Raw genomic sequence first — 230686 nt, forward strand, 5'->3', positions numbered from 1 at the left:
CTTGTCGGGTAAGTTCCGACCTGCACGAATGGCGTAACGACTTCTTGACTGTCTCAACCATAGACCCGGTGAAATTGCACTACGAGTAAAGATGCTCGTTTCGCGCAGCAGGACGGAAAGACCCCGGGACCTTTACTATAGCTTGATATTGGTGTTCGGTTCGGCTTGTGTAGGATAGGTGGGAGACTGTGATGCGGGCACGCCAGTGTTCGTGGAGTCGTTGTTGAAATACCACTCTGGTCGTGCTGGATGTCTAACCTGGGTCCGTGATCCGGATCGGGGACAGTGTCTGGTGGGTAGTTTAACTGGGGCGGTTGCCTCCTAAATGGTAACGGAGGCGCCCAAAGGTTCCCTCAGCCTGGTTGGTCATCAGGTGGTGAGTGTAAGTGCACAAGGGAGCTTGACTGTGAGACTGACGGGTCGAGCAGGGACGAAAGTCGGGACTAGTGATCCGGCGGTGGCTTGTGGAAGCGCCGTCGCTCAACGGATAAAAGGTACCCCGGGGATAACAGGCTGATCTTCCCCAAGAGTCCATATCGACGGGATGGTTTGGCACCTCGATGTCGGCTCGTCGCATCCTGGGGCTGGAGTCGGTCCCAAGGGTTGGGCTGTTCGCCCATTAAAGCGGTACGCGAGCTGGGTTTAGAACGTCGTGAGACAGTTCGGTCCCTATCCGCTGCGCGCGTTGGAGTCTTGAGAAGGGCTGTCCCTAGTACGAGAGGACCGGGACGGACGGACCTCTGGTGTGCCAGTTGTTCTGCCAAGGGCATGGCTGGTTGGCTACGTTCGGGAAGGATAACCGCTGAAAGCATCTAAGCGGGAAGCCTGCTTCGAGATGAGGACTCCTGCCTCCTTTGAGAGGGTAAGGCTCCCTGGAGATGACGGGGTTGATAGGCCGGATCTGGAAGCCCAGTAATGGGTGGAGGTGACCGGTACTAATAGGCCGAGGGCTTGTCCATAGAGGCTCGCGTCCACTGTGTGGGTTCTGAGACAACAACCCGAGCACCCCCACGTGTTGTGGTGGGGTTGTGCCGGTTGTGTTTCGTAGTGTTTCGGTGGTCATAGCGTGAGGGAAACGCCCGGTTACATTCCGAACCCGGAAGCTAAGCCTTTCAGCGCCGATGGTACTGCATGCGGGAGCGTGTGGGAGAGTAGGACGCCGCCGAACTACATGTGAAGTCGTGGTCCCTGAACGTCAGTTCAGGGACCACGACTTTTTTGTGCGTGGTCACCGGCAGTTCATGTTGCGCGGACACCATCCGGACATGGGTTCACCACAGTTGACCGCAGCGGGTGTCCGGGCCGGTAGCGAGGTCGTGGTGCCGTCCTTCGGCGGAGCCGACATCGCCAGGGCAGTGCGCGAGCTCGGAGCCCGGCCTGTCTTCGCGGACATCGATGCCGAGACGTACTGCCTCGCGCCCTCGTCCGTGGCTGAGATGCTGACGGCGCGGACCGCGGCCGTTGTGCCCGTCCACCTCTTCGGCCGTAGTGCGGACATGACGGCGCTGCACGAGGTCGCGCGAGATCGGTCCGTCCCCCTCGTCGAGTGGGAGCCGATGGTGCGTACCGACGCGTTGGACGCGGTGCGGCGGCGGCAGTACGCCGCATACCTCGGCCGGCGGCTCAGGGGGGTGGTGGCGCCGACGATCGCGGAGGGCGGCGAGCATGCCGTCACCCGGTACGTGGTGCGGGTTCCCGGGAACGGGCGGCCCGACCGTGACGCGTTCAAACAGGCGTTGCGGGCACGGGGTGTGGCCTGCCACGTGCCGGTGAAAACCCCCGCGCACTGGATGCCCGAGTTCCGCGTGGCGCGGCGGTTGCCCGTCTCGGAGCGGGCGGCGGAGGAATGCCTGGCGCTGCCGCTTTCCTCGGCGATGAGCAAGCGCGAGCTGCATCAGGTGGTCTCGGCGTGCAATGCGCTTGGCGGCCTCATGCGGGAACGGGCGTCGTAACGCCGTTCCTCGCCGGGGTTTCCTTCCGCATGGTGCTGCCGAACTACTCTCGTGGCGATCCGCGATCCGCGATCCGCGATCCGCGATCCGCGATCCGCGATCCGCGATCCGCGATCCGCGATCCGCGAGCGCTCCGTGGTGGTCCGCGACTGTTGTCAGCCGGTCGAGGGCAGAGCAGCACATGGGGTAAGATCGTCACCGCTGATCGCGCCCCAATAGCTCAGTCGGCAGAGCGTCTCCATGGTAAGGAGAAGGTCAACGGTTCGATTCCGTTTTGGGGCTCTCCGTAAGCAATGAGAAGGCCCCCGTCGGCGACGGGGGCCTTCTTCTTTTCGTGGCAGTCGTGAGGTCCGCCAGCGGGTTACTCCGGAACCCTCATGGCGAGGATGGCCATATCGTCCGAGGGCGCGTCGCTGGCGAAGCGTTCCACGGCGCGCATGATGCGCGCAGCGACCGCTCCCGCGTTCAGGCCCGTGCAGGTGGCGAGCACGTCGGCCAGGCCGTCGTCCCCGAGCATGCGGGTGCCCTCGCGGCGTTCGGTGACGCCGTCCGTGACACAGAGCAGAACGTCGCCGGGGTCGAGCGTGACGGTCTGCTCGTACAGTTCGAGGTCTTCGATGACGCCCAGGAGGGGTTGGGGGTCGGCGGCCGGCTCGACAGTGCCGTCCTGGCGCAGTCGCAGCGGCAGGGGATGCCCCGCGCACACGACCTTCAGTTCGGCGCTGCCGTCCTGCTGGGGGCGCATTTCGCCGTACAGGAGGGTGAGGAAGCGGCTGCGCGCCCCTTCTTCGAGGATGGCCGCGTTGAGGCGCTGCAGCACCATGGGGCCGCCGAGTCCCTCGCGGGCCAGGAGGCGCAGTGCGTGCCGGGCCAGGCCTGTGACGGCGGCGGCCTCGGGCCCCGTGCCGCAGACGTCGCCGATGGCGAAGCCGTAGGTGCCGTCCGCGATCTCGAACAGGTCGTAGAAGTCGCCGCCGACCTCGTTGCCCTCGCCGGCCGCCCGGTAGATGACCTCGCGCTCGATACCGCCTTCGACCTCGGGCAGTTCGGGCGGCAGCAGGCTGCGCTGGAGCGACTGGCTGATGGCGGTGCGCTCCGAGTACAGGCGCGCGTTGTCCAGGGCGAGTGCGGCCCTGCGGGAGAGGTCCTCGGCCAGCTCAAGGATCTCCTGGCGGAAGCGTTCGTCGGTGGGTTTGCCGAGGGTCAGCATGCCGATGACGCGGTTGCGGGCCACCAGGGGCAGGATGACGGTCTCCCCGCCGACGGCCGCCGCCGTGGCGAGGGTGGTGCCGGAGGAGAGGTGCTGGTCCTCGCCGCTGAGCGTGACGTTGCGCAGGGAGGTGCGCAGGGCGGCCGAGTGCGCGGCATCGGACGGCGCGGACCACACGCGGGCGCCCGGGGTGGGCACGGGCTCGGGCGGCTCCACCTTGGCGAGCAGGGCCTTGAGGTTGTCGATGCGGTCCTCGTCCTCGTGCAGGACGTAGGAGAGCCTGGGCTCCGAGCCCTGGTCGGCGACGGTGTAGACGGCGCACCAGGTGGCCAGGGTGGGCACCGTCATCTGCGCCATGAGGGCGAGGGTCTGGTCGCGGTCGAGCGTGCCGGCCAGCAGGTCGGAGGCCTCGACGAGGAAGGAGAGCGAGCCGCGGCGCAGCCGCTCCAGTTCGGTGAGGCGGGCGCGTTCGACGGCCAGCGCGATCCGGTCGGCGGCGAACTGGAGGCGTAGTGCCTCCTCGTTCGAGTAGCGTCCCGCGCCCTCGGTGGCGACTCCGAGGGAGCCGGTGAGCCGGCCCTCGACCTTGAGGGGGACGGTGACGACGGAGCGCATGCCGGTGCCGTCGAGGAGGGGAGCGGCGCCGGGGACGACGGTCAGGTCTTCGTGGACGGAGGGCATGCGGGCCGATCCGTAGCGGCCGCTGCCGGTCTCCACGGGGACGCGGGCGAAGCGCTGGCGCGCCGAGGGCAGCCCTGTGGAGGCGCGGACCTCCAGCTCCGTCTCGTCGTCGGTGGCGAGCAGCAGGTAGGCGGCGTCGCCGTCGAGCATGTCGCGGGCGCGCTCCACGGTGCGTTGCAGGAGCCCGTCGAGGTCGTCGGGGGCGGGGGAGCCGATGAAGACCTCGAACGGGTCGGCGGAGGACTGTTCCTGGGAGTCCTGGGCGGTTCCGGTGCTGTCGTGCGCGGGCAGGCGGGGCGGGGACTGCAGGATGGCCCGTTCGTGCTCGCGCACCAGCAGGCAGACGGTGGAGGGCTCGCCGTCGCTGTCCCGTACGCGCAGGTGGGAGGCGTAGACGGGGATGGTCCTGCCGTCGGAGCCGCGCATGCCGTAGGAGCCCTCCCAGCGGGAGAGGCGCAGGGCTTCGGCGATGCCCGTCCCGGTGCCGGGGGTGTGGGGCCAGGCGGCGAAGTCGGTGAGCGGTTTGCCGACGACCTGCTCGGCGGGGTAGTCGAACAGGTCGGTGGCGTCCTCGTTCCAGGAGCTGATGGAGCCGCTGCGGTCCACCTGGACCACGGCGACGCGGATGCGGGTGTCGGTGACCGGAAGTGCGGTGTCGGGGAGCGCGGGTCCTGCTGTGCGGGTGCCGACCGGGCGTTCGGGCAGGTCGAGGCGGAACCAGACGCGTTTGTCCGCGGCCGTGTAGTCGACTCCCCAGCGGGTCGCGAGGGCGGCGCACAGCAGCAGTCCTCGGCCCCCTTCGCGGTCGGGTCCCGCGGGCTGCGGGTGGGTCTCCTGGAGTGGGAGCTCGCGTTCGGGGTAGCGGTCGACGACCTCGACGCGTACGCCGTCCTCGTCGCGCAGGCACAGCACCTCGGCGGCCGTACCGGCGTGCACCACGGCGTTGGTGACCAGCTCGCTGGTCAGCACGACGGCGTCGTCGACGATGTCGCCCAGGCCCCACCCCTGGAGGGTGTCGCGCACGAAGCCGCGGGCGGTGGCGACGGAGCGGCCGACCGGTTCGAAGGTGGCGGCGGCTCGCGCGGTGATCACTGGTCTCCCCATGGACGTCCTGTCGGCCAGGCGCACTGGTGTGCGCTGCGCGGCCAGGGCCGCGACGGTGCTCGCATCTTCCCTCGGGCTGTCCTGTGAGACACCGGCCCGTGGCGGGGCCCCCGTGGGAGAGCCCGCACGCTCGGCGCTTCGTTCCTGCGTCACCGCAGCGCCCCTCCGTCGCCCGTCGTACTCACACCGCTGCCCCCCTGCCTCCAGTCCCCTACCCGGCGGACCCGGCGGAGCACCCGCCGGTATGGGGGTGAACGGACAGCCGGGTGCCAGGTTACTTACGTATCCCTGGCGCGTGGCTGCCGGATGCGGGTGTTTTCCCCGGGCGGCCCGCGACGAAGTGCGGTATGCCATGCTGCCGAACTGTTATCGCCGGGTTCGGACAGGGTGAAACACTGGGAAGGCTCGGAGTACAACGGCCCGGGCAAGGACGGTCGACCCGCAGGAGGGGCAGTGGAGTCTGGCGCAACCGCGCGTAGCGGCAACACGCGCGCGAAGGGCGGACGGTCCCGGAGGAGCGGAACGGTCGAGGTCGACGCCGCCGCACTGAACCGCCTGCTTGGCGCGCTCACGGCCATGCGGGACGGCAATTTCCGCCGGCGGCTCACCGTCACCGGCGAGGGGCCGATGGCCGAGATCTCCGCTGTCTTCAACGAGGTCGCGGACCAGAACCTGCATCTGACAGGTGAGCTGTCACGGGTGCGGCGCGTGGTGGGACGTGAGGGGAAACTCACAGAGCGGTTGCAGACCGGCGCCTGCGAGGGCTCCTGGGCATCGGCGATCGATGCGGCGAACGCGCTGGTGGACGACCTGGTGTGGCCCGTCTCCGAGGTCGGCAGGGTGCTGACGGCGGTCGCCGACGGCGACCTGGAGCAACGCATGGACCTGCGCTCGCGCGGTTCGGAGGGCGGCGGGCATCCGCTGCGCGGCGAGTTCCTGCGGGTCGGGCGCACGGTGAACGGCCTGGTGGACCAGCTCTCGGCGTTCACGGACGAGGTGACGCGGGTCGCCCGTGAGGTGGGCACCGAGGGGAAGCTGGGCGGTCAGGCGCGGGTGCGCGGAATGTCCGGCTCGTGGAAGGACCTGACGGACTCGGTCAACACCATGGCGTCGCGGCTGACGGCGCAGGTGCGGGACATCGCGCTGGTGACCACGGCGGTCGCCAAGGGCGACCTGTCACGCAAGGTGACCGTGCATGTCGAAGGCGAGATGCTGGAGCTGAAGAACACCGTCAACACGATGGTGGACCAGCTCTCCTCCTTCCAGTCCGAGGTCAACCGGGTGGCTCGCGAGGTGGGAGTCGAGGGCGAGCTGGGCGGTCAGGCGCGGGTGCAGGGCGTGGCCGGCGTGTGGAAGGACCTGACGGACTCCGTCAACCTGATGGCGGGCAATCTCACCTCTCAGGTGCGGGAGATCGCCCAGGTGACGACGGCGGTCGCGAACGGCGACCTGTCGCAGAAGATCACCGTCAACGCGCGCGGTGAGGTGGCGCAGCTCGCCGAGACGATCAACGCGATGACGGACACGCTGCGCACGCTCGCTGACGAGGTCACGCGCGCTGCCAGCGAGGTGGGCACCGACGGGGTGCTGGGCGGTCAGGCGGCCGTGCCGGGCGCCGCGGGGATCTGGAAGGACCTGACGGATTCGGTCAACACGGCGTTCCGGAATCTGACCGCGCAGGTGCGGGACATCGCGCAGGTCACGACGGCGGTGGCCAACGGTGACCTGTCGCAGAAGGTGACCGTGGACGTCGCGGGCGAGATGCTGGAGCTGAAGAACACCGTCAACACGATGGTCGACCAGCTCTCCTCCTTCGGCGCCGAGGTGACCCGCGTGGCGCGGGAGATCGGCGTCGAGGGCGAGCTGGGCGGTCAGGCGGCCGTGCCGGGCGCGGCAGGCACCTGGAAGGACCTGACGGATTCGGTCAACACGGCGTTCCGCAACCTGACGGGCCAGGTGCGCAACATCGCGCAGGTGACCACGGCGGTGGCCAACGGTGACCTGTCGCAGAAGGTGACCGTGGACGTCTCCGGCGAGATGCTCCAGCTGAAGAACACCGTCAACACGATGGTCGACCAGCTCTCGTCCTTCGCGGAGCAGGTCACCCGGATGGCCAGGGACGTGGGCACGGAGGGCCGGCTGGGCGGCCAGGCCCGGGTGGACGGCGTCTCGGGGACGTGGAAGGACCTGACGAACTCCGTCAACTTCATGGCGAACAACCTCACCTCTCAGGTGCGGCAGATCGCGCAGGTGACGACGGCGGTGGCGCGGGGTGATCTGTCGCAGAAGATCGAGGTGGACGCCCGGGGCGAGATCCTGGAGCTGAAGAACACCATCAACACGATGGTCGACCAGCTGTCCGCCTTCGCCGACCAGGTCACCAGGGTGGCCCGTGAGGTGGGTACGGAGGGCCGGCTGGGCGGCCAGGCGCAGGTGCCGGGGGTGGCCGGTGTCTGGCGCGATCTGACGGACTCCGTCAACGGCATGGCGGGCAACCTGACGGGCCAGGTGCGCAACATCTCGCAGGTGGCCACGGCGGTGGCCCGCGGTGATCTGTCGCAGAAGATCGAGGTGGACGCCCGGGGCGAGATCCTGGAGCTGAAGACGACGCTGAACACGATGGTCGACCAGCTCTCCTCGTTCGCCGAGGAGGTCACGCGGGTGGCCCGTGAGGTGGGCACCGAGGGCATCCTGGGCGGTCAGGCGGAGGTCAAGGGTGTCTCGGGCACCTGGAAGGACCTCACGCAGTCGGTGAACTTCATGGCGAACAACCTGACCAGCCAGGTGCGCAACATCGCCGAGGTCACCACGGCGGTCGCGCAGGGCGACCTGTCGAAGAAGATCACCGTGGATGCCAAGGGCGAGGTGCTAGCCCTGGTGACCACGGTCAACACCATGGTGGACACGCTCTCCTCGTTCGCCGAGCAGGTGACGCGGGTGGCCCGCGAGGTGGGTACCGAGGGCCAGTTGGGCGGCCAGGCGCGGGTGCGTGACGTGTCGGGTATCTGGAAGGACCTGACCGACAACGTCAACATCATGGCCAACAACCTCACCAATCAGGTGCGCAACATCTCGCAGGTCGCCACGGCGGTGGCGGGCGGTGACCTGACGAAGAAGGTGACCGTCGAGGCCAGCGGCGAGGTCGCGCAGCTCGCGGACACGGTCAACACGATGGTCACCACCCTGTCCTCGTTCGCCGAACAGGTCACCAGGGTCGCGCGCGAGGTCGGCACGGACGGTGTGCTGGGCGGCCAGGCGCGCGTCCAGGGCGTGGCCGGCACGTGGAAGGACCTCACGGAGTCGGTGAACTCCATGGCGTCCAACCTGACCGGACAGGTGCGGCAGATCGCCATGGTGACGACCGCCATCGCCAAGGGCGACCTGACCAAGAAGATCGACATCGAGGCGAACGGGGAGATCCTCCAGCTCAAGACGACCATCAACACAATGGTCGACCAGCTCTCCACCTTCGCCGAGCAGGTCACCCAGGTGGCCCGCGAGGTGGGTACCGAGGGCCAGTTGGGCGGCCAGGCGCGGGTGCCGGGCGTGGCGGGGACGTGGAAGGACCTGACCGACTCCGTCAACGAGATGGCGGCCAACCTCACCCGTCAGGTGCGGGCGATCGCCGACGTGGCCACCGCGGTGACCCGGGGCGACCACAACGTGCACATCGACGTCGAGGCGGCGGGCGAGATCCTGGAGCTCCAGGGTTACATCAACACGATGATCGCCAACCTGCGCGACACCACGCAGACCAACCAGGAGCAGGACTGGCTCAAGGGCAACCTGGCGCGGATCTCCGGCCTGATGCAGGGCCGCCGCGACCTGCGTGACGTCGCCGGGCTCATCATGAGCGAGCTGACGCCGGTGGTCTCCGCGCAGCACGGCGCCTTCTTCGTCGCCCTTCCCCAGGGCACGCCCGAGGGCGCCGGTGGCGTGGGCGCGGGGCCGGGCGAGAACGGCTCGTACGAGCTGCGCATGCTGGGCAGTTACGGCTACTCGACGGACACCATGCCCACCTCCTTCCTGCCGGGCGAGTCGCTGATCGGGACGGCGGCCGAGGAGAAGCGCACCATCGAGATGGGCAACGTGCCCTCCGGGTATCTGAAAATCTCCTCCGGTCTCGGCGAGGCACCGCCCGCGCACCTGGTGGTGCTCCCGGTCATCTTCGAGGGAACGGTGCTCGGCGTGATCGAGCTGGCGTCCTTCCAGCCGTTCGGGCAGATCCACAAGGACTTCCTGAACCAGATCGCGGAGATGATCGCGACCAGCGTCAACACCATCAGCGTCAACATGCGCACCGAGCGGCTGCTGGAACAGTCGCAGGAGCTGACCTCGCAGCTGCGGGACCGCTCGGCGGAGCTGGAGAACCGGCAGAAGGCGCTCCAGGAGTCGAACGCGGCGCTGGAGGAGAAGGCCGAACAGCTCGCACAGACCAACAGCGATATCGAGATCAAGAACCGGGAGATCGAGGAGGCGCGGCAGGTCCTGGAGGAGCGTGCGGAGCAGCTGTCCGTCTCCATGCGCTACAAGTCGGAGTTCATGGCCAACATGTCGCACGAGTTGCGCACTCCGCTCAACTCGCTGCTGATCCTGGCCAAGCTGCTGGCGGACAACGCGGAGAGCAACCTGACGCCCAAGCAGGTGGAGTTCGCCGAGACGATCCACGGCGCGGGCTCGGACCTGCTCCAGCTGATCAACGACATCCTCGACCTGTCGAAGGTCGAGGCGGGCAGGATGGACGTCAGCCCGACGCGGATCGCCCTGGTACAGCTGGTGGACTACGTGGAGGCCACCTTCCGGCCGCTGACGGTCGAGAAGGGACTGGACTTCTCGGTGAGCGTCTCGCCCGAACTCCCCGCCACCCTGCACACCGACGAGCAGCGGCTGCTGCAGGTGCTGCGCAACCTGCTGTCCAACGCGGTGAAGTTCACCGACAGCGGCGCCGTCGAGCTGGTGATCCGTTCGGCGCGCACCGACGTGCCGGACGCGATCCGCGAGCAGATGCTGGAGAACGGTTCGCTGCGGGACCCGGACGCCGAGCTGGTCGCCTTCTCGGTGACCGACACCGGTATCGGGATCGCGCAGAGCAAGATGCGGGTCATCTTCGAGGCGTTCAAGCAGGCGGACGGCACGACGTCCCGCAAGTACGGCGGCACAGGGCTCGGACTGTCGATCAGCCGGGAGATCGCGCGGCTGCTCGGCGGTGAGATCTTCGCGGCGAGCGAGCCGGGCCGCGGCTCGACGTTCACGCTGTACCTGCCGTTGCACCCGAGCGAACTGCCGCCGCAGGGGTACGCGCAGCTGCCGGCGGGCGGAGCGGCCACGACCGCCCTGCCCGAGCTCGGGGCGGGCACGTCCGCCGGCGCCCCGGGAACGTCGGCTGGTGCCCCGGGCACGTCCGCAGACGGCCAGGGCGAGGCCGCAGAAGGCGGCGAGACGCCCGGCGCGTGGCAGGCGCAGGGACCGCAGCTGACGGCCGAGGAGGCCGCGCACACGCTGGCCGACCGGCGCAGGCTGCGGGACGCGAGCGGGCAGGCGCAGCCCGAACTGCCGCCGGAGGCGCAGCCGGCCGCTTCGCAGGCGTCGGGCGGCGCGGTCGCGGGACGGGCGCCGGCAGAGCAGCAGAGCGGCGCCGCGGACGAGGCGGAGCGGACCGTGGAGTCCCCCGGCGGGGCCCAGGCGGCTCCCCGGGAGGGCCGGGAGGCGCCGGCCGCGAGTGCGGGGGGCGCGAGCGATCTGGCGGGCCGCAAGGTCCTGATCGTCGACGACGACATCCGCAACGTGTTCGCGCTGACCAGCGTGCTGGAGCAGCACGGCCTGCAGGTGCTCTACGCGGAGAACGGCCGCGAGGGTATCGAGGTGCTCGAGCAGCACGACGACGCGGCGGTGGTGCTGATGGACATCATGATGCCGGAGATGGACGGCTACGCGACGACGGCGGCGATCCGGAAGATGCCGCAGTTCGCGGGGCTGCCGATCATCGCGCTGACCGCCAAGGCGATGAAGGGCGACCGGGAGAAGAGCATCGAGTCGGGCGCCTCGGACTACGTCACCAAGCCGGTGGACACCGATCATCTGCTGTCCGTCATGAGGCGGTGGATCAACGGCGGGTGAATGTGGCACCGTGTCGCTGAGGACCACGTGCTGACTCGCTGTGGTCAAAAGCGTGTGGCGGCACGGTAAACCGGGAACCTTTTGGTCCCCTGGGGCGTTTCTGCTACGTGCACAGTGACATCACGGTGACAGGGTGTGGTGGACCGCAGGGTGCGGCTACCATGACCGGCACAAGGACGGGCGGCGGCGACAGAGAGCCGCTCCCAGGGGCGGCGTCCGAGAGGCTGCCGGGGCGAGGAGGACGGGCCATGGTGCAGAAGGCCAAGATCCTCCTGGTCGATGACCGGCCGGAGAATCTGCTGGCGCTGGAGGCGATTCTCTCCGCGCTCGATCAGACGCTGGTGCGGGCATCGTCAGGGGAGGAAGCGCTCAAAGCGCTGTTGACCGACGACTTCGCGGTCATTCTGCTGGATGTCCAGATGCCGGGCATGGACGGCTTCGAGACGGCGGCGCATATCAAGCGCCGCGAGCGCACCCGTGACATCCCGATCATCTTCCTCACGGCCATCAACCACGGCCCGCACCACACCTTCCGCGGCTACGCGGCGGGCGCGGTCGACTACATCTCCAAACCGTTCGACCCCTGGGTGCTCAGAGCGAAGGTCTCCGTCTTCGTCGACCTGTACATGAAGAACGTGCAGTTGCGCGAGCAGGCGTCGCTGATGCGCCGCCAGTTGGAGGGCAACGGCGGCCGGCAGCACGCGGAGCCGTCCGAGGACGGCGGCGAGGCCCCGGGCCTGCTGGTCGAGCTGTCGGCGCGGCTCGCGGCCGTCGAGGAGCAGGCCGAGGCCCTGACCAAGCAGTTGGGCGACTCGGCTGACGCGGCGACAGCCGCCACCGCCGCGCATCTGGAGCGCAAACTCGCCGGGCTGCGCCGGGCACTTGACGCCCTGGAGCCCGGCACGGACAGCGACCCCTCGACCCAGGTTCCCTCCCAGAACTGACGGCGTCGGGCGGGGGGTGCCACTCCGTCTGACGGCGCCACAGCTGCGGGCTGATCAGATCCCCCCGGTCATCCGTGCCTCGCGTGCCCGGCACAGGTAACCTCACACCTATGGCCTCACGCGCGTCGGGAACAGGGAAGGCAGCCAAGAAGGCGCCCGCGAAGAAGGCTGCCTCGAAGGCGGCCAAAGCGGCCCCGGCGAAGAAGGCGCCCGCCAAGAAGGCGCCAGCGAAGAAGGCCGCGGCCAAGCCGCCCCAGGGCAAGGCGAAGGCCGCGCCGTCTCCCACCAGCGGCGTCCTGAAGGTGGTGAAGGCGTGCTGGCTGGGGCTGGCGCACGCCGTCGCCGGGATCTTCCGCGGGATAGGGCGCAGCGGCAAGGCGCTGGATCCGGCACACCGCAAGGACGGTCTGGCCCTCCTGCTGCTGGGTCTCGCGCTGGTCGTGGCCGCGGGGACCTGGTCCAATCTGCAGGGCCCGGTCGGGGATCTGGTGGAGATGCTGGTGACCGGCGCCTTCGGCCGCCTGGATCTGCTGGTGCCGATACTCTTCGCGGTGATCGCCGTACGGCTGTTCCGGCATCCGGAGAAGCCGGAGGCCAACGGCCGCATCGTCATCGGGCTTTCGGCGCTCCTCATCGGGGTGCTGGGTCTCGTCCATCTCGGCTGCGGTGCGCCGGGCAGGGACGCGGGCGGTGATGCGCTGCGGGACGCAGGCGGCCTGATCGGCTGGGCCGTGTCCCGGCCGCTGATCTTCACCGTCGGCGAGATGCTGGCGGTGGCGCTGCTGGTTCTCGTCACGGTCTTCGGGCTGCTGGTGGTGACGGCGACGCCGGTCAACGCGATTCCGCAGCGGTTGCACGCCGCCGGGGTGCGGCTCGGTGTCGTACAGCCGGTACCCGGTTACGACGACGTCGAGGACGAGGAGGAGGCCTCCCGTCCGTCCGGGCGCGCGCACAGCATGCGCAAGGAGCAGATCGAGCCGGCCCTCGCGGAGAAGGAGGCGCTCGACCGCCGCAGGACAGCACGCAAGGGCAGGCGCGGCGCCGGTACGCAGCAGCCGCTGCCCGGGAGCGAGGCCGCAGACGGGGTCGAACACACCCTGGACGCGGTGGACGTGGCCGCCGCGGCCGCCGCGTCGCTGGACGGGGCTGTGGTCAACGGCATCCAGCCCTCGCCGGTGGTCGCCGACCTGACCAGCTCCGTGGCCAGGTCTCGCGGCAAGGGCCGCCGCAACCCGTCCGGCGACGCCACGGTGCCGGGGGCGCGGGGCGAGTCCGCGGGCGGCGGTGACGAAGAGTCCACCGAGCGCACCCCCGTCCCGGACCTGACCAAGGCGCCCGCGCCGCCCGAGCCCACCGAGCTTCCGACGCGTGCCGAGCAGCTCCAGCTCTCCGGCGACATCACCTACTCACTGCCGTCCCTGGACCTGCTGGAGCGGGGCGGCCCGGGGCGCTCCCGCAGCGAGGTCAACGACCAGGTGGTGGCGTCTCTGACCACCGTCTTCACCGAGTTCAAGGTCGACGCGGCGGTCACCGGCTTCACGCGCGGCCCGACGGTCACCCGGTACGAGATCGAGCTGGGCCCCGGCGTGAAGGTCGAGAAGATCACGGCGCTGGCGAAGAACATCGCGTACGCCGTCGCCAGCCCGGACGTGCGGATCATCAACCCGATCCCCGGCAAGTCCGCGGTCGGCATCGAGATCCCCAACAGCGACCGCGAGATGGTCAACCTCGGTGACGTGCTGCGCTCCGCCGCGTCGATGGAGGAGGACCACCCGCTGCTGGTCGGGCTCGGCAAGGACGTGGAGGGCGGTTACGTCTCGGCCAACCTGGCGAAGATGCCGCACATCCTGGTCGCCGGTGCCACGGGTTCCGGCAAGTCGTCCTGCATCAACTGTCTGATCACCTCGGTGATGATCCGGGCCACGCCGGAGGACGTGCGGCTGGTGCTGGTCGACCCCAAGCGGGTGGAGCTGACCGCCTACGAGGGCATCCCTCACCTGATCACGCCGATCATCACGAACCCGAAGAAGGCCGCCGAGGCGCTCCAGTGGGTCGTCCGCGAGATGGACCTGCGCTACGACGACCTGGCGGCGTTCGGGTTCCGCCACATCGACGACTTCAACGAGGCGGTGCGGACCGGGCGCATCACGGCGCCCGAGGGCAGCGAGCGGGAGCTGGCCCCCTACCCGTATCTGCTGGTGATCGTCGACGAGCTGGCGGACCTGATGATGGTGGCCCCGCGCGACGTCGAGGACGCGATCGTCAGGATCACCCAGCTGGCGCGGGCCGCGGGCATCCATCTGGTGCTCGCCACCCAGCGCCCCTCGGTGGACGTGGTCACGGGGCTGATCAAGGCGAACGTGCCCTCACGCCTCGGCTTCTCCACCTCTTCCCTGGCCGACAGTCGCGTCATCCTCGACCAGGCGGGCGCCGAGAAGCTGATCGGCAAGGGCGACGGGCTCTTCCTGCCGATGGGCGCCAGCAAGCCGACCCGGATGCAGGGCGCCTACGTCAACGAGCAGGAGATCCACGGCGTCGTCGAGCACTGCAAGGCGCAGATGGCGCCCGTCTTCCGGGACGACGTCACCGTGGGGCAGGGCAAGAAGAAGGAGATCGACGAGGAGATCGGCGACGACATGGACCTGCTCTGCCAGGCGGCGGAGCTGGTCGTGACGACCCAGTTCGGTTCCACCTCGATGCTCCAGCGCAAGCTGCGGGTGGGTTTCGCCAAGGCCGGACGGCTGATGGACCTGATGGAGTCGCGGGGCGTGGTGGGCCCCAGCGAGGGCTCCAAGGCGCGGGACGTGCTGATCAAGCCGGACGAGTTGGACGGGGTGCTCACGACGATCCGGGGCGGCGGGGGATAACCGGCCCGGGCGCGGACCGCGGGGCAGAGGGCCGCGGAGGCGGACACGAGGGCCGCGGCCTGCTCGCGGCCCGTTCCGCGCGCTCCGGCGGCCGCGGCACGCGCCTCGGCGGCCGCGGTACCCGGCTCGGCGGCCGCGGTGCTGCACTCGGCGGACGTCTCGCTCACTCGAAAGGACGAGCGAGGCAACCGTTTCCGTGGTCCGTACGTCAAGTTGAGGGAAAGAGACCGCGACGGCGCACCCGCGCGCCGATTCGCGCTGGTCTTCTCCGCCCTCTTGACGCCGTGTGCGGCCCCTGCATATGGCGTACAAAGTCGCTCCGCCCGCTTGCCCCACCCTTTTGCCCCGCCCCTAGACTGAACCTCCAGCAGGTGGCTACACGCTCGAAAGGCGCACCCGTGTCCATCGGCAACTCATCCGACCAGGACCGGCCTTCGGTCGGTCGAGCCCTCCGAGACGCCCGTATCGACGCACGGTTGACGGTGGAGGAGATCAGTACCTCCACGCGGGTGCGAGTCCCGATCGTGCAGGCGATCGAACAGGACGACTACTCCCGGTGCGGTGGGGACGTGTACGCCCGCGGCCACCTCCGCACCCTCGCGCGTGCCGTGGGACTGGATGCAGACGCGCTGGTGGAGCAGTACGACGAGGAGCACGGCGGGCGCCCGGAGCCGACCGCTCCGGCCACGCTGTTCGAAGCCGAACGCATCCGTCCCGAGCCCCGCAGGCCCAACTGGACCGCAGCCATGGTCGCCGCGATCGTCGCGGTGATCGGATTCGTCGGCTTCACCCTCGTCAGCGGCGGGGGAGGCGGCGAGGAGTCCGGCAAGCCGGTAGCAGAGGACACCCCCTCCGACACCCCGTCCACCAGCGAGAAGCCCTCCCCGTCCAAGACGAACGACCCCAAGCCGTCCGAGAGCGCCATCGCCGGGGCTCCGGCCGACAAGGTGACCGTCCGGATGACGGCGGAGGACGGCAACAGCTGGGTCTCCGCCAAGGACCACAACGGGAAGCTGGTCCACGAAGGGGTGCTCAAGGAAGGCGACTCCAAGACCCTCACCGACGACAAGCGGCTCGATCTGGTGCTCGGCAACGCGGGCGGCGTCAAGCTGTTCGTCAACGGCAAGGAGGTCGAGCACGCGGGCGAGGTCGGCCAGGTGCAGCGCCTCAGCTACACCCGCGGCGACCCCGAGGCCGGCTGACGACCGCCTTCGCGACGCGGCCTACCGCCCTGGCGGCGGCCGCGGTCCCGCCAGGTGAGCTGCGGGGTCACAACCTGGCGGCGGGTGGAGGCAGAGGGACGAAGTAGGCTGAGCCCATGCCCGAACGCCGTACCGTCGCCCTTGTCACTCTCGGCTGCGCACGTAACGAGGTGGACTCGGAGGAGCTCGCAGGCCGCCTGGCGGCGGATGGCTGGGATCTCGTCCAGGACGCCACCGACGCGGACGTCGCCGTCGTCAACACCTGTGGCTTCGTCGAAGCCGCCAAGAAGGACTCCGTCGACGCGCTGCTGGAGGCAGGCGACCTCAAGAGCGCCGCGCGCGAGGGAGAGGGAAGAACGCAGGCCGTGGTGGCCGTCGGCTGCATGGCCGAGCGGTACGGCAAGGAGCTGGCCGACGCCCTGCCGGAGGCGGACGGCGTCCTCGGCTTCGACGACTACGCGGACATCTCCGAGCGCCTCCAGACCATCCTCGGCGGCGGCGTGCACGCCCCCCACCTGCCGCGCGACAGGCGCAAGCTGCTGCCCGTCAGCCCGGCCGAGCGGCAGGGCGCCGACGTGGCGCTGCCCGGGCACGGCGCGGCCGGTAACGCGGAAGCCGCCGCCTCCACCCCCGCCGACCTGCCCGCGGGCCTCGCGCCCGCCTCCGGGCCGCGCGCCCCGCTGCGGCGCAGGCTGGGCACCAGCCCCGTCGCCTCCGTCAAGCTCGCCTCGGGATGCGACCGGCGCTGCTCGTTCTGTGCCATCCCCTCCTTCCGCGGCTCCTTCATCTCCCGCCGCCCCGCCGACGTGCTGTCCGAAACCCGGTGGCTGGCCGAGCAGGGCGTGCACGAGATCATGCTGGTCTCGGAGAACAACACCTCCTACGGCAAGGACCTGGGTGACATCAGGCTGCTGGAGACGCTGCTGCCCGAGCTGGCGGCCGTCGACGGTATCGAGCGGGTGCGGGTCAGCTACCTCCAGCCGGCCGAGATGCGGCCCGGCCTGATCGACGTCCTCACCGGCACCGACAAGGTCGCCCCCTACTTCGACCTGTCCTTCCAGCACTCGGCCCCCGGCGTGCTGCGCGCCATGCGGCGCTTCGGGGACACCGACCGCTTCCTGGGGCTGCTGGAGGAGATCAGGAAGCGGGCACCCGAGGCAGGGGTCCGCTCCAACTTCATCGTCGGCTTCCCCGGCGAGAGCGAGCAGGACCTGGCCGAGCTCGAGCGGTTCCTCACCGGGGCGCGGCTGGACGCCATCGGTGTGTTCGGATACTCCGACGAGGAGGGCACCGAGGCCGCCGGATACGAGGCCAAGCTGCCCGAGGAGGAGGTCGCCCGCCGTCTGGCGCACCTTTCGCGGCTCGCCGAGGAGCTGACCGCCCAGCGCGCCGAGGAGCGTGTGGGGGAGACCGTGCGGGTACTGGTCGAAAGCGTGGATGAAGAAGAGGGCCCCCTCGGGCGTGGCGCGCACCAGGCGCCGGAGACGGACGGGCAGGTGCGCCTCGAGCCGGCCGGCGAGGGCCTCGACCCGGAGTCCCCGGCAGGACAGCGGCTTCAGGTCGGCCGTATGGTCGAGGCGAGAGTGAGCGCGGCCGAGGGCGTGGACCTGGTCGCCGTGGAGCTCGCGGGTCAAGGCGCCGCCGTGTCGCCCGCGCGGGCCGACGCGGGCCGAGGTGCCGTTCCGGCTGCCCGCGCGGCTGCCGGAGGTGGAACCCGCCCGGTCGGTGAGGAGGCCGGCAGATGACGGGGATCCCGGCCTCCGCGGCGAGGCGCGGCACCGTCCCGAAGCCGAAGGCGGCGAGCGCTGTGCGCACTGTGAGTCTGTGGAACATCGCGAACCTCCTCACCATGGCGCGGCTGCTGCTGGTGCCCGCCTTCGTGCTGCTCATGGTCGCCGCCGGCGGGCACGACCCCGCTTGGCGCTCGTTCGCCTGGGCGGCGTTCACCGTCGCCATGATCACCGACCTGTTCGACGGCGAGCTGGCCCGGCGGCACAACCTGGTGACCGACTTCGGTAAGATCGCCGACCCGATCGCGGACAAAGCGATCATGGGGGCGGCGCTGATCTGCCTCTCCGCGCTGGCCGACCTGGACTGGTGGGTCACCGGGGTGATCCTCTTCCGGGAGCTGGGCATCACCCTGATGCGGTTCTGGGTGATCAGGCACGGGGTGATTCCGGCCAGCCGGGGCGGCAAGATGAAGACGCTCGCCCAGGGCGTCGCCGTGGGGATGTACGTCCTCGCGCTCACCGGACCGCTGGCGACCGCGCGGTGGTGGGTGATGGCGGTGGCCGTCGTGCTGACCGTCGTCACGGGGCTCGACTACGTGCGCCAGGCTGTGGTGCTGCGCCGGGCGGGCCTCGCCGCCTCCGCCGAGGCGGCGGCAGCCGACCGGGCCGCGGTGGCCGAAGGGGCCGCCTCAGGTCAGGAGGGAGAAGAACGGTCGTGACGGACGTGGACTCGCGGGCCGGCGGAGTGCTCGCGCTGCTCACCGAACGTGGCCAGACGCTTGCCGTCGCCGAGTCGCTGACCGGCGGCCTCGTCGCCGCGGAGCTCACTGCCGTTCCCGGAGCCTCACGCGCCTTCCTGGGGTCCGTGACGGCGTACGCGGCCGCGCTCAAGAGGGACGTACTCGGCGTGGACGGGGCGCTCCTCGAGGAGCGGGGCGCCGTCGATCCCGAGGTCGCGCGCCAGATGGCCCAGGGCGTCCGTACGGCGCTCGGTGCGGACTGGGGCGTGGCGACCACAGGAGTGGCGGGACCCGAGCCCCAGGACGGACAGCCGGTCGGTACGGTGTACGTCGCCGTCGCGGGCCCCGGAGCGGGCGACGGAGCCGGCGCGGTCGCGGACAGACTGCGGATCGAGGGCAGCCGCAGCGGCGATCGGGCCGGTGACAGCGGTGAGGAAGCCGGAGAACGTGTGCGTGCCGGTATCCGCACGGAGAGTGTCCGGGGCGCCCTCGACGTGCTCTACAGGGAACTGATCGCAAACGCTGGAGGGCAGGGTAGGGAACGAAACGGGGGCCCGGGATGTTTGCAGCCCTGAGTGAACACGACATCGCTCCCCGCACGGCTGCCGCTGTAGGCGGTACGGTGGAGGCTGAAGGAACCGGGGCCAACTGGCCGCCCCGCTACAGGCTGTGGAAGACGCCGCGCGTTGAGAGGGAGGAGCACCGATGATTCTGCTCCGTCGCCTGTTGGGTGACGTGCTGCGTCGGCAGCGCCAACGCCAGGGCCGTACCCTGCGCGAAGTCTCTTCGTCCGCCCGGGTCTCGCTCGGATACCTCTCCGAGGTCGAGCGCGGCCAGAAGGAAGCCTCGTCCGAACTGCTCTCGTCCATCTGTGACGCGCTCGATGTGCGGATGTCCGAGCTGATGCGGGAGGTCAGCGACGAGCTGGCGCTCGCGGAGCTGGCCGAGTCCGCGGCGAGCGACGCCGTGCCGGCACCCATGCGGCCGGTGCTCAATCCGCTGTCCGTCACCTCGGTCACCGATGTGCCCCCGGAGCGCGTCACCATCAAGGCGCCTACGGAGGCCGTGGACGTGGTAGCGGCCTGACGGCCGTGTGACGCATACGTGGCTCTCCTTTCCGCCGGCGCGCGGCGCCGGTCATGGAGGGGCGACAAGAAACGTCAGTGCGGGCCCCGCCGGAGAACCCGGCGGGGCCCGCTTCTGTCTGCCGCCCCCTGCGCTCTGCTCTCTGTGGTCGCGCGGTCGCACGGAGTGCGGGACGATGGCTGAGTCCTGACACGCCGGGAAGGAAAGTACCGGCCCGGGAGGTGGCGGTATGACGGCGGTGGGTCCGATACTGCTGTGCCGCTGGGCGTTGGGCGGCGCTTGCGCCGTCGGCTGGCTGTGCGCGATATGGCGCCTGGCCGTGGGCGAGGGAGGCCCGGTGGAGGCGACGGTGACGGCAGGGGGATGGGGGCTGAGCGTGCTGCCGGTCCATGTGGCGCAGGACGGCACACGGCAGGGGGCGCGGGGGAGCGGGGGCGCACCCGATCGGGGGGTCACCAGGGCATCGCGACTCCGCCGTTGGGCCGCAGGATCTGGCCCGTGGTGAACGAGGACGCGTCGGATGCCAGGTGGAGCACCGCGTGGGCGATCTCCTGCGCCTCACCGACCCGCTCCAGCGGAGAGGCCCGGGTAAGTGCTTCCTCTCTGCGCCGTTGCTCCGCCGCGTCGTCCCGCTCCGTCATCGGGGTGCGCACCCAACCGGGTGCGACCGCGTTGACGCGGATGCCGTGCCTGCCGATCTCGGTTGCCAGGGTCTTGGTGAGCTGGACGACCGCCGCCTTGGCCGCTCCGTAGCACAGCAGCTCGGCCGAGCCGGTGTCCACGGCCCCTGAGGCCATGGTCACGATGGCGCCGCGCGTCCCCGTGCCGATCATGCTCCGGGCCGCCTCCTGGCAGGTGTGCAGAACGCCCTTGAAATTGACGTCCAGCACCCGGTCCAGGTCGGCGTCCCGCGTCTCCAGCACCGTACTGCGGTGCATGACCCCCGCGATCGCGGCGGCGACATCCAGGCTCCCGCCCGCGCGGGCCGCCGCCGCGACGGCGTCGCTGAGCGCCGCACGGTCGGTCACGTCCAGTACGTACCCCCACGCCTCACCGCCCGCCGCCTCGATCTCGCCGGTCGTGCGCGCGAGACCCCTCGCGTCCAGGTCGGCACAGTGCACGGCCGCGCCCGCCTGGGCGAGCAGCACGGCTGTCGCACGGCCGATGCCGCTGGCCGCTCCGGTGACCAGGGCGGTCCGGCCGGTCAGGTCGTACGCCGGGAGGCTCATGCACCATGACGGTACGAGCGAGCTGACGCAGCGTCAATTGGTCGGATACTCAGCGCGATGCATCGCGGGGTTCCGTCACCGGTCCCGCCTCCGGCGGCTGGCAGTGCGGGCAGTACCACACCGTGCGGGGGCGCTCCGGCGGCCCGTGCCCGCCCGTGCGCACCTTGGTACCGCAGCGGTAACAGGGCCGTCCCTCACGGCCGTAGACAGCCAGCGCACGGTCAGGGCGCGCACTACCGGTCGTACGGCGCCGGACACGCGCCTTGTTCGCCTCCAGCAGTCGCTTGGCCACCTCCAGCAGACGGGTGAGCAGCGGCGCAGGAAGGGCGCCCACCGGCGTCCAGGGAGAGGTACGCGCCAGGAAACACAGCTCCGACGCGTAGACGTTGCCGATCCCGGCAAGGTTGCGCTGGTCGAGCAGGGCCTCGACCAGCGCACGGTCAGGACCGCGCACCAGCCGCCGCTCCGCCTCCCCGGCATCCCAGTCGGAACCCAGCAGATCCGGGCCAAGATGCCCCACCGCGGCGAACTCCTCCCGCGTGCGCAGCAGTTCCAGCACCGGCAGGCGCAGGCCCGCCGCCGTGTGGGAGCCGGTCGCAAGCAGCGCGCGGACCTGATGAGCCGGACCGAAGCCCCCCGGCGGATTGCTCCGCACCCGCCAGGAGCCCTCCATACCCAGATGCGAGTGCACCGTCAGCCCACCCTCGACGCGCATCAGCAGATGCTTGCCCCGCGGCACCACCTCGAGCAGCACCCGGCCGGACAGATCGACCGTCGCCATCCTGGGCACTCTGAAGTCCGTACGGAGCAGCACGCAGCCGGCCAGCGCCTCGTGCAGCGTCCGCGCCGCACGCCAGACCGTGTCTCCCTCAGGCATACGGCCATCGTCCCAGCCGGCTGCGACAGGTCACGGGGGCAGCGCCGGAACAGCGAAGTGGATCACCAGATACCATCCTCGGCCATGGGGCAGTGGGGTTACGAACGACAGCACGACGCGCTCGACGTGGACGGCGAGGAAGAAGCGGAACAGCGGGACGCGCTCGAAGGGGCGCGGGACTGGGTGGACGACCACGTCGACCGCTGGCACACCGTGCTCCCCGACCTCGACCCCCACATCGAGGGCGCCGTCACACGCATGCAATACCTCGCGGACCACCTGCGGCGCGTGGGCGAGAGAGCACTGGCCGAGTACGGGCTGCGCCGCGAGGAGCACGAGATGCTGCACGTGCTCGTCCGATCCGGCCGCCACACCACCCTCCCGCAGCTCGCGATGGACCTGGGAGAGGCCCCCAACGCCGTCGTGGAGTGTCTCGACGCCCTGGAGAAACGCGGATTCGTGACCCGTTCCTCCGCGGGGACGAGAAAGAAGAGTCCCGCCGGCGACCGCGGGCAGGAGATCACACTCACGGACGAGGGGCACACCACCTGGCTCGGCGCCATCGACGCCGCCGGAGCCGAGGAGCGCCGCCTGCTGGGCACCCTCGACTGGTACGAACGGACGCTGCTCGCCTCGCTGTTGCGGCGCGTGGTCCTCGCCGTCGAAGGCCACGACGAGGGCTGAACGGCGAGCGGCCGCGCCACGCCGGGCGTGGACCTGCCGTCGTACCGGGAGTGGATCGCGGCCGCGCCGGACGAGGGCCGTGGTCGTACCGGACGAGGGTGGTGGTCGTACCGGGGGCGGGCCCGCGGCGGCGTCGGGCGGGGGGGGCGGTCGTACAGGGGACACGCCGGGCGAGGGCCGCGGTCGTACCGGGCCGCCGGCCGCGTCGGGCGTGGGTCGCGGGGGCCGTACCGGGTGAGGGCCGCGTCGTAGTGGACGAGGGCGGCGGTCGCAGTGACAGGCGACGGCCGCACGTGCACCGGACGGAGTCCGACCCGCTCATCCCGCACGCAGCCGCAGCCCACGCGGCGTCGGGTGGAAGCCCGCCGCTTCCAGCGTGGAGCCGAGGGACGAGGAGAGCGCTGCCGTACCGTTCACCCGCTCGATCGTGACGGTGCCCAGCGCTCCCCGGCGGGCCGCCTCCGCCAGCGCCTCGACGGCGGCGGCCAGCCGGGCGGTACCCGCCTCGCTCGCGGCGGCAGCCGCTTCTGCCTCCCCGGCCGCGCCGTCCGGCGCCTCGGGATCGTTCGCCCACGCCAGCAGGGTTTTGCCGCCCCGCTCGACGTACAACGTCAGCACACCATCGACCACCACCACGAGCGCGCCCGCCTTGCGGCCCGGCTTGTGGGTCGCACCCGCTGGGGGAGCGGGCCAGGCGAGGGCGGCCCCGTAGGCGTTCGCCGGATCGGCGGCGGCCAGGACGAGAGCGCGCGGGCCGCCGCGCGAGCTCCCGCCACGCGCCCCCGCGCCGTACGCCCCGCCGGCCTCAGGGCCGGCGCCGCTCTCCCGCTCGCGTGCCGTGCTGACAGCGCGCAACCTGTCCACCGCGCCGTCCACCGCGAACTGCGCGGCGCCCAGGCCCTCCACGACGTAACCGCGGCGGGCCTGCCCGCTCTCTTCGAAGGCCGACAGCACGCGATACGCCGCGGAGAAGCCGCCCTCCACCCCCTCGGCCGACACCGCACCGCGGGTCACGACGCCGTGCCGGTCCAGCAGCGTACGGGCCAGTGCGTGCGCACGGTGGGTGGGTTCGCTCTCCGGCTCGGGAAGCAGCGACCAGCGGCCCGCCACGGTCGGCGGCGCCGACGCGGGAGCACGACCGGGACCGCGGCGGCCCACGCCGCCGCCCGCCGCCACGGCGGCCGCCGTGAACGAGCCGTAACGCCCGCGCGGCGTGGGCCGCTTGGCGCGGTGCGCCGTCGAGCCCGCCGTCCGTCCCGAGCCCAGCAGGGCGCGCAGCGGCGCCATCGTGTCCCCGGTCACCCGCCCCGACCACACCAGGTCCCACAGCGCCTCCGTCAGCTGAGGGTCGGTGGCCTCCGGCTGCGCGGCCCGCGCCCGCTCGGCGATCTGCCGGAAGAACAGCCCGTAACCGCCCGCCAGAGCTTCGAGCACGGCCTGATGCACCGGCGTCAACTCCAGCGGATGCGGGGGCGGCAGCAACAGCGGCGCCGCGTCGGCCAGGTGCAGCGACAGCCAGCCGTCCTTGCCGGGCAGCGCCCCCGCGCCCGCCCACACCACCTCGCCCGAGGCGGTCAGCTCGTCCAGCATCGGCGGCGCGTAGTCCGCCACCCGCCCCGGCAGCACCAGCTTCTCCAGCGCGGACGCCGGAACCGGAGCCCCCTGCAACTGCTCGACGGTGCGCAACAGCCCCTCCACACCGCGCAGGCTGCTGGTGCCCACGTGCTGCCACTGCGGCAGGAAAGCCGCCAGAGCCTGCGGGGCGACCGGCTCCAGCTCCTGGCGCAGCGCGGCCAGCGAACGCCGACGCAGCCTGCGCAGCACCCCTGCGTCGCACCACTCCTGGCCCACACCCGAGGGGTGGAACTCTCCCTGCACCAGCCGCCCGCTCGCCGCCAGCCGGTGCAGCGCACCGTCCGCGACGGCCGTACCCAGACCGAAGCGCTCCGCCACGTCCGCCGAGACGAAGGGGCCGTGCGTTCTGGCGTACCGCGCGAGCAGATCGCCCAACGGGTCGGCCACGGGCTCGGTGAACGCCTCGGGGATACCGACGGGCAGCGCTACCCCCAGCGCGTCCCGCAGCCGGCCCGCGTCCTCGATCCCCGCCCAGTACTCACGGCCCGCGATCCGCACCCGGATGGCACGGCGCGCCGCCTCCAGCTCCGGAGCCCAGCCCGGCTCGGCGCCGCGCTCCTCCAGCTCACCGGAGGTGAGCGGGCCCAGCAGACGCAGGAGGTCGGCCACGCCCTCCACGTCCTTGAGACGGCGCTCCTCGGTACGCCACTGGAGCTCCGCCTCCAGCTCGTGCAGCACCTCCGCGTCCAGCAGCTCCCGCAGCTCCGCCTGGCCCAGCAGCTCCGACAGCAGCCGGGAGTCGAGGGAGAGGGCCGCCGCCCGGCGCTCGGCCAGCGGCGAATCTCCCTCGTAGAGATACTGCGCGACGTAGCCGAACAGCAGCGAGCGGGCGAAGGGTGAGGGCTCCGGCGTCGTCACCTCGACCACACGGACGCGGCGCGACTCGATGTCGCCCATCAGCTCCGTCAGTCCCGGCACGTCGAAGACGTCCTGGAGGCACTCGCGGACCGCCTCCAGGATGACCGGGAAGGAGCCGAACTCGCTCGCCACCTGGAGCAGCTGCGAGGCCCGCTGCCGCTGCTGCCACAAGGGCGTGCGTCGGCCCGGGCTGCGGCGCGGCAGCAGCAGCGCACGTGAGGCGCACTCCCGGAAGCGGGCGGCGAACAGCGCCGAGCCGCCCACCTGATCGGTGACGGTCTGCTCGATCTCACCCTTGTCGAAGAGCACGTCGCCGACCCCGATGGGCGGCTGATCGGAATCGACCGGCAGCCCGCCCCCCGTCCTGGACGCCTCCTGTGCCGGGGTGCGCGGGGAGGGCGACTCGGGTTCGAACAGATCCAGGTCCATCAGCTCGGCGTCCGGCAGCCGCAGCACCAGCCCGTCGTCCGCGTGCATGACCTGCGCGTCCATGCCGTACCGCTCCGACAGCCGGGCCCCGATGGCGAGTGCCCAGGGGGCGTGCACCTGGGCGCCGAACGGGGAGTGCACCACGACGCGCCAGTCGCCCAGCTCGTCACGGAAGCGCTCCACCACGATCGTCCGGTCGTCCGGGACGTGCCCGGCCGCCTCCCGCTGCTCGTCCAGATACGCCAGCAGGTTGCCGATCGCCAGCGTGTCCATCCCGGAGGCCGCCAGCCGCTCCCCGGCCCGCTCGCGGGTCAGCGAACCGATCTCGCGCAGGAAGGCGCCCAGCGCTCTGCCCAGCTCCAGCGGCCTGCCCAGCTGGTCCCCCCGCCAGAACGGCAGGCGCCCCGGCACTCCGGGCGCCGGGGTGACCAGCACCCGGTCACGGGTGATGTCCTCGATCCGCCAGGACGTCGTCCCCAGGGTGAACACGTCGCCCACCCGGGACTCGTAGACCATCTCCTCGTCCAGCTCACCGACCCGGCCCCCGCCCTTCTTCGGGTCCGCACCCGCCAGGAAGACTCCGAACAGCCCGCGGTCGGGGATCGTGCCGCCCGAGGTGACCGCCAGCCGCTGCGCACCCGGCCGGCCCGTGAGCGTGTCGGCCACCCTGTCCCACACCAGACGCGGGCGCAGCTCGGCGAACGCGTCGGACGGATACCGCCCCGCGAGCATGTCCAGCACCGAGGTGTAGGCGGACTCGGGCAGCGCGGCGAACGGGGCGGCGCCCCGCACCAGCGCCAGCAGCTCCTGTACGTCCCACACGTCCACCGCGACCATCGCGACGATCTGCTGGGCGAGCACGTCCAGCGGGTTCGCGGGGATGCGCAGTGCTTCGATGGCGCCCTGGCGCATCCGCTCGGTGACGACCGCGGACTGCACCAGATCTCCTCGGTACTTGGGAAAGACCACCCCCGCGGAGACCGCACCCACCTGGTGTCCCGCGCGGCCCACCCGCTGGAGCCCGGAGGCCACCGAGGGAGGCGACTCGACCTGGATCACCAGATCGACGGCCCCCATGTCGATCCCCAGCTCCAGGCTGGAGGTGGCCACCACGGCGGGCAGCCGGCCCGCTTTGAGATCCTCCTCCACCTGGGCGCGCTGCTCCTTGGAGACCGAGCCGTGGTGGGCCCGCGCCAGGAGCGGCGGCGCGCCGGTGACCGCGCCCGCGTTGCCCATCAGCTCGGCGGGCGAGTGGTCCTGGGGCATCGGCTCGCCCGTGGCACGCTCGTAGGCGATCTCGTTCAGCCTGTTGCACAGCCGCTCGGCCAGCCGGCGCGAGTTGGCGAAGACGATGGTGGAGCGGTGCTCCTGGATGAGGTCGGTGATCCGCTCCTCCACCGAGGGCCAGATCGACGGCTTGCTCCCCCCGTCAGGCCCCGCGCCGCCCGGACCCGCGGCGTCCTGCGCGGGGGAGCTGCCCAGCTCGCCCATGTCCTCCACAGGGACCACGACGGACAGCTCGAACTCCTTGCCCGACGGCGGCTGCACGACGGCTGCGTTCCTGCGGGGGGAGAGGAACCGCGCCACCTCGTCGACCGGGCGGACCGTGGCCGACAGGCCGATGCGCCGCGCGGGGCGCTCCAACAGGTGATCCAGCCGCTCCAGGGACAGCGCCAGGTGGGCGCCGCGCTTGGTGCCCGCGACCGCGTGCACCTCGTCCACGATGACCGTCTCGACGCCGGTGAGCGCCTCCCTGGCGCCGGAGGTCAGCATCAGGAACAGCGACTCGGGCGTCGTGATCAGGATGTCCGGCGGGCGGCGGGCGATCGAGCGGCGCTCGGCGGGCGGAGTGTCACCCGAACGGATACCGACCGTGATCTCCGGCTCCGGAAGTCCGAGGCGAGCGGACTCCTGCCGCATACCGGTCAGCGGGCTGCGCAGGTTGCGCTCCACGTCCACGGCCAGCGCTTTCAGCGGCGAGACGTACAGCACCCGGCAGCGCTTGACGGGATCGGCGGGTGGCGGCGTGGAGGCGAGAGCGTCCAGCGAGGCGAGAAAGGCGGCCAGCGTCTTTCCTGATCCGGTGGGCGCCACCACCAGCGCGTCCGACTCCTCGGCCAGCGCACGCCAGGCCCCCTCCTGCGCGGAGGTGGGCTCGCTGAAGGCGCCCGTGAACCATGCACGGGTCGCCGGTGAGAAGGCGTCCAGCGCCGATGTCCGACCCATGCCCCCATCGTGCAGCACGGCACTGACAACGGCGTGCGAGCGCCGGAGAGGGCTGCCGCGGTGGCCGGCGGGGGGGTGTGCGCAGAATGGAAGGATGACGGACGGGGAGAGCGCGCACTACTGGCAGTCACCGAACCTGCCGGACCTCGATCTCCTGCGCGCCCGCTACATCCGCAAGGTCTTCGCGCGTCACACCCACAGAACGTACGTCATCGCCGCCGTCACGGAGGGCGTGGAAGCGTTCCACCACGGCGGCGGAGTGCACCGTGTGGGTGTGGGCGGTATTGCGCTGATCAACCCCGACACCATGCACACCGGCCACGCCGGAACCCCCGAGGGCTGGCGCTACGAGGTCCTCTACCCCGACCCGGCCGTGGTGGCGCGGATCGCCGCGGAGACCACCACGCTCCGGGGCACGCCGGGGTTCACCGTCCCGGCGGCCCACGACCCGGTCTCGGCCCGCCACGTGCGGGCGGTGCACCTCGCGCTGGAGCAGAACAACGCGCTGGCCGCCGACAGCCATCTGCACGCGGCAGTCGCGCGGCTGCTGCGGCTGCACGGCGGACCCCTGCCCGGGCGGGCGACACGCACAGCCGGGACGCGCTACGCCGTGCTGGCGCGTGCCGTCCTGGAGGAGCGGATGGCGGACCCGCCCACCTTGGAGGCGCTCGCCGCCGAGCTGGACACCAGCCCGTTCGCACTTCTGCGCGCCTTCCGCCGCGCCTACGGGATGCCGCCGCACGCCTGGCTGACGGACGCGCGCGTCCACCGGGCCCGTGCCCTGCTGGACGCGGGGACGCCCCCGGCCGAGGCGGCCGGCACCGTCGGCTTCACCGACCAGGCCCATCTGACCCGCCATTTCGGACGGATCGTGGGAGTGCCCCCGGGTGCCTACCAGCGTGGCCGCGCAAGAACGTACAAGACCGGCTCATCAGCGGCTTTCTAATGTCCTCCTGTGCCAGAGCAGAGAGAACCCCGTGAGACCTTCGACCGGCCCCGAGCGCCGGAGGTGTCCATAGCGCCGGAGACGTCCCGAGCGCCGAGCTCGCACCCGGGTGACGGCGGCGTAGAGCCCGCTGAGGACCGCGCTGTCGTGCGGGACGCCCTCGGCGTCGGTGTCGCTGTCGGCCTCTCCGGTTTCGCGTTCGGTGTCACCGCCTCAGCGGCCGGCATCAGTCTCGCGCAGACGTGCGCGCTGAGCCTCTTCGTGTTCACCGGCGCCTCCCAGTTCGCCCTGGTCGGTGCCCTGGCCGCCGGGAGCGGGCCGCTGACCGCGGCAGCCAGTGCGTTCTTCCTGGGAACCAGGAACACCCTCTACGGGCTGCGTCTCTCCGGCCTTCTCGGACTGCGCCCGGGGACGAGAGTCGCCGCAGCGCACTGGGTGATCGACGAGACGTCGGCCGTCGCTCTCGCCCAGCGCGGACGGCACGCCGTCCGGCTCGGTTTCACCGTGACCGGTGCGACGCTCTTCGTCCTGTGGAACCTCACCACCTTCCTGGGCGCCCTCGGAGCCGAAGCGCTCGGGGACACCGCTTCCTGGGGGCTGGACGCGGCACCGCCCGCTGCCTTTCTCGCACTGCTGGCACCCATGCTCCGCACCGGTGTCGAGCGCACCGCGGCAGGGCTCGCGGCCGTCCTCGGGCTCGCCCTCCTCCCGGTGCTGCCCGCCGGCGTACCGGTACTGGTGGCCGCGCTGGCGGCCCCCGCCGTCCTGGTGGTGCACAGCGGAAAGGCACGGAGGGCAGCGGATGTCCTGATGCTGCGGAAACAGAAACAGAAACAGAAACAGGGACGAGAACAGGAACGGGAACAGGCACAGACAGGCACACAGAAGCAGGAACAGGAACAGCAGCAGCGAACGGAGAGCGGGAGCGAGGAGGAGTCGCGGTGAGTGTGTGGATCGCCATCGGGATCACTGCCCTGGGCTGCTATCTGGTCAAGCTCCTCGGCCTGTCGGTGCCCGCGGGCGCACTGGAGCGCCCTGTACTCAAGCGGCTGACCGCCCTGCTGCCTGTGGCACTGCTGGCGGCGCTGACCGCGCAGCAGACGTTCGCCGACCAGACAGCGCTCGTGCTCGACGCCCGTGCGGCCGGGCTCGCTGCCGCGGCACTCGCTCTGGTGCTGCGGGCGCCCTTCCTGGTCGTCGTCGCCGCGGCCGTTCTGGTCACCGCGGGCATACGCGCGGTGGGGTGACGCCTGCCGACGCACGTTCGGGGGACGCGCGTCGGATAGGGCTTCGGGCGGGTCCGGTCTGCGTCTCCGTGCGGCGACTCAAAGGGATGGTTCACAGCCGTCCGTACGCGCGGAGAGTGTGCAGGGCCTCGAGCGTCACCAAGGGGCGCCCCTCCAACGCCGTTCCGGGCGCCCACCTGCGCCAGTTGATGTCCCACCCGCCGTCCCCCTCCTGGCGGCTCACCAGGTGGTCGAGACAGCGGTCCAGTTCCGCGTCCGAGAACCAGCGCCGTGCCAGCGAGTCGGGTGCCGTCGCGAAGTCGGTCACGTAGTGGTGCTCTCCCGGTGCGTAACCGTCCGGGAGAGGGAAGCGCTCCGCGCGGTCCGGGTCGGTCACGACCAGGCGCTGCTCACGCACCAGCGTCCCCAGCCGGGCCGCCGCCGCCTCGGCTCGCGGGCGGTCCGGGACACCGTCCAGGAAGGCGAGCGCTGCCCGGACCTCGTACGGGTGGGTCTTGTCCAGGGTCTCGACGGTGTGCCAGCAGTAGTCCGTCGCGCGGAAGAGCCAGGCGTGCCAGACGCTGTTGCGGTGCAGTGTGCCCACGACCGGACCGGTCGCCAGCAGGTCGCTGGGCGGCACGTCCACCACGGGGATCCACGGTGCGGCAGGGTAGCCGCGCAGCGAGGGGTGGACGGCGGGAAGGGCGCCGTCGGGCGTGGAGACCGCCGTCAGATACCGGCCGATGCGCTCGACCCGTTGTCCGGCACAGCGTCCGATCGCATCCAGCACCCGCACGGCCGCAGCGGTGTGCAGCGGCTGACTCACCGGCCCCCGCAGGTCGGGCTCCAGCGCGTGACCGTATCCGCCGTCCGCGTTGCGGTAGGCGTCCAGCGCCGTCTCGACCGCGCTCGGGTCGCCGTCCAGGAAGTCGTACTCGAAACGTCGCTGTTCCAGCACGCGCGCTGTCAGCCAGATGAAGTTCTCCGCGCGGGAGAGGACCGAACCACTGTGAGCCATTCTCCGACGGTAGGCCCGCCAGGCGTCCCGGTCACTGCTGTGGGACCGAGCCAACCCTCCAGGCGGGATACTTGAGGCATGCGGTTGACGGACTTCTGGCAGCGGATGGCGGAGCACTTCGGTGCGTCGTACGCCGACTCCTTCGCACACGACTTCGTGATGTCCGAGCTGGGCGGCCGGACCGTCCATGAGGCGCTCGCGGCGGGGTGGGACGCGAAAGACGTGTGGCGGGTGGTCTGCGACGTTATGGACGTCCCGGCGCACAAGAGGTGAGTCGCTTACCAGGCGGTGTGTCCGGTAGGGCGAATCTTGTCCGGTGGGTGCACCAGGCGACGGCGGCCGTGCTCCATGTTGCCGCCCGCACGCCAGGCGGAGGTGTTGCGCGCCTGGGAGATCGCCGTCAGCAAGACCGGCGGGTACATCTACTCGCGGGCTCTGATGGCGCTGATCTGCGCTGCCGCGCACTACCTCTTCCTGCGGCTGCTGGGTGTTCCGTACGCGGCGGCGCTGGGCGTCTGGGTCGGGGCGGTCTCGCAGTTCGTGCCGACCGTGGGCACCTATTCGGGCGGGGTTCGCGGGGCAGGCGCCGCGGGCTCGGGCGGTGGTTGTCGCGCCTCCAATGACCGGGTCCGTCCCCTCGTTCCGGAGGCGTCCCGGAGGTGTGAAGCACCGGTGTACACGCTGTGACCTGCGGTTTTCGAAGTTGTCCACAGGGGCGCGGTGCGACTTGACTCAAAAATCGAACATCGATTCTTATGGAGGCTCCGGCGAACGCCCGCTCAGGCCATGCCGGCCAGGGGAGCGCGGGTCCGGACCGATTGTCAGTGGCAGGCGCTAGCGTCGTGAGACGTGAAGCGATCGACTCAAGCAAACAACCGGGTGGCACCCATGGCAGGAACCGACCGCGAGAAGGCGCTCGACGCCGCTCTCGCTCAGATTGAACGCCAATTCGGCAAGGGCGCCGTGATGCGCATGGGCGAGCGGCCGAACGAGCCGGTCGAGGTCATCCCCACCGGGTCGACCGCCCTGGACGTGGCCCTCGGGGTCGGCGGCCTGCCGCGAGGCCGGGTCGTCGAGGTCTACGGCCCCGAGTCCTCGGGTAAGACGACCCTGACCCTCCACGCGGTGGCCAACGCCCAGAAGGCGGGCGGCACGGTCGCCTTCGTGGACGCCGAGCACGCGCTGGACCCCGAGTACGCCAAGCGTCTCGGCGTCGACACCGACGCGCTGATCCTCTCCCAGCCGGACAACGGCGAGCAGGCCCTCGAGATCACCGACATGCTGATCCGCTCCGGCGCGCTCGACCTGATCATCATCGACTCGGTCGCCGCGCTGGTGCCCCGGGCCGAGATCGAGGGCGAGATGGGCGACTCCCACGTCGGCCTCCAGGCCCGGCTGATGAGCCAGGCTCTGCGGAAGATCGCCGGTGCGCTCAACCAGTCCAAGACCACCGCGATCTTCATCAACCAGCTCCGCGAGAAGGTCGGCGTGATGTTCGGCTCTCCGGAGACCACGACGGGTGGCAGGGCGCTGAAGTTCTACGCCTCGGTGCGGCTCGACATCCGCCGCATCGAGACCCTGAAGGACGGCACCGACGCGGTCGGCAACCGGACCCGTGTCAAGGTCGTCAAGAACAAGGTCGCACCGCCCTTCAAGCAGGCCGAGTTCGACATCCTCTACGGCATGGGCATCAGCCGTGAGGGCGGGCTGATCGACATGGGCGTCGAGCACGGCTTCGTCCGCAAGTCCGGTGCCTGGTACACGTACGAGGGCGATCAGCTCGGCCAGGGCAAGGAGAACTCCCGCAACTTCCTGCGGGACAACCCCGACCTCGCCAACGAGATCGAGAAGAAGATCAAGGAGAAGCTCGGCATCGGCGTCCAGCCTCAGGACCCGTCGGGTGAGCCCGGCGCGGACGCCGCGGACAGCACAGCGGCCCCTGCCGCCGGCGCGGCAGTCGCGGCGGATGGTGCGGACGCCACCGGCAAGACGGTCCCGGCCCCCGCCACCAAGACGGCGAAGGCCACCAAGGCCACCAAGGCCGCCGCGGCCAAGAGCTAGTCCGGTGACGCGGCGCACCGACTGGCCGGAGTACACCCCTTCCCCGGACCCGTCCTCGGCCTCCGCCCCGCCGTGGGGCGCAGGCACGAGCACGGGCTCCCAGGACGGCGATGGTCCCGCCCCGTCGAGGGCCGGAGCGGGACCATCGCGTTCGCCGTCCATCCCCGGGGAGCACCAGCCCGGGGAACCGCGGCCCTCCCGGGAGTCGCGGTCCCGGGAGCCGCAGGATCCGGTGGAGCGAGCCAGAGCCATCTGCCTGCGGCTTCTCACCGGCACGCCTCGGACGCGCAGGCAGCTCGCGGACGCGCTCCGCAAGCGGGACGTGCCCGAGGAGGCGGCCGAAGAAATCCTGGCCCGGCTGGAAGACGTCGGTCTCATCGACGACGGCGCGTTCGCGGCCGCCTGGGTGGAGTCCCGGCACCACAGCCGGGGGCTGGCCCGCCGCGCCCTCGCACGTGAACTGCGCACCAAAGGTGTGGATGCCACGGTGATCGACGAGGCGGTGGGCGAGCTCGACGCGGAGCAGGAGGAAGAGACAGCGCGGGCGCTGGTGGAGCGCAAGCTGCGTGCCACCAGAGGCCTGGAGAGGGACAAGCGTCTCCGCCGCCTCGCCGGGATGCTGGCCCGCAAGGGCTACTCGGAAGGCCTCGCCCTCCGCGTGGTCCGCCAGGCGCTGGAGGAAGAGGGGGAGGACCCTCAGGAGCTGGAGGAGCATTTCCCGGGGATCTAAAGGGCCCCGGATGGGTTCTGGAGGGGTCCGGACGGGCCACCGGAGCCGGAGGGGCCGCCGTGCGGGGCGGTGAGGGCCGCCGTGCGACGCTCACGCTGCGGGAGCGCCGATCGCCTCGGGGCCGGAACGGATGCCTCCGATTTCCGCGCGCGGTGGGGGGAAGCGAGCAAGACGGAAGATCACTACTCTGGACGAGTGCTCTCCTACGACGAGTTGACTCCGCCTGAGCGTCAGTTATGGGACGGGTTTCCCGAGGGGCGCTGCGTGGACTTGCGCACGGGTCTGCCCGAGGACGACCGTGTCGCCGAAGGGGGAGCGTGGGGCCCTGAGCGGACGATTCGGGCCGCGGTGATCGCGGCGCTCCTGCTGGGTGCGCACACCGCGCAGCCGGGCGCTGTCGCGTGTCTGCGGCTCGCCGGGGCACGGATACCGGGGCACCTGAACCTCGCGGGCGCCCAGATCGCTCACGCCCTCTGGCTGGAGGACTGCTGGTTCGAGGAGTCGGTGGACCTGCTTGGAGCGTCGACGCAAACGCTCGTGATCACGGGCAGCCGCGTACCGGGTATCGAAGCCTACTCGGCCCGCATCGAGGGCACGCTCGACCTGCGGTATTCCGTGGTGGAAAGCCTCGCGTCCTCGCCGTTCAACCATGTGAGCACCGCCCTGTCCCTGAGCGACGCCCGGGTGACGGGCGGCATGCTCCTCAACGGGACGGAGATCAGCGCGCCCGGAGGATGGGCCATCGCCGCCGGCGGCCTGGTCATGGAAGGAGGGGTGACCTTCAGAGGCGGGTTCGTCGCGCGGGGTGAGGTGCGGCTGCTGGGAGCACAGCTGCCGGGTGGCCTGTTCATGCAGGGAGCACAGTTGCTGAGCCCCGGACCACGGGGGACGGCGCTCGCTCTGGACAACGCCGTGGGCTCGACGCTCGACTTCTCCGACGGGTTCACCGCGAACGGGACCGTACGACTGCGGGGCGCCCGGATCTCGGATGGTGTGATCTTCAAGGGAGCTTTTCTGAACGGACCGTCCGACGACCGCGGCCCGTCTTTGGCCGCCCCCCTGATGCAGGCCGTCGACTTCGACTTCACCCTTGCCCAGCCTCCGTCCGGCAGTGTGGATCTGCGGGGGGCACAGGTGACCAATCTTCACGACAGCGGGCGCAGCTGGCCGGACGTGGTGGAGCTGGACGGCTTCGTCTACGGGTCCGTCAAGGTGGACGAGGGCGGGGAGCGCCGGGAGGCAGTGGGGCGGCGGGACTCCGTTGCCCGGCGGGTGGCGTGGATACGACGCAGCCCCGGCTACAACCCGCAGCCTTACGAGCAGTTGGCGAGCTGGTACCGGAAGGCCGGCCATGACGACGAGGCCCGCCGCGTTCTTCTGGCCAAACAGCGCCATCGGCGTCGGACTCTGCCCTGGGCCGCGCGCATGTGGGGGCACCTGCTCGACGCGACTGTCGGCTACGGATACCGCCCTTGGCTGGCAGGTGTCTGGCTCCTCGCACTGACGGTGCTGGGCACGCTGTCCTTCGGCGCTCGCTCTCCCAGCCCGGTCAAACAAGGTGAAGGCGCCCCGTTCCAGCCTCTCGTCTACACACTCGACCTGGTGATCCCCGTCGGCGGTCTGGGCCAGCGCACCGCCTGGTACTGGCCGCACGACAGCCTCCAGTGGCTGGCCTATCTGCTGATCGCCTTCGGCTGGGTTTTGACGACCGCCGTCATCGCGGGCGTCACCCGCGCTCTGCAGAAGAACTAGGGCTTCTCGTGTGGACCTTGCTGGGCTCGCGGGCCCCGGCACGCACTCTCGCGGCTGGGGGCACCCCCATTCTCGGCCCTGTGAGAGCACGCACCGGGCCTCCCCCCCCCTGATCCAGTCATATCCAAACGAAAGACCCTACGGCCGGCAGATGAGCGGAGGCGTCGTCGGCGCACCAGGGCGGATCCCGGGGCGGGAGGGCTGCGTGAGGGCGGTCGCGGATCTGTCCAGCGCGTCCGAGACGAGGGGACCCGTGCCGCGAGCGAAGGCGCGTGCTTGCCGACGGTCCGGGTGGCGGCGAGCGGGATGCCGGTCGCATCCGGGAGCAAACGGTGCTTGCTGCCCGTCCTGCCCGGTCGCAAGGGCCTCACGTCAGGTCTGCGAGTCCGCCTCGTGGCCGGCTGCCGCACCCGTTCCGCGTATCGCCTCCGCCCAGGCGTTGAGCGCCTCGGTGCGCCCTGCCGGGAGGGCGGCGGCCAAGTGGCCGTCGGCGCGGACCGCGAGCACCGTGTGCGCGGCCGCACCGGGGTAGCCCTCGGTGACCAGCAGCGTCGCCCGCAGCGGCAGCTTCTCCACCGCGGCGGCCAGTTCGGGCATCATCCCCGCCGACAGCCAGTGGCGGCTGTCCCACACGGCCGTGCCCGGGGCGACCAGCACCACCAGCAGCTCTCCGCCGACGCCGCCCAGCCAGCCGCGCAGGGTTCCCCGGGAGCCGTCCACGGCGGTGACGGGAACGTCTTCGACGGGTGCGCCCTGCGCCGTGCCGACCGGTACCTGGGAGGTGCTTCCGCGTGGCGGGGCCAGCGGCGTTCGGCTGTAGGCGGGAGGCGCGCCGAGCAGGCCCTGTCCCAGGTGTCCGTCGGTCAGCAGGGCCAGGTGGGAGCGTGCGCCCCCGCCGGGCAGCAGCGACCGCAGTCCGCTGCCGCGCCGTACGACGGCCATGGCCTGATCGACTGCGCGCAGTCGTGCGGTGACGGTGGGGCGTCGCTCCGCCTCGTAACTGTCCAACAGGGCGTCCGCAGTGCGGTCGTGGCCGTGGTGCCAGGCGAGAGACAGCTTCCAGGCGAGGTTGGTGACGTCCCGCAGCCCTTCGTCGACGGACTGCACTCCCAGTGCGCCCGTCAGATGTGCGGCGTCCCCGGCGAGGAAGGCGCGATCGACGCGCCAGTGCCGGGCGAGCCGTTGGTGCGCGGTGTGCACTCCCGTGTCGACCAGCTCGTAGGGGCCGATGCGGGCGGCGGCTTCCTGGCCGGCACGGCTGCCGGGAAGTGCCGGCACGCCACCGTCACCGCCATCGCCGATGGCTCGCCCGGCACTGGCGTTCCTGCCGGTCCGGTCGGCTCCGTGCGCACCACCCGCCCGGGCCGTCTCGGCCGCTCCGGGCGCGCTGTTCGTTCTGGCTGTGCTGCCGGCCCTGGCAGCCTTGCCCGTCTGGTCCGGCCGAACGGTGCGCAGCGCCTCCTCGGACCAGGTCGCGAGTGCGTCGGCGACGCGCTCCAGCATTTCCTGGGGGGTCACCAGGTCGCCGCGTGGTGTCAGCAGCCAGTCGAGTCGCCACAGTCCGTCGGGCAGCGGTCGTGCCGTCACCTCGCCGGGGGTGCCGCCGGGATCGCGGTGCAGCAGGGCGCGGCCCACCTGGCCGGGCTCCCACGTGCCGTCCGGGGCGTAGCGACCCTCTTCCCAGGGCAGCCGCACGCGCAGCGCCGCGACCGCGTGCCGCTCGACAGCGGTACGGCCGGGAAAGCGGACCGAGAGGAGTTTGCGGACCGTCGAGCGTGCGCCGTCGCAGCCGACCGCGTAGCTGCCCCGCCACCAGGTGCCGGACGGGCCGCGGGTGTGCACCGTGACGCCTCTGGGGTCCTGCTCCAGCAGGTCGACGTGGCTGCCGGTGACCACCCGGGCGAGGTGCTCGTCAGCCAGGGCGCTGCGCAGCACGCCCTCCAGGGCGTGCTGCGCCAGGTGCAGGGGCGCGTGTTCGGGCGGCAGGTCGGTCTCCGCCACCGGCTGGGCGCGCCGTTGGGTGCGCCACGAGCGCCAGCGCACACCGGGCAGCGCGGGCAGTTGCGCCACGGTGTCGGGGCGCAGCACGCAGGTGCGTGCGGCGCGGATCTCCGGATGTCCGTCGGTGGCGTCGAGGACCACGGACGGGACCGCGTGGCGGGCGAGAGCGAAAGAGAGAGCGAGTCCGACGGGGCCTGCCCCGACGATGATCACCGGGTCCACAGCGTGGAGACCTCACACCCCTGGTGGCTGTGGCGGGGCCGGGGTTCTTCTGGCGGTGGGGCCTGGTGCACGATCACGCTGGTATGCAACCCATTGCCTGAGCGGGCGTCAAGTGACGGCCTCTCGGGGCGAGGCGTGAGGCAGGGCGGCGGCTCCGGGGAGCCGCCGCCCTGACGTCGCTTCGAGTGTCCCAGCAAGATCCGAACGAAAGGGCCTAGTCCTTGTGGACGTCTCCCGTGCCCTGCCCGGGGGCGGGTGTGAGGTCCGAGCTGCCGGAGGGCGCGACTTCCTGGAGTTCCTTCGCGCCCGCCGCGGGGGCGATGCCGGCCTTGGACCTGCGGCCGCGGCGCTCGATGAACTTCGCGAGCCACGCCAGCGCGAGGCAGAGGGCGATGTAGATGGCGCCGAAGACGATGACCGTCTGCACGGTCGGGTAGACACCGCCCACCGGGGTGTTGTTGGCGATCAGGCGGGCCGAGTACAGCAGCTCCGGGTAGAGGATCATGAAGCCGAGGGAGGTGTCCTTCAGCGTCACGACGAGCTGGCTGATGATCGTCGGCAGCATGGCCCGCACGGCCTGCGGGAAGAGGATCGAGACGGTCACCTGGGTCTTGCGCATGCCCAGCGCGTAGGCCGCCTCGACCTGTCCCTTGGGGACCGCGTTGATGCCGGCGCGCAGCACCTCGGCCTGGACGCAGCCGTTGTAGATCGTCAGGCCCAGGACGAGCGCCCACATGGACGTCATGTCACCGAGGATGCCGACCCACAGGGCGAAGATCGTGATGAGCAGCGGGATCGACCGGAAGAGGTCGATGAAGACCAGTGCCACCCAGCGGACCGGTTTGTGGTCCGAGAGCCGCGCGACGCACAGGACGACGGCGAAGACCAGTGAGAGGACGCCCGCCAGTGCGAACACCTTCAGGGTGGACAGCAGGGCGTCCAGGATGTTCTGGCGGATACCCGCGTAGTTGAAGATGTCCCACAGTTCGCCCGCGAACTGGCCGCGGTTGTAGAGCCGGTAGACGGCCCAGCCGAGCAGTCCCAGCAGCGCGAGGCTGCCGATGACGGAGTAGATGACGTTGCGGGCCCGGGCCTTGGGGCCGGGTGCGTCGAACAGGACGCTCGCGCTCATCGGGCGACCTCCAGACGGTTCTCCAGCAGCCGGAAGAGGCCGTTGATGGCGTACGTGATGATCAGGTAGCCGATGGTGATCCAGATGAAGATGACGGCGATGTCGTAACCGTCGTTGCTGAGCGTCTTCTGGATGTTGAACAGGTCCACGTTGTCGAAGGCGCCGGCGATCGCGGTGTTCTTCGTGAGCGCGATGAATATGCTGCTCAGCGGCGGTACGACGGTGCGCGTCGCCTGGGGGAGCACCACGATGCGCATGGTCTGGGTGAAGCTCATCCCAATGGCGCGGGCGGCCTCGGCCTGGCCCATCGGCACGGTGTTGATGCCGGAGCGGACTGCCTCCGCGACGAAGGCCGAGGTGTAGAAGCCGCAGGCGCAGACGGCCAGCACGAAGGAGTTGATGCCCGGGAAGAGAACCTTGGGCACCACGAAGAAGGCGACCAGGAACAGCAGCGTCAGCGGGGTGTTCCGCAGCACCGTCACCCACAGTGTGCCGAAGATGCGCAGCGGTGGCACGGGCGAGACCCGGAAGCCCGCGATCACGAGGCCGAGCACCACGGCGAGCACGGCGCTGACGGCGGTGAGCGACAAGGTGCCCAGGAATCCCTCGCGGAACAGCGCCAGGTTGTCGAGCAGTACGTTCATGAGTTCTCCGCGAGGAGTCGCGTAGCTTGCGGCGGCAGGAAGAGGAAGAGGAAGTGCGGATAGAGCAGGGGAGGCGAGTGGAAGGGGGACGCGGGAGGGTGACGGCGGTGGCCCGGGAGCCGGCCCGTACGCGCGCGGTCACAGCGGGGTGTGCGGTCGCAGCGGCGCGCGCGGTCACACGGGCGCGCCCCGCCCCGCGCGGCGCTGGCGCCGGGGAGCGAGGCGCGGCACGTCACTTCTCGGTGATCTCGGGCGGCGTCTTGAACTTGGAGCCGGACTTGCCGAGGGTGGCCTCGTACGCCTTCTTGTAGTCGCCGTTGTCCTGGTGGGCCTTGATCGCGTCGGCGACGGCCTTCTGCAGGGCGTCGTCACCCTGCTTCATGCCGACGCCGTAGGGCTCGTCGGAGAAGGGCTTGCCGACGACCTTGAGCTTGCCGGGGTTCTGCGCGGCGTAGCCCATCAGGATCGCGTCGTCCGTGGTGACGGCGTCGACCTGGCCGTCGATGACCTGCGAGACGCACTCGGAGTACTTGCTCAGCTCGGTGACCTTGGCGCCGTACTTCGGCTGCTTGATGACCTGGAGAGGCGTCGAACCGACGATGGAGCAGACCTTCTTGCCCTTGACGGTCTCCGGCCCGGTGATCTCCTTCTCGTCCTTGCGGACGAGCAGCGAGGCGCCCGCGTGGAAGTACGGGCCGGCGAAAGCGACCTGCTTCTTGCGCTCGTCGTTGATCGTGTAGGTACCGATCATCAGGTCGACGTCGCCCTTGGAGATGGTCGTCTCGCGCGCGCCGGAGTCGACGGTCTTCCACTCGATCTGCTTCGGCGAGAAGCCCAGGTCGGCGGCGATCATCTTGGCGATCTCGATGTCGAACCCGGAGTACTTCTTGGTCGACTGGTCCTGGAAGCCGAGGTAGGGCTGGTCGGCCTTGGCACCGATGACGATCTTGCCGCGCTTCTGGGCCTTCTTCACGACGGGGGAGTCGACCTTGGCGTCCTTGGCGACCTCGTACTTCGGCAGCGCCTTCTCGTTCGTCTGGTCCTTGGGCTTGTCGCCCGCGGAGCCCTCCTTGCCGCCGCACGCGGCGGTGGCGGCGAGCGCCAGAACAGCGGCTGCCGCCGCGGCGGTCTTGTACAACCTCATAGTGAACATCCCTTGCTTGAACAGTCGATGGCCCGGTGCGCTGCTGCGCTGCTCCATGGCCCTGTGGCCGTCCGGCCCCGCGGTCCTGTGGCTCAGTGGTGCAGGATCTTCGAGAGGAAGTCCTTGGCACGGTCGCTGCGCGGGTTGCTGAAGAACTGGTCCGGGGTGGCCTCTTCCACGACCCGGCCGTCCGCCATGAAGACGACGCGGTTCGCGGCCGAGCGCGCGAAGCCCATCTCGTGGGTGACGACGACCATCGTCATGCCCTCCTGGGCCAGCTGCTGCATGACCTCCAGAACCTCGTTGATCATCTCGGGGTCGAGGGCCGAGGTCGGCTCGTCGAAGAGCATGACCTTCGGGTCCATCGCCAGAGCCCGGGCGATCGCGACGCGCTGCTGCTGCCCGCCGGAGAGCTGCGCGGGGTACTTGTCGGCCTGGTTGCCGACGCCGACCCGGTCGAGCAGCGCGCGGGCCTTCTGTTCGGCCGCCTGCTTGTCCGTCTTGCGGACCTTGGTCTGGCCGAGGGTGACGTTCTCCAGCACCGTCTTGTGCGCGAAGAGGTTGAAGGACTGGAAGACCATGCCCACGTCGGCACGGAGCCTCGCCAGTTCCTTCCCCTCCTGCGGCAGCGGCTTGCCGTCGATCGTGATGCCGCCGGAGTCGACGGTCTCCAGGCGGTTGATGGTGCGGCACAAGGTCGACTTGCCGGAACCCGAGGGGCCGATGACGACGACGACCTCGCCGCGGGCGATGGTCAGGTCAATGTCCTGGAGGACGTGCAGGGCACCGAAGTGCTTGTTGACGTTGTCCAGTACGACCAGCTTGTCGGTCGCGGGCTCGGGACCGCGTGCGTCCTTGGTCACCGATACTTCGCTCATCGGCGTGTAGCTCCGTCCTCGTCGGTTGCGAGGACCCTAGTGAGCTGCCTGCGTGAACGTCATTACATCTGAGCTGAAATTGAGCATAACGATCCGGCTGCAACCGGGCACACTGGGTAAAGGGGACGGTACCGGCTGCGTAACGGATGCACTGGCGGGCCGGGAGCCCCTTGACTCACCTGCGCCGATGGGAATGGATGCTCTGTCGGAGCAATCGGCAAGGACAGGACCGCGGGGAAGGAGGGTGCCGGGTGAGACTGCTGCTCGTCGAGGACGACGACCGTGTGGCTGCCGCGCTCTCCGCCGTGCTGGCGCGGCACGGCTTCGAGGTGACCCACGTGCGCAGTGGCGCGGAGGCGCTTCAGCAACTGCTGGTGGGCGACCGGCCGGGTCCGGGTTTCGCCGTCGTCCTGTTGGATCTGGGCCTGCCCGACCAGGACGGGTTCGAGGTGTGCGGGCGCATCCGCCGCAGCAGCACCACCCCGGTGATCATGGTGACCGCGCGCGCCGACGTACGGTCGCGCATCCACGGCCTCAACCTCGGAGCCGACGACTACGTCGTCAAGCCGTACGACATGGGGGAGCTGCTCGCCCGGATCCACGCCGTCAGCCGCCGCGGATCCGTCGCGGAGGGCGGAGCGCCGTCGGGAAACGGCACGGCGCAGGAGCCGGGATGGGACGGTACGGGCGCGCCCGGCACGATCCGGCTCGGAGCCGTCACCATCGAGCTGCCCACCCGGCAGGTCAGTGTCGACGGCGCGACGGTGCCGCTCACCCGCAAGGAGTTCGACCTGCTCTCGCTGCTCGCCCAGCGGCCCGGCGTGGTCTTCCGGAGGGAACAGATCATCAGTGAGGTCTGGCGTACCAGCTGGGAGGGGACGGGACGCACCCTGGAGGTGCACGTCGCCTCGCTGCGTGCCAAGCTGCAGCGGCCCGCGCTCATAGAGACGGTGCGCGGCGTCGGCTACCGCATGGCAGCGCAGGGCGTCTGAGTCGGCCGGGTCCGGAGACATCCACAGTGCGCAGCCGCCTCCTCCCTCTGCTGCTCATCCTGCTGGCCGGGGTCCTTCTCGCGCTCGGCTTCCCGCTGGCCGCCAGTCAGGCACAGGCCGAGCAGCAGCGCGTGGTGGTCGACCGGATCGACGACACGGCGCGGTTCGCCTCCCTCGCCCAGTTCGTCACCTCCACCAGCCTGCCCGACGAGCGCCGGGCCACCCTCCAGCACGAGTTGGACCGCTACCGGGACCTCTACGGCATCCGTGCCGGTGTCTTCTACCGGGACGGCCGCACCATGGCCGCCTCTCCCCGCGACTGGCGGGTGCCTCCTGAGAGCGAGACCGCCGGGGAGGGCGGCAGGCCGGACGGGGCGCGCGCGTACGCCGAGGCGCTGGCCGGGCGCCGCAGCCACGATCCGCCCCAGGTGTGGCCCTGGCAGCGGGAGGGGCGGATCGCGGTGGCCTCTCCGGTCATCAGGGACGGCGACGTGGCAGCCGTGGTGCTCACCGACTCGCCCACAGGGCCGATGCGCTCGCGCATACTGCGCGGCTGGCTGGCCATCGCCGTCGGTGAGGCCGCCGCCATGCTGCTGGCGGTCGGCGCCGCGCTGCGGCTCACCGGCTGGGTCCTCAAGCCGGTGCGCACGCTGGACCGGGCCACGCACGAGATCGCCACGGGCAAGTTCACCTCGCGCGTCGTCGCCTCGGTCGGCCCGCCGGAGCTGCGCAGGCTCGCGCACTCCTTCAACGAGATGGCGGGCAACGTGGAGGGGGCGCTGGAACAGCAGCGTGCCTTCGTCGCCGACGCTTCCCACCAGTTGCGCAACCCGCTCTCCGCGCTCCTGCTGCGCATCGAACTGCTCGCCTTGGAACTGCCGGAGGGCAACGAGGAGATGGCCTCCGTGCGGGCGGAGGGGAAGCGACTGGCCCGGGTGCTCGACGACCTGCTGGACCTGGCCTCAGCGGAACACAGCGACGCTTCGCACGTCGTGCTGACCGATGTCGCGGAGGTCGCCGCGGAGCGGGTCGCCTCCTGGCGGGCCAGCGCCGAAGGCAGGGGGGTGACGCTCACCTCGGCCGGGCAGGCGGCAGCCACCGGGTGGGCGGATCCGGTGGCGCTGTCCAGCGCACTGGACGCGGTCGTCGACAACGCCGTCAAGTTCTCCCCCGACGGCGGCACGGTCACCGTCACCGTCCGCGCGGAGGGCGACCATGTGACGGTCGAGACGCGGGACAGCGGCCCCGGGCTGACCGACGAGGAACTGGAGCGGGTGGGCGACCGCTTCTGGCGCAGCGGGCGCCACCAGAACGTCTCTGGTTCGGGCCTGGGACTGTCCATCACCCGTGCCCTGCTCGCCGGCAGCGGCGCGGGGCTCTCGTTCGCGCACAACTCCCCCGCGGGGCTGCGCGTGCTGATCACCGTCCCGCGGGAGGCTCCGGAGGTGACGGGTCAGGGCTTGGCCGAACGGTAGTAGCGCCGTGCCCCTTCGTGCAGCGGAACGGGGTCGGTGTAGATGGCGGTGCGCAGGTCGACCTTCTGGGCCGCGTGCACCTCGCGCCCTATCTGGTCCCTGCTCTTGATGACCGAGCGGGTGATGCCCTCCGTCAGTGCGGGGTCGGTGCGGTCCGTGGTCACCAGGAGGTTGGCGATCGCCACCGTCTTGACGGACCGGCCGCGCTGCACTGTCGGGTAGGCGTCCGGCGCCATGACGGCGGCGCGGTAGTAGCCCGTCCTGTGTCCCTGTTCGTGCAGCCGGGGCAGCAGGTCGCCGAGCTGTACCAGCCGGATGTCCGTCCGCTCCGCCAGGCGCTCGATGGCACCCGTCGGCAGCCCGCCCGACCAGAAGAACGCATCGAGCTTCCCTTCGGACAGCAGGGCGGGCATCCGGTCGATGCCCTCTCGCACCGGATGGACGTCGTGCTCCATGTCCAGGCCCGCGGCCCGGAGCAGCCGGCTGGTCACCAGGGACACCCCGGAGCGCTTCTCGCCGACGCCGACACGCATCCCTTCGAGATCCTTCGCGCTGCTCACAGGGGAGTCCCTGGGCACGACCAGGTGCATGTAGTCGTCGTAGAGCCGGGCGCAGGCCCGGATGCGTGAGGCGTCCTTGCCACCCTCCTGCTGGTAGGTGGCAAGGGCGTCGGAGGCGCTGATGGTGAAGTCCGCCTTGCCGGAGGCGACCCGGGCCACGTTCTGCACCGAGCCCTCGCTGTGCTGCAGTGTCAGCTCCACCCGGGGCAGGTCGCGGGCGAGCCGCTGTTTGAAGAGGGTCCCGTAGCGCTCGTACACGCCCGTCCGCACCCCTGTGGCGAAGGTGATCTGGCCACTGGGAGCAGGCGCACGGGAGGGCACCAGCCACCATGCCAGCAGTCCGCACACCATAAGGACGGCGGCCGAGCCCCACAGGACACGGGGGCGGCCGGCGGCGAACCCGTCAGGACCGAACACCGGGCGGGAGGCGGTTCGCGGACGGAGGCTGGGCATGGAAGGGGATACTGCCAGCAAGTCGGGGGAGAGGGGAGTGGCCCAGCTCACGTGCGCCCGTGCACGGACAGCCGCCTGTCACGAAGTGCAATTTTCACACTGTCGCTTGCTGAGTGGAACGGAAGGGGCCATAGTGACGGGCAGACGACGTGTCACGGTCCCACCGCGGACCGGGACCAGCCCGACGGAAGGCGCCCCCAGGTGTACGCCGCCCCCGCTCGCAGGGATCCCGCATCAGCCTCCTCGACCGCTTTCACCGGCGGCTCCGGCCATCCGTCCGTGCCGCCGCGGAACTTCCCGGATCCGGGCTGGCAGCTGAGATTTCCCGCACGGGAGCAGAACATCGCACGGGCGCGCGCCGCGTTCGCCCGGTGGCTGGGCGAGCGGCACGATCCGCCGATACCCTCCGCGACGGCGGACGACGCGGTGCTGTTGCTCTCCGAACTGGCCACCAACGCCGTCGTGCACACCCGCTGCCTGCCCGAGGCCCAACTGGTCTGCAGTGCGACCGTGGCACCGCGCGGCACACACGCCGCTCCGCTGCTCCGCCTGGAGGTCCACGACCCCGCCAGGGGCGGCGAGGAGCCGCAGCTCCAACGGAGCGAGACTGCGGATGAGAGCGGTCGCGGGCTGTGCATCGTGGCCGCACTCGCCGCCGAGTGGGGGGTCCGGGCCTCCTCCCTGACCACCGGCAACACCGTCTGGGCCACCCTGCGGCTGTCGGACGAACCCGCCTCGGAGTGACCGTGCAGTGATCTGCCTCACAATGCCCGGGTGGTCGCCAGGTGCGCCTGTCCCACCCGGCCGAGGGCGTCGGTGAGAACGCCTACCCTTGTGGGCATGAGCAGTAGCGACCGGAGTCAGGCAGCGGACGGCCAGACGGCTGTCCAGGACGTCCAGGACGTCAAGGGGACGTACGAGGTGCGCACCTTCGGGTGCCAGATGAACGTCCATGACTCCGAGCGGATGGCGGGACTGCTGGAGGGCGCCGGATACGTACGCGCGCCCCAGGACGCGGACGCCGCCGACATCGTCGTCTTCAACACCTGCGCCGTCCGCGAGAACGCCGACAACAGGCTCTACGGCAACCTCGGCCAACTCGCTCCGAAGAAGGCCGCGCGTCCCGGTATGCAGATCGCCGTCGGCGGCTGCCTCGCCCAGAAGGACCGCGACACCATCGTCAAGAAGGCTCCCTGGGTCGACGTCGTCTTCGGCACCCACAACGTCGGCAAACTCCCCGTGCTGCTGGAGCGCGCGCGGTTGCGCAGCGAAGCGCAGGTCGAGATCGCCGAATCCCTGGAGGCGTTCCCCTCCACGCTGCCCACCCGCCGTGAAAGCGCCTACGCGGCCTGGGTGTCCATCTCCGTGGGCTGCAACAACACATGCACCTTCTGCATCGTCCCGCAGCTGCGCGGCAAGGAGAAGGACCGCCGGCCCGGCGACATCCTCGCCGAAATCGAGGCACTGGTCGACGAGGGCGTCACCGAGATCACCCTGCTCGGACAGAACGTCAACGCCTACGGCTCCGACATCGGTGACCGCGAGGCCTTCAGCAAGCTGCTGCGCGCCTGCGGCCGTATCGACGGGCTGGAGCGCGTCCGCTTCACCTCGCCTCACCCCCGGGACTTCACCGACGACGTCATCGCCGCCATGGCCGAGACGCCTAACGTGATGCCGCAGCTCCACATGCCGCTCCAGTCCGGCTCCTCGCGCGTCCTCAAAGCGATGCGCCGCTCCTACCGGCAGGAGCGCTTCCTCGGCATCATCGAGAAGGTCCGCGCCGCCATCCCCGAGGCCGCGATCTCCACCGACATCATCGTCGGCTTCCCCGGCGAGACCGAGGAGGACTTCGCCGAGACGCTGCACGTCGTGCGTGAGGCCCGGTTCGCCCAGGCGTTCACCTTCCAGTACAGCAAGCGTCCCGGCACGCCCGCCGCCGACATGGAGGGACAGATCCCCAAGGAGATCGTCCAGGAGCGCTACGAACGCCTGGTGGAACTCCAGGAGGAGATCTCCTGGGCGGAGAACAAGAAGCAGGTCGGCCGCACCCTGGAGCTGATGGTCGCCGAGGGAGAGGGCCGCAAGGACGATGCCACCCAGCGGCTGTCGGGCCGCGCTCCCGACAACCGGCTGGTGCACTTCACCCGCCCGCTGGAACCGGTGCGGCCCGGCGACATGGTGACGGTCGAGATCACCTACGCAGCGCCCCACCACCTGCTCGCCGAGGGCCCCGCCAAGGCGGTGCGCCGCACGCGCGCAGGCGACGCCTGGGAGCGCCGTACCGCGGCCGAGGCCGCACCGGGACAGCAGGGCAGCGGCGTGATGCTCGGCCTGCCCACGGTCGGCGTTCCCGAGCCGCAGCCCGCGGCCACCGACGGCTGCTGCCCGGCCTGATTCCTGGGTCCGTGCGCGGCCTGAACGGTGTGGGCCTGTGCCCGTGTCCGAACGGTGGCCCCGCGCAGGGGAGATGGTCCGCGCGCGTCGCGCCGGGCCGTCACCCGTTCATGGGGTTCTCGCACGCGCGGGTGAGTCTCGGCCCGGGCTGGGTGGGAAGTGGTGTGCGGGGCACTTAAGCTGCGCGCCATGCTTGTCGCCGCAGCCGTATGCCCCTGCCCCCCGCTGCTCGTACCCGAGATCGCGGGCGGTGCCGCCGCCGAGATGGACGCCGCCCGCGCCGCCTGCTACGACGCCATCGGCGTCCTGGCGGCTGCCCGTCCCGATCAGCTCCATGTGATCGGCCCCGCCGAACAGGCCGGCCGGGGGGCGCATCCCCAGGGCGCCCGCGGGTCGTTCGCCGGGTTCGGCGTCCCTCTCGAAGTGAGCCTGGGCAAGGGGGAGCCCGCCCGGCGTGACCTTCCGCCCTCCCTGGCGGTCGGCGCCTGGCTGCTGGACCGTACGGACTGGACGAGCTGTCCCGTCGAAGGGCTCGGCGTCGGTGAGCCCTTGACGCGAGCCCGCTGCCAGGAGGCGGGCGGGGAGCTCGCGGCGAGCGCCGACCGTGTCGCCCTGCTCGTCATGGGCGACGGCAGCAACTGCCGCACCCTGAAGGCCCCCGGCTACTTCGACGAGCGCGCCGCCGCGTTCGACGCCGAGGCCGCACGGGCGCTGGGCGCCGCCGACACCGCAGCGCTGCTCGCACTGGACGAGGAGCTGGCCTACGACCTCGGAGCGGCCGGGCGTTCCTCCTGGCAGACACTCGCCGGTGCGGCGCAGGGGTCCGGGCTGGCCGGTCGTCTCCTGTACGACGAGGCGCCCTACGGAGTGGGGTACATCGTCGCCAGCTGGTCGTGACCGGCCGGATGCCCTGCGGGCCCTGAGCCCGTCCGTACGCGCCCGGAACCGGTCGCAACACAGAGCGCGGCCGGGGTGCGCTTCATGACCCCGGCCGCGCTGCTGTCGTAGCGCTGCGGCAGCCCATGCAGCCCAGGCAGCCCAGGTGGCCTCAGCGGGACGCCGGGGCCGGCCGGGCCCGGCGGTGTCGCCCGGATCGCCGGAAGCGTGGCGCAGTGTGGCTCAGTGGCCTGTGCCGCCTGTGCCGCTCCCGCCGCCTGTCGGGCCGGAACCGCTCCCGCCGCCCGTCGGGCCGCCGCCTGTGGGGCCACCTCCCGAGCCGCTCTGACCGCCTTGGCCACCCTGGCCGCGGCCTTCGTCGGCCAGCCGCTGAGCGGCGTCCTTGGCCTTCTGGGTGCCGCTGCTGATCTGGCTGCTGTACTTGCCCTTGGTCCGGGAGTCGGCGGCCTTCGCCGCCTTGTCCAGCCCCTGCTGGACCTTGTCGCCATGCTGGCCCAGCATGCCCTTGACCTTGTCCATGAAGCCCATCGCGGTCACCTTCCTGCCATGCCGTGCGGGCGGGGGCCGCACGGTCTACTTGCGGGCGTTGTCCCCGGTCTCGCTGTCGGCGGCCTCGTCGGCGGACTGCTGCTTGGGGATGCCGACGGCCCCCTCGCTGTTCTCGACCCTAGCCGCCGTCCTGCCCTCCCTGCCGTCCGCCGCCGTCCCGCCACCGCTCGTCTCGGTGCTCTCGGTGCTCTCGGTGCTCTCAGTGCTCTCGGTGTTCTCGCTCTCGGGCGCCGGGGGAGTGGCGTGCGAGGAGCTCTCTTCGGGCGGGCTCTCGCGAGTGGCCTCGTGGCCCGTGCTGTGCTCGTCCTCGGTCCCCGCGCGCGCCGTCGGCTCGGTGTCGCCCGATCCGGCCCCGTCCCGCGCTCCGCGCTGAGCGAAGGTGTCAGTTCCGGCTTCCTCCGCGGGGGTGGCCTCGGGGTTGTCCTGTGTTGACTTGGTGGACGAACGACGGAGAATCTTCGCAAACACGCCCATATCCACTCCAGACCATACTCGTGTGGGCGAAATCCCGCGCCTCGCGGAGCGTCCCATTGCGTCGCCCCAGGGCACCGGTGCGGAAACCGGCTGTCGGAACCTCGCATCGGGCAACGACCTCGGAGGTGACGCGTCACGTCGCTCGTTCGAGAAGCCGCAACCAGGTTTGCGAGACTTGACGGGTGAACGCCCATGCCGCCACCCCGCCCACCTCGCCGGTTTCCCCGCAGGGCGCGCCGCCCGTCGTCGCCGTCGTGGGGCCCACCGCGGCCGGCAAGTCCGACCTGGGTGTCTTCCTCGCCCAGGAGCTGGGCGGCGAGGTCATCAACGCCGACTCGATGCAGCTGTACCGCGGGATGGACATCGGCACCGCGAAGCTGACGCTGCCGGAACGGAAAGGCGTACCGCACCATCTGCTCGACATCTGGGACGTCACCGAGGCCGCGAGCGTCGCGGAGTACCAGCGGCTGGCCCGAGCCGAGATCGACAGGCTGCGCGCCCAGGGGCGGGTGCCGGTGCTGGTCGGCGGCTCGGGCCTGTACGTCCGCGGGGCGCTCGACGCGATGGAGTTCCCCGGCACCGACCCCGGGGTGCGGGCCAGGCTGGAAGCGGAACTGGCCGAGATGGGCTCAGGCGAGCTCCACGCCCGCCTGGCCGCGGCCGACCCGGAAGCGGCTCGGACGATCCTGCCCGGCAACGGCCGCCGTATCGTCCGCGCCCTGGAGGTCATCGAGCTCACCGGACGACCGTTCACGGCGAATCTGCCGAGCCACGAGTCCGTCTACGAGACCGTGCAGATAGGCGTCGACGTCGCCAGGCCGGAACTGGACGAGAGGATCGCCCGCCGTGTCGACCTGATGTGGGAGGCCGGCCTGGTCGACGAGGTGCGGCAGCTGGAGAAGCGCGGGTTGCGGGAGGGGCGCACGGCGCCCCGTGCCCTCGGATACCAGCAGGTCCTCGCGGCCCTCGCGGGCGAGTGTTCCCTCGAAGAGGCGCGCGAGGTCACCATCCGCGCCACCAAGCGCTTCGCGCGCCGCCAGGATTCCTGGTTTCGCCGCGATCCACGGGTGAACTGGCTCAGTGGTGCGGCGGCCGACAGGCGGGAACTGCCGGGTGCGGCGCTGGCGTTGCTGACGCGCGCGGTTACAGCCTGATCACGTGATGGCATCGGGAAGCCCTGCGCAACCGTCCCGTTACCGCAGGCGTGCCATCATCGTCCATCGTTGGGATCCATAAAACCGGAGTTGGGAGGGCGTGTGGCAATGGAGGCCGGCCCTCGCGACAACTCCTCGGCGACGGATACCGGGCCTTGTGCCGACAGCGAGTCGTTCGCTGACACCGAGCGACCCGAGGGGGAACCGCAGGCCGGACCCGAGCGGTCGTCCGGCGTCGGGCGCCCCTCCGGCTTTCGCACACAGGCAGGCTCCGCCCCGGAGAGCGGCACCGACCCGGGCAGGGACGCTGACGAAGACGGCATCGCCGTCCCGGAGCGCTCCGCCGTCCCGGACAGCGTTGCCGTCCCGGACAGCGTTGCCGATCCGGCGCGGGAGGAGCCGGGGGAGGACCCCATGGCCACCGGCCCGCCGGTCGAGCCCCACGAGCTGCGGCCGCAGCGCAAGCTGCGCCTGTGGCAGCTCGCCCCCATCGTGATTCTCGGCGCCCTCGGTTCGCTGATGTTCGCCTTCCCGCTGGCTTTCGAGCCGGGCGGCAGCTCGGGCGCCATGGTCTCCATGCTGGGGTTTTTGCTGTGCGGCTGCGCGGCGGGCTGGGGCGTGATGGCGGCCCGCAGGGTGGGGCACACCTGGCCGGGGCTCCCGGCACGCGGCTCGGGCAGACGGCCCGACTGGCGTGTGGTCCTGTGCTACGCGGTGGTGCTGTGCACCCTCGTGGTGCTCGCGGTCTGGCGGATCGACCGCCTCCGCCACTGACCACGCACGGCCCGGGGCCTCTGCGGGGCATCACTGGTCACGCACGTCCCGGGGCCTCGGCGGGTCGCCACTGGCCGGGGCACTGCCCGGGGTGCCTTCGTGGGCCGCCACCGGTCCCGGCACGGCGCCCGCCGCCTGATGCGACCAGCCCGTCAGGTGGCCTGACCTGCGAAGGCCCGCTGGTTCGGCCCGTTCCGCGCTTCGGCCCCGCCTCCCGTACGATCGGCGGTGTGACCAGCGCACCAGGCGTGCCGTTCCTCAAGGGCCACGGCACCGAGAACGACTTCGTGATCATTCCGGACCCGGACGGCGTGCTCGACCTGTCCCCGCAGACGGTGGCACGGCTGTGCGACCGCAGGGCGGGTATCGGTGCCGACGGCGTCCTCCGCGTCGTCCGCGCGGCGACGCATCCGGAGGCCAGGGCCATGGCCGACGACGCCGAGTGGTTCATGGACTACCGCAACAGCGACGGTTCCGTGGCCGAGATGTGCGGCAACGGCGCCCGGGTTTTCGCCCGCTACCTCGAACGCGCGGGGCTGGCCGAGCCCGGTGACGTCGCGATCGCGACCCGCGCGGGCGTGCGCCGGGTCCACATCGCCAAGAACGGCGGCGACATCACCATCGGCATGGGCACGGCCGAGCTGCCCGAAGCCCAGGACGGGGCGGACGGCGAGATCACCGTGCACGCCGCAGGGCGTACCTGGCCGGTGCACAAGGTCGGCATGGGCAACCCGCACGCGGTCGCCTTCGTCTCGGACCTGGCGGAGGCGGGGCGGCTGCTGGATCCCCCGGAAGTGTGGCCCGCGACGGCCTACCCCGACGGTGTCAATGTCGAGTTCGTGGTGGCCAGGGGCCCGCGGCATGTCGCGCTCCGGGTGCACGAACGCGGCGCGGGCGAGACGCGCTCCTGCGGCACCGGTGCCTGTGCCGTGATGGTGGCCGCCGCCCGCAGGGACGGCTACTCCCCGCGCGAGGACGGCGCCCCGGTGACGTACACGGTCGAGGTGCCCGGTGGACGGCTGGAGATCACCGAGCGGGCCGACGGGGAGATCGAAATGACCGGACCCGCCGTGATCGTCGCCGAGGGCCGGATCGACACCGCTCTGCTGTCGTAAAGAGGCGGCCGCCGTGAGGCGGGGGCGGCGGCTCCCGTGCGACACCGTCCGCGCGGCGTCGCACGATGGGGTGATACGGCTCACCCTGGGCCGGAGTCGGTCAGGGGCGTGTGGCGGGGCCGGTAGCATCACAGCCCCGGCCCGGGGGCGCGGCAGGAGCGGGAGGTGCCCATGAGCGCGGTGCGCGGTCTGCGGAAGCTGAGCAGAGTGGCACTGCTGGGCGCCGCGCCGAGGGACTCGCTGCCGGACGCCATCGAGCACGTCGCCAAGGTGCACAGGGCCCACCATCCGCGCGCCGACCTGCGCCCTCTGCGCAGGGCGTACGTACTGGCCGAGTCCTCCCACCGCGGGCAGACCCGCAAGAGCGGTGAGCCCTACATCACCCACCCTCTCGCGGTCACCCTCCTGCTCGCGCAGCTCGGTGCGGAGACCACCACCCTGACCGCGTCGCTGCTGCACGACACCGTCGAGGACACGGCGGTCACGCTCGACCAGGTGCGCCGTGAGTTCGGCGATCAGGTGTGCTATCTGGTGGACGGCGTCACCAAGCTGGAGAAGGTCGACTACGGCTCGGCCGCGGAACCCGAGACGTTCCGCAAGATGCTGCTCGCCACGGGCAACGACGTGCGCGTCATGTCGATCAAACTGGCCGACCGGCTGCACAACATGCGCACCCTCGGCGTCATGCGGCGCGAGAAACAGGTGCGCATCGCCAAGGTCACCAGCGACGTGCTCATCCCTCTCGCCGAACGGCTCGGCGTCCAGGCACTCAAGAGCGAGCTGGAGGATCTGGTCTTCGCCGTGTTGTGCCCGGAGGAGCACCGCAGCACCCGCGAGCTGATCCGCGAGCACAGCACACGCCCCGACCCGCTGACCGGACTGGCCGCCCAGGTGCGCCGGACGCTGCGGGACGCCGGGGTCGTCGCCCAGGTGCTCATCCGCCCCCGCCACACCGTTTCGGTGCACCGGCTGCGACTCAAACGCGGCCAGCTCGGCGACTGCGACTTCGCGCGCCTGCTCGTCCTCGTGGACGAGGACGCCGACTGCTACGCCACTCTCGGCGAGCTGCACACCTGCTTCGCTCCGCTGGTGTCCGAGTTCAAGGACTTCATCGCCGTTCCCAAGTTCAACCTCTATCAGTCGCTGCACACCGCGATCGCCGACGAGGAGGGCCGGGTCGCAGAGGTCCTGGTGCGCACCCGGCGCATGCACCAGGTGGCCGAGACCGGAGTCATCGCCCTGGGCGACCCCCACGCGGCCGCCACGGCGGAGGCGGCCCAGGAGGGAGCCGCGGGGGCGGGTTCCGCAGCCGAAGGGGTCGGCACGGGGGAGCGGGTCGACCCGACGCGGCCGGGCTGGCTGTCGCGCCTCTTGGAGTGGCAGAGCGACGCCCCCGACCCGAACACCTTCTGGCAGGAACTGCGCGACGAGCTGGCGCAGGACCTGGAGATCACCGTCTACTGCGCCGTCCCCGGCACGGAGGGCTTCGGGTCCGGCCCGCTCCCGCTGCCCGCGGGCGCCACCTGCGTCGACGCGGCGTACGCCCGGCTCGGACAGGCAGGGCACCGCTGTATCGGGGCGCGCGTCAACGGACGACTGGCCGCCCTGACCACGGTGCTGCGGGACGGAGACGCGCTCCAGCTCTTCCTCGAGCCCAGCCAGGGCAGCCCCTCGGGGCCGTCTCCGCAGTGGCTCGACCACGTACGGACGCCGTCCGCCCGGATCGCCATCCGGAAGTGGCTGGCGGCCCACGGCGAGGCGCCGGAGGCCGCAGCGGACGGGACGGCTGCCGCGCCCCACGCCACCGCCCCCGGCGGCGTGACGCGTCCTGGCGACCTCCGTACGGCCGGAGATCCCCGCTTCGGCACTGCCGCCGACGGGGACGCCCAGACGGCCCCGGACGTTGACCCGAGGGCGAGTCAGAACGCGGAAGCGGACACGCCTTCAGGCGCGGGCACGGATGCGGATGCGGACGCGGATTCCGATGCGGCTGTGCACGCGGGGGCGATCGTGGATCCTCCACCGACCGTGAGCGCCACCGACGACGCGAGCACCGACCCCGCCGCCGGCCCCCGCTCCGTCCCCGGCTCAGGACCGGAAGCCGCAGCGGACACGGCGCGCGCTGTCGGTGCCGAGGAGGGCACGGCCTCGAGCACGGGTGTCGGCCCCACTGAACACCGAGCGGGGCCCGCGAAGGGCGACGGGGAGGCTCGTCGGGACGCTCCTGCGCAGCACACGGTGCGTGGGGTGCGCGGGGAACGATCCGGCAGGCGTGCGGGGCACCGGGGCGAGCGGTACGGGGAGAACGTTCCGGTGGTGCCTGGGCGTCCGGAAACGCCGGTACGGCTGGCCCGCTGCTGCACTCCGGTGCCGACCGACGCGGTGACCGGGTTCCCGGTGCGCGGCGGTGCCGTCACAGTCCACCGGGACAGCTGCCAGTCGGTGGCGCGGATGGCCTCGGACGGCCGGCTGCCCCTGCCGGTGCGCTGGGAGCAGGGCGCGGCCGGATGCCGTGTGACACTGCGGGCCGAGGCGTTCGGCCGCCCCCGGCTGCTGGCCGACCTCACGGAGACCATCGCGGTGCACGGCGCGGCCGTCGTCGCGGCCGACGTCGAACCTCCCCGCGAACAGCGGGTCCGGCACACGTACACCCTCCAACTCCCCGACGCCGCCGGACTGCCGGCCCTGATGCGCGCCATGCGGCGCGTGCCCGGCGTCTACGACGTGAGCCGCTCCGCGCGCAGGGCCCTCGCGAACTGACGCGCGCAGGCACAGGGAAGGCGCACCGCCCGGGACGCCGTGGCGAACCGTTCCCGCCCTCCGCGCTCGTCCGCACTGACGTGCGTCCCCTTTCGGGTGGACACGAGCGAGGAAGATCATCACGGCTGCCGGTCGCTGGTAGCGATGACGCATGGCCAGTACAGCCCTCACAGTTCGCGCCCGTTCCCGCGCACTCCCACGCCGCTGCGCGGTGGCCGCTACGGTCACCGCCGCCGCACTCGCCCTCGTCGGTGCGACCCTGCCGGCGCCCCGCCCCGCGGGGATCGGCGACCACCTCTTCCCCCACCTGGGCAATCCCGGCTACGACGTGCGTGCCTACGACATCTCCTTCGACTACAGCGGCGACAACAGCAAGCCGCTCACGGCGCGCACCCGCATCGACGCGCAGGTCACCACCGGGGACATGGAGCGGTTCAACCTGGACTTCGCGGGCGGGAAAGTGAGCTCCGTCAAGGTGAACGGCCTGCCCGCTGAGCACGCACGCGCAGGGGAGGACCTGGTCGTCACTCCCCGGACGCCGTTGCGACGTGGTTCCTGGCTGCACATCGAGGTGAGGCACACCAGCGACCCGAAAACCAAGAACGGCGGCTGGGTCCGTACCAAGGACGGGCTGGCCATGGCCAACCAGGCCGACGCCGCGCACCGTGTCTTCCCTTCCAACGACCACCCCGCCGACAAGGCGATGTTCACCTTTCACGTGCGTGCCCCGAAGGAACTGACCGTCGTGGCGGGCGGGCTGCCCGCAGGACGGACGCGCGCGGGTGACGGAAACGAGGACACCGTCTGGACCTACCGGATGGGCCATCCCATGGCCACCGAGCTCGCCCAGGTGTCGATCGGCCGGTCCACCGTCGTGCACGAGAAGGGCCCGCACGGGCTGCCGCTGCGTCACGTCGTGCCTGTCGAGCAGCGCAAGGCGCTCGCCCCCTGGCTGAAGCGGACCTCCGACCAGATCGCCTGGATGGAGCGGAGGGCAGGACGGTACCCGTTCGAGAACTACGGCGTGCTGGCCGCCGAGGCGCGGACCGGGTTCGAGCTGGAGACCCAGACGCTCTCCCTGTTCGAAAGCGACCTCCTCGCCAACCCGGCGTACCCGTCCTGGTACAAGGAGTCCCTGATGGTGCACGAGCTGGCGCATCAGTGGTTCGGCGACAGCGTCAGCCCCCGCCGGTGGACCGACCTGTGGCTGAACGAGGGACACGCCACCTGGTACGAGTGGGCCTACGCGGCCGAGCGTGGGGGCTTCACGGTCGAGGAGCGGGCCCGGGCCTCGTACGAGCTGTCGGACTCCTGGCGCAAGCGCTACGGACCGCCCGCGGCGCTGCTGCCCGCCCAGGGGGACGGCAAGATCGAGTTGTTCAGTCCGATCGTCTACAACGGGTCGGCCGTCGTCCTCTACGCCCTCCGGGAGCGGATCGGAAAGGATGCCTTCGCCCGTCTGGAGCAGGAGTGGACGCGCCGGTACCGCGACGACAACGCCGACACGGGCGACTTCATCGCGCTGGCCGGCGAGGTCTCGGGCGAGGACCAGAGCGCGTTCTTGAAAAAGTGGCTCTACGGGAAGACCACCCCGCCCATGCCGGGCCACCCGGACTGGAAGCAGAAGTCTCCCGAGGAGCAGCGGAAATCTCTGGAGAAGACACCGGGGAAGAGCCACGGTCCCGTCGACAAGGGCGCCCGGGAGGCCGAGCGTCCCGCAGGACAGGGCTGAGGGGCGCCGGGAGGGACCGGCGGTGCTCGCCCTGAACACAGGCGAGTACCGCCGAGCGGAAGAGAGACGAGGGACAGCGTCACACCGCCCCCGAAGGTGCCCACCCTGCGGAAGGACGCGGAGGGAGACCGTCTGCCGGGGGGGCGTCAAATACGGGTGACGCCGTCGCTGCGCCGTGCGACCATCTGGTGACCGCACGGCGCGGCGGCACGGCGCGGCCACGGCACAAGAGCGAGGCCGTCCGGGGAATCTTCCCCGGCGCCAGGGCGTTGTGACGGGTACGGAAATGTCTCTCGACCCTAAGGATCCACTTGACCCTCTCCTCTTCCCTTCCACAGAACGGCCAGCGCATCGCCAGGACGAACCGCCGAGCCGACGCCCTGATGGAAGAGGACGTCGCTCTGAGTCACACGCTCGACGAAAACCGTGACGGTGATCAGTTCGACCGCTCCGAGCGGGCGGCGCTGCGGCGAGTGGCCGGTCTCTCCACCGAGCTGGAGGACGTCACAGAGGTCGAGTACCGGCAGCTCCGTCTGGAGCGCGTGGTGCTGATCGGCGTCTGGACCTCCGGCACGGCGCAGGACGCGGACAACTCCCTCGCGGAGCTGGCGGCGCTGGCCGAAACGGCGGGCGCCCTGGTGCTGGACGGCGTGATCCAGCGGCGGGACAAGCCCGACGCGGCCACCTACATCGGTTCCGGCAAGGCCGAGGAACTGCGGGACATCGTCCTGGAGACCGGCGCCGACACCGTGGTGTGTGACGGTGAGCTCACCCCGGGGCAGCTCATCCACCTCGAAGACATCGTCAAGGTCAAGGTCGTCGACAGGACGGCGCTGATCCTCGACATCTTCGCCCAGCACGCCAAGTCCCGCGAGGGCAAGGCACAGGTCTCGCTGGCCCAGATGCAGTACATGCTTCCCAGGCTGCGCGGCTGGGGCCAGTCGCTCTCCCGCCAGATGGGTGGCGGTGGCTCGGGTTCGGCGGGCGGCGGCATGGCCACTCGCGGTCCGGGTGAGACCAAGATCGAGACGGACCGGCGCCGCATCCGCGAGAAGATGGCCAAGATGCGCCGGGAGATCGCGGACATGAAGACCGGCCGCGATGTGCAGCGGCAGGACCGAAGGCGCAACAAGGTGCCGTCGGTCGCCATCGCCGGCTACACGAACGCGGGCAAGTCCTCCCTGCTCAACCGGCTGACGGGGGCCGGCGTCCTGGTGGAGAACGCGCTGTTCGCCACCCTGGATCCGACCATCCGCAAGGCCGAGACCCCCAGCGGGCGGGCGTACACGCTGGCTGACACGGTCGGCTTCGTGCGTCACCTCCCGCACCACCTGGTGGAGGCGTTCCGCTCCACCATGGAGGAGGTCGGCGACTCGGACCTGATCCTGCACGTGGTCGACGGCTCGCATCCGGTGCCGGAGGAGCAGCTGGCGGCCGTGCGCGAGGTCGTCAGGGACGTCGGCGCGGCGGACGTGCCCGAGATCGTGGTGATCAACAAGGCCGACGCCGCCGATCCGCTCGTCCTGCAGCGGCTCCTCCGCACCGAGAAGCACGCTCTGGTCGTCTCGGCCCGCACCGGGCAGGGCGTCGACGAGCTGCGGGAGCTGATCGACGACGAGCTGCCGCACCCCTCCGTCGAGCTGGAGGTGCTGCTGCCCTACACCGAGGGCAAGCTGGTCTCCCGCGTGCACACCCAGGGCGAGGTCCTCTCCGAGGAGCACACCGAGCACGGCACGCTGCTCAAGGCCCGGGTCCACGAGGAGCTCGCGGCCGAGCTGCGCGCCTTCCAGATGACGGCGGCCGGATAGTGCCCGGCGAGCGGCCACGGCCGCTCGCCGGTTCCGGCTCCTGACCCGCTCGCCACGGCGAAGGGGACGGACGGTACGGAACCGAGACGCACGTGAGGCTGCCCCCTCCCGCTTCGGAGGGGGCAGCCTCACGTGCGCGTGCGCAGGTGTGCCGCTCAGCCCTTCTGGCTGGCCGCGTCGAAGACGGCCTCAGCCGTCTTGCCCAGGCGCGGACCCGCGAGCCAGGTGGCCGGGTGCGGGCCGATGGAGTTGACCGAGATCAGCTCGGGCTTGCCCCCCGCTCCCTTGATCAGCCATGCGCCACCCGAGGACCCGCCCGTCATGGTGCAGCCGATGCGGTACAGCGCGGGCTCGGACGGGTCGATCGTCAGCGCGCCCGGCTTGTCCGTGCAGGAGTACATCTTTGCCCCGTCGAACGGCGGTGCGGCCGGGTAGCCGTAGTTGCTGACGCCCCGGATGCGCGAGGGCGAGGGCGCGTCGAAGTTGGCCTTCACGGCGTTGCCGACGGTCTCCTCCAGCGACTTGCCGCTCTTGTTCACCGGCTGGACGCTCAGCACGGCGAAGTCCTGCTGAGAGCCGCCGCCACCGGACTTGGCACCCTTCTGGATCCAGTAGTTGGTGGTCTGCGCCCACTTGACCCACCACTCGCCGTACGGCGCCACCTCCTGCGGCGGGGCGTTGTTGACCGACGGCATGTCCAGGCCCCGGTCGTTGAAGGCCGGGATGAAGGTGATGTTGCGCAGCCAGCCACCGCTGCGGCCCGAGTGGACGCAGTGGCCCGCCGTCGCCACGAGGTTGGACTTGCCCGGGTGGCGAGGGTCCTTCACGACCGTGCCGGAACAGACCATCGGTCCTTCCGGGGTGTCCATGAAGACCTTGCCCGCCGGAGCGGCGTTACGGGTGTACGGAGTCTTGACGGCCTCCGCCTTGACCGGACGCGGCTCCGCGGTGTTGGCAGCCCCGGACGTGCTCTCGATGTTCTCGGGGACCTTCTTCTCGTTGTCCTCGGCCTTCTTCATCCGGCCCAGGTCCCAGTGTCCCTTGAGGTAGGGGTTGATGAAGTCCTTGGCGCCACGCACCCACTGGTCCTTGTCCCAGTTCTTCCAGGCTCCGTCGCGCCACGAGTCGAGGTCCTTGAGCGACGTGGGAAGGTCCTTCGGCAGCTTGTCAGGGATGCCGATCTTCTCCTTCCCGTCGCCGGAACCGTCCGCGTCCTGTGCCGAGTCGGAGGCGGCGGGCTTGGCGTCCGCCTTCTTGGCGTCGTCGTCGCCCGAGCCGCAGGCCGTGGCGGTCAGAGCCAGCGTCGCGGCGAGCGCCGCGGCGGCCACGACCGGACGTCCGTTTCCTGTTCTGCGTATGCGTGACATGTTTTCGAGGTCCCCCTGAGGTGTGGTGCGAGGAGTGCGCGAGGTGCGCGGAACCCGCCGAGTCCGCGGATCGCGTGGAGTCCGCGTACTCCGCCGTCGGTCTTCCCGTGTGGGTGGGCCGGCGCGATGGGCCGGCCCACCCGTCCGTCAGCCTTCCCGGCTGATCGCGTCGAAGACGCCCTTGGCTTCCTTGCCGAGACGTGCGCCCGCCAGCCAGTCGGCGGTGATCGGCCCGATCGACGTCACCGACAGCAGCCGGGTGCCCGAGGAGTCGAGCCACGGGCCGCCGGACGAGCCGGCCGTCATGGTGCAGCCGATGCGGTACATCGTCGGCTGCGCCGGGTCGATGGTGAGGCGGCTGGGCTTGTCGGCACAGCGGTACATCTTCGCGCCGTCGAACGGCGGGGCCGCCGGGTAGCCCACGGCCGTCAGGCTCTTGAGGGACTTCACGCGCGGCGTGCTGAAGGACGTCTTGAGCGCGCCGCCGGCCTTCTCCTCGAGGGAGGTACTGTCCGTCTTGTCCTCCGGCTGGACGCTCAGCACGGCGAAGTCCTGCTGGGCGCCCTTGCCGCCGCGCTCCGCACCGGTCTTGATCCAGTGGTCGGTCGTGCGGGCGCGCTTGGCCCACCAGATGCCCTTCGGCGCGACGTCGCTCTTGGAGGCGCTCGACAGCTGCTCGTTCGAGAGGCCGCCCGGGTTGTAGTCAGGCACGAAGACGACGTTGCGGTACCAGCCCTTGCCCGCGCCGCCGTGGACGCAGTGCCCCGCCGTCGCGACGAGGTTGGACTTGCCCGGGTTGCGCGGATCCTTGACGACGGCGCCCGAGCAGACCATGGCGCCCTTGGGGGTGTCCATGAAGACCTTGCCGACGGGCAGGTCGTCCTGCGTGTAGGGCGTCTTGACCGCGGCCGCCTTGACCGGGTCCGGCGTCGGGTCGGTGACGCCCTCGTCCTCGCCGGTGCCGTCCTTGCCGCCGCTCTGACCGTCATCGATGTCGGAGTCGTCGACCTTGCGGTCGTTCCCGTCCGCGTCCTTCATGCGGTCCGGGTCCCACAGGTCGTCGATGATCGGGTTGAAGAAGTCCTGGGCCTCCTTCAGCCAGCGGTCCCTGTCCCAGTTCTTCCAGGCGCCGTTCTGCCACTTCTTCAGGTCGTCCAGGGAGGTCGGCAGGTCCTTGGGAAGGTCGTCCGGGAGCCCGAGGTCCTTCTTGAGATCCCCGCTCGGCTTCTTCTCGGAGGCGGTGGCACTCGGCTTGTCGTCCGCCTTGTCCTCCTCCGGGCCGCAAGCCGTCGCGGTGACCGCCAGCACAGCGGCGACCGCTGCCGCGGCCAGCGCCGGACGGCGCCGTGCGGGCCTGGCTATCGATGGCATGGCTGAAACTCCCCCTGAAGTGGATCGTCGTGCCTGTTGACTTGTCATGAACCTAGCCGGGTGGGGCTCCCCCACTATGCCCGGTGTTGTTCGGGACGGGCACACCAGGGTGCGCGGTTCCCCGGCGCGTGCTTCGCCCTTCCGCGTCAGCCGCTGCTTCACGGCGCGTGCCCATCCGGAAAGAGATCTTCAACCCGCCCGTGATCGGGCGCCGTTCGCTTCGTTGTCCCGTAGGGGGACAGTGGCTCGCTGCCCAGCGCGCCCAGTCGACACCAGCTGAGGAGATCCCGTGAACGCGCGCTCCGGAGCCGACGGCCCGAAGGACGTGGCCGGTATGTGGCCGACCCGCCTGATCGAGCCCATGGTGCCCCCACAGGAGCGTCGTACCGGTCACCACGAGGACCTGGTCCGCCGAAACGCCGAACCCTCCGAACACTCCGAATCCTCCGCATCTGCCGACCTCTTCGAGCCCTCCGAGCAACAACCCGCGACTCCGGTCTCCCCGGATGTTCTCCCGCCCGGTCCTGTCACGCCTGTCACGACCGCCCCCGATCCCCTGCAACGCCGCGACCCGGGTGAGGCCGCCGACGCGGCAGCGGCGGAGAACCTGCTGCGCTGCTGGGTACGCGAGACGGGCCTCGCCCGTCCCCGGCACGCTGTCCTGCGCGTCCCGCTGCCGGCCAGCGGTACCGCGCTCCTCGTACCGGTGCGCCACTGGTCACCCGCCGGCTGGCACCGGTTCGACCCTCCGCACCTCGAGGGCGCCCCCGGGGACGCCGCTCCCCTGGACGCCGTCTGCCTCGCCGCGCTGCTGGGACGCGAGGCGGCCCATGGGGCGGGCGGAACGGAGGCCGGAGACTCGGGAACGCCCTGCCGCACGGAAGCGCATGGCCGGAACGGGGCTCACGTCGCACAGGTACACAAAAACGTCCCTGTGGAGGAGAACCCCCTCGGGCGGCAGGGACCCACCACGGCGGACGGCACCTTCCCGTCGGGAGATGCCGTTACACCGGGACGCGCCCCCGCGCCGGTGAGCAGCTCTGCGTCGAGGGACGACGCACCCGTGCTGGAGGGAGCCGCCCTCGTCGGCCGAGTAGCCGACTCCGTCCAGCGCACCGCACGGTTCCTTGCCGACCGCAGGACCCATCCCGCACCACCGCCCGGGACCGGCCCCTTCCTCGACGGCGAACAAGCCCTCCTCTTCGGACATCCACTGCATCCCACCCCCAAGAGCCGCGAGGGTCTGTCCGAGACCGAAGAGCGGATGTACTCCCCAGAGCTGCGTGGCAGCTTTCCGCTGCACTGGATGGCCGTCCACCGCTCCGTGCTCTCCTGCGACTCCGCCTGGACGGACCGGGGAAAGCCCGTGCCCGCACCTGACCTCGCGCGACGTCTGGGCGGGCAGGAGCTGGCCGAACGGCTCCCCGCGGACTGCGTTCCCCTGCCGCTGCACCCCTGGCAGGCCGGTGAGGTGCGACGTGACGCCGCTGTCCGGGCACTTTCCCAGGCGGGCCTCCTGCACGACCTCGGGCACGGCGGCGCACACTGGCACCCCACCTCCTCCGTGCGTACGGTCTTCCGGCAGGACAGCCCGGCGATGCTCAAGCTGTCTCTCGGGGTGCGCATCACCAACTCGCGCCGCGACAACCTCCGCAAGGAACTGCTGCGCGGAATCGAGGTGCACCGGCTTCTCCGCGGCGACATCGGCGCGGCCTGGCGCGCGGCCCACCCGGGCTTCGACGTCGTGCGGGACCCCGCCTGGCTCGGGGTGGACGTCCCGGGTGAGGGGCGGCTGCCCGGTTTCGATACCGTCATCCGGCATAACCCCTTCGGGGCGGGTGAGGACGCCGTCTGTCTCGCGGGACTGACCGCGCCCGTCCCGAGTCCTCACGGAGCGCAGGGCACGCCGCGGTCGCGGCTCGGCGCACTGGTGACCGCGCTCGCGCGGCGCACCGGAAGGACTCCGGGCGCGGTGGCCACCGAGTGGTTCCTGCGCTACCTCGACACCGTCGTACGCCCCGTCCTCTGGCTGGACGCGCACGCGGGGATCGCCCTGGAGGCGCACCAGCAGAACACGCTGGTCCTGCTGGACGCGCACGGGTGGCCGCGAGGCGGTCGTTACCGTGACAACCAGGGCTACTACTTCCGGGTGTCCCACCGCGACGCGCTCACCCGCCGCCTGCCGGGCGCGGAGCTCGGGGTGGCCAGTGACACGTTCGTGGCCGACGACGTCACCGACGAACGCTTCGCCTACTACCTGGGCATCAACAACGTCTTCGGTCTCATCGGGGCGTTCGGATCCCAGCAGCTGGCCGACGAGCACGTGCTGTTCGCGGCCTTCCGCCGCTTCCTGGGGCACGCCGCACGGGACGAGCCCGCCTCCGGGCTGCCTGCGCTGCTGCTGGAGTCTCCCGTGCTGCGCTGCAAGGCCAACCTGCTCACCCGGCTGCACGGTCTCGACGAGCTGGTCGGCCCTGTCGACTCCCAGTCCGTGTACGTCGCCCTCGACAACCCACTTGTCCCATGACCCCTTGGCCTGTGGCCCTCGCAGAAGAGGAGACGTTGCCATGCCGCACCCCCAGCCGGGCTCCGCACCTCTCGCCGGTACCTTGCGTGCCGGCGGTGACCCGGGCGCCGATACCGTCGGCGTGGCGGAGACCGGCTCACCCAGCAGCGACGAGGACCCAGTCGGCCTGAGCGACCACGACGCCGAGGACACCCTCGACCTCGAACTCCCCCAGGAGTGGCCCGAACTGATCGCCCAGCGCGATGCCTACGACCGTGACCTCGCCCTCGGCCGCGCGCAGCCCCAGGGCGGCGCGTACCCCCATGGCGGCGCGCATGGCTACGGTGGCGCTCGCGAGATCGAGGGGGCGTACGCCCGCGGTGGCGCGCATGCCCACGCGGAGGTGCACACCGGCGACGGCGCGGGCATGCGCGACCCCGCTCAGATCACGCCACGCGCCGCGACATCGCGGCGCGGATCCGGTGCCGCGTCGCGGGACGACCTGCTCGACGCGCCCGCTCGCTGGCCCGCGGCCCACACCGGCGCAGGACCGTTCCAGCTCGTCCCCGTGCACCTTCCACGTGATCTGCCGCTGGTCTGTGCCTGGATGAACGATCCGGCTGTGGCGGCCTTCTGGGAGCTGGCGGGGCCCGAACACGTCACCGAGGCGCACCTGGGCCCGCAGCTGCGGGGTGACGGCCGCAGCGTTCCCTGTCTGGGCGTCCTCGACGGCACCCCGATGAGCTACTGGGAGATCTACCGCGCGGACCTCGACCCACTCGCCCGTCACTGCCGCACTCGCCCCCACGACACCGGGTTGCACCTGCTCATCGGGGGAGTGGCGCACCGGGGGAGGGGCCTGGGCACGGTGCTGCTGCGTGCGGTGGCCGACCTGGTACTGGCGCAGCGTCCCCGCTGTGCACGCGTACTCGCCGAACCCGACGTGCGCAACGCCCCCTCCATCGCGGCCTTCCTCGGTGCGGGCTTCCGGTACAGCGACGAAGTGCAGCTCCCCACCAAGCGCGCCGCTTTGATGGTGCGGGACCGCGCGCTGCGTCACGTGCTCTGAGGCGGCGCGCGCGGCTCTGGAAGCCCCTTCCCGCTCTCGGAGACGGCGCTGTGCGTCCACCACAGAGCCCTTCCGCAGCGCTGTCCGTCTCTCCCCGAGCGGACTGAGCCGCCCGAGCCCCTCACGCCGCCTCCCACGTCCGTCAGCGGCCGTCTGCACGTGACCTGACCGCGCCCCCGCCGGCGTCTTCGCATTCCCACCCCCCTCCCGCATCACCTCGCTCACCTGTTCCCGCTCTACTCGTCCTCGCCTTCCCCAAGGAGCAACTCCCGTGTCCCGAAAACCCGCTGTCCCCTCGTCCTCGGATGTGACCCCGCTAGCCGTCCCCGGGGGGCTCGACGCAGGCCCCGACCATTTCCGCCGTGCTTCCCGACGGCTCCTCGCCAAGATGCTCGCCGAGTTCTCCTACGAGGAGATCCTCCAACCGCAGCCCGTGACCGACGCGCCACCCGGTTCCTACTCCCTCGCGGTGGACGACGATCTGACCGTCCGCTTCCGTGCCCGCCGGGGCGCCTACGGTCACTGGAGCGTCGACCCCGCCTCGCTGGACCCCGAGGTGGATCCGCTGGGATTCGTCGCCCGCGCTCGCGAACTGCTCGGACTGACCGGCGAGACCACCAGCCATTACATCCGCGAACTGACCGCCACGCTCACCGCCGACGCCGGGCTGCTGGCCTCCGAAGCGTCCGTCGCGGAACTGGCCGACCTCGGCTACGCCGAGCTGGAAGGCCACATGACGGGACACCCCTGGCTGGTCGCCAACAAGGGGCGGATCGGATTCTCCGCCCACGACACCGGCCACTGGGCACCTGAGGCCCGCACCGCCCGGACCCTCCCGTGGATCGCGGTGCACCGGAACCTCGCCACGTACCGGGGCGTCCCCCGGCTGGCCGACGCACACCGGCTGTACGCACGCGAGTTGAGCGGCGAGACCATCGCCGCCTTCCACCAGTGTCTGCGCTCCCGCGCTCTGGCACCGGAGGACTACCTGTGCATGCCCGTCCACCCGTGGCAGTGGGACGAAACCCTCGCCCCGCTGTTCGCCCCGCAGCTGGCCGCGCAGCAGATCGTCCCGCTCCCCACCGACGGCGACCTGCGCCTGCCTCAGCAGTCGATCCGCACGTTCCTCAACACGACCAGGCCGGACCGGCACACCGTCAAACTGCCGCTCGCCATCCTCAACACACTGGTGTGGCGGGGCCTGCCCACCGAGCGCACCCTGGCCGCGCCGTCCGTCACCGGCTGGGTGCAGGGTCTGTGCGAGCGCGACCCCTTCCTCGCCGACGAGTGCCGGGTCATCCTGCTGGGAGAGGTCGCCTCCGTGGCGGTCGCGCACCCCGTGTACGACGCGCTGGCCCAGGCGCCGTACCAGTACCGCGAACTGCTGGGCTGCATCTGGCGCGAGCCGCTCCTCCCCAGCCTGGCACCGGGGGAGCGCGCCAGAACCCTGGCCTCCTTGATCCATGCCGACGCGCGCGGCCGCTCCCTCACCGCCGAACTGGTCCGCCGCTCAGGCCTGGAGCCCCGGGTGTGGCTCACGCACCTGTTCGCCGCGCTGCTGCCGCCACTGCTGCACTTTCTCTACCGCTACGGGACCGTCTTCTCACCGCACGGAGAGAACGCGATCGTCGTCTTCGACGAACGGGACGTTCCCGTACGACTGGCGATCAAGGATTTCGTCGACGACGTCAATGTGAGCGCCGAGCCGGTACCGGAGTTCGACTCCATGCCGACTGAGGTACGCGAGGTCCTGCTGAGCGAGCCGCCGACATTCCTCACCCAGTTCATCCACTCCGCGCTCTTCGTCGGCGTCTTCCGTTTCCTCGCCCCGCTGTGCGAAGCGCAACTCGGCGTCCCCGAAGAGATGTTCTGGTCACTCGTCCGGGCGGAAATCGATCGCTATCAGGAGCGCTTTCCGAAGCTCAAGTCCCGCTTCGAAACCTTCGACCTGCTGACTCCGCGCATCGAACGGCTCTGCCTCAACCGCAACCGACTGCACACGGACGGCTACCGCGACCGTTCTGAGCGACCGCACGCCGCGGTGTACGGGACGGTGCGCAACCCCCTGCACTGAGCGCGGGCGCCGTGGCGGTAGCCGCGTGCCCCGGGGCAGTGCCGGGGTCACAACCCAGAGTGGCGTCGTCCCGATCGTGACTGAGGGGGGTACCGCGACCGTGACCGAGGACGGGGTTCGCTCGTCCGGGGGCGGACGGCGCCTTCACGCGCCCGGGAAGGCACCGAGGCGACCGCGGGGGCCCGCCCGTGCGTGGGCGTCGGCGCCGAGCGGAGTGTCGGTGGCGCCGCGTAAGGTGTCGGGTCTATGAGCAAGCCCGCCGTCACCGAACTCCTCCAGGCCGCCGTCGATGCCGTGAAGGGCACCGAACGCCCAGGTCAGGCTGCTATGGCCGAGGCCGTCGCCGAGGCTGTCGACGCCGGCCGCCACCTCCTCGTGCAGGCGGGCACCGGCACCGGCAAGTCCCTCGGCTACCTGGTGCCCGCGCTCGCGCACGGAGAGCGCGTCGTGGTCGCCACCGCGACGCTCGCGCTCCAGCGCCAGCTCGTCGAGCGCGATCTGCCGCGCACCGTCGAGGCGCTGCACCCGCAGCTGCGCCGCCGCCCCGAGTTCGCCATGCTCAAGGGCCGTTCGAACTACCTGTGCCTGCACCGCATGCACGAGGGGGTCCCACAGGAAGAGGAGGATGGCCTCTTCGACCCGTTCGAGAGCGCGACGCCCACCTCCAAGCTGGGCCAGGACCTGCTCCGGCTGCGCGACTGGTCGGACGAGACGGAGACGGGCGACCGGGACGACCTCAAGCCGGGTGTGTCCGATCGCGCGTGGGCCCAGGTGTCGGTGTCCTCCCGGGAGTGCCTGGGCGCGAGCAAGTGCGCCTACGGCGCCGAGTGCTTCGCGGAGGCGGCCCGCGAGCGCGCCAAGCTCGCCGAGGTGATCGTCACCAATCACGCGCTGCTGGCCATCGACGCCATCGAGGGCGCCCCCGTGCTCCCCGGCCACGAGGTGCTGATCGTCGACGAGGCGCACGAGCTGGTCTCCCGGGTCACCGGTGTGGCCACCGGCGAGCTCACGCCAGGCGCGGTCAACCGTGCGATGCGCCGCGTCGCCAAGCTGGTGGACGAGAAGGCGGCCGACCAGCTCCAGACAGCGGCCGAGACCTTCGAGCGGCTCATGGAGCTCGCGCTTCCCGGACGGCTGGAGAAGGTCCCCGAAGATCTCCAGTACGCGCTGATGGCGCTGCGTGACGCCGGTCGTACGTGCCTGAGCGCACTGGGCAACACGCGGGACAAGTCCGTCCAGGACGAGGACGCGGTCCGCAAGCAGGCCAAGGCCTCCGTCGAGAACGTCCACGACGTCGCCGAACGAATTCTGGAGGGCTCGGAGTTCGACGTCATCTGGTACGAGCGGCATGAGCGTTTCGGAGCCTCCCTCCGGGTGGCGCCGCTGTCGGTGTCCGGCCTGCTGCGCGAGAAGCTGTTCGCCGACCGGTCCGTCATCCTCACCTCCGCCACGCTCAAGCTGGGTGGGGACTTCAACGGGGTCGGCGCCTCCCTCGGCCTGGCTCCTGAGGGGCTCGGGGACGAGGAGGGCGACGCGGCCGCCGAGACGCCCCCGTGGAAGGGCCTGGACGTCGGCTCCCCCTTCGACTACCGCAAGCAGGGCATCCTGTACGTCGCCAAGCACCTGGCCAACCCCGGACGTGAGCCCCAGCGCACCGACATGCTGGACGAGCTGACGGAGCTGGTCGAGGCGGCGGGCGGCCGTACGCTCGGCCTGTTCTCCTCCATGCGCGCCGCCAGATCAGCCGCCGAGGAGCTGCGCGGACGGCTGGGTCTGCCGATCCTGCTCCAGGGCGAGGAGACGCTGGGAGAACTCATCCGGCGGTTCGCGGAGGACGCCGAGACCTGTCTTTTCGGCACACTGTCGCTGTGGCAGGGCGTCGACGTGCCGGGGCCGAACTGCCAGTTGGTGGTCATGGACCGGGTGCCGTTCCCGCGCCCCGACGACCCGCTGATGAGCGCCCGCCAGAAAGCGGTCGAGGAGGCGGGAGGCAACGGCTTCATGGCGGTCGCCGCCACGCACGCGGCGCTGCTCATGGCCCAGGGTGCCGGCCGTCTCGTCCGGGCGACGGGGGACCGGGGCGTCGTCGCGGTGCTCGACCCGCGCCTGGAGCGCGCCCGCTACGGGGGTTTCCTGCGCGCCTCCATGCCCGACTTCTGGTACACGACGGACCGCAACCAGGTTCGCCGTTCCCTCTCCGCCATCGACGAGGCGGCGAAGCGCGGGTGACCGCGGCCGGCTCGGGCAGCGCCGGGGCCGACGACGGCGGGCCGCCGGCCCCTCGCGCGGAGAAGGCCTGCGGCCCGTGAGCCTGCGGCCCGAGGGCCGTTCCTTGTCGTGATGTCGCTTTCGCGTTGCCGCCCGCGGCCCGGACGGGCCGCGCGGCGGGGCTCAGACCCTCCGGAGCACGGCGACGACCTTGCCGAGGATGGTCGCGTCGTCACCCGGGATCGGCTGGTACGAGGAGTTGTGCGGCAGCAGCCAGACGTGCCCGTCCTCGCGCTTGAAGCGTTTGACGGTCGCCTCGCCGTCGAGCATCGCCGCGACGATGTCGCCGTTCTCGGCGACCGGCTGGCGCCGGACGGTGACCCAGTCGCCGTCGCAGATGGCGGCCTCGATCATCGAGTCCCCGATGACCTTCAGGACGAACAGCTCACCGTCGCCGACGAGTTGGCGCGGCAGTGGAAAGACGTCCTCGACCGACTCCTCGGCGAGAATGGGCCCGCCCGCGGCGATGCGTCCGACGAGCGGAACGTAGGAGGCCGACGGCTTGCCCGCGGTGTCGGTGGCGGCCTGTGCCGCGCTGGGAGTGTCCGAGCCGCGCACCTCGTAGGCGCGGGGCCGGTGCGGGTCGCGGCGCAGGAAGCCCTTGCGCTCCAAGGCCATCAGCTGGTGTGCCACCGAGGAGGTGCTGGAGAGCCCGACTGCCTGGCCGATCTCCCGCATGGACGGCGGATAACCGCGTCGCTGGACCGAGTCACGGATCACCTCGATCACCCGGCGCTGCCGGTCGGTGAGTCCCGAACTGTCGGCTCGAATGCCTGGAGGTCGGCCGGGAAGCGAGCGCTTGGCAGGTTGTTCTTCCTGGCCCTCCGCGTTCGCGGACTCGTTCACCGGCTGCATTTCGTCCATTGCTTGAGCTGAGCGGTTCTGGGAGGTGATGGTGGCGCTGTCAGCGGTCGTGGTCACGTCGGCCCCTCTCGAGAAGTTCTCCCTAGCCGGACAACGGTAGTTGGTTTCGAAAGGTTGCGCCAAACACACGTTCGAGTGAAAATCCGCAGTTCTCCGGACTCCTTCGGCGCCAGAGGTGTATAAGTCCCGCGTCGCTCGTACCGTCGGCTTTCGAGGAACCTTCCGAATCCGCGCGCGCCTTTCACTCCCGTCTTCGCGAGTCCTCCGCACCTCTACGCGAGGCGGTGGATCGTGCAGCTGTCCGAGCGTCGCCTGCGGCGGTGGGACGCCAAACGCTGTGACCCTGTCGCCGCCAGTCGCTCTCTGTGACTATTTCCTGTCGATCCGACCGTCCGGAACGCTGCCCGGATGCTCCGTCGGACCTTCTTCCGGTCCACGCCGCCCTCTCGCGTTCCGGCGCCGCGCGTCGCGCTCCGCCCTCGTGCCGCCGAGGTGCCGTCGACGTTCCGCACAGTCTTGCAGGCGTGCCCCGGGACCTGCCCGCCGCCCCGCCTCGCGTAGGCTCGTGGCCCGCGCCGAGGGCGACACGCGTGTTGGCCGCCTTCCGCGAGTGGCTACCAGATCTAGTGGTTTGATGAGCGCACGCCACCACAAGTTGTGGTCCCCGGGTGCTCACGCCGGGAGACTTGGCCTATGCTGGTGGCCCGTCGAGGGGCCCCTGTGACGGGGGTGCCCAGGCGTGTTCTGTCATGCACGGTGAGGGCTCACGAGAGTCCTGGGAGGGTGGAAACGATGCGCTGTCCCTTCTGCCGGCACCCGGACAGTCGCGTGGTCGACAGCCGTACGGCCGATGACGGCGCGGCCATCAGGCGGCGCCGCCAGTGTCCCCACTGCTCCCGTCGCTTCACTACCGTGGAGAACGCATCACTCACGGTAATCAAGCGGAGCGGCGTCACCGAGCCGTTCAGCAGGGACAAGGTGATCGCCGGCGTGCGTAAGGCCTGCCAGGGCCGCCCCGTCACCGAGGACGCCCTCGCCCAGTTGGGGCAGAAGGTGGAGGAGGCCGTCCGGGCCACCGGAAGCGCGGAGCTGTCCACGCACGACGTCGGACTGGCCATACTCGGCCCGCTGCAGGACCTGGACCTGGTCGCCTACCTGCGCTTCGCCTCCGTCTACAAGGCCTTCGAGTCGCTGGAGGACTTCGAGGCGGCCATAGCCGACCTGCGCGAGGCCCATCCGTCCGCTCCCCTCCCCGGGTCCCGGTCGAACGCCGGGCTCCCGACCGGCGACGGTGAGCGGACCTGTGGGGCCGGTGAGGCCGGTGGCACCAGCGAAGTGGCCGGTGAGGAGCCCGGCGGGGACGGAGCCGTGGCTCGCGGGGCCGGCGGCGCCCCCGCGTCAGCCGCCGCCGACTGAGCGGCCCCGGCACCGCCCGCACGCGGGGCCGGCAGAGCCGGAGGCGAGACCGGCGACAGGCCGGGGGAACCCGGCACATCACAGAGACCTGGCCTGGGCACGCACCGTGTCCGGGCCACCAGACAGGCACAGTTCTCGGGGAAGAACCGGGGCATGTTGGGGCGTTATGCCCCATACAGGGAGGCGGAATGACAGAGACGACGAGCGGCCCGGCACGCGGCTCCCGCGCGAAGGGCAGCAAGGCGAACAAGGGACTGCGCATCGAGCGCGTCCACACGACCCCCGGCGTGCACCCCTATGACGAGGTCACCTGGGAGCGCCGCGACGTCGTCATGACCAACTGGCGCGACGGCTCGATCAACTTCGAGCAGCGCGGCGTCGAGTTCCCCGACTTCTGGTCGGTGAACGCGGTCAACATCGTCACCAGCAAGTACTTCCGGGGCGCCGTGGGCACCCCGCAGCGGGAGAACAGCCTCAGGCAGCTGATCGACCGAGTGGTGAAGACCTACCGCGCCGCCGGTGAGGACCACGGCTACTTCGCCTCTCCCGCGGACGCGGAGATCTTCGAGCACGAGCTGGCCTACGCCGTGCTGCACCAGATCTTCGCCTTCAACTCCCCGGTGTGGTTCAACGTCGGCACCAAGCAGCCGCAGCAGGTCAGCGCCTGTTTCATTCTGTCGGTTGACGACTCCATGGAGTCGATCCTGGACTGGTACAAGGAAGAGGGGATGATCTTCAAGGGCGGCTCCGGCGCCGGCCTGAACCTCTCCCGCATCCGCTCCTCCAAGGAGCTCCTCTCCTCCGGCGGCAACGCCTCGGGCCCCGTCTCCTTCATGCGGGGCGCCGACGCCTCCGCCGGCACCATCAAGTCGGGCGGCGCCACCCGCCGGGCCGCCAAGATGGTCGTCCTCGACGTCGACCACCCCGACGTCGAAGCCTTCATCGACACCAAGGTGAAGGAGGAGGAGAAGATCCGCGCCCTGCGCGACGCGGGCTTCGACATGGACTTGGGCGGGGATGACATCACCTCCGTCCAGTACCAGAACGCCAACAACTCGGTGCGCGTCAACGACGCCTTCATGAAGGCCGTCGAGTCCGGCTCGAAGTTCGAGCTGCGCGGCCGGATGACCGGCGAGCCCGTCGAGGAGGTGGACGCCAAGCAGCTCTTCCGCAAGATGGCGGAAGCCGCTCACGTCTGCGCCGACCCCGGCATCCAGTACGACGACACCATCAACCACTGGCACACCTCGCCGGAGACGGGGCGGATCACCGCCTCCAACCCGTGCAGCGAGTACATGCACCTGGACAACTCCTCGTGCAACCTCGCCTCGCTCAACCTCATGAAGTTCCTGCGCGACGACGACAAGGGCAACCAGTCGTTCGACGCGGAGCGCTTCGCCAAGGTCACCGAGCTGGTCATCACGGCGATGGACATCTCCATCTGCTTCGCCGACTTCCCCACCGAGAAGATCGGCGAGACCACCCGCGCCTTCCGCCAGCTCGGCATCGGCTACGCCAACCTCGGCGCCCTGCTGATGGCCACCGGACACGCCTACGACAGCGACGGCGGCCGCGCGCTGGCCGGTTCCATCACCTCCCTGATGACCGGCACCTCCTACAAGCGCTCCGCCGAGATCGCGGCGGTCGTCGGCGCGTACGACGGCTACGCCCGCAACGCCGACGCGCACAACCGCGTGATGAAGCAGCACAGCGACGCCAACGACGTCGCTGTCCGCGTGGACGACCTCGACACCCCGGTGTGGGCGGCGGCCACCGAGGCGTGGCAGGACGTGCTGCGGCTCGGTAAGAAGAACGGTTTCCGCAACGCGCAGGCCTCCGTGCTGGCCCCGACCGGCACCATCGGCCTGATGATGGACTGCGACACCACCGGCGTCGAGCCCGACCTGGCCCTGGTCAAGTTCAAGAAGCTCGTCGGCGGCGGCTCGATGCAGATCGTGAACAACACGGTCCCCAAGGCACTCAAGCGCCTCGGCTACCAGCCCGAGCAGATCGAGGCGATCGTCGAGCACATCGCCGAGCACGGCAACGTCGTGGACGCACCGAGCCTGCGCCCCGAGCACTACGAGGTCTTCGACTGCGCCATGGGCGAGCGCTCCATCTCGCCGATGGGTCACGTCCGCATGATGGCCGCAGCCCAGCCGTTCCTCTCGGGAGCCATCTCCAAGACCGTGAACATGCCCGCGAGCAGCACGGTCGAGGACGTCGAGGAGATCTACCTCCAGGGCTGGAAGCTCGGCACCAAGGCGCTGGCCGTCTACGTCGAGAACAGCAAGGTCGGCCAGCCGCTGTCGGCCAAGGCCAAGGAGGAGAAGAAGGCCGAGGCCCCCGAGCCGGAGAAGGTCGTCGAATACCGTCCGATCCGCCGCCGGCTGCCCAAGGGCCGCCCCGGCATCACCACCTCCTTCACGGTGGGCGGCGCCGAGGGCTACATGACGGCCAACTCCTACCCGGACGACGGCCTGGGCGAGGTCTTCCTCAAGATGTCCAAGCAGGGCTCGACCCTCGCGGGCATGATGGACGCCTTCTCCATCGCCGTCTCCGTGGGCCTCCAGTACGGCGTTCCGCTGGAGACCTACGTCTCGAAGTTCACCAACATGCGCTTCGAGCCGGCCGGCATGACGGACGACTCCGATGTGCGGATGGCGCAGTCGATCGTCGACTACATCTTCCGCCGCCTGGCCCTGGACTTCCTGCCCTTCGAGACCCGATCGGCACTCGGCATCCACTCGGCCGCCGAGCGCCAGCGGCACCTGGAGACGGGTTCCTACGAGGCGAACGAGGAGGAGTTCGACGCGGACGCCCTGGCCCAGTCGGCCCCGAAGGCCGAGCAGGGATCGCAGGCCGCCTCGCACGAGGAGACTCCCGACAGCAAGGACGCGCAGCGCACGGTGGCCGAGTCGGAGGCACCCGCCCCGGCACCGAGGGAGGCCCACAACTCCACGGAGCTGCTCGAGATGCAGCTCGGCCTGAACGCGGACGCTCCGCTGTGCTTCTCCTGCGGCACGAAGATGCGCCGGGCGGGAAGCTGCTACCTGTGCGAGGGCTGCGGCTCGACCAGCGGCTGCAGCTGAGCCTCGGGGGAGACCCGCGTGAGAGCGGGGAGCTCCGTGCGAGGGCGGTGCAGACCCGCGTGCAGGGAGGCCCCCCGTGCGAGGGCGGGGCAGACCCGCCTGAGAGCAGTGCGGACCCGCGTGAAAGCGGAGAGGTAACACCCGCGTGAGAGTGAGGCGGGGGACGGTTGATGGCGCCGTCCTCCGCCTCCACGCGTGTCGAGGCCGCTGCCGGGGAGGACCGTGGTGGCGGACCCGATCCGTGCCACCGAGCGTGGCCTCGTAGTACGCCAGTGCGAGAGCGCCGCCGGGGAGCTGCCGCCGGGGCCGGGGGTCGCTGAGATGGCCGTACGATGGCGCGGTGCTGGTCAAGTGGATGCGCTGCACCGTCGTCGACCGCCCGGGCTTCGCACGGGCACAGCGGAAATGGGCGGGACTGCTCGGAGAGCCGGGCTTCCGTGGGCAGGGCGGCGGGTGGAGCCGGGCCAGGAACGGTGTCGTCCACCTCTTCGGATTCTGGGAGAGCCGCGCCTTCTACGACTCCTTCATGGCGCGATCCCACGACCGCCTGCACGCTTCGCAGGTCGGCACCTACAAGGAGATGCAGGTCAGGCTCTTCGAGTACCGGTTCGACGTCAAAACCGGCTTCCGTCCCGTGTTCACCGACGCCGACCTGCTGCGCGTCGCCCACTGCCGGGTGCGGCCCGAGCGGATCGAGCACTACACGCTGATGCAGGAGAAGGTGTGGAACCCGGCCATGGCGGGCTCTCCCGGCATGCTGCGCGGTGTGTTCGCGCAAGCGAACGCAGAGGACGAGTTCCTGGTGCTTTCCATGTGGGACTCCAGCGCCGAGTACGGAAAATACCGGGTCGAGCGGGTGGAACGCCTGGCGCTGCGGGCCCAGACCGGTGCCGACGTCACCCACGTGGCCGGTGACGTCATCGACCTGGAGCCTTCCTGGACCGTCTGAGCGTGCGGGCGTCCGGCCGTCTGACCTGGAGCCGACTGGCCTAGGGTGGAGCCCATGGCGCGTCCCCGTCGTATCGTCCTCCTCCGCCACGGAGAGTCGGAGGGAAACTCCGACGACAGCATCTACGAGCGCGTGCCCGACCACGCACTGCCACTGACCGAGCGCGGTGCGCGGCAGGCCGATGAGGCCGGCAAGCAACTGCGCGAGTTGTTCGACGGCGAACGCGTCTCCGCTTACGTGTCGCCCTACCGCCGCACTCGCGAAACCCTCGCCGCACTCGGCATGGGTCCGGCCCAGATGCGCGTCCGCGAAGAGCCACGGCTGCGCGAACAGGACTGGGGCAACTGGCAGGACCGTCAGGACGTGCGGCAGCAGAAGAAGTACCGCGATGCCTACGGGCACTTCTTCTACCGCTTCGCCCAGGGCGAATCCGGTGCCGACGTCTACGACCGTGTCGGTGCCTTCCTCGAGAGCCTGTGGCGCAGCTTCGAAGCCCACGACAACCCGCCCAACGTTCTCCTCGTCACCCACGGGCTCACCATGCGACTGTTCTGTATGCGCTGGTTCCACTGGACCGTCGAGGAGTTCGAATGCCTCTCCAATCCCCGCAACGGTGAGATGCGCACGCTCCTCCTCGGTCCGGAAGGCCGTTACCACCTCGACCGGCCCTTCGAACGCTGGCAAACGCCTCGCCCGTACGGGAGTTCCGGCTAGCATCGGCACGACATGAGTGATCGAATTCCCGATCCCGTAGCTGCCGAACGGATCTCCCGCGCCCTGGCCAGCCTGCGCGGCCTGGCCGTCGGCGACGCCCTGGGTTCGCAGTTCTTCGTACCGGACAACCTCCCCTTCCTCCGCCGCCGCGAGCTGCCGCCGGGGCGCTGGCAGTGGACCGACGACACCGAGATGGCGGCCTCCCTGGTGGCTGTACTCGCCAGGCACGGAAGTGCCGACCAGAACGCGCTGGCCACCTCCTTCGCGACCCACCACGACTTCGACCGCGACTACGGCCCCGCGGTGCACAGGATGCTGCGCCTCGTCCGCCAGGAGGGCGGAGACTGGCGTGAGCTGGCCTCCTCCCTCTTCGAGGGACAGGGATCCTGGGGCAACGGCGGTGCCATGCGGGTGGCCCCGCTGGGCGCCTGGTTCGCCGACGACCCGGACCGGGCGGCCGACGAAGCCGCACGCTCCGCTGAGGTCACCCACCGGCACCCGGAGGCCGTCGCCGGTACCCGAGCCGTCGCGGCTGCCGCGGCTCTCGTCGCCGCCGACGGCCACGACCGTCCCGCCACGGCCGTCCCTGCCCCCGCCACGGCCGCCCCTGCTACCTCCTCTGCCTTGCGGCCGGTCCACGGCGAGGGCCCGCCCGCCTCCGCTTCGCGACCGGTCCAGGGCGAGGGCCCGTCCACCTCCGTCTTGCGGCCGAACCTGGGTGATGGCCCCGGCCTTTCCGCTGAGGGGCAGGTCGCAGGCGCGGGTCGGGCCCCCGCCGAAGGACGGGCGCCCGACGAGTCGACGGCTCACGCGGGCCCGCCCGCCGTCCGTGGACAACGGGCATCCGGCGCGAGCTCGACGGCGCCCCTCATCGCCGAGACCCTTCTGCTTGAAGTCCTGAAGCGTGTGCCTCGGAGCGCCGTACACGCGGGGCTGCGCCGTGCCATCGACCTGCTCGACTACTCCGACGTCGGCACGGTGGCAGCCGTCCTCGGCTGCGGCCGACGCACCAGCACGCAGGACACCGTGCCTTTCACCCTGTGGGCCGCTGCCCGGCACCTGGGCGACTTCCGCGCCGCCGTGTGGACCACCGCCGGAGCCGGAGGGGACGTGGACACCACCTGCGCCATCGTCGGCGGCATCGTGGCGGCCGGTGGCCCAGCCGCCGCCCCTCCCGAGGAGTGGGACGCGCGAACCGAGGGCTTTCCACCCTGGCTCGTGGAAAACCTGGAGTGAGACTCCCGGTAACCCGCGCCGGCGGTCCTCACCGCCCCATTCCGCGGACTCTGAGTCACCAATGCGTCCCTTTCCGCGAGCGAGGCTTCCTTTCCTCCTTGCTCGGGGCCTCAAAACGGGAGTCCCGTGAACTCGCCGCGCGCCCAGCGGATACGCTTGGTATTGCCATGCCGTATGAGTCCCCAACCCATCGCGTCGAGCGCTCGATCCGCGCCACCACGGGTGCCAAGATCGTTGCTGGAGTGGACGAGGTCGGTCGCGGAGCGTGGGCCGGACCCGTCACGGTCTGCGCCGCGATCACAGGCCTTCGTCGTCCTCCAGCCGGCCTGACCGACTCCAAACTCATCCCCGAGCCACGCCGCAGTGAGCTGGCCGAGGAACTGATCGACTGGGTCACCGCCTACTCCCTCGGTCACTCCACCCCGGAGGAGATCGATGCCCACGGCATGACCGCTGCCCTCCGGCTCGCCGCCATCCGCGCACTGGACGGCCTGCCCGAACGCCCCCACGCCGTGATCCTCGACGGCAAGCACGACTACCTCGGGGCGCCCTGGCGGGTCCGCACCGTCATCAAGGGTGACCAGTCGTGCGTCGCTGTCGCCGCCGCCTCGGTCATCGCCAAGGTGCGCCGAGACGCGCTCATGGCCGAACTCGCGCCCGAACACGCGGAGTTCGCGTTCCAGGACAACGCGGGCTATCCCTCGCCCGTCCACAAGGCGGCCCTGGAGGAGAGCGGGCCCACTCCCCACCATCGGCTGTCCTGGGCCTACATGGACGCCCTGACCCGTTGGAAGCATCTCAAGCGCAACCGGATCGAGCCCGTGGAACAGATCGGTCTCTTTTGAACCCCGCCGCAGGGCGGCTCCGTCGCGAAGTCCGGTCCCGATCCGGGAATAGCCCGGCATGCCGAACCCGCTGACACTGCTGTTTCTTGCATTTGATAGACAACATCCCATGCCTCTCACTCCCGAGGAGTCACAGATTTACGAGAGCGTCCCGGACACCCGCACTTCCGCGGGAGCGTCCCGAACACCACAGGCATCACGCACCGCGAACCCCATTCCAGGTCCGCGTTCCACTCCGCGCCCCGCACCGCCGCGATCGGACAGCAAGGGCCCCAGCACCCCTGGCCGCCCCGGTGTCCCCCGCCAGAGCTCCGCGTCCGCGAAGCCCACCCCGAACGCACCGTCAGGGTCCGGCACGGCGCAGATCCAACTGGTCGCCGCGAGCGACGCCACGGCCGTGGAGGTCGCCGACGAAACCGTCGACAAGCTCCTCGACGAAGGCCGTGCGCCCGCAGAGATCCTGCTGCTGACCACCGGCGCTCAGCATCCGTGGGCCGAGCACGAGCTCTCCTTCGGCGAGGACGCGTACTGGCGCCAACTCGCTGCCGGCGAAGACGTTTTCTGCGCGCACGCCTCCTCTCTGTCCCGCACCAGCCAGCGCCCCGTCGTGCTGCTGGCCGTCAACGGAGGCACCGATCCGGAGGCTGCCGCCGCGCTGCCCGCCGCACTGGAGAAGGCAACGGAAAAGCTCATCGTCTGCGGTGACCCCGGGCGTCTGCGCGCCTTGCTCTGATCCCGTTCGCCGTGCCGCTCCCGGCTACGGGCCTTCCGCCTTCACCTGCTGGGTGCTCACGGCGACGGGGACGCCGGACCTGCGAAGCGGAGCTGCGGACCGCGGGCTCCGCCGACCGGCTTCACGCCGCGCCTGACCAGTCGCCGAGAAGCCCCGACGCTGTCGTGGCGCTGGGCAATCGGCCGCTGCGGTGCGCTCCGAGTATCCGCCACCCGGACGACGTCAGCGTGATGTAGGCGCCGCAGCGCAAGCCATGGAGCGTGCAGGCGTCGCGCAATCCCCACATCCAGGCACCGTCCACCGGCGTCCACCCGGACTCCCCGAACCGAGCGCACAGCAACACTGCCGTGCGGGCGGGGACCCGTCGGCGCAGGTCGTGCGGGGTGACCCGGCGGAGCCGATCCAGCAGCGCGTTGCGGTACTCCCATCCGTCTGGCCGCGAGCGCTCCAAGCTGAACGACGCGCTGGCGACGAGCCGTTCGTCATACCCGAGCACCCCGAGCACGGCGGTCGGCGGGTGCGGCAGGTGACGTGTGCACAGCCCCTCCACCACAGCCTGCGGATCTTGCGGCAGCGGGGTGGCGGCGGCCACCCACTCCGCGAGCCGCACCACACGGCGGGCATGTGGTGCCAAGCCGCGACCGTGACCCGCACCGGGCGCTGAAGCAGAACCGAAGGTCACCTTCTCTCCTCCGCTCGTGCCGTTCCCCTCTGTGGCGCTGGGCGGGGCGGCGGCGAACACGGACGCGGAGCGCACCACCGGGCCTCCTGCGGCTGTCTCTCCCCTTATTCCCGCTGAGCCTCCTGTCTCCCCTCCTGTGTCTCTTTTCCTCGAACGAGTGAGGACGCTGCTGTCTTCGACGAGTCGGTGGTCGCGTCCGCCTGTCACTCGGCTCCCTCCTGGGGGCGGGGCGGGGTTGGTTTCGCGAGAGGAGGGAGGGCCGCTCTCCTTCACTGCGCCGCCAGAACCAGTGGCAGCACCTCCTTCGCGCCGGCCTCCCGGAGCATTCGGGCTGCCACGGTGATCGTCCAGCCGGTGTCGGTGTAGTCGTCGATCAGAAGCACCGGACCGTCCACGGCAGCCATGGACGCGGCCAGCTCCGGCGGCATCGTGAGCGTGTCATGCACCGCACGCAGGCGCTGGGCTCCGTTGCTTCGGGGGCCGTTGAACAGGCCGAACTCGTCAGCGCAGGCCACCTCTCCCAGAAGTGGCATGCGGCCGATGTCGGCGATCCGTTCCGCGAACGACCGCACAAGCTGTGGTCGGGTCCGGGACCCGATGGCGACGATCCCCGCAGGACGCTCCAACGCTTCCGGTCCCTCTGTCGCCCAGCCACCTGGTGCCTTCGCCCAGTCCGCAAGCACCGTCACCGCACCCTGCAGCACGTCGTCGGGTACCGGGCCGTCTCCCGCCTGCTCGGCCAGCAGTGGGCGCAGCCTGTTTCCCCAGCCGATGTCGGAGAGCCGTCCGAGCGCCCGCCCGGGTGCCGCTTGCTGCTGCGCGGGGATGCGGCCCTTGAGATCCATGCCGACCGACGGCATGCCGGTCGGCCACATCCGGCGTGGGTCGATTCGTACCCCCGGCCTCCGTAGCTCACCCTTGGCGGCCACGACCGAGGCCTCATCGACCGTCGCGCTGAACCGGGCACCGGCGCAGTTGTCGCATCTGCCGCAGGGAGCGGCCTTGTCGTCGTCCAGTTCCCTGCGCAAGAACTCCATCCGGCAGTCGGTGGTGGCGGCATAGCCGCGCATCGCGCGCTGCTCGGCCAGCCGCTGGCGCTCCACCCACTGGTACCGGTCGGTGTCGTACTGCCACGGTGCCCCAGTGGCTACCCAGCCGCCTTTGACTCGCCGGACGGCACCGTCGACATCGAGAACCTTCAGCATCATCTCCAGCCGTGACCTGCGGAGCTCGACGCGGGGCTCCAGAGCGGGCAAGGACATCGGGCCGTCTGACGCAGTGAGCACGTCGAGCGTGCGCCGCACCTGTTCCTCGGCAGGAAAGGCGAGCGAGGCGAAGTACCGCCAGATCGCTTCGTCCTCCTGCCCTGGCAGCAGGAGAACCTCCGCGTGTTCCACGCCGCGGCCGGCGCGGCCCACCTGCTGGTAGTAGGCGATGGGGGAGGAAGGCGAACCGAGATGGACGACGAAGCCGAGGTCGGGTTTGTCGAAGCCCATGCCCAGGGCCGACGTCGCGACCAAGGCCTTCACACGGTTGGCCAGGAGGTCTGCCTCAGCGGCTTCGCGATCCGCGTTCTCCGTCCTGCCCGTGTAGGAGGCAACCTCGTGTCCGCACTGGCGCAGGAAGGCCGTGACCTCCTCGGCCGCGGCCACCGTCAGGGTGTAGATGATGCCCGAGCCCGGCAGGGAGGGGAGGTGCTCTCCCAGCCAGGCGAGCCGATGCGAAGCGTCCGGCAAGCGCAGCACGCTCAGGCTCAGGCTCTCCCGGTCGAGCGGTCCGCGAAGCACCAGTGCGGGCGCGGAGCCGGCGGACATGCCTCCGTCCCCACCCGCGCCGCCCGTGCCGAGCTGCTCGGCCACATCAGCCGTGACGCGTGCGTTGGCCGTGGCGGTCGTCGCGAGCACCGGAACGCCGGATGGCAACTCGGCGAGCATGGTGCGCAGCCTGCGGTAGTCGGGACGGAAGTCGTGGCCCCAGTCGGAGATGCAGTGTGCTTCGTCCACGACCAGGAGTCCGGTGGAAGCGGTCAGGCTCGGAAGCACGTTGTCCCGGAAATCGGGATTGTTGAGTCGCTCAGGGCTGACCAGCAGTACGTCGACCTCTCCGAGGCCCACTTCCGACTCGATCGCCTGCCACTCCTCGGGATTCGACGAGTTGATGGTGCGGGCGCGGATACCGGCTCGCGCGGCTGCCTCCACCTGGTTGCGCATCAGGGCCAGCAGGGGGGAGACGATCACCGTTGGTCCCGATCCCTGTTTGCGCAGGAGAGCCGTCGCCACGAAGTACACGGCTGACTTGCCCCAGCCGGTGCGCTGTACCACCAGTGCGCGCTTACGCTCCGCCACGAGTGCCTCGATGGCCCGCCACTGGTCCGGGCGCAGTCTGGCCGTGCCTTCTTTGTCACCGACGAGGTCGGCCAGCACCACGTCGGCGTCTCGTCGCAGCTGTGTGTCGCTCATGCGTCCATGCAACCCGATGCGCAAGGTCTCCGGGGAACCGGCCTGTGGATAACTCACCATTAGTACGAAAAGACGATGAGTCGCCATAGCTGTGGATAACTTTCGACATCGGATCCAGGTTCTCCGTCACGGTCGACGCATGACACATCACGACCACGCAGAGCAGGGCGACGAGCCCACGACCTCCGCGTCCGGCAAGCTCAGCGTCTCTCTTCGCGAGCCGGCCGAGCTGGCCGAAGCTCTGCCGTACCTCCTTGGTTTCTATCCTGACGACTCTCTCGTGGTCGTTGCTTTGCACGGCGAGCGGGGACGGTTCGGAGGCCGGCTCCGGATCGGCATTCCGGACACGGAAGGCGGTCGGGCAGCTCTCGCGCCACTGGTCGCGGAGTGCCTCGACGCCAGTTGCAAGGCGCGAGGAGCTCGCCCCGACGGTGCCTTGGTCTTCCTTTGCCAGGAGCCGGGTGAGGGACACAGCGGCAGGGATGTCATGGAACGGCTGCGTCCGCTCGTCCAGGACCTGCGTCTCGCCTGTGGCGAGCGCGACATGCCCGTCTACGAGGCTCTCTGCCTCTCGGAAGGGAGGTGGTACTCCTACTGCTGTCCCAGCCAGCGCTGTTGCCCACCGGAGGGCGTTCCGTTGGCGCGTACGGGTACTTCCGTCATGGCCGTCGCCGCCGCCTATGCCGGTATGCCGATGCACGGATCGCTTCGCGAGATGGAGCAGCGGCTGATCCCTCTCGGGTCCCCGTTCGCCGATGAGCAGAAGCGGACGCTGGACGCTGCGAGCCTGCGGCTGACCCCTCGCATGCTCAAGGACGACGACCGGGAGCGGGTGCGCACCGAGACCTTGGCACTGCTCGGACATCTGATGCAGCGCTTCCAGCGCTGCACACCGTCTGTGGCGACATGGACGAGCGAGGACGCGCACGATGACGGCTTGCTCGGACACGATGAATGCGCGGCGGCGATTCTGGGCCTCCAAGATCGCGATACGCGGGATCAGGCGGCCGAATGGATGGAGGGAGTGGATTCCGCTCCCGCCGTGCGTCTGTGGCGTGCCCTGGCCCGCCGTTGTACAGGGCCTTACAGGATCTACTCGGCGCCGCTGCTCACGCTCGCGGGGTGGGTCGCATGGGCGGGCGGGGATGTGCCGACGGCCCGTGTCGCTCTGGGGCTCGCTCTTCGCACGGACCCCGACTATCTGTTCGCGCAGCTCTTGCATCAGGCGTGCAACGAAGGCCTCGACCCCGGTGAGGTGCGCCGTTGCCTGCGAGGGGAGCGCCCTGGTCTACGGGAGGGCCGCGAAGGAGGGGAGCCGGATCCCCCTGCGGACGCCACCTCCTGACAGCCGCTCTCATCAGCCTCGAAGCAGCAGTGGGCAGGGGAGGTCGGTGCTGTTGAACGGCCTGTTTATCGTCAGGGAGACGACTATGATCACGCCATGCCCTATGATCCATCGGCCTTCCCGCCTTTTGCCGTCACCGTCGACCTCGTGGTGCTCACTGTGCGCAAGGACGCGCTGTGTTCCCTGGTCGTGCGCCGGGGGGAGCCTCCCTATCAGGGCAGGTGGGCGTTGCCCGGCGGGTTCGTGCGGGATGATGAGGGCTTGGAGGCCGCGGCCTCGCGAGAACTCGCCGAGGAAACCGGGCTCCGCTCCCAGGCGACCGAGAGGTATCGAGGGGGAGCTCACCTCGAGCAGCTCGCCACGTACGGTGCGCCGCAGCGGGACCCCCGGATGCGGGTGGTCAGCGTGGCGTATCTCGTGCTCGCGCCCGATCCGCCCTCGCCCGTGGCCGGCGGGGATGCGCGCAGTGCCCGATGGGCACCGTCGGATGCCCTCCTCGACGCGTCGGAGGGGCTGGGACGGGATGCCGAACAGCAGGCACCGCTGGCCTTCGATCACGGACAGATCCTGCAGGACGGCGTCGAGAGGGCGCGGTCCAAGATCGAGTACTCCTCGCTCGCCACCGCTTTCTGTCCGCCCGAGTTCACCGTGGGGGAGCTGCGTCGGGTGTACGAAGCGGTGTGGGGAGTGGCGCTCGATCCGCGGAACTTCCACAGGAAAGTGACAGGCACGCCTGGTTTCCTGATGCCGACCGGCGGGACGACGACCCGCCAGGGCGGGCGGCCCGCACAGCTCTTCCGCAGCGGAGAGGCCACTGTTCTCAATCCGCCCATGTTGCGTCCGGAAGCGTAACGACGGATCCCGGCGGCGAACTGCTTGACCGGGCCGGGACCGATCGAGCGGGTTACCCGGAAAGTCGGAAATGTCGCGTTATCTTGCAGAGATGCGTCCACCACGCGTTCTGTGGGAGAAGCGATGATCCAGGCCATCGGACTCACCAGCACGGCCCGGCGCAAGCGCCAGCCGCAGATCGACGACCTCACGTTCGAGGCTCGCTCGGGCGAGGTCACTGCACTGCTGGGGCCGACGGGTTCGGGCAAGAGCGAGGCCCTGCGGCTGATGCTGCAACTTCTCCCGGGGCGGGGGGTCGCGCTCTTCCGGGGTCGTCCGGTGCAGCGGATCCCGCATCCGGCGCGGGAGATCGGCGTCCTGCTCGGGGACGTCCCGGGGCATCCTGCACGCACAGCTCGAGGGCACCTGCGGATGCTGACGGCCGTCGCCGGGGTACCGGTCGAGCGGGCGGACGAGGTGTTGGAAGTGGTCGGCCTCAGCGGTCTTGCCGACCAGCGGCTGGGGGATTTCTCGCTCGGGATGGACCGGCGGCTCGGGATGGCGGCGGCGCTGTTGGGTGACCCGCACACGCTGGTTCTGGACCAACCGACACAGGGGTTGTCACTCCGGGAGGCGAGTTGGCTGCAGGGTCTGCTGCGGAGTTACGCGGAGCACGGTGGCTTGGTGCTTGTCACTGTGCGAGACCCGAAAGAAGCGGCACGGATCGCCGACCGAGTGGTGTCCATCAATCGCGGCAGGCTGGTGGCCGACCAGGAGGCCGCTGACTTCGCCCGCACCCGGCTCCGCCCTCGGGTGGCGGTGCGGACGCCGCACGCGGAACGGTTCGCCGCAGTCCTCTCCCAGGAGGCCAGGAGCGGGGAGCGAACCCGCAAGGGGCGCGGCGCTGTTGAAGTGGTGTGTGAAGGGGGGAGTCGAGTGTCGGTCTACGGGAGCGACTGCGCGGCGGTGGGGGAGTTGGCGTACCGACACGGAATTCTCGTGCACCAACTGAAGGATGAGATCGGTGACACGGGGGACGGCTCGCGGCCCAGCGCGTTGGAAAGGGCGGATGGCCGACCATCCGATGCCCTTCGTCCAACCGTCCGAGGCTCGGAGGCCGCTGTGGGGAAACGAGCGGAAGAGGGGGCGGATGATGGCAGAGAAGGGCAGAGTGCCGAGTCCGGTCGGGGGAACGGAGCGCACGAAGACGTATGGGGAGAGGGCGCGGGCCGAGCGGGTCTCCAGTCCGCAGCTCCCGGGCACGCCGCCGTTCCCGCTCCTCACACGTACGCGCCGGGGCGTGCAGGTGCGGCGACACCAAGCGCGAGTGCGGAACCGGCGGAACGGGACAGCTCCGGTGTGGGCGCCGACGGGACAGGTGAAGTCGTCGCCGGCATGGACGCCGGGCCAGAGGGCGAGTTGGAGCCGGCTGCCCGCCGGGGCGGGCCTGAGGGACCGGCTTCCCGCGAGGTACGTGCCGAGGCGGCGCAGGAGCCGACGGACCCGGACAGGACGTCCGATGAAGAGGCGCTGGTCCCGGCGGCGTCGGAGGAAACCGGCGCGGCGAATGCGCCCGATGAAAGGCGTGGGCAACAGCGGCGCCCGGTGGGCAGAGCGTCGGCCTCGACGCCGCGGGGAAGCCATGCTCGGCTGGCGGAGAATGATCCTCCGAATGTGAACCCGGAGGAGAAACGGGTATCCGGTGGCCAACAGGCTGAGGCGGGGAACATCGGTCCGCATGAGACGTTGCCGGTGCACGTGACACCGAACGAGCGGGTCTCGGACAACAGGGGAACGCGGACGGAAGAGAAGACACCTGGCGCGCGTTCGACACCGGTATCAGCACAGGTCCCGGGCGATGCCGCGCCCGCGGTGCACTCCGGCAGCGAGACTTCCGCCCGCGCCGTTGCTCCGCACGCCACTTCCTCATCCACCGATTCCGTACGCTCCGCTGCTGTCGACGCCCCATCCGCCGGTGCCCCATCCGCCGGCGCCCCATCGGCCGACGCCCCGTCCGCCAGCGCCGCGTCCATCGACGCGGCGTCCGTCGGCTCGGTGAGGGGCGGCTCGGCGAGATCGGGCCGACAGGTTGCCGACGCATCCTGGGCGGCCAGAATCGTGACCTCTGCTCGTGACCGGCTGCGGATGTGGCGAAACGGGGAGGCCGGCGCGAGCGAGGGGGTGCCCACAACCATCGGGCGGGGCGGAAGCGGCACCGTGAGCGGCGAGGCCACGGCTGCAAGTGGCGAGACCACGGCTGCGGCATTTTCCGTGTCTCCGGCGGTGCGACGGCCCGGCCCGGTAGCGCCGGTGCAGTACGAGCTGCGGCGGCTGTTCGGTGTGCGGACTCCCTGGGTGGTCATCGCGCTGGCGCTGTTGGCGGGATTGGTTGTTTCGGTCTCGATGGCCCGTACAGGCGCCGGGAGCACGGTCGACGCGGCCACAGGTATCGCTCCAGGGCTGAAGCTGCTGATGGGGTGGCTGCCCGGGTCACCGTTCATGGTGCCGCCCGCCGCAGTGGCGGCCGGGTTCTTGGGGGCCACTGCCTTCGGCCAGGAATTCCGGTATCCGGCGCTGGTTCCCGCGCAGGTGCCCGTACCGCGGAGACTGGGACTGCTGGTGGCGAAGCTGGTCGTGACCGCAGGCGCGACCGTGGGGCTGTGCGCGGCGACAGCTGTGTGCAACGCAGCCGTGCTCACCCTCTTCTTCGGTCCCGACAGCGGCGTACTGGACTTTCCCGACCGGACTCTCGAACTGGCCGGCCTGACGCACCTTTCCGTGCCTGTCGGGGAAGGAGTCGGCCACATGGTGCCCTCGTTGGGGGTGCAGGTGTTCGCGGTTCTGGCGCTGTGTGTGGGGTGCGCATGGGCCGGGCTGCTGGCCGCAGGGGTCTGCCGTTCGACGCTGTCGGGTCTGATCGCGGTTGTGGCAGTCCCGTTGCTGGTGGCACCCCTGGTGGCTCGGGCCGCGGTGGGTACCGACGGCCAGCCGGTGGACGGAATGCCGGAACGCCTGAGATCGGTGCTGCTCTTTCCTTGGCCGTCGGCTGTCGAGCAGTGGGGCTCGGTGGTCGGGGAGATCGCGACGCAACCAGTGGGTCGTGCGCTTGCCCTGTCGCTGACCGTGTTGTTCGGGGCGTACGGCGTCCTCTCGTTGCGAGCGAGACCGAGACGGCAGTAACGGTGCGAGTCGGCGCGCTGATCACCGTGGCGGCGGCCTCAGTTGGTTACTCGTCTCCCGATGACCGCAGGCTCGGCGGGGTGTTCACACCGCGGTGGCACCAATCCGTGAGACAGAGGGGAGAGATGGCTCTGACCACCGGTGATGTGGTCGGTTCTTTCCGATAAGGCGTCAATTGTAAGGAAGTCAGCGATCACCCTTTCGTGTGCTTTTCACCAAAGCCCTCAAGAAAGCCCTCAAGACCGGCCGGAGCACGGCCGACACAAGATGCGTGACTACCCTTGCGCACTCCATGATGACCGCGGCTCGCCCCGTTGACTCAGGCCTCGTCGGCCCGGGCGAGCTGGACCGCTACGCATACGCCGAGTCCACGGGGACAGCGCGTACCACAACGAACGCCTCGGCGTGGGAGGGTTCCGAGGCCGACATGAACCGTGTGAACCGACGTACATCCGGCAGCCGCGGCAGGGGTCTGCACGGACAACTGGTGCAGCAGCTCGGGCAGATGATCGTCTCGGGTGACCTGGGCGCTGACCGCCCGCTCGTCCCCGAGGAGATCGGCCAGCGGTTCGAGGTCTCGCGGACGGTCGTACGTGAGTCGCTGCGCGTTCTGGAGGCCAAGGGGCTCGTGAGCGCCCGGCCGAACGTCGGCACCCGGGTCCGGCCGGTCAGCGACTGGAACCTGCTCGACCCCGACATCATCGAGTGGCGCGCGTTCGGGCCGCAGCGGGAAGGCCAGCGGCGCGAGCTGTGCGAGCTGCGCTGGACGATCGAGCCTCTCGCCGCCCGCCTCGCCGCCGGGCAGAGCCACGACGACGTACAGCAGCGCCTGGGCGACATGGTCGAGATCATGAACCACGCGCACGCCCAGGGTGACAGTCTCACCTTCTCCAGGGCGGACGCCGAGTTCCACGGTCTGATCCTGCAGGCGGCGGGCAACCGGATGCTGGAGCACCTCTCCGGCATCGTCTCCTCGGCACTGCAGGTCTCCGGCGGCCCCTCGGCGTGCTGCGAGCACCCCACCGAGAACGTGGTCGCTCACCACCGCCGGGTCGTAGAGGCGCTCGCCGCGGGAGAGGCCTCGGTGGCCGAGACCGCCATGCGCCAGGTGCTGGGTGCCCCCAGCGAGTCGGTGCCCGCGGGGCAGAGCGCGCAAGGGGCTGCCGCTCCCGCGCAGGCCGGCCAGGCGGGTCAGGCCGCGCAGGCGGGTACGCACGGTGTGCCCACCGGTGCGGGGCAGCCGGCACCGTCCGGCGGCGCGGCCGCACCCGGCGGCGCAGACCACGTGGTGCCGGCACCACGCGAGCACTGACGTTCCCGGGGCGTCCGCCGGCGCCCCTGCGGGGGCTTTAGCGACCGTGCCGAGACTCTGACAGCTACGCCTGTGGGCGCGGGCATCGTCGTGGATCTTTCCCGCGGTGTCGGCTCGCCTCGGCGGCGGATCCACCACTTCGTGGTCCCGCACATTGCCCGGCCCGCTCGCCGGTCGGCGCTCGTCGGCCCGTGCGGTGTCAGGGGCGGACAGCGGCCGGGGTGAGCGGCCTCCTGGGCGGCGTCGGTGTCCTTACGGTCGTCCGTCGCCCGGCTGCGCGTGACCGTCGGCGCCCCCGTTCGTCGCGTTCGACCCCCGTCGGTCGCGTCCGGGGGAACTCCGGCGGAGCCTCAGCCGTCGTGGGGCTGGCACGTCTCCGGGTTGCCGTCGGAGCGTCCTTCCGGTGTCGGAGGGTCCCTCCGGCGGTTGTAGGGGTCGGTGCCTTCGGCTCGGTTGCGGCGACGGTGCCGGACGAGCCGCTCTGTTTCCGCCTTCGGGTCGCTCAGTCGCTCGGTGGGGTGACAGCGGGTCCGCCCCCTGACTCGTCTGAGCTTCCTTCGCTGCGGACAGAAGGCTGGTCGAAGTGGAGGGGCGACGCGCTCCTCACCTCAGTGATGAGGACGCGCGGCGCTCGGCCCTGTAGTCCGGTCGCGTTGTGACCGCCCCCCAGGCGGCGGAAACCTGCGTGGCGCCTCCTCGTGCCGCGACGGACCGTCGGCGCTCAACATCACCGCCGTGCGGCCCTGCCCAGTGGCGTCGCCGTGCCCTCGCCGTGACGCGTCCTACGCGCCGCGATGTGCCGTGATGCCGACCGCAGGGTCTCCATGCTCGTGTCGAGGGCCGTACGGTTCCCGGACTCGTCGTGGTCTCGTCGTGCGGTGGCCGGGCGGCTGGGTGGCCGGGTGACCGCATGGCGGCCGGGCGGACGGGCGCGAACCGGCTTCGGCCCCGGGTGTCGTCCGTGGTGGCAATCCGTACCGCATCGTCCCGTGTGGCGAGAGGGTGCGCTCTGGGCCGTCGTGGTCTCGTTACGGACGGCGCGTTTGCCCGGTTCCATCCCTGTATGAGTGGGTACTAGATGTGACTCGGGCCACGTGAATTGGGCGTAACGCTTCCCGCCCCCACGCGATGACTCAAGAGGTGACAGCCGAGGAGGGAATACGGGCGCTCCATTCGGAGCTTGTGTCTGCACCGTTGTTTCTCCACTGCTCCGCCCGCGCCGTCGGTTCATCCCCGCCGGCGGTCCGCCGTTTCCATCGTTCCGAGAGGTTGTTCGTGTCGGCCAGCACATCCCGTACTCTCCCTGCGGAGATCGCCGAGTCCGAGTCCGTGATGGCGCTCATCGAGCGGGGGAAGGCTGAGGGGCAGATCGCCGGCGACGACGTGCGCCGGGCCTTCGAGGCTGACCAGATTCCGCCGACCCAGTGGAAGAACGTTCTGCGCAGCCTCAATCAGATCCTCGATGAGGAGGGTGTGACGCTGATGGTGAGTGCAGCCGAGGCGCCGAAACGCACCCGCAAGAGCGTCGCAGCGAAGACCCAGACCAAGCGCACCGCTACCAAGCCGGTCGCTGCCAAAACCACGTCGGCCAAGAAGGCCGCCCCCACTCGGACGGCTCCCGCGGCGGCCTCGGCCGCCCCCGCGCCCATCGCGCCGAGCGTCGCGGCCGGAGCGGTGGCCGGGCAGGAGCCTGCCGTGGACTCCGAGGAGAAGCCCGCGAAGAAGGCCGCCGCCAAGAAGACGGCGGCGAAGAAGGCGACCGCCAAGAAGGTGGCCGCCCCGAAGAAGACCGCCGCCAAGAAGTCCGTCGTCGACGAACTCCTCGAAGGCGACGACGAGATGGTCGAGGACCTCCCGGCCAAGCCGGCGGGCAAGCCCGGCGCCGAGGACGGTCCTTCCGCCGAGGGCAAGAACGAGAACGAGGGCTTCGTCCTGTCCGACGAGGACGAGGACGACGCTCCGGCGCAGCAGGTCGCCGCCGCGGGGGCGACGGCCGACCCGGTGAAGGACTACCTCAAGCAGATCGGCAAGGTCCCGCTCCTGAACGCGGAGCAGGAGGTCGAGCTGGCCAAGCGGATCGAGGCGGGTCTGTTCGCCGAGGACAAGCTGGCCACCGAGGAGAAGCTGGCCCCCAAGCTCCAGCGGGAGCTGGAGATCATCGCCGAGGACGGCCGCCGGGCCAAGAACCACCTGCTGGAGGCCAACCTCCGCCTCGTGGTGTCCCTGGCCAAGCGCTACACCGGCCGCGGCATGCTGTTCCTGGATCTCATCCAGGAGGGCAACCTGGGTCTGATCCGTGCGGTCGAGAAGTTCGACTACACGAAGGGCTACAAGTTCTCGACCTACGCGACGTGGTGGATCAGGCAGGCCATCACCCGCGCCATGGCCGACCAGGCTCGCACCATCCGTATCCCGGTGCACATGGTCGAGGTCATCAACAAGCTGGCCCGTGTGCAGCGCCAGATGCTCCAGGACCTGGGTCGCGAGCCCACGCCGGAGGAGCTGGCCAAGGAGCTGGACATGACGCCCGAGAAGGTCGTCGAGGTCCAGAAGTACGGCCGGGAGCCGATCTCGCTGCACACTCCGCTGGGCGAGGACGGCGACAGCGAGTTCGGTGACCTGATCGAGGACTCCGAGGCGGTCGTTCCCGCTGACGCGGTCAGCTTCACGCTGCTGCAGGAGCAGCTGCACTCGGTGCTCGACACCCTCAGCGAGCGTGAGGCGGGCGTCGTCTCCATGCGCTTCGGTCTGACCGATGGCCAGCCCAAGACGCTCGACGAGATCGGCAAGGTCTACGGCGTGACGCGTGAGCGTATCCGGCAGATCGAGTCGAAGACGATGTCCAAGCTGCGGCACCCCTCGCGTTCCCAGGTGCTGCGCGACTACCTCGACTGAGCCACCGAGCGTCCAAGACTGAGTCTCCGAGCCTCCAACCGGACGGTCGCAAGAGGTGACACGAAGGCCGGTGGGCCCGCTGACGGCGGGGCCCACCGGCCTTCGACGTGTGACCACCGGCCTTCGACGTGTGACCACCGGCCTTCGACGTGTGACCACCGGCCTTCGCGTGTGGTCACCGGCCTTCGCCGTGTGGGTGACGGGCCTTCGCCGTGTGCATCGGCCGCCTGTGTGGTCGACCGGCCTGGGAACCTTGGCCCTCGGCCTCAGCCTCGCAGTGCGGCGCGTCAGGCCTCCGTCACGTCACCGGTCGTGCCGTTTTCCGGTGCCCGTACGTGCATACGAGTGTCAGGCGCTCGTCATGGTCGTCTCGGGATGCGCGCGGCGTGCGACAGGAACACCCTGGGTAGTCAGGTAGTTCCGCACGGTGCAGGAGGTCGGTTCATGCGAGGGATGCGCTGTAAGCGAACACGCGCTGTCCGCACTCCCGGGAGCCCGGGAAGTCGTCTTTTCGTCCTGGGGGTGGCGCTCATAGCGGTGCTCCTCGCCCCTGCGGCCTCGCCCGCCGCGGCGCAGGGCCAGGACCCGGGCGACCGTGCCGTGATCGGCGGAAGACCGGTGAGCGCCGAGAGCCATCCGTGGGTGGCGGCACTCTCCAGCCGCTCGCGGTTCGGGCCGGAGCGTTCGGGACAGTTCTGCGGCAGTGCGGTGGTAGGCCCCCGTACGGCCGTCACGGCGGCGCACTGCGTCAGTCGCGAGGTGCTGGGCGCCGATCCGTCGCAGGTCGACGACCTGCGGGTCATCACAGGGCGAGGGGATCTCACGCAGACGACGGGCAAGGAGATCGCCGTCGAGTCCTGGAAGGTCAACCCGGGGTACGACCCCAAGACCAACAAGGGGGACATCGCGGTTCTGCGGCTGGCTTCCGCGCTGCCGCAGAACGCTGTCCTCCCGATGGCACGGAAGGGTGATTCCGCGTACCAGGCGGGCACGTCGGCCACCGTCTACGGCTGGGGTGACACCACAGGGCGCGGGGACTACGCGGACACCCTGCACGCGGCGGGTGTCAACGTGCTGCCGGACGCGGACTGTGAGCGCGCGTATCCGGGGTCGGCCGAGGGCACGTACGACCGCGTCACGATGCTGTGCGCCGGTCTCAAGCAGGGAGGCAAGGACGCCTGTCAGGGGGACAGCGGCGGCCCGCTGGTCGCCCAGGGCAAGCTCGTGGGACTGGTCTCCTGGGGCATCGGCTGCGGGCAGCAGGGGCGTCCAGGGGTGTATACGCGGATCTCAGCGGTGCAGTCCGTCATCGGGGCCCAGGAGGGCTCGGCCGCACCCACGGGATCCTGAGCGGCGTCCAGGCCGCATGCTGAGGCCTTGCAGGCGTTCGGCGACGCGCCTCACCCCGCCGAGGACGACGGACCGCCGTTCCCGAGGGAATCGGCGCCCGGGGTGTCGCGGTGGCCGGTCCGGCGAGCCGGGCCGATCGCGGGTGCGCACCGGTCGACCACGAGGCGGAATCGGCCATGGTCCCGTGCCGTGCTCTCGGCCGGCCGCACACCCGCGGGGGCGGCCGGACGCCGGCCGGGAAACGACGAGGGCGGACGGTCCTCCCGCTGGTGGGAGGGCCGCCCGCCGATACCGGCCTGTGCCGGGGTAGCTCGTCGGATGCGGACGCGAAGGCGTCAGCTCAGCAGGTCACCGTTCGTCCTCGCCCGCAGTGGCAGGAGTCGCGGTGAGCTTCTCCGTCTCGTCCTGTATCTCCGCGGCGATCTTCTTGAGCTCCGGCTCGTACTTACGGCCGTGGTGGGCGCAGAACAGCAGCTCTCCGCCACTCACCAGGACAACGCGCAGATAGGCCTGGGCGTTGCAGCGGTCACAGCGGTCGGCTGCAGTCAGCGGGGTCGCGGGGGTCAGAACTGTAGTCACGTCGCCTCTTCTCTAGCTCGACGAGCTGTCGTACCAGGGTCAACATCCAACCAGGCCGAAAACGTTCCCGCTCTGGCCTTCATTCCCGGACTTTTTTGGCCGGGAGGCCGGATTGTTGCCGGGTGGCGGCGAATGGGCCGTATTGCAGGGGTTGGGGTTTCCGTCTGTTGTGTTCGGTCTGTCGTGGAGTTTGTGACGGTGAGTGGTGGCCGGCTCCTGCCAGTGGCGCTGGCAGGCTTCCGTCGTGCCGTTGGGTTGTCGTCCGACTCCGGGCTGTTCCCTTCTCCGTTGTGGAGGACGTGCCCGGAGCCTAAACGGTTCATGCCTGGATGGGAACGTGATGTGTGAGTCACCCAGGCGGGTTATCGAACAGGATATCGAATATGAGCTAGCATGGCGGTTCTCCTTATCCCTGGCCTGGGTCGTGCGTCACGCGCCGTCCTGGGCCTCGGTACCCTCTGACGCGGCAACCCAGCCGTCTCAAGCAGAATTCAGCGAGGAGCGAACCGCGTGACCGCCGACATGTCCGTGCCGTCCACCGCACTGCTGACCGGGGCAGACCGTGAGGGCGGTTCCAATTACACCGCGCGGCATCTGCTCGTCCTGGAGGGCTTGGAGGCCGTCCGCAAGCGGCCCGGCATGTACATCGGCTCGACCGACAGTCGCGGCCTGATGCACTGCCTGTGGGAGATCATCGACAACTCCGTTGACGAAGCCCTGGGGGGCTACTGCGACCGGATCGAGGTCATCCTGCACGAGGACGGCTCGGTCGAGGTCACCGACAACGGCCGGGGCATCCCCGTCGACATCGAGCCGAAGACGGGTCTCCCCGGCGTCGAGGTCGTGATGACCAAGCTGCACGCCGGCGGCAAGTTCGGTGGCGGCTCCTACGCGGCCTCCGGCGGACTGCACGGTGTCGGCGCTTCCGTGGTGAACGCGCTCTCCTCGCGCCTGGACGTCGAGGTCGACCTGAACAGTCGCACCCACACCATCAGCTTCCGTCGCGGTGTGCCCGGCATCTTCACCGAGCCGGGACCCGAGGCACCCTTCGATCCCTCCAGCGGGGTGCTCAAGGGCAAGAAGATTCCCAAGACGCGTACGGGCACCAGGATCCGCTACTGGTCCGACCGGCAGATCTTCCTCAAGGATGCCAAGCTCTCCCTGGACACGCTGTACGCACGTGCCCGTCAGACCGCGTTCCTGGTGCCAGGGCTGACGCTGGTCGTGCGGGACGAGCGGGGTCTGGACGGCGAGGACGTCTCGGAAGAGACGTTCCACTACGACGGCGGCATCAGCGAGTTCTGCGAGTACCTCGCACCCGACAAACCGGTCTGTGACGTACTCAGGTTGCAGGGCCAGGGAACGTTCAAGGAGACCGTGCCGGTTCTCGACGACCGCGGGCACATGACCCCCTCGGAGGTCCAGCGGGAGCTCGGTGTGGATGTCGCGCTGCGCTGGGGGGCCGGGTACGACACGACGGTCAAGTCGTTCGTGAACATTATCGCGACGCCCAAGGGCGGCACGCACGTCGCCGGCTTCGAGCGCGCTGTCACCAAGACGGTCAACGAGGCACTGCGCACGAACAGGCTGCTGAAGGTCGCCGACGACGACGTCGTCAAGGACGACGCCACCGAAGGACTCACCGCCGTGGTGACCGTCCGGCTGGCCGAGCCGCAGTTCGAAGGGCAGACCAAGGAGGTGCTGGGAACCTCCGCGGCCTCGCGCATCGTCGCGCAGGTGGTGGCCAAGGAGCTGAAGGCCTTCCTGACCTCCTCCAAGCGGGACGCCAAGGCGCAGGCCCGCTCCGTGCTGGAGAAGGTCGTCGCCGCGGCACGGACACGGATCGCCGCGCGGCAGCACAAGGAGGCGCAGCGCCGCAAGACCGCGCTGGAGTCCTCGGCGCTGCCCGCCAAGCTGGCCGACTGCCGTGCCGATGACATCGACCGCACCGAGTTGTTCATCGTCGAGGGTGACTCCGCGCTCGGCACCGCGAAGGTGGCGCGGAACTCCGAGTTCCAGGCGCTGCTGCCGATCCGCGGCAAGATCCTCAACGTGCAGAAGTCGTCCGTCTCCGACATGCTCAAGAACGCCGAGTGCGGCTCGATCATCCAGGTCATAGGAGCCGGGTCGGGACGGTCCTTCGACATCGACCAGGCCCGTTACGGCAAGGTCATCTTCCTCGCCGACGCCGATGTGGACGGTGCCCACATCCGCTGCCTGCTGCTCACGCTCTTCCAGCGCTACATGCGGCCGATGGTGGAGGAGGGCCGGGTCTTCTCCGCGGTGCCGCCGCTGCACCGGATCGAGCTGATCAACCCGAAGAAGGGCCAGGAGAAGTTCCTGTACACCTACTCGGACAACGAGTTGCGCCAGACGCTGCTGGAACTCGAACGCAAGGGGACGCGTTACAAGGAGTCCATCCAGCGCTACAAGGGGCTGGGCGAGATGGACGCCGACCAGTTGGCGGAGACGACGATGGACCCGCGCCACCGCACGCTGCGCCGCATCAACATCAGCGACCTGGAGGCGGCCGAGGAGGCGTTCTCCCTGCTGATGGGCAGCGAGGTGGCTCCGCGCCGGGAGTTCATCAGCTCCTCCGCCGCCACGTTGGACCGCTCCCGCATCGACATCTGAGCCGGAAACCGGCCTGCCATGACGTGCGGTGCCCGGGAGTGTGTCCGGCTGGCCGCAGACGGGGGCGCGTTCGGCCGCGACGGGCGGTCCGGCGACTCACGTCCGGCTGCGAGGCGCGATCCGGCGGCTCACGCCCCGCTGTGCGGGCGCCGGTGCGGGTGCGGTGCGGGTCGGTCCGGCCGCTCGCGTCCCGCTGTGTGGTCGCGGGCCCGGTCGCTTGCCTCCCGCTGTGTGGCCGCGGGCCCGGCCGCTTGCGTCCCGCTGTGTGGCCGCGGGCCCGGCCGCTTGCGTCCCGCTGTGTGGTCGCGGGCCCGGCCGCTCGCGTCCCGTTTTCCCGGTCGGCCCGGCGGCTCGTTCACCTGAAGAGGTGAACGAGCCGGCCTCGGCCGAACAGAAGCGCAGCGGTGCGCCCATTCTGACGGCATGCGCCTCGACGACCCCTGGTACGACTCCCTCTCCACGGGCGGCTCCCGACCCGCTTGTGCCCCTTCTCCGGGACCCGCCCAGCCCCAGGGAGACCGCACCGGACCGGTGCGGACGGGCACGCGAGAGGCGTACCTGACGATCCAGCGCAGCGCGGCGTTCCACGAAGTGCGCGGCCGTTACCGACGTTTCGTGTGGCCGGCCGGTGCGGCGTTCGTGCTGTGGTACCTGGCCTATGTGGTGCTCGCCGTCTGCGCGCCCGGCCTGATGGCCGGTGAGGTGGCGGGTGTCCTCAACGTCGCGATGGTCGCCGGGCTCGCGCAGTTCGCCTCAACGTTTCTGCTGACCTGGTTGTACGCGCGCCACGCCCGGCTGCGCAGAGACCGGCTCGCCTTCGAACTGCGCTGGAGGGCCCAGGACGCGGTAGGGGCCGTGCGCACCGGGGCTCGGGAGGGCGCCAGGTGAGCGGCGGCGACCAGTCGCTCATCGCGGCGCTGTTCGGCGCCGTCGGTGTGGCGACGCTGGCCATCACGTGCTGGGCGGGCACCGGGCGCCGGGTGGGCGGCGGACGCCGTGGCTCGTCGGAGGAGTTCTTCGCCGGGGGCCGGCTCTTCTCTCCGCTGGAGAATGGTTTCGCCATCGCCGGGGACCACATGTCGGCGGCCTCCTTTCTCGGTGTCTCCGGGCTGGTCGCGCTCTACGGCTACGACGGCATGCTGTACGCGGTGGGCTTCCTGGCGGCGTGGCTGGTCGTCTTGTTCTTCGTCGCCGAACCCGTGCGCAACTGCGGCCGTTTCACCCTCGCGGACGTGCTCGTCGCGCGCCTGCGGGAGCGGCCGGTGCGGATCGCTCTGGGCGCCTCGTCGGTGACGGTCTCCGTGCTGTACCTCGTAGCGCAGCTGGTCGGCGCGGGCAGTGTGGTCGCACTGCTGCTCGGGGATCCCGGTGGAGCGGCGTACACCTGGACGGTGCTGGGCGTCGGCGGCCTGATGGTCTGCTATGTCGCCTGTGGCGGGATGCGGGCAACCACCTGGATCCAGATCGTCAAAGCCGTGCTGCTGCTGGGCGGTGCGTTCACTCTGAGCGTGTTGGTGCTGCTGCGCTTCGGGGGCGATCTGGCGGACCTGCTGACCAGCGCCGCCGAACACAGCGGACGCGGCGCGGACTTTCTGTCGCCCGGGTTGCAGTACGGGCGCGGCGGATGGGCCGCCAAGTTCGACTTCGTCAGCCTCGGACTGGCACTCCTTCTGGGTACCGCCGGGCTTCCGCACATTCTTGCGCGCTTCTCCACCGTGCCCACGGCGCGGGCCGCCCGCAGGTCTGTCGTGTGGTCGACCGTTCTGATCGGCGGCTTCTACCTGATGGCACTCGTCCTGGGCATCGGCGCGGCGGCCCTGGTCGGCACGGATGCCGTTCGCCGTTCCAGCCCCGCGGGGAACACGGCCGTCCCCCTGCTGTCCTTCGAGCTGGGTGGCGGGGCGGGCACCACCGGCGGTGCCGTCCTGTTCGCGCTGGTCGCCGCCGTTACCTTCGCCACCGTCCTGGCGGTGGTCGCGGGAGTCACGCTCGCCGCTTCGGCGGCCGTGGCCCACGACCTGTACGAGTCGTCGGCTGGACGGAGACGGCAGGGGAAGGCGGGCCGGTTGCAGGCACTGAAGAGGGGAACAGACCGGCGGGCCCGCGGGCAGAAGCCCGAGGGCGGCCAGGGCGGCCAAGGCGGCCAGAGCAGCCAGGGCGGTCAGGATGACCGGAGTGAGGTGGCGGTGGCCCGGCGCGCGGCGCTGGTCGTCGGGGCGCTGGCAGTGGGGCTGAGCCTGCCGGCGCGGGAACTGAACGTGGCGTTCCTGGTGGGCCTCGCCTTCGCCGTGGCCGCCTCGGCCCATCTTCCGGTGCTGCTGTACGCGCTCTTCCGGCGCCGCTTCACCACGCGCGGGGCTGTGCGGGCGGTGTACGGGGGCCTGCTGTCCTCGATGGTGCTCGTGGCGCTCTCGCCTGTCGTCTCCGGCGCCCCACGCGCCCTCTTCCCCGGCGTGGACTTCGCCTGCTTCCCGCTGGAGAACCCCGGCATCGTCTCGATCCCGTTCGGCTTCCTGTGCGGCTGGCTCGGCACGTTGCGCTCCCGCGAGCGTCCCGACGAGGGGCGCTACGCCGAGACGGAGGTGCGTTCCCTCACCGGCGCGGGCGCTGTCTGAAGCCCTCGCTGCCCTCCGGTGGCTCCCCGGTCCCGTGCGGAAGCCCGGTCCGAGGACGAGGGGTTCCGCTGCGAGGGTGAGGGGAATCGCTGCGAGGGTCTTCGGGGTGCAGCGCTTCGGGCAGGGTCACGGTGAACTCCGCGCCTCCGTTCGCGCTCTCGCCGACCCGGGCGGTGCCGCCGTGCCGCTCAGCCAGGCGTCGCACCAGGGCGAGGCCGAGCCCGCGCCGACCGTGCGCGGGTGGCTCCTTGGTAGACCAGCCCTCCGTGAACACGGTCTCGCGGTGCTGTGCCGGGATGCCAGGACCGTTGTCGCTCACCCGCAGCGTGGCTCCGGTCCCGTGCGGCCCCGCGGTCGTGGCGAGCGCCACCTCCACCTCTCCGCCTGCCGTGCCGGCGACCGCGTCGAGAGCGTTGTCGACCAGGTTGCCCAGCACCGTCGCCAGCTCCGGCGGATCCACCAGGCGGTCGGGCAGCAGCGTGCCCGCCGCGACGCGCAGGGCGGCCCCTCGCTCCGCCGCCACCGTGGCCTTGCCGACCAGCAGTGCGGCGAGCATCGGGTCGCGTACGTGTTCCGATATCTCCTCGGCAGTCGCCCGGTGCACTCCGACGGTTTCGCTCAGATACGCGACCGCGTCCTCCACCATGTCCAACTGGAGCAGCCCGAGCAGGATGTGCAGACGGTTGGCGTGTTCGTGGTCCTGGGCGCGCAGGGCGTCGATCAGCCCGTGGGAGCCGTCGAGTTCCCTGCCGAGCAGTTCCAGTTCGGTGCGGTCGCGCAGGGTGGCCACAGCGCCGCCGTCGTCCGTGGGCATCCGGTTGGCGACCAGCACCCTCCCACCGCTGACGGTCAGCAGGTCGGCGCCCGGCACCTCGCCCGCCAGCAGCCTGGCCGTACGCCCCGTACCCAGTGCCTGGTGCGGCGACAGGCCGATGTGGTGGGGCGCCAGGTCCAGCAGACGCTGGGCCTCGTCGTTGACGAGCCTGATCTTTCCCGCGCCGTCCAGGGCCACGACGCCCTCCCGGATGCCGTGCAGGATCGCTTCCCGCTCGGCCAGCAGCGCGCTGATGTCGGAGAACTCCAGAGCGTGGGTGCGCTTTTGCAGGCGGCGGAAGAGGAGGAGCGCGGCCAGTGCGCCGACCCCGAGCGCGCCGCCCGCGTAGGCGAGCAGGCCGGGCACGGCGCGGAGGAAGCGGTCGCGCACGCTGTCGTAGGCGATCCCCACCGAGACCGCTCCGACGACCTGTCCCCGACCGTCGCGCAGCGGCACCTTTCCGCGGGCCGACCTGCCCAGCGTTCCCTCGTCGATGTGGTGCACCTCGCGGCCCGCGAGCGCGGGGCCGGGATCGGTGGACACGTGCTCGCCGATCCGGTCCGGCTCCGCGTGCGACCAGCGGATGCCCCGGGTGTCCAGCACCACGATGTAGCTGGCGCCGGTGGCGTGGCGCACCCTCTCCGCCAGCCGCTGGACGGGGCCGTCGCGCGAGGGGCCGCCGCCCTCGGTCAGCAACGCGGGCAGCTCCGGTTCGGCGGCGGTCGCCTGGGCGATGGCCAGTGCGCGCCGGGACGCCTGGTCGTCGAGTTGCGCGCTGAACGGTGCGAGGAAGAGCCCCGTCGCCAGGGCGGTCACGCCCGTGACGACCGCCAGTTGCATGAGCAGCACCTGAGACGACACGCGCCGCGGCCACCCGGGCAGGCCGAGGCGGAAGCGCCGTCGCCCGCCGGAAGGGCGCCGTACCGAGCCGCGGCCGGCAGGCCGGACAAGGAACGGACGGCTGGAGGAGGACGTGTCAGGACAGCGGCTGGAGGACGTGTCAGGAAAGTGGCTGGCGGGCGTGCCAGGGCGGTGGCTGGAGGACGTGCCGGGAAGGGACACGGGCGACCTCGCGGCGGGAGTGGGGACGGACCGGCCCCCGCACCCGTACGCGCGCGAGACGGGTGCGGGCGCCAGGGCGGAAGATGAGGGCAGGCGACGGGCGGGGGTGAGGGGCGGGCAACGGGGACGCGTTCGGGCGTGGGACGGCGCGCCCGTACGCGACACACTTCGGTGAGGGCGGTACGCGCGCGCTCAGCGGGAGTCTGCCGCAGTCCCCTCGGTCTCCTCCAGTGCGTCGCTCTCTTCGATCCCCGCACCCCTTTCGACCTCGTCGAGCGCCTCGACGTCCCGCACCGTGCCGGCGGGCTCCGCCCCGCAGCTCGCCGGCACGGCGGGGCCCCCGGTGCGTTCCCGGAGGACGACCCGCCAGCGTCGGCCGTCCATGTGGGCGACCGTCACGATCAGGTGTGAGCCGTCCGAGCCGGTCCGTACCGCGAGAACGGACATCGCTTCCGCCCGCAGCTCGCCGATCCGCTCCCGCACCGCGAGATCCGCCGCCTGTCCCGGCCGGTCCCACGCCGAGCGGCCTCGGCAGCCCTCCAGCGACATGCGGCCGTCCCGCACCGCGTCCAGCACGCTCTTGACGCCGGCGGCGTCCAGACGCCCGTACGCGTAACCGTGCGGGAGCACCAGGAGCGTCGGCGCGAACCGGTGGCCGCCGAGGTGGGTGATCTCCCAGACGTTCGCACCGCCGGACGCGGCGAGCTCGGCTGCCAGGGGCCTGCCGAGCAGGGCGCAGCAGCGGTCCCGTTTGCCGTTGGTGCACACGAGTGCGAGAGGGTCGCCCTCGTACGGCTCCCACCACGGCGCCGCCGCGGCCCCGCGCACAGGGGCTGCCGGATCGTCGAAGGCCGCGAAGTTCAGCTCGCGCAGCGCTTCCAGGCCGCCGTCGCCGGGCAGTCGCGCCGTGCGCACCCAGGCGTCGCCGGGCACGGTGCGGGCCAGGTAGACCCGGTGACCGGCGGCGGGGGAGTGGTCGGCGTGCCGCCCCGGACGCCGGATCAGGGCGACACGGGCGCCATGGGCGCTCGCAGCGCTCTCGAGCGCCTCGCCGAGTCCCGGATCGAGGCGGCTCTGCGTCAGTGCCTTCCTGCCCCAGGGCCCCGGCTGTTCCACCAGCAGCCAGGTGCGGGCTGTGGCCGCTGTTCCCGCCAGAGGTTCGGCCAGCTTCCTGGAGGCCGTCGCACACGTGCTCACACAGGCGACCCTAACCTGCCTCCGCCGTCGGGCCCGGCACCGCTGCCCGCTCGCGGGGCACGGCCCCGCCCGCCTGTGGCCCGTCTGTGCGGAGTCGGTCCGCCGTGCCGCTCGGCTACCATCGGCACCCGTTTCAGCTGCGACGACAGGAGGGGAGCAGGCGGCGTGGGCAGCACGGAGGACAGCCAGGAGCGGGGTGCGGGGGACGTCCGCACGTCCACGGACCGGGGCGCGGTGGGCGGCCGGATTCCGGTCGTGGTGCTGGCCGGATTCCTCGGCTCGGGGAAGACGACCCTGCTCAACCATGTGCTGCGCAGCGCGCGGGGCACCCGCATCGGCGCGCTCGTCAACGACTTCGGCAGCATCGAGATCGACGCGATGGCGGTCTCGGGGCAGGTCGATTCCATGGTCTCCCTCGGCGACGGCTGTCTGTGCTGCGCCGTGGACACGAGCGACATGGACGAGGCACTGGAGAGGCTCGCGCGCCCCGCGGTCGGTATGGACGTCATCGTGATCGAGGCGAGCGGGCTGGCCGAGCCCGAGACGCTGATCCGGATGCTGCTGGCCGGAGGAAGCCCGCACACCGTCTACGGTGGGCTCGTCGAGGTCGTGGACGCCGCCGAGTTCGAGACGGTACGCGCCCGCCATCCCGAACTGGAGCGGCATGTCGCCGCTGCCGACCTGCTCGTCCTGAACAAGGCCGACCGCGTACCCGAGGCCCGGTACGAGGCGCTGCGCACGGAACTCGAACGGCTCGCCCCGGGGCGGCCCGTCGTCCCCGCCTCCTTCGGGCGTGTCGACCCGCAACTGCTGTTCGACCGCGTGCACCGGCCCAGGCCACCCGTCGAGCAGCTCTCGTTCGACTCCCTGCTGTACGGCGAGGACGAGGGTGCGGGCGAGGAGAGCTGCGGCGCGCAAGGCGCGCACGGGACGCACGGGACGCACGGTGAGCACCTGCACGCGGCCTACGAAGCCGTGGAGTTCACGGCTGAGGAACCCATGGACCCGGGTCGCTTCCTGGACTTCCTCGACAGCAGGCCGGAGAAGCTCTACCGGATCAAGGGATATGTCGACTTCGGCTCCGCCGACCCCGGCAACCTGTACGAGCTGCACGCCGTCGGCGGGTTCCTCCGCTTCGCGCCCCAGCGGCTGCCGCGCGACGCCGAACGGCGCACGGAACTGGTGATGATCGGAGCGGGCGTGGACGCGGAGGCGCTCCGGGCGGGGCTCCGCGCCTGTGCCGCGGGACCCGGACCCTTCAACGAGCGCGCCCTGTGGGGCGTGCTCCGCTACGTGGACCAGGCCCCCTCGGAGGAGTACGACGCGGACGTGCACGCCCCCGAAGCTGCTGAGACCGACGAGCCCGATGAGCCCGACGAGCCCGATGAGCCCGCAGAGGAGCCGGAGGGATACGGGATCCGCACCCCGTAACTCGGTACACCCCCGTATACGCCCCGTGTGACACGTACGGGGCATACACCGGGGGCCCGGAACAGCAGTCGGACTGCCATCCCGGGCCGCACCGGCCCTGTCACCCGCGGCCCCACCCCACACGCACCGTTACACCGGCCCGGCCACCCGCGTCCTCATCCCACGTGCACCGTTACACCGGCCCGGCCACCGCCGCGACCTGCTTCGTCAGCGGGAGTCCCGAGCCGTCCCTGCGCGGGTCGGGCTCGGGCAGCTCTACCGGGGCACCGGTCTTCGTCGCGGCCCTCGCCGGCGTGGAGCCCGCCCAGGCCAGCCGTAGCCGGTCCTCGCCCTTGAGGAAGCGCTGACAGCGCACGCCGCCCGTGGCCCGCCCCTTGCGCGGGTACTGGTCGAACGGGGTGAGCTTGGCCGTGCTCAGCGAGTCGTCGAGGGTGCCCTCCGCTCCCGCGGCCGTGAAGACGGCTCCCTCGGACGCGGGGTCGACGGCGCCGAAGAAGAGCACTTGTGCGCCGTCGGCCAGCTTGACGCCCGCCATGCCGCCCGCGGGGCGGCCCTGGGGGCGCACCTGGCTCGCCTGGTAGCGCAGCAGGTGGGCGTTGTCGGTGATGAAGACCAGGTCCTCCTCGCCGGTGCGCAGTTCGGCACCCCCGACGATGCGGTCGCCGTCCTTGAGGGCGATGACCTCCAACTCGCTCCGGTTGGTGGGGTAGTCGGGCACCACGCGTTTGACGACGCCCTGCTGGGTGCCGATCGCCAGGCCGGGCGAGGACTCGTCCAGGGTGGTGAGGCAGACCAGCGTCTCGTCGCCCTCCAGGGTGAGGAACTCCGAGATCTGCGCCCCGCCCGCCAGGTTCGGCGCTGTGGCCGAGTCGGGGAGCTGGGGCAGGTCGACGACGGAGATCCGCAACAGCCGTCCGCCGGAGGTGACGGCGCCGATCTCCCCGCGGGTGGTGGCGGGCACGGCGGAGACGATCACGTCGTGCTTGGCGCGTTTGGCGGGCTCGGCGAATTCCGTGCTGCCGCTGGCGGTGCGGGCGAGCAGTCCGGTGGAGGAGAGCATGACCCGGCAGGGGTCGTCGGCGACCTCCAGCGGCACGGCGACCACCGGCGCCTCGTTCGCGTCGAGGATCTCGGTGCGGCGCGGGGTGCTGTACTTCTTGGCGATGCCGGACAGCTCGGAGGAGACGAGTTTGCGCAGCTCCGCGTCGGATTCCAGGATGCGGGTCAGCGCCTCGATGTCCGCCTTGAGCTTGTCGCGCTCGTCCTCGAGCTCGATGCGGTCGAACCTGGTGAGCCGGCGCAGCGGGGTGTCGAGGATGTACTGGGTCTGGATCTCGCTGAGCTCGAAGCGGGAGATCAGGGAGGCCTTCGCGTCGGCGGCGTTGTCACTCGACCGGATGATTCTGATGACCTCGTCGATGTCGACGAGCGCCACCAGCAGACCCTCGACGAGGTGCAGCCGGTCGCGCCGCTTGCCCCGGCGGAACTCGCTGCGGCGGCGCACCACGTCGAACCGGTGGTCGACGTAGACCTCCAGCAGCTCCTTGAGGCCGAGCGTCAGCGGCTGCCCGTCCACCAGCGCGACGTTGTTGATGCCGAAGGACTCCTCCATCGGCGTCAGCTTGTAGAGCTGGCTGAGGACGGCCTCGGGGTTGAAACCGTTCTTGATCTCGATGACCAGCCGCAGCCCGTGCTCGCGGTCGGTCAGGTCCTTCACATCCGCGATGCCCTGGAGCTTCTTCGCGTTGACCAGGTCCTTGATCTTGGAGATGACCTTCTCGGGGCCGACGGCGAACGGCAGCTCGGTGACCACGACGCCCTTGCGGCGCGCTGTGACCTGCTCGACCGTCGCCGTGGCGCGGATCCTGAAGGTGCCGCGGCCCGAGCGGTAGGCGTCCTGGATGCCCTCGCGGCCGACGATCTTGCCGCCCGTGGGCAGGTCGGGCCCGGGGATGAAGCCCATCAGGGTCTCCAGGTCGGCGCCCGGGTGCTTGATCAGGTGCCGGGCCGCGGCGATGACCTCGGTCAGGTTGTGCGGCGGCATGTTGGTCGCCATACCGACCGCGATCCCGGCGGAGCCGTTCACCAGGAGGTTCGGATAGGCGGCCGGCAGGGTGACCGGCTCCTGCTCGCTGCCGTCGTAGTTGGCGCCGAAGTCGACCGTGTCCTCATCGATCGAGTCGACCATCAGACCGGCGGCCGGGGCGGCCCTGCACTCGGTGTACCGCATCGCGGCCGGCGGGTCGTCGTTGCCCAGCGAGCCGAAGTTGCCGTGCCCGTCCACGAGCGGCAGCCGCATGGAGAAGTCCTGCGCCATGCGCACCAGCGCGTCGTAGATCGCGCTGTCACCGTGGGGGTGGAGCTTTCCCATCACCTCGCCCACGACGCGGGCGCACTTGACGTGGGCGCGCTCGGGGCGCAGCCCCATCTCGTGCATCTGGTACAGGATCCGGCGCTGTACGGGCTTCATTCCGTCGCGGGCGTCAGGGAGCGCGCGCGAGTAGATGACCGAATACGCGTACTCCAGGTAGGAGCTCTGCATCTCGTCGACGACGTCGATGTCGAGGATGCGCTCCTCGAAGTCCTCTCCGGGCTCCGGTGCCGGTGTACGGCTCTTACTGCGGCGGGCCATCGCGGCTGCGGCTCCTTCGCTGCTTCGTGCTGTCGCTCTTGTGTGCGGACGCTTGTTCACGGCGCCTGCTCTCGGGTACGCGCGCTGGTCGCGCGCGCTCGTGCTGGATGCGCCGCAGTGCCCGGGTCCGGGCTCGCGCTCGGGTCCGGGCGTGCGTGCGGCTTCGCGCGACCATTGTGGACCGCCCCACTGACAGCCGGCCGCTCGGTAGACCGTACGGGAACTTCGCACGTTGTCGGCGTGGTTGCATACAGTGACAGCACCGCCGGTCGCGTGAGACGCACGGGCGGTCGGCAGTTCCCGGCGTCCGGCCGGGAAACCTCCGCGAGCGGAAGGGACTCCCCGCCCATGGGTCACACGGCCACGCCCCCGCCGGCCACCGGTGGGCTGACAGCGACGGAGCACCGGCTGGCCAACGGCCTGCGTGTGGTGCTCTCCGAGGATCATCTGACCCCCGTCGCCGCTGTCTGCCTCTGGTACGACGTCGGTTCCCGCCACGAGGTGAAGGGCCGCACGGGCCTGGCACACCTCTTCGAGCACCTGATGTTCCAAGGCTCGGCCCAGGTCGAGGGCAACGGGCACTTCGAACTGGTGCAGGGCGCGGGCGGCTCCCTGAACGGCACCACGAGCTTCGAGCGCACCAACTACTTCGAGACGATGCCCGCGCACGAGCTCGAGCTCGCCCTGTGGCTGGAGGCCGACCGCATGGGGTCGCTGCTGTCCGCGCTGGACGAGGAGTCGCTGGAAAACCAGCGGGACGTGGTCAAGAACGAGCGCCGCCAGCGGTACGACAACGTGCCCTACGGCACCGCCTTCGAGCGCATGACGGCCATGGTCTTCCCCGAGGACCACCCCTACCACCACACCCCGATCGGTTCCATGGCCGACCTGGACGCCGCCTCGCTGAGGGACGCGCAGGAGTTCTTCCGTACGAACTACGCGCCGAACAACGCCGTGCTGGCGGTCGTCGGCGACATCGACCCGGAGCAGACGCTGGCCTGGGTCGAGAAGTACTTCGGCTCCATCCCGGGGCACGAGGGCAAGCAGCCGCCGCGGGACGGCTCGCTGCCCGAGGTGCGGGGCGAGGAAACGCGCGAGGTCGTGGCGGAGGAGGTGCCCTCCCGCGCGCTGATGGCGGCCTACCGGCTGCCACACGACGGCACGCGTGAGGCGGACGCCGCCGACCTGGCGCTGACCGTGCTCGGCGGGGGCGAGTCCTCCCGCCTCTACGCCCGGCTGGTGCGGCACGACCGCTCGGCGGTGGCCGCGGGATTCGGCATGCTGCGCCTGGCGGGCGCCCCCTCCCTGGGCTGGCTGGACGTGAAGGCGTCCAGCGGCGCCGAGGTGGCCGACATCGAGGCCGCGGTCGACGACGAGCTGCGGCGTTTCGCGCAGGAGGGCCCCAGCGCGGAGGAGATGGAGCGCGCCCAGGCCCAGCTGGAGCGCGAGTGGCTGGACAGGCTTGCCACGGTCGGCGGCCGTGCGGACGAACTGTGCCGGTACGCGGTCCTCTTCGGTGACCCGCAGCTCGCGCTGACGGCGGTGGGCCGGGTCCTGGAGGTCACGCGCGAGGAGGTGCGCGAGATCGCCGCACAGCGGCTGCGCCCCGACAACCGTGCCGTGCTGGTCTACGAGCCACTGGCGAGCGAGGCCGAGGAGAACGAGGAGAGCGGGCAGTGAGCGAGACCCCACAGACGCCGGCGGGCACCGCGCCGGGCGCGGGCACGACCATGGACTTCCACCCCCAGCCCGCCGGCGGCACACCGAAGCCGTGGGCGTTTCCCACACCGCGGCGCGACGTGCTGCCCAACGGGCTGACGGTGCTGCGCTGCCACCGTCCTGGCCAGCAGGTCGTGGCCGTCGAGGTGAACCTGATGGCGCCGCTGGACGCGGAGCCCGAGGGGCTCGACGGTGTCGCCACCCTGATGGCCCGCGCGCTGAGCGAGGGCACCGACAAGCACACGGCCGAGGAGTTCGCCGCCGAGCTGGAGCGCTGCGGCGCCACGCTGGACGCGCACGCCGACCACCCGGGCGTGCGGGTCTCCCTGGAAGTGCCGGTCTCCCGGCTGCGCAAGGCGCTGGGGCTGCTGGCCGACGCGCTGCGCGCCCCGGCCTTCCCCGACGGCGAGGTGGAGCGGCTGGTCGCCAACCGGCTGGACGAGATCCCGCACGAGCTGGCCAACCCGGCCCGCCGTGCCGCCAAGGAGCTGTCGAAGGAGCTCTTCCCCGCCACGTCGCGGATGTCGCGGCCGCGGCAGGGCACCGAGGAGACGGTGAGCCGTATCGACGCGGCGGCCGTCCGCGCCTTCTACGAGGCCCATGTGCGTCCCGTAACGGCGACGGTCGTGGTGGTCGGCGATCTGGAGGGCGTGGATCTGGACGAGGCGCTGACCGAGACGCTCGGCGCCTGGACCGGTACGGCAGCCGAGGCCCGCGCGATGCCGCCGATCTCCGCGGACGACACCGGCCGCGTCGTCATCGTGGACCGCCCGGGCGCGGTGCAGACGCAGCTGCTGATCGGGCGCGTCGGCCCCGACCGGCACGACCGGGTGTGGCCGGCGCAGCTGCTGGGCGTCTACTGCCTGGGCGGCACCCTCACCTCCCGGCTCGACCGGGTGCTGCGCGAGGAGAAGGGCTACACCTACGGGGTGCGGGCCTTCGGGCAGGTGCTGCGTTCGGCCGAGGACGGCAGCGGGGCCGCCATGCTGGCCATCAGCGGTTCGGTCGCCACGGATGTCACGGGGCCCGCGCTGGCCGACCTGTGGCAGGTGTTGCGAGTGCTGGCGGCCGAGGGGCTGACGGACGAGGAGCGGGACGTGGCGGTGCGCAACCTGGTGGGTGTCGCCCCGCTGCGCTACGAGACGGCGGCCGCGGTGGCCGGGACGCTCGCCGACCAGGTGGAGCAGTACCTGCCGGACGACTACCAGGCGCGGGTGTACGCGCAGCTGGCCGAGACCGGCACGGTGGAGGCCACGGCCGCCGCGGTCAGCGCGCTGCCGGCTGACCGGCTGGTGACGGTGCTCGTCGGTGACGCGTCCCAGATCGCCGACCCGGTGCGGGAGTTGGGGATCGGCGAGGTCAAGGTGGTCTCCGGCTCCTGACGTCCCCGTTCCGGGACGCGGCGGCAGGGGAAAGTGGGGCCCGGGAGGAGGAATCGCTCCTTCCGGGCCCTTCGTGATGTCCGTTTCTGTTGCGGTTGTGGCGAGTTGGAGTGTGGCGAAGATGACAAAGCCAGGGATTCGTTTGCCGCTCGGAGTTGGCGCCGTCTAGCGTCGTGGCCGCTGTCCGTCAGAAGTGACCGCACCCGCGGCCGACGGACGGTGATCGCCGAATCCCCGAGGGGAACTGCCCGAGGGGGACCGGGGACCCACCTTGTCCCATGGGGTGAATCGGACGGCCTCGAAAAGAGGCGGTCCGTAGGAGACCTTCCTGCTCCGAACCCGTCAGCTAACCCGGTAGGCGAGAAGGAAGGAAAGGAGTACGCCTCCGTATGGCGTTCACCCGTGCCACCGGGAAGCACAGGCGCCCGAGTAAGACCCGCAGGGCCACGGCGGGAGCGGCGGGCATAGCCGGCCTCGCCACCGTGGGTGTTGTGGGCTCCATCGCCTCTCCCGCGTTCGCCGCCGGCGGCGGGCAGGGCCAGAACAATCTGCAGCAGAGCCCTCAGCTGCGTGAGGCTCTCGCCGCTCCCATCTCGGACACCCTGGACGAGCAGGCGTACGACCAGGCGCTGCGGGCCGAGCAGGCGAAGGCCGAGTCCGAGGCCAAGGAGGAGGCCGCCAAGGCGAAGGCCGAGGCGAAGCGGAAGGCCGACGAGGCCAAGCGCAAGGCCGCCGCCGAGAAGGCGCAGAAGGAACACGAGGCCAAGGTCAGGGCCGCACGGGCCGCGGAGCGCGCGAAGCTCAACGCCTACGTGCTGCCGGTCGAGGGTTCCTACGTCTCCACGGGCTACCAGCAGGGCGGCGGCATGTGGTCGTCCGGCAGCCACACCGGGATCGACTTCCACGCCGGCATGAACACCCCGGTCCACTCCGTGGCCGCCGGTGAGGTCGTGGAGGCCGGCAACGGCGGTGCCTACGGCAACAACATCGTCATCAAGCACAAGGACGGCACGTACACGCAGTACGGCCACCTGAACTCGATCGGTGTCTCGGTCGGCCAGAGCGTGAAGTCGGGCCAGCAGATCGCCCTCTCGGGTTCGACCGGCAACTCCTCGGGTCCGCACCTGCACTTCGAGGCCCGTTCGGGCCCGGAGTACGGCTCGGACATCGACCCGGTCGCCTATCTGCGCCAGCACGGCCTCAAGGTCTGACGCCTGCACGGCTTCAGGGTCTGACGCCTGCGCGGCGCACTCGCGGGTATGCGACGAGCCCCCGGCCCAGCGGGCCGGGGGCTCGTGCGCGTCGCGTTCCGCGTCCGTGGGCCCCCACCGACCGCGGACGCGCGGCGGGGGGTGTTCAGACCGTCTCCGGAAGCTCCTCCAGCCCCTCGGAGACCAGCTTCGCGAGCCGGTCGAGGGCCGCCTCGGCGTCGTCCGCCTCGGAGGCCAGGACGATCTCCTCGCCGCCCTCGGCGCCCAGGCCGAGCACGCCGAGCATGGAGGCCGCGTTGACGGGGTTGCCCTCGGCCTTCCGCACGGTGACCGGAACGCCGGCGGCCGAGGCGGCACGGACGAAGATGGAGGCGGGGCGGGCGTGCAGCCCCTCGGCCCAGCCGACGGTGACGCGGCGCTCAACCATGGTGTTGCCCTTCGAGTCGGTGAGGTTGTCTAGACCAGTCTCGCACGGCGGCCTACGCGCACCGCACGGTCGTCTGTGTAGTACCGCGACCATACGACGCACCGCGCGAGCGCTCCGTGAGCCCGCTCACCGCCGTACGCTGAGCGCATGCCGAGCCCCGAGGAGCGCGCCTACCCGACCCACTGGGAAGCGGACATCGTCCTGCGTGACGGCGGTACGGCGCAGGTACGCCCGATCACCCCCGACGACGCGGAACGCCTGGTCAGCTTCTACGAGCAGGTCTCCGACGAGTCGAAGTACTACCGGTTCTTCGCCCCCTACCCGCGGCTGTCCGACCGGGACGTGCGCCGCTTCACGCACCACGACTACGTCGACCGGGTCGGCCTGGCAGTGACCATCCGCGGGGAGTTCATCGCGACCGTCCGCTACGACCGCATCGACCCGCACGGCCGCCCCGCAAGCGAACCCGCCGACGAGGCCGAGGTCGCCTTCCTGGTCCGCGACGACCAGCAGGGCAGGGGAGTGGCCTCCGCGCTCCTCGAACACATCGGGGCCGTCGCCAGGGAACGCGGCATCCGCCGCTTCGCCGCCGAGGTACTGCCCGCCAACAACAAAATGATCAAGGTGTTCACGGACGCCGGATACTCCCAGAAGCGCAGCTTCGAGGACGGCTCCGTCCACCTCACCCTCGACCTGGAGCCCACCGAGCGCTCCCTGGCCGTGATGCAGGCCCGCGAACAGCGCGCCGAGGCACGCTCCGTCGCCCGGCTGCTGGCCCCCGGCGCGGTCGTCGTCATCGGTGCCAGCCGCAGCCCCGGCGGCGCCGGGCGCGCGGCCCTGGGCAGCCTGAGCGCGGGCGGCTTCACCGGGCGCCTGTACGCCGTCAACCACGCCCTCGCCCCCGAAGGCCCCGCGGAACTGGCCGGAGTGCCCGCCTACACCTCCGTGCGGCACCTGCCCGAGCGCGTCGACCTGGCCGTCCTCGCCGTCCCCGCCCAGCAGCTCGAACGCGTGATCAGGGAGTGCGGGCAGGCTGCGCTCCAAGGGCTCGTCGTGCTCTCCGAGGGCGTCGGCCGCGACGAGCAGCGCGCCCTGGTGCGGCTCGCCCGCTCCTACGGCATGCGGCTCATCGGTCCCGGCGCGCTCGGCCTCATCAACACCTCGCCCGACGTGCGGCTGAACGCGACGCCCTCCATCCGGATGCCCGCGCGGGGCCGCATCGGCGTCTTCACCCAGTCGGGAGCCATCGGCATCGCCCTCCTCGACGGGCTCGACCGGCGCGGCATCGGCCCCTCCTCCTTCGTCTCCGCCGGCAACCGCGCCGACGTCTCCGGCAACGACCTGCTCCAGCACTGGGACGAGGACCCCGACACCGACGTCGCCTTGATGTACCTGGAGTCGATCGGCAACCCGCGCAAGTTCACCCGCCTCGCGCGGCGCACCGCGGCCCGCAAGCCCCTCGTCGTCGTCAAGGGCGCCCGGCAGCGCGGCAGCGCGCCCCCGCCGGGACACGCCGCGCCGGCCTCCCGAACGCCGGACGCGACCGTCCAGGCCCTGCTGCGCCAGGCAGGTGTGCTGATGGTCGACAGCTTCACCGAGCTGATCGACACCGGAGTGCTCCTCGCCGACCAGCCGCCGCCCGCGGGCCCGCACGTCGGCATCGTCGGCAACACCGACGCGATGAGCCTGCTGACCTACGACGCCTGCCTCAACGACGGCCTCCGCCCCCGCCCCGTGGTGGCGCTGCCCGGCGGCGCGGGCCCCGGCGACTTCGGCCGGGCGCTGCGCGAGGCGCTCACGGACGCGGCCACCGACGCGGTGCTGCTCACCGTCGTGCCCACCGTCCCCGCCGAGCTGCCGGGCCGCACCGGAACCCACCAGCCGGACACCCCGCCCGACGGCCACATCGAGGCCCTCGCCGACGCGCTGCGCGAGGCGGCGGACGGCGTCTCCGCGCACGAGGGCGCACCGCGCAAACCCGTCGCCGTCGTGCACCTGGCGATGGAAGGGCTGCAAAAAGCGCTCGCCGCGCGCGGCCTGCCCTCCTACCCGACACCCGAACGCGCGTCCCGCGCCCTGGCCGAGGCGGTGCGCCACTCCCGGTGGCGGGCCGAGTCGGGGGCGCCGGGCAAGGTGCCCGACCTCGACGCCGAGGAGTCCGCCGCCGCGCGGCTGCTCGCCCGCGCGACGCCACCGGCGCCCGACCGCGGGCGCGCCCTCACCGACGAGGAGACCTCCCGGCTGCTGCGCTGCTACGGCATCCACGTGCGGCCCGCGCTGACCGCACCCGACGCCGACGCGGCTGCCCGGGCGGCCGACCGCCTCGGCTACCCGGTCGCCCTCAAGACCACGGCTCCGCACCTGCGCCACCGCGCCGACCTGGGAGGGGTGCGGCTGGACATCGCGGGGGAGGCCGGGCTGCGGCGCGCCTACCAGGAGCTGACCGAGGCGCTGGGCGCCCCCGACCAGCTGCGCCCTGTCGTCCAGGCGATGGCCCCGCGCGGCGTCGGCACCGTCATCCGGGGGACCCTCGATCCGGCCATCGGCGCCGTGCTCTCCTTCGGCCTGGCGGGCACCGCCTCCGACCTGCTGGAGGACACCGCGCACCGGCTGGTGCCGGTCACCGACAAGGAGGCCGCCGCTCTGGTGCGCGGCATCCGCTCGGCGCCGCTGCTGTTCGGCTGGCGCGGTGCCGAACCCTCCGACACGGCCGCGCTGGAGGAGGTGCTACTGCGCGTCTCCCTGCTGATGGACGACCATCCCCAGGTGCTGGCCGTGGAACTCGATCCGGTCGTGGTCGCTCCTCGGGGCGTGACGGTGCTGGGCGCCGCGGTCCGCGTGGCCGACCCTGGGCTCCGTCCCGACCTGGGGGCGCGCAGGCTCCCGGCGTACTGACCGGCCCCGGGGCGTGCGCGCGGGGGGGAACGGGCGGGTCTGCGCCGCCGTACGGCCCCGTAGGATGGCTGTCATGGCGAAGACCGGTACGACGACCCAGGGGCTGCGCGAGGCGATCGAGCGCAGCGGTTACTACCCGGCTCTCGTGGCCGAGGCCGTCGAGGCGGCGGTGGGCGGCGAGCCCGTGGCCTCCTATCTTGTGCATCAGGAGACCACGTTCGACTCGAACGAGGTGCGCCGTCACGTCACGGTGCTGGTGCTCACCCGCACCCGCTTCCTCGTCAGCCACACCGACGAGCAGGCCGCGGACGGCACCTCTCCGTCGCCCTACGCGACGACGTCGACCGAGTCCGTGAAGCTGGAGCGGATCTCCTCCGTCGTGCTCTCCCGCGTCGTGGCCAACCCCGAGTCCTACACCCCCGGCACCCTGCCCCGCGAGGTGGTGCTGACCATCGGCTGGGGCGCTGTCTCCCGTCTCGACATGGAGCCCGCCACCTGCGGCGACCCCAACTGCGAGGCGGACCACGGCTACACGGGCTCGGCCACGGCCGACGACCTCTCGCTGCGCGTCAGCGAGGCGGGAGACGGCCCCGACACCGTCCGCCAGACCCTCGCCTTCGCGCAGGCGCTGTCCGAGGCCACCGCCGGTACCCCGAGCACCCGGGTCGGACCCTCCCAGTGACACCCGAGAGCACCCCCCACCCCTACCCCGCGGCACCGCACGACGCCGTGCCGACGGACGCACCGCTGGACCCTCGTACGGCCCCCGTGCCCCGCTACGGCGCAGGCTCCCTCGCCGACCTGCTGCCCTCCGTCGCGGCAGGGCTGGGCGTCCCCGGCATGAGCGCGGGACTGCCGCTGGAGCCCGCCGACCGTGCCTGCGTCTTCCTGGTGGACGGCATGGGCTGGGAGGCGCTCAGGGCGCACCCCGAGCAGGCCCCCTTCCTCACCTCCCTGCTGCCGGGCTCTGCGAACGGCACCGGTGAGCCGATCACCTCGGGTTTCCCCTCCACCACCGCGACCTCCCTGGCCTCCGTGGGCACCGGACGCGTCCCCGGCGAGCACGGGCTGCCCGGCTACACGGCGCTCGACCCGGCCACGGGGCAGCTCATGAACCAGCTGCGCTGGCAGCCGTGGACCGACCCGCACCTGTGGCAGCCCTACCCCACCGTCTTCCAGCAGGCCGAGGCCGCCGGAGTGGCCGCCTGCCAGGTGACGGCCCCGCACTTCGAGCACACTCCGCTCACCAAGATCGCCCTGTCGGGCGGCACCTTCCTCGGCCGGCTGGCCGCCGAGGACCGCATGGACCTGGCCGCCGAACGCCTCGCCGCATCCGACCGCGCCCTCGTCTACACCTACTACGCGGAACTGGACGGCAACGGACACCGCTACGGCATGGACTCCGACGCCTGGCGCGGCCAGCTCTCCCACGTGGACCGCCTCGCCAGGCGCCTCGCCGAGCAGCTGCCGCCCCGCTCGGCGCTCTACATCACCGCCGACCACGGCATGGTGGACATCCCGCAGAGCGCCGAGGCGCGCCTCGACTTCGACGATGACTGGGAGCTCGGCGCCGGCGTCGCCCAGCTGGGCGGCGAGGGCCGGATGCGCCACGTCTACGCCGTCCCCGGCGCGGCAGGCGACGTCCACGCGGTCTGGCGCGAAGTGCTCGCCGAGCAGGCGTGGGTGGCCACCAGGCAGGAGGCCGTCGAGCTGGGCTGGTTCGGGCCCGTGGTCGAGCCGCGCGTCAGCGGCAGGATCGGCGACGTCGTCGCGGCGATGCGCGACGACATCGCCATCGTCGCCACCCGCCGGGAGCCCAAGGAGTCCGAGCTGATCGGCATGCACGGCTCGGCGACCCCCGCCGAACAGCTCGTCCCGCTCCTGGAGGTCCGCACCTGAGGGTGCGCCTCACGTAGCCCGCGCGGCACCCGGCTGCGAGAATCCGCCCGCGAGAGCCCTGCCCGCCAGAGCCGCCGCCCGCCCAGAGCCGCTGTCCGTCCAGACGAAAGGCCGTACCCCATGCCAGAGCTGGTGTTCTTCTCCGGAACGATGGACTGCGGGAAGAGCACGCTCGCCCTCCAGATAGAGCACAACCGCTCGGCGCGCGGGCTGGGCGGCATGATCTTCACCCGGGACGACCGTGCAGGCGAGGGCAAGCTCTCCTCCCGCCTCGGCCTGGTCGCCGAGGCGGTCGAGGTCGCCGAGGACCTCAACTTCCAGCAGCACGTGGTCAGACACCTCACCGCGGGCGGACGCACCGACTACGTGATCGTCGACGAAGCCCAGTTCCTGGCGCCCGAGCAGGTCGAACAGCTCGCCCGCGTGGTCGACGAACTGGGCATCGACGTCTACGCCTTCGGTATCGCCACCGACTTCCGCACCCGCCTCTTCCCCGGCTCCCAGCGGCTGATGGAGCTCGCCGACCGGCTCGAGACCCTCCAGGTGGAGGCGTTGTGCTGGTGCGGGGCCCGCGCCACGCACAACGCGCGCACGGTCGACGGCCGCATGGTGGTCGAGGGCGCCCAGGTCGTCGTCGGCGACGTGGGCGAACTCGGCCGAGAGGTCGGCTACGAGGTGCTGTGCCGGCGCCACCACCGCAGACGGCTGACGGCGGTCTCGGCGGGGGCCGGGGCGCTCTCGCCCGATGTGCTGCCCGTGGACGAGGCCGCGCCGCCGGCGGCACCGCCACCACGGCGCTGAGCAGGCCCCCGCCGCCGGGGCTCAGCCCTCCATCGCCACGGGCCTGATGACGCTGAAGTGCGCACCCTCCGGGTCCGCGAGCGTCGCCAGCCGCCCGTACGGGGAGTCGTCAGGACCGCGCACCACCCGTCCGCCCAGCTCGCCCGCGTGGAGCGCCACCGCGTCCGGGTCCTCGACCGCGAAGTACGTGCGCCAGTGCGGCCCCCGGTCGCGGGGCAGCGCGTCCCCCACTCCGTGGATCCCGGCCACCGGCTGCCCGTCCGCGTAGAGCGTCAGGTAGTCGAAGCCGGGTGCCTCGACGGCCTTCGCCTCGTAACCGAACACCGCCTGGTAGAACTTGACCACCGGGCTCGTCTCCCGGGTGACCAGCTCGAACCAGACGGGAGCGCCCAACATGCCCAGCGGGGCCGTCCCCAGGCCCGGGTAGTGCGCGTCACGCCACACGCCGAAGGGAGCGCCGAGGGGGTCGGAGGCAATGGCCATCCGCCCGGCCGTCTCCGCGTCCAGCGGCCCCACCGCCACCGTCCCGCCGTACGAACGCACGGCGGCCGCCGTCTCGTCGGCGTCGGTGCTCGCCAGGTACGGCAGCCACGCGACCGGCACCTGCCGCCCGTCCGCCTTCTTCCCCAGCCCCGCCACCTCGTGGCCACCCGCGACCGCGCGCACGTACGGGCCGAGCTGCTGGGGCCCCGTGCGGAACTCCCAGCCGAACAAACCCTGATAGAACTCCTTGCCGACGTCCAGCCCGTCCACCATCAGGCTCGCCCACGCGGGCGCCCCAGGGGTGTGACGTAGCCGAGCCGCTGCCTCGGTCATCTGCTTCGCTCCTTGACCATCATCGATGCGGTCGTACGGGTGGAAGTGCTGCCCCGGCGTCCTTGCCGCGGCTTCGTGACTACTCGCTCAGTGCAGATGCTGTCACCACCTGTCGCGCCGCGCTCCCCGGCCGCGCCGCTTTTCTCCGCTTCAGGGCGAGAATCCCCGATCCGTGTGCCGTCCCGGAACCCACCGGGCCGCGGGGCACCCGGTGCGCGAAGATGGCGCCATGACAGCCATCATCTCCGCAGCCACGCTCGCGAGCGATCTCGCCGCCGGATCGGCACCCGCGCTGCTCGACGTGCGGTACAAGCCGGGCGACCCGCCAGGACTCCCGCTCTATCAGAAGGGCCACCTTCCCGGCGCCGTCTACATCGACCTGGAGAGCGAACTGGCCGCCAAGCCCGCCGCGGGCACCGGACGCCATCCGCTGCCCTCCCCCGACGTCTTCGGCGCCGCCATGCGCCGTGCGGGCGTCAGCAGCGGCCGCCCCGTCGTGGTCTACGACGCCGGAGGCCTGGGCGGCGGCTGGGCGGCGGCACGCTGCTGGTGGCTGCTGCGCTGGGCCGGGCACCCGGACGTCCGCGTCCTGGACGGTGGCCTCGCCGCCTGGGAGGCCGCGGGAAACCCGCTGAGTACCGGCACGCCCGACCCGGAGCCCGGCGACTTCACGCCCTCGCCCGGCGGCATGCCCACACTGGACGCCGACGAGGCGGCGGCGCTGGCCCGCCACGGGATCCTCATGGACGCCCGCGCCGCGGAGCGCTACCGCGGCGAGGTCGAGCCCCTGGACCCGGTCGCGGGGCACATCCCGGGCGCCGTCTCGGCCCCCACCACGGAGAACCTCACCGACGCCGGCACCTTCCGCTCCCCGCACGCGCTCACGGAGCGCTTCGAGGCACTGGGCGCCACCACCGGAGCCGAGGTCGGTGTCTACTGCGGCTCCGGCGTCTCCGCCGCCCAGGAGGTCCTCGCCCTCCACCTCGCCGGGATCGACGCGGCGCTCTACGTCGGCTCCTGGAGCGAGTGGACCGCGGAGTCCCGCAGGCCGGTGGCGACGGGCCCCGAGCGCGGCTGAGGTCGGCGCGCCGCGCGCGCCCGGGCCCAGGACGGCACCCGCGCATCTGAGCGCGGCGCGCGGCAGGGGCGCGGGGGCGCTGGACGACCGGGTCCAGCGGCCCCGCACCGGGAAGTGCGGGCGAGGGCCGCGGCGACGAGAGGTGGCGGCGCTACTCCTTCTTGCGGCGTGTACCGAAGACGATCTCGTCCCAGCTGGGCACGGCGGCACGGCGCCCCGGCCGGACGCCGTCCGCTTCCGCCTGCCGGTCGGTGGTGCCCTTGAGCCGGTCGCGGTGGGCGCCCACGGAGCGCGGCATCAGCACGTCCGCGTAGGCGGACCCGGCGCTGGCGGCGGGAGCGGGCGGTTCGACCACCTCGGGCTCCTCGGCCTGCTCGCTCTCCGTCTCCTCCTCCGCGTCCGGGACCGTCGAGGCGGCGGACGCCGCCGCGTCCTCATACCCGGGGGACTGCTCGGGGACGACCAGGTCGCCCCGGAAGCTGGGCACCGCCTCCAGCAGGCTGGTCAGCGAGTCAGGGCCGCCGACGGCCTCGTCCGTGCCGGGCGGCTGGTCGTCCTCGTCGCCGGGCGCGGGGGAGAGGGAGGCGGGCTCCAGCTCGGGCCGCCCGAACCTGTCGGTGCGCTCGGTGCGCTCCGAACGGTCGGTCCGCTCCCTGGGCAGCCTGGCGATGCGCGGCACGAACGGGAAGCTGGGCTCCGGTGTGTCGTCCGTCTCGCCGATCAGCGCCCGCGCCTCGTCGTCGGCAGCCTGGACGAGGCGGCGCGGCGGGTCGTAGGTCCAGGTCGCGGCGTGGGGCTGGCCCGCGACGCGGTAGGCGAGCAGGACCTCCCAGGTGCCGTCGTCGCGTCTCCAGGAGTCCCAGTGGACGGACTCCTTGTCGGCGCCGCGCAGCAGGAGGCGCTCGCTGACGGCCTCGCCGAGCTGGGGGCCCGCGTTCTCGCCGGGGCGGCGCACGGGTGTCTTGCGGGCGCGCTCGGCCATGAACGCGCGCTCGGCGAGCACGGGGCCCTCGAACCGGCGTACGCGGTCGACGGGGATGCCCGCGAGGGACGCGACCTCCTCAGCGGAGGCACCGGCTCGTATACGCGCCTGGATGTCGCGGGGCCGCAGGTGGCTCTCGACCTCGATCTCGATCTGGCCGAGCCGCGCGCGGTCGTTTCTGACGGCGGCTCTCAGCCGCTCGTCGATCGGAAGCGTGTATTCCGTGCTGTCGGCAGCTTTGAGCACCAGTCGTGTGCCGTCGTTGCTGACGGCCACGACACGCAGTTCGGGCATGGGAACCTCCCGGGTGGTGCCTGCCGACGTCACGTGCGTCGCTGCTCCCGCTAGACGAGTGTGGCCTGCCCGGGTGCAGCCTGCCACAACCTTGCCGACTTCCTCGGGGTCCGAGGCAGTGTTCAGATCGCTGTTCGATCCTACGGAACCACCCGGAACCGCCGCTACGGCACGGTTACCTCCTCACAACGCACGGTGGCCGAGGTGGTCACCGTGTGCATTCGGCGCCGGGTCAGAACCGAGACCAGGGCTCGTCACACTACTCCATTAGTGCCATCCGGGTGGACCGCCGCGCCACCGAAGTTGCTCGCGAGTAAGGGAGTTGACGCCCAAAGAATCCATTTGGCCTGGATACGGGGGTGGGAAGCATCACAGAACCACCCGAAATGGAACCTATGGCCTCTCCTGAAAGTCCCCTATTCGTGCACAGTGGTTGGAGTGTGCGATCAAGGGCGGTAAATGGACAAGAAGGACAACCACCCCATAACCGGCTACCGGGATCATGGGCGTATTCCGGAACGGCCTGATCCGGAACGGCCTGATCCGGAACGGGAAGAGGGCAAGGGTGACAGCAAGCTCAACTTGAGCCTGGCGCAGGTGCTGGGCAGCGCCGTCGCCGCGGTCGTCGCCGCGTTCGCGGCGGGCCAGCTGGGCGTCTACGGCACCTTCCTGGGCGCCGGGGTGATGAGCCTCGTCGCCACCAGCGGCGGCCCGATCTTCCAGCACTTCTTCAGCAGGACCGGCAAGCAGATCAAGGACGTCACGGTTCCGCCGAAGGCGCGCCAGGTGCCCGTACGGGACCCGGCGCCCGACTGGAAGGACGACGAGGGCCACCACACCGCTCAGGCCGTCCACAACGCGGAGGCACTCCAGGAGACCGGGGCGACCCGGCTGCTTCCGGCCGCGCCGCGCGAGAGCGGGACCGCAATCGGCACAGCCGGCACAGCCGGCGCCGGGCGCGGCACCGACGATGCCACGCACGCCCTCAGCGTCGATCAGGTCACGCGCGCCCTGCGGACCGGCAGGCCGGTCGAGAGCGAGCGGCCCGACGAGGCGACGCGCGCACTGCGTCGCCAGAACGGTGCCGGTGTCGGTGCCGGTGCCGGTGACGAGGCCGCGGGCGCGACCAGGGCGCTGACCCGCCAGGGCGGTTCCGGGGACGCGACCAGGGCGCTGCCGGGCGACGACGCCACGCGGGTGCTGGGCACCGTCGGGCGGCCGTCCCGCGCCGCGGGCCCCGACGGGCCGCCGGGGAACGGGGAGTTCACCGACGCGACGACCCACGGCACCAAGTGGCGCGGCTGGCGGCGCACGCTGATGCCCGCCGTGGTGGTGTTCGTGATCGCGATCGGCGGCATCACGCTGTACGAGGCGATCTCGGGGCACTCGGTCTCCGGCGGCAAGGGCACCTCCATCAGCGACGTCTTCCGGCCCGGCCACGGCTCTTCCGGGGACGGCGGTCCGGACGCGCCGCCCGCCACCCCGGAGCCCGGCCAGTCGGAGAACGGCGGGAGCCCGACGCCGACGCCCGAGGACTCCCAGCCCTCCACCGACCCCGGTGACCGTGGTGACGAGCACAGCGAAGCGCCCGGCTCCCAGGACAACGACAGCTCGACGCCGTCCCCCGACCCGTCCGAGCCCCGCCCGGGCGAGACGGACGACTCCGGAAGCGGCGACGGTGACACCGAGACCACGCCAGGGGACCCCGGTGGCTCCGGCAGCCAGGACGGCGGTGACGGCGGCGCGGACTCCGGCAACGGCGCGGACGGCTCCGGCAGGCTGCCCCAGGGCACACAGCCGGACCCCGGCGGCCAGGGCTGAACCGGAGCCGAGGCTCCGGGGCCGTCCAGGACGCCTCCGGAGAACGGGCCGGGCCCCTCGGCAGGAGGGGCCCGGCCCGTTCGCTCGTCAACGGCCGTGCGCGCTCGGCGCTCAGAGCCCGGTCCTCACTCGCCCAGTACCCGCCGCAGGTAGGGGTTGGCGAAGACGCGGTCCGGGTCGAGCCGGTCGCGCAGTGCGGTGAACTCGGTGAACCTCGGGTACACGCCCGCGAGGTACGCGGCGTCCCTGCTGTGCAGCTTTCCCCAGTGCGGACGCCCCGCGTGCGCGGTCATGATGCGCTCGACGGCGCTGAAGTAGGCCTCGTGGGGCGTACCCCGGTACATGTGCACCGCCACGTACGCCGTGTCGCGCCCGCCCGCGGTCGACAGCGGGATGTCGTCCGCGGGCGCCGTGCGCACCTCGACGGGGAAGCTCACCCGGAAGTCGGACCGTTCCACCAGGGACTTGAGCTCCCGCAGCGCGCCGGTGAGCGCGGCCCGCGGGACGGCGTACTCCATCTCCACGAACCGCACCCGGCGCGGGCTGGTGAAGACCTTGTGGGGGATGTCGGTGTACGTACGGGCCGACAGGGCGCGGCTGGAGACGCGGGCGATGCCGGGCACGGTGGCGGGCACTGCCCTGCCGAGCGCGCAGGCGGCCTGGAAGACGCCGTTGGAGAGCAGTTCGTCGTCGACCCAGCCGCGCATCCGCGGGAGGGGGGCCGCGGGACCCGTGCTGCGGTTGTTGCGCTTGGTGTTGCAGCTGTCGGTGTGGGGGAACCAGTAGAACTCGAAGTGCTCGTTCTCGGCCACCAGCTGGTCGAACTCGGTGATCACCCGGTCGAAGGGCATCGGTTCCTCGCGTGCCGTGAGCAGGAACTCCGGCTCCACCCCGAAGGTCACCTCGGTGATCACCCCGAGCGCCCCCAGACCGACGCGGGCGGCGTCGAAGAGCGCGCGCTCCTCGCCGGTCCCCTCCGCCGAGCAGCGCGTGACCGAGCCGTCCGCCAGTACCAGCTCCAGTGCCCTGATCTGGGCCGCCACCGAGGCCGAGTCGCGCCCGGTGCCGTGGGTTCCGGTGCTGACGGCACCGGAGACGGTCTGCTCCGTGATGTCGCCCATGTTCGTCAGCGACAGGCCCCGTGCGGCCAGCGCCGCGTTCAGCGCCGTGAGGGGGGTGCCCGCGGCGACGGTGACCGTGCCCGCCTCCCGGTCGATCCGCCGTATCCCGGCCAGCCGTTCGGGACGTATCAGCACCCCGTCCGTGGCGGCGGCGGCCGTGAACGAGTGGCCTGTGCCGGCCGCCTTGACCCGCAGGCCGTCGGCGGCGGCCCGGCGCACCACCTCCGCGAGGGCCTCCGTCGACGAGGGGGAGACCGTCCGCTGGGGAGAGGCGGTCACGTTGCCCGCCCAGTTCCGCCAGGTGACCGCTCGGCTGTTCGCTGACCGCACGCTCGTCACTGCCCGTCCCCTCTCGCCGCGGCACCGGCCGGAAGCCCGGCCGGCGGTAGCCGGGTCACGCGCCCCGGCCGCCCCACAAGTTGGAGTGGGATCATACTCACGGCTCTCGTGCGCCCTGTGGGGCACGGGAGGCCGCGCCCGCGGGTACCGCCTTGTCGGACGGACGGGGGGACGTCCGCGTCGCGGACGGGAGGGCGCCCGCCCGCTCAGCGGGCAGGATGGCAGGATCGAGACATGTCCGACGCGCTGCCCACCGCATCACCCGCCGCCGAGCGGGACGTCTCCCCGGCCCCTTACGACGCACTGCTGCTGCTCTCCTTCGGCGGTCCCGAAGGGGTGGACGACGTCGTTCCGTTCCTGGAGAACGTCACCAGGGGGCGCGGCATCCCCCGCGAGCGCCTCGAAGAGGTGGGCCGGCACTACTACCTCTTCGACGGGGTCAGCCCGATCAACGCGCAGAACCGCGCACTGCTCGCGGCGCTCCGCGAGGACTTCGCCGGGCACGGACTCGACCTGCCCGTCTACTGGGGCAACCGGAACTGGGCGCCGTACCTGACCGACGCGCTGCGTCAGATCGTCCGCGACGGGCACCGGCGCGTCCTGACGCTGGCGACCAGCGCCTACGCCTCCTACTCGGGGTGCCGCCAGTACCGCGAGAACCTCGCCGAGTCGCTGGCCGCCCTGCGCGCCGAGGGCCTGGAGGTGCCCCGCGTGGACAAGCTGCGGCACTACTTCAACCACCCCGGTTTCGTCGAACCCGTGGCCGACGGGGTGGTGGCCGCGCTCGCCGAGCTCCCCGAGGACGTCCGCTCCGGCGCCCACCTGGCCTTTTGCACCCACTCCATCCCCACAGCCGCTGCCGACACCTCGGGCCCGGTCGAGGTCCACGGTGACGGGGGCGCCTACGTGGCGGAGCACCTGGACGTCGCCGCCGTGATCACCGAGGCCGTGCGGGAGCGCACCGGCAGGGCACACCCCCACAGCCTCGTCTACCAGTCGCGCAGTGGCCCGCCGTCCGTGCCGTGGCTGGAGCCCGACATCTGCGACCACCTCGAAGAGCTGCACGGCCAGGGCGTACCCGCCGCCGTGATGGTGCCCATCGGCTTCGTCTCGGACCATATGGAGGTCCTCTACGACCTGGACACCGAGGCCATGGCCAAGGCGGCGGAGCTGGGCCTGCCGGCCCGCCGCTCGCCCACCGTCGGCGCGGACCCGCGCTTCGCCGCGGCCGTCCGCGACCTGGTGCTGGAACGCGCCGCGACCGAGCGCGGTCAGGCCCCCGTGCGGTGCGCGCTGGGCGCGCTCGGACCGAGCCACGACCTGTGCCCCGTCGGCTGCTGCCCGGCGCGCACGCCCAAGCCCGCGGCGGCCGGCGCCGACGCGCCCGCGTTCTGAGCAACCCCGCGCCCACCCCGCCGCCCGTACGGACTACCCGAGACCGCACTCACGTACGACAGGAGCGGAAGAACACGTGACTGAGACGCCGCAGCCCGCCCCCGAGGCCGCTGACGACGCACTGAAGGCCGAGCTGCTCGCCCTCGCCAGGGAGGCCGCCGCGCGCGCGGGGACCCTCCTGCGGGACGGACGCCCCGCCGACCTGGGGGTGGCCGCGACCAAGACGAGCCCCATCGACGTGGTCACCGAGATGGACCTGGCCTCCGAGAAGCTGATCACCGGATACCTGTCCGAGCACCGGCCGCAGGACGGTTTCCTCGGCGAGGAGGGGGCCTCCAGCGCGGGCACCTCCGGGGTCCGCTGGGTGATCGACCCGGTGGACGGCACCGTCAACTATCTCTACGGGCGGCCCGACTGGTCCGTCTCCATCGCCGCCGAGTACCGCGGCGAGCGGGTCGTGGGCGTCGTGGCGGCCCCGGTACGCGGTGAGACCTGGCACGCCGTGCTGGGGGAGGGCGCCTTCCTGGACGGCCGTCCGGTGCGCTGCCGTCCCTCCCCGCCGCTGGACCAGGCCCTGATCGGCACCGGCTTCGGCTACATCGCCGAGCGGCGCGCCGCCCAGGCGGCCGTGGTCAGGGAACTGGTACCGCAGGTGCGCGACATCCGGCGCGGCGGCTCCGCCGCCATCGACCTGTGCGACGTGGCCACAGGCCGGCTGGACGGCTACTACGAGCGCGGCCTCAACCCCTGGGACCTGGCAGCGGGCGACCTCATCGCGCGGGAGGCGGGCGCTTCGACGGGTGGCCGTCCCGGCCGGCCGGCCGACGGCGACCTGACCCTCGCCGCCTCTCCGGGCGTCTTCGACATCCTGCAACCCCTGCTGGAGCGTCTGGGCGCCTGGCACGACTGAGGCCCCTTCGGCCCGGTTCTCGGCCCGTCGCCCGGACGACCGAGGCCCGCGGCCCGGTACACGAAAGGTGCGGCCCCCCCGGGGAGGGGGCCGCACCCTGTGCTGTGGGGCGTGTGGGTCGTCAGGCGACCTGCACGCCGTGTTCGGCGGCGAGTCGGTGGAGGTCTTCCAGCTCCGACTGCTCGACGTCCACGAGGAAGTCGTCGCCCGATTCACGTGCGCGGTGCAGGTCGGACTCCGTGGTCCTTATGCGCTGCAGGATGCCTGCGGTGAACGCGTCCATGATGTGCCCCCTCGTCGCGGGTCGGTGGCACGGGTGTGCCGAGGGTTTGTGGTGCCGGGCCCGGTCACGGCGTGGTCCCCGGGCTGCGTCAGCGGCGGCTTGTGGCACGCTGCGCACGGGGCGTGATCGCGGGTGGTGCTCACGTCCTCCCCAACGAAAACCTCAGAGAAACCTCAACCGGGGCGAAAAAAATCGCACGGACCCTCCGTCCGGCCCCGTGCCCCGGCGCGTGCGGGGCACTGCGGTCCGCTCCCGTTCCGCCCCTCGGGGCACTCCCCACCTCGCCTCTTACCGCCGGTTTACCGGCGTCCGAGGCAGGATGGGAGCCATCATCGCCCCCGCTCCGTCCGGGGACACCCCCCGCTCCACCACAGGGAAGGAAAAGCGCTGTGCGCGTACTCGTCGTCGAGGACGAGCAGCTGCTCGCCGATGCCGTGGCGACGGGCCTCCGCAGGGAGGCCATGGCCGTCGATGTGGTCTACGACGGCGCCGCGGCGCAGGAGCGCATCGACATCAACGACTACGACGTCGTCGTCCTCGACCGCGACCTGCCGCTGGTCCACGGCGACGACGTCTGCCGCCGCATCGTGGAGCTGGGTCTGCCCACCCGGGTGCTGATGCTCACCGCGTCCGGCGACGTCAGCGACCGCGTGGAGGGCCTGGAGCTGGGTGCGGACGACTATCTTCCCAAGCCGTTCGCGTTCTCCGAGCTGACGGCCCGCGTCAGGGCGCTGGGGCGACGTACGACGACGGCGCTGCCGCCCGTCCTGGAGCGGTCCGGGATCAAGCTCGATCCCGGACGGCGTGAGGTGTCACGGGACGGCGAGGAGGTGCAGCTGGCGCCCAAGGAGTTCGCGGTGCTGGAGGTGCTGATGCGTGCGGAGGGAACCGTCGTCTCGGCCGAACAGTTGCTCGAAAAGGCGTGGGACGAGAACACCGACCCGTTCACCAACGTGGTGCGGGTGACGGTGATGACACTGCGCCGCAAACTCGGCGAACCGCCGGTGATCGTCACCGTGCCCGGCGCGGGGTACCGGATCTGATCGCCGATGGCTACCTCCCCCACCCCGACGGGGTCCGACTGGGGCGGCGGCCCCTCGGCGCCCCGCACGCCGCCCAAACCGAACTGGGACCCGCGCGAGACGCCGCGCCCGTCGCCCTGGCTGCGGCCGACCATCCGGATACGGCTCACCCTGCTGTACGGCGGCATGTTCCTGATCGCCGGCATGTTGCTGCTGGCGATCATCTACCTGCTGGCGGCGCAGGCGATGGACAACCTCAGCGAGCTGCCCTTCCGCATCCTCAGCGGCAAGACCCAGCCCACCTCCGACCGGTGTCCTGGGCTGACCGGGACGCTGCCCAGCGACGCCTTCATGGACCGTCTCTCCGCCTGCCTGGACGCCCAGCGCAGGATCGCCCTGGACGGGCTGCTGCGGCGCTCCCTGCTGGCCCTGCTGGGTCTTGCGGTGGCCGCCTTCGCCTTCGGTTACGTGATGGCGGGGCGCGTGCTCTCGCCGCTGGGCCGCATCACGCGTACGGCCCGCCAGGTGGCGGGGTCCGACCTGCACAAGCGGATCGAGTTGGAGGGCCCGGACGACGAGCTCAAGGAGCTGGCCGACACCTTCGACGAGATGCTGGACCGGCTCAACCGCGCCTTCACGGCGCAGCAGCGGTTCGTGGCCAACGCCTCGCACGAGCTGCGTACCCCGCTGGCGATCAACCGGACGCTCCTGGAAGTGCAGCTCGCCGACCCGGAGGGGTCTCCGGAGCTCCAGCAGCTCGCCAAGACGCTGCTGGCCACCAACGAGCGCAGCGAGCAGCTGGTGGAGGGCCTGCTGCTGCTCGCACGGAGTGAGAACGAGCTGGTGGACCGGAAACCCGTGGATCTCGCGGAGGTCGCCTCGCAGGCCGTGGAGCAGGCCCGCGGGGAGGCGGACACCAAGGGCGTGGAGTTGCGCGGGGTGCGTCAGCCCACATACGTGCAGGGCAACGGGGTACTGCTGGAGCGGGTCGCCCTGAACCTGGTGCAGAATGCCGTGCGCTACAACCTGCGTGACGGTGGATGGGTCTCGGTCGGTACGGAGGCCCAGCCGGGGTGGGCGGTCCTGGTGGTCGAGAACACCGGTCCCGTCGTCCCGGCCTACGAGGTGGACAACCTCTTCGAGCCGTTCCGGCGTCTGCGTACGGAGCGGACGGGCAGCGACAAGGGGGTCGGGCTCGGGTTGTCGATCGTGCGTTCGGTCGCGCGGGCGCACGGTGGCACGGTCTCGGCCGTGCCGCGCGAGGAGGGCGGTCTGGTCATGCGGGTGACGCTGCCGCTGTGAGGCCTCACGGAGAGCTGTGAGGCTGTCACGAAGAGAGGACCGTGGGGGTGACACACGTGACGGACCGGGACTGAGAGTGGCCGAGGCGAGGTTCGCCCTTCGCGGAATCCGGCGGCTCCCGCTCCGCTTGCGGAGGCGCTGTGATCGATCACACACGCGAATTTCCAGGGGTGTGCACACTGTGTCCTCCAGGCGGGAAGAAATCCGGGAAAGTCCAGGTTTCCGCAGGTGGAGATCGTGGGCAGTACCCGGGATGGCGTGTGCGGAGCGCTACCGGGGACCGTTTATGGTCCTCCTCGACAGCCGACGTGATCACCTCTTCAGGGGTCCGGTTGGGTGTCGATTGAGTAACAGACCTTGATGTGAGGCAAAATCTCCGCCTCAGGCCGGGCACAAGTCCGGCCTCTCACGCGTTACGTGCGCTGGAGACACCAAAGACACCCAGAGGGGGAGAGCGAAATGGCTACGGATTACGACACTCCACGCAAGACCGACGACGATGTCAACGAAGACAGCATCGAGGAGCTGAAGGCCCGGCGGAACGACAAGTCCGCGACCAATGTCGACGTGGACGAGTTCGAGCAGGCCGAGGGTCTCGAGCTGCCCGGTGCGGACCTCTCCAACGAGGAGCTGTCCGTCCGGGTGCTGCCCCGCCAGGCCGACGAGTTCACGTGCATGGAGTGCTTCCTCGTGCACCACCGCTCGCAGCTCGCGGCGGAGAAGAACGGCCAGCCGATCTGCCGCGACTGCGCGGCCTGACCGGACGGACTGCTGCTCGTGGCGGTCGACGACGCACGTGACGACGAGCGGGGCCCTCATGACCGGTCGGCCTCGCTCGTGCCGTACGGGGACGGCACGGCGGAGGACGGCGCAGAGCTGTCCGAGAGCAACGAGCACGACAAGCGGTCGCGGCGCGCGCGGGGGCGCCGCACGCGCGCCTTCCTGCGCGTCGTCGCGGACCGCATCATCGAGACCGCGCCGCGTGTGCCGGTGCGGAATCTGGACACCCTGCGCGCACAGTTTCCCGGCCTGGGCACCGAGGAGCTGGCCGACAAGCTGGTCGCCGGAGCCACCAAGAGCTCGGCCACCGTGGGCGCCGGTGTCGGTGCCGCGGCCATGATGCCCGTACCGCCGGCCATGCCCGCCGAGCTGGCTGCCGAGATCGTCGGAGTCGCCGGTGTCGAGCTCAAGCTCATCGCCGAGCTGCACGAGGTCTACGGGCGGCGCGCCCCAGGCGGCCCGCGCGAGCGGGCGATGGCGTATCTGAGCGCCTGGACGGGCGAGCGCGGCATCGACCTGGCCAAGCCCGCCACCGTGAACGCGGCCATGGGCGGGCAGCTCCGCCGCCAACTGCGGCAGCAGGTCATGAAGCGCACGCTGCGCAACCTGCCGAACCTGACCCCGTTCCTGGTCGGTGCGGCCGTCGGCGCCTACCTGAACCGACAGGACACCGCGAAGCTCGCCGCCCGCGTCCGCGCGGACCTGCGCCGCGCTCCCGCTGCCTGACTCCGCCGGGCGGGGCCTCACAGACGGTGGCGGCTCCCCGAAGGACTCCCTGAGCCCTCCGAGCGCGCTGTCAGGGCCGCTCTGAGCGCCCTGTCAGGGCCGCGCGGTCTCCCGGGCGGCACGCAGCGACGCGGCCAGCTCCCGAGGGTGACGCGTGGAGACGTACACGTACGGTGTGGGATCCTGCGGGTCGGTGACCTCGATCCGTACCGCCGTGGGCACGTAACCCCGCAGCACCATGTGCGCGCGGGTGTCCGCCTTGTACGTGCGCCAGGCGCGGGCCTCCTCCTCGTCGAGCGGCTCGGCCTCGCCCAGCGCGGTGACCGGGATCTTCGCCTCGCCCGCCACCAGGGATCCCGCCACCACCCGCACCCGTACGCCGCCGTACGCGCTCACGCACACGGCGGCCAGGGCGGCGCCGCCCACCAGCCCGCACAGCAGCGGCAGCACGCCGAAGGGGAAGAGCATCAGGGCGCAGCCCACGCCGATACCGGCGGCGATCAGCCACCAGGAGCGGGGAGCGGTCAGGCGTTCGTCGTAGGGCGCGGGCGCGGGAGGCATGTCTCCAGCTTGGCACGGCGTCCCGGCGGTCCCCGCACGGCGGTAGGGTCTGCACCCGTGAGTGCAGTCAATCCCCCCGGTTCACCGAAGACCTCGCTGGTGCCCCCGCCCGACGCCGTGGCGCCGGTCCGTCATGCCGAAGCCCCCGCCCCGGGCACCGTGCTGGGCGCCCACTACGACATGTGCTTCGGCTGCGGCGCGGGGCAGCCCCACGGCTTGCATCTGGAGGCCCGCGCAGGGGAAGGCGTGAGCGTCACCGCCGAGTTCACCGTCAAACCCGCTCATCAGGGCGCTCCTGGCCTCGCCCACGGCGGGGTGCTGACGAGCGCGCTGGACGAGACGCTCGGCTCGCTGAACTGGCTGATGCACGTGATCGCCGTGACGGGACGGCTGGAGACCGACTTCCTGCTGCCGGTCCCGGTCGACACCGTGCTGCACTTCGACGCGCGGGTCACCGCGGTGCACGGGCGCAAGATCTACTGCGGCGCGACCGGCCGGATAGGGGGCCCCGACGGGCCGGTGGCCGTACGCGCCGACGCCGTCTTCATCGAGGTGAAGGTCGAGCACTTCATCGACAACGGCCGCAGCGAGGAGATCCAGGCGGCCATGGACGACCCCGACCAGGTCAGGCGCGCCCGCGCCTTCGAGGTGAACCCGTGACAGACGAAGATCCCCTGCGGGCCGAGGCACCCGGGACCGACGAGGAACCCGGGACCGACGAGGCGCCCGAGGCTGACGGGGCGCCCGGGCCCGCTGAGGTGGCCGGGGCCGATGGCCTGCTGGGCGCTGACGAGGCGCCCGGGGTTGCCGGCGGTGTGCGGCAGCCGGTCGAGGTGCTGCTCCGGCGTACGGACCCCGACGTGCCCCTGCCCTCCTACCAGCACCCCGGCGACGCCGGGTGCGATCTGGTGACCACCGAGGCCGCCGAGTTGGCGCCGGGGGAGCGGGCCGTACTGCCGACCGGCGTCTCCCTCGCCCTCCCGGACGGCTACGCCGCCTTCGTCCACCCGCGGTCCGGCCTCGCGGCCCGCTGCGGCGTCGCGTTGGTGAATGCACCGGGAACGGTGGATGCCGGGTACCGTGGGGAGATCAAGGTGATCGTGGCCAATCTGGATCCGCGCGAGTCCGTGCGGTTCGAGCGGTTCGACCGTATCGCCCAACTCGTTGTCCAGCAGGTGGAGAAGGTGCGTTTCCGCGAGGTCGACCAGTTGCCCGGTTCAGCGCGCGCCGCGGGCGGGTTCGGCTCGACGGGCGGCCACGCGGCCCGTCCCGCCGGGCGGGCCGCCGCCGCGCCCGAGGAACCCCGCGACACCCCGCAGACAGCCGCACAGTAGAAGGATTACGTTGCGGTCGGTGCTGATCGAGCTTCCGACCTGAGAGGACAGTGACGTGTTCGGACGTCGTCGCAAGAAGAGCGAAGAGCCTGAGGGCGCCTCGGACGAGTTCGAGACGGAACAGGAGCAGGACGCCCGTGACGAACCGGCCGACGCCGCGGAGGCCGACGAGGCCGCGTCGGACGAGACCAGGGTCAAGCTGCCCCCGGCGCCCCGCCCTGACGGCCCCTGGGACGTCGAGGAGGTCAGCGACCCCGGCTCCGGCAGGGTGGACCTCGGCGGCCTGTTCATCCCCGGTGTCGAGGGCATGGAGCTGCGGGTCGAGGTCGCGGGTGACGCGATCGTCGCCGCGACCGTCGTGCTCCAGGACAGCGCCGTGCAACTCCAGGCCTTCGCCGCGCCCAAGCGTGAGGGCATCTGGGACGAGGTGCGTGAGGAGATCGCTTCGGGCATCACCCAGCAGGGCGGTGTCATCGACGCGGTCGACGGCCCGCTGGGCTGGGAGCTGCGGGCGCAGGTGCCGGTGCAGTTGCCCGACGGCACGGGCGGGGTGCAGGTCGTGCGCTTCGTCGGCGTGGACGGCCCGCGCTGGTTCCTGCGCGGTGTGATCTCCGGCCAGGGTGCGGTGCAGCCGGAGGCCGCCGGCGTGCTGGAGCAGATCTTCCGCGACGCCGTGGTGGTGCGCGGTGAGGGCCCGATGGCGCCCCGTGACCCGATCGTCCTCAAGCTGCCGCAGGACGCGCAGATGGTCCCTGACGGGGTGCAGCAGGAGACGATCGAGGAGGGCTCCCGCTTCGCGGGCGGCCTCGACAAGCTGCAGCGCGGTCCGGAGATCTCCGAGGTGCGCTGACCCCTCTTCACCTGTCGTTCGACGGCGGCCGGCCCCGCAAGGGCGCCGGCCGCCGTCGTGTGCGGGTGCGGTTCCTCCTGAGGCGTCGCCCACCGGCGCGCAAGGGAGTCTCTCCCCGCGCGCACCGGCGCTTCTCCCCGCGCGCCCCTGTATGGGCGCGCCCCAGCGTTTTCGTGTGCGTCGTCCCGGCAGCTCCGTATGGGGCTCGTCAAGAGCGCGCGGGGGTGCGTATGAGGGGTGTCAACGGAGCCGGTGTACGCCCCGAACAGGGGTTTGTCTGAGTGGGTCAGCAATACCGACTCACCTAGGAGCTCGCGATGGCCGATCTGGCCTTCGTCGCCGCCACCCTCGCCGTCTTCGCACTGGTGGCCCTCATCGCCAGGGGGGTGGACAGGCTGTGAGCGCCGAGAACGTCGTGGGACTGGCCGTGGCCGTCTCCCTGCTGGGCTACCTCGTCGCAGCCCTCCTCTTCCCGGAGAGGTTCTGAGCGCCGAGATGAGCCCGATCCTCGCCACCGCACTGCAACTGCTCGCGCTCCTCGGAGCGCTCGCCCTGGTGTACCGGCCGTTCGGCGACTACATGGCTGCCGTCTACACCTCGACCAAGCACCTGCGTATCGAACGGTGCCTCTACCGCTGCGTCGGCGTCGACCCCGACGCGCGGCTGGGCCCGGCCGCCTACCTGCGCGCGGTGCTGGCTTTCTCCGCCGCCGGGGTGCTGCTCCTCTACGCGCTCCAGCGCCTCCAGGACAAGCTGCCGCTCTCGCTCGGCTTCGAGGCGATCGACCCCGACCAGGCGTTCAACACCGCCGCCTCGTTCGTCTCCAACACCAACTGGCAGTCCTACGCGGGCGAGTCCGCCATGGGACACCTGGTGCAGCTGACCGGCCTCGCGGTGCAGAACTTCGTCTCCGCCGCCGTGGGCATGGCCGTCGCCGTCGCCGTCGTACGCGGATTCGTCCACCGTTCCGCTCGGTCCCGGGAGGGGGCCGCCGACGCCCACGAGGGAGCCGCCCGCGCCCAGGAGGCAGCCGCCCGCTCCGGCGAGTTGGGCAACTTCTGGACCGACCTGGTGCGCGGCGTCGTCCGCATCCTGCTGCCCGTCGCCTTCGTCAGCGCACTCGCGCTCGTGGCCACCGGTGTGGTGCAAAACCTCGCCGGAGCGCACGAGGTGCACACCCTCTCCGGCGCGACCCAGCACATACCGGGCGGCCCCGTCGCCTCGCAGGAGGCCATCAAGGAGCTGGGGACCAACGGCGGCGGCTTCTTCAACGCCAACTCCGTGCATCCGTTCGAGAACCCGAGCGGCCTCAGCAACCTGCTGGAGGTCTTCCTCATCCTCGTCATCCCGTTCTCGCTCACCCGCACCTTCGGCACCATGGCAGGCAACGTGCGCCAGGGGTACGCCCTCCTCGCCGCGATGGGCCTCCTGTGGCTCGGTGCCGTCCTGGCCGTCACCGCGTCGGAGTTCGCACACCCGGGCACCGCCGCGCAGGCGGCCGGCGGCGCCATGGAGGGCAAGGAACAGCGGTTCGGCGAGGGCGCTTCCGCGCTGTTCGCGGCGTCGACGACGATGACCTCGACGGGCGCCGTCAACGCCTTCCACGACTCGTTCACGGCGCTCGGCGGGGGCGTGACGCTGCTGGGCATGATGCTCGGCGAGATCGCCCCGGGCGGCGTGGGGTCCGGGCTCTACGGCATGCTGGTCATGGCCGTCGTCGCCGTCTTCCTCGCCGGGCTCATGGTCGGCCGCACCCCCGAGTACCTGGGCAAGAAGATCGGGACCCGCGAGATCACCTGCGCGGCCTGCTCCCTGCTGGTCACCCCGGCCCTGGTGCTGAGCGGCACCGCGCTGGCCATGGCGCTGCCCGACGGCGAGGAGGCCATGACCAACATCGGCGCCCACGGCTTCACCGAGGTGCTGTACGCCTACACCTCCGCCGCGAACAACAACGGCAGCGCCTTCGCCGGGCTCGGTGCCGACACCCCCTTCTTCAACACCACGTTGGGCCTGTGCATGCTGCTGGGCCGGTTCCTGCCCATGGTGTTCGCGCTGGCCCTGGCCGGATCGCTGGCCCGCCGGGCTCCGGTGCCCGTGACGGCCGGCACCCTGCGCACCGAAACCCCCCTCTTCTCCGGCATGCTGGTCGGCTCCGTGCTGATCGTCACCGGGCTCACCTTCTTCCCGGCCCTCGCTCTGGGGCCGCTCGCGGAGGGACTCTCCTGATGAGCACGACATCCCGCACCCGCCCTCCGCACACCCCCGCGGCGCCCGCCACGGCCGAGGCCGCGGCCCCGCCCGGTGGCCCGGCGGGCGGCGGACTGTCCGATCCGCGCCTGCTGGGGCGCGCGCTTCCGGTGGCGCTGCGCAAGCTGGACCCGCGGGCGATGGCCAAGGCGCCCGTCATGTTCGTGGTGGAGGTCGGTTCGGTGGTCACCACGGTGCTCGCCGTCCGTCACCCGGGCGAGTGGTTCGGCTGGGTCGTCACCTGCTGGCTCTGGCTGACCGTGTTGTTCGCCAACCTCGCCGAGGCCGTCGCCGAGGGGCGCGGCAAGGCCCAGGCGGACTCCCTGCGCCGGACCAGGACAGACAGCGTCGCCCGGCGGCTGACCGAGGAGGGCGGCGAGGAGGCGGTGTCCGGGGCCGGGCTGCGCGTGGGTGACCGCGTCGTCTGCGAGGCCGGGGACCTGATCCCCGGGGACGGCGACGTGGTCGAGGGGGTCGCCTCCGTCGACGAGTCCGCCATCACCGGCGAGTCGGCTCCCGTCATCCGCGAGTCGGGAGGTGACCGCTGTGCCGTCACAGGAGGCACCAGGGTGCTCTCCGACCGCATCGTCGTGGCGATCACCACCAAGCCGGGCGAGAGCTTCATCGACCGGATGATCTCGCTGGTGGAGGGCGCGGCCCGGCGCAAGACGCCGAACGAGACAGCGCTCGGCATCCTGCTGGCCTCGCTCACCGTCGTCTTCCTCCTCGCCGTCGTCACGCTCCAGCCCCTCGCGCGCTACGCGGGGGCCGAACAGTCCCTCACGGTGCTGACCGCGCTGCTCGTCTGCCTCATCCCCACCACCATCGGGGCGCTGCTGTCGGCCATCGGCATCGCGGGCATGGACCGGCTGGTGCGCCGCAACGTCCTGGCGACCTCGGGGCGCGCCGTGGAGGCCGCGGGGGACGTGTCCACACTGCTGCTCGACAAGACCGGCACCATCACGTTCGGCGACCGCCGCGCCGCCGCCTTCGTTCCCGTCGGCGGTGCGACCGAAGCGGCACTGGCCGAGGCAGCTCATCTGGGCTCACTCGCGGACGAGACCCCCGAAGGCCGCTCCGTCGTCGCCCTGGCCGAGGAGCGCCACGGGCTGCGCGGCAGTCGCGAGGGCGGCCTGAAGGGCGCCACCTGGGTGCCGTTCACCGCCCGGACCCGGATGTCGGGCGTCGACCTCGAAGGGCAGGACGGCCGCCTCGTACGGGTACGCAAGGGCGCTGCCTCCGCCGTCCGCGCCTGGGTCGAACAGCACGGCGGGGAAGCCGGGGAAGTCGGCGGAGCCGGGCGGGTCACAAGAGCCGGAGGGGCCGGGGGCACCAGGGACACCGGAGACACCAGGGACACCGGAGACGCCGGGGGCACCGGAGATGCCCGGGACGCCGGGGGCGAGGTGGACCGCGTGGTGCGGGAGATCGCCGAGGCCGGCGGCACCCCGCTGGTCGTCGGCGTCGAGGACGCGGACGGCGCGCGGGTGCTCGGCGTCGTCCACCTCAAGGACGTCGTCAAGGACGGCATGCGCGCACGCTTCACCGAGCTGCGCGGCATGGGCATCAGGACCGTCATGATCACCGGTGACAATCCGCTGACGGCCCGGGCCATCGCAAGGGAAGCGGGCGTCGACGACTTCCTCGCCGAGGCCACACCCGAGGACAAGATGGCGCTCATCCGCCGTGAACAGTCCTCGGGGCGGCTCGTCGCCATGACGGGCGACGGCACCAACGACGCGCCCGCGCTCGCCCAGGCCGACGTCGGAGTCGCCATGAACACCGGGACCTCCGCCGCCAAGGAGGCCGCGAACATGGTGGACCTGGACTCCGACCCCACCAAGCTCATCGAGATCGTGGCGATCGGCAAACAACTGCTGATCACCCGCGGGGCGCTGACGACGTTCTCCCTCGCCAACGACGTCGCCAAATACTTCGCCATCATCCCGGCGATGTTCGCCACCGCTTACCCGGGGCTGGACGCGCTCAACCTGATGCGGCTTGCCTCCCCGCAGTCGGCGATCCTCTCCGCGGTCATCTTCAACGCCCTGATCATCGTCGCCCTCGTCCCGCTCGCCCTGCGCGGTGTGCGGTACAGGCCGCTGAGCGCCGCTCGCATGCTGCGGCGCAACCTCGCCGTCTACGGAGCGGGCGGGCTCGTCGCCCCCTTCGTCGGCATCAAACTGATCGACCTGCTGCTGAGCGCCATCCCGGGAGTGAACTGACATGACGGCTACCCTCTCCCCGCGCAGGACGGGAAGGCTCGCGTGGGCCGCGTGCCGTGCGCTGCTCGTCCTGACCGTCGTCTGCGGCGTCCTCTACCCGCTGGCCGTGACGGGTATCGCCCAGGCCGCCTTCCCCGACCAGGCCGACGGCACGCCCGTACGGGCGGACGGAAGGGAGGTCGGTTCCGCGCTCGTCGGCCAGCGCTGGAGCGGCCGCGAGTGGTTCCACGGCAGGCCCTCGCACTCCGGCTACGCCCCGCGCGCCACCGGCTCCGGGCAGCTGGGGGCGAGCGACCCGCGGCTGGTACGGACGGTGCGCGAAAACCGGCAGGCGGTCGCCGACTACAACGGCGTGTCCGTCGCCGCCGTCCCGCCCGACGCCGTCACCGGCTCGGGATCCGCGATCGACCCCGATATCTCACCTGAGTACGCGCGCATCCAGACCTCCCGTGTCGCGCGGGCCCACCACCTGACCAAGGGCGCCGTCCGGAACCTGGTGGACGAGCACACCCAGGGCCGCGACCTCGGCTTCCTGGGCGAGCCGCGGGTGAACGTGCTGGAGCTGAACGTGGCGGTGCGCGAGGTGGCGGCCGCCACCGGCTGAGCCCGCCCCGCCCCTTGCCACCCACCCCGAGCCCCCGCATACTGACGCGCGACCAGCCGACCCGCACGCCCGAACTCACACGCACAGGTGACGCGTTGACACATCCCATGGTCGAGCTCACAGAGGTGCACCGCACCTATGGTCGCGGCCCGACCGCCGTGCACGCGCTGCGCGGCGTCTCCCTCACCGTCGCACGCGGTGAACTGGTCGCCGTCAGGGGCCGTTCGGGCTCGGGCAAGACGACGCTGCTCAACCTGGTGGGCGGCCTGGACGCGCCCGACGCGGGGCGGATCGCCCTGGACGGCACCGATCTGGCGACGCTCGGCGAGAGCGAGAACCTGGCGCTGCGCCGCGACCGCATCGGTTTCGTCTTCCAGTCCTTCGCCCTGCTGCCCGTTCTCACCGCGGCGGAGAACGTCGGCGTACCCCTGCGGATGCGCAGGGTGCCGGTAGCCGAACGCGAGGAACGCGTCGCGCTGCTGCTCGCCATGGTCGGGCTCGCCGACCATGCCAGGCAGCGCCCCGAAGAGCTGTCGGGAGGCCAGCAGCAGCGGGTGGCCATCGCCCGCGCGCTGGCGAACCGCCCCGCGCTGCTGCTGGCCGACGAGCCCACGGGCCAGCTCGACGCCGAGACCGGGCACGCCGTGATGGAGCTGCTGCGCGCCGTCGTCCGCGGCGAGGGCGAGGACAGCGCGCCCGTCACCGCGCTGGTGGCCACCCACGACGCGACCCTGCTCGACCTCGCCGACCGGGTGGTCGAGCTGGCCGACGGCACCCTGAGCGACCACGTCCGTGCGGCGGCGTCCGGCCCGCCGCGGGACGTACCCGGGCCCGGCGGTGCGGGCACAGGCCCCACGATCCTTACGGAACCCTGACGCCGTAGCCGACGCGCGGAGGAGGGGAAGACGGCGCCAGCGGTGACAATGGGGGCATGTCGTTGGGAGCCCAGCCGCACCGGGGTCAGCTGCGGGTTTTTCTCGGGGCGGCGCCCGGGGTCGGCAAGACCTACGCCGTACTGGCCGAGGCGCACCGCCGCATGGAGCGGGGGACGGACGTGGTGGTCGGATTCGTCGAGCACCACGACAGGTCGCGTACCGAGGCGCTGCTGCACGGCCTCGAACAGGTGCCGCGCCACACCCTGACCCACCGTGACGCCCAGCTCACCGAGATGGACACGGACGCGGTGCTGGCCCGCCGGCCCGCCGTGGCCGTGGTGGACGAGCTGGCGCACACCAACGTGCCCGGGTCCCGCAACGCGAAGCGCTGGCAGGACATCGAGGAGCTGCTGGCCGCCGGTATCGACGTGGTCTCCACCGTCAACATCCAGCACCTGGAGTCCCTCGGAGACGTCGTGGAGTCGATCACCGGGGTGCGGCAGCGCGAGACCGTGCCCGACGAGGTGGTGCGGCGCGCCGACCAGATCGAGCTGGTCGACATGTCGCCGCAGGCCCTGCGGCGCCGCATGGCGCACGGCAACGTCTACGCGCCGGACAAGGTCGACGCCGCGCTCTCCAACTACTTCCGGCCCGGCAACCTGACCGCGCTGCGCGAACTGGCGCTGCTGTGGACCGCCGACCGGGTCGACGAGTACCTCCAGCAGTACCGCTCCGAGCACCGCATACGCTCCACCTGGCAGGCCCGCGAACGCATCGTCGTCGGCCTCACAGGCGGGCCCGAGGGCCGCACGCTCATCCGGCGCGCGGCCCGCATGGCGGCCAAGGGCTCGGGCAGCGAGATCCTGGCCGTGTACATCTCCCGCGCCGACGGCCTCACCTCCGCCTCGCCCAAGGAGCTGGCCGTCCAGCGCTCGCTCGTCGAGGACCTGGGCGGCACCTACCACCACGTCATAGGGGACGACATCCCCCCGGCGCTGCTGGAGTTCGCGCGGGGCGTCAACGCCACCCAGATCGTGCTCGGCTCCTCGCGCCGCAAGACCTGGCAGTACGTCTTCGGGCCCGGCGTGGGCGCGACCGTGGCCCGGGACTCGGGTCCTGACCTGGATGTGCACATCGTCACCCACGAGGAGGTCGCCAGGGGCCGGGGGCTGCCGGTGGCGCGGGCGGCACGGCTGGGCCGGGCCCGGGTCGTCGCGGGGTGGCTGACCGCGTTCGGCGCCCCCGCACTGCTGGCTCTCCTCATGCTGGCCTTCGAACCGGACGTCGGCTTCGCCAACGACGTCCTGCTCTTCCTCGTGCTGACGGTGACCGCGGGAATGGTGGGCGGGCTGTTGCCCGCGCTGGTCTCGGCCGCGGTCTGCTCGGCGCTGCTGAACTACTTCTTCACCGATCCGGTCCACACCTGGACCATCAGCAGCGGCCGCAACATCGTCTCGCTGGCCGTCTTCTTCGGCGTGGCCGCCGCCGTCGCCTCGGTGGTGGACCTGGCGGCCCGCCGCACCCAGCAGGCCGCCAGGCTGCGCGCCGAGTCGGAGATCCTCTCCGTGCTGGCGGGCAGCGTCCTGCGCGGCGAGGCGCAGCAGGAGCACGGCGGCCCAGGGCCGAGCCTGGACGCGCTGCTGGAAAGGGTGCGCGAGACGTTCGCCATGGACTGCGTGGCTCTGCTGGAGCGGGCCGACGAGCGGGCACCGTGGACGTGCGCGGGCAGTGTCGGCGCGGTCGCCGGCGGCGAGCCGCCGGCCGGCCCCGAGGACGGCGACACGGACATGCCGGTCGGCGACCACATGATGCTCGTGCTCTCAGGCCGGGTGCTGCCGGCCGAGGACCGCAGGGTGCTCGCCGCCTTCGCCGCGCAGGCCGTCGGCGTCCTCGACCGGCAGCGGCTGCTGGGCGAGGCCGAACAGGCGCGCGAGCTGGCGGAGGGCAACCGCATCCGCACCGCGCTGCTGGCCGCCGTCAGCCACGACCTGCGCACCCCGCTGGCCGCCATCAAGGCGTCCGTCTCCTCGCTGCGCTCCGACGACGTGCAGTGGTCCGACGAGGACGAGGCGGAGCTGCTGGGCGCCATCGAGGAGGGCGCCGACAAGCTGGACAACCTCGTCGGCAACCTGCTGGACATGTCCCGCCTGCACACCGGCACGGTGCGCCCCCTCATCAAGGACATCAGCCTCGAAGAGGTCGTCCCCAAGGCGCTGGGCGGCGTTCCGGAGGGCTTCGTCAGGCTTGCCGTGGCCGAGGCGCTGCCGCTGGTCGCCGTCGATCCGGGGCTGCTGGAGCGGACCGTGGCCAACCTGGTGGAGAACGCGGTCAAGTACAGCCCCGACGGCAAGAAGGTGCTGATCAAGGCGAGCGCACTGGCCGACCGGGTGGAGGTACGGGTCACCGACCGCGGCCCGGGCGTGCCCGACAGCGACAAGGACCGCATCTTCGAGCCGTTCCAGCGCTACGGGGACGCCCCTGGTGGCGCGGGAGTGGGCCTCGGCCTCGCCGTGGCCCGCGGCTTCGCCGAGGCGATGGGCGGCAGCCTGGAAGCCGAGGACACCCCGGGCGGCGGGATGACCATGGTGCTCACGCTCCGCGCGGCACACGGCCGCGCCCCCGCACGCCCCCGCACGCCCGCGCACGCCGCGCCCGGCCACCCCGCACAGCGCCCCGGTGCGCCGCTCCAGCCGCCGCGCTCCGGCACAGCGCCCCACCACCCGCGCTCCGGGGCACGGCAGCAGCCGCAGCGCTCCGGATTCTGAGCGCCACAACGGAAAACCGAGAGGAAACAAGCATGCACCGGGTGCTCGTGGTCGACGACGAGCCGCAGATCGTCCGCGCCCTCGTGATCAACCTCAAGGCACGCAAGTACGAGGTGGACGCCGCGCACGACGCCGCGACCGCGCTGCGCATGGCCGCCGACCGCCACCCCGACGTCGTCATCCTCGACCTGGGCCTGCCCGACATGGACGGCGTGGACGTCATCCGCGGCATCCGCGGCTGGACCCGCATACCGATCCTGGTCCTGTCCGCCCGCCAGACCAGCGACGAGAAGGTCGAGGCGCTCGACGCGGGCGCCGACGACTACGTCACCAAGCCGTTCGGCATGGACGAGCTGCTGGCCCGGCTGCGGGCCGCCGTGCGCAGATCCGAGCCGCCCGCCGGGATGCCCGAGGGCTCCGGCGTCATCGAGACCGAGACCTTCACGGTGGACCTGGCCGCGAAGAAGGTGCGGCGCGACGGCGGCGACGTGCGGCTCACGCCCACCGAGTGGCACCTGCTGGAGGCACTGGTCCGCAACCCGGGCCGGCTCGTGAGCCAGAAGCAGCTGCTGCGGGAGGTCTGGGGCCCCTCCTACGGCACCGAGACCAACTACCTGCGCGTCTACATGGCACAGCTGCGCCGCAAACTGGAGACCGACCCCGCGCACCCGCGGCACTTCGTGACGGAGGCGGGGATGGGGTACAGGTTCGAGAAATAGCGGGGGTTCCCGGCGGGTACCCTGGCGGTTATGACTGGCGCCACCCGAGAGCAGCGGGGAACGGGAAGCGGGCGCTTCCGGCGTTTCCTGGAACGGCTCTCCTCCTCCGAGGAGGACCTGCGCTCCGCCGAACTGCGTGAGGAAGCCGAGGACACCGGCTGCACGCGGATTGCCGAGTGCAGCGACCGCGACATGGTACGGGTGACCGGTACGCTGCGCACCGTGACTCTGCGGCCGCGCGCCGGGGTGCCCACGCTGGAGGCCGAGCTGTTCGACGGCTCGGCGCCACTGGACGTCGTCTGGCTGGGCCGCCGCTCCATCGCGGGCATCGAGCCGGGCCGCAAGCTGATCGTCTGGGGACGGATCACCACCAGCCACGGCCGTCCCGTGATGTTCAACCCCAAGTACGAGCTGCGACCACTCGGACAGGAGTAGCGGGTGACCCCTCCCGACAAGCAGACGGACGCGGCCGGTCCGGCCGTCGAGCCCGGCGCGACCGGCACCGACGACCAGCGGCCGGCCGACGCAGGTGCCTCGCGGGCAGAGGGCGCCCCGCAGGCCGAAGGCGGCTCGCAGGCCGTGACGGAGGCCGCGCTGTTCGAGGCGTTCGGCGGGGTGCGGGGACTGATCGAGACGACCGTCCCCGGCCTGGTGTTCATCGCGATGTTCACGGTGAACAAGGACCTCCACACCGCGGCCATCACCGCGCTGGTGATCTCCGGCGTGATGGTCGTCGTCCGGCTGCTGCGCAGGGACACCGTCAAACACGCGTTCAGCGGCATCTTCGGCGTCGGCTTCGGCGTGCTCTTCGCGATGATGACCGGCAACGCCAAGGACTTCTACCTGCCGGGCATGCTCTACACGCTCGGCCTGGCGCTCGGCTACATCGTCACGTCACTGGCGGGCGTGCCCCTGCTCGGGCTGGTGCTCGGTCCTGTGTTCAAGGAGAACCTCTCCTGGCGCAAGCGCAACCCCGGCCGCAAGAAGGCCTACACGAAGGCCAGCTACGCCTGGGGCTTCATCCTCCTCGGCAAGTCGGCCGTGCTCTTCCCGCTCTACTTCTGGGGCGAGACCACCCAGTTCGGCTGGGTCACGGTCGTGCTGAAGATCCCGCCGTTCCTGCTGGCCGTCTACCTCACCTGGATCTTCCTGGCGAAGGCGCCCCCGCCGATCAACGTCATCGCCGAGATGGAGGCCGAGGAGGAGGCCGCCAAGGCCGAGAAGGCCGCGGCGAAGGCCGCCACGGCCGAGGCCGGCACTTCGGGCCGCCACCGCCGCTGACCGGTCGCCGACCCCGCCTCACCCCGTACGGCGGGCGCCCTCTCGCCGTACGGGCGAAGGCACGCGCTCTCGCGTCGTGCCGGCACCGGCGCGCTACGAGCGGGCCGAGAGCAGCTCCTCCAGTTGCTCCTCGCGCGCGGGCGCGGCCACGAAGAGGAGTTCGTCGCCCACTTCCAGGGCGTCGTCCCGGTCGGGGGTGAGCACCCGGTTGCCCCTGATGATGGTGACCAGCGACGTGTCCTCCGGCCAGTTGACGTCACCGACCCGCACGCCGGCCAGCGTGGACTCCGGCGGCAGCGTCAGCTCGACCAGGTTGGCGTCGCCCTGCGAGAACCGCATCAGCCGCACCAGATCGCCGACGCTGACGGCCTCCTCGACGAGCGCCGACATCAGGCGCGGCGTCGAGACGGCGACGTCCACGCCCCACGACTCGTTGAACAGCCATTCGTTCTTCGGGTTGTTGACGCGGGCCACGACGCGCGGGACGCCGTACTCCGTCTTGGCCAGCAGCGAGACGACCAGATTCACCTTGTCGTCGCCGGTCGCGGCGATCACCGTGTGACAGCGCTCCAGTGCGGCCTCGTCGAGCGAGGTGATCTCGCACGCGTCCGCCAGCAGCCACTCGGCCTGGGGCACCCGCTCGACCGAGATCGCCGTCGGCGCCTTGTCGATCAGCAGGACCTCGTGCCCGTTCTCCAGCAGCTCACCCGCGATGGACCGGCCGACAGCGCCCGCCCCCGCAATAGCGACCCTCATGCCGCTTTCCCCTTGTTCGCTTCGCTCACGATTCCGGTCCTACGGCAAAAACTTCTTCGACTCGGGCGACGTCCCCGCAGCGCATCATCACATGCACGAGGTCGCCCTCCTGCAGCACCGTCTGGGAGGTGGGCAACACGGCCTCACCCAGGCGGGTGAGAAAGGCGATACGCACCCCCGCCTCGTCCTGGAGCTTGCTCACCCGCTGGCCGACCCACGCAGGCGAGGTGTGCACCTCGGCGAGCTGCACCGCACCGCTGGGGTCCCGCCACAGCGGCTCGGAGCCCGAGGGCAGCAGCCGGCGCAGCATCTGGTCGGCGGTCCACCGCACGGTCGCCACCGTCGGGATGCCCAGACGCTGGTAGACCTCCGCGCGCCGGGGGTCGTAGATGCGGGCGGCCACATGGTCTGTGCCGAACATCTCACGTGCGACGCGAGCGGCGATGATGTTGGAGTTGTCGCCGCTGCTGACCGCGGCGAAGGCCCCGGCCTCCTCTATTCCGGCCTCTCGCAGGGTGTCCTGGTCGAAGCCGATGCCGGTGACCCTGCGGCCGCCGAAGCCCGAGCCGAGGCGCCGGAAGGCGGTGGGGTCCCGGTCGATGACCGCCACCGTGTGGCCCTGTTGCTCCAGGGTCTGCGCGAGCTCCGCTCCCACGCGTCCGCAGCCCATGATCACAATGTGCAACGCCCGTCCCTTCGTCCCGTACAGCGGGCCGTCTCAGCATCGCACGACCGACCGCATACGATCCTCTGCGTGTCCAGGATGACCGACGTACCGAAACGACTTCTGCTCGGGAGGGCGCTCCGCAGCGACCGGCTCGGCGAGACGCTGCTTCCCAAGCGTGTCGCCCTCCCCGTCTTCGCCTCGGACCCGCTCTCCTCGGTCGCCTATGCCCCGGGCGAGGTACTGCTGGTCCTCTCGGTGGCGGGAGTGTCCGCCTACCACTTCAGCCCGTGGATCGCCGTGGCGGTCGTCGTCCTGATGTTCACGGTGGTGGCCTCCTATCGGCAGAACGTCCGCGCCTACCCCAGCGGCGGCGGCGACTACGAGGTGGCGACCACCAACCTCGGACGCAGAGCGGGTCTGACCGTCGCCAGCGCGCTGCTGGTCGACTACGTGCTGACCGTCGCCGTCTCCATCTCCTCCGGGGTGGAGAACCTCGGCTCGGCCATCCCCTTCGTCGTCGAACACAAGACCTTCTGCGCGGTCGCGGTCATCGTGCTGCTGACGCTGATGAACCTGCGCGGCGTACGCGAGTCAGGCAAGCTCTTCTCCATCCCCACCTACTGCTTCGTCGTCGGCGTCTTCGCCCTGATCATCTGGGGCCTGGTACGCGGCGTCCTGCTGGGCGACGACATGCGCGCCCCCACGGCCGACTACGAGATCCACACCGAGCAGCACGGCATCGCCGGGTTCGCGTTGGCGTTCCTGCTGCTGCGCGCCTTCTCCTCCGGCTGCGCGGCGCTCACCGGCGTCGAGGCCATCAGCAACGGCGTGCCCGCGTTCCGCAAGCCCAAGTCGCGAAACGCGGCGACCACCCTCGCCCTGATGGGCGGGCTCGCCGTCACCATGTTCTGCGGCATCATCGCGTTCGCCATGGTCACCGGCGTGAAGATGGCGGAGAACCCCGCCAAGGACCTGCTGATCGACGGGCACCCGGCAGGCGAGGGCTACACCCAGAACCCGGTGATCTCCCAGGTCGCGGCCGCGGTCTTCGGCGACGGAACGGCCCCCTTCGTCTTCCTCGCCGCCGCCACCGCGCTGGTGCTGTTCCTGGCGGCCAACACCGCCTACAACGGCTTCCCGCTGCTCGGCTCGATCCTCGCCCAGGACCGCTACCTGCCGCGCCAGCTGCATACCAGGGGCGACCGGCTCGCCTTCTCCAACGGCATCGTGCTGCTGGCCGGAGCCGCCGCGATACTCGTGGTGGTCTACGAGGCCGACTCCACCCGGCTGATTCAGCTCTACATCGTGGGCGTCTTCGTCTCCTTCACCCTCAGCCAGACCGGCATGGTCCGGCACTGGAACCGGCTGCTGACCACCGAGAGCGACCCGGCCCGCCGCCGCCACATGCACCGCTCCCGCGCCATCAACGCCTTCGGCGCGTTCCTGACCGGACTGGTGCTCGTGGTGGTGCTGGTGACCAAGTTCACCCACGGCGCCTGGGTCTCCCTGGTGGGCATGGCCCTCTTCTTCGCCGTGATGACCGCCATCCGCCGCCACTACGACCGGATCTCCGAGGAACTGGCGGCCGACGAGACAGCCGAACCGCAGCTGCGCCCCGCGCGCGTCCACTCGTTCGTACTCGTCTCCAAGATCCACCGGCCCACGCTGCGCGCCCTGCGCTACGCCAAGCTGATGCGCTCCGACACCCTCGAGGCCGTCACCGTCAACGTCGACCACGACGAGACGGAACTGCTGCGCCGCGAGTGGGAGGACAGCGACATCGACATCCCGCTCACCATCCTCGACTCGCCCTACCGCGAGATCTCGCGCCCCGTCATCGACTACGTCAAACGCCTCCGCCAGGAACAGCCCCGCGACGTCGTCAGCGTCTTCATCCCCGAGTACGTGGTCGGCCACTGGTACGAACACCTGCTCCACAACCAGAGCGCACTGCGGCTCAAGGGCAGGCTGCTGTTCACCCCCGGCGTGATGGTGACCTCCGTCCCCTACCAGCTGGAGTCCTCCGAGCTCGCGAAGAAGCGGGCCCGCAGGCGCGAACAGTGGAACGCCCCGGGCGCGGTGCGGCGCGGCCCGGTGATCCCGCCCAGGAAGTCCGGCAGGGACGGCGGCGGCCCCGGGGGCAGTGCGGGGAGTCTGACGCGGCAGCGCGGCAAGTAGACTCGGCGGCTGCGGCGCAGGCGGCGTGCCTCCCGCTCACCTCGCCCGCCAGAGGCGAACCCGACGTCTGTGGAGTCACCCCCTCATGCCCGAAACCAGCGCGTCCGACAGCGCGTCCGAGCACGTAGCTCCCTCCCTGGTGGGGGAGGAGTACGAGGTCGAGGTCGGCCCGGTGGCACACGGCGGCCACTGCGTCGCCCGCACGGAGGGCGGTCAGGTGCTCTTCGTCCGGCACACACTGCCGGGCGAGCGGGTCGTCGCACAGGTGACCGAGGGGCGTACCGACTCCCGCTTCCTGCGGGCGGACGCGGTGCGGATCCTCGAACCGGCCAAGGACCGCATCGAGGCCCCCTGCCCCTTCTCGGGCCCAGGACGCTGCGGCGGCTGCGACTGGCAGCACGTCAAGCCGGGCGCGCAGCGACGCCTCAAGGCCGACGTGCTGACCGAACAACTCCAGCGGCTGGCCGGCCTGACCCCCGAGGACGTCTCCTGGGACGGCACCGTCGAACCGGCCCCCGGCGACAAGGTCGCCCCCGGCGAGGTCCCCGCCTGGCGCACCCGCGTGCACTACACCATCGACGCCGACGGCCACCCCGGGCTGCTCAAACACCGCTCGCACGAAGTGCAGCGCATCGACCACTGCCTGATCGCGGCCCCCGGCGTCGACGAACTGGGCATCGAGGCCCGCGAGTGGCCCGCCCTCGCCTCCGTCGACGCCATCGCCGCCACCGGATCCGCCGACCGCCAGGTCGTCCTCACCCCACGCCCCGGCGCACGCCTCCCGCTGGTCGAACTCGACCGCGAGGTCTCCGTCCTCCGCGTCGGCGAGAAGGACCGCGCCGTCCACCGCGTACACGGCCGCGACTTCGTCCGCGAACGCGCCGACGAGCGCACCTGGCGCGTCGGCGAGGGCGGTTTCTGGCAGGTGCACCCGCAGGCCGCCGACCTCCTCGTCGACGCCGTGATGCGCGGCCTCACCCCCCGCAAGGGCGAGATGGCCCTCGACCTGTACTGCGGCGTCGGCCTGTTCGCCGGCGCGCTCGCCGACCGCGTCGGCGAACGCGGGGCCGTACTCGGCATCGAGTCCGGCAAACGCGCGGTCGCCGACGCCCGCAAGAACCTCGCCGACTTCCCGCGCGTCCGCGTCGAGCACGGCAAGGTCGACAAGGTGCTGCCCCGCACCGGCATCACCGAGGCCGACCTCGTCGTCCTCGACCCACCCCGCGCCGGCGCCGGCAAATCCCTCGTCGAACGCATCGCCTCCCTCACCCCCCGCCGCATCGCCTACGTCGCCTGCGACCCCGCGGCCCTGGCCCGCGACCTCGCCTACTTCTCCACCACGGGCTACCGCCCCCGCTTCCTGAGAGCGTTCGACCTGTTCCCGATGACCCAGCACGTGGAGTGCGTGGCGATTCTGGAGCCGGCGGGGAAGGGTACCTGACCTGCGGTTTTGTTGTCCGGGTGGGTTGCTCGACCTGTTTCCCTCTGCGTAGCGGTGCGAGTGACCACCCCGGCCCCCATGGTCTGGGCGTCGAGAACGCCCGCCTGCGTGATTGATACCGGCTAGGTACCGCCTGCGTATGGCGATCCTGGCCATCGCCCGCACGGTCGACAGCACCGAGTACGGCGTGCGTGACATGGGCCTTCTGGTGTCGGCGCTCGAGCGGCCCCGGGCAAATGTGTTTGGAGCCGAGTTGTATCCCACGCTGCACGAGAAGGCGGCAGCGCTGCTGCACTCCGTCGCCCGCAATCGCGCGCTGATCGACGGCAACAAGCGCACGGCCTGGCTTGCCATGCGCGTCTTCCTGCGGTTCAACGGCGTCAGCGCCGGTACCGTGCCGCCGCCCGTCTCCGGTGCCGGCCCGTTCGTCGAGGACGTCGCGCAGGACAACATCGACGTGCCGGCCATCGCCAAGTGGCTGTCGATCAGGTTCCCAGTTTCCTGACGTCCGATGTCGTGAGGTCCGGGGCCGCACGAGGCTCCGTCGTGCGGCGCTGACTTTTCGCACTCCGCCGGGCGGAGTGGCCCCGTCTGTGGGGTGTCTGTTCAGCGGGCTGATACGTATGCCGGCAGGCTCCTCGGGAGACCTCATACCAGGGGCGTGGTATCGCTGGACACGCTCGTGAACCAGGGGCACGACGCGTGACCGGCCGTTCCTACCGGGCGCCAAGGACCACGGTCCGCCAGTCATTTCCCCTGCCGCTGCATCAGTGCAGATGCGTGTCGGCGGTAGCCGGTGCGAGCGCCGGGCCGCACAGGGAGCGGCGCTGCCCGGGTGTGAGGCGTGTTCCGGCAGCGCCACTCTCGATCGGCAGGCGGTTGTGTGCCTCTTCGCGCATCACCCGGCTGTCCAGCGGAACCGACTCACGCGCTCCATCAGGACTGTCGTTGACGGCGGGTGCCCCGGTCTCAGGTGAGTGCGGGACGTCGTAGTCCCTGGAGTAGGAGAGCGATCAGTCGGCGGGGGTCGTAGCGGGGGTCGTCGTCGTGTCCGATGCAGAGGTTGCCGATGCCCCGCAGCAGTGCGTAGGGGTGCGTTCCGGGCTGGATCTCGTCGGCCTCGGCGGCGGCGTCGAGCAGTTGCGTGGCGACGGGGAGCAGGCGGTCGAGGAAGTAGGCGTGCAGGGGGGCGAAGCGGCTGCTGTCGGACTGCAGTGCCTGGGCCAGGCCGTGCTTGGTGACCAGGAGGTCGACGAACAGGTCGGTCCACCGGTGCAGCGCGGCGAACGGGGAGTCGGTCTCGGCGAGGAGCCTCGGTCCGGCCTGGGCGCATTCCTCGATCTGGTGGTGGAAGACGGCCACGACAAGATCGGAGCGGGTCGGGAAGTGCCGGTAGATCGTTCCCACCCCCATGCCCGCCTTGGCCGCGATCTGGCGGATCGGTGCGTCGACACCCGCACCCGCGAACACCTCGGCCGCGGCGGCAAGCAGTTTCTCCTGGTTGCGCTGGGCGTCGGCTCGCATGCGCCGGGGGGCCGGCCGCTCGTCTGACTCCTCGGTGGTGGGCACCGCACTCTCCTTCCCTTCGGATGCGAACCCAGGCGGAACATTACTCCGCTTGCTAAGTGGAACAGTGCTCCGTAAAGTAAATGGAGCGCTGTTCCGGTTGTCGCACGGCGACAACCGGACACTCACCGTGCCGCTCCACGGCCGCCCGCACATCGCATCGCAGCGCATCGCCCAACGAAAGGACCGACGCATCATGCCCGCACCGATCACCTCACCCGCCCGCCAGACCGCCGGCGCCCCCGCAGGCGAAACCGCAGCCGAGAGCGCCCCGTCCCTGTCCTACAGCCCCGTGGTACTCCAGGTGCCCGGGCGCCCCGCGGACCTGACGTTGCGGGTCACCGCGCCCGTGGCCGGGGACGACCTGCCCGTCATCCTGCTCTCGCACGGCCACGGAGGCTCCCTCAGCCTCTCCTCGGAGGACGGCTACATGCCGATCGTCCAGCGCTGGGCGGCGGCCGGGTTCGTCGTCATCCAGCCCACCCACCTCAGCTCCCGGCGGCTCAGTCACCTGTGGGAGACCACCCCAGGGGCACCGCTGTTCTGGCGCTCGCGCGCCGAGGACATGATCCACATCCTCGACCGCCTCGACGAGGTCGAGAAGACCGTGCCGCTGCTCGACGGGCGCCTCAGTCGCGAGGACGTCGCCGTCGCCGGACACTCCCTGGGCGGCGCGACGGCCGAGGTCCTGCTGGGCGCGGGGATCACCGACCCCGACTCAGGGGAGCGGGTGAGCTACCTCGAACCGCGCATCAAGGAGGGGATCCTTTTCGCCGCGCCCGGCCGGGGCGGTGACACTCTCAACGGGCCGATGGCCGACCAGGTGCGGCCCTTCCGCACCATCGACTTCTCCACGATGACCCAGCCGGCGCTGGTCGTGGCCGGCGACCAGGACGACCCCCAGCACTTCACGGACATGGGCCCGGCCTGGTACCACGACCCCTACCACCTCGCCCCCGGTGCCAAGACCCTGTTCACCGTCTTCGGCGCGGGACATCTGCTCGGCGGAATACAGGGGTACGACGCGGCCGAGAGTGCGCAACTGTCGGACGAGAACCCGGTACACGTCGCAGCGATCGCCCAGCTCACCGCGGCCTACCTGCGCGCGCGATTCGGCCGTGACGAGGGCGCCTGGCAGCGGGCCCGCAGCGAGTTGACGACAGGTCCTGACGCGGTCGGGCGCGTCGAGACCAAGTAGCAGCCGACAGCGCTACCCCGCATCGACGACCAGCGCTTCCCCGCATCGACGACCAGCGTTTCCCATATCGGCAGCCAGCGCTTCCCCACATCGGCAACCAGCCCTTCCCGGCATCAGCGGGGCGTGCCCCTTCCCGGGCATCGGCAAGGCGTACTCGGCACGGCACGGCACGGCACGGCGCGGCTCGGCCGGCTCGGCACGGGTGCCGCCTCGCGGCTGTTGCCTCCTGACGAGAGGACATACCGCATGACAATGACACACCCTCAGCAAAAGCCCCTCGGGTCCGGGTTCACACCGGCGTCGACAGCCGACGAGGTCCTCGCCGGTACGGATCTGAGCGGCCAGAACGTCATCGTCACCGCTGGGCACGCGGGCATCGGGCGCGAAGTCACGCGTGCCCTGTCGGCCCGCGGCGCCTCCGTGACCGTCGGTTCCCGCGACCCGGAGCGTGCTGGTGCGGCCGTGGCCGGAGTCGACGGCGTCGAGATCAGCCGGCTCGACCTGGCCGATCCCGGCTCGGTCGCCGCGTTCGGCGACCGGTGGAACGAGTCGGCACGGCCCCTGCACATCCTCGTCAATTGCGCGGGCGTGGCGGCTCCCGAAGCGAGGGAAGTCAACGCGCGCGGCCACGAGTTGCAGTTCGCGGTCAACCACCTCGGCCATTTCCAGCTCACCCGTGCGTTGCTGCCCGCTCTGCGAGCGGCCCACGGCGCCCGGGTGGTCAACGTCACCTCCGGCGCGCACCGCATCTCCGGCATCCGCTGGGACGACCCGCACTTCGACTCCGGTGACTATGCTCCGCTGCCGGCGTACGCCCAGTCCAAGGCCGCCAACGTCCTCTTCGCGGTCGAGCTCGACCGCCGCTGGGCACAGGACGGCATTCGCGGCTACGCGGCCCACCCCGGTGTGGTGGTGGGTACGGCGCTCAACAGCGCGGCCGGAACGGAGGGGTTGCGCGCCGCCGGGCTGGTCGACGAGGACGGCAGGGCGGTCATCGACCCGGTGGTCGGGAAGAAGACGGTGCAGCAAGGCGCGGCGACCATCGTGTTCGGCGCCGTGAGCCCACTTCTCGCGGACATCGGCGGCGTCTACCTGAAGGACAGCGACGTGGCGCCGCTGGACGACGAGCACCGGCCGCTGACGGCGGACAGCATCCCGGCGGACGCGGCATCACACTCGCTCGACCCTCGGAACGCTCTCCGGCTCTGGGAACTCAGCGAGCGGCTGCTCGACTTCTGACGGTGCCACACGTCGGGCCCCGGGTGCCGGGGCCCGACGACCCCGGGAGCTCCACCCTCACGCCGGGACCCTGCGGAAAACCGCAGGGTCCCGGCGTGAGGGAAGCCGTACACGCTCAACGGTTCTCCGCATACCGGCGCTGAGCTGCGATTTCTAGCGTGGTCATCGAACCGCGGCACCGGCCCGCGGCGAGCGCTTCGTACCTGGAGACTTCGAATGGACCACGTCACCCTCGCGTTGCCACGGGAGCCCGCCGGCGGCATCGCGGGCTGGGCAGCCGACCTGGTGGATGCCATGGGCGCGCCCGGCGCCGGCCTCGCCGTCGCTGCGGAGAACCTCTTCCCGCCGCTGCCCAGCGAGATCATCCTGCCGCTGACCGGCTTCGCCGCGGGGCAGGGTGTCGTCACTGTCTTCGCGGCCCTGTTCTGGACCACTCTCGGCTCCGTGGTGGGTGCCACGGTCCTCTACTGGATAGGCGCGCTGTTCGGCCGTGCGCGCATGCACGCGCTCTGGGCGCGGCTGCCGTTGGTCAAAGCGTCCGACCTGGAGCGGACGGAGGCGTGGTTTGCCAAGCACGGCACCAAGGCCGTCCTCCTCGGCCGCATGGTGCCGATCTTCCGCAGTCTGATCTCCGTGCCGGCGGGCGTCGAGCGCATGCCTCTGCCGACCTTTCTCGTACTGACCGCCCTGGGCAGCCTGCTGTGGAACGCCGTACTGGTCATGTCCGGTTACTGGCTCGGCGAGCAGTGGGACACCGTCGGGGACTACGTCGGCGTGCTCAGCAACGGTGTCCTGGCCCTGGTCGTCGCCGCCCTGGTCTGCTACGTCGTGGTCCGGCTGCGCTCGCGCGGCACCGCCCGGCACCGCCGTACGCCGTGACCGCGGGCATCGCCCCCGCTGTGACCGCGGGCACCGTCCCCGCTGTGACCTCCGGCGCCGCTCACGGTGCGACCGCAGGCACGGCTCACTGCGCGACCGCAGGCACGGCTCACGTCGTACCGGCCCCGCATCCGCGCGGGCCGAACGCCGGTGTCCCGGCCGTGCCGCAGACCGCTCCCGACGACCGTACGGGGGAGGGCGGGTGGACGTGACCACTCTCAGCCGCTCAAGGGAAGGAAGCAGGGTGCGAAAGAAGCCGGCAACGGTACGGATTGCGCGGTGGAGTGCCACGCACCCGTGGTCCGCCATCGGCCTGTGGGCCGTGTTCGTCGCCGGGTGCCTCCTTCTCGGGGGAGCGGCAGGCACGAACGCGATCAGCGACGAGGAGTCCGGGGTCCGCGAGTCGGGCCGGGCCGGCAGGATCGTGCACTCCGGTGGTTTCCCCGTGAAGGCCGAGGAGAACGTGCTGGTCACCGCCGAGGACGGCGGGAAGCTGGAGCCGTCGGCCGGCCGTGCGGTGGCGGCGGACCTCGGCGCGCGGATGGAGGCGCTGGAGGAGGTGCAGAGCGTCGGTGACCCGGTCACCGCGCCCCACGGCAAGGCGCTGCTGATCCCTGTCACCATGAAGGGCGACGCGGAGAACGCCGACCGGCGTGTGCAGCCGCTGCTCGACGTCAGCGCGGCGGTGCAGGACGCCCACGAGGGGCTGCGGATCGACGAGGTGGGCACGGGCTCGACGGCCAAGGGGCTCTCGGAGACGCTCGGTGAGGACTTCGAGAAGGCCGAACTGATCAGCCTTCCGCTGACCCTGCTGGTCCTCCTCGTGGTCTTCGGAGCGGTCATCGCGGCGGGTGTGCCCGTCCTTTTGGCCCTCTCGTGCGTCGGCGCCGCCATCGGACTGTCCACCCTCCTCTCCCACGCGCTGCCCGAAACCAGCGCGGTCAGCAACGTCATCCTGCTGATGGGCATGGCCGTCGGCGTGGACTACTCGCTCTTCTACCTCAAACGCGAGCGCGAGGAGCGGCGCACGGGGAAGTCCCCCATCGGCGCGATCGCAGTCGCCGCGGCGACGTCCGGGCACACCGTCGTGGTGTCCGGCACCACGGTGATCGTGGCGATGGCCGGCCTCTACCTGGCCAACGAGGCGACCTTCACCTCCCTGGCGACCGGCTCGATCCTCGTCGTGGCCGTCGCCGTGCCGGCCTCGCTGACCGTGCTGCCCGCCCTGCTCGCCACGTTGGGGCGCTGGGTCGACAAGCCGAAGGTGCCTCTCCTGTGGCGGCTGACCATGCGCTCCGGAACGTCACGGGTGTGGCCCGCGCTGCTGCGTCCTGCGCTGTCCAAGCCGGTCGTCACCCTGGTGGCGTCCGTGGGCGCCCTGCTGTTGCTGGCCGCGCCGGCCCTCGACATGAAGCTCAAGCAGCCGGGCTCCGACGACCTGTCCCGCGACATCCCCGTGGTACGGGCGATGGACCGGCTCACCGAGGCCTTCCCCAGCAAGGGCACCGTGCACCAGGTCGCCGTCCGGGCGCCCGCCGACCGGGCAGACGAGGTGGAGACGGCGCTGAAGGGGCTGCTGGAACGCACCGCGGACGACGCGTCGTTCGCACACGACGCGACACCGAGGATCAGGGAGTCGGCGGACCACCAGGTGCACACCGTGGATGTGGGAACACCGCACCAGCCCAGGAGCGAAGGGGCCCGCGCGTCCCTGGACCTGCTGCGCGACTGGGTGCCGCAGGCCATGGCCGGGGTGCCGGGCGCCGAGAGCGCGGTCGGCGGCAAGGTGGCGCAGGGCGTGGACTTCACCGGACACCTTGAGGAGCGCATGCCCTGGGTGGTGGGCTTCGTTCTGCTGTTGACCTTCGTCACCATGGTCCTGATCTTCCGTGCGCCCCTCATAGCGCTCTCCGCGATTCTGCTCAACCTGCTCTCCGCAGCGGCCGCGTTCGGTGTGCTGGTCGCCGTCTTCCAGGACACCTGGGCGGAGGGTGTTCTCGACTTCACCAGCTCGGGTGCGGTCGTCTCGTGGCTGCCGCTCTTCTTGTTCGTGGTGCTGTTCGGGCTGTCGATGGACTACCACGTCTTCGTGGTCAGCAGGATCCGCGAGGCCGCGCTGGAAGGCGCCACCGTCAAGGACGCCGTCCGCGCGGGCATCACCCGCTCGGCGGGTGTCGTGACCAGCGCCGCGCTCGTCATGGTCGGGGTGTTCGCGATCTTCGGGACGCTGAGCATGGTCGAGTTCAAGCAACTGGGCGTGGGACTCGCGGCGGCCATCCTGCTGGACGCCGTGGTCATCCGCATCTACGTGCTGCCCGCGCTGATGACCGTGCTGGGCCGCTGGAACTGGTGGCCGGGCAAGACCCGGGCCCCACGGCACCGTTCGGCTCGGTAAGGGATGTCCTGCGCACGTGCGGCACGTCCGCACCCCGCGTACCTCACGAGTCAGCGAACCCCTACCCAGGGGCGGCACCGGCCGTCGGCGCGCATGCGGGCAGGCGCCCGCCATCGAAGCCCAGGCGACGGGGGCGGCGCCCGCGGTCCGATCCGTGTGCGAGGTCCCAGCGGTACGGTCTGCGCATGAAGTGGAGACGGGTGGCGGTAGGCGGCGCCGTGGCGGCTGCGGCCGCGGCGGCCTTCGCCGGAGGTGTGCGGATCTCCCAGACCTCGGACGAGGAGGGCGACTCCGGCCGTGCGGACCGGGACTGCGCCCGGCTCCTGGACCGCGTCCAGAGCGGTGAGCGCGAGTACGCCGACTACCTGGCGGCGGACACGATACCGGCCGCGTGCGTGCCCGAGGCCAAGAAGCGCGGCATGCTCGACGAGGTGCCGCGCTGAGGGGCGCCGGGCCCGCGAGCTTCGCGGCGGCTCACCGCGCGAGCGCTCTGGCGGCCCTGAGCGGGAGCCGGGTGGCGAGCGCGGTGGCGGAGCGTGCGAAGGGGGTGGCCATGATGCCGGCGACGCTGGTGCGCCCCGCGATGTAGGCGTCGAGGCGACGAAATGCCGCGGGGACGCGGGTCAGTGCCGTGTGGACGAGCCCCGGATTGTGGGCGAACAGGTCCATCAGCGACCTGCTGGCGCGCATCTCGGCGCCGAGGGTCTCCTCGACCTGCCGCCCGTAGCGGTCGGCGGTCTCGGCCGCCTCCGCCTCCGCGGCGGTGACCAGGCGCGTGGCGGCGTGCCCCGCCAGCTGCCCGGAGCGCAGCGCGTAGGAGATGCCCTCGCGTGACCAGTGGTCGACGAGGGCCGCGGCGTCACCGGCGACCAGTACGCGCCCGCGGGCCAGCGGGGAGTCGGGGCGGCGGCACCGGGTCAGGTGGCCGGTGTCGTGGAGGGGGCGGGGGCCGAGCAGACCGTGGCGGGAGAGGAAGTCCTTCTTGTAGGCGCGAAGCGCCGCGGGGTTGCCGCGGGCGGCCACCACGCCGGCGGTGCAGACGTCGCCTTTGGGGAAGACCCAGCCGAAGGAGCCCGGCAGCGGCCCCCACTCCATCAGGAGGCGGCCTTGCCAGCGGTCGGCTGTCCGTGCGTCGACGGGCACTTCGGCCTCCAGCGCGAGGTCGACCTGCGCGCACTGCACCCCCACGTACCGGGCGACCCTGCTGGCACTGCCGTCCGCGCCGACGACGGCGCGGGCGCGGAGGGTTTCGCCGTGGTTCGTCCGCACCGTGACGGTGCCGTCCTCCTCCTCCAGCGCCGTCAGCGCGGTGCTGTCGCGCACTTCCGCGCCCGCCGCGGCGGCTGCCTCGGTCAGAGCCGCGTCGAGTTCGCTGCGGTAGACCATGGCGATGGTCGGGGCCCGGGAGGCGAGTGTGCGCTCCGCGCGGCCGTTGAGGGCGAAGGTGAAGTGCCCGGCTGTGTCGTACACCCGCAGCGGCAGACCGGCCGGCAGGGCGGCGAGGGAGGCTCCGATGAGGCCGCCGCCGCAGGTCTTGTAGCGGGGGACGGCGGCCCGCTCCAGCAGCAGCGTCGCGCAACCGCTCGCCGCGGCGACGCGGGCGGCGGTGGCACCGGCCGGTCCCGCACCGACGACGATGACGTCCCAGGAACTGGTTCCGGTGCCGGACCCTGATGTGCGGGCGGGGGTGGTGGGAGGGGGCATGCCAGGTCACCTCGCGGTGGTGGAGGGGGAAAACGGGCTGGTTGCGGTGCGCCGCACGGGGGAGCCGTGTGCGTGTGGAGGGGAGTCAGCCGGTGACCGTCGCCGGGGGGACGCCGGGGCCGGCGTCGGAAACCGCCTCGCCGCTGTCCTGTCCGGGGTGGAGGCGGGCCAGCAGGTAGCGGGTGAGGGCGGAGGCCGTCGGGTGCGTCCACATCACGGTGGTGGGGATGGCGAGGGCCAGTTCGCGCTGTAGCCGGTTGCGCAGGGCGATGGCCATGAGGGAGTCGAGGCCGAGTGTGACCAGGGAGGTGTCGGCGTCGAACCGGTCGGTTCCCAGCCGGAGCACCGCCGCGATGTGGTCGACGACCTGGGGCTGGAGGAGACGCTGCCGGTCCTGGGGGCTGCCCGCCTCGGCCAGGCACTCCAGCAGGGCGCTGCGGTGGCCCGTGGCGTCCGCGCCCGCCACGGGAGCGGCCAGCTCGGCGAAGAAGGAGGTGCGGGCGGTGGCGGGATAGGACTCCAGCCACCGGGACAGGTCGACGGGTGTGTAGGCGGTGCGGGCACGGTCGTGCGCGAGGATGCGCTCCAGCGCGGCGATGCCCTCAGCGGGGGAGATCATGGCGTATCCGCGCTCCGCCATCCCGGTGCCGCGGCCGACCTCGGCCCACGGTCCCCAGTTGACGCAGGTGGCCGGTTGGCCCTGGGCCCGGCGCCAGGAGGTGAACTCGTCCAGCCAGGCGTTGGCGGCCGCGTACGCGCTCTGCCCGGGGTTGCCCAGCAGGGAGGCGGCGGAGGAGAAGGTGACCCACCAGTCCAGCCGCCGTCCGCTCGTGGCGTGGTGGAGCAGCCACGCCCCGGTCGCCTTGGGGCGCCAGACCTTCTCCAGCACCTCGGGGGAGAGGGTGGCCGCCGTCGCGTCCTCGACGACGGCTGCGGCGTGCACGACACCGCGCAGCGGGTGGCCCGTGTCCACGGCGGCCTTCACGAGGGACTCGGCGACGCCGGGCTCGGCCAGGTCCCCGTTCACGACCTCGACGCGGGTGCCGAAGTCGTCGGTGAGCGCGTCGAGGACGCCGCGGGTGGCCGCGGTGGGTGCGCTGCGGGAGGTGAGCACCACGGCTGCCGCGCCGCGTTCGGCCAGCCACCTGGCGACCAGCAGGCCCAGTCCGCCGAGCCCGCCCGTGACCAGGTAGCAGGCGTCTGTGTGGACGACGGGGACGTCCTCGGGGCGCACGGGCAGGGTCTCGGTGCCCTCGGTGGGCCACGTCAGGACGAGTTTGCCGGTGTGCCGGGCGGAGGCCATGGTGTGGAAGGCCGACGGCGCCTCGGCGACGGGGTGTTCGGTGACGGGCAGCAGCGGCAGTGTGCCGTCCGCGAGCATGGAGGACAGCTCGCGGTAGCCCTCGGCGAGCAGGCTGGGGTCCCGCCGCATCATCATCAGCACGTCGACGCCGGCGAAAGTGACGTTGCTGCGGAAGGGCAGCAGCCCCATGCGGGTGTTGGCGTAGATGTCGCGCTTGCCGAGTTCGACGAACCGGCCCCGGTGCGCCAGCAGGTCGAGGCCGGCGGACTGCGCCGGGCCCGTGAGGGAGTTGAGCACGACGTCGACGCCGCGTCCTGCGGTGAGTGCGCGAACCTGGTCGGCGAAGTCGAGGGTGCGGGAGTCCATGACGTGGGCGACGCCCAGGTCGCGCAGGTACGCGCGCTTGGCCTCGCTGCCCGCGGTGGCCAGCACGTCGGCACCGTGGGCGCGCGCCAGGTTCAGCGCGGCCAGTCCCGTGCCGCCGCTCGCGGAGTGGATGAGCACCTTCTCGCCCGAGCGGATCCCGGCCAGGTGCCGCAGCGCGTACCAGGCGGTCAGGTAGGCGCACGGCAGCGCGGCGGCGTCCTGCGTGCCGACCTCGGGCGGTACCGGAAGGAGGCAGTCCGCGCGGACGGTCGCGAAGGAGGACATGACGGCCGAGCTGGCCGCGTCCACGAACATGGCGGCCACGCGGTCGCCCTCCCGTACGCCTCGGACGCCGTCCCCGACGGCGGCGACGACGCCCGCGCCGTCGAACGCGCACACGTCCTGCTGCTCCTCGCCCGTGGTGAAGCCCTGGTAGACACCCATGGCCTGGAGGACGTTGATGAAGTTGACGCTGGTGGCCTCGATGCGCACCTCGACCTCGCCGGGCCCCGGCCGGCTGCGAGGCTGGGCGACGAACTCCAGGGAGTCCAGGTCGCCGGGGCGCGCGAGGTGCAGGGCCACCCGTTCGTGCGCGCGGTCGACCGTGGTGTGGCGGCGTTCCCGCTCGTCCAGCGGGGCGGTGCGCAGGCGCGCCAGGTGGCGTGTCCCGTGCCGGAGGGCGATCTCGTCCTGCTCGTCGGGGCACGACAGCAGTTCGGCGGCCACCTCGGCGACCAGCGTCCGCGCGGAGACGTCCAGGACGCCGGGGCGCAGTTCGGGGTGCTCGTAGCTGAGCACCCGCACCAGCCCGCGCAGACCCGCCTGGCCCAGTTCGGGACGGTCCTGGGGCGTGACGTGTTGCGCGGCGACGGTGACGGTCCACAGGCGCGGCGCCACACCGCCGTTCCCGGCGTCCGTCAGCGCGCGGGCCGTCGCCACCAGGCGGGCGACCTGCTCATGTGCCCGGCGGTCGCCGGGCGCTGACGCGCAGCCGGGCGCCGGCAGGTACACCACCGCCTGCGGCGCCTGCCCGCCGTTATCGGACAGCGCCGGCACGGTGCCGTCCTCGGCGGTGAGCGTACGGATATCCACGGTGGTGCCCAGCGCTTCCAGCGCGCCGCCGAGCGAGGCGGCGAACGAGGCGCGTCCGGGCTCCGCCAGGAGGGTCCAGGTACCGGTCGCCGGTCGCGGCGCGGGACGCTCGCAGGGCTCCCACGCGGCCTGGAGCAGCCGGCGGCCGAAGCGCTCCTCGGCGCTCTCGGCGGGCACGTGGCGGAATTCCACTCCGGTGGCGTCGGCGGCGACGGCCCCTTCCTCGTCCCACAGCCGGAAGTCCGCCAGGTACCGGCCGCCCTCCAGCGTCCTGAGGGTGACCAGGCAGTACCCGCTCAACGGGACCTTGCCGTACAGCCGCAGTTCCGCGATGCCACGCGGCAGGATGCCTCCGGCGGGCACGGTGCCGGTGCGCAGTACGGCGCCCGCGACGGCCTGGAGGCAGGTGTCCAACGCGACGGGGTGACAGTGCAGGGTCTGGGCCCCGGCCCGCCCCTCGTCGGGCACTTGGAGGCGGGCCAGGAGCCGGACGCCCGCGCGGTCGGCCGGTGTGCCGTCCGCGTGGAGGGACGCCAGCCCGAGGAACGCGGCGCCGTGGTGCACGCCGCGCTCCTCGCGCATCTGCCGGTAGACGTCCGAGACGCTCACGGCATGGGGGAAGCCGGTCGCCAGGTCCTGCGGGTCGCAGCCGCTCGGCGCGGGCCGGCCCTCGGGGCCGGCGTGCAGGAGGGCCCGTGCGTGCTGGACGCGGCTGCCGTCGGAGGCCGTGCTGACCACCCGCCAGCGGGCGGTGTCGGCACCAAACGCCTCGGCGGTCGCGGTGACGGGTGTGCCGTCGGCGGCGGGCAGCAGCAGCCTCTCCAGCTCGACGCCGGTCAGGCGCAGCCGCTCGGGACCGCTGCCGTACAGCTCGGTGGCGGCGGCGACGGCCATCTCGCACAGCGCGGCGCCGGGCACCACGACGACGTCGTTGACGCGGTGCGCGTCCAGCCAGGGCAGTGCCGTGGGCGTCAGGCGGGTCTGCCACAGGTGGCGGCCCTCGCCGTCGGGGTCGGCGACGTGCGCTCCGGTGAGCGGGTGCGCGGCGGGCGCGGTCCGGGCCCCGGCGGACAGCCGCAGCGGGGACGGATCGACGACGTACCGGGTGCGCTCCCAGGTGGTCGGCGGCACGTCGGCCAGAAGACCTTCGCCGTAGCGCTCGGACCAGTCCAGCGGGTGGCCGGCGCAGTGCAGCGCCGCCACGTGGCTGTGGAAGGCCAGCGCGTCGTCGGTGTCGCGCAGCAGGGAGGGCACGACCGCGGTGGAGGTGTGGCCGTGCGCGGTGAGCGTGGCCTGCACCGGCTGGGTCAGTACGGGGTGGGGGCCGAGCTCGACGAACAGCCGGTGCCCGTCCTCGGCCGCGGCCCGCACCGCGTCGGCGAAGCGCACCTCCTTGCGCAGGTTGTCCGACCAGTAGGCGGCGTCGAGGACGGCGTGCGCGCGCGGGTCGCCGGTGACGGTGCTGTAGAAGTCCACCGTCGGCGTTCCGGCGGTGACATCGGAGAGTGCGTCGGCGAGGTCGGCCAGCACGGGGTCCATGTGGGCGGTGTGCGAGGCGACATCCACCTCGACGACGCGGATGCCCACACCGCGGGAGTCCCACTCCTCGGCGAGGCGGCGGATGCGGTCGGCGTCGCCGCCGACGACGGTGTTGTGGGGCGAGGTGACCACCGCGACGCTGACCCCGCGCACCTCCTCCTCCGCCAGCAGCCGTTCGACCTCGGCGCGGCCCAGGGCGACCGAGGCCATCAGGCCCTGCCCCGCGGTGCGCAGGATCAGACGTGAGCGGCGGCAGATGACCCGTACCCCGTCGCGGACGCTCAACGCTCCCGCGGCCACCGCGGCGGCGACCTCGCCCATGGAGTGGCCGATCACGGCCGCGGGCCGCACGCCGTGGGAGCGCCACATCGCGGCGAGTCCCAGCTGGACGGCGAAAATCACCGGCTGCACCCGGTCGAACCCGGTCACCACCTCGGGGTGGCGGAGGGTCTGCCGCAGCGAGAAGCCGGACTCCTTCGCGACGAGCGGTTCGAGTTCGTCGACGACGCGGGTGAACTCGGGGTCGCGGTCGAGCAGGTGCCGGCACATGCCCGCCCACTGCGAGCCGTGACCCGAGAAGACCCACACCACCCCCTGAGAGCCGTCCGGCAGCGCCCTGCCGGTCGCCACCCCGGTGGAGGGCGCGGTCCCGGCCGCCAGTTCCTCCAGCCGCGCCACCAGTTCGGGACGGGTGGCGGCGACGACGGCGGCGCGCTCGCGGGAGGGCGAGCGGCGTACGGCCAGCGTGTGCGCCACGTCGCCGAGCGGCACCTGCGCTCCCTCCCCCCTCAGCCACCGGGCCAGGCGCTCCGCCGCGGACCGCAGGGCCACGGGCGTGCCGGCGGACAGCGGGAACACCCGCAGCGCCTCGTCGTCCCCCGCGGGGCCCGACCCGCCCGGCGCAGCGGGCCCGTCGGGGCGCCGCGCGGCGGGGAGCGGGCGGCCGCGCCGGGTGGGGGAGTGCGCGGGAGGCTGCTCCAGCACCACGTGCACGTTGGTGCCGCTGATGCCAAAGGAGGACACCGCGGCCAGTCGGGTGGCGTCCCGCACCGGCCACTCGGTCGCGTCGGTGGGCACGAACAGCCGGGTGCCGCCGGGGTCGATCTGCGGGTTCCAGCTGTTGAAGTGCAGGCTGGCCGGCACCAGGCCGTGCCGCAGCGACGCGATGGCCTTCAGCAGCCCCGCCACGCCCGACACGGGTTCGGTGTGCCCGATGTTCGTCTTCACCGAACCCAGCGCGCACCGGTCGCGGCCCTTGCCGTAGACGGCGGCCACCGCGGCGAACTCGATCGGGTCGCCCACCGCCGTTCCGGGGCCGTGCCCCTCCACCATGCCGACGTCACCGGCCTCGACGCCCGCCCGCTCCAACGCCAGGCGGTACAGGTCGATCTGCGCGGGCTCGGAGGGCGCGCTCAGCCGGGTGCCCCGGCCGTTCTGGTTGACCGCCGTGCCCCGCAGCACCGCCAGCACCCGGTCCCCGGCCCGTGCCGCGTCCGACAGGCGCTTGAGGACGACCACGCCGCAGCCCTCGCCGCGGACGTAGCCGTCGGCGTCGGCGTCGAAGGCGTGACAGCGCCCCGTGGGGGAGAAGACGCCCCACAGCGCGGGGGCGATGACCCCCTCGGGGCCCAGCGTCAGCATGGAGGCGCCGGCCAGGGCCACGTCCGACTCTCCGGTGCGCAGGCTCTGGCAGGCGGTGTGCACGGCGACCAGCCCGGACGCGCACGCGCTCTCCACGACGACCTGTGGCCCCTTCAGGTCCAGCATGAAGCCCACACGCCCCGGGCCGATGCTGTCGAACCCGGTGTACATCGCATAGGCGTTGACGTCTTCCAGCGGCCGCTGCACCCGCAGCATGTAGTCCTTCTGGTAGATCCCGAAGAACATGCCTGTCGGCGTGGCGGACAACCGACCGGCCGGGATACCGGCGTGCTCGATGGCCTCCCAGACCACTTCCGAGAGCAACCGGTGCTCCGGGTCGACCCACGGCGCTTCCTGCGCGTTGATGCCGAAGAACTCCGGCTCGTAGGCGTAGACGTCGTCGTCCAGGAAACAGCCGTACCGCAGCCGGGCCGCGACCTGGGCGGGAAGGCCGGCCAGCTCCGCCTGCGCCCACCGCTGCCCTGGCACCTCCCGCGCCGTCTCCCGCCGCGCCATCAGCAACCGCCACAGCGAGGTGAGGGACCTCACCTCGCCCGGGAACCGGCAGGCGGCTCCCACGATCGCGATCGGCTCGTCCTGGCCCGCTCCGGGCTCGGCGGTGTCGGGCTGTGCGTGCATGGGCCGTCCGTCCTTAGCCGTCAGGAAGCTGGGAGGCGGCCGCCTGGGGCACGCTCTCCGCCGCGCCGTCGGATCGATCTTGCGAGGCACTGGCTATTTCGGCATGCGGGACGGGCACGGGCCAAGGGCGTACGGGCCACGGCCGGGAGCACGGTGGCCACCGCGAACGCCTCAACGCACCGGGTTCAGCCGCATGGACGGGTACTTAACGGATCATCGGTGCCGGGCCGGTGCGAGGTCCCGGACGGGAGGTCTCCCACCCGTGCGGCGGACCCGTACCGGCTTGCGGCGTGCGAGCCGTGTGTTCGGCACCCGGACGTGGCGTACCGGAGAACAGGTGGCCGCAGGCCGCGTGTCCGCCTGCGGCGAGGAACTAGTGGGGAGTCATCGCGCGCTCGGCCCGTGCGGCGGCGTCGCGGGCCGCTTCGAGGCGTGCCTGGTGCTCCACGACGGCGGTGTACGCGCTGCCCGACTCACCGGGTATCTGGTTGCGCATCCGCACCACGGCCACACCGGCCCGGATGGCCGTCTCCAGGTCGGGGATCTCCAGCCAGAGGGCGTGGGCGCAGTCCGCCACCGCTTCGGCCTGCTCGCCGGCCCCCTGGTAGTGCCAGCGCTCGGCCACGTCGCGGTAGAGCCGGACCGCGCCGCTGACGTCACCGGCCAAGGAGGTGATGCGGGCACGGGCCTCACGGATGCGGAGGGCGTCGGGGTGGGAGAGGCCGAGCGCGTTGGCGGTCTGGTCGTCGAGCCGTGCGGCCAGCGTCAGCGCGTGGTCCACCCGGCCCGCCGCCGCGTGGGCGTGGAGGTGGGTCACGGCGTCGGCGAGGGACCCCGGCGTCACGGGCGCCCCGGCGGCCGGGGCCGGAGCCGGGGCGGGTGCGGGCACGGCGACGGGCGTCGGCAGCCCGGCGGCCGGCGCCGGTTCCGGTTCGGGAGTCGGCGCGGCAACCGGGATCGGCTCAGGGACGGGCGTCGGCTCGGGAGCGGGCGTCCCCGCGGCAACCGGGGCCGGCTCAGGGGCGGGTGCCGGTGCGGGGGCGGGTGCCGGCTCGGGCGCGGGGGTCTGCGCGGGACGGGGGGTCGGCACCGTGCTCGCGTCAGCGCCGGCGCTGGGGCCGGGGCCGGCGCTCGGAGCGGCGGGAGCGGGAGAGCCGGCAGCCCGTGCGGGGGCGCCGCGCTTCTTCGGCGCCTTCCCCCGCTGGCCGCCGCCCGCGAGTTCACCCACCGCTCCGTCGGGCGAGATGACCAGGAGCCACACCGCGCCGTCCGGTTCGGTGGCCTGTGCCCGTACCGGCCGGCCGAGCCCGGCGGCCGCCGCGGCCACGGCGTCGATGGCCGAGGCGCGGTCGGGGTGTTCGGACGCGGGGAGGAGCGGTCCTGAGACGGTCACCCGGCCCTCGTCCGTGACGACGAAGGCGTACGCCGGCCAGGCGGGCACCTCGGCGGGCTCGTACGTGGTGGGCATGAAGCTCCTTTCTGGTCAGGTCCAAACGAAAGCCCCTAGCGCACGGTGACGTCGGCGACGTGCCACTCCGCGTCGGCCTTCTTGCGCACGAGGTGGACGAACGCCGCGGCGGCCGTGGGTTTCTGCGTCCAACCGTCGCGCCCGTGCGGGGTGGTGGTGAGGGTCCACTGCCGCCAGGCCACGGTGTCGGTGTCGTCCGGTTTCGCCGCGTCCTCCGTCTTCGCCAGCTCCACGGTGGTGTAGGCGCGGTGCCGCTTCCACGTCGCCCACTGGGCACCGGGGGCGGAGCGGGGCCGGTGCTCGCTCAGTTGCCGCGCGTACGACGGTGTCAGCCAGCCCGCGTCCGCCGTGCGGGTGCCGGCGTCCTGCGGGCCCTGGTCGACCGTGGTGTCGAACGTCCACATCGCGGTGAGCGTTCCCTTGCCGACCGCGTCGGCGTCCGTCTGGTCGACGTCGCCGGGTTTCGGAACGTCGCCTTTGGGGGTGCCTCCCCGCAGGGCGGTCTCGGACTCGCTGGGGGAGGGGGGAGGCGTGTGCGCGTCGGGCGAGGCCGGAGCCGACGACGTGCCGGAGCCGGTCGGGTCGGGCGCCGGAGAGGAACCGGCCGCGTGCGCGCGCTGCTTGCCGCCGCCGTTGTCACCGCCGTCACCGTCACCGCCGCTGAGGCCGCATCCGGCGGCGGTGAGCGCGAGTGTGAGCGTGAGCGCGAGCGCCGTGGTGGCGGCGGTGGCGCGGGATCCGAGTGGCGTCATCCGAACCGCCTCACCTTCTGGGGCCTGCTGGTGTAGTAGCTGTCGCCGAGGTCGCTGATCTTCACCACGTCGCCTGTCTTGGGCGCGTGGATGAACTGGCCGTTTCCGAGGTAGATGCCGATGTGGTCGAAGCTGCCGTGCAGATTGAAGCCGATGACGTCACCGGGCCGCATGTCGTCGCGGGCCACCTCGCGGCCCTCGGTGACCTGCGTCTGTGAGGTGCGGGGAAGGAGGGTGCGGCCGCTGCTCGCGTGGTAGACCGCGTACTGCACGAGGCTGGAGCAGTCGAATCCGACCGTGCCCGCGCCCTGCGCGAACCCTCGTCCGGGCCCTTCGGGTCCGCCGCCGCCCCACGCGTACGGGGTGCCGAGCCACTTCTTGGCGTAGGCGACCACGCGGTTGCCGAACGTGCCGCCGTCCTCGACCGCCATGTCCCCCGAGTAGTCGGCCATCGAGGTGACGATCTTCGACACGTAGTTCTGGGTCTCCGGATAGGGCGGCAGGCCGCCGAACTTCTCGACCGCGCCGGGGCCCGCGTTGTAGGCGGCGAGTATCAGCCGCGTCGGGTCGCCGCCCAGACCCAGCTTCGTGACCTTGCTCGCGAGCCAGCAGTCGTACCGTGCCTGGGTCATGATGGCGTCGCCCGGCGTGAACGGGTCGGCTTCGCCGTCGGGTTCCGAGCCGCCGTCCTTGCCCGCCGCGTCCACCCCCCACGTCTTCCAGGTCCCGGGGAGGAACTGGCTGAGGCCCTGGGCACCGGCGCCGCTCTCCGCCGACGGGTTCCAGTTCGACTCGGCCGCGATCTGTGCGGCGATCAGCGGGGCGCTGACCTCCTTGCACTCCTTGCCGGCGCGCTCGATCCACTGGAGGTAGTCGGACGGTACGTGCTCGCCGTCGAGCGCGGTGACGAGCCCTCGGGGAGCGCGTGACTCCTCCTCGTCGGCGGCCGCCACCACGGACAGGCCGACCACCATGGTGAGCAGCACGGCGAGGAGACCCCCCGCCCATCTCACCGTGGTCGTGGTCATCCGCAACCCCCTTGAACCAGTTCGATCGAGAGTCCGTATGTGGGCCCGTAGTCGAAAAGCAGCGCTCGGAACGTGTGTCAACTCGTGCAGTGCGTTGCGGCGTCGTGTCCGCGTCGAAGGGAGATGCCATGGCCGGGGATGCGCCGGTTTCCAACCCCTGGCTGTCGCCGGCCCGCCCTTCGGGGGGCAACAACGGAGAGCCGCAGCGATCGGTTCAGGACGTACCCACAGCGCTGACGGGCCCCGCGGCACCCCAGGCGGGTGTGCCGCGGCCCGCGCACGTGCTGCCCGTCGCCGCACCGCAGGCGGCCGCGGGCCCCGCGTGGTGGTGGCTGGGCGTCCACGGCGGCGCGGGCGTCACCACGCTGGAGCAGGCCGTGCCCGGCGGCCGGGACGCGGGCCGCGCCTGGCCCGCGGGTGAGGTGCCGCAGCCCGTGGTGCTCGTCGCGCGGACCGGCGCGGTCGGCCTCAAGGCCGCCCAGAGCGCGGCGCAGCAGTGGGCCTCGCAGATGGTGACGGGCGTCGAACTGCTCGGTCTGGCCGTCGTCGCCGACGCCCCGGGCCGCCGCCCGCGCCCCCTGCGCGACCTGGTGCGCCTCGTCTCCGGTGCCGTGCCCCGCCTGTGGGAGATCCCGTGGGTGGAGCCGTGGCGGCTCGGCGAGTCGCCCACGGCTCACGTGCCCAGCCAGTGCGCGCCGTTGGCACGCGACCTGTCCCGACTCACCCGACGCGCGTAAAGGGGAAAATCCGCATGTCCACTCTGTTGGCCGCCGTCTCGGCCGCCTCGCAGCACCTCGCTTCCGTCGCCGCCGACCCGGCGCCCTCCGGCGTGCCGGACGTCGGCGGCGGAGAGGCGCCGCCCGGGGCCGACGGTCTGCTCACGGTGCTCAAGTGGGTGGCCTGGTCCGTCACAGCCCTGTGCGTCGCGGGCATCTTCGGCGTCGCCGCGCGGATGGCAGTGGACCACTCCAAGGGGGGCGGCCGCGAACACGTCAAGGGCCTGGGGTTCGTCCTGGGCGCCTGCGTGCTCGTCGGCTCGGCCTCCGGCGTCGTCGGCGCGCTGGTGTGACGGTGCGCTGGCGTGACGGCGCGAGAGGCGTAGGGAGCTGACATGCGCGGCGCAAGAATGGGGAGGGACGAGATGGCAGAGTCCGGCAACCGCGCGGACCGCGACGAGCCGCAGAGCCCGTGGCTGCGGACCGGCTTCGTGCTGGCGGTCGCGTTCCTCGGCTTCGTGGCCGTCATCGGCGTGGTGGTGCTCACCTCCTCCGGGCCCTCCGACGAAGGAGGCGGAGCCGCCGGGGCCGCGGCGTCGCGGAAGCCGGCCGCGCCGCAGCCGGGCGGCGAGGACGCAGGGGGCGGGGGCGCGGACGGCGGCTCGTCCACGGCCGCGGACGAGAAGACCGCGTGCCCGCGGCTGGGCGACACCGGCACGAAGGCGCCCACCGCGGCGCCCGAGGGCGTGACGTGGAAGCTGTTCGGCAGCGTCGCACTGCCGGCGTCCAAGGACGCGGGCCCTGCCGTGGTCGGCGGGGACGTGGCGCGCTGCTACGCGCACACGCCCGTCGGAGCGCTGCTGGCGACCAGTCAGATCAGCGTGCGGTACCTGGCGGCCGACGACTGGCTGAAGGTGACGCGGGCCCAGGTGCGCGGCGCGGGCCGGGAGCCCTACATCACCGCGCGGACGAAGTCGCAGGACGAGGCGGAGTCCGAGAGCGGGGACGGCGCCGTGCAGGGCCAGATCGCCGGCTTCAAGTTCGTCACGTACACCGGCGACTCGGCGGTGATCCAGACGGTGTGGCGGTTCCCCGACGGACGGATGCAGGCCGCCACCACGACCGTGCTGTGGCAGGACGGGGACTGGCGCCTGGAGTACCCGGCCGATCCGCCGGCGCCCACCCCGGTCGACTCCCTGGCCGGATACGTCGAGTGGGGTGGTGTGTGATGGCCGGCTGCGACTTCGGCTGGGTGCGGCCCACGGTCGGCGGCTACTGCGTCGGCGACGGGAAGGGCACGGCCCCCAAGGACCTCGGCGACAGCGCGTTCGACAACATCGTCGACAGCGCCGCGAAGGCCGCGGGATCCACCGTCAAGGCCCTCGGCAGCGCGTGGACGCAGATCGAGAGCCCCCTGCTCAGTTACGACAGCGGGCCCGCGGCCTTCCTGCGCGGCTCCACCCTGTGGTTCACCTCGTTCACCGCCGTCCTGTGCCTGCTCGTCGCGGCAGGACACCTGGCCTGGCAGCGCCGCAGCGAGCCGGGGAAGCAGGCGCTGCGGGGCCTGCTCAACCTGGTCGTCGTCTCCTCCGCCGGGGTGGCGGCCGTCAACCTGCTGACCGTGGCGGGCGACAGGTTCAGCGTCTGGATCATCGACAGGTCCACGGGCTGCGAGCGGATCAGCCCGGACGGCGAGCCGGTGCGGCAGTGCGTGAACGAGTTCGACGACCGCGTCTCGGCGATGCTCGCACTCGGGGACTCCGACTCGGCCTTCCTGGTGCTGATCATGTCCCTGCTGGTGATCGTCGGCAGTCTGGTGCAGATCGCCCTCATGATCGTGCGGGTGGCCATGCTGGTGATCCTCACCGGAACGCTCCCGCTGTCCGCCGCCGCCAGCTCCACCCCCGGGGGCCGGGCCTGGTTCCGCAAGTCCACCGGCTGGCTGCTGGCGTTCGTGCTGTACAAACCGACCGCCGCGGTCGTGTACGCGGCGGCGTTCTCGATGACCGGCACGGCGCCGGAAGGCGAGGGCAAGGAGATCATCTCCATGGTCTCGGGCGTGGTCCTGCTCGTGCTGGCCTGCTGCACCCTGCCCGCGCTGCTGCGCCTCGCGGCGCCCGCCGTGCAGGCCACCGCCTCGGGCCTCGGGCGCGGCGGCTCCGCAGGGCCCCGCAGCGCCCGGACGGTGGCCACCGGGGCGCAGGCGGTGCCGCAACTGCGCGGACCCGCCGCGGGACGCTCGGTCTCCGGTGCGATGCTGCACCAGGACCGCTCGGAAGCCACCGGGGCCCGCAGCGGCACAGGGCGGACGACCGGCGCCCGCAGGCCCGCGCAGGGCGCGGGCGGCACCCAGTCCTCGCCGGGCGCCACGGCGGCCGCCACCACGCCAGTCGGCCCCGCGGGACGGGGCCCGAAGGACACGGACAAGCAGTCCCACCAGCCGGCGCCGTCCGCGGCCCCCGGCGACCCGTCCGAGGGCGAACTCCTCTCCTCCGCGCTCTCGACGGCTCCTCGACACCACGACGACCAGCTGGGGGAATCCCGTGGCAGTGACTGAAGAATCCGGCCCGCGCACCTACGGCAACTTCCGCAAGCCGCGCGCCTCCGGACTGCGGGGCCTGTCCCTGGGCGCCACGCTGCTGCTGTTCGGCGGCCTGATCGCCGTCGTCCTCAGCACGCTGATCTCCCTGTGGGTCGCGCTGGCGCTGGCGGCCGTCCTCGCGCTCGCCATGGCTCCACTGGCCCTGCGCGACCGGCACGGCCGTACGCTGATGCAGCGCGGCGCGGTCCGCCTCGCCTGGTGGCGCACCACCTCATCGGGCGGCAACCTCTACCGCTCCGGTCCGCTGGGCCGGGCAGGCGGCGGCAGCTGCCGGCTGCCGGGGCTCGCCGCCCAGTCGTCGCTGAGCGAGGCACGCGACGGCTACGGCCGCGCGTTCGCCATGATCACCGTGCCGGCGACCAACCACCACACCGTCGTCGTCGCCTGCGACGCGGACGGCGCCGCCCTGGTCGACGAGCGCCAGGTCGACATCTGGGTGGCCCACTGGGGCCAGTGGCTCTCCGCGCTCGGCACCGAGCCGGGCCTGGTCGCCGCCAGCGTCACCGTGGAGACCGCACCCGACCCCGGCGTCCGGCTCCAGCAGGAGATCGACGCCAACGCGGTCGACGACGGGCCCGAACTCGCGCGCAGGATGCTGCGGGACGTGGTCGCCGACTACCCCAGCGGCTCCGCGCAGATCAGCACCCGCATCGCGCTGACGTACTCGGGCGCGGCCCGGCCGGGCTCCCCCCGCCGCAACGTCGAGGAGATGGCGGTACACATCGGCACCCGGCTGCCGGGGCTGACCGCCGGCCTGTCGATGACCGGCGCGGGAACGGCCGTACCGATGACGGCGACCGAACTCACCGAGGCCGTGCGGGTCGCCTACGACCCCACCGTCGCCCAACTCGTGGAGGAGGCCCGCGCCGCCGGAGGCACGGGACTGACCTGGGACCAGGCGGGCCCCACCGCCGCGCAGGAGGCCTGGGACCACTACCGGCACGACGGCGTCCACAGCGTCACCTGGGCCATGACCGAGGCGCCGCAGGGCGAGGTGTTCGCCAACGTGCTGACCGGCCTGGTGCAGCCCAGCCGCGACATCGCCCGCAAGCGGGTCACCCTGCTCTACCGCCCGCACAGCCGCGCCGAAAGCGCCCGCGTCGTACAACAGGACTACAAGAACGCGCTGTTCACCGCCCAGCAGTCGCCGCTCGGCAGGGCGAGCGACGACGCGGAGGTCGTCGCCGCCAGGAAGGCCGCCGAGGAACAGGCGCAGGGCCACGGCGTCATCCAGTTCGGGCTGCTGATCACCGCCACCGTCGACTCCGCCGCGGACCTGCCCAGCGCGAGCGCGGCCGTCGACAACCTGGCACCCGCCGCCCGGATCGCGGTCAGGCCCGTCTACGGCTCGCAGGCCGCCGCCTTCGCCGCAGCGCTGCCGCTGGGCCTGGTCCTGCCGCTGCACACCGCACTGCCGCAGACCGTGCGGGACGCGATGTAGCCGCCCCGCGACCCGCCCCCACCGCACGCCACCAGCACAGGAGGACCCATGGCAGCCCGCACGAGCGGCAGGACCAGGGCGCGCAGGCCTGACACACCCCGCACACCGCAGCCCACGCCGCGCGGCTGGCCAGGGCGGGGCGGCGGCACCGTCGGCTACGTCGATCCAGCGCCCGAATGGCGCGGCACGACCGTCCAGGTCTGCGGGATGTGGCCGTTCGGCGCGGGGGCCGGCACACCGATGGTCGGAGTGCCCCTCGGCCGGGACCTCGACTCCGGGGCCACCGTGTGCTGCGACCCGGTCAGCTGGTTCATGCGCACGGGGCTGCTCGCCAACCCCTCGATGTTCGTGCTCGGCCGCCCCGGCCTCGGCAAGTCCACCGTCGTACGGCGGATGGCACTGGGCCTGGCCGGCTACGGGGTGCACCCGCTCGTCTTCGGCGACCTCAAACCCGACTACGTCGACCTCATCAGGGCGATCGGCGGACAGGTCATCAGCCTCGGCAGGGGCCGCGGCCACCTCAACGTCCTCGACCCCGGCGAGTCCACCGCGGCCGCCGCCCGGCTCACCGGATCGGCGCGCCGCCAACTGTTGGCCGCCACCCACAGCAGGCGCCTGAACATGGTGTCCGCGCTGCTGACGATCCTGCGCTCCGAGCCGCCCGGCGACCGCGAGGAGACCGTACTCGCCGCGGCGCTCGACATCCTCGACGACCGGCACGGCCCCGGCCGCACACCGGTCCTCGCCGACCTGGTGCAGGTCATCAAGGACGCCCCCGAGCCGGTGCGGGCCGTCGCCCTCGACCGCGGAGACATCAACCGCTACCGCGACATCACCGAGAACCTGGAAGCCTCGCTGACGGCACTGCTCGGAGACGGCCTGCTGGGCGACTCCTTCGCCCGCCCGACCACGGAGCCCATGAAGCTCGACCGCCCCGTGTGCTTCGACATCAGCGACATCGACGACAGCGAGACCCTGCTCCAGGCGGCCGCCCTGCTGTCCTGCTGGTCGTACGGCTTCGGCGCGGTCTCGGCGGCCCACGCGCTCGCCGACGCGGGCCTCGAGCCGCGCCGCAACCACTTCCTGGTCATGGACGAGCTGTGGCGGGTACTGCAGGCGGGCCGTGGCCTGGTCGACCGGGTCAACGCCCTCACCCGCCTGGACCGGCAGCGCGGCGTGGGCCTCGCCATGGTCACCCACACCATCGGCGACCTGCTGGCCCTGCCCACCGAGGAGGACCGCATCAAGGCCAAGGGCTTCGTGGAACGCGCGGGCATGGTGGTGTGCGCGGGGCTGCCCCCGGCCGAGATGCCGCAACTGGCCCAGGTGGTGGAGCTGACGGAGGTCGAGAAGCGGCTCCTGGTCGACTGGTCCACACCGCCCGCCTGGGACAGCTCCCGCAACCGCCAGGCCGACCCGCCGGGACTCGGCAACTTCCTCGTCAAGGTCGGCAGCAGGCCCGGCATCCCCGTCCATGTCGATCTGACCGAAGGCGAGTTGGAGGTCAACAACACCAACAAGAGGTGGAACAAACAGGGGTGACGAGCCCGCCCCCGCGGTGAACCGATCCGGTCGCCGATCCGTGGAAGAGGTGGAGGCCGGGCCCCCACCGCGGTCTCCACCCGAACCGGGCCCGGGGCGCGTTCCCCGTTCGGCGCCCTGGGCCCGGTCTGCTGCGACGCGTGCGGCACTGCGAGGCGGTCGGCGATCGGCACAGCTGTGAACCGATACGCACAACGCGCCGTTACCACCGCCGAGTTCTTCCCTCGCAAGCCGAAACGTCAGGGAGTGGTGCACATGAGCGAGGACGGAGAGGCACGGGCGTCCGGCGCGCCGCCCGAGCAGCCGGCCCCCTTCGAGGTGGTCATCGACGGTGCCGGTGCCGCCTCGATCGACGGCGAGCAGGTGCCGGTCATCGGTGACCAGCCGCTCGACACCGCCATCCTCGACACGCTGCACGGGTACGCGCGGCTGCGCAACACCCCCGTCACCGCGGTCATCGCCAACCCCGCCACCGACTCGACGGTGCACGTCGAGGTCGACCCCGACGGCTCCAGCCGACTCGCCGGCCCACAGCCTGGCGACGCGGGCGGCGCCGGCGCGCGGGCCGACGCCGTGGCCGGCGGGACCGACGCCGTGGATGGTGGGGCCGACGCCGTGGCCGGCGGGGCCGCCCTCGCGGCAGATAGCGCGGCGGGGCGCGCCCCGGGGACCGGCCCCGTGGCCGATGGCACCCATCCGGTGCCCGGAGACGGCACGCCGGACCTGGGCGGTGGCGCGGGCGCCGAGGACGAGACGGCCACCGCGGTCATCCCGGCGGTGGAAGCGGACCGATCTCCGGCAGCACCCGAGCCGGCTGCCGGGCCCGCGGCTGCGGGCCCAGGCGCGCCCGTGAACCCCCAGGCGGCCGAGGGCTCAGGGACGGTCGCGGGACCCGATCCCGTCCCGGGCGGCGGGTCGTTCGCAGCACCTGACGTGGCGGCCGCTGCCGGTACGGCGGCTGCCGGAGCCGGAGCCGGACCGGTCGCCGGGGACGGTCCGGTCGTTTGCAACGGCCCGGTCGCTGGGGACGGCCCGGTCGTCGGCAACGGCCCGGTTGCCGGGGAAGGCCAGGTCGCAGGCAACGGCCCCGCATCCGGGGCCGGTTCGGCTGCCGGAGCCGGACCGGTTGCCGTCGGGGAGGGTACGCCGGCCGTGGCGGGCGGGACGCCTGTCGGCGGCGGACAGCCGGGCCCTCCGCCCCAGGAGGGCCCGGCCAAGCGGCGCACCGCGCTGCCGTCGATCCCGCGCCCTTCGCTGCCTTCTCTGCCGCGCCCCGCCCTGCTCGGACGCGCGTCCGGCGCCGGAGGCGGGAACAACGGCATCGGTGGCGGCATGACCGCGCGCGGGCCCCGTGGTTCGGACGTCGAGTTCGTGCCCACCAGCCTGCTCAAGAAGCCCTGGGTGGTCGCGGCCTCGGCCGTCGCCGTGGTGGCGCTGGTGACCACGCCGCTGGCGCTGGCCGGTGCCAGCAGTGGCGAGGAAGAGGGCGGCAAGGGCGAGAAGACCCTGGCCGACGGACCGAAGGACGAGGTCACACGCGGCCCGGGCGGCGCGGTGCGCCCCTCACCGCCGCCGTCACCTTCCGGCTCCCCCTCGGCGTCCGGCAAGGACGACCCCAGCGACAAGCCGAAGCTCGGGGACTCGAAGCCCTCGAAGCCCAAGGACGACGAGGAGGACTCCGACTCGTCGGACGAGGAGTCCTCGGGCGGGGACGACAAGAAGGACACGAAGAAGGCGTCCGGCGGCTCCGGTATTCCGTCGGGGGTCACCATGGTCGTCAACCGGAAGACCGATATGTGTCTGGATCTGCCCGGCACCGGCAAGGGCAAGCCGGACGGCCGGGTCCAGCAGGGCGCGTGCGACACGACCCACGCGGCGCTCGGCGGCAACCAGCGGTGGGAGCTGGATCTCAAGAAGAAGGACGGAGGACCGGGGAAGGCCGACCTCTACCTGATCCGCAACGTCAAGGACGACCTCTGCCTGGACCTGGCCGGCTTCGGCCCCAAGGCGGCCAGGTCGCCGGTGACCGAGTACCACTGCCGCGCCAAGAACGACAACCAGCTGTGGTGGTTCGACAAGCGCTCCAACGGCACGTACTGGATCCGCAACCACGAGAGCGGCCACCTGTGCCTCGACGTGGCGGGCGAGGGCGAGAAGCCGCACTCACCCCTGCTGATCTTCGGCTGCGACGACGCCGACGACCACCAGTGGAGCTTCCGCAAGCCGTGAGCGGCGGCACCGGCGGCAGCGGGCCGGTGCCGGTGCCCGGCTTGCACCCGCACACGTGTTGGTCACCAGCATCACCAGAGGGCCACACGGGCGCGGTGCACCACGATCCGAGGCCGTCGCGGCATGGTGACGCGACCACGGTGAGGGTGAACCGATCGGCCTTCTGTCCCGTGAGAAAGGTGTGGAACTCATCGACCATGCGGGGAGGGCGTCGTGACAACTCCTTCGAACCGAGGCGACCCAGGCCGGTCGAGGGACCCGGAGCGGGGCTCCCGGTCGCCGTCTCCGCCGCCTCAGGCCCAACGCCGGGGGCCGAGGGGTCACTTCGGGCGACGGGGGCGGGGGACCAGGTGAGGCGACTGCTCGGATCGCGATGACCGACTGCGCCGGCCCCGTGACCGAGTCTCCTGTCCAGGCCGGGTGACGAGTGCAGTGGAACGCACCGCTTCTCAGTCATGTCAGGCGCGCGGCGCATGCCGAGGGGGGTCTTCCAGCTTGCCGAGCTTCTCGCGGATGTCCTCCGCGTCCGGGTGGTTGAACTCCTCCAGCAGTTTCAGCGCACGGCTCCAGTGCGTGCGGGCGGCATCGGGGTTGTCGCCCGCCAGGTGCACGTCGCCGAGGTGGTCGATGGTCTGGGCCTCGCCCCAGCGGTTGCCGACGGCCTGATGCTTGGTGAGCGCCTGGCAGTAGTGGGAGATGGCCTCGTCGTGGTGGTGGAGCTGGTGGTGCACGGTACCGAGGAAGTCCAGGGAGATGCCCTCGACCCAGGTGTTGTCGGTGGCGCGTTGGACGACCAGTGCCGCTTCCAGGTAGGTGCGGGCCTCGTCGAGCCGTCCGAGTCGCAGGTGGGCCTCGCCCAGGTTGTTCAGGCAGATTCCCTCGCCCCACCCGTGGCCGACGGCGCGGTCGATCTCCAGTGCCTGTTGCAGGTGTTCCAGCGCCTCTTCGTACCGCCCTGCTCGCAGGCAGACGTCCCCCAGGTTGCCGATGATGCGGGAGGCGCCCAGCTCGTCGCCGAGCTCTCTCCAGCGGGGCAGTGCCCGGTGGTAGTAGTCGATGGCCTCGTCCAGGTTGCTGCCGATGGCGAGGGCGTTGGCCACGCCTGTGAGGCTTTCGGCCTCGCCTCTCCGGTCCCCGGCTCGGCGCGCGGCCGCCAGGCTCAGCCGGTTGGTGGTCAGCCAGTCGCTCGTATGGCTGCGCAGGTAGAAGAAGCCCCACAATGCGGCGGTGAGCCGCCAGGCGACGTCCGTCCGGGCCCCGGCGGCGTGGGCGATCGCGGCGACGAGGTTGGCGCGTTCGGCCGAGCACCAGTTGAGTGCCTGATCGTAGGTGGTGAACTTCAGCGGCTCGTTGTCGGAGAGCAGCGGGACGAGCGGTACCGGCGGGCGGTGCGGGGTGAGGAACCGGGAGGCGGCGTCGGCGGTGTGCAGGTACCAGGTGAGGACGCGTTCGACCGCCTGCTCGCGATCCGGTGCCGTCTCCTCGCTGCCGGCCTGTTCGGCGGCGTAGACCCGCAGCAGGTCGTGGAAGGCGTAGCGGCCGGGGAAGTGCTCGGTGAGCAGGTGGGCGTGGGTGAGTTCGGCGAGCAGGCCGCGGGTCTCGCGGCGGCTGAGCCCCGCCAGGGCGGCCGCGGCGGGCGCGGAGATGTCCGGGCCGGGGGCGGCGGCCAGCAACTCGAACAGTCGCGCGGCCGGCGCCGAGAGGGCCTGGTACGACCAGGAGAAGACCGCGCGCACGTCGGTGCTGATGTCGCCGCCGGCGAAGGCGTCGAGGCTGCCGTGGCTGTCGCGCAGCTCCTCGGCGACGGCGTACAGCGGGAAGCTGGGATGGGTGGCGGCACGGGCTGCGACGATGGCCAGCGCCAGCGGCAGCCGAGCGCAACTGGAGATGATCTCGTCCGCCGCCTCGGGTTCCGCCGCGAGCCGGGCGGCACCGATCCTTCGGGCCAGGAAGTCCCGCGCGTCGGCGGGCGGGAGCGGACTGAGGGTCAACGGGCGCGCGCCGTCGTTGGCGATGAGGCCGGTGAGCTGGTTGCGGCTGGTGACGATGGCCAGGCAGCCGGGGCCCGCGGGCAGCAGGGGTCTGACCTGCTCGGTGTCGCGGGCGTTGTCCAGCAGCAGCAGGACCCGGCGGTCGGCGAGCAGACTGCGGTACAGCGCCGTGCGTGCCTCCGGGCGCCCCGGCATCTGTCCCGGAGGCACGCCGAGCGCGTCGAGGAAGGTGTGGGTGGCCTCGTCCGGCGGCATGGCCGTGCCGGTCGGGTCGAAACCGCGCAGGTTGACGTAGAGCTGCCCGTCGGGGAAGCGGTGTGCGATCTCGTGTGCCCAGTGCACGGCCAGGGTGGTCTTGCCGACACCGGCCATACCGCCGATCGCGCTGATCACCACCGCGTTGGGGTGTTCGCCGCCGGCCGGCAGCAAGGCGTGGGTCTGTGCGAGTTCGTGCTCCCGTCCAGTGAAGACCGGAAGGTCGGCGGGAAGTTGCGCGGGCCGGGCGGCGGCAGGCACGGGGGGAGGGTCCGCAGCGGCAGCCGGGTCGGGGGCGGGTGCCTGCGGCGGCGCGGGCGCGCGCAGCGAGGGGTCGCCGGACAGCATGCGGGTGTGCAGGTCCATCAGCGCGGCGCCGGGCTCGACGCCCAGCTCGGAGGCCAGCATCGAGCGGACGTCGCGGAAGGCCGCCAGGGCCTCGGCCTGCCGACCCGCCCTGTACAGCGCCAGCATGAGCAACTCGTGGAGCCGCTCGCGCAGCGGGTTCCCCGCCGTCAGCGTGGTCAGTGCGGCGGCCACCTCCTCATGGCGCCCCAGTGCCAGGCCGATGTCCAGATGGGTCTCCGACGCGCTCAGCCACTGCTCTTCGAGCCGGTACCGTTCCGCCACGGCCAGCGGCCCCGGCAGCCCGGCCAGCGGCTTGCCGTCCCACAACTCCAGTGCCGCATGCAGCAGTTCGTCCGCGGCACTGAGGGAGCCCGCGGTGCGGAGCTTCTTGGCTTCGGCCACTCTTCGCTCGAACAGGTCGAGATCGAGACAGTCCTGGGGAAGGCGTACGAGGTAGCCGTCCGCGGAGGACACGATCAACCGTGGGGCCTGGCCCGCCTCGCGCCCCGGCTCCAGCACCTTGCGCAGCCGGGAGACGTACGTCCGCAGAACCGTGACGGCTCCCGCCGGCGGCTCCTCGCCCCACAGGGCGTCGATGAGTTCGTCGATGGATGCGGGGCGCCCTCGGCGCAGCAGCAGCGCCGTCAGCACCGCTCGTTGCTGTGGTGACCCGAGGGCCAGCTCCTTCTCCCCACACCATGCTCGCACGGGTCCTAAAACAGCTATGCGCAGGGAGTTCGTATGGCTCGCGTTCACGAGTTCGACTCTACCGAGAGGCGGACGATCCGGAACCACCCAGGTCTACTTCTCGCCGAGTCGTTTCCGCCCGGACTTCGGGACGCAACACGATCGACATCTGTGCCGGACGCCGTGGGCGAGGCGCTTCGCCGGTTCACCGCCTCACGGCGCACGGCCAACGGCCCGAACTGAACCGAACGCGCGGACGATCCGTGAGGTCCTTGAGTACCGGTCGTCGACGACACGGAGGACGCCCCTATGCCTGAACCCGGTTCACGCCGCATCAGGCCCAAGCGGCTTGCGCGGCAGTTGCTCGACGAGGAACTGAGGGCGAACAGGCGGCAGCGGAGAAGGCAGGGGGCGCCTCCTCCGGGCGCCGCTGCGCAGCGCGCGCCGCAGGGTTCGGCCGGCCAGGCCGGGGACGACGTTGCGGATGAGATGCTGCGTTTCCTCAGCGGCATCTGGCGTCGCCTCACGAGGAACCGCAGGCGTCCACAGCCCGCGGCCGACGTCGACGCGGGACAGGACTTCCAACAGGGCCCGCCCACGCAGTGGGCCCCTCAGCAGGCTGCGTACGCGCCGACGCCGCAGCGGGGCCCCGAAGGGATGGGCCCGCAGCCGCCGATGGCGCCACCAGGCTTCGCGCCGCCTCACCCGGACCTCGCCCCGGGGCCCGGCTACCCACCTCAGGCATGGGGCTTCACTCCCGCCCCCGGCTACCCGCCTCAAGCACCGGGGTTCGCACCTCCGGCACCGGGGTTCGCACCTCCGGCACCGGGGTTCGCACCTCCGGCACCGGGGTTCGCACCTCCGGCACCGGGATTCGCCCCGCAAGGAGACGGGTTCGCACCGCCGCCTCCGGCGTGGGCCTTCGCGCCCCCGCCGCAGCAGCCGGACCGTCGAAGGCTCAGGAAGCAGCAGCCGGAGGCCCATCCGGGGCTCGCCGCGTACATGAGTCTCGATGACAAGGACGTCCGCAAGCAGGAAGTCCGGCGCCTCGTACACCAGTTGATGGAGAACAAGACCCGTTACAGGGTGGCGGCGCGGGACCACCTGTTGCCCTTCAACAAGTCGCTCTCTGAGGTGGCCAAGGCCGAGGCGAAGAGCGCCGGCCCGCCGCCACCCGCGCGTTCCTGGCTGTCCAGGCTCACCCCCTGGCGGACGGCGAAACCGGGCAACGCTCAGAGGCGCGCGACCGAGACGGACACCGCCACGCGCAGCCTGTCCACCGCGGCCGTCGGTGCCCGCATGACCGCACCGCCCAACCTTCCCCAACCGTCCGGCAACGCTCCTGGCCAGGCCCCGGGCCCCCGCCCCGAGAACGCCGCCACCCAGGCGCTGTCCCGCCTCGTCGCCTCACCCAGGGGAGGCCCCGCCGGGGGCAAGCCGCCGCCCGTACCGGAGAAGGGGCCCGAGGTTCCGCGCGTGGTCCCGCTGGACACGCCCGAGGCCGCGCCGGCGCACGCCCGGAGCGCTTCCCCCGCCGGGCGCGAGCTGTCCTCTCCGGCCGGCTCCGAGAGTCGGGTGGATCCGGTGAGCAGGCCTGTGAGCCCGGTGGATCCCGCCAGCAGGCCGCCGAGCCCCATGAGCAGACCCGTGAGCCCCCTGAGCAGACCCGTGAGCCCCCTGAGCAGGCCCGTGAGCCCCATGAGTACGTCAGCGCGACCCACCTCGCCCGCTGCCGGCTCCAACGTGGACATGCAGTCCGTCGCAGACCACCTGTCCCGCAGCGAGCCGCGGGGGCCCGGCTCTTCGACGTCCCGGTCCGATGCGCCGTCCCGTGCACCCGCGGTGCGGCCGGCCCAGACCCCGCAACAGAGGCCGAGGGGCCGGAGCATGTAGTCGGAGCGTCGCGGTTGAACCCCTCCGGTGTGCGCCCCGTGGTGACTCCCGATGCGCACACAGAGAAGTGACCGAGGAGGCCGAGGCCGTACGGCGGTGCCCGTGCGCGAGGCGGGGGCGCCGTTGGTGGCCGCCACATCCGCGCAGGCGCGGCGCATCCGGGACGTGGATGCGCTGCGCGGCTTCGCGCTGCTCGGCATCCTGCTGGTCAACGTCCAGACGATGGCGGGCCCGTACGTGGGCCAGGAGGCTTCCGGGGCGGTCGGGGAGAGGGTTGCCGCCTGGCTCGTCACCGCGCTGGTGAGCAGTAAGTTCTACCTGCTCTTCGCCTTCCTGTTCGGGTACAGCTTCACCCTTCAGGCCCGCTCGGCCGAGCGGGAGGGAGCCGGATTCGCGGGGCGGACGCTGCGCCGGCTGCTGTGCTTGTGGTGCCTGGGGCTGGCGCACGCCGTGCTGTTGTTCCCTGGCGACATCCTGATGACGTACGCGGTGCTGGGATTCGTGCTGTTCGCGATGCGTGGCGCCGCGCCGCTGGTGGCCGTTCGCGCCGCTGTCGTGCTCCTCGTCTGCCTCGGTGTCCTGCTGCTCGGGAAGGGAGTGCTCACTTACGTCACCACCGCGCCGGGCGCCGGCGCCGCCGCTGATACCGCCGGGGCCGTAGCGGACTACCGGGGTGATCCGGCGTCCGTCGTACACGCCAATCTGCGGCAGTGGCGCGAGCTGCTCGCCGGGGACCTGCTCTACATGCCGCACATACTGGCGGCCTTCCTGATGGGGCTGGCCGCGGGTGAGCGGCGGGTGCTCGCGGAGTTCGACCGGTACCGAGGCCTGGCCCGGCGGGTGGTCGTCTACGGGCTGCCGGCAGGCCTGATCGGCGGTGTGGTGACGGCGATGTGCCACAACGGGCCGCTGGACGCGCGCTGGAGCGGTGTCGGCGCGGCCGTCGGGGTGTTCGCCGCTCCGGTCCTGGCGGTGGCCTACGGCTGCGGGCTGCTGCTGTTGCTGCGTACCCGCCACGGCCGGCGAACGGCCGAGGTACTGGCCGCCGCCGGCCGGGTGGCGCTCACCAACTACTTGACGCAGTCGCTTGTGATGGCGCTGGTCTTCACCGGCTACGGTTTCGCCTTGTACGGACGTGTAGGACTGGTGCCCGTACTGGCCGGCTGTTTCGTTCTCTGCGCCGGGCAACTGGCGCTCAGCGCGTGGCTGGTGCGGCGCTTCCGCTGTGGGCCGGTCGAGTGGGTCCTGCACACCGTGACACGGGGGCGCAGGACCTGATCCCGGCCGGCCGGGCCGGCACCTTCGCCGGGACGGCTTCTCAGAAGGCCGCTAGGACGTCGCTTCCCGGGTCCACCTGAACCCGTCGTCGGGAAGGCCGGGCGCCGGGGCGTTCTGCGGCTGTCCTCCGTGGTCGGTGTGCGGGGCGCCGTCCGTGTGATCCCCGTTCTCCGGCCAGGGCGGACCCTCCTGGAACGTGGCGTACCCGGCGTGCGCGGTCTCCGCCGGATACGCGGGGGCACCCGGGTACGGCGCGCCACCCGGGTACGGCGCGTGAGCCGGGTACGGCGCGTCACCCGGATACGGCGCGCCACTCGGGTACGGCGCGCCACTCGGGTACGGCGCGCCACTCGGGTACGGCACGTCACCCGGGTACGGCATGTCTTCCGGGTGGCCGCTGTGTTCGACACCGATGCCCATGCCGGCCGGCACGGCTTGGTCCCCCGTGTGCCGGGCCCACGCCCGTGCCGCCCGTTCCGTGATGGCCTCCGTCTCGGCCTTGGCGGCTGCCGAGATGACCGCCGCGTTGGGCTCCTTGTACCAGGGGCGGAGCCGGATGAGTGCGGGCTTCACGCCGGTGGCCAGCAGCAGGGCCCGGCCCTTGGGCAGGGCGCGGATCTTGTCCGGGGGCAGGATCGGGTCGAGCCGGTAGGAGACCGAACGGGAGCCCCCGTCGCTGCTCTTGGAGTAGGAGGAGGTCTTCACGTCGTGCTGGCCGACGAGTTTGGAGACCTTGTCGACGAAGTCGGCGTCGTCGAGTCCGGCGCCCAGCAGCTTGATGGTGGCGGCGCTCCAGAGCGCGTCCATGCCGGCTTCTCCCCACACCCGTGCGCCCTGGCGGTAGCTCTGCAACAGCGTGACGACGTTGATGCCGCGGGAGCCCAGGTGGCTGTAGAGGTCGGGGAGGTCGGAGATGCGGCAGACGTTGGCGGCCTCGTCCAGCACGGCGGTCATCGGGGGGTCGAGGCGGCCGCCCATGCGCTCGGCGGCGATCACTCCGGCGCGCAGGGTGGCGTCGGCGAGTCCGGCGATGACGCCGGCGGCGGAGCCTCCGCCGTCCTTGGAGAGCAGGTAGAGGGTGTCGCGGCCGAGTACGTGCTCGTGCGGCCGGAACTCCGGTAGTGCGGGGTCGGGCGTGACCCAGGCGGCGATCTCGGGGTCGAGCAGGCAGGCGACGCACTGCCTGGCGGTCTCGTAGATGCTGTCCCGGGTCTCGGCCGCGCCGCGCACCGTGCCTTGGAGCTGGTCGGCCATGGCGGTCATGTCGGCGTCCCGCAGCAGGTCGACGGGGGTGCGGTCGGCCGGGTCCGCGAGCCAGCCGAGCAGTTCGGTGACCGAGGCCCCGCCCCGCGCCGCGGCGAGGAACAGCGCCGTGAGGGTGTTCTGGGCCGCCGAGATCCAGAAGTCCTTCTTGGAGGCGTCGTCGTTGACGGAGGCGACGAAGTGGCCTGCCAGCCTCCGGGCGCCCTCGATGGTGTCGCAGTCGGCCAGCATGTCCCACCACATGGCGCGTGGGACGTGGGCGATGCCCTGCGGGTCGAACGTCCACACGACGCCGGTCTGTTCGCGTGCGGCCCGGGTGACGGCGTAGACGTCCGACTTGTTGGACGTCAGCAGCACGGCGCCGCGTGCCCGCAGCACCCGGGGGACGGCGATCCCGGTGGACTTGCCGGCGCGCGGCGCCATCAGGTCGAGTTCCACGTCCTCGAAGGAGGAGCGCAGCTCGGGGCCTTTGGGCTCCAGATCCCCGAGCAGGTTGCCCGTCTCGTCCGGGTGCAGCTGGTCCTGGCCCTTGAGGGAGGGGCGCAGTTCGCGGGCGCGAGCCGCGATGCCCCGGGGGCACATCGCGGCCAGCTCCTTGGCCCCCGCCAGCCCCTTCGTCCGGGAGGACCCCGTGGTGCCGCCCAGCACCTTCCGCACGGCGAGGGCCACCAGCACGGCGAACGTGCCGAACACCAGGCAGATCCCGGTCCACACCGCCCACGGCGCCGCGTCGGGCCACAGTTCCTTCGGGCCGTGGGTGAGAAGGGAGGCCGGCAGCACGGGGGAGAAGGCCGGCGGGTGCCAGCCCGCGCCGCTGAGCAGCGCGGCGCCCAACGTCCCGCCGAACCAGACGCCTCCCGACGTCATCAGGGCCAGGGCCACGACCCCGACGATGGCCCAGGGCCAGTACTCGGTTCCGCCTCTTCCGCTCATGCGGTCCTCCTGTCGGGATCCGCTCCGCTGACGGGTGCAGGCCCGCCCACCGGGGCCGGGCCGTTGACGATCGGCCCGTTGACGGGGGCCGTTCCGTTGACGGGGGACGCTCCGTTGACCGGGGCCGCTTCACCCCCGGGAGCAGGACCGGCGGTCGGCACCTGCTCGACGCCTGCCCCACCCTCGTATGCGGCCCCACCTTCGTATGCGGCCCCGGCCTCGTATGCGGACTCGGCCTGCTGCTCGGGGACGGCGTCGTTCTGCACCCAGCGGATGTTGGTGTCGTGCAGTCGGCGTTCGGTGTCGGTGATGGCGACCTTGATGGGGAGTCCGGGCCGGCCGCCCACCTTGATCAGGAAGCGGCCACGGCCCGGCGGCTCCTCGCGGTCGCCGGTCACGGCCCAGCCCGGCGGCGAGGACCAGGAGGAGACCAGTTCGATCTCCCGCTGGGAGAGCCCGACGATCTTGCCCAGCTCCTCCATCTCCGCCCGCGGCAGTCCCGCGCACACGACCATGCCGGCGCGCTCGACGAAGCCGCGCGCCTTGGCCCGGTCGGCATCGGTGCCCAGCGCCTCCGCGTCCTTGAGCGTGTGCGTGATCTTCGCGTCGCCCATGCCGAGCGTGCGGTTGAGGCGGGTGAGCGCGTCGATGCGGTCGACGATGCCGGAGGCGGCGCGCAGTGGCCGCCACAGCTCGTCGAGCACGGTGAAGAACCAGCGCCGCGGGGTGAGGCCCTCGTCGGCCAGGGCGTGGGACGCCGCGACCGAGCCGAGGCCGTCGGACCAGGCGGCCAGCATCGCCGCGGCGGTCAGTTGGGTGTCCGCCTCACCGATGCGGGAGATGTCGATGCACACCGCGGGCGCGTGCAGGTCGACCCTGGTCGAGGTCTCCGAGGCGAAGGTGTCGCCGAGGGGTCCGTCGAGAATGCCCAGCAGCGAACGGTGCAGCGGGTCGACCGCGTCGCGGTACCGCGCCTCGTCCCCGCGATCCAGCGTCACGGCACGGATCCGGTCGGGGCCCTCGCTCAGCACCCTGAGCATGTCCGGCAGCAGCGGGGCACGGCCTGGGGGAAGGCGCTCGCGCAGATGGTGCAGCACGGCGGAGACCACGGCCTGTTCGTGGTCGTCCATGGGACGGCCGCGGACGATGCCGATCAGCGCGGCGACCATGTTGAGCACCCGGCCGTGTGCCTCGGCCTTCAGCGCCTCACCGGCCTTGCCGCCGATCCTGGCGGCGACCGCGCCCATGGCGCCCGGGTCGAGCAGGTTGATGCCGCCCGTGCCCCGGCCGATGGAGATGACCTGACCGCCCAGGGCCCGCACGGTGTCCGCGTAGTCGGGCTTGAGGTCGCCGAGCACCAGCGGCACCACGCCCGTGGCGGACAGCCCGATCAGCATGCGGTTGACCAGCGTCGACTTGCCCAGGCCCGGCATGCCGAGCATGAACAGCGACGGGTTGGAGATGTAGCGCGCCCTGGTGAACCAGGAGAGCGGGTCGCCGCACACCGTCGCACCGGTGTGCAGGTGCTGCCCCAGTGGGACTCCGGACATCGGGGCGCCGGAGCCGGCCGCGAACGGCCACAGACCGCACGCCTGCACGGTCGTCGCCCGCCACATCGTGGGCGGGTCCATGCCGCCGACCTGGCCCCCACCCGGACCCGGCCAGCCACGCGACGGTGCTATCCGCTCCCGCGGCGGCGGCGTCTTCTTCTGCTGCTTTCCCCGGCTCTTGCCACCGGGCTGTCGCGCGCCGAGAGGCGCCTCGGCGCGCTGCTGGTTCCTCGCGCGCGGACTCACAGCATCTCCCGCAGGTCGCGCGGCACCAGGGTGAGCTCCCAGGGGAGGATCCCGGTGGGGAGGGTGCAGCTGAAGGCCGCGGCCTGCATGCGGTCGGCCGGGCGCATCGACAGCCGTGCCGCTCCCTGGAGGTTGCGCATGGACGCGCTGGCGTCGGCCAGTTCGTCCTCGTCGTCGACGGTGACGGTCAGCATCAGCGAGAACTCCACCAGGCCCGCACCGGTCGCCTCCTCCTGCGCCGTCTGCTCTGCCGCGCGCACCTCGGTGGCGGCCCGCGCCTGGACCATGCCCCGGCCCGAGGTGGCCATGAACTGTGCCGCGCGCCGGTCGGCCTCCACGATCCGCGCCGAGGTGGCGGGGTCGATGGGCCGGTAGAGCAGCGCGACCCGCTTGCGCCGGGTGCCGGGCGATGGCTCCAGCAGGCCCCGCAGTACGTTGGCGCGCACCGTGCCGCGGGGGGCGAGGGTGAGCATCCAGGTCCGGGAGACCCCCGAGTCGTGCTGGTAGGAGCCGACGTCCTCGTAGCAGGCCGCGGGGCCCGAGTCGTCCCACTCCAGGCCGGTGCCGCCGTGTCGGGCGCGCAGGTCGAGGACCTCGCCCGCGACGGCCGGGTCGTAGGCCACCCGTACGACCTCGGCGATGCGCTCGGCCGACAGCGGGTAGGCGACGCCGCCGCCCGCACCGACCAGTCCGGACAGCAGCCCGGGGATGCGGGTGGCGATCTCGGTGATCAGCTCGTCGTGCTTGACCTTCTGCCCGGCCGGGACCCCGTAGGTGAGGGTGATGTAGGTGTGCATCTCGGAGGAGGCCTGCGGATACCGTTCGACGACCTCCTCCATCACGGCGCGGGCCGCGGGCGGGGCGTCGGGGGCGAGGCGGGGCAGTACCTCGTTCGCGAGCCGGGTGCCCGAGTCGGGCGCCGTCTCGACGATGACGGAGGCCCCGCGCAGACCTGTCTCGTGCGAGAGCCGGGAGAGCCAGCCGCCCCACGCGGCCACCCAGTTGTCCACCTGGTCCGCGTCGACCAGGGAACCGCCGTCGGGCTCACAGGCCAGCACGATGGTGTAGAAGTTGCGGCTGCGGTGGAAGAGGACACCGAAGTCGCGGTCGTAGGCGTCCCTGCCCTCGCGCATCTGCATCCGGCCCAGCAGCCCGGGCGGCTGGAACCGCCCGCCCGTACGGCGCGACAGCGGCCCGGAGACGTAGGTGGTCGCTCCCTTGGACTTGCGGCGCATCCAGCCGATGCGCAGGGCGAGCAACTGGTAGGCGTTGCGCCCGTCCTGCGTCCGGATCAGCAGCGGTACGAGCACGATGCTCATCGGGACCAGCACGACGGCCGCCGCCGCCAGTGAGATCAACGAGGCCAGCAGCGTGACGACGAGCCCGCCGAAGAGGCCCGCGGTACCGATCATGCCGAAGGGGCCGAGCCCCGGCCTTCTCGGCCTGCGCCAGTTCCCGTACGTCGGGCTCGACGCGGCGTGGGTTGACATGCGTTGCTTCCTTCCGTGTCCCTCGGTCCGTGCCCCTCGCGAGAGGGGGAAGGAGACTGCGGGTTACTGGCGGGGTGTGCGCGCCGGGCACTGCCTGGCCCGGCGCGCACACCCCGAGGGGGGGACTACTCGTTGTGGCCGGCTCTCCCGTCGCCGTCGAGCGAGCCGGTGGCGAGGTTCGCGGTGCCCTTGGCGAGGCCCTTGGCGGCTTCCGCGGCCACCGCCGCGGCAGCGAGCGGCCCTGCCGCCGCGCCCGCACCTCGTGCGGCACCGCTGGGTCCGCCGCCGGAGCCCCGTCCGGCGCCTCCACTGCCCGAGCCGCCGCCTTCGGAGCCGCCGCCCCGGGAGCCGCGGCTGCCGGTCGGGCCCGAGCCGTTCGAGCCGCCCCCACCGGACGAGCCGCCACCGCCACTGGAGGCAGCGGCCGCCCCGGCTCTGCCGGCAGGCCCTGCCCGGCCTCCGGAACCGGCCTGTCCACCGCCGCCGGAGGACCCGGAGGGCCCGGATCCGCCTCCCGATCCGCCGTCGCTCTTGCTGGAGAGGCCGGACGTGGCGATCGACTTGGCCCCGGAGGCGATGCCGCCCGCGGCGCCGGTGACCGCCCCGCTGTAGGCGCTGCCGCCGCCCAGCGCGGCCGTGGCGGGCACGATCAGCTTCAGCAGGGCGGGCAGGGCGATGGCCGCCAGCAGCATCACGCAGATACCGGCGATCTTGACATGAATTCTGTCACCGGCGTCCGCGAGATCGTCCGACATGTCGCCGCTGAGCATCTTGGTTCCCGCATACATGATGAGCGCGGCCGCGGGTTTGTAGAGCAGCCAGGCGACCATCCAGCCGATGTGCTTGCGCCACCAGCCGCCGCCCCAGTTGCTCATGGAGGCAGCGGCCGCCATCGGCAGCGTCCCGAACAGCACGATCATGACCGCGAGACGGATGTACAGCATGATCCCGTGGATGATGGCGGCGATGAGCATCAGGAACGCGAGGATCAGGTACAGAAAGGCGGGGATGTCCTTCGACGACGTGCACATCGAGTTCATCATCTGCTCGTCTATCGCCAACCCGTACAGGTGATTGGCGAAACCGTCGCCGACAACGGCGGCGGAGGTCACGATGGTCGTGCCACCACCGGCCACGACGATCAGCCGTATCATGCCCCGCAGCGCGGTCTGCCCCGCTTCTCCCTGCCGCTCGGCGGCCATTCTGATGCAGGCGAAGATGAGCGAGCCGATGGCCACGTACACGACCAGCCAGTGCAACTCGCCCTGGACCGGCGACGACGCACCCGGCGCGAAGGTGGGGATGTTCGAGCTCAGCGCCTGGAAGGCGCTGAGAGCGGCCTTCATGACGAGGTCTCCGATGCCCTTCATGATGGTCCCGACGGGGTCTCCCAGAAACTCGAAGAAACCCTTCAGGGCATCGAGGAACGGATTCCCCGAACTGCATGGACCAGCCATGTCAGGCAGCTCCCCACTTGATGAACCCATTACTGTTCACGCCGGAGTCCGACGTGGCGAAAAGGCTTCCGTCCGTGCCCGGCTTCACTTTCCAGTCGCCGCCGCTCCACCGCATGGACACCGTCGCCGCTCCCAGACCACCACCGGCGCCCTTGATGAGGAGGTGCACCTGGGTCTTGTCCTTCGTGAAGGAACCGACGAAGAACCCCGAAGGAACACCGGCGTCGTCACCCGTCATCTGCGACTGCCCGAGGCGGGACCGCTGGGAGACGAAGGCATCGCGCCCCTCTCCGGCCACGAGCTGCTGCTCGGCCACGGTCCGCCAGTCGGCGGTGCTCATGTGCGTGAGAATGCTGTGCGCCGCCATGACCGCACCCATCGGCGTGTGGGCGTAGCACCACCACACAGGACCGCTGTACCGGGTGGGCCCCGCTGACGCCGAGGTCGGCACCGTGACGCCGTCCAGGTTCTTCCACTTCAGGTCCTTCGGAGCCGACGTCGGCCGGGTGACGTCCTCACCGTCCTGTGTACGACACCCCCGCGGCCGCTCTCCCTTGCCGCGCCCGCTGTCCTTCGAACCGTCGGTGGACAGCGGGCCCTTCACGGCCTCGGAGGGCGTGGCGTCGGCCTCGCCGCCGGCTCCGCCTGTGATGAAGGAGACGGAGCCGATGACGAGTGCGGCACCCAGGAACACCGCCGAGGAGACCCAGCTGCGCTGTTTCCAGAAATCCGTGGGCTCCTCCGCCTGGTGCTTCTTACGTCCGAACATCACTCGAAGATCCAGCTGGCGAATGGGCCAGCCGTGGCGATGAGGCAGCAACCGGCGAGCACCATGCCGAGCCGGCTCATGTGCTCGGAGCTCTCACCGCGCTTGAGGGAGATGCCCATCATCGCGCCGGTGATCACGATGCCCAGGACACCGGCCGCGGTGCCGGCCCAGGCAGCCAGGTTGAGCATCTGGTTGACCTTGTCCCCGAGCCCGTCGGGAGCCTCCCCCTCCGGCTGGGGAACGTTGGCGAGGTGGTAGTAGAGCGTGGACGCCTTCATGGGTATTCCTTCACGTCGATGTGTGCTGACAGGGGACGACGCCGGGGGTGACCGGCGGTTTTCAGGGGGTGCTCAGATGAACCACTGCACGAGCGGAGCGGCGGTCGTGGCGAGGACCGAGGCCAGCAGCACGATGAACAGCCCCCGGCCGTACGTCGCGCCCTCGCCCATGTCCCCCCGGCGCAGCTGAAGGCTCAGTTGGGTGCCGACGATGATGATGCCGAGAACCCCGGCCGCCGAGGCCCCGTAGGCCAGCCAGCTGAGGATCTTCGACGCCTCCTCTACGGCTTCCGCCTTTCCCGGCGCGTCCTCCTCGGCCAGCCGCATCAACGGTTCGGCTGACGCGGGATCAAGTACGCGGCTCACTACGCTCATCGCTTTCCTTCATGCCTGAGGGGCTTGTCGATCGGGCTCCCCGCCAACGCGGCGAGGGAGCGGACGCCCTTCGGCAGCGCACCGGCCCGCTTCTCCCCGCGCCACGCCGGAACCCAGGGGACCCGGCGCACTTCCGCGACCGAACGCAGCACGCGGACCCGCTGGAGCAGGTGGAGCGGCAGGCGGCCCGGCGCGTCGGCCACGAGAACCACGGCGAGCAGTTCCACACCCTCCGGGTGCTGCCCGGTGTGCAGTGCCTCCAGGGCACGTGACGCCGCACGCAGACCCGACGCGTGCGTACGCGCCACCAGCAGCACCCGCCCGGGATCGCCCTGGGAGGGATCGGGCCAGTGGCGTCCCAGATCGCTGCCGCCCACGACCTCGGCGAGCGTGCTCGTGCCCGCTCCACCGTGTGCGCCGACCCAGCTGACCAGGGCGCCGCCGGGTGCGGAGACCTGATGCTGTGCGGGGTGCCCGGGCGACTGCCCGGGGACGGCCACTGACGGCACCGCCGCCGGCACAGCGCCCGGCACCGACACCTGTGCGGGTCGCTGTGCGGCCGGCGCCGGTTGGTGCGGCGCCGGTGCGGGTGCGGGTGCGGGTGCGGGTGCCGGTGCCGGCTGCTCGGTTAGCGGTGCCGACTGTTGTGCGACCGGTGCCGCTTGTTGCGGTGCAGGCGAAGGCGCAGGCGCGGGTGCCGGTTGCTGCTGTGCAGGCGTGGGCTGCTGGGCGACTGGCGTCGGCTCCGGGGCCGGTGTGGGCTGCTGGGCAGCCGGTGCCGGTTGGTGCGGTGCCGGTGCGGGCTGCGCTGTGACCGATGCCGGGTGTTGTGGTGCCGGTGCCGGTGCCGGTGCAGACGCGGGTGCAGGCGCCGGTTGCTGTGCCGCCGGCGCGGGCTGCGCTGGTGCCGACTGCTGCGGAGCCGCCACGGGGTGCTGCGCCCGCGTGCCGGCTTGGGCTTGCGTGCCGGCTTGGGGCTGCGGGGCCGGTTGGGCCGGTTGGGCCGGCTGGGCCGGTTGGGGAGTCTGCGCGGGCGGTTGCGCAACCGGTGCGGCCGTAGCGGCCGGAGGGGACTGCTCCGCGTTCGGGCGCGCGGACGACTCGTCCGACCCGGCACGATCGGGGGCCTCCCCACCGGGTGGGGCTGCGGTCGGTCCGCGCACCCACATGTGCGGGCCGGCGGACGCTGATGGGGGGACGCTCATCGCGGGGCCAGCCTCCTCTCGTTGAAGAACTCCATGTGCTGCCACGCCCTCGTGACCCGGACGGAAGCGGTCGGCGCGAAGTCGATTGAACTGTTTCGGCATCGCGCCCGTTCGGTGTGCAGCGCGTTGTGCTCCGTCGGAGAGGCACAACGGGACTTCAGCGGAAGTGGTTCACCGTTCCTGGCAGTCCGCCTGGGATCGGTACGGCGGAGAGGTGGGGAAAGGAGGTGCACCCATGAGCGAGGACGGCGGAGGAGCTTCCAGTAAGGCGGCCATGATCGGTCTGGCGAGCCTGGGCTGCGGGTGCATGTCGTTGCCCGTGGCGGCGGCTGGACTCGTCGTCGTGCTGATCATCTTCGGGGGGCTCGGCGTCCTCTTCGCGCCGATCATCGCCATCATCCTGTTCTTCGGCGGCGGGGGAGACGGCCCTGATGACGGCTCTGGCGTCGACACCGACGAGGTCTCCGAGTCGGTCCAGGGCGACGGAAAGGGTGACCTGGACGAGAACACCGTTCCCGACGACCTGGCGGACACCATCAAGGAGGCGGGCGGGATCTGCGACGTCATCGGCCCGGTCGTCATCGCGGCGCAGATCGAGCGTGAGTCCTCCTTCAACAAGGACATGCTCGGGCCCAACGGCGAGGAGGGCATCTCGCAGCTTCCGCCGGACAAGTTCGAGGAGTTCGGCGAGGACGAGGACGACAACGACGAGACCCAGGCGACCGATCCCGAGGACTCGATCATGGCCCAGGGCAGGTACATGTGCGACCTCGCCGAGAAGGTCAAGCCGCTCGTCGACAGCGGCGAGGCCCTGGACGGTGAGAGCGTGCTCGACCTGACGCTGGCGGCGTACGCGGTCGGCCTGGACGCGGTACAGAAAGCCAAGGCGGTGCCCGCGACCACCGAGGCGCAGAGCTACGTGGCGGGGGTCCGTTCCAACTTCCCCCGGTTCGAGGGCATCGGCGGGTCCGTCGCGCCCTCCGACTTCCCTTCGGAGAGCATCCCCTCGACCTCGAATCCCAGCGTGTCGCCGCCGCCCGACCCGGACGGGTCGTCCTCGCCCGACCCCGAAGAGAGTGGAGAGTGAGCACCGCATGCTGTGCACCCCCGACGACACATCCCTCGGGCACCGGCCGGCGCAGTCGGACGATGACGCGGCACCACGGGACGGTGTAGCGGTGGCGGCGACGCGAGACGGTGCCGCGTCTTGGGGCGACCGCCCCGAGGCAGTGCGGGAAGACACCGGCGGGACGCACACGTCGGCAGCCGCCGGACGTTTCGAGTTCCTCATCGCCCAGGACGGCGCCGTGTCCCTCAACGGCGCGCGCCTGCCGGTGGGGGAGGGGGAAGAGGTACACGTCGCCGTGCTCGACGCCGCGCACCGCGCTGCCGAGGAGCGCGGCGAGCCGGTCGACGCGACGATTTTCGACATGCGGGGTGAGGGCTACGCGACGTACGTCAGGGTCGCGCCGGACGGGTCGAGTCACCTCGTGGAGCCGGACGCCGACCCGGGACCGCGGGAGGCGTCATCGGTGCCGCCCGGGGTTGCGCCCGAGGCCGCGCCTGTGTCCGGGCCCGCCTCCGAGGCGGAGCCCGACGTCGAGGCCGTGCCCGTGCCCGCGCCCGTGCCCGGGCCCTCGGCCGAAGTGGACTCCGCACTCACACCCGTATCCACACCCGTACCCGAACCCGCACCCGCACCCGAACCCGAGGGTGAGTCGGAGCAGAGTGTGGAGCCGGCGGGTCCCGCTCCCGCCCAGCCGCTGATTCCGGAGGAACTCCAGGACGCCGTGGCGCACATCAACCGGGCGGCGGCCGGGGGTGAGGCGCAGCGCGCCATGGTGCTGGCGTTCCGGATGCGGGAGCACGCCGTGCGCACATACGGGCAGGCGCACCCCTACACGGTGGAGGCCCGGGATTTGGAGGCCTATGTCGCCTGCCTGGCCGGCGACTACACGAGTTCCACGGCCATTTACCTCGATCTCGCCCGGCTGTGTCACGACATGCGCGACCCCCGCGCACACGGATATCTCGAGCGAGCGGTCGGAAACTGGCACATGCTCACCGATCCGCGACCGCTGCGTACTTACGGACGCGAATTGCTCGCCGCCTGGTCGCGGCTTTCCTCGGAGTCGGGTCCAACAGCTCGGGACATGGCGGTGTTGCGTCGCGTCCGGCGTCGACTGGAGGCATTCGTCGGCACGGTGCGAGCCGCCGAGACGCAGGGGGGTGGCGCCTGACCAGGTCTGGTTTTCATCCGGCTCTCCTGCCCGGTGTACGCCGCTGACCAGCAGCATCAACATCGGATTGACGCCGATGGACGCTGGCGCACGCAGCTTCTTTCAGAGGTCTATGTGACGGGCGTCACACGAAGTGGCGCCAGTTGTCGTGAACTCCCCTCGCAGAGCCTGCATCTAAATCCTCGTAAGGCAGATTAAGCACCTGGTTTTGTGGGATGCGGCTTTTCATGCCTTTTGTGGGGCGCTGCCGTGCGCCGTTCTCAAGGCAATCGGTCGTCAAAGGCATGTGCATCTCCCCTCACCAAACTTTCGGTTCCGTGAGGGGGCCCGCCGCGCGAGTCCCGAGGCCAGTCCGCCGTGTCCGGCGGCTCGAATCGAGGGGATACATCCGGTGAGCTGGATCGTCTTGGGGTCGGACGGCGCGACCAGCGCCCAGGAACGGGCGACGCGCTCGCTCTACGAACAGCACGCACGTCCGTTACAGGGTTATGTGCTGCAGCTGCTGGGGGGTGACCACCAAAGGGCCGAGGACGTGGTGCAGGAGACGCTGTTGCGCTGCTGGCGCAACCAGCAACTCGTCGGCGGACGCGGTCAGGACTTGCGCCCATGGCTGTTCAGGGTGGCCCGCAACCTCGTCATCGACGACTACCGGCTGCGCAGCGCGCGCCCCAAGGAAGTCGATGGCGCCGCCTGGCTGGAAGACGTGCTGGCCGACACCGATGATGTCGACCGCGTGCTCTCCTCCCTGGTGCTCGTGAAGGCGTTCCAGGCGCTTTCGCCTGCGCACCGAGAGGTGCTGTACGAGACGTACTACACGGGACGCTCGACGCGTGAGGTCTCCCGCGTGCTCGGCATACCGCCCGGCACGGTGAAGTCGCGGCTCTACCACGCGGTGCGCAACCTGCGGCAGGCGCTGGGAGTGCCCGAGGCCGGCGTGCGGTAGGCCTCCGGCTCCGCGCCTCGCCACGTACCCCGTCTCCCCTCTGGTGGAGGCGGGGTACGTGGCGAGCGCGCGCCCGCATGGGGACCCGTGCGAGTGAAAGCCGCCAGGAGTACGCCGAGTTGACCTGTCGCTCGGCGTACGGGTCCGTCACGATGGTGGCGCCCCGCATATCCAGCGGGACACCCGGGTCCGCTCCCTCGGAGGTCCTCATGCGCCGCCGCTACGCCCTCCCCGTCGCCGCCGCCGCACTTGCGCTCCCCGCCGCCCTCGTTCCGGCGGGCTCCGCCTCGGCGGCTCCCGCCGACAAGCTCCAGGTCCTCAGCTCCTGGACGCAGACCAGTGTCTCCAGCTACAACGCCTGGGCCTCGGCCCGTCAGAACCAGGGCCAGTGGTCGGCCTACGGCTTCGACTGGTCGACGGACTACTGCAGTTCCTCGCCCGACAACCCCTTCGGCTTCCCCTTCCAGACCGCCTGCGCCCGCCACGACTTCGGCTACCGCAACTACAAGGCGGCCGGCCTCTTCGACGCCAACAAGTCCCGTATCGACTCGGCCTTCTACGAGGACCTCAAACGCGTCTGCAACGGCTACTCCGGCTCCACGAAGACCGCCTGCGACTCGACCGCGTGGACGTACTACCACGCGGTCGACATCTTCGGTCTCAAGGGCGCGGACGAGGCCGCCTCGGAGACGGCCGCCTGAACCACCGTACGGGGGTGTCCTGAGGGGCACTCATATGCCGTCGCCTCGCGCACGCGCGTCGATGAAGCGCGCGGCGTGGGGCGGCGGTGTCACCGATAACCCGCCCCTCTCCAGCCGCCCGCGACTGCGGGCGTTGACCTCCGCGACGCGGGCGCTCAGCAGCTCGGCGTGCGTGAGGAGCCGGACCCGGTCGGGGTCCGCGTCCCACTCGCGGCCGCCGCCGAGCGGACGCAGTTGGAGGCGGGGCCCCTCCGCGGCCATGACGACTCCCACACGGTCGCGCGCCGGGTCACGCACGGCGGAAGCGACGGTGGGTACCGCGGGCCCGGGCCCGGCGTCGCGCGACGGGGTGCGACTGCGGGCAGGCGCACCCCGCGAACCTGGTGAAGTTGGACCAAGTGCGCCAGGGGGCCGCGTGCAGCTTCTGGTAGATGACCTCTAGGCCGCGGGCCGGGCCCTCATGGCCGCGCTCGGACTCGGTGTCCGTCGTCCACCGGCCTTCACGCATCGTCGCGTGTTCGCTCTTCGAGTGTCCGTCGACCTCCGGTCTTTCGCCCATCTCTGCCCCGGCAGGGCGATCACCGTTGTGATGTAAATCGTAACTGTGAGTCGAGGCGATCTAACCGAATGTGTCGGCGAACACAGAAGAATCGCGCAGGAGGCTCAGGGGGCGCAAGACACACCCGCGTCTCGCGCAGGTACCCTTGTGGGCCTCGTCATACGCGGCCCGCCGGGCTTCCGTTCCGCTCAGTCGGAGACACACACGGACACGCCCCCACCCGCACGAGTCACGTCGTGCTGCCTGGGGGCATTTCCTTGTTGTTCCGTGCGTCCGCCAAGACGGTTGCCGCCAGGGCCTTTGACGGCTCACTCTTCTTCCATTTGAACGAGCAGTACTACCACCAGCTCGGTCACCGCGCAGGAGACTCCGAAGCGCGCGCCTGGGAGCGGAGCATCCCCGCCCTGGCAGCGGCGCTGAACGAAGCGGGGCTTGGGGACGTCGAGGTCATCCTCGAGTACGCGCTCCCGTTGAACAGTAAACGTGCCGACGCGGTGTTGGCCGGCTGCCACCCGGTGACGGGCGAGCCGTCCTACGTCGTGGTGGAGCTCAAGCAGTGGAGCCGGGCCATTCCGGACGAGGACGAACCGGAGCTGTGCCACTTGGACACGGGGATTCCGCCGGTTCTCAACCCCATTGAACAGGTGAGCCGGTACTGCCAGTACATCGTCAACTTCAACGGCGCCGTGGCGGGGCAGGGACACCGTGTCTGCGGAACCGCTTACCTGCACAACGCAGAGGAATCCGGGGTCAGCGGTCTGCGCGTCATGGAAGCGGACAGCCAGGGCCAACTCTTCACCGAAGAGCGTCGCGGCGAGTTCCTCGAGTATCTCCGCTCCAAGTTGAGCACGACTGTTGCCGGAGCGCCTTTCGGGGACGCGTTCCTCAGTGGCAAGCAGGCCCCCTCGAAGCAGCTCATGTCCCTGGCGGCCCAGGAGGTGCGCGAGCGCGAGCAGTTTGTCCTTCTGGACGAGCAGCAGGTCGCCTACCGCCTGGTACTCAACGCGGTCCGCAGGGCTAAGCAGTCCGATCACAAGGAAGTCGTCGTCGTCACCGGCGGGCCCGGAACGGGCAAAAGCGTCATTGCACTCTCGCTGCTCGGCGAGCTTTACCGGCAAGGTGTTCCGGCGCTGCACGCGACGGGCTCCAAAGCCTTCACGCAGACGATGCGCAAGGTCGCCGGAGCGCGCAAACGCGAGGTGCAGGATCTCTTCAAGTACTTCAACAGTTTCATGACGGCGGAAAAGAACTCCCTCGATGTCCTGATCTGTGACGAGGCCCACCGACTCCGAGAGACGTCCGCCAACCGCTGGACCCGTGCGGAGCACCGCACCGGCAAGCCACAAGTCGACGAGCTCATCGACGCGGCCCGGGTGCCGGTCTTCCTTCTGGACGAGCACCAGGTCGTGCGGCCAGGTGAGACGGGCACGGTTTCCGAGATCGAAGCAGCCGCAGCCAACCGGAACCTGACCTGCACGGTCGTCCCCTTGGACAGTCAATTCCGCTGCGGCGGCAGCGAAGCGTACCTGCGGTGGGTGCTCCGACTGCTCGGGCTGGAAGAGGGTGGGCCGGTTGCCTGGGAGCCGGACGACCGAATGAAGCTGAGGATCGCGGATGGCCCGGAGGAAATGGAGCGCTTCCTCGACAGCCGCCGCGCTCAGGGATACGGGGCCCGGATCACGGCCGGGTACTGCTGGCCGTGGTCACCGGAGCCGAAGCGCGGAGAGCCGTTGCCCGCCGACGTGGTGATCGGTGACTGGGCGCGCCCATGGAACCTCAGGGGAGAACGATCGGTTTCGGGCGCGCCCGCGTCCTCGTTGTGGGCCACCGATCCCGCCGGTTTCGGGCAGGTTGGATGCGTCTACACAGCCCAGGGTTTCGAATACGACTGGTCGGGGGTCGTTCTCGGACCCGACATGGTCTGGCGCACCGACCGGTGGATCACCGACCGCACTGCTTCCGAGGACTCCGCCATCAAAAAGAGCACCGCGGATGTCGACCGGCTGATCCGCAACACCTACAAGGTGCTGCTCACCCGGGGGATGGTGGGCACGGTTCTCTACTCGACCGACCCCGAGACCCAGGAAAAACTCCGAGAACTCGTGGAGTCGCAGCAGAAGGCCGCTGTCGCCTGAGGCAGCCGTTCGGCACCCGGCGATTCCTTCATTAAGATCAACGCGAACGGTTGCGGCCCGCCGGGCTTCCAGTAGGACACGCCCCCACCCGCACGAGTCACTCGTGCCCTTGGGGGACCAGTCCGTGTCCATGCTCCTTTTGAAGCTCTCGGCGGCAGACCTGCTCACTCTCGACGAACGGCACCGCATGGTGCCGCATCTCGCGGCCAGGTGGAAACACTTCCGTGAAAAGGATGTATCGGACACGGAGCGAGAGGCGTGGGCGGAGAGTCTGGTGGCTCTTGCTCGAGCCATGGTGGATGCCGATCGTGGGCACGTCGAAATGGTCGTCGAGTGCTCAGCCGCCATCGACGAGTCCGTAACTCCGAAGAACGCCCCGACCATCGATGTGGTTCTCCTCGGAAGGCATCCGGAGACTCAGGGACTCTCGGTTCAGCTCGTGGAGCTGAAGCGATGGTCGACCGTCACGCGAGTGGAGGCCGCGACCGCCGAACTGGTCTCCGTGCCGGGAATGAGTAAGCCGAAGAAACATCCGGCGCTTCAGCTGGGAGCAACCTTCGAGACGTTCGCGGGGGTGTCCGGTCCCCTCCACGGCCTGACCTTCGAGTGCGGAGGGTTCGCATACCTGCACAATGCGACCGAGAATTCGGTCAAGCCGCTCCTCGGATTCGACGCGCCGACGGGCGCCTACTCCCACGTCTACACTGGGGACCGGCACAACCAGTTGATGAGCGATCTGCGGAAGCACTTCGGGGAAGACAGCGGATACTCGTACGCAGAGATTCTGCTCGACAAGATGAACCTGAGGAACACGCCTCTTCTGGACGCGATGATTATGTCGCGAGGTGAAGACACCGTTTTCACCCTGCGGGGCCGGCAGAAGGAGGTTGCCGAGCACGTCCGGCAAAGAGCCGCCTATGTCTTCGACGACCAGGGCGAGGCGGGACGGCGGGCCGTGTTCGTGGTCACCGGCGGCGCCGGTACAGGCAAGAGTGCCATTGGCCTGCAACTCAAGGCGGAGTTCGAAGCAGCCGGCCGAGAGGTGCGCTATGCGAGCGGATCCCGAGCCTTCAACGGGGCTATGAAGCACCACGTCGGCTACGGGAACACCCAGTTCAAGGAGAGCTTCACCTACTTCAGCAGCTACATCACGCCGCCGGCCGAGCCGTTGGACGTCCTCCTGTGTGACGAAGCGCACCGCTTGAGGGACCGTTCGACGAATCACCGGTTGCCACCTGAGAAACAAGGCATCAAACCGCAGGTGGAGGAACTCCTCGACGCCTCACGCCTGACCGTCTTCTTCCTCGACGAGGGGCAGTCGGTACGACCGAACGAGGTCGGCACGGTCGAACTGATCAAGGACGCTGCCGAGCGGCGGGGCACTCCCGTCGTCAGCTACGACCTGAGAGCCCAGTACCGCTGCGGTGGAAGTGATGCCTATGTGCGGTGGGTGCGCGATCTGTTGAACCCGTCTGAGACTGTGCACAAGTGGGTGCCGGACGGACTGATGCACATCGAGGTCGTCGACTCTCCTGAGGAGATGGAACGCATCATCTATCACGAGGCCCATGCGGGCGCCTCCGCCCGCATGGTCGCCGGATTCTGTTGGCCGTGGAACAAACCGCGCGGGGACGCGAGACACCTCGAAGCGGACGTCCGGATCGGCGACTGGCACAGGCCGTGGAACGCGGACAGTGAGCAGTACTGCGAGAACGGCAGCGTTCCACCGTCCAAAATCTGGTCCGTCCACGAGGCCGGTCTCGGCCAGATCGGCTGCGTCTACACCGCACAAGGGCTCGAGTGGGACTGGTGTGGCGTCATCATGGGTGAGGACATGGTCTGGCGAAACGATCGCTGGGTCTTTCGGCGGGGCAAGTGGAAAAAGGACAAGGAGACGAAGGTCAAGCGCGTCGCGACCCCCGGTTCACTGGACGACGAAGTTCGTAGGAAGACCCTGGATACGGCTCAGTTCGAGACGTGTGTGCGTAACGCGTACCATGTGCTGTTGACCCGCGCCAGTCGTGCGACGGTCCTGTATTCAACGGATGAAGAGACGCGTGAGCATCTGCGAGAGCTGGCGGGGGATGTCCACCTCCACGGCTTGCGCCCTTCCCGGGAGAACTTGCCACCTGATTTGCGTATTCCTCATCAGAAACGCCCCGAGCGCGGGAAGACGGGCAAGAACCGAGCCGGCAAAACCGGTTCACTGAATTCTCAAATGCCTCTCTTCTGAGAAGCCGGAGACTCAGGGGTGGCGGGCTCCCGGGCCCGCCACCTGCCGCCTCAGAGGAGGCGTGTAACTACCGCTACCAGCCCCGCCGCCAACAGGTTGGTGGCGGTCTGCATAGCGATGTCGCGCAGGACCCTGCGGATCCGGACGCAACGCGCAGACCTGTACTCGACAATCGGGTCCATGCGTACCACTCCATGCGTGAATGCGGAATGGCAGAGCGGGCGCCCTACCGGGTGCCCACCAGTCACCACTCGCCTCCACAGAAGCAGAGCAAGAACGCGCAGCCTCGTACCCTCCGGGAAGGTGCGCAGCGCAAGGATCTTACCTCAGAAGGCGGTTGGGCAAGGCTGAGTGGTGCTCGTCCCTGCCGAACATGAGTTCACCCCAAGGAGTGATTCGGCACTCTCGACGTGCGATCGGCACCGAGCTCGTGGTCGACAGTGCTTCACCGCGCACTGACCTTTCCGTGCGTCACCCCCTGGGCGGTGACGCACGAACTCACCCCCGCAACCCCACCACTGCCCACGGGCTCTCCGGCCGGCTCGTCAGCAGGCGGTGGGAGGTGCGGACCTCGCGGTACCAGGGGCCGAAGGAGTCCTCGTCGAAGTGGAGGCAGCGGCCGAGGACGTAGCCGAGGGAGAAGTCGCTCCAGCTGGGGTACTCCTCGGCGGCCGTCTCCCCGATGACGTGGAGGGCCTGGCGGGCTTCGTCGAGGCCGGCGAAGCCCGCGTTGACGCCCCAGCAGCACATGTTGGCGGCGCGCCCCAAATCCCAGGCCAGGGTGCGGCGTACGGAGGCGTCCTGGGCGAGGAGGCCGTCCTCGCGGAAACGGGCCTCGTACCGCAGAACGCGGGCGCCCACCACGCGCAGCACCTGGCTTCTGCCGGACAGTTCGGGATGATGGGGGCCGAGTCGGTCCACCAGCCACCTGCCGGTCGCCTCGCTCCACGCCTGCTCGGTGACCGGGACGTGCGGTGACCGGGTGAGGAGCGCCGCGCGGGCGCCCATGGCCGCGTCCCACATGGGGGTGGAGAGCTGTCCGTCGAGGAGTTCCTGCACCGTCTGGTGCCACGCGTGAGGAGAGGTGACGTCCCAGGACACCTTCAGCCGGGTGCGTTCCCACGCGGGCGCCGGACGGGGGTCGGCGACGCTGTTCCAGCGGGCGCCGTTGGAGTAGCTCAGGTGGGCGCCGCAGGCGAGTCCGCGCAGCACGGCCGGGTCGGTCTCGCCTCCGGACCTCGTCGCGCGCAGCTTGTTGCCGACCCAAGGCAATATGGGCGATTTCCGAAAGAACTGGAAGATCTGAAACACGCGCAGCCCCCGTGCGGTACGAGATCCAGGAATGGCACGCGGGACCCTACCCCGGCGGCTGCCGCACCGGTCAGCCGGCCGCCGTCCCGCCCGTGGCCTCGGATGACCCGGTGGCCCCGGAGGTTCCGGTTGCTTCGGAGGGCTCGGGCTCGGGCCCCTCGCGCCGTGCCGCCAGCGCCGTCACCCGGTTCCGTACGGCGTACCAGCCCGCCCACAGCGCCAGCGCGATCAGCGGCATGCACACCACCGACCAGGTGCCGATGTCGCCGTCGCAGGCCATCAGGACGACGACCAGGAGAAGAAAGGCGAGCGTCAGGTACGACGTGAAGGGGGCGCCCGGCAGATGGAAGCCGCCGTCCTCGGCACGGCCCTCGCGCACTCGGCGGCGCAGCGCCAACTGACACAGAATGATCATCGCCCAGGTGCCGATCATGGTGATCGCGGAGAAGTTCAACACGATCGAGAAGGCACGCTCGGGAACGACGTAGTTGAGCACGATGCCGAGCAGGTAGAAGGACGCGGTCAGCAGGATGCCGCCGAACGGGACGTGCCGGCGGTTCATCTTCGTGGTGAAGTGCGGCGCGGAGCCGGCCAGGCCCATCGAGCGCAGCGTGCGGCCCGTCGAGTAGAGGCCCGAGTTGCAGCTGGAGAGGGCCGCGGTCAGCACCACGAAGTTCATGATCTGGTCGGCGCCGGGGATGCCGACGCGGCTCATCAGCGTCACGAACGGCGACTCGTCACCGCTGTACGCGGTCCACGGCAGCAGCAGGACGAGCAGCAGCACGGAGCCGACGTAGAAGACGACGATGCGCCAGGAGACGGAGTTGATCGCCTTGGGGATGACCTTCCGTGGGTTCTCCGTCTCGCCGGCGGTGATGCCGACCATCTCGATCGCCGCGTAGGAGAAGACCACACCCTGGACGATGATCAGCGCGGCCAGGAAGCCGTGCGGCAGCAGACCGCCGTGGTCGGTGATCAGCTGGGGGCCGCCCGCCTCGCCGCCCTGGACGGGGTGGCGGCTGGCCAGCAGCCAGCAGCCGATGGCGAGGAACGCGATGATCGCGGCCACCTTGATCAGGGCGAACCAGAACTCGAACTCCCCGAACCACTTCACGGAGATCAGGTTGGCGCCCAGTACCACCAGCAGCGCGAACAGCGCGAGCGTCCACTGGGGGATCTCGCGCAGGGCGCTCCAGTAGTGCAGATAGACGGCGACGGCCGTGATCTCCGCGATGCCGCTGCATATCCAGTGCAGGAAGTACACCCAGCCGGCCACGAAGGCCGCCTTCTCGCCGCCCAGCAGCTCCCGGGAGTAGGAGACGAACGATCCCGACGTCGGGCGGTGCATCACCAGCTCGCCCATGGCGCGGGCGATGAAGAAGGCGAACAGGCCGGTGACCGCGAAGACGATCACCAGCGAGGGCCCCGCGGAGTTGAGCCGCTCACCGGCGCCGAGGAACAGCCCCGTACCGATCGCGCCCCCCACGGCGATCATCTGCACCTGACGGTTGCGCAGGCCCGACGCGTAGCCGTCCTCGCGCAGCAGCGTGCTCTTGGCGGGCGCGGTGCGCTCGGGGGACTCGGTGGTCACCCCGCCTCCGCGGGTCTCGGCTGCGTTCGCCATACGTCTTGGCTCTCCGTGCATCGGGGCACACCTGTGTCCCGGCACGCCGTTCGGCGCACTGGGGTGTGCCTGTGTGGACAGGACCGGCGCCCTGACGGGCAGGGCCAGGGCACCCTGACGGGCAGGGCGTCACCCTGACGGACAGGGCGAGACACCCTGCGGACAGGGCGAAGCGCCCTGACGGGCAGGGCTGGGTGCCGGTCCGGGCAGAACCGGACCGGCTGTCCTGAGGACGTCAGAACCCGAGGATCCGAAGGTCAGGACGCGGACGAGGAGGCGAACCGGTGTGGCTCACCGGCCCGGCCGGCCGGTGCGTCCGCACGGCCGGACAGTGCCTCGGTCAGCGCGCCGCTCTGCGCGGCACCGCTGTCCGCCAGCACCTCTTCGATCCGCTGCGTAGGACGCACCAGCGAGAAGCTGACGCGTCCGGCGCTGTCCCGCCGGAAACCGTGCACGGCAGGGCGGGGCAGGCTGTTGTACTGGAACGGGGTGGAGAAGTAGTAGGCACCCGTGTCCCACAGCGCCACCACGTCTCCCGGCTCCAGCTCGGGCAGTGCCGTCTCGCGCGCCACCAGGTCACCCGCGAAGCAGCACGGCCCCGCTACATCCTGCACCATCTCGGACGTGCCCTTGGGCGCGCCCTCGGCGTCGAAGGCACCCACCCGCAGCGGCCACGCCCCGGGCGCGAACGCCGTGCGGGTCGCCACGTGCGCACCCGCGTGCGTGACGGCGATCCGGCGGCCGCCCGCGGTCTTGGTGTACTCCACCAGCGCGGCGATGAACCCCTGCTTGGCGAGCAGGGACCGACCGAACTCCGTGACGATCGTATAGCGCCCGTCGAACAACCCCGGCACCGTGTGCCGCAGCAGGTCCGCGTACGCGGCGAACGTGGGCTCCGTCTCGTCGCCCGCGAAGTTCACCGGGAGGCCGCCGCCGATGTCCAGGGTGTCGATCTGCTGCCTGCCAGCCTGACGGTTGATCCGTTCGGCCAGCTCGAAGACGACCCGTACCGACTCGGCCATCAGCTCCAGCGGCACCCCCTGGGAACCCGTGTGGGTGTGCAGCCGGGTCAGCCAGGGGCGCGCCAGGTAGCTGTCGACGATCCACTGTTCGGCACCCTCGTCCCGCAGCGCGACGCCGAACTTCGAAGTGGCTGTCGCGGTGCTCATCGCCCCGATGGAACCGGTGCCCACCTGCGGGTTGATGCGCATGCCCAGCGGTGCGCCGGGGGGCAGGCCTGCCGCCTCGCGCTCGGCGACCAGCGCGTCCAGCCGGGCGAGCTCCTGCGGGTTGTCGGCGTTGACGGCGACCCCGCTCGCCAGCGCGTCCCGCAGTTCGGGGACGGTCTTGGCGGGGGAGTCGAAGACGGTGCGCCCGGCGGGGACGCCCGCCGCCCGGGCCAGCTCCAGCTCGCCGGGGCTGGCCACCTCGCAGCCGATGCCCTCCGCGTGCAGCAGTTCCAGTACGGGCACGAGGGAGGCCGCCTTCACGGCGAAGGTGTGCAGCACGGGAGCGGGCCCGGCGAACGCGGCGTGCAGCTCCCTGGCGGTCTCCCGGATGCCCTCGACGTCCAGCAGGGCCGCCACCGGTGCGTCGGGGCCGAGCAGCCCCTCGCGGACCGCCGAGGCGATCGCCTCATGTCTCCGTGCCACGGCCTCCAGTACCACGCGGGTGCTCCTCTCTTGCGCCGGTTGGGATGCCGTCCACTCTGCGCGGCGGCGCGGGGCCGTGTCTGCGGCGGATGGGCCGAAGCTGCCGAGGGGACGGTGTGTAGGGCCACAACGGTGGCCCGGAAAGCGGACGAGGATTGTCCGTGCGTACCACGATGAGGGCAGTTCTTTGTGCGGCTGCACCATGCCGCGGTGTGGGTGCTCTCACGCGAGCGCACCGCGTCTTGTGCGAGTCGGCTCCGCGTCCCGTGCGAGTCGGCTCCGCGTCTTGTGTGCGTCGGTTGCGCGTCCCGTGTGCGTCGGTTCCGCTTCCCGGATCATGCCTCCGTCTCGGTGCCGCGTCCCGGGCCGCCCGCCGCTGCCGGGTGCAGGCCCGCCGCCCGCAGGCCCAGTTCGGCCAGCAGGCGGACATCCGGGTCGTCCAGGTCGAGCGCGAAGTGGGTCCGCAGCCTGCGCAGACGGTAGCGCAGCGTGTTCGGGTGGATGCCCAGCTGCCGTGCGGTGCCCGCGACGTCGCCGAACCTGCTCAGGTACGCGGCGAGCGTCGGGGCCAGGTCGGTGCGGTGCTCCGCGTCGTGGGCCAGCAGCTCCCGTACGGGCCCGTCCACCGCGGGCGTCAGCGCCTCCACGGCCCGTACGACCCGCATCGCGTCCATGGCGGCCCGTACGTCCGACTCGTCGGCGACCTCCAGCCCCCCGGCGCGGGCGGGCCGCTCCAGCAGCACCCGGAGGACGAGATGAGCTCTCTCAAGGGAGTCGGGAGCCTGGGCGAGATCCGTCGGCGCGGGACCGATCGCCACGAGGGGCCGGGCGCCGGCCTCCCGCACGGCGCCCGCGAGCTGGAGCGCCAGCCGCCGTGCCCGTACGTCGCCCTCCCGGGGCTGGTCACCGGCGCGCGCGGTGTCGGCACGTGCAGTCGGGCCGTGGGCCTGCTGGGGGCGCTCGCCGGGGAGCGGCAACAGGACGTCCAGTCGGCCCTGGGAGCGTTGCGCGTAACCGGCGGGCTGGTGCGCGGTCACCTGGAGCGAGGCCAGCCGCAGGGCACGCTCGTGCGTAGCGGCTTCTGCCGTGCCGTCCGTTGTGGTGTCGCCGCCCGTCGTGATGGTGCCGTCCGTCCTGCTGTCGGCAGCGGGACGGACGGCCGTGCCGTCTGCCGTGCCGTCTGCCGTGGCGCCGCCGGTGGTGACCGACAGCACCGCGCACGGCGTGCCGAGGTCCAGCCCGAGGGTCGCCGCCGCCGACCGTGCGTCCCCGGTGCCTTCCAGCAGCGCCCTGACCGCCTGCCGGCGCCGCGACGAACCGTTCCGCGCGCTCAGCCGGTGGTGCAGCAGGTGCGGGGCCGCCACGCGGGCCGCCTCGCGCAGTGCCTGACGGGCGTCGGACGGCAGCGGGCTGCCGTCGGCGGCCGCCCAGATGGAGCCCAGCACCTCCTCACCGGCGCGTACCGCGATCGCCAGACGTTCCGAAAAGCGTTCCTCCGCCGGACGGTGCACCACGTCGTCGGTCGACCACAGGGTGCGCAAAAACCCGCTGGCGGCAAGTTCGTCCAGCCGCCACCTGGGCACCTGCTGGCCGAGGATGGTGAGCCGCCGCAGCGGGTCGGCTCCGTTCTCCGTGGGGGAGAAGGCCAGCACCCGTGACTCCGGGTCCTCCAGGGTGACGGCACCGCCCACCAACTCGGCGAGGGCCCGTGCCAGCGCGGAAAGGTCGCCCAGCGGCACGTCGGAGAGGGACTCGGGACCCGCGGGGCCGCCCCGGTGCGCGAGCCCGGCCCGCAGCATGCCGATCAGCTCGGTCCACTCGACCCACGGCGTCCTGGTGAGCAGGGCCGTGGACGTCTCGTCGGCCACCTCGAGCAGCCGCCGCGTCGGCCCGCTCGCCCCACGCCGTACGACGACGGCCACCGCACCGGCCCGGGCGGCCGACCGCAGCATCAGCGGGGCGGCGTCGGACGAATCGTCGACACCGGGCGCGATCAGCACCTGGCCCCGCGCGGCGAGGGTCTCTCCGGAGTCGAACACGCCCACTCCGCGCACGGGCACCCCGCTGCCCAGCGGCGCCCGTATCAGTTCCAGCGCCTCGCCCGCACCGGTCGCCAACAGGCTCGCGAGGGTGGGGGAGTCCCCCTGGTGCTCATTCTCCGCGCCGGAGGGCGCCCCGAGGGACGGGTCCGCGTGCACGGAGGGCGCCCCGAGGGACGGATCCGTGTGCACGGAGGGTGGCGGTTCGGCGGCGCCGTGCCCGCTGTGCGGAAAGGGAGAGCCGTGGAAAGACGCGGAGGGGGTGTGCTCGCCGTGCGGAGGGGTGGTGCCGGGCATGGCTCAAGTGTCGCGCATCGGCCACCAGCCGGACGGCGCGCTCTGGACGCGCTCACAGAGACCCGTCGTCCCACTGGTCGAGGAGGCTCTCCTCGTCCTCCTCGCCGCCCGTCGCCCCGTTGTGCACGCTCTGCTCGGTCCACATCACCTTGCCGTGCGGGGTGTAGCGGGTGCCCCAGCGCTCGGCGAGCTGGGCGACGAGGAAGAGTCCGCGCCCGCCCTCCTCCGTCGCTGCGGCGCGGCGCAGGTGCGGCGAGGTGCTGCTGCCGTCGGAGACCTCGCAGGTGAGGGCCCGCTCGTACAGCAGGCGGGCGCGGATGGGTTCGCTGCCGTAGCGGATGGCGTTGGTGACCAGTTCGCTGAGAATCAGCTCCGTGGTGAACGCGACGTCCTCCAGGCCCCACTCGGTCAGTTTCCGTGTCACCCGCGCGCGCAGCGGGGCGACGGCGCCCGAGTCGGCGGGCACGTCCCACTGAGCGACCCGTTCCGGCGGCAGTACCTTGGTGCGGGCCACCAGCAGGGCGACGTCGTCGCTCGGGTCGGGGGGCAGCAGCGCGTCGAGCACTGCCCCGCAGGTCTCCTCCGGGGACCGCTCCGGATGGCCCGCCAGCGCGTCGTGCAGCTGCGCGAGACCGTCGTCGATGTCCCGGTCGCGGTCCTCGACCAGCCCGTCGGTGTAGAGCACCAGACGGCTGTTCTCCGGCGGGTGCAGCTCCGCCGTCTCGAAGGGCGCGCCGCCCAGCCCGAGGGGCAGTCCCACGGGGATCTCCGGAAACTCCACGGTGCCGTCGGGCAGCACCACGGCGGGGCCCAGGTGCCCTGCCCGCGCCATGGTGCAGCGGCCCGACACGGAGTCGTAGATCGCGTACAGACAGGTGGCGCCGGTGACGGCCTCGCCGTTGCCCTCTGCCGCCTGGTCCTGGTCGATCCGGTCCACCAGCTCGTCCAGATGCGCGAGCAGTTCTTCGGGGGCCAGGTCGAGGGAGGAGAAGTTGAGCACCGCGGTGCGCAGCCTTCCCATGGTCGCGGCCGCGTGCAGACCGTGCCCCACCACGTCGCCGACCACCAGTGCGACGCGGGCGCCGGGCAGCGGGATGACGTCGAACCAGTCCCCGCCCACCCCCGCCCGGGTGGGCAGGTACCTGGTGGCGACCTCCAGCGCGTCCTGTTCGGGCAGCCCGCGCGGCAGCAGGCTGCGCTGCAGGGTGACCGCCATGGCGTTCTCCCTGGTGTAGCGCCGGGCGTTGTCGATACTGACGGCGGCCCGTGCCGCCAGCTCCTCCGCGAAGGCCAGGTCGTCCTCGCCGTAGGCCGTGCTCCGGTCCGCGCGCCAGAAGTCGACCACTCCCAGGAGCACCCCCCGGGCCCGCAGCGGAACGGTGATCAGCGAGTGGATGCCGTCCGCGACGGCGGCACGCGCGCGCTCGGGGTTCTCCTCCTGCCAGGCGTGCGCCTCCCGCAGATCGGGCTCCAGCACGGCGCCGACGCTGTCGGCCCCTGTTCCGTCCGCCGTCCCTTCGCCCGTGCCGGTGAGACCCACCGTCCTGGTGACCTCGCCCACCGGGTAGAGCGGCGACGGAGTGCGGATGCCGCTGATCGCCACCCTGCGCATGTCGGTGGGGGCCTCTGTCGGCTCCTCGCCGCGCGGCACCGGGTCCAGCAGTTCGACGGTCGCGAAGTCGGCGAAGCGGTCCACCGCAACCTCGGTCAGCTCTTCCGCGGTACGCACCACGTCCAGCGTCGTACCGACGCGCACACCCGCCTCGTACAGCAGCCGCAGCCGCTCCCGCGCCACCTCGGCGCGGCCTTCGAGCGCGCGCAGTTCCGTGGTGTCCCGCAGCGTCGCGACCCTGCCGGGGGCGCCCTCCTCGGCACGGGTGGCGCGGACGTTGACGGCCAGCAGTCTTCCCCCGGCGAGGTGCACCTCGTCCGAGGCGGTACGGCCCGAGGCCAGCAGTCCGGCCATGCCCGCGTCGAGGCCGAGCTGGTCGATCCGCCGCCCCTCCGCGTTGCGGGGGAGCTCCAGCAGCCGGCGCGCCTCGCTGTTGGCCAGCCTCAGCCGGGCCTCCTCGTCGAGAATCAGCACTCCCTCGCGCACCGCGTGCAGTACCGCGTCGTGGTGTTCGTACATGCGGGTCATCTCGGTCGGCCCCAGCCCGTGGGTCTGGCGGCGCAGCCGTCTGCTGACCAGCGCGGAACTGCCCGAGGCGAGGATGAGCGCGCCGGCGGCCGACATCAGCAGCACGGGCAGCTGGTTCTTCACCCCCTGGTTCACCCGGGTGACCTTCACTCCCGCCGACACCAGTCCGGCCAGCGAGCCGTCCGGGCGGGTGATCGGGGCGGCGGAGTTCACCGTCTTGCCGCCGGTGGCCGCCTCGAGGGTCGTGGTGGTGGGCAGGCCGCGGCGGGCCCGCTCGACGATGTTCTTGTAGGGCCGCACGACTCGCTTGCCGATCAGGTCGGGCTCCGACGAGGTGACCCTGATCCCGTTCGGTTTCCAGACGACGACGTAGTCCACGTTGGTGGCCTTGCGGACCGCCTGGGCGCGCGGCTGCAGCGCCGCGGTCGGGTCCGGGCTGTCCAGCCCTTCCAGTACACCGGGGGAGTGCGCGAAGGTTTTGGCGACGGCGAGGCCCTCCTGCCGCGCGTGCCGGGAGCTGTCCCACTGGGCGTGCAGGAGGAAGGCCACCACCACCGCGACCATGAGCAGCACGATGACCGCTACCTGGAGGATGAAGACCTCTCCGGCGACGCTCCTGGCTCCGAAGGGGAGGCGGGACCCCTTGGAGGGACGCGTGTGCCGTCCGAAGGACCCCGCGTCCCGTTCCTCCGGAGAACCGGGCGCGTCGGTTTCCGCCGTACCGGCCGTACCGGTGCCCGGCCTGCCGGGTCCCGGTCCCTTCTCGGAGTGCGCGGAGGCGGGCGACACCCGGCGGGGGCGTTCGCGCCGAGCCGTTCGGCGCCCGAAAAGTCCGCGCATGCCCCTTTTCTAGCAGCTTCTGAGGGTCTCGGCCCTGGGGTGATCCGGTGAACGGGGTTGCGACGGCCTCGGTCCGCAGCCCCCGTGGCCGGGCGCGGGAGGCCGCGACGACTTCGGGCGGGGAAGGGTCTTGTCAAGAATCCAGGATTCTGGTTACTGTTTCCTCGTGAACGATTACGACGAGCGGTTCCTGACCCGCAACGGCCTCGCGGCCCGCCAGCTCGCGCTCCTCCTGCTGGAGTACGAGCCGGAGACGCGGCTGCCCCGCGTGCGGGACTTCGCCGAGGAGCTGGGGTGCGGCAACGGCACGGTCCAGGCCGCACTGCGGCTGCTGGAGGAGGCCGGCGCCATCGAGACCGCCGCCCGCGGGCACCTGGGCACCTTTCTCGTCAGATCGGACCGCGCGATCCTGTGGCGGCTGTCGGGGCTCGGCACCCTGCTCGCGGCCATGCCGCTGCCCTACTCGCGCCGCTACGAAGGACTGGCCACGGGCCTGCGCGCGGCGTTCGACGACGCCGGCACCCCGTTCGCCATCACGTTCATGCGGGGCGCGGGCAGCCGGGCCACCGCGCTGATGGAGGGCAAGGCCGACCTCGTCGTGCTCTCCCGCTTCGCCGCCGACCGGCTCATCGAGGAGTATCCCGAGGATCTGGCCATCGTGGTGGATCTCGGTCCCGCCACCTACGTCGGCGCCCACGGTGTGCTGCTGCGGGAGGGCGGCTCGCTGGACTCGCCGGGCCTCCGTGTGGCGATCGACCACGCCTCGGAGGACCAGCGCATGCTCGCCGAGCTGACCTTCGGCGGGCGGGTCGACGTCGAATGGGTGGAGTGCTCCTACATGCAGCTTCCCGATCTGCTCGGACACAACGAGGCGGACGCCACCGTCTGGAACCTGGACGAGGTGCAGGGCCGGATCGGCGGGGGGGTGGACGTACGCCCGCTTGGTGACGAGGTGACACGCGACCTGTCGCTGCGCAACTCGAGCGCGGTCGTCATCGGCAGAGCCGGAAGCGCCGCAGCCCTGCACGCGATACGGCAGGCCATCGACCCGGCCCGGGTCGCCGAGCTCCAGTCCGAGGTCCTGCGAGGAGACCGCATGCCCTCGTACTGACGGATCCCACCTGCCGCGCCACCGCACCGCACGGCTCGATCCGTGCGGGCTCGCGCCGCCCAAGAGAATCCAGAATCCCGAGTTCTGTGGGATGTTGAGGAGGCAACACCGTGGACGACCAGCTCGCGCTGCGCATCCAGCTCTTCCGCGACAGCGGCCAAGTCCGCCCTCAGGTGGCCGATTTCGTGACCGCCGAGCTGACCGCGCTCACCGATGAGGGCGCGCCCGTCACCGAGGAGACGGCCGGAATGCTGACGAGCCATCTGATGATGGCGCTCACCCGGCTCCTCGACGGGGAGCCCATCGAGGAGTTCTCCACCGATGAGCAGGTGGCCGCCGAACTCGCCGACCACCCGGCAGCCGTCGAACGGGCCCGCCGGATAGCCGAACGCGCGGAGAGCCAACTCGGCGCCGCCCTGCCCACCTCCGAGATCAACTTCCTGGCCATGCACCTGGCCGTCCTCGCCCAGCGCGTCACCGGCTGACAGCCGCCCACGCCGGGCCCCTCCCGACCACCACCCTCTCCCACCCCTTACCCCCCTTTCCCTGCACGGCCCACCCCCTCGGGCCGCACAGCACAGACGAGAGGCACCAGCCATGACGAAGATCCTCACCGGCGGAGTCGGCAAGACCGAGGTCGCGAACGCCATCAAGGAACTCGGCCTCGACGGCGTGGACGTCGTCGTCTCCAGCGACATGGACGCCGCGATGAAGCTCCGCGCCGGGCAGGCCGACTACTTCTTCGGCACCTGCCACACCGGCGCGGGCGCCTCCCTGGGCGTGCTCGTCGGCCTGATGGGGCAGTCCGCCTGCCACACCTTCGGCCGCTCCGTGCCCACCGAGGACGAGGTCGCCGCGCTGCTCACCGAGGGCAAGAAAGTCTTCGGTTTCTCCATGGACCAGATCACCACCGTCGTCCCCCTGCTCACCCGCGCCGTCGCCGCGCGCGGCTGAGCATCGCGGACAGCCCGGGCGTGAAGGAGCGACCCCGTGAGTGACCTCGCAAGCACGGTGGGCACCACCGGCACCCAACTGGCCGCAGGCGCCGGCCTGAACCTCTCGCTGCCCCAGCAGCTGACCGTCATCGTCCTGTGTGCGCTGACGGCGTTCATCTCACACATGGCGCTGGCCGTCTTCAACGACGGCGTGCGCCCGTTCATGCTGGACTTCATCCACGGCCGGACGACCCGCTCGGCCACCACGGCCGTCTCCTTCGGCCTCTCGGCCGGGTTCATCTTCGGACTCGGCGCGCCGATGGCGCTCTCCTCGGGCGTGCTCAACCCGTGGCTGCTCTTCCTGCCCACCGACATCCTGGGCCTGCTGTCCCCCAAGAAGTGGCTCGCGCCGCTGCTGGGCGCCGGCTGGGGCGCCGTCGTCGTCTTCGGACTCAACGGGGCCAACGAGGTGGCGCACGACCTGCCCGTGGACTTCCTGACCGCCATGCAGCAGATGTCCACGCCGATCCTGTTCCTCTTCACGCTCTTCCCGGTGCTGGCCATCACCAAGCAGTTCGGGCGCGTGTGGGGAGCCGTGGCCGGTGTCGTCGAACTTGTCCTCGTCGTCGCGACGATGAAGCTGTGGCCGGACATGTTCGCCGGTGCGCTCGCCATGGCCGTCGGCGTGCTGATGCTGATCGGCCTCGCCGTCCGGCGGGACCTGGCACAGCGCAAGGCCGACCGCGCGGCCGAGGCGGCACGGGGCGAGACCGTCGCGGACCAGGACTCCGCCCAGGCGGCGGAAGACGACCCGATGGCCTCCCTGTTCAGCGCGAGCGCGACGCGGCTGCGCCGCCACCTGCCGCTGTTCATGCTGCTGGGCGCCGGAGTCTGCCTGCTGGCCCAGATGCACATATTCGGCGGCGGAGAGGCCACCAGCTTCCTCATCGCCAAGGGCCACATCTCCGAGGCGGCGCAAGTCGACTTCTACCGCGTCTTCGGCTTCATTCCGCTGATCGCGACGACGGCGCTGGCATCCGGCGCCTACGGCATCGCCGGGTTCACACTCGTCTACCCGATCGGCTACCTGATGCCGAACCCGGTGCTGGCGGTCATCGTCGGCGCTGCCGTCTTCGCCCTCGAGGTCCTGGCGCTGTCCTACATCGGCAAGGTCCTCGGCAAGCTGCCCAGCGTCCGCGACTCCTCCGAACACCTGCGCAACGCCATCACCGACAGCCTCCACCTGGCCATCCTCTTCGGCTCCCTCATGGCGGCCAACGCGATGGGCGCCGGCCTGGGCATCCTCATCGTGGGCGGGCTCTACCTGCTCAACGAGGCGATGGGCCGGCCCGTGGTGAGGATGGCGGCCGCACCCGCCGCGGTGATCGTCGGCGGCATCCTGCTCAACGTCCTCTACTGGCTCGACCTGTTCACCCCCGTCAAGGGCTGAGGGCCGCGCCGTCACCAGGAAGACCCGCACCATGACCACCACCCCGCACATCCGGGAAGGCCTGCTGCGGACCGTCACCGGGCCGCTCGCCGCCGAGTCGCTGACGGGCCCCGTACTCGCCCACGAACACCTGGCCCTCGACCTGGACCGCGAGGGCGACGCGGCGGCGGTCCTCGACGCACGGCGGCACGGCCCGGCCGTCAGCCGGGAACTGGCCGCGCTGCGACAGGACTTCGGCCTCTCCCTCGTCGTCGAGCTGACCTGCCGGGGCATGGGCAGGGACCCGGACGCGCTGGTGCGGATCGCCCGCGAAAGCGGTGTCGCCGTCGTCGCCGCCACCGGGTGGTATTACGAGCCGTTCCACCCGCAGGCGGACCTGGCAGGCGCCTCCGTCGAGCAGCTGACCTGCACGCTCGTGCAGGAGATCGAACAGGGCATCGGCGCCACGGGCGTACGGCCCGGTGTGCTCGGCGAGGTGGGCAGCCACGGCGACACCCCCAGCGAACCCGAGGCCAGGTCGCTGCGGGCCGCCGCCCGCGCCGCCCTCGCCACCGGGCTGTCCGTGTCCACCCACGCCCAACTGGGGCACGGCGGACTCGCCCAGCTCGACCTGCTGACGGCGGAGGGCCTGGCCCCGCACCGGATCTGCGTCGGCCACCAGGACCTGCTGGACGACCCCGCCGTGCACCGCCGGCTGGCCGAGGCGGGCGCGTACGTGGCCTTCGACACCGTCGGAAAGGAGAGCTACCAGAGCGACCAGGTACGGCTGCGCCTCCTCCTCGCGCTGCTGGAGGCGGGCCACGCCGACCGGGCCCTGCTCAGCTGCGACATCTCGCGCCACGGCTACCTGCTGAGCGAGGGCGGGAAGGGCTACGGCCACCTCTTCCGCTCGTTCCTGCCCGCGCTCCGCGCCGCGGGCGTCGACGAGGACCTGATCGACCTGATGACGCGGCGCAACCCGACGCGCTTCCTGACCGGCGCGAGCCCGGAGGAGGACTGACATGACACCAGCGGCAGCAGCACCCACACCCCCCGGTGCACTCCCGCGGACGTATCCGCTGGCCACCGTCCCGGTGGAGGAGGCCGTCAGGTGGCAGTTCCGGCTGCTGGAGGCCACCGCGGCGCACTTCCGGGGGCAGGAGTTGTTCACCGCGGACACCGGCGTGGTGCCCGGGCTCGGCAGGCCGTGGACGACGTCCCGGGTCGAGGCGGTACTGGCCGACTACTTCGGCGCGCAGGACGCGGCACTGGTCCAGGGCGCGGGCACCGGAGCGATCCGCGCCGCCCTCAGCGCCGCCGTGAGCCCCGGCGAGCCGCTGCTCATCCACCGTGCGCCGGTGTACCGCACCACGGCGGTGACACTGCGCGGCCTGGGCGTGGAGGCGGTCGAGGTCGACTTCAACGACCCGGTGGCGCTGCGCGACGCGCTCGCCTCCGGCCGGTTCCGGTGGGCCTACGTCCAGCACACCCGGCAGCGCCTCGCCGACTCCTACGACCCCGGCGAGGCCCTGGCAGCCTGCGCGAACGCGGGTGTACGCAGCCTCGTCGACGACAACTACGCGGCCTTCCGCGTGCCCGCCTGCGGCGTCGAACTCGGCGCGGACGCCTCGTGCTTCTCGCTGTTCAAACTGCACGGCCCCGAGGGCGTCGGCGTGGTCGTCGGTGCCGGGGACCTGGTGGACGGGGTGCGCGCCGACAACTACTCGGGCGGTGGGCAGGTCCAAGGCCACCAGGCCCTCGAAGCGCTGCGCGCCCTCACGCACGTGCCGGTGATGTGGGCGGTGCAGTCGCGCGTCGGCGCCGAGGTCGCCGAACGCCTCGCCGCCGGCGAGGTGCCGGGCGTCACCGACGTGCGCCTGGCCAACGCGCAGGACAGATGCCTCATCATCCAACTCGACACGCCCGTGGCGCGCCGCGTGCCCGAGGTCGCCGCCCGGTTCGGTGCCGCGCCCTACCCGGTGGGCTCCAACTCCCGCTACGAGGTGGCGCCGCTGTTCTACCGCATGTCCAGCTCCAGCCTGGACGACGCCCCGGAGCTGGCCGACTGGGCGATCCGCGTCAACCCGATGCGGGCGGGCGCCGACCTCGTCCTGTCCGTGCTGCGCCGCACCTTGTGGGAGCTGCGCGCCCAGGGCGGGCGCACGGCGGAGCCGCCGGCCACCGAAACTCCCCAACCCGCCACCCCCGCAACGCCCGCCACCCCCGCAACGCCCGCCACGCACCGAGCAAAGGACTGACGTGTTTCTCGACAGCCTTCTCGCCCGCAACCCGGGGCTCGCCGACGTCGCGGCCGACCTGCACCGGCGCGGCGAGATCCCGCCCGACACCTATGTCATGGACCTGGACGCCATCGAGGAGAACGCCGCCCTCCTGGCGGCCGAGGCCGAACGTCTCGGCTTGTCCCTGTGGTTCGTCGTCAAGCAGTTCGGCCGCAATCCCGAGCTGATCCGCGCGGTGGCCCGTGCCATCCCCCGGTTCGCCGCCATCGACCAGGACGAGGCCCGTACCCTGCACGCGGCGGGCGCCCGCGCCGGCAACCTGGGACACCTCGTGCAGGTCCCCCAGCGTGCACTGCCCGAGCTGCTGGCCTGGCGGCCCGAGGCCGTCACCGTCTACGACCTGGCCAACGCGCGCGCCGTCTCCGAGCAGGCACAGCGTCTGGGCATGGTCCAAGACGTCCTCGTACGGCTGGAGGGTGCGGCCGGATCCGTCTACCCGGGGCAGGAGGGCGGTGTACCGCTGGCGGCGCTCGACAAGTTCGCCGAGGACGCGGAGCGGCTGCCGGGCATCAGGATCGCCGGGGTCACCGCGTTCCCCTGCGTCCTGTGCGACCCGGAAACGGGGGAGCCGACGCCGACGCCCAACTTCGACCTCGCCGTCAGGGCACGCGATCTGCTGGCCGCGCGCGGACACCAGGATCTCAAGCTGAGCGCCCCCAGCGCCACGTGTGCTGCCAGCCTGCCGCTGCTCGCGCGCCTCGGCGCCACGCACGGTGAGCCGGGGCACGCGCTGACCGGCACGACCCCGCTGCACGCCCGCGACACCACGCAGCCGGAGCGGCCCGCGTACGTGTACGTCACCGAGGTCGCCCACACCCTGGCCGACGGCCGTCCGGCGGTGTTCGGCGGCGGCTTCTACGCCCGCTCGCACATCAGCTCCGCCCTGCTGCCCCGCGCGGGCACGCGGCTGGCCGTCCAGGACGCGCCCGCCGAGAACATCGACTACTACCGCCTCCTGGCGCCCCCCGAGGCGGGAGCGGACGTGCGGGCGGGTGACACGGCGCTGCTGGCGTTCCGCACGCAGATCTTCGTCACCCGCTCCACGGTCGCGGTCGTCGCCGGACTCTCGTCCGGGACGCCGAGGCTGACCGGTCTCTACGACGCACGAGGGAGGGCACTGTGACCACCCATGACGACCCGGCCGACCCCATCGGCCCCACCTGTCGCACCGGCCCTTCCGGCCCCTCCGACTCTTCCAGTTACTCCCGCCGCACCGAGCGCACCGGCCGCACCGTCATCGTCGTCATCGACGGCTTCGGTGTCGGTGCCATGCCCGACGCGGGCGTGCTGCGTCCGGGTGACGCGGCAGCCGACACTTGCGGGCACGTCCTCGACCACGCGCGCGAGGCGTTCGGACGGCCCCTGCGGCTGCCCGCGCTCGGCGCGCTCGGACTCGGCCTGATCCACCCGCATCCGGACCTCGCCCGCCGCACCCGGCTGCCCGTCGCGGCGGGCAGGGCCGCGCTCGGCTATCCGGGGGCCGACACGTTCGCCGGGCACCAGACGATGATGGGCGCGGACTTCAGCCGGGTGACGGTCGCCCGTCTCGGTGAGCACCTGGAGGAGGTCACCGCGGCCCTGCGCGCGGCAGGTCACCGGGTCGAGCCACTCGACGGCGGACCGGTTCTGGTCGTCGACGGCGGTGTGCTCGTGCACGACAACCTCGAAGCGGACCCCGGCATCAACTGGAACGCCTCGGCACGGCTGGACGACCTGAACTTCGACGCCCTTCTCGCGGTCGCCCGCACCGTGCGTGACGTCGCGCCCGTCGCCCGGGTCATCGCCGTGGGCGGTCACGCCGACGGACCGCTGCCCCGCTTCGTCCGGCCCGGCGACGGCGGCACCGTCGGCCTGGACACACCGGCCAGTGGCTTCTACCGCAACGGCGGACTCCAGGTGCGGCACCTGGGCGCGGAGCTCGACCACACCCGTCAGCTCCCCGAGCTGGCCGCCCGCGCCAGGGTCCCGGTGACGCTCGTCGGCAAGGCCGCGGACATCCTGGCGTGCGAGGCCGCCGTGCGGCGGCCGGCCGTGCCCACCGCGGACGTTCTCGCCCACACCCTGGAGGCGGTCCGCGCACCCGGGGAGGCGCTGGTCGTCGCCAACGTGCAGGAGAGCGACCTGGCGGGACACCAGCGCGACCCGGAGCGGTACGCACGGATACTCGAACAGGTCGACGCGGGTCTGGCCGCGCTGGTGGCGCTGCTGGACGAGCCCGGGGACCGTCTGGTGGTCACCGGTGACCACGGCAACGACCCGACGATCGGCCACGCTTACCACACCCGCGAGTACGTGCCCGTGCTCATTCACCGCCCCGGCGCCCCGGGCGTGGAACTGCTCCCGGACGCGGGAAGCCTGGCCGACGTGGGCGCCACGGCCGCCGCCGCCCTCGGCCTCGACCCGGCAGCCTTGGCCAACGGCACCCGTATACCGGAGGCGGCCGCGGTCTGAGCCCGGAGCGCGGCACGGTCCGCGACACGTGCACCGGTCGTTTCCCACCACGAGCTACGTGACGGCTCCCCTCACGAGCTACCTGACGGCGCCGGGCCGTCCCCGCTGCGCGCCTGACACTCGGGGCGTGTGCCAGGCTGAGCAGGCGTCCTGTGCGGCGCGGGCGGAGTGGGCACCCGGGCCGCGGAACGAGAACCGCACACGCACCGAGGAGGATCACACGTGTCGAAGCCACCACTGACCGACGCGGCAGTCGCCATGCTGTCCGAGCCCAACCCCTGCGTCATCACCACGCTGCGCTCGGACGGGCAGCCGGTGTCCACGGCGACCTGGTACCTGTGGGACGAGGGCCGGGTGCTGGTCAACATGGACGAGGGGCGCAAGCGGCTGTCCCATATGCGCAACGACCCCCGCGTGACGCTCACCGTCCTCGGCAAGGACGACTGGTACACGCACATCAGCCTCATCGGCCACGTCGAGGAGTTCAGGCCGGACGAGGGCCTCACTGACATCGACCGCCTCGCCCAGCACTATCTCGGCCAGCAGTACCCGGACCGCGAACGCCCCCGGGTCAGCGCCTGGGTCGCGGTGGAGCGCTGGCACGGCTGGGGCTCGATGAAGGACAGCAGCCAGCCTGGCTGACGACCACCGGGACGGCCGGACGGCGGGACCGGCCGGACCGCGGGGCGGCTTCCCGGCGGCGCCGAAGCCGCCGGGGAAGCCGCCGTCGTGCGTCGGGCACCCCCGTCGACACCCCGTCGTCACCCCTCGACACCCCCTCCACACCCCGTCGGTTCCCTGTCGGCCCGCGGGCGGGCGCCCGCGTCGGCCCTCGGCGGGCGCACCCGCGGCGGCCCCCGCTGGGCGGCCCGGGAGGGGAGCGGCGATCATGGGGGTACCCCTCAGCACCGTCGCACGGAAAGGACCACGATCCACGTGATACGTACAGTGACCCTTCCTTCCGGTGCGCGGGTCCCGGCCCTCGGGCAGGGGACCTGGCACATGGGGGACGACCCCTCCCGCCGCGCGGAGGAGCTGGACGCGCTGCGGACGGGCCTCGATCTGGGCATGACGCTCATCGACACGGCCGAGATGTACGGCAGCGGGGCCAGCGAGGAGCTGGTGGGCGAGGCGATCCGGGGGCGCAGGGACGAGGCGTTTCTCGTCAGCAAGGTGCTGCCGTCGAACGCCGACCGGCGTGGCACGGTCGAGGCCTGCCGGGCGAGCCTGCGCCGTCTGGGCACGGACCGCATCGACCTGTACCTGCTGCACTGGCGCGGTGGCGTTCCGCTGGCGGAGACGGTCGAGGCGCTGGAGGAACTGGTGCGCCAGGGCAGCATCGGCTCCTGGGGCGTGAGCAACCTGGACACCGACGACCTCGCCGACCTCCCGCGGGGCGCCGTGCCCGACACCGACCAGATCCTCTACAACCTCACCCGGCGCGGCCCCGAGTACGCGCTGCTGCCCCGCTGCCGCGAGCTGTCCGTGCCCGTCATGGCCTACTCGCCGGTCGAGCAGGGGCGGCTGCTGGGACATGAGGCGCTGCACGCGGTCGCCGAAGCCCACGCGGTGACGCCCGCGCAGGTGGCACTGGCCTGGGTGCTGCGCCACGAGGATGTCATCGCGATCCCCAAGGCCTCCTCGCGCCGCCATGTCGAGGAGAACCGGGCGGCGGCCGACCTGGTCCTGGGCGAGGAGGACTTCGCCGCGCTGGACGAGGCGTTCCCGCCGCCGGCCGGCAAGCGTCCGCTGGAGATCCTGTGACCGGCGGTCAGCGGCCGGATGTCGGCGGTCGGCGGGGAGCAGCGCAGGCCGCGCGCGGCCCGTTCCCGGACGGGGCCGAGGAGAGGACAGGGTCTACAGGCGTGACCGTGTTCCACGGGCGCTGCCGCGGCTAATTCGCTGGCACTCCGCGCCGTAACCGGAGACCGTGGACGCCGTGTCGGAACAACCCACCCACCAGATACGGGCCGCCTACACGGCGTCCACCGTCACCGTCTACCAGGCGTACGCACCGCGACTGGGCCTGCCGGCGGCCCGCGACGGGCGCTTCCCTGCCTCCTGGAAGCGCGACCGGATGACGTGGATCAAGCCGTCCTTCCTCTGGATGATGTACCGCTGCGGCTGGGCGGCGAAGGAGGACCAGGAGACGGTGCTCGCGGTCGAGATCGCCCGCGAGGGCTTCGGGTGGGCGCTGCGCAACGCGTGTCTCACGCACTACGACGCCGAGCGCCACGCCGACCACGCGGAGTGGAAGCGGCGACTGCGGCAGTCCCCGGCCCGCGTCCAGTGGGACCCCGAACGGGATCTGCACCTGCGTCCGCTGCCGCACCGCTCGCTCCAGCTCGGGCTGGCCGGTGAGGCGACGCGGCGGTACGCCGACGAGTGGATCGTCTCCCTCACGGACGTCACGCCGCTCGCCCACCGGGTGCATGCCGCCGTCCGTGACGGCGATCTGGCCGCCGCCCGCGGTCTCCTTCCACCCGAGCGTCCGTATCCCGCGGGCGCGGAACTCCTCGCTCACCTGGCCCCCTGACACCGCCCCACCTGGCGTCGGCCGGCCACCTGACACCGACCCACCTGGCGTCGGCCGGCCCCCTGGCACCGGCCTGCCTGGTCTCCTGACGCCTGTCGTCTCCTCGCCGTCCCGCCCGGTTGTCAGCCGTGGCGCTGTCCCGTGCGTCCGCCGGCGGGGAAGTTGCGGGGGCCGCGGCCTTTGGGGGCGAGAACATCGACCATCTCCGCCAGGTCGTCGCAGGCCGCGGCGATCCGCCGTTGGGTGTTGCGCCTCTCGGCGGTGACCGCGGCCAGCAGCAGGGCCGTCAGCGCGGCGGAACCGTTGAGGGCCTGGAGGCTGATCATGTCCTCGATCAGGTCCTGGCGCGCGAAGACCCCCGCGCGGTCGGTGGCCGCCCATGTCGCGCAGACCGACAGGATCGCCGTACACACCGCGGCGCCCGCCAGCTGGAACCGCAGCGCGGCCCACACCAGCAGCGGGTAGATGAGGAAGAGGAGGCTGATCGTGCTCCGGGTCACCAGGAGGGCCAGTGCCGCTGTCGCCGCCGCCAGGGCCACCGCCTCGGCGACCTGCGCGCGGTCGCGAGGTACCTCCAGCTTGCGGAGCGCCAGCAGGAGCGGGGTGACGACGAGGACACCGACCGCGTCACCGGCCCACCAGGCCGACCAGACGGGCCAGAAGTCCGACAGTGTCAGGCCGTCGCCCGCGACCGTCATCAGCGTTCCGACGGTGGCGCTCACCAGCATGCCGAGGAAGGCGCCCAGGAAGACCAGGCACACCGCGTCCCGGAACCTGTCCAGGTCGGTGCGGAACCCGGTGCGGCGTAGCAGGGCGCACGAGAGCAGTGGGGCGAGTGTGTTGCCGGCGATGAAACCCACCGCGGTCAGGCTGAGCGGGCCCATGCCGCTGACCACGAGCAGGGCGCCGAGCGTCACGCCGGGCCACAGGCCCGCGCCGAAGAGGAGCAGGCAGGCCACGGCGATGCCCGTCGGCGGCCAGAACGGGGTGACGGTGGCTCCCTCGACCGTCACGTGCCGCAGCAGCCCGACGAGGCCGCCTGCGTAGTAGCCGAGGGCGATCAGAGCGACGCGCAGCACGTAACCGGCGAGCAGCCGGCCACGGATCCTGCCCGTGCCGCGCTCCGGGCGGGCCCGTCCGTGCGGAGCGGGGGAGGGGTCCGGCGCGCGGTCCGCCGTCGAGTGCGTGGGTGCCACGCCACTCATCTCACCCTCTCAGGCGCCGCGTCGTCCGTCTGACACGCCTCAGGGCCGTCATGGCGCAGTACGAGGACGGCGGCGTCGTCGGTGTGCCCGGTCCGCCCGGTGACCTCCATGACCCGGTCGGCGAGCGTCTCCGGGTCCTCGAAGACGCCGTCGCGCAGCACCTGGGCGACCGCCGCCAGACCCTCCTCCAGGGGGAAGCGTGGCCCCTCGACCACTCCGTCGGTCAGCAGGGCGAGCGCTCCGGGCTGCGTGAAGCGGTACTCGGTGACCGCGTACGTCTCGCCCTCCATGACGGCCAGCGGCAGCCCGATCTCGTCCTCGGAGTGTTCCACGATGCCGCACACTCCGTCGGCTCGCGCCCATACGGCTCCGGTGTGCCCGGCGCGTGCGGTGCGTACGCTCCAGGTCCGCGTGTCGAAACAGAGGAAGAGGCAGGTGGCGAAGAGCGGGTTGTCCGTGGCGGCCAGCAGCTCGTTGGCGGTGGCCAGGATGTCGCCCGGATCGGTCGGGCCCATGGCGGCGACCGCGCGCAGGACGATGCGCACCTGACCCATGTAGGCGGCGGCCTCGACGTCGTGGCCCTGCACGTCGCCGACGGAGAAGGCCAGAGTGCCGTCGGAGAGCCGGCAGCCGTCGTACCAGTCGCCACCGATGTCGAGCCCGTTGCCGGCCGGTGCGTAGCGGGCGGCGACGCGCAGCCCGGGTGCGGTCGGCAGGGTGGCGGGCAGCATGCCCCGCTGCAGGGCCTCGGCCAGCTCGACGCGGGCCCGCTGGACCTCGATCTCCTCCCGCACCCTCGCGGTGAGCCGTCCGAGCTGCGAGAGCAGATCGTCGGCGCTCGCCGGACGGGCGTGACGGCGGCCACCCATGGCACGAGCGTAGCCGCGGGCCGCTTCCCCCGCCCGGCGAGCGCCTCCGGGGCCCGGCGGGCGCCTCCACCGCCCGGCGGGCGCCTCCACCGCCCGGCGAGCGCCTCCGGGGCGTGCAGGGCATCCGCTCGTGGTCCGGCCGCCGACCGCGCGAGATCCCCGTCGGGCCGCACGCCCGACGGGGTGGGGGCACCGTGCCCGGGCGGCGGTGCGGCCGGCCCGGGCACGGGGGGGTGGGTCAGTTCTTCGGGGGCATCAGCACCGTGTCGATGATGTGGACGGTGGCGTTCGCGGTCTTCACGTTGCCGCAGGCGACGTTCGCCGAGTCGTTGACCTTGTAGGCGTCACCGGAGCCCTTCGTGGTGAGCTCCTGCTTCTCCAGCGTCGGGTAGGAGCCGTCGGCCAGCTTCGCCTTGTCCAGCGGCTCGCCCACCACGTGGTAGGTCAGGACCTTCTTCAGCATCTCCTTGTCGCTCATGACCTTGTCCAGGTCGGCCTTCGGGATCTTCTTGAAGGCGTCGTTGGTCGGCGCGAACACGGTGATGTCCTTCGCGCTGTTGAGGGTGTCGACCAGCCCGGCCTTCTTCACCGCGTCGACGAGCGTGGACAGCTGCGGGTTGTTGGAGGCGGCGGTGGCGACCGGGTCCTGGGCCATGCCCTTGAAGCTGCCCTTGCCCGACTTCGGCACGGTCTTACAGGCCTCACCGAAGGTGTCCATGGCCATGTCCTGCTTCTCGTCCGTCTCCTTGGGCGAGCTCTTGCTCTGCTCGCTCTTCTTGTCGGACGCCTTGTCGGAGCCCCCGTCGTCACCGCCGCACGCGGTCAGACCGAGCGGGAGGACGACGGCCGCGGTGGCGGCCAGCAGGACGCGACGGGCACGGGTGGTGGTGCTGGTCATTGCGATTACTCCTTGTTGTGACGGTCATGCCGCTCATGTCGGGCACGAGGTGAGGCATGCGTGGGCTACGGATGGTTCGGTGGTCGGGGGCGGGCGGTTCGGTGGTCAGGGGGGAGCGGCGGTCACGTCACGTCGACCACCACCGAGTGCCGTCCGGTGGCGCCGTCGGGCACCGTGCCGACGCGGTCGGCGGTCTGGGTGCGCCCCGTCCTGTCGGTCGCGCGCACCTGGAGCCGGTGGGACCCCGGCGTCGCGTTCCACTCCCACACCCACTGGCGCCAGGTGTCGCGGGAGTCCTCCTCGGCGAGCCGCGCGGTGTGCCAGGAGCCGTCGTCGACGCGCACCTCGACCCGGTCGATGCCGCGGTGCTGCGCCCAGGCGACGCCCGCGACCGCGACCTTGCCGGCCTTCAGGTCGGCGAGCGGCCCCGGCGTGTCGATCCGCGACTGGGTCTTGATCGGGGCCCGGCGTCCCCAATCCCGTTTGACCCAGTACACGTCGAAGTCGTCGAACGAGGTGAGCTCCAGCTCGCGTATCCACTTGCACGCCGAGACGTAGCCGTACAGGCCGGGGACCACCATGCGCACGGGGAAGCCGTGTTCGAAGGGGAGCGGTTCGCCGTTCATGCCCACGGCCAGCATCGCGTCCCGGCCGTCCATGACGGTGTCCACCGGGCTGCCGAGCGTCATGCCGTCCTCGGAGCGGGCCACGAGCTGGTCGGCGGGCCCGCCCTTGGACGGAGGCCGCACGCCGGCTTCGCGCAGCAGCGGCGCCAGGGGAACCCCCAGCCAGCGCGCGTTGCCGACGTACTCGCCGCCCACCTGGTTCGAGACGCAGGTGAGGGTGATGTCCCGCTCGACGAGGCCCCTGGCGAGCAACTGGTCGTAGTCCAGGGTGAGCTCGTCGCGCACCCCCTTGCCGTGGATGCGCAGCGACCAGTCGGCCGCCGACAGCTTCGGCACCCGCAGCAGCGTGTCCACGCGGTAGAACCGGTTGTTCGACGTCACGAACCGGCTCAGTCCGTCGATGTCCAGCTCGGCGCCGCGCGGTACGGGCGCCGCCCGCGAGACGGGGGCGGGCAGGGTGAGGTCGGTGCGGGAGGCGACGGCCTCGGCGCCGCTGCGGGAGTTGAGACCCCGCCCGAGCAGTCCCACCCCGGCGGCTCCCACGGACGCCGCGCCCGCGCCCAGGACGAACCGGCGCCGATCGAATCCCGCCCCGCCCGTCCCCTTGGCCAGCAGCAGCCGCGGCTTGCCGGAGCCGCTGGGTGAGGGTGCCTCGCCGCCTGTTGTCCCCGGGTCTTCGGGTGTCGCCGGGGCTTCGGGCCCCGCCTCACCACCGGCTGCCGCCGAGTTGTCGGCCACCGGCCGAGCGTCACCCTCGATGCCGGCGCCGCCTTCGGCACTGGCACCGTCCTCGGCCCCGGCACCCTTTGTCGGCGCGTCACCGACCGGGGACGTGTCGCCGGCCGCGACGGGCTCCGTGACCGCACCGGACGGCCTCAACAGACCCGTCAGCGCGTACAGCACGGCGCTGCCCGCCACGGCTCCCACCACGGAGGGCACCGCGTCCACGAGCGAGCCGTCGGGGCGGCCCGCGGCGGCCCAGCCGCCCACGGCGCCGAAGAGCAGCACGCCCGCCGAGCCGGCCGGCCGGTGGCGCACGGCGAGGACGCCGAGGGCGACGGCGAAGAGAGCGAGCAGGACGACGATGCCCAGCTGGAGGACCAGCTTGTCGTTGGTGCCGAACGTGCGGATGGCGAAGTCCTTGACCGGCGCGGGCACCCGGTCGATCACGGCACCGCCCACGGCGGTGACCGGACCGGCCTCGGGGCGCACGGGCACGGACGCCAACTCCGCGACGGCCAGGGCGCCGCATCCGGCGATCACGCCGCTCAGCGCTCCCAGCGCGCCGGTCACGGCGCCGATGCGGGGCTTCCTCTCGTTGCTCACACCCCACATTCGGCTCAGCCCGTCCGGCGGATTGGTCGATCCCTCGATCGGATGACATCCGGCGGGACACGCGCGGCGGAGATGGCCTCACGCGGACGACCTCTCCCCGCCCGGGCCAAGCCGCGAGGCCCGCGGCTCCGAATGCAGAGCGAAAAGGCACGCACCCCGCTCAGCGGCGAGTGGCGAGCGACTCGCGGAAGACGGTCGCGGCCGGCCGTGGGGGCGTGCTCCGCAGTGGGAGGAGCAGCATGACGCAACAGCGGCGCAGGACGGCCGTGGTGGGCAGTGGAGTCGCCGGGCTGACGGCGGCACACGTCCTGCGGCACACGGACGCGGTGTCGCTCTACGAGGCCGACGACCGGCTCGGCGGCCACGCGCACACCCATGACGTCGTCTCCGCCGACGGCCGCGTCCTCCAGGTCGACTCCGGTTTCATCGTGCACAACCGCCGGACGTATCCGCTGCTGACGCGGCTCTTCGGCGAGCTGGGCGTGACGACCCAGGAGTCCGAGATGAGCATGTCGGTACGGTGCGAGGGCTGCGGCCTGGAGTACGCGGGAGCCAAGGGGCCGCGCGGACTGGTGCCGCGCGCCGGACATCTGCTGCGCGGCAGGTACCTGCGGATGCTCGCCCAGGTGCCCGTCTTCCACCGGCGTGCGCTGCGCCTGCTGGACCAGGAGGGCGCCGGCACGGCGGACGACAGGCAGTACGCGGTCACGCTGGAGGAGTTCCTGCGCAGGGGCGGGTTCTCGCCGTACTTCGTGAGCCACTTCGTGACGCCGGTGATCTCGGCCGTCTGGTCGTGCGCGCCCGACACGGCGCTGCGCTATCCGGCCCGCTACCTGTTCCGCTTCCTCGACAACCACGGCATGCTCGGCATCTCCGGCTCCCCGCCGTGGCGCACGGTGACCGGCGGTTCGCGTGAGTACGTCGAGCGCGTCGGCAAGCAACTCGGCGCCGTCCACACCGCCACGCCCGTGCGGGCGGTGCGCAGACACGCTGACGGCGCTGACGGGGTCACGCTCGTCACCGAGGACGGCACGGCGCACGCCTACGACGCCGTCGTGCTGGCCACCCACCCCGACCAGGCGCTGCGGCTGCTGGCGGAACCGACCGAGGCCGAGCGCGAGGTGCTGGGCGCCTTCCGCTACTCGCGCAACCCGGCGCTCCTGCACACCGACCCCGCCCCGCTGCCCCGCGCACGCGGCGCACGCGCGTCGTGGAACTACCTGATGCCCGACTGCCGTACCCCGGCCGGGCGGGTGCGGGTCAGCTACGACATGAACCGGCTGCAGCGGCTGGACGCGCCCGAGGAACACGTCGTCACCCTGGGCGCCCACGACCGCGTGGATCCGGAGCGGGTGCTCGCGCGCATGGTCTACGAGCACCCCGTCTACACGCCCGAGTCGGTGGCTGCACAGCGGAGGCTGCCCGAACTGAACCGCGGTCCCGTGGCGTTCGCCGGCGCCTACCACGGCTGGGGCTTCCACGAGGACGGCTGCCGCTCCGGGGTGGAGGCGGCCCGTGCGCTGGGGGTGCGCTGGTGAGCCCGCGCTCTCCCCTGGCCGGACCGTGGACAGCCGCGCGGCGCCCCCCGCGCCAGGCCCCCGGCCACGACCGCAACCACCATCCCGGCTCCGACCACGATCCCGGCTCGGACCACGATCCCGGCTCCGACCACAATTCCGGCTCCAGTCACGAGCCCGGCTCCGACCCCGTCACGCCTGCCCTCTACCGCTGCGTCATCGCCCACGCCCGCACCCGCCCCGTGCGCCACGCCTTCCGTTTCCGCACGTACATGTGGCTGACCGACGTGGACGAACCGCCGCGGCTGCCGCGCCTGCTGCGGCCGCTGGCCCGGTTCGAGCCCCGCGACCACTTCGGCGGCACCGCGCCGACGGTCCGAGCGGGACTGGAGCGCTACCTGGCCGCACAGGGCGTGGACCTGGAGGGCGGCCGGGTGCTGATGCTGGCGCACGCCCGGGTGTTCGGGCACGTCTTCAACCCGCTGACGCTCTACTGGTGCCACGGCGCGGCAGGGCAGTTGGTGTGCGTCGTCGCCGAGGTGCACAACACCTACGGCGAGCGCCACTGCTACCTGCTGCGCACCGACCCGGACGGCGTCGCCCGCACGGACAAGGAGTTCTACGTCTCACCGTTCTTCCCCGTGGACGGCGGATACCGCATGCGGCTGCCCCGCCCGTGCGCCCGGCTGCGGCTGACCGTCCAGCTCGAACGCGGGGACCATCAGGCACACGTCCCGTTCACCGCGTCCGTGCACGGCGAACGCCGCCCGGCGACCGTGCGGGAACTGCTGCGTGCGACCGCACGCCACCCCTGGCCCACGCTCGCCGTCAGCGCGGGCATCCGCGCCCACGGCATCCGGTTGTGGCTGCGCGGGCTGCCCGTACGCCCACGACCGCACCACACTCAACAGAAAGGTCTGCACTGACCGTGCCCGCACCGCTGTCAGCGTCCTCGCGGACGGCCGCCACCGACCGTTCCCGCTGGCCCGACGTGGCTGTTCTGCCACGCTCCTCCCGGCTGCGTACCGCCGTGACCGCCCACCTCGTCGGCCGGGCCCTCGACAAGCTGCCCCTGCGCGTGCGGCTGCCCGACGGGTCCAGCCTCGGGCAGGGCGGCCCGCTGCTGGAACTGCGCGACCCCGACGCCTTCCACCACCGCCTCGGCCGCAGCGGACTCATCGGGTTCGGCGAGTCCTACATGGCCGGCGAGTGGGAGGCGCCCGACCTGGTGGGCGTGCTGGCGGTCTTCGCCGAGCACGCGGCCTCCCTCTTCCCCGCCTGGATGCAGAAGCTGCGCCATCTGTGGGCGCCCCGGCACCCGGCCGCGCAGCGCAACACCACCAGGGGCGCCCGCGAGAACATCCACCGTCACTACGACCTGTCCAACGACCTGTTCGCGCTCTTCCTCGACGAGACGCTGACCTACTCCTCCGCCGTCTTCCGCGGATTCCCCGCCACCTGGGAGGCGTTGCCCGACGCCCAGCGGCGCAAGACGGACCTGCTGCTCGACTTGGCCGGCGTCGGGCCCGGAACCCGGATGCTGGAGATCGGCACCGGCTGGGGCGATCTGGCGATACGAGCCGCCCGGCGGGGCGCCGAGGTCGTCACGGTCACGCTCTCCTCGGAACAGCTGAAGCTGGCCACGGAGCGGGTCCGCGAGGCGGGCTGCGCCGACCGGGTGACGCTGCTGCTGCGGGACTACCGGCAGGTGCGGGGGGAGTACGACGCGATCGTGAGCGTCGAGATGATCGAGGCGGTCGGCCACGAGTACTGGCCCGTCTACCTCGCGGCGCTCGACCGGCTGCTGGCGCCCGGCGGAAAGGTCGCGCTCCAGGCCATCACCATGGCCCACCAGCGGATGCTCGCCACCCGGCACACCTACACCTGGATCCAGAAGTACATCTTCCCCGGCGGCCTGGTGCCCTCCCGTGAGGCCCTGCGGCGCCTGACCGAGGAGGACACGGCTCTGCGCCTCTCCCGCCACGAGGGCTTCGGCGCGCACTACGCCGAGACGCTGCGGCTGTGGCGCGAGCGGTTCGCGGAGCGGGCCGAGGATGTGACGGCCCTCGGGTTCGACGCCACGTTCCAGCGGATGTGGACCCTCTACCTCGCCTACTCCGAGGCCGGCTTCCGCACCGGCTACCTCGACGTCGAGCAACTGCTGTTCCTCAAAGAACCGGTGCGGAACACGAAGACGACGACCCCGATCCCGAACCCCAGGGGAGAAGCACAGTGACGGCGGCACCCACGACGGACAGGAAGCGCACGAGCACGGAAGGCGTGGCCGGGCGCCTCGGGGCCCTGGCCCAGCGGTTCCTCGGCGGCCCGCTGCCGGTGCGGCTGCGGGCCTGGGACGGCAGCGAGGCGGGGCCCGCGCAGGCGCCGCTCGTGGTGCTGCGCTCGCGCCGCGGCCTGCGCAGACTGCTGTGGCAGCCAGGGGAACTCGGGCTGGCCGAGGCCTACATCACCGGCGACGTGGACGTGCCGGGCGACGTGGGCGAGGGGCTGCGCACCGTGTGGCGGGCGGCGCGCGAGAGGGGACTGCGGCCGCCCCGGCTCAGCCTCTCCGACCGGGCCGAGGCCGCCGCGCTGCTGCTGCGGATCGGTGCGCTGGGCCCGCCGCCGCAGCCGCCCGCCGGCCGCGCCAGGCTCGGCGGCGTCCTGCACAGCACCGCACGCGACCGCGCCGCCATCAGCCACCACTACGACCTGTCCAACGCGTTCTACGCACTGCTGCTGGACCCCTCGATGGCCTACTCGTGCGGCTACTGGGCCAAGGCGCCGGGCGCGGAGCCCGGCTACGGGCTGGCCGAGGCGCAGCGCGACAAGCTCGACCTGGTCTGCCGCAAGCTGGGGCTCGGGCAGGAGGGCTCCGGACGGGAACCGGGGCAGGACGCGAGCCCGCGACTGCTGGACGTCGGCTGCGGCTGGGGCTCGCTGACCCTCCACGCGGCCGAGCACTACGGGGCGCGGGTGGTGGCCGTGACCCTCTCCGGCGAGCAGGCCGGGTTCGTCCGCGCACGGGTGCGCGAGCGCGGCCTGGAGGACCGTGTCGAGGTGCGGCACTGCCACTACCGCGACCTGCGGGACGGCGGGTTCGACGCCGCGGCCACCATCGAGATGGGCGAGCACGTCGGGCGCGCGGAGTACCCGCACTTCACCGCGGCGCTGCACGGCATGGTGCGGCCCGGCGGCCGGGTGCTGGTGCAGCAGATGTCGCGCGGCGCGAAGGCGCCCGGCGGGGGAGCGTTCATCGAGACCTACATCGCCCCCGACATGCACATGCGTCCGCTCGGCGAGACCGTCGGACTGCTGGAGGAGGCGGGGCTGGAGGTGCGGGCCACCGCCTCGCTGCGTGAGCACTACGTGCACACCATCGCCGCCTGGGCGCGCACCCTGGACGAGCGCTGGGAGGAGTTCACCGAGCTGGCGGGAGCCGAGACGGCACGGGTCTGGCGGCTGTACCTGGCCGGTGGCGGGCTCGCCTTCGCGGAGCGCCGGATGGGCGTCGACCAGATCCTCGCCGTGCGCCCCCTGGACGAGGGGGAGGCCGGGCTGGGCCCCGTACCGCACGGGGGCCACGACGGCGAGTGGCCGTGACCGTGTGACCCCACGACCGTGTGACCACGACGCGCGGTGCCGGGCGACAAGTCACCTCCCCGCCCGGCACCGCGCGGTCCGACGGCGCCCGAGGCGCAGCCGAAACGATCGCT

At 71.6% G+C, this 230686-nt stretch carries 168 protein-coding genes, 1 tRNA gene, 2 rRNA genes, 2 pseudogenes and 1 riboswitch (1 of these 174 cut by a window edge); of the genes and pseudogenes, 117 read left to right on the forward strand and 56 right to left on the reverse strand.

Translation table 11 applies throughout. The annotated features are described in order from the left end of the window. From MMF93_RS24955 to MMF93_RS24970, 4 genes are all read left to right on the forward strand, one after another. Positions 1–959: ribosomal RNA gene (locus tag MMF93_RS24955) — 23S ribosomal RNA — on the forward strand (it extends 2169 nt beyond the left edge of the window). Positions 960–1051: 92 nt separating this feature from the next. Then, a 5S ribosomal RNA gene (gene rrf / locus MMF93_RS24960) occupies positions 1052–1168 on the forward strand. Positions 1169–1265: 97 nt separating this feature from the next. Continuing rightward, complete coding sequence (locus MMF93_RS24965; protein WP_242754948.1) at positions 1266–1952, forward strand: DegT/DnrJ/EryC1/StrS family aminotransferase; 687 nt, start codon at positions 1266–1268, stop codon at positions 1950–1952. A gap of 209 nt (positions 1953–2161) precedes the next feature. Then, positions 2162–2234: transfer RNA gene (locus MMF93_RS24970), tRNA-Thr, on the forward strand. A 79-nt stretch (positions 2235–2313) separates the two neighbouring features. Here MMF93_RS24970 and MMF93_RS24975 read toward each other — a convergent pair. Continuing rightward, positions 2314–4935: a SpoIIE family protein phosphatase gene (locus MMF93_RS24975; RefSeq protein ID WP_423835513.1), complete on the reverse strand. Its 2622-nt coding sequence runs from the start codon at positions 4933–4935 to the stop codon at positions 2314–2316. Between the two features lie 465 nt (positions 4936–5400). Here MMF93_RS24975 and MMF93_RS24980 point away from each other — a divergent pair, with 465 nt between their 5' ends. The 8 genes from MMF93_RS24980 to MMF93_RS25015 all read left to right on the forward strand — a co-directional run bounded on the left by MMF93_RS24980 (position 5401) and on the right by MMF93_RS25015 (position 19633). Beyond that, positions 5401–11064 carry a HAMP domain-containing protein gene (locus tag MMF93_RS24980; RefSeq protein WP_242754952.1) on the forward strand — a complete coding sequence of 1888 codons (5664 nt, stop codon included), beginning with the start codon at positions 5401–5403 and terminating at the stop codon, positions 11062–11064. A gap of 248 nt (positions 11065–11312) precedes the next feature. After that, complete coding sequence (locus tag MMF93_RS24985) at positions 11313–12008, forward strand: response regulator (protein WP_242754955.1); 696 nt, start codon at positions 11313–11315, stop codon at positions 12006–12008. A gap of 110 nt (positions 12009–12118) precedes the next feature. Next, positions 12119–14875, forward strand: a complete 2757-nt coding sequence (locus tag MMF93_RS24990; protein ID WP_242754957.1) for an FtsK/SpoIIIE family DNA translocase — start codon at positions 12119–12121, stop codon at positions 14873–14875. 398 nt (positions 14876–15273) lie between these two features. Then, complete coding sequence (locus MMF93_RS24995) at positions 15274–16077, forward strand: helix-turn-helix domain-containing protein (protein WP_242754959.1); 804 nt, start codon at positions 15274–15276, stop codon at positions 16075–16077. Positions 16078–16193: 116 nt separating this feature from the next. After that, on the forward strand, positions 16194–17822 hold the full coding sequence (gene rimO / locus MMF93_RS25000) for a 30S ribosomal protein S12 methylthiotransferase RimO (RefSeq protein ID WP_242754961.1): 1629 nt from the start codon (positions 16194–16196) through the stop codon (positions 17820–17822). Continuing rightward, a complete protein-coding gene (gene pgsA / locus MMF93_RS25005) occupies positions 17819–18526 on the forward strand; it encodes a CDP-diacylglycerol--glycerol-3-phosphate 3-phosphatidyltransferase (protein ID WP_242754963.1) in 708 nt (235 codons plus the stop codon). Before rimO ends, pgsA begins: the two co-directional genes overlap by 4 nt. Beyond that, positions 18523–19122, forward strand: coding sequence for a CinA family protein (locus MMF93_RS25010; protein WP_242754965.1), 600 nt, complete (start codon positions 18523–18525; stop codon positions 19120–19122). The genes pgsA and MMF93_RS25010 overlap by 4 nt, the downstream gene beginning before the upstream one ends. 130 nt (positions 19123–19252) lie before the next feature. Beyond that, the gene (locus tag MMF93_RS25015) at positions 19253–19633 is read left to right on the forward strand and encodes a helix-turn-helix domain-containing protein (RefSeq protein ID WP_114019471.1); all 381 of its coding nucleotides are present in this window, start codon (positions 19253–19255) and stop codon (positions 19631–19633) included. A gap of 452 nt (positions 19634–20085) precedes the next feature. Here the strand turns inward: MMF93_RS25015 and MMF93_RS25020 are convergent, their stop codons facing one another. Both MMF93_RS25020 and MMF93_RS25025 read right to left on the reverse strand, forming a co-directional pair. After that, positions 20086–20862 carry an SDR family NAD(P)-dependent oxidoreductase gene (locus MMF93_RS25020; protein ID WP_242754967.1) on the reverse strand — a complete coding sequence of 259 codons (777 nt, stop codon included), beginning with the start codon at positions 20860–20862 and terminating at the stop codon, positions 20086–20088. A 49-nt stretch (positions 20863–20911) separates the two neighbouring features. Next, entirely contained in the window at positions 20912–21739 is an 828-nt protein-coding gene (locus MMF93_RS25025; protein WP_242754970.1) for an Fpg/Nei family DNA glycosylase, read from the reverse strand. 84 nt (positions 21740–21823) lie between these two features. On the opposite strand from MMF93_RS25025, the gene MMF93_RS25030 reads away from it, so the two are divergent. Next, a complete protein-coding gene (locus MMF93_RS25030) occupies positions 21824–22423 on the forward strand; it encodes a MarR family winged helix-turn-helix transcriptional regulator (RefSeq protein ID WP_242754973.1) in 600 nt (199 codons plus the stop codon). Between the two features lie 318 nt (positions 22424–22741). Here the strand turns inward: MMF93_RS25030 and MMF93_RS25035 are convergent, their stop codons facing one another. Continuing rightward, entirely contained in the window at positions 22742–27571 is a 4830-nt protein-coding gene (locus tag MMF93_RS25035; RefSeq protein WP_242754976.1) for an Lhr family ATP-dependent helicase, read from the reverse strand. Between the two features lie 94 nt (positions 27572–27665). Here MMF93_RS25035 and MMF93_RS25040 point away from each other — a divergent pair, with 94 nt between their 5' ends. The 3 genes from MMF93_RS25040 to MMF93_RS25050 all read left to right on the forward strand — a co-directional run bounded on the left by MMF93_RS25040 (position 27666) and on the right by MMF93_RS25050 (position 29764). After that, positions 27666–28517 carry a helix-turn-helix transcriptional regulator gene (locus tag MMF93_RS25040; RefSeq protein WP_242754979.1) on the forward strand — a complete coding sequence of 284 codons (852 nt, stop codon included), beginning with the start codon at positions 27666–27668 and terminating at the stop codon, positions 28515–28517. Positions 28518–28664: 147 nt separating this feature from the next. Further along, positions 28665–29462, forward strand: coding sequence for an AzlC family ABC transporter permease (locus MMF93_RS25045; RefSeq protein WP_242754982.1), 798 nt, complete (start codon positions 28665–28667; stop codon positions 29460–29462). Further along, positions 29459–29764 carry an AzlD domain-containing protein gene (locus MMF93_RS25050; protein ID WP_242754985.1) on the forward strand — a complete coding sequence of 102 codons (306 nt, stop codon included), beginning with the start codon at positions 29459–29461 and terminating at the stop codon, positions 29762–29764. Before MMF93_RS25045 ends, MMF93_RS25050 begins: the two co-directional genes overlap by 4 nt. A gap of 91 nt (positions 29765–29855) precedes the next feature. On the opposite strand, the gene MMF93_RS25055 is transcribed toward MMF93_RS25050, so the two are convergent. Next, positions 29856–30761, reverse strand: coding sequence for a hypothetical protein (locus tag MMF93_RS25055; RefSeq protein ID WP_242754988.1), 906 nt, complete (start codon positions 30759–30761; stop codon positions 29856–29858). 78 nt (positions 30762–30839) lie between these two features. Between MMF93_RS25055 and MMF93_RS25060 the strand changes: the two genes are divergently transcribed. The 5 genes and pseudogenes from MMF93_RS25060 (at position 30840) to MMF93_RS25080 (ending at position 35304) form a co-directional block, all read left to right on the forward strand. After that, the gene (locus MMF93_RS25060) at positions 30840–31034 is read left to right on the forward strand and encodes a DUF3046 domain-containing protein (RefSeq protein WP_114019464.1); all 195 of its coding nucleotides are present in this window, start codon (positions 30840–30842) and stop codon (positions 31032–31034) included. Between the two features lie 57 nt (positions 31035–31091). Further along, positions 31092–31331 (forward strand): annotated as a pseudogene (locus tag MMF93_RS25065) (AI-2E family transporter); the annotation flags it as partial. A 318-nt stretch (positions 31332–31649) separates the two neighbouring features. Continuing rightward, positions 31650–32822 (forward strand): recombinase RecA, encoded by a 1173-nt coding sequence (gene recA, locus MMF93_RS25070; protein WP_242754991.1) that lies wholly within the window; start codon positions 31650–31652, stop codon positions 32820–32822. Positions 32823–32826: 4 nt separating this feature from the next. After that, entirely contained in the window at positions 32827–33552 is a 726-nt protein-coding gene (recX, locus tag MMF93_RS25075; RefSeq protein WP_242754994.1) for a recombination regulator RecX, read from the forward strand. Positions 33553–33747: 195 nt separating this feature from the next. Further along, the gene (locus MMF93_RS25080; protein WP_242754997.1) at positions 33748–35304 is read left to right on the forward strand and encodes an oxidoreductase; all 1557 of its coding nucleotides are present in this window, start codon (positions 33748–33750) and stop codon (positions 35302–35304) included. 372 nt (positions 35305–35676) lie between these two features. Here the strand turns inward: MMF93_RS25080 and MMF93_RS25085 are convergent, their stop codons facing one another. From MMF93_RS25085 to MMF93_RS25105, 5 genes are all read right to left on the reverse strand, one after another. Then, positions 35677–37527 (reverse strand): FAD-dependent monooxygenase, encoded by a 1851-nt coding sequence (locus MMF93_RS25085; protein ID WP_242755000.1) that lies wholly within the window; start codon positions 37525–37527, stop codon positions 35677–35679. A gap of 214 nt (positions 37528–37741) precedes the next feature. Further along, the gene (locus tag MMF93_RS25090) at positions 37742–38659 is read right to left on the reverse strand and encodes an amino acid ABC transporter permease (protein ID WP_242755002.1); all 918 of its coding nucleotides are present in this window, start codon (positions 38657–38659) and stop codon (positions 37742–37744) included. Further along, positions 38656–39303, reverse strand: a complete 648-nt coding sequence (locus tag MMF93_RS25095; protein ID WP_242755005.1) for an amino acid ABC transporter permease — start codon at positions 39301–39303, stop codon at positions 38656–38658. The genes MMF93_RS25090 and MMF93_RS25095 overlap by 4 nt, the downstream gene beginning before the upstream one ends. Positions 39304–39535: 232 nt before the next feature. After that, entirely contained in the window at positions 39536–40447 is a 912-nt protein-coding gene (locus tag MMF93_RS25100; protein ID WP_242755007.1) for a glutamate ABC transporter substrate-binding protein, read from the reverse strand. A 92-nt stretch (positions 40448–40539) separates the two neighbouring features. Then, on the reverse strand, positions 40540–41325 hold the full coding sequence (locus MMF93_RS25105) for an amino acid ABC transporter ATP-binding protein (protein ID WP_242755010.1): 786 nt from the start codon (positions 41323–41325) through the stop codon (positions 40540–40542). A gap of 251 nt (positions 41326–41576) precedes the next feature. Between MMF93_RS25105 and MMF93_RS25110 the strand changes: the two genes are divergently transcribed. Beyond that, positions 41577–42317, forward strand: coding sequence for a response regulator transcription factor (locus MMF93_RS25110; RefSeq protein ID WP_242755013.1), 741 nt, complete (start codon positions 41577–41579; stop codon positions 42315–42317). A gap of 26 nt (positions 42318–42343) precedes the next feature. Continuing rightward, entirely contained in the window at positions 42344–43792 is a 1449-nt protein-coding gene (locus MMF93_RS25115) for a sensor histidine kinase (protein ID WP_242755016.1), read from the forward strand. Here MMF93_RS25115 and MMF93_RS25120 read toward each other — a convergent pair. Beyond that, positions 43771–44805: a TAXI family TRAP transporter solute-binding subunit gene (locus tag MMF93_RS25120; RefSeq protein WP_423835514.1), complete on the reverse strand. Its 1035-nt coding sequence runs from the start codon at positions 44803–44805 to the stop codon at positions 43771–43773. The two genes, MMF93_RS25115 and MMF93_RS25120, sit on opposite strands and share 22 nt — an antisense overlap. A gap of 279 nt (positions 44806–45084) precedes the next feature. On the opposite strand from MMF93_RS25120, the gene MMF93_RS25125 reads away from it, so the two are divergent. From MMF93_RS25125 to MMF93_RS25135, 3 genes are all read left to right on the forward strand, one after another. Further along, positions 45085–45549, forward strand: a complete 465-nt coding sequence (locus tag MMF93_RS25125) for an ATP-binding protein (protein WP_242755019.1) — start codon at positions 45085–45087, stop codon at positions 45547–45549. Positions 45550–45645: 96 nt separating this feature from the next. Beyond that, positions 45646–47199, forward strand: a complete 1554-nt coding sequence (gene miaB, locus MMF93_RS25130) for a tRNA (N6-isopentenyl adenosine(37)-C2)-methylthiotransferase MiaB (protein ID WP_242755021.1) — start codon at positions 45646–45648, stop codon at positions 47197–47199. Positions 47200–47388: 189 nt separating this feature from the next. Next, positions 47389–48096 (forward strand): class III extradiol dioxygenase subunit B-like domain-containing protein, encoded by a 708-nt coding sequence (locus MMF93_RS25135; protein ID WP_242755023.1) that lies wholly within the window; start codon positions 47389–47391, stop codon positions 48094–48096. Positions 48097–48318: 222 nt separating this feature from the next. Here the strand turns inward: MMF93_RS25135 and MMF93_RS25140 are convergent, their stop codons facing one another. Next, positions 48319–48624, reverse strand: coding sequence for an antitoxin (locus tag MMF93_RS25140; RefSeq protein WP_242755025.1), 306 nt, complete (start codon positions 48622–48624; stop codon positions 48319–48321). Positions 48625–48669: 45 nt separating this feature from the next. After that, positions 48670–49119, reverse strand: coding sequence for a hypothetical protein (locus MMF93_RS25145; protein ID WP_242755027.1), 450 nt, complete (start codon positions 49117–49119; stop codon positions 48670–48672). Positions 49120–49301: 182 nt separating this feature from the next. On the opposite strand from MMF93_RS25145, the gene miaA reads away from it, so the two are divergent. From miaA to hflX, 6 genes are all read left to right on the forward strand, one after another. Next, positions 49302–50273, forward strand: coding sequence for a tRNA (adenosine(37)-N6)-dimethylallyltransferase MiaA (gene miaA, locus MMF93_RS25150; protein ID WP_242755028.1), 972 nt, complete (start codon positions 49302–49304; stop codon positions 50271–50273). Between the two features lie 108 nt (positions 50274–50381). Then, positions 50382–51047 carry an ICP22 family protein gene (locus MMF93_RS25155; RefSeq protein WP_423835634.1) on the forward strand — a complete coding sequence of 222 codons (666 nt, stop codon included), beginning with the start codon at positions 50382–50384 and terminating at the stop codon, positions 51045–51047. A gap of 230 nt (positions 51048–51277) precedes the next feature. Next, positions 51278–52162 carry a diaminopimelate epimerase gene (dapF, locus tag MMF93_RS25160; protein WP_242755030.1) on the forward strand — a complete coding sequence of 295 codons (885 nt, stop codon included), beginning with the start codon at positions 51278–51280 and terminating at the stop codon, positions 52160–52162. A 171-nt stretch (positions 52163–52333) separates the two neighbouring features. Continuing rightward, a complete protein-coding gene (locus MMF93_RS25165; RefSeq protein WP_242755032.1) occupies positions 52334–54922 on the forward strand; it encodes a RelA/SpoT family protein in 2589 nt (862 codons plus the stop codon). Between the two features lie 151 nt (positions 54923–55073). Then, on the forward strand, positions 55074–56654 hold the full coding sequence (locus MMF93_RS25170) for a M1 family metallopeptidase (protein ID WP_242755033.1): 1581 nt from the start codon (positions 55074–55076) through the stop codon (positions 56652–56654). A gap of 311 nt (positions 56655–56965) precedes the next feature. Further along, positions 56966–58462, forward strand: coding sequence for a GTPase HflX (gene hflX / locus MMF93_RS25175; protein ID WP_242755034.1), 1497 nt, complete (start codon positions 56966–56968; stop codon positions 58460–58462). A 155-nt stretch (positions 58463–58617) separates the two neighbouring features. Here hflX and MMF93_RS25180 read toward each other — a convergent pair whose 3' ends face one another. Next, positions 58618–59829: a trypsin-like serine peptidase gene (locus MMF93_RS25180; protein WP_242755036.1), complete on the reverse strand. Its 1212-nt coding sequence runs from the start codon at positions 59827–59829 to the stop codon at positions 58618–58620. Between the two features lie 147 nt (positions 59830–59976). After that, complete coding sequence (locus MMF93_RS25185; protein ID WP_242755038.1) at positions 59977–61200, reverse strand: trypsin-like serine peptidase; 1224 nt, start codon at positions 61198–61200, stop codon at positions 59977–59979. 289 nt (positions 61201–61489) lie between these two features. Between MMF93_RS25185 and MMF93_RS25190 the strand changes: the two genes are divergently transcribed. The 4 genes from MMF93_RS25190 (at position 61490) to MMF93_RS25205 (ending at position 69078) form a co-directional block, all read left to right on the forward strand. Next, positions 61490–63727 (forward strand): IucA/IucC family protein, encoded by a 2238-nt coding sequence (locus MMF93_RS25190; protein ID WP_242755039.1) that lies wholly within the window; start codon positions 61490–61492, stop codon positions 63725–63727. A 40-nt stretch (positions 63728–63767) separates the two neighbouring features. Continuing rightward, positions 63768–64775, forward strand: a complete 1008-nt coding sequence (locus tag MMF93_RS25195) for a GNAT family N-acetyltransferase (protein ID WP_242755041.1) — start codon at positions 63768–63770, stop codon at positions 64773–64775. 271 nt (positions 64776–65046) lie between these two features. Then, positions 65047–66849, forward strand: coding sequence for an IucA/IucC family protein (locus MMF93_RS25200; protein ID WP_423835515.1), 1803 nt, complete (start codon positions 65047–65049; stop codon positions 66847–66849). A gap of 246 nt (positions 66850–67095) precedes the next feature. Then, positions 67096–69078, forward strand: coding sequence for an ATP-dependent DNA helicase (locus MMF93_RS25205; RefSeq protein WP_242755042.1), 1983 nt, complete (start codon positions 67096–67098; stop codon positions 69076–69078). Between the two features lie 162 nt (positions 69079–69240). Here MMF93_RS25205 and lexA read toward each other — a convergent pair whose 3' ends face one another. After that, entirely contained in the window at positions 69241–70038 is a 798-nt protein-coding gene (gene lexA, locus MMF93_RS25210) for a transcriptional repressor LexA (RefSeq protein WP_114019438.1), read from the reverse strand. 735 nt (positions 70039–70773) lie between these two features. Here lexA and nrdR point away from each other — a divergent pair. From nrdR to MMF93_RS33535, 7 genes are all read left to right on the forward strand, one after another. Next, complete coding sequence (nrdR, locus tag MMF93_RS25215; protein WP_242755044.1) at positions 70774–71397, forward strand: transcriptional regulator NrdR; 624 nt, start codon at positions 70774–70776, stop codon at positions 71395–71397. A 188-nt stretch (positions 71398–71585) separates the two neighbouring features. Continuing rightward, positions 71586–74489, forward strand: a complete 2904-nt coding sequence (locus MMF93_RS25220; protein WP_242755046.1) for a vitamin B12-dependent ribonucleotide reductase — start codon at positions 71586–71588, stop codon at positions 74487–74489. Between the two features lie 340 nt (positions 74490–74829). Further along, on the forward strand, positions 74830–75438 hold the full coding sequence (locus MMF93_RS25225) for a YdbC family protein (protein ID WP_242755048.1): 609 nt from the start codon (positions 74830–74832) through the stop codon (positions 75436–75438). Between the two features lie 54 nt (positions 75439–75492). Further along, positions 75493–76152 carry a histidine phosphatase family protein gene (locus MMF93_RS25230; protein WP_114019434.1) on the forward strand — a complete coding sequence of 220 codons (660 nt, stop codon included), beginning with the start codon at positions 75493–75495 and terminating at the stop codon, positions 76150–76152. 12 nt (positions 76153–76164) lie between these two features. Next, on the forward strand, positions 76165–77388 hold the full coding sequence (locus MMF93_RS25235) for an ADP-ribosylglycohydrolase family protein (protein WP_242755051.1): 1224 nt from the start codon (positions 76165–76167) through the stop codon (positions 77386–77388). A gap of 167 nt (positions 77389–77555) precedes the next feature. Next, entirely contained in the window at positions 77556–78233 is a 678-nt protein-coding gene (locus MMF93_RS25240) for a ribonuclease HII (RefSeq protein ID WP_242755054.1), read from the forward strand. A gap of 397 nt (positions 78234–78630) precedes the next feature. After that, positions 78631–78966 carry a hypothetical protein gene (locus tag MMF93_RS33535; protein ID WP_341483307.1) on the forward strand — a complete coding sequence of 112 codons (336 nt, stop codon included), beginning with the start codon at positions 78631–78633 and terminating at the stop codon, positions 78964–78966. 121 nt (positions 78967–79087) lie between these two features. Here the strand turns inward: MMF93_RS33535 and MMF93_RS25250 are convergent, their stop codons facing one another. Together MMF93_RS25250 and MMF93_RS25255 are read right to left on the reverse strand one after the other, a co-directional pair. Further along, the gene (locus MMF93_RS25250) at positions 79088–79648 is read right to left on the reverse strand and encodes a hypothetical protein (RefSeq protein WP_423835635.1); all 561 of its coding nucleotides are present in this window, start codon (positions 79646–79648) and stop codon (positions 79088–79090) included. Between the two features lie 269 nt (positions 79649–79917). After that, positions 79918–82107 carry a RecQ family ATP-dependent DNA helicase gene (locus MMF93_RS25255; protein ID WP_242757761.1) on the reverse strand — a complete coding sequence of 730 codons (2190 nt, stop codon included), beginning with the start codon at positions 82105–82107 and terminating at the stop codon, positions 79918–79920. Positions 82108–82246: 139 nt separating this feature from the next. Here MMF93_RS25255 and MMF93_RS25260 point away from each other — a divergent pair, with 139 nt between their 5' ends. From MMF93_RS25260 to MMF93_RS25285, 6 genes are all read left to right on the forward strand, one after another. Next, entirely contained in the window at positions 82247–83452 is a 1206-nt protein-coding gene (locus MMF93_RS25260) for a DUF4192 domain-containing protein (RefSeq protein ID WP_242755062.1), read from the forward strand. A gap of 96 nt (positions 83453–83548) precedes the next feature. Beyond that, positions 83549–84304, forward strand: coding sequence for an NUDIX hydrolase (locus MMF93_RS25265; RefSeq protein ID WP_242755065.1), 756 nt, complete (start codon positions 83549–83551; stop codon positions 84302–84304). Positions 84305–84427: 123 nt separating this feature from the next. Continuing rightward, the gene (locus tag MMF93_RS33765) at positions 84428–87463 is read left to right on the forward strand and encodes an ATP-binding cassette domain-containing protein (protein WP_423835516.1); all 3036 of its coding nucleotides are present in this window, start codon (positions 84428–84430) and stop codon (positions 87461–87463) included. Between the two features lie 205 nt (positions 87464–87668). Continuing rightward, on the forward strand, positions 87669–88775 hold the full coding sequence (locus tag MMF93_RS25275; protein WP_423835517.1) for a FadR/GntR family transcriptional regulator: 1107 nt from the start codon (positions 87669–87671) through the stop codon (positions 88773–88775). A 1275-nt stretch (positions 88776–90050) separates the two neighbouring features. After that, a complete protein-coding gene (locus MMF93_RS25280; protein ID WP_274709504.1) occupies positions 90051–91670 on the forward strand; it encodes an RNA polymerase sigma factor in 1620 nt (539 codons plus the stop codon). A 444-nt stretch (positions 91671–92114) separates the two neighbouring features. Next, positions 92115–93020, forward strand: a complete 906-nt coding sequence (locus MMF93_RS25285; RefSeq protein ID WP_423835518.1) for a serine protease — start codon at positions 92115–92117, stop codon at positions 93018–93020. Between the two features lie 348 nt (positions 93021–93368). Here the strand turns inward: MMF93_RS25285 and MMF93_RS25290 are convergent, their stop codons facing one another. Further along, on the reverse strand, positions 93369–93599 hold the full coding sequence (locus tag MMF93_RS25290; protein ID WP_114019423.1) for a DUF7455 domain-containing protein: 231 nt from the start codon (positions 93597–93599) through the stop codon (positions 93369–93371). 510 nt (positions 93600–94109) lie between these two features. Here MMF93_RS25290 and MMF93_RS25295 point away from each other — a divergent pair. The 3 genes from MMF93_RS25295 to MMF93_RS25305 all read left to right on the forward strand — a co-directional run bounded on the left by MMF93_RS25295 (position 94110) and on the right by MMF93_RS25305 (position 98848). Next, positions 94110–96233 (forward strand): DNA gyrase/topoisomerase IV subunit B, encoded by a 2124-nt coding sequence (locus MMF93_RS25295; RefSeq protein WP_242755067.1) that lies wholly within the window; start codon positions 94110–94112, stop codon positions 96231–96233. Between the two features lie 423 nt (positions 96234–96656). Continuing rightward, positions 96657–97121, forward strand: coding sequence for a DUF485 domain-containing protein (locus MMF93_RS25300; protein WP_242755069.1), 465 nt, complete (start codon positions 96657–96659; stop codon positions 97119–97121). After that, positions 97118–98848, forward strand: a complete 1731-nt coding sequence (locus MMF93_RS25305; protein ID WP_423835520.1) for a solute symporter family protein — start codon at positions 97118–97120, stop codon at positions 98846–98848. Before MMF93_RS25300 ends, MMF93_RS25305 begins: the two co-directional genes overlap by 4 nt. Here the strand turns inward: MMF93_RS25305 and MMF93_RS25310 are convergent. Continuing rightward, on the reverse strand, positions 98826–100502 hold the full coding sequence (locus MMF93_RS25310; RefSeq protein ID WP_242757766.1) for a sensor histidine kinase: 1677 nt from the start codon (positions 100500–100502) through the stop codon (positions 98826–98828). The two genes, MMF93_RS25305 and MMF93_RS25310, sit on opposite strands and share 23 nt — an antisense overlap. 414 nt (positions 100503–100916) lie before the next feature. Beyond that, positions 100917–101921, reverse strand: coding sequence for a sucrase ferredoxin (locus MMF93_RS25315; RefSeq protein WP_242755071.1), 1005 nt, complete (start codon positions 101919–101921; stop codon positions 100917–100919). A gap of 234 nt (positions 101922–102155) precedes the next feature. On the opposite strand from MMF93_RS25315, the gene MMF93_RS25320 reads away from it, so the two are divergent. Beyond that, positions 102156–103352 carry a CobW family GTP-binding protein gene (locus tag MMF93_RS25320; RefSeq protein ID WP_242757767.1) on the forward strand — a complete coding sequence of 399 codons (1197 nt, stop codon included), beginning with the start codon at positions 102156–102158 and terminating at the stop codon, positions 103350–103352. Positions 103353–103524: 172 nt separating this feature from the next. Here the strand turns inward: MMF93_RS25320 and MMF93_RS25325 are convergent, their stop codons facing one another. Beyond that, positions 103525–105984 (reverse strand): DNA gyrase/topoisomerase IV subunit A, encoded by a 2460-nt coding sequence (locus tag MMF93_RS25325; RefSeq protein ID WP_242755074.1) that lies wholly within the window; start codon positions 105982–105984, stop codon positions 103525–103527. Positions 105985–106332: 348 nt separating this feature from the next. Between MMF93_RS25325 and MMF93_RS25330 the strand changes: the two genes are divergently transcribed. The 3 genes from MMF93_RS25330 to MMF93_RS25340 all read left to right on the forward strand — a co-directional run bounded on the left by MMF93_RS25330 (position 106333) and on the right by MMF93_RS25340 (position 110296). Next, positions 106333–107664, forward strand: a complete 1332-nt coding sequence (locus MMF93_RS25330) for a M16 family metallopeptidase (protein ID WP_242755077.1) — start codon at positions 106333–106335, stop codon at positions 107662–107664. A gap of 50 nt (positions 107665–107714) precedes the next feature. After that, positions 107715–109085, forward strand: coding sequence for a M16 family metallopeptidase (locus tag MMF93_RS25335; RefSeq protein WP_242757768.1), 1371 nt, complete (start codon positions 107715–107717; stop codon positions 109083–109085). 214 nt (positions 109086–109299) lie between these two features. After that, a riboswitch (cyclic di-AMP (ydaO/yuaA leader) is annotated at positions 109300–109461 on the forward strand. A 13-nt stretch (positions 109462–109474) separates the two neighbouring features. Beyond that, entirely contained in the window at positions 109475–110296 is an 822-nt protein-coding gene (locus MMF93_RS25340; RefSeq protein ID WP_114020006.1) for a M23 family metallopeptidase, read from the forward strand. A gap of 145 nt (positions 110297–110441) precedes the next feature. Here the strand turns inward: MMF93_RS25340 and MMF93_RS25345 are convergent, their stop codons facing one another. Beyond that, positions 110442–110723, reverse strand: coding sequence for an HPr family phosphocarrier protein (locus MMF93_RS25345; protein WP_114019415.1), 282 nt, complete (start codon positions 110721–110723; stop codon positions 110442–110444). A 147-nt stretch (positions 110724–110870) separates the two neighbouring features. On the opposite strand from MMF93_RS25345, the gene MMF93_RS25350 reads away from it, so the two are divergent. From MMF93_RS25350 to MMF93_RS25365, 4 genes are all read left to right on the forward strand, one after another. Beyond that, positions 110871–113618 carry a bifunctional acetate--CoA ligase family protein/GNAT family N-acetyltransferase gene (locus MMF93_RS25350; RefSeq protein ID WP_242755079.1) on the forward strand — a complete coding sequence of 916 codons (2748 nt, stop codon included), beginning with the start codon at positions 110871–110873 and terminating at the stop codon, positions 113616–113618. Positions 113619–113691: 73 nt separating this feature from the next. After that, the gene (locus MMF93_RS25355) at positions 113692–114300 is read left to right on the forward strand and encodes a DUF5998 family protein (protein ID WP_114020004.1); all 609 of its coding nucleotides are present in this window, start codon (positions 113692–113694) and stop codon (positions 114298–114300) included. Further along, complete coding sequence (locus tag MMF93_RS25360) at positions 114297–115517, forward strand: alkaline phosphatase family protein (protein ID WP_423835521.1); 1221 nt, start codon at positions 114297–114299, stop codon at positions 115515–115517. Before MMF93_RS25355 ends, MMF93_RS25360 begins: the two co-directional genes overlap by 4 nt. 120 nt (positions 115518–115637) lie before the next feature. Then, positions 115638–116318 carry a thymidine kinase gene (locus tag MMF93_RS25365; protein ID WP_242755081.1) on the forward strand — a complete coding sequence of 227 codons (681 nt, stop codon included), beginning with the start codon at positions 115638–115640 and terminating at the stop codon, positions 116316–116318. A gap of 21 nt (positions 116319–116339) precedes the next feature. On the opposite strand, the gene MMF93_RS25370 is transcribed toward MMF93_RS25365, so the two are convergent. After that, positions 116340–117134: a VOC family protein gene (locus MMF93_RS25370; protein WP_242755083.1), complete on the reverse strand. Its 795-nt coding sequence runs from the start codon at positions 117132–117134 to the stop codon at positions 116340–116342. Between the two features lie 229 nt (positions 117135–117363). On the opposite strand from MMF93_RS25370, the gene MMF93_RS25375 reads away from it, so the two are divergent. After that, the gene (locus MMF93_RS25375; protein WP_242755085.1) at positions 117364–118212 is read left to right on the forward strand and encodes a sulfurtransferase; all 849 of its coding nucleotides are present in this window, start codon (positions 117364–117366) and stop codon (positions 118210–118212) included. Positions 118213–118363: 151 nt separating this feature from the next. On the opposite strand, the gene sepH is transcribed toward MMF93_RS25375, so the two are convergent. Continuing rightward, positions 118364–119488, reverse strand: a complete 1125-nt coding sequence (gene sepH, locus MMF93_RS25380) for a septation protein SepH (RefSeq protein WP_242755086.1) — start codon at positions 119486–119488, stop codon at positions 118364–118366. A gap of 459 nt (positions 119489–119947) precedes the next feature. On the opposite strand from sepH, the gene MMF93_RS25385 reads away from it, so the two are divergent. Next, positions 119948–121309: a hypothetical protein gene (locus MMF93_RS25385; RefSeq protein WP_242755088.1), complete on the forward strand. Its 1362-nt coding sequence runs from the start codon at positions 119948–119950 to the stop codon at positions 121307–121309. 125 nt (positions 121310–121434) lie between these two features. On the opposite strand, the gene MMF93_RS25390 is transcribed toward MMF93_RS25385, so the two are convergent. Beyond that, positions 121435–122760 (reverse strand): D-arabinono-1,4-lactone oxidase, encoded by a 1326-nt coding sequence (locus MMF93_RS25390; RefSeq protein ID WP_242755090.1) that lies wholly within the window; start codon positions 122758–122760, stop codon positions 121435–121437. 243 nt (positions 122761–123003) lie between these two features. Between MMF93_RS25390 and MMF93_RS25395 the strand changes: the two genes are divergently transcribed. Then, positions 123004–124164, forward strand: coding sequence for a ferrochelatase (locus MMF93_RS25395; RefSeq protein ID WP_242755092.1), 1161 nt, complete (start codon positions 123004–123006; stop codon positions 124162–124164). Between the two features lie 76 nt (positions 124165–124240). Next, the gene (locus tag MMF93_RS25400; RefSeq protein WP_242755093.1) at positions 124241–125074 is read left to right on the forward strand and encodes an inositol monophosphatase family protein; all 834 of its coding nucleotides are present in this window, start codon (positions 124241–124243) and stop codon (positions 125072–125074) included. Between the two features lie 121 nt (positions 125075–125195). On the opposite strand, the gene MMF93_RS25405 is transcribed toward MMF93_RS25400, so the two are convergent. Then, entirely contained in the window at positions 125196–125357 is a 162-nt protein-coding gene (locus MMF93_RS25405) for a hypothetical protein (RefSeq protein ID WP_181856676.1), read from the reverse strand. Positions 125358–125746: 389 nt separating this feature from the next. On the opposite strand from MMF93_RS25405, the gene MMF93_RS25410 reads away from it, so the two are divergent. The 4 genes from MMF93_RS25410 (at position 125747) to MMF93_RS25425 (ending at position 129187) form a co-directional block, all read left to right on the forward strand. Next, entirely contained in the window at positions 125747–126400 is a 654-nt protein-coding gene (locus MMF93_RS25410; protein WP_114019995.1) for a response regulator transcription factor, read from the forward strand. Positions 126401–126406: 6 nt separating this feature from the next. Beyond that, the gene (locus tag MMF93_RS25415; RefSeq protein ID WP_242755095.1) at positions 126407–127681 is read left to right on the forward strand and encodes a sensor histidine kinase; all 1275 of its coding nucleotides are present in this window, start codon (positions 126407–126409) and stop codon (positions 127679–127681) included. Positions 127682–128140: 459 nt separating this feature from the next. Continuing rightward, a complete protein-coding gene (locus tag MMF93_RS25420) occupies positions 128141–128440 on the forward strand; it encodes a DUF4193 domain-containing protein (protein ID WP_114019403.1) in 300 nt (99 codons plus the stop codon). Positions 128441–128458: 18 nt separating this feature from the next. Continuing rightward, positions 128459–129187 carry a hypothetical protein gene (locus MMF93_RS25425; protein WP_242755097.1) on the forward strand — a complete coding sequence of 243 codons (729 nt, stop codon included), beginning with the start codon at positions 128459–128461 and terminating at the stop codon, positions 129185–129187. A gap of 93 nt (positions 129188–129280) precedes the next feature. On the opposite strand, the gene MMF93_RS25430 is transcribed toward MMF93_RS25425, so the two are convergent. Beyond that, positions 129281–129748, reverse strand: a complete 468-nt coding sequence (locus MMF93_RS25430; RefSeq protein WP_242755099.1) for a DUF3093 domain-containing protein — start codon at positions 129746–129748, stop codon at positions 129281–129283. Positions 129749–129805: 57 nt separating this feature from the next. Here MMF93_RS25430 and MMF93_RS25435 point away from each other — a divergent pair, with 57 nt between their 5' ends. From MMF93_RS25435 to MMF93_RS25490, 12 genes are all read left to right on the forward strand, one after another. Next, entirely contained in the window at positions 129806–130408 is a 603-nt protein-coding gene (locus tag MMF93_RS25435; protein ID WP_242755101.1) for a PaaI family thioesterase, read from the forward strand. A 155-nt stretch (positions 130409–130563) separates the two neighbouring features. After that, entirely contained in the window at positions 130564–131082 is a 519-nt protein-coding gene (gene dut / locus MMF93_RS25440; RefSeq protein WP_242757770.1) for a dUTP diphosphatase, read from the forward strand. Positions 131083–131137: 55 nt separating this feature from the next. Then, positions 131138–131932 (forward strand): DUF3710 domain-containing protein, encoded by a 795-nt coding sequence (locus MMF93_RS25445; protein ID WP_242755103.1) that lies wholly within the window; start codon positions 131138–131140, stop codon positions 131930–131932. Positions 131933–132329: 397 nt separating this feature from the next. Further along, positions 132330–132419, forward strand: coding sequence for a K(+)-transporting ATPase subunit F (gene kdpF / locus MMF93_RS25450; RefSeq protein ID WP_242755106.1), 90 nt, complete (start codon positions 132330–132332; stop codon positions 132417–132419). A gap of 8 nt (positions 132420–132427) precedes the next feature. Continuing rightward, positions 132428–134158: a potassium-transporting ATPase subunit KdpA gene (kdpA, locus tag MMF93_RS25455; RefSeq protein ID WP_242755109.1), complete on the forward strand. Its 1731-nt coding sequence runs from the start codon at positions 132428–132430 to the stop codon at positions 134156–134158. Beyond that, positions 134158–136404, forward strand: a complete 2247-nt coding sequence (gene kdpB, locus MMF93_RS25460; protein ID WP_242755111.1) for a potassium-transporting ATPase subunit KdpB — start codon at positions 134158–134160, stop codon at positions 136402–136404. The genes kdpA and kdpB overlap by 1 nt, the downstream gene beginning before the upstream one ends. 1 nt (position 136405) lies before the next feature. Beyond that, complete coding sequence (gene kdpC / locus MMF93_RS25465) at positions 136406–137008, forward strand: potassium-transporting ATPase subunit KdpC (protein ID WP_242755113.1); 603 nt, start codon at positions 136406–136408, stop codon at positions 137006–137008. A gap of 107 nt (positions 137009–137115) precedes the next feature. Beyond that, complete coding sequence (locus MMF93_RS25470) at positions 137116–137883, forward strand: ABC transporter ATP-binding protein (protein ID WP_242755116.1); 768 nt, start codon at positions 137116–137118, stop codon at positions 137881–137883. Between the two features lie 56 nt (positions 137884–137939). Beyond that, positions 137940–140648: a sensor histidine kinase gene (locus MMF93_RS25475; RefSeq protein WP_242755119.1), complete on the forward strand. Its 2709-nt coding sequence runs from the start codon at positions 137940–137942 to the stop codon at positions 140646–140648. 32 nt (positions 140649–140680) lie between these two features. Then, positions 140681–141367 carry a response regulator gene (locus MMF93_RS25480; protein ID WP_114019397.1) on the forward strand — a complete coding sequence of 229 codons (687 nt, stop codon included), beginning with the start codon at positions 140681–140683 and terminating at the stop codon, positions 141365–141367. A 30-nt stretch (positions 141368–141397) separates the two neighbouring features. Beyond that, on the forward strand, positions 141398–141802 hold the full coding sequence (locus tag MMF93_RS25485) for an OB-fold nucleic acid binding domain-containing protein (protein ID WP_114019981.1): 405 nt from the start codon (positions 141398–141400) through the stop codon (positions 141800–141802). 3 nt (positions 141803–141805) lie between these two features. Continuing rightward, positions 141806–142648, forward strand: coding sequence for a DUF3159 domain-containing protein (locus MMF93_RS25490; protein WP_423835522.1), 843 nt, complete (start codon positions 141806–141808; stop codon positions 142646–142648). Between the two features lie 93 nt (positions 142649–142741). Here MMF93_RS25490 and MMF93_RS25495 read toward each other — a convergent pair whose 3' ends face one another. Then, positions 142742–143404, reverse strand: coding sequence for a potassium channel family protein (locus MMF93_RS25495; RefSeq protein WP_114019394.1), 663 nt, complete (start codon positions 143402–143404; stop codon positions 142742–142744). Between the two features lie 25 nt (positions 143405–143429). Then, positions 143430–144089 carry a potassium channel family protein gene (locus MMF93_RS25500; protein WP_242755121.1) on the reverse strand — a complete coding sequence of 220 codons (660 nt, stop codon included), beginning with the start codon at positions 144087–144089 and terminating at the stop codon, positions 143430–143432. A gap of 69 nt (positions 144090–144158) precedes the next feature. On the opposite strand from MMF93_RS25500, the gene MMF93_RS25505 reads away from it, so the two are divergent. From MMF93_RS25505 to MMF93_RS25515, 3 genes are all read left to right on the forward strand, one after another. After that, positions 144159–146249, forward strand: coding sequence for an APC family permease (locus tag MMF93_RS25505; RefSeq protein WP_242755123.1), 2091 nt, complete (start codon positions 144159–144161; stop codon positions 146247–146249). Positions 146250–146334: 85 nt separating this feature from the next. Further along, on the forward strand, positions 146335–147690 hold the full coding sequence (locus tag MMF93_RS25510) for a class I SAM-dependent RNA methyltransferase (RefSeq protein WP_242755125.1): 1356 nt from the start codon (positions 146335–146337) through the stop codon (positions 147688–147690). Positions 147691–147829: 139 nt separating this feature from the next. Then, positions 147830–148195, forward strand: coding sequence for a type II toxin-antitoxin system death-on-curing family toxin (locus MMF93_RS25515; protein WP_242755127.1), 366 nt, complete (start codon positions 147830–147832; stop codon positions 148193–148195). A gap of 464 nt (positions 148196–148659) precedes the next feature. Here the strand turns inward: MMF93_RS25515 and MMF93_RS25520 are convergent, their stop codons facing one another. Then, positions 148660–149214 (reverse strand): TetR/AcrR family transcriptional regulator, encoded by a 555-nt coding sequence (locus MMF93_RS25520; protein ID WP_242757772.1) that lies wholly within the window; start codon positions 149212–149214, stop codon positions 148660–148662. A gap of 238 nt (positions 149215–149452) precedes the next feature. Here MMF93_RS25520 and MMF93_RS25525 point away from each other — a divergent pair, with 238 nt between their 5' ends. From MMF93_RS25525 to MMF93_RS25545, 5 genes are all read left to right on the forward strand, one after another. Beyond that, the gene (locus tag MMF93_RS25525) at positions 149453–150454 is read left to right on the forward strand and encodes an alpha/beta hydrolase family protein (protein WP_242755129.1); all 1002 of its coding nucleotides are present in this window, start codon (positions 149453–149455) and stop codon (positions 150452–150454) included. Between the two features lie 246 nt (positions 150455–150700). Then, positions 150701–151693: an SDR family NAD(P)-dependent oxidoreductase gene (locus MMF93_RS25530; RefSeq protein WP_242755131.1), complete on the forward strand. Its 993-nt coding sequence runs from the start codon at positions 150701–150703 to the stop codon at positions 151691–151693. 216 nt (positions 151694–151909) lie between these two features. Further along, on the forward strand, positions 151910–152572 hold the full coding sequence (locus MMF93_RS25535; RefSeq protein WP_242755134.1) for a DedA family protein: 663 nt from the start codon (positions 151910–151912) through the stop codon (positions 152570–152572). 244 nt (positions 152573–152816) lie between these two features. Continuing rightward, positions 152817–154967, forward strand: coding sequence for an MMPL family transporter (locus tag MMF93_RS25540; protein ID WP_242755136.1), 2151 nt, complete (start codon positions 152817–152819; stop codon positions 154965–154967). A 185-nt stretch (positions 154968–155152) separates the two neighbouring features. Then, on the forward strand, positions 155153–155410 hold the full coding sequence (locus MMF93_RS25545; RefSeq protein ID WP_242755139.1) for a hypothetical protein: 258 nt from the start codon (positions 155153–155155) through the stop codon (positions 155408–155410). A 31-nt stretch (positions 155411–155441) separates the two neighbouring features. Here the strand turns inward: MMF93_RS25545 and MMF93_RS25550 are convergent, their stop codons facing one another. From MMF93_RS25550 to MMF93_RS25570, 5 genes are all read right to left on the reverse strand, one after another. Next, positions 155442–156671 (reverse strand): geranylgeranyl reductase family protein, encoded by a 1230-nt coding sequence (locus MMF93_RS25550; RefSeq protein ID WP_242755141.1) that lies wholly within the window; start codon positions 156669–156671, stop codon positions 155442–155444. Between the two features lie 85 nt (positions 156672–156756). Beyond that, on the reverse strand, positions 156757–163251 hold the full coding sequence (locus MMF93_RS25555; RefSeq protein ID WP_242755143.1) for a type I polyketide synthase: 6495 nt from the start codon (positions 163249–163251) through the stop codon (positions 156757–156759). Between the two features lie 373 nt (positions 163252–163624). Next, positions 163625–164719, reverse strand: a complete 1095-nt coding sequence (locus tag MMF93_RS25560; protein WP_242757897.1) for a hypothetical protein — start codon at positions 164717–164719, stop codon at positions 163625–163627. 35 nt (positions 164720–164754) lie between these two features. Beyond that, entirely contained in the window at positions 164755–165471 is a 717-nt protein-coding gene (locus tag MMF93_RS25565; protein ID WP_242755145.1) for a hypothetical protein, read from the reverse strand. Beyond that, a complete protein-coding gene (locus MMF93_RS25570) occupies positions 165468–166499 on the reverse strand; it encodes a bifunctional lytic transglycosylase/C40 family peptidase (RefSeq protein ID WP_242755147.1) in 1032 nt (343 codons plus the stop codon). Before MMF93_RS25570 ends, MMF93_RS25565 begins: the two co-directional genes overlap by 4 nt. 128 nt (positions 166500–166627) lie before the next feature. Here MMF93_RS25570 and MMF93_RS25575 point away from each other — a divergent pair, with 128 nt between their 5' ends. The 7 genes from MMF93_RS25575 (at position 166628) to MMF93_RS25605 (ending at position 175029) form a co-directional block, all read left to right on the forward strand. Continuing rightward, positions 166628–167236, forward strand: a complete 609-nt coding sequence (locus tag MMF93_RS25575) for a DUF6668 family protein (protein WP_242755149.1) — start codon at positions 166628–166630, stop codon at positions 167234–167236. 14 nt (positions 167237–167250) lie between these two features. Then, positions 167251–167568 carry a hypothetical protein gene (locus MMF93_RS25580; RefSeq protein ID WP_242755151.1) on the forward strand — a complete coding sequence of 106 codons (318 nt, stop codon included), beginning with the start codon at positions 167251–167253 and terminating at the stop codon, positions 167566–167568. A 42-nt stretch (positions 167569–167610) separates the two neighbouring features. Beyond that, on the forward strand, positions 167611–168444 hold the full coding sequence (locus MMF93_RS25585) for a DUF8175 domain-containg protein (protein WP_242755155.1): 834 nt from the start codon (positions 167611–167613) through the stop codon (positions 168442–168444). Beyond that, a complete protein-coding gene (locus MMF93_RS25590) occupies positions 168444–169772 on the forward strand; it encodes a TrbL/VirB6 family protein (protein ID WP_242755158.1) in 1329 nt (442 codons plus the stop codon). Before MMF93_RS25585 ends, MMF93_RS25590 begins: the two co-directional genes overlap by 1 nt. Then, positions 169765–171258: an SCO6880 family protein gene (locus MMF93_RS25595; RefSeq protein WP_242755161.1), complete on the forward strand. Its 1494-nt coding sequence runs from the start codon at positions 169765–169767 to the stop codon at positions 171256–171258. The genes MMF93_RS25590 and MMF93_RS25595 overlap by 8 nt, the downstream gene beginning before the upstream one ends. Before the next feature lie 48 nt (positions 171259–171306). Further along, complete coding sequence (locus MMF93_RS25600) at positions 171307–172800, forward strand: ATP/GTP-binding protein (protein WP_242755164.1); 1494 nt, start codon at positions 171307–171309, stop codon at positions 172798–172800. A 255-nt stretch (positions 172801–173055) separates the two neighbouring features. After that, positions 173056–175029: an RICIN domain-containing protein gene (locus tag MMF93_RS25605; protein WP_242755167.1), complete on the forward strand. Its 1974-nt coding sequence runs from the start codon at positions 173056–173058 to the stop codon at positions 175027–175029. Between the two features lie 458 nt (positions 175030–175487). On the opposite strand, the gene MMF93_RS25610 is transcribed toward MMF93_RS25605, so the two are convergent. Then, positions 175488–178331, reverse strand: a complete 2844-nt coding sequence (locus MMF93_RS25610; protein WP_242755170.1) for an AfsR/SARP family transcriptional regulator — start codon at positions 178329–178331, stop codon at positions 175488–175490. Positions 178332–180254: 1923 nt separating this feature from the next. Here MMF93_RS25610 and MMF93_RS25620 point away from each other — a divergent pair. Further along, positions 180255–181481: a DUF418 domain-containing protein gene (locus tag MMF93_RS25620; protein ID WP_242755173.1), complete on the forward strand. Its 1227-nt coding sequence runs from the start codon at positions 180255–180257 to the stop codon at positions 181479–181481. A 465-nt stretch (positions 181482–181946) separates the two neighbouring features. On the opposite strand, the pseudogene MMF93_RS25630 reads toward MMF93_RS25620, so the two are convergent. The 8 genes and pseudogenes from MMF93_RS25630 to MMF93_RS25665 all read right to left on the reverse strand — a co-directional run. Beyond that, positions 181947–183677, reverse strand: a pseudogene (locus MMF93_RS25630) (type IV secretory system conjugative DNA transfer family protein); the annotation flags it as partial. Beyond that, positions 183674–185308: an ATP/GTP-binding protein gene (locus MMF93_RS25635; RefSeq protein WP_242757773.1), complete on the reverse strand. Its 1635-nt coding sequence runs from the start codon at positions 185306–185308 to the stop codon at positions 183674–183676. The gene MMF93_RS25635 and the pseudogene MMF93_RS25630, both read right to left, overlap by 4 nt. 161 nt (positions 185309–185469) lie before the next feature. Beyond that, positions 185470–186963, reverse strand: a complete 1494-nt coding sequence (locus MMF93_RS25640) for an SCO6880 family protein (RefSeq protein ID WP_242755176.1) — start codon at positions 186961–186963, stop codon at positions 185470–185472. Between the two features lie 125 nt (positions 186964–187088). Then, positions 187089–188420, reverse strand: a complete 1332-nt coding sequence (locus MMF93_RS25645) for a hypothetical protein (RefSeq protein ID WP_242755178.1) — start codon at positions 188418–188420, stop codon at positions 187089–187091. A 1-nt stretch (position 188421) separates the two neighbouring features. Continuing rightward, on the reverse strand, positions 188422–189189 hold the full coding sequence (locus MMF93_RS25650) for a DUF8175 domain-containg protein (protein WP_242755180.1): 768 nt from the start codon (positions 189187–189189) through the stop codon (positions 188422–188424). Continuing rightward, positions 189189–189467, reverse strand: coding sequence for a hypothetical protein (locus tag MMF93_RS25655; protein ID WP_242755182.1), 279 nt, complete (start codon positions 189465–189467; stop codon positions 189189–189191). The genes MMF93_RS25650 and MMF93_RS25655 overlap by 1 nt, the downstream gene beginning before the upstream one ends. Positions 189468–189539: 72 nt before the next feature. Then, on the reverse strand, positions 189540–189842 hold the full coding sequence (locus MMF93_RS25660; protein WP_242755183.1) for a hypothetical protein: 303 nt from the start codon (positions 189840–189842) through the stop codon (positions 189540–189542). Further along, positions 189839–190342: a DUF6668 family protein gene (locus MMF93_RS25665; RefSeq protein WP_242755184.1), complete on the reverse strand. Its 504-nt coding sequence runs from the start codon at positions 190340–190342 to the stop codon at positions 189839–189841. The genes MMF93_RS25660 and MMF93_RS25665 overlap by 4 nt, the downstream gene beginning before the upstream one ends. 940 nt (positions 190343–191282) lie before the next feature. On the opposite strand from MMF93_RS25665, the gene MMF93_RS25670 reads away from it, so the two are divergent. The 4 genes from MMF93_RS25670 (at position 191283) to MMF93_RS25685 (ending at position 194931) form a co-directional block, all read left to right on the forward strand. Then, complete coding sequence (locus MMF93_RS25670) at positions 191283–192134, forward strand: lytic transglycosylase domain-containing protein (protein WP_242755186.1); 852 nt, start codon at positions 191283–191285, stop codon at positions 192132–192134. A gap of 91 nt (positions 192135–192225) precedes the next feature. Further along, complete coding sequence (locus MMF93_RS25675; protein WP_242755187.1) at positions 192226–193287, forward strand: hypothetical protein; 1062 nt, start codon at positions 192226–192228, stop codon at positions 193285–193287. Positions 193288–193678: 391 nt separating this feature from the next. Then, on the forward strand, positions 193679–194230 hold the full coding sequence (locus MMF93_RS25680) for a sigma-70 family RNA polymerase sigma factor (RefSeq protein ID WP_242755188.1): 552 nt from the start codon (positions 193679–193681) through the stop codon (positions 194228–194230). Between the two features lie 209 nt (positions 194231–194439). Continuing rightward, a complete protein-coding gene (locus MMF93_RS25685; RefSeq protein ID WP_242755189.1) occupies positions 194440–194931 on the forward strand; it encodes a phospholipase in 492 nt (163 codons plus the stop codon). A gap of 289 nt (positions 194932–195220) precedes the next feature. Here MMF93_RS25685 and MMF93_RS25695 read toward each other — a convergent pair whose 3' ends face one another. After that, complete coding sequence (locus MMF93_RS25695; RefSeq protein ID WP_242755191.1) at positions 195221–195490, reverse strand: hypothetical protein; 270 nt, start codon at positions 195488–195490, stop codon at positions 195221–195223. A gap of 257 nt (positions 195491–195747) precedes the next feature. Between MMF93_RS25695 and MMF93_RS25700 the strand changes: the two genes are divergently transcribed. Beyond that, the gene (locus tag MMF93_RS25700) at positions 195748–197625 is read left to right on the forward strand and encodes a DUF2075 domain-containing protein (RefSeq protein ID WP_242757774.1); all 1878 of its coding nucleotides are present in this window, start codon (positions 195748–195750) and stop codon (positions 197623–197625) included. Between the two features lie 130 nt (positions 197626–197755). Then, positions 197756–199858: a DUF2075 domain-containing protein gene (locus MMF93_RS25705; protein WP_242757775.1), complete on the forward strand. Its 2103-nt coding sequence runs from the start codon at positions 197756–197758 to the stop codon at positions 199856–199858. 50 nt (positions 199859–199908) lie between these two features. Here MMF93_RS25705 and MMF93_RS33770 read toward each other — a convergent pair whose 3' ends face one another. The 6 genes from MMF93_RS33770 to MMF93_RS25730 form a co-directional block, all read right to left on the reverse strand. Then, a complete protein-coding gene (locus tag MMF93_RS33770) occupies positions 199909–200040 on the reverse strand; it encodes a DUF6408 family protein (RefSeq protein ID WP_423835523.1) in 132 nt (43 codons plus the stop codon). A 316-nt stretch (positions 200041–200356) separates the two neighbouring features. Then, a complete protein-coding gene (locus MMF93_RS25710) occupies positions 200357–201130 on the reverse strand; it encodes a DUF1266 domain-containing protein (RefSeq protein WP_242755193.1) in 774 nt (257 codons plus the stop codon). Positions 201131–201239: 109 nt separating this feature from the next. Next, on the reverse strand, positions 201240–202793 hold the full coding sequence (locus tag MMF93_RS25715) for an amino acid permease (protein ID WP_423835524.1): 1554 nt from the start codon (positions 202791–202793) through the stop codon (positions 201240–201242). A 257-nt stretch (positions 202794–203050) separates the two neighbouring features. Beyond that, positions 203051–204460: a type III PLP-dependent enzyme domain-containing protein gene (locus MMF93_RS25720; protein WP_242755195.1), complete on the reverse strand. Its 1410-nt coding sequence runs from the start codon at positions 204458–204460 to the stop codon at positions 203051–203053. A gap of 320 nt (positions 204461–204780) precedes the next feature. Next, positions 204781–206781 (reverse strand): PucR family transcriptional regulator, encoded by a 2001-nt coding sequence (locus MMF93_RS25725; protein WP_242755198.1) that lies wholly within the window; start codon positions 206779–206781, stop codon positions 204781–204783. Positions 206782–206833: 52 nt separating this feature from the next. Then, entirely contained in the window at positions 206834–209761 is a 2928-nt protein-coding gene (locus MMF93_RS25730) for a SpoIIE family protein phosphatase (RefSeq protein WP_423835525.1), read from the reverse strand. Positions 209762–209927: 166 nt separating this feature from the next. On the opposite strand from MMF93_RS25730, the gene yhfZ reads away from it, so the two are divergent. The 11 genes from yhfZ to MMF93_RS25785 all read left to right on the forward strand — a co-directional run bounded on the left by yhfZ (position 209928) and on the right by MMF93_RS25785 (position 220523). Continuing rightward, positions 209928–210872, forward strand: coding sequence for a GntR family transcriptional regulator YhfZ (yhfZ, locus tag MMF93_RS25735; protein WP_242755201.1), 945 nt, complete (start codon positions 209928–209930; stop codon positions 210870–210872). Between the two features lie 110 nt (positions 210873–210982). Beyond that, positions 210983–211357, forward strand: coding sequence for a PRD domain-containing protein (locus MMF93_RS25740; protein ID WP_242755203.1), 375 nt, complete (start codon positions 210983–210985; stop codon positions 211355–211357). A 112-nt stretch (positions 211358–211469) separates the two neighbouring features. Then, entirely contained in the window at positions 211470–211826 is a 357-nt protein-coding gene (locus tag MMF93_RS25745; protein WP_242755205.1) for a DUF2620 domain-containing protein, read from the forward strand. 36 nt (positions 211827–211862) lie between these two features. Further along, positions 211863–213257 (forward strand): YhfT family protein, encoded by a 1395-nt coding sequence (locus MMF93_RS25750; RefSeq protein WP_242755207.1) that lies wholly within the window; start codon positions 211863–211865, stop codon positions 213255–213257. A gap of 31 nt (positions 213258–213288) precedes the next feature. Then, the gene (locus tag MMF93_RS25755) at positions 213289–214257 is read left to right on the forward strand and encodes a phosphotriesterase family protein (protein ID WP_242755209.1); all 969 of its coding nucleotides are present in this window, start codon (positions 213289–213291) and stop codon (positions 214255–214257) included. Position 214258: 1 nt separating this feature from the next. Beyond that, complete coding sequence (locus tag MMF93_RS25760; RefSeq protein ID WP_242755211.1) at positions 214259–215494, forward strand: aminotransferase class V-fold PLP-dependent enzyme; 1236 nt, start codon at positions 214259–214261, stop codon at positions 215492–215494. A gap of 1 nt (position 215495) precedes the next feature. Continuing rightward, positions 215496–216659, forward strand: coding sequence for an alanine racemase (locus MMF93_RS25765; RefSeq protein WP_242755213.1), 1164 nt, complete (start codon positions 215496–215498; stop codon positions 216657–216659). A 146-nt stretch (positions 216660–216805) separates the two neighbouring features. Then, positions 216806–217987, forward strand: a complete 1182-nt coding sequence (locus tag MMF93_RS25770; RefSeq protein ID WP_242757778.1) for a phosphopentomutase — start codon at positions 216806–216808, stop codon at positions 217985–217987. Positions 217988–218209: 222 nt separating this feature from the next. After that, a complete protein-coding gene (locus MMF93_RS25775; RefSeq protein ID WP_242755215.1) occupies positions 218210–218629 on the forward strand; it encodes a PPOX class F420-dependent oxidoreductase in 420 nt (139 codons plus the stop codon). 288 nt (positions 218630–218917) lie between these two features. After that, positions 218918–219751, forward strand: a complete 834-nt coding sequence (locus MMF93_RS25780) for an aldo/keto reductase (protein ID WP_242757779.1) — start codon at positions 218918–218920, stop codon at positions 219749–219751. A 175-nt stretch (positions 219752–219926) separates the two neighbouring features. Next, entirely contained in the window at positions 219927–220523 is a 597-nt protein-coding gene (locus tag MMF93_RS25785) for a DUF4291 domain-containing protein (protein ID WP_341483308.1), read from the forward strand. Between the two features lie 122 nt (positions 220524–220645). On the opposite strand, the gene MMF93_RS25790 is transcribed toward MMF93_RS25785, so the two are convergent. The 4 genes from MMF93_RS25790 to MMF93_RS25805 form a co-directional block, all read right to left on the reverse strand. Then, entirely contained in the window at positions 220646–221728 is a 1083-nt protein-coding gene (locus tag MMF93_RS25790; protein WP_242755220.1) for an MASE1 domain-containing protein, read from the reverse strand. Continuing rightward, entirely contained in the window at positions 221725–222597 is an 873-nt protein-coding gene (locus MMF93_RS25795) for a PP2C family protein-serine/threonine phosphatase (RefSeq protein ID WP_242755222.1), read from the reverse strand. The genes MMF93_RS25790 and MMF93_RS25795 overlap by 4 nt, the downstream gene beginning before the upstream one ends. A 238-nt stretch (positions 222598–222835) precedes the next feature. After that, positions 222836–223495 (reverse strand): fasciclin domain-containing protein, encoded by a 660-nt coding sequence (locus tag MMF93_RS25800; protein WP_242755224.1) that lies wholly within the window; start codon positions 223493–223495, stop codon positions 222836–222838. A 122-nt stretch (positions 223496–223617) separates the two neighbouring features. Then, positions 223618–225456, reverse strand: coding sequence for a molybdopterin-dependent oxidoreductase (locus MMF93_RS25805; RefSeq protein ID WP_242755226.1), 1839 nt, complete (start codon positions 225454–225456; stop codon positions 223618–223620). 239 nt (positions 225457–225695) lie between these two features. Between MMF93_RS25805 and MMF93_RS25810 the strand changes: the two genes are divergently transcribed. From MMF93_RS25810 to MMF93_RS25825, 4 genes are all read left to right on the forward strand, one after another. Continuing rightward, positions 225696–226994, forward strand: a complete 1299-nt coding sequence (locus MMF93_RS25810) for an NAD(P)/FAD-dependent oxidoreductase (protein ID WP_242755228.1) — start codon at positions 225696–225698, stop codon at positions 226992–226994. A 197-nt stretch (positions 226995–227191) separates the two neighbouring features. Continuing rightward, positions 227192–227899, forward strand: coding sequence for a DUF1365 domain-containing protein (locus MMF93_RS25815; RefSeq protein WP_242757780.1), 708 nt, complete (start codon positions 227192–227194; stop codon positions 227897–227899). Further along, the gene (locus tag MMF93_RS25820) at positions 227896–229209 is read left to right on the forward strand and encodes an SAM-dependent methyltransferase (protein WP_242757781.1); all 1314 of its coding nucleotides are present in this window, start codon (positions 227896–227898) and stop codon (positions 229207–229209) included. Before MMF93_RS25815 ends, MMF93_RS25820 begins: the two co-directional genes overlap by 4 nt. Then, entirely contained in the window at positions 229206–230573 is a 1368-nt protein-coding gene (locus MMF93_RS25825; RefSeq protein WP_242755230.1) for an SAM-dependent methyltransferase, read from the forward strand. Before MMF93_RS25820 ends, MMF93_RS25825 begins: the two co-directional genes overlap by 4 nt. Positions 230574–230686: the final 113 nt, after the last annotated feature.

It is taken from the genome of Streptomyces tubbatahanensis (assembly GCF_022699385.1).
GTDB classification, from domain to species: domain Bacteria; phylum Actinomycetota; class Actinomycetes; order Streptomycetales; family Streptomycetaceae; genus Streptomyces; species Streptomyces diacarni.

What these genes read in the sequence shown, in the direction of transcription:
- MMF93_RS25605 (WP_242755167.1), top strand. Translation starts at nt 173,056, where the DNA reads ATGAGCGAGGACGGAGAGGCACGGGCGTCCGGCGCGCCGCCCGAGCAG.
- MMF93_RS25165 (WP_242755032.1), top strand. Translation starts at nt 52,334, where the DNA reads ATGAGCGCGGTGCGCGGTCTGCGGAAGCTGAGCAGAGTGGCACTGCTG.
- MMF93_RS25495 (WP_114019394.1), bottom strand. Translation starts at nt 143,404, where the DNA reads ATGAGGGTCGCTATTGCGGGGGCGGGCGCTGTCGGCCGGTCCATCGCG.
- MMF93_RS25620 (WP_242755173.1), top strand. Translation starts at nt 180,255, where the DNA reads ATGCGCACACAGAGAAGTGACCGAGGAGGCCGAGGCCGTACGGCGGTG.
- kdpB (WP_242755111.1), top strand. Translation starts at nt 134,158, where the DNA reads ATGAGCACGACATCCCGCACCCGCCCTCCGCACACCCCCGCGGCGCCC.
- MMF93_RS25590 (WP_242755158.1), top strand. Translation starts at nt 168,444, where the DNA reads ATGGCCGGCTGCGACTTCGGCTGGGTGCGGCCCACGGTCGGCGGCTAC.
- MMF93_RS25470 (WP_242755116.1), top strand. Translation starts at nt 137,116, where the DNA reads ATGGTCGAGCTCACAGAGGTGCACCGCACCTATGGTCGCGGCCCGACC.
- MMF93_RS25055 (WP_242754988.1), bottom strand. Translation starts at nt 30,761, where the DNA reads ATGGCTCACAGTGGTTCGGTCCTCTCCCGCGCGGAGAACTTCATCTGG.
- MMF93_RS25340 (WP_114020006.1), top strand. Translation starts at nt 109,475, where the DNA reads ATGGCGTTCACCCGTGCCACCGGGAAGCACAGGCGCCCGAGTAAGACC.
- MMF93_RS25105 (WP_242755010.1), bottom strand. Translation starts at nt 41,325, where the DNA reads ATGAGCGAAGTATCGGTGACCAAGGACGCACGCGGTCCCGAGCCCGCG.
- MMF93_RS25555 (WP_242755143.1), bottom strand. Translation starts at nt 163,251, where the DNA reads ATGCACGCACAGCCCGACACCGCCGAGCCCGGAGCGGGCCAGGACGAG.
- MMF93_RS25670 (WP_242755186.1), top strand. Translation starts at nt 191,283, where the DNA reads ATGAGCGAGGACGGCGGAGGAGCTTCCAGTAAGGCGGCCATGATCGGT.
- MMF93_RS25795 (WP_242755222.1), bottom strand. Translation starts at nt 222,597, where the DNA reads ATGGGTGGCCGCCGTCACGCCCGTCCGGCGAGCGCCGACGATCTGCTC.
- MMF93_RS25635 (WP_242757773.1), bottom strand. Translation starts at nt 185,308, where the DNA reads ATGGACCCGCCCACGATGTGGCGGGCGACGACCGTGCAGGCGTGCGGT.
- MMF93_RS25120 (WP_423835514.1), bottom strand. Translation starts at nt 44,805, where the DNA reads ATGCCCAGCCTCCGTCCGCGAACCGCCTCCCGCCCGGTGTTCGGTCCT.
- MMF93_RS25205 (WP_242755042.1), top strand. Translation starts at nt 67,096, where the DNA reads ATGAGCAAGCCCGCCGTCACCGAACTCCTCCAGGCCGCCGTCGATGCC.
- MMF93_RS25285 (WP_423835518.1), top strand. Translation starts at nt 92,115, where the DNA reads ATGCGAGGGATGCGCTGTAAGCGAACACGCGCTGTCCGCACTCCCGGG.
- kdpC (WP_242755113.1), top strand. Translation starts at nt 136,406, where the DNA reads ATGACGGCTACCCTCTCCCCGCGCAGGACGGGAAGGCTCGCGTGGGCC.
- MMF93_RS25545 (WP_242755139.1), top strand. Translation starts at nt 155,153, where the DNA reads ATGAAGTGGAGACGGGTGGCGGTAGGCGGCGCCGTGGCGGCTGCGGCC.
- MMF93_RS25265 (WP_242755065.1), top strand. Translation starts at nt 83,549, where the DNA reads ATGCCCTATGATCCATCGGCCTTCCCGCCTTTTGCCGTCACCGTCGAC.
- MMF93_RS25550 (WP_242755141.1), bottom strand. Translation starts at nt 156,671, where the DNA reads ATGCCCCCTCCCACCACCCCCGCCCGCACATCAGGGTCCGGCACCGGA.
- MMF93_RS25580 (WP_242755151.1), top strand. Translation starts at nt 167,251, where the DNA reads ATGTCCACTCTGTTGGCCGCCGTCTCGGCCGCCTCGCAGCACCTCGCT.
- MMF93_RS25370 (WP_242755083.1), bottom strand. Translation starts at nt 117,134, where the DNA reads ATGACCGAGGCAGCGGCTCGGCTACGTCACACCCCTGGGGCGCCCGCG.
- MMF93_RS25650 (WP_242755180.1), bottom strand. Translation starts at nt 189,189, where the DNA reads ATGTTCGGACGTAAGAAGCACCAGGCGGAGGAGCCCACGGATTTCTGG.
- MMF93_RS25730 (WP_423835525.1), bottom strand. Translation starts at nt 209,761, where the DNA reads ATGCGCGGACTTTTCGGGCGCCGAACGGCTCGGCGCGAACGCCCCCGC.
- MMF93_RS25600 (WP_242755164.1), top strand. Translation starts at nt 171,307, where the DNA reads ATGGCAGCCCGCACGAGCGGCAGGACCAGGGCGCGCAGGCCTGACACA.
- MMF93_RS25255 (WP_242757761.1), bottom strand. Translation starts at nt 82,107, where the DNA reads ATGAGCGACACACAGCTGCGACGAGACGCCGACGTGGTGCTGGCCGAC.
- MMF93_RS25770 (WP_242757778.1), top strand. Translation starts at nt 216,806, where the DNA reads ATGCCCGACGCGGGCGTGCTGCGTCCGGGTGACGCGGCAGCCGACACT.
- MMF93_RS25695 (WP_242755191.1), bottom strand. Translation starts at nt 195,490, where the DNA reads ATGGGCGAAAGACCGGAGGTCGACGGACACTCGAAGAGCGAACACGCG.
- MMF93_RS25510 (WP_242755125.1), top strand. Translation starts at nt 146,335, where the DNA reads ATGCCCGAAACCAGCGCGTCCGACAGCGCGTCCGAGCACGTAGCTCCC.
- MMF93_RS25660 (WP_242755183.1), bottom strand. Translation starts at nt 189,842, where the DNA reads ATGAGCGTAGTGAGCCGCGTACTTGATCCCGCGTCAGCCGAACCGTTG.
- MMF93_RS25415 (WP_242755095.1), top strand. Translation starts at nt 126,407, where the DNA reads ATGGCTACCTCCCCCACCCCGACGGGGTCCGACTGGGGCGGCGGCCCC.
- MMF93_RS25345 (WP_114019415.1), bottom strand. Translation starts at nt 110,723, where the DNA reads ATGGTTGAGCGCCGCGTCACCGTCGGCTGGGCCGAGGGGCTGCACGCC.
- sepH (WP_242755086.1), bottom strand. Translation starts at nt 119,488, where the DNA reads ATGCCCGAACTGCGTGTCGTGGCCGTCAGCAACGACGGCACACGACTG.
- kdpA (WP_242755109.1), top strand. Translation starts at nt 132,428, where the DNA reads ATGAGCCCGATCCTCGCCACCGCACTGCAACTGCTCGCGCTCCTCGGA.
- miaB (WP_242755021.1), top strand. Translation starts at nt 45,646, where the DNA reads ATGAGCAGTAGCGACCGGAGTCAGGCAGCGGACGGCCAGACGGCTGTC.
- MMF93_RS25365 (WP_242755081.1), top strand. Translation starts at nt 115,638, where the DNA reads ATGCCAGAGCTGGTGTTCTTCTCCGGAACGATGGACTGCGGGAAGAGC.
- MMF93_RS25330 (WP_242755077.1), top strand. Translation starts at nt 106,333, where the DNA reads ATGGGTCACACGGCCACGCCCCCGCCGGCCACCGGTGGGCTGACAGCG.
- MMF93_RS25300 (WP_242755069.1), top strand. Translation starts at nt 96,657, where the DNA reads ATGCGCCTCGACGACCCCTGGTACGACTCCCTCTCCACGGGCGGCTCC.
- MMF93_RS25725 (WP_242755198.1), bottom strand. Translation starts at nt 206,781, where the DNA reads ATGCCCGGCACCACCCCTCCGCACGGCGAGCACACCCCCTCCGCGTCT.
- MMF93_RS25485 (WP_114019981.1), top strand. Translation starts at nt 141,398, where the DNA reads ATGACTGGCGCCACCCGAGAGCAGCGGGGAACGGGAAGCGGGCGCTTC.
- MMF93_RS25715 (WP_423835524.1), bottom strand. Translation starts at nt 202,793, where the DNA reads ATGGCGAACGCAGCCGAGACCCGCGGAGGCGGGGTGACCACCGAGTCC.
- MMF93_RS25325 (WP_242755074.1), bottom strand. Translation starts at nt 105,984, where the DNA reads ATGGCCCGCCGCAGTAAGAGCCGTACACCGGCACCGGAGCCCGGAGAG.
- MMF93_RS25745 (WP_242755205.1), top strand. Translation starts at nt 211,470, where the DNA reads ATGACGAAGATCCTCACCGGCGGAGTCGGCAAGACCGAGGTCGCGAAC.
- MMF93_RS25405 (WP_181856676.1), bottom strand. Translation starts at nt 125,357, where the DNA reads ATGGACGCGTTCACCGCAGGCATCCTGCAGCGCATAAGGACCACGGAG.
- MMF93_RS25560 (WP_242757897.1), bottom strand. Translation starts at nt 164,719, where the DNA reads ATGCCCACCACGTACGAGCCCGCCGAGGTGCCCGCCTGGCCGGCGTAC.
- MMF93_RS25805 (WP_242755226.1), bottom strand. Translation starts at nt 225,456, where the DNA reads ATGTGGGGTGTGAGCAACGAGAGGAAGCCCCGCATCGGCGCCGTGACC.
- MMF93_RS25705 (WP_242757775.1), top strand. Translation starts at nt 197,756, where the DNA reads ATGCTCCTTTTGAAGCTCTCGGCGGCAGACCTGCTCACTCTCGACGAA.
- MMF93_RS25145 (WP_242755027.1), bottom strand. Translation starts at nt 49,119, where the DNA reads ATGGGCGTGTTTGCGAAGATTCTCCGTCGTTCGTCCACCAAGTCAACA.
- MMF93_RS25025 (WP_242754970.1), bottom strand. Translation starts at nt 21,739, where the DNA reads ATGCCTGAGGGAGACACGGTCTGGCGTGCGGCGCGGACGCTGCACGAG.
- MMF93_RS25645 (WP_242755178.1), bottom strand. Translation starts at nt 188,420, where the DNA reads ATGGCTGGTCCATGCAGTTCGGGGAATCCGTTCCTCGATGCCCTGAAG.
- MMF93_RS25575 (WP_242755149.1), top strand. Translation starts at nt 166,628, where the DNA reads ATGGCCGGGGATGCGCCGGTTTCCAACCCCTGGCTGTCGCCGGCCCGC.
- MMF93_RS25430 (WP_242755099.1), bottom strand. Translation starts at nt 129,748, where the DNA reads ATGCCTCCCGCGCCCGCGCCCTACGACGAACGCCTGACCGCTCCCCGC.
- MMF93_RS25420 (WP_114019403.1), top strand. Translation starts at nt 128,141, where the DNA reads ATGGCTACGGATTACGACACTCCACGCAAGACCGACGACGATGTCAAC.
- MMF93_RS25570 (WP_242755147.1), bottom strand. Translation starts at nt 166,499, where the DNA reads ATGACCACGACCACGGTGAGATGGGCGGGGGGTCTCCTCGCCGTGCTG.
- pgsA (WP_242754963.1), top strand. Translation starts at nt 17,819, where the DNA reads ATGACGGGGATCCCGGCCTCCGCGGCGAGGCGCGGCACCGTCCCGAAG.
- MMF93_RS25335 (WP_242757768.1), top strand. Translation starts at nt 107,715, where the DNA reads ATGGACTTCCACCCCCAGCCCGCCGGCGGCACACCGAAGCCGTGGGCG.
- MMF93_RS24985 (WP_242754955.1), top strand. Translation starts at nt 11,313, where the DNA reads ATGGTGCAGAAGGCCAAGATCCTCCTGGTCGATGACCGGCCGGAGAAT.
- MMF93_RS25565 (WP_242755145.1), bottom strand. Translation starts at nt 165,471, where the DNA reads ATGACGCCACTCGGATCCCGCGCCACCGCCGCCACCACGGCGCTCGCG.
- nrdR (WP_242755044.1), top strand. Translation starts at nt 70,774, where the DNA reads ATGCGCTGTCCCTTCTGCCGGCACCCGGACAGTCGCGTGGTCGACAGC.
- MMF93_RS25140 (WP_242755025.1), bottom strand. Translation starts at nt 48,624, where the DNA reads ATGGGCTTCATGGACAAGGTCAAGGGCATGCTGGGCCAGCATGGCGAC.
- MMF93_RS25530 (WP_242755131.1), top strand. Translation starts at nt 150,701, where the DNA reads ATGACAATGACACACCCTCAGCAAAAGCCCCTCGGGTCCGGGTTCACA.
- MMF93_RS25035 (WP_242754976.1), bottom strand. Translation starts at nt 27,571, where the DNA reads ATGGGTCGGACATCGGCGCTGGACGCCTTCTCACCGGCGACCCGTGCA.
- MMF93_RS25060 (WP_114019464.1), top strand. Translation starts at nt 30,840, where the DNA reads ATGCGGTTGACGGACTTCTGGCAGCGGATGGCGGAGCACTTCGGTGCG.
- MMF93_RS25095 (WP_242755005.1), bottom strand. Translation starts at nt 39,303, where the DNA reads ATGAACGTACTGCTCGACAACCTGGCGCTGTTCCGCGAGGGATTCCTG.
- MMF93_RS33770 (WP_423835523.1), bottom strand. Translation starts at nt 200,040, where the DNA reads ATGGACCCGATTGTCGAGTACAGGTCTGCGCGTTGCGTCCGGATCCGC.
- MMF93_RS25015 (WP_114019471.1), top strand. Translation starts at nt 19,253, where the DNA reads ATGATTCTGCTCCGTCGCCTGTTGGGTGACGTGCTGCGTCGGCAGCGC.
- MMF93_RS25235 (WP_242755051.1), top strand. Translation starts at nt 76,165, where the DNA reads ATGAGTGATCGAATTCCCGATCCCGTAGCTGCCGAACGGATCTCCCGC.
- MMF93_RS25180 (WP_242755036.1), bottom strand. Translation starts at nt 59,829, where the DNA reads ATGTCACGCATACGCAGAACAGGAAACGGACGTCCGGTCGTGGCCGCC.
- MMF93_RS25655 (WP_242755182.1), bottom strand. Translation starts at nt 189,467, where the DNA reads ATGAAGGCGTCCACGCTCTACTACCACCTCGCCAACGTTCCCCAGCCG.
- MMF93_RS25520 (WP_242757772.1), bottom strand. Translation starts at nt 149,214, where the DNA reads ATGCGAGCCGACGCCCAGCGCAACCAGGAGAAACTGCTTGCCGCCGCG.
- MMF93_RS25100 (WP_242755007.1), bottom strand. Translation starts at nt 40,447, where the DNA reads ATGAGGTTGTACAAGACCGCCGCGGCGGCAGCCGCTGTTCTGGCGCTC.
- MMF93_RS25535 (WP_242755134.1), top strand. Translation starts at nt 151,910, where the DNA reads ATGGACCACGTCACCCTCGCGTTGCCACGGGAGCCCGCCGGCGGCATC.
- MMF93_RS25185 (WP_242755038.1), bottom strand. Translation starts at nt 61,200, where the DNA reads ATGCCATCGATAGCCAGGCCCGCACGGCGCCGTCCGGCGCTGGCCGCG.
- recA (WP_242754991.1), top strand. Translation starts at nt 31,650, where the DNA reads ATGGCAGGAACCGACCGCGAGAAGGCGCTCGACGCCGCTCTCGCTCAG.
- MMF93_RS25170 (WP_242755033.1), top strand. Translation starts at nt 55,074, where the DNA reads ATGGCCAGTACAGCCCTCACAGTTCGCGCCCGTTCCCGCGCACTCCCA.
- MMF93_RS25020 (WP_242754967.1), bottom strand. Translation starts at nt 20,862, where the DNA reads ATGAGCCTCCCGGCGTACGACCTGACCGGCCGGACCGCCCTGGTCACC.
- MMF93_RS25810 (WP_242755228.1), top strand. Translation starts at nt 225,696, where the DNA reads ATGACGCAACAGCGGCGCAGGACGGCCGTGGTGGGCAGTGGAGTCGCC.
- MMF93_RS25155 (WP_423835634.1), top strand. Translation starts at nt 50,382, where the DNA reads ATGGAGGCCGGCCCTCGCGACAACTCCTCGGCGACGGATACCGGGCCT.
- rimO (WP_242754961.1), top strand. Translation starts at nt 16,194, where the DNA reads ATGCCCGAACGCCGTACCGTCGCCCTTGTCACTCTCGGCTGCGCACGT.
- MMF93_RS25090 (WP_242755002.1), bottom strand. Translation starts at nt 38,659, where the DNA reads ATGAGCGCGAGCGTCCTGTTCGACGCACCCGGCCCCAAGGCCCGGGCC.
- MMF93_RS25515 (WP_242755127.1), top strand. Translation starts at nt 147,830, where the DNA reads ATGGCGATCCTGGCCATCGCCCGCACGGTCGACAGCACCGAGTACGGC.
- MMF93_RS25685 (WP_242755189.1), top strand. Translation starts at nt 194,440, where the DNA reads ATGCGCCGCCGCTACGCCCTCCCCGTCGCCGCCGCCGCACTTGCGCTC.
- MMF93_RS25040 (WP_242754979.1), top strand. Translation starts at nt 27,666, where the DNA reads ATGACGGACGGGGAGAGCGCGCACTACTGGCAGTCACCGAACCTGCCG.
- MMF93_RS25195 (WP_242755041.1), top strand. Translation starts at nt 63,768, where the DNA reads ATGCCGCACCCCCAGCCGGGCTCCGCACCTCTCGCCGGTACCTTGCGT.
- MMF93_RS25800 (WP_242755224.1), bottom strand. Translation starts at nt 223,495, where the DNA reads ATGACCAGCACCACCACCCGTGCCCGTCGCGTCCTGCTGGCCGCCACC.
- MMF93_RS24990 (WP_242754957.1), top strand. Translation starts at nt 12,119, where the DNA reads ATGGCCTCACGCGCGTCGGGAACAGGGAAGGCAGCCAAGAAGGCGCCC.
- MMF93_RS25525 (WP_242755129.1), top strand. Translation starts at nt 149,453, where the DNA reads ATGCCCGCACCGATCACCTCACCCGCCCGCCAGACCGCCGGCGCCCCC.
- MMF93_RS25790 (WP_242755220.1), bottom strand. Translation starts at nt 221,728, where the DNA reads ATGAGTGGCGTGGCACCCACGCACTCGACGGCGGACCGCGCGCCGGAC.
- MMF93_RS24965 (WP_242754948.1), top strand. Translation starts at nt 1,266, where the DNA reads ATGGGTTCACCACAGTTGACCGCAGCGGGTGTCCGGGCCGGTAGCGAG.
- MMF93_RS25760 (WP_242755211.1), top strand. Translation starts at nt 214,259, where the DNA reads ATGACACCAGCGGCAGCAGCACCCACACCCCCCGGTGCACTCCCGCGG.
- MMF93_RS25240 (WP_242755054.1), top strand. Translation starts at nt 77,556, where the DNA reads ATGCCGTATGAGTCCCCAACCCATCGCGTCGAGCGCTCGATCCGCGCC.
- MMF93_RS25480 (WP_114019397.1), top strand. Translation starts at nt 140,681, where the DNA reads ATGCACCGGGTGCTCGTGGTCGACGACGAGCCGCAGATCGTCCGCGCC.
- MMF93_RS25220 (WP_242755046.1), top strand. Translation starts at nt 71,586, where the DNA reads ATGACAGAGACGACGAGCGGCCCGGCACGCGGCTCCCGCGCGAAGGGC.
- MMF93_RS25585 (WP_242755155.1), top strand. Translation starts at nt 167,611, where the DNA reads ATGCGCGGCGCAAGAATGGGGAGGGACGAGATGGCAGAGTCCGGCAAC.
- MMF93_RS25395 (WP_242755092.1), top strand. Translation starts at nt 123,004, where the DNA reads ATGTCCGACGCGCTGCCCACCGCATCACCCGCCGCCGAGCGGGACGTC.
- MMF93_RS25475 (WP_242755119.1), top strand. Translation starts at nt 137,940, where the DNA reads ATGTCGTTGGGAGCCCAGCCGCACCGGGGTCAGCTGCGGGTTTTTCTC.
- MMF93_RS25030 (WP_242754973.1), top strand. Translation starts at nt 21,824, where the DNA reads ATGGGGCAGTGGGGTTACGAACGACAGCACGACGCGCTCGACGTGGAC.
- MMF93_RS25135 (WP_242755023.1), top strand. Translation starts at nt 47,389, where the DNA reads ATGCTTGTCGCCGCAGCCGTATGCCCCTGCCCCCCGCTGCTCGTACCC.
- MMF93_RS25385 (WP_242755088.1), top strand. Translation starts at nt 119,948, where the DNA reads ATGGACAAGAAGGACAACCACCCCATAACCGGCTACCGGGATCATGGG.
- MMF93_RS25260 (WP_242755062.1), top strand. Translation starts at nt 82,247, where the DNA reads ATGACACATCACGACCACGCAGAGCAGGGCGACGAGCCCACGACCTCC.
- MMF93_RS25375 (WP_242755085.1), top strand. Translation starts at nt 117,364, where the DNA reads ATGACAGCCATCATCTCCGCAGCCACGCTCGCGAGCGATCTCGCCGCC.
- MMF93_RS25350 (WP_242755079.1), top strand. Translation starts at nt 110,871, where the DNA reads ATGCCGAGCCCCGAGGAGCGCGCCTACCCGACCCACTGGGAAGCGGAC.
- MMF93_RS25640 (WP_242755176.1), bottom strand. Translation starts at nt 186,963, where the DNA reads ATGTCAACCCACGCCGCGTCGAGCCCGACGTACGGGAACTGGCGCAGG.
- MMF93_RS25355 (WP_114020004.1), top strand. Translation starts at nt 113,692, where the DNA reads ATGGCGAAGACCGGTACGACGACCCAGGGGCTGCGCGAGGCGATCGAG.
- MMF93_RS33765 (WP_423835516.1), top strand. Translation starts at nt 84,428, where the DNA reads ATGATCCAGGCCATCGGACTCACCAGCACGGCCCGGCGCAAGCGCCAG.
- MMF93_RS25230 (WP_114019434.1), top strand. Translation starts at nt 75,493, where the DNA reads ATGGCGCGTCCCCGTCGTATCGTCCTCCTCCGCCACGGAGAGTCGGAG.
- MMF93_RS25310 (WP_242757766.1), bottom strand. Translation starts at nt 100,502, where the DNA reads ATGCAACTGGCGGTCGTCACGGGCGTGACCGCCCTGGCGACGGGGCTC.
- MMF93_RS25755 (WP_242755209.1), top strand. Translation starts at nt 213,289, where the DNA reads ATGACCACCACCCCGCACATCCGGGAAGGCCTGCTGCGGACCGTCACC.